The organism is Gilvimarinus algae (genome assembly GCF_030518215.1).
Taxonomy (GTDB): Bacteria; Pseudomonadota; Gammaproteobacteria; order Pseudomonadales; family Cellvibrionaceae; genus Gilvimarinus; species Gilvimarinus algae.
Map to the genome: position 1 here is coordinate 227698 of NZ_JAULRT010000062.1, position 230686 is coordinate 458383.

General features: G+C 56.2%; 202 protein-coding genes and 1 other RNA gene (2 of these 203 running past the window's edge). 137 read left to right on the forward strand and 66 right to left on the reverse strand.

Annotated elements, in window-relative coordinates:
* From QWI16_RS15740 to QWI16_RS15760, 5 genes are all read left to right on the forward strand, one after another.
* On the forward strand, positions 1-2464 hold the 3' portion of the coding sequence (locus QWI16_RS15740; RefSeq protein WP_302714548.1) for a di-heme oxidoredictase family protein. 257 nt of this gene lie to the left of the window's left edge; 2464 of the gene's 2721 nt are visible here — the last part of the coding sequence; its start codon lies off the left edge, out of view; the stop codon is at positions 2462-2464.
* A gap of 142 nt (positions 2465-2606) precedes the next feature.
* On the forward strand, positions 2607-4952 hold the full coding sequence (locus tag QWI16_RS15745) for a beta-propeller domain-containing protein (protein WP_302714549.1): 2346 nt from the start codon (positions 2607-2609) through the stop codon (positions 4950-4952).
* A gap of 182 nt (positions 4953-5134) precedes the next feature.
* Positions 5135-7672, forward strand: a complete 2538-nt coding sequence (locus QWI16_RS15750) for a beta-propeller domain-containing protein (RefSeq protein WP_302714551.1) — start codon at positions 5135-5137, stop codon at positions 7670-7672.
* A gap of 218 nt (positions 7673-7890) precedes the next feature.
* Complete coding sequence (locus QWI16_RS15755; RefSeq protein WP_302714553.1) at positions 7891-8355, forward strand: NfeD family protein; 465 nt, start codon at positions 7891-7893, stop codon at positions 8353-8355.
* A gap of 10 nt (positions 8356-8365) precedes the next feature.
* Complete coding sequence (locus tag QWI16_RS15760; protein ID WP_302714555.1) at positions 8366-9217, forward strand: SPFH domain-containing protein; 852 nt, start codon at positions 8366-8368, stop codon at positions 9215-9217.
* Between the two features lies 1 nt (position 9218).
* On the opposite strand, the gene QWI16_RS15765 is transcribed toward QWI16_RS15760, so the two are convergent.
* On the reverse strand, positions 9219-9938 hold the full coding sequence (locus QWI16_RS15765; RefSeq protein WP_302714558.1) for a hypothetical protein: 720 nt from the start codon (positions 9936-9938) through the stop codon (positions 9219-9221).
* Between the two features lie 144 nt (positions 9939-10082).
* Here QWI16_RS15765 and QWI16_RS15770 point away from each other — a divergent pair, with 144 nt between their 5' ends.
* The 7 genes from QWI16_RS15770 to QWI16_RS15800 all read left to right on the forward strand — a co-directional run bounded on the left by QWI16_RS15770 (position 10083) and on the right by QWI16_RS15800 (position 19251).
* Positions 10083-12782 (forward strand): PAS domain S-box protein, encoded by a 2700-nt coding sequence (locus QWI16_RS15770; RefSeq protein WP_302714561.1) that lies wholly within the window; start codon positions 10083-10085, stop codon positions 12780-12782.
* 45 nt (positions 12783-12827) lie between these two features.
* Positions 12828-13280, forward strand: coding sequence for a response regulator (locus QWI16_RS15775; RefSeq protein ID WP_302714562.1), 453 nt, complete (start codon positions 12828-12830; stop codon positions 13278-13280).
* 243 nt (positions 13281-13523) lie between these two features.
* Entirely contained in the window at positions 13524-15677 is a 2154-nt protein-coding gene (locus QWI16_RS15780) for a TonB-dependent siderophore receptor (protein ID WP_302714563.1), read from the forward strand.
* A 57-nt stretch (positions 15678-15734) separates the two neighbouring features.
* Positions 15735-17885 carry a DNA helicase RecQ gene (recQ, locus tag QWI16_RS15785; RefSeq protein ID WP_302714564.1) on the forward strand — a complete coding sequence of 717 codons (2151 nt, stop codon included), beginning with the start codon at positions 15735-15737 and terminating at the stop codon, positions 17883-17885.
* 3 nt (positions 17886-17888) lie between these two features.
* The gene (locus QWI16_RS15790) at positions 17889-18545 is read left to right on the forward strand and encodes an HAD family hydrolase (RefSeq protein WP_302714565.1); all 657 of its coding nucleotides are present in this window, start codon (positions 17889-17891) and stop codon (positions 18543-18545) included.
* A complete protein-coding gene (locus QWI16_RS15795; RefSeq protein ID WP_302714566.1) occupies positions 18542-18958 on the forward strand; it encodes an NUDIX domain-containing protein in 417 nt (138 codons plus the stop codon). The genes QWI16_RS15790 and QWI16_RS15795 overlap by 4 nt, the downstream gene beginning before the upstream one ends.
* On the forward strand, positions 18955-19251 hold the full coding sequence (locus tag QWI16_RS15800; protein ID WP_302714567.1) for an SET domain-containing protein: 297 nt from the start codon (positions 18955-18957) through the stop codon (positions 19249-19251). Before QWI16_RS15795 ends, QWI16_RS15800 begins: the two co-directional genes overlap by 4 nt.
* A 34-nt stretch (positions 19252-19285) precedes the next feature.
* Here the strand turns inward: QWI16_RS15800 and QWI16_RS15805 are convergent, their stop codons facing one another.
* Complete coding sequence (locus QWI16_RS15805) at positions 19286-19945, reverse strand: peroxiredoxin (RefSeq protein WP_302714568.1); 660 nt, start codon at positions 19943-19945, stop codon at positions 19286-19288.
* Positions 19946-20134: 189 nt separating this feature from the next.
* Between QWI16_RS15805 and QWI16_RS15810 the strand changes: the two genes are divergently transcribed.
* The 7 genes from QWI16_RS15810 (at position 20135) to QWI16_RS15840 (ending at position 26408) form a co-directional block, all read left to right on the forward strand.
* Positions 20135-20659 carry a disulfide bond formation protein B gene (locus tag QWI16_RS15810; protein WP_302714569.1) on the forward strand — a complete coding sequence of 175 codons (525 nt, stop codon included), beginning with the start codon at positions 20135-20137 and terminating at the stop codon, positions 20657-20659.
* 41 nt (positions 20660-20700) lie between these two features.
* Positions 20701-21162 carry a protease complex subunit PrcB family protein gene (locus QWI16_RS15815; protein WP_302714570.1) on the forward strand — a complete coding sequence of 154 codons (462 nt, stop codon included), beginning with the start codon at positions 20701-20703 and terminating at the stop codon, positions 21160-21162.
* Between the two features lie 385 nt (positions 21163-21547).
* The gene (locus QWI16_RS15820; protein WP_302714571.1) at positions 21548-22444 is read left to right on the forward strand and encodes a LysR family transcriptional regulator; all 897 of its coding nucleotides are present in this window, start codon (positions 21548-21550) and stop codon (positions 22442-22444) included.
* A 67-nt stretch (positions 22445-22511) separates the two neighbouring features.
* On the forward strand, positions 22512-23555 hold the full coding sequence (locus tag QWI16_RS15825; protein WP_302714572.1) for an alpha/beta hydrolase: 1044 nt from the start codon (positions 22512-22514) through the stop codon (positions 23553-23555).
* A gap of 217 nt (positions 23556-23772) precedes the next feature.
* Entirely contained in the window at positions 23773-24399 is a 627-nt protein-coding gene (locus tag QWI16_RS15830) for a methylamine utilization protein (RefSeq protein ID WP_302714573.1), read from the forward strand.
* Positions 24389-25633, forward strand: a complete 1245-nt coding sequence (locus tag QWI16_RS15835; RefSeq protein WP_302714574.1) for a hypothetical protein — start codon at positions 24389-24391, stop codon at positions 25631-25633. Before QWI16_RS15830 ends, QWI16_RS15835 begins: the two co-directional genes overlap by 11 nt.
* A gap of 409 nt (positions 25634-26042) precedes the next feature.
* Complete coding sequence (locus QWI16_RS15840) at positions 26043-26408, forward strand: PA4575 family protein (protein ID WP_302714576.1); 366 nt, start codon at positions 26043-26045, stop codon at positions 26406-26408.
* 105 nt (positions 26409-26513) lie between these two features.
* Here QWI16_RS15840 and QWI16_RS15845 read toward each other — a convergent pair whose 3' ends face one another.
* Genes QWI16_RS15845 through QWI16_RS15860 form a run of 4 tightly spaced genes read right to left on the reverse strand, consistent with a single transcriptional unit; the run spans position 26514 to position 30121 of the window.
* Positions 26514-28244 (reverse strand): flotillin family protein, encoded by a 1731-nt coding sequence (locus QWI16_RS15845; RefSeq protein WP_302714578.1) that lies wholly within the window; start codon positions 28242-28244, stop codon positions 26514-26516.
* Between the two features lie 30 nt (positions 28245-28274).
* Positions 28275-28928 (reverse strand): YqiJ family protein, encoded by a 654-nt coding sequence (locus QWI16_RS15850; RefSeq protein WP_302714580.1) that lies wholly within the window; start codon positions 28926-28928, stop codon positions 28275-28277.
* Positions 28929-29594 carry a PspA/IM30 family protein gene (locus QWI16_RS15855; RefSeq protein WP_302714581.1) on the reverse strand — a complete coding sequence of 222 codons (666 nt, stop codon included), beginning with the start codon at positions 29592-29594 and terminating at the stop codon, positions 28929-28931.
* Positions 29595-29605: 11 nt separating this feature from the next.
* Positions 29606-30121, reverse strand: a complete 516-nt coding sequence (locus tag QWI16_RS15860; protein WP_302714582.1) for a hypothetical protein — start codon at positions 30119-30121, stop codon at positions 29606-29608.
* Positions 30122-30383: 262 nt separating this feature from the next.
* Between QWI16_RS15860 and QWI16_RS15865 the strand changes: the two genes are divergently transcribed.
* Complete coding sequence (locus QWI16_RS15865) at positions 30384-31046, forward strand: OmpA family protein (RefSeq protein WP_302714584.1); 663 nt, start codon at positions 30384-30386, stop codon at positions 31044-31046.
* Between the two features lie 53 nt (positions 31047-31099).
* On the opposite strand, the gene QWI16_RS15870 is transcribed toward QWI16_RS15865, so the two are convergent.
* Positions 31100-31546: a DUF2780 domain-containing protein gene (locus tag QWI16_RS15870; protein WP_302714585.1), complete on the reverse strand. Its 447-nt coding sequence runs from the start codon at positions 31544-31546 to the stop codon at positions 31100-31102.
* 191 nt (positions 31547-31737) lie between these two features.
* Between QWI16_RS15870 and pbpG the strand changes: the two genes are divergently transcribed.
* Complete coding sequence (gene pbpG, locus QWI16_RS15875; RefSeq protein WP_302714586.1) at positions 31738-32706, forward strand: D-alanyl-D-alanine endopeptidase; 969 nt, start codon at positions 31738-31740, stop codon at positions 32704-32706.
* Positions 32707-32768: 62 nt separating this feature from the next.
* Here the strand turns inward: pbpG and QWI16_RS15880 are convergent, their stop codons facing one another.
* Positions 32769-33323, reverse strand: coding sequence for a methyltransferase family protein (locus tag QWI16_RS15880; protein ID WP_302714587.1), 555 nt, complete (start codon positions 33321-33323; stop codon positions 32769-32771).
* A gap of 10 nt (positions 33324-33333) precedes the next feature.
* Positions 33334-33975 carry a YgjV family protein gene (locus QWI16_RS15885; RefSeq protein ID WP_302714588.1) on the reverse strand — a complete coding sequence of 214 codons (642 nt, stop codon included), beginning with the start codon at positions 33973-33975 and terminating at the stop codon, positions 33334-33336.
* A gap of 91 nt (positions 33976-34066) precedes the next feature.
* Here QWI16_RS15885 and QWI16_RS15890 point away from each other — a divergent pair, with 91 nt between their 5' ends.
* The 11 genes from QWI16_RS15890 to QWI16_RS15940 all read left to right on the forward strand — a co-directional run bounded on the left by QWI16_RS15890 (position 34067) and on the right by QWI16_RS15940 (position 45571).
* Positions 34067-35692 (forward strand): serine hydrolase domain-containing protein, encoded by a 1626-nt coding sequence (locus QWI16_RS15890; protein WP_302714589.1) that lies wholly within the window; start codon positions 34067-34069, stop codon positions 35690-35692.
* Positions 35689-36753: a sensor histidine kinase gene (locus tag QWI16_RS15895; protein ID WP_302714591.1), complete on the forward strand. Its 1065-nt coding sequence runs from the start codon at positions 35689-35691 to the stop codon at positions 36751-36753. The genes QWI16_RS15890 and QWI16_RS15895 overlap by 4 nt, the downstream gene beginning before the upstream one ends.
* A gap of 2 nt (positions 36754-36755) precedes the next feature.
* Positions 36756-37451, forward strand: coding sequence for a LytR/AlgR family response regulator transcription factor (locus QWI16_RS15900; protein WP_302714594.1), 696 nt, complete (start codon positions 36756-36758; stop codon positions 37449-37451).
* A 229-nt stretch (positions 37452-37680) separates the two neighbouring features.
* Entirely contained in the window at positions 37681-38457 is a 777-nt protein-coding gene (gene tpiA / locus QWI16_RS15905) for a triose-phosphate isomerase (RefSeq protein ID WP_302714595.1), read from the forward strand.
* Positions 38454-39428 carry a class 1 fructose-bisphosphatase gene (locus tag QWI16_RS15910; protein ID WP_368045302.1) on the forward strand — a complete coding sequence of 325 codons (975 nt, stop codon included), beginning with the start codon at positions 38454-38456 and terminating at the stop codon, positions 39426-39428. The genes tpiA and QWI16_RS15910 overlap by 4 nt, the downstream gene beginning before the upstream one ends.
* Before the next feature lie 123 nt (positions 39429-39551).
* Positions 39552-40217: a hypothetical protein gene (locus QWI16_RS15915; RefSeq protein ID WP_302714596.1), complete on the forward strand. Its 666-nt coding sequence runs from the start codon at positions 39552-39554 to the stop codon at positions 40215-40217.
* A 90-nt stretch (positions 40218-40307) separates the two neighbouring features.
* Entirely contained in the window at positions 40308-41411 is a 1104-nt protein-coding gene (locus QWI16_RS15920; protein ID WP_302714597.1) for an AI-2E family transporter, read from the forward strand.
* Entirely contained in the window at positions 41404-42948 is a 1545-nt protein-coding gene (locus tag QWI16_RS15925) for an efflux transporter outer membrane subunit (RefSeq protein ID WP_302714598.1), read from the forward strand. Before QWI16_RS15920 ends, QWI16_RS15925 begins: the two co-directional genes overlap by 8 nt.
* The gene (locus QWI16_RS15930; protein ID WP_302714599.1) at positions 42941-44068 is read left to right on the forward strand and encodes an HlyD family secretion protein; all 1128 of its coding nucleotides are present in this window, start codon (positions 42941-42943) and stop codon (positions 44066-44068) included. Before QWI16_RS15925 ends, QWI16_RS15930 begins: the two co-directional genes overlap by 8 nt.
* Positions 44068-45135, forward strand: coding sequence for a DUF2955 domain-containing protein (locus QWI16_RS15935; protein ID WP_302714600.1), 1068 nt, complete (start codon positions 44068-44070; stop codon positions 45133-45135). Before QWI16_RS15930 ends, QWI16_RS15935 begins: the two co-directional genes overlap by 1 nt.
* Positions 45136-45139: 4 nt before the next feature.
* The gene (locus QWI16_RS15940; protein ID WP_302714601.1) at positions 45140-45571 is read left to right on the forward strand and encodes an ion channel; all 432 of its coding nucleotides are present in this window, start codon (positions 45140-45142) and stop codon (positions 45569-45571) included.
* Here QWI16_RS15940 and QWI16_RS15945 read toward each other — a convergent pair.
* Positions 45568-46122, reverse strand: a complete 555-nt coding sequence (locus QWI16_RS15945) for an acyl-CoA thioesterase (RefSeq protein WP_302714602.1) — start codon at positions 46120-46122, stop codon at positions 45568-45570. The two genes, QWI16_RS15940 and QWI16_RS15945, sit on opposite strands and share 4 nt — an antisense overlap.
* Before the next feature lie 116 nt (positions 46123-46238).
* The gene (locus tag QWI16_RS15950; protein WP_302714603.1) at positions 46239-47864 is read right to left on the reverse strand and encodes an RNA polymerase sigma factor; all 1626 of its coding nucleotides are present in this window, start codon (positions 47862-47864) and stop codon (positions 46239-46241) included.
* Between the two features lie 307 nt (positions 47865-48171).
* On the opposite strand from QWI16_RS15950, the gene QWI16_RS15955 reads away from it, so the two are divergent.
* Together QWI16_RS15955 and QWI16_RS15960 are read left to right on the forward strand one after the other, a co-directional pair.
* Positions 48172-48771, forward strand: a complete 600-nt coding sequence (locus tag QWI16_RS15955; protein ID WP_302714604.1) for a CIA30 family protein — start codon at positions 48172-48174, stop codon at positions 48769-48771.
* 55 nt (positions 48772-48826) lie between these two features.
* Positions 48827-50059, forward strand: a complete 1233-nt coding sequence (locus QWI16_RS15960) for an acyltransferase family protein (protein ID WP_302714606.1) — start codon at positions 48827-48829, stop codon at positions 50057-50059.
* Here QWI16_RS15960 and QWI16_RS15965 read toward each other — a convergent pair.
* Together QWI16_RS15965 and QWI16_RS15970 are read right to left on the reverse strand one after the other, a co-directional pair.
* Positions 50056-50997 carry a hypothetical protein gene (locus QWI16_RS15965; protein WP_302714607.1) on the reverse strand — a complete coding sequence of 314 codons (942 nt, stop codon included), beginning with the start codon at positions 50995-50997 and terminating at the stop codon, positions 50056-50058. The genes QWI16_RS15960 and QWI16_RS15965 overlap by 4 nt on opposite strands.
* A 61-nt stretch (positions 50998-51058) precedes the next feature.
* Entirely contained in the window at positions 51059-52033 is a 975-nt protein-coding gene (locus QWI16_RS15970; protein ID WP_302714608.1) for a GlxA family transcriptional regulator, read from the reverse strand.
* 99 nt (positions 52034-52132) lie between these two features.
* On the opposite strand from QWI16_RS15970, the gene QWI16_RS15975 reads away from it, so the two are divergent.
* From QWI16_RS15975 to QWI16_RS16030, 12 genes are all read left to right on the forward strand, one after another.
* On the forward strand, positions 52133-52681 hold the full coding sequence (locus QWI16_RS15975) for a cysteine hydrolase family protein (RefSeq protein ID WP_302714609.1): 549 nt from the start codon (positions 52133-52135) through the stop codon (positions 52679-52681).
* A gap of 134 nt (positions 52682-52815) precedes the next feature.
* Complete coding sequence (locus QWI16_RS15980) at positions 52816-53925, forward strand: Fic family protein (protein WP_302714610.1); 1110 nt, start codon at positions 52816-52818, stop codon at positions 53923-53925.
* Between the two features lie 221 nt (positions 53926-54146).
* Positions 54147-54683: a hypothetical protein gene (locus tag QWI16_RS15985; protein WP_302714611.1), complete on the forward strand. Its 537-nt coding sequence runs from the start codon at positions 54147-54149 to the stop codon at positions 54681-54683.
* Positions 54680-54871: a hypothetical protein gene (locus QWI16_RS15990; protein ID WP_302714612.1), complete on the forward strand. Its 192-nt coding sequence runs from the start codon at positions 54680-54682 to the stop codon at positions 54869-54871. Before QWI16_RS15985 ends, QWI16_RS15990 begins: the two co-directional genes overlap by 4 nt.
* A gap of 369 nt (positions 54872-55240) precedes the next feature.
* Positions 55241-55642, forward strand: coding sequence for a hypothetical protein (locus QWI16_RS15995; protein WP_302714613.1), 402 nt, complete (start codon positions 55241-55243; stop codon positions 55640-55642).
* 482 nt (positions 55643-56124) lie between these two features.
* Positions 56125-58569: an EcoAI/FtnUII family type I restriction enzme subunit R gene (gene hsdR / locus QWI16_RS16000; RefSeq protein ID WP_302714614.1), complete on the forward strand. Its 2445-nt coding sequence runs from the start codon at positions 56125-56127 to the stop codon at positions 58567-58569.
* Positions 58570-58643: 74 nt separating this feature from the next.
* Positions 58644-60107, forward strand: coding sequence for an N-6 DNA methylase (locus QWI16_RS16005; RefSeq protein ID WP_302714615.1), 1464 nt, complete (start codon positions 58644-58646; stop codon positions 60105-60107).
* Positions 60104-61918, forward strand: coding sequence for a restriction endonuclease subunit S (locus tag QWI16_RS16010; RefSeq protein ID WP_302714616.1), 1815 nt, complete (start codon positions 60104-60106; stop codon positions 61916-61918). The genes QWI16_RS16005 and QWI16_RS16010 overlap by 4 nt, the downstream gene beginning before the upstream one ends.
* Before the next feature lie 34 nt (positions 61919-61952).
* Positions 61953-62681, forward strand: a complete 729-nt coding sequence (locus QWI16_RS16015; RefSeq protein ID WP_302714618.1) for a hypothetical protein — start codon at positions 61953-61955, stop codon at positions 62679-62681.
* Positions 62681-63682, forward strand: a complete 1002-nt coding sequence (locus QWI16_RS16020; RefSeq protein WP_302714620.1) for a restriction endonuclease — start codon at positions 62681-62683, stop codon at positions 63680-63682. Before QWI16_RS16015 ends, QWI16_RS16020 begins: the two co-directional genes overlap by 1 nt.
* Positions 63683-63708: 26 nt before the next feature.
* The gene (locus QWI16_RS16025) at positions 63709-64428 is read left to right on the forward strand and encodes a HipA family kinase (protein WP_302714621.1); all 720 of its coding nucleotides are present in this window, start codon (positions 63709-63711) and stop codon (positions 64426-64428) included.
* The gene (locus QWI16_RS16030) at positions 64425-65252 is read left to right on the forward strand and encodes a DUF3037 domain-containing protein (protein WP_302714622.1); all 828 of its coding nucleotides are present in this window, start codon (positions 64425-64427) and stop codon (positions 65250-65252) included. The genes QWI16_RS16025 and QWI16_RS16030 overlap by 4 nt, the downstream gene beginning before the upstream one ends.
* A 153-nt stretch (positions 65253-65405) precedes the next feature.
* On the opposite strand, the gene QWI16_RS16035 is transcribed toward QWI16_RS16030, so the two are convergent.
* The 5 genes from QWI16_RS16035 to QWI16_RS16055 form a co-directional block, all read right to left on the reverse strand.
* Entirely contained in the window at positions 65406-66611 is a 1206-nt protein-coding gene (locus tag QWI16_RS16035; protein ID WP_302714623.1) for a DUF418 domain-containing protein, read from the reverse strand.
* Positions 66612-66876: 265 nt separating this feature from the next.
* The gene (locus tag QWI16_RS16040; RefSeq protein WP_302714624.1) at positions 66877-67248 is read right to left on the reverse strand and encodes a helix-turn-helix domain-containing protein; all 372 of its coding nucleotides are present in this window, start codon (positions 67246-67248) and stop codon (positions 66877-66879) included.
* A 34-nt stretch (positions 67249-67282) separates the two neighbouring features.
* Complete coding sequence (locus QWI16_RS16045; protein ID WP_302714625.1) at positions 67283-67585, reverse strand: type II toxin-antitoxin system HigB family toxin; 303 nt, start codon at positions 67583-67585, stop codon at positions 67283-67285.
* A gap of 396 nt (positions 67586-67981) precedes the next feature.
* Positions 67982-68372: a transfer-messenger RNA gene (gene ssrA, locus QWI16_RS16050) on the reverse strand.
* Between the two features lie 125 nt (positions 68373-68497).
* The gene (locus QWI16_RS16055; protein ID WP_302714626.1) at positions 68498-69067 is read right to left on the reverse strand and encodes a hypothetical protein; all 570 of its coding nucleotides are present in this window, start codon (positions 69065-69067) and stop codon (positions 68498-68500) included.
* Between the two features lie 116 nt (positions 69068-69183).
* Here QWI16_RS16055 and QWI16_RS16060 point away from each other — a divergent pair, with 116 nt between their 5' ends.
* Together QWI16_RS16060 and QWI16_RS16065 are read left to right on the forward strand one after the other, a co-directional pair.
* Positions 69184-70077: a class I SAM-dependent methyltransferase gene (locus tag QWI16_RS16060; RefSeq protein WP_302714628.1), complete on the forward strand. Its 894-nt coding sequence runs from the start codon at positions 69184-69186 to the stop codon at positions 70075-70077.
* Positions 70078-70155: 78 nt separating this feature from the next.
* Positions 70156-70980, forward strand: coding sequence for a class I SAM-dependent methyltransferase (locus QWI16_RS16065; RefSeq protein WP_302714629.1), 825 nt, complete (start codon positions 70156-70158; stop codon positions 70978-70980).
* Positions 70981-71048: 68 nt separating this feature from the next.
* Here QWI16_RS16065 and QWI16_RS16070 read toward each other — a convergent pair whose 3' ends face one another.
* Positions 71049-73268: an alpha amylase C-terminal domain-containing protein gene (locus tag QWI16_RS16070; RefSeq protein ID WP_302714630.1), complete on the reverse strand. Its 2220-nt coding sequence runs from the start codon at positions 73266-73268 to the stop codon at positions 71049-71051.
* A 238-nt stretch (positions 73269-73506) separates the two neighbouring features.
* The gene (locus tag QWI16_RS16075; protein WP_302714631.1) at positions 73507-74130 is read right to left on the reverse strand and encodes a GNAT family N-acetyltransferase; all 624 of its coding nucleotides are present in this window, start codon (positions 74128-74130) and stop codon (positions 73507-73509) included.
* Positions 74131-74217: 87 nt separating this feature from the next.
* Here QWI16_RS16075 and QWI16_RS16080 point away from each other — a divergent pair, with 87 nt between their 5' ends.
* Positions 74218-75198: an alpha/beta fold hydrolase gene (locus QWI16_RS16080; protein WP_302714632.1), complete on the forward strand. Its 981-nt coding sequence runs from the start codon at positions 74218-74220 to the stop codon at positions 75196-75198.
* A 55-nt stretch (positions 75199-75253) separates the two neighbouring features.
* Here the strand turns inward: QWI16_RS16080 and QWI16_RS16085 are convergent, their stop codons facing one another.
* Entirely contained in the window at positions 75254-75844 is a 591-nt protein-coding gene (locus QWI16_RS16085) for a LysE family translocator (protein ID WP_302714634.1), read from the reverse strand.
* 227 nt (positions 75845-76071) lie between these two features.
* The gene (locus QWI16_RS16090) at positions 76072-76812 is read right to left on the reverse strand and encodes an AraC family transcriptional regulator (RefSeq protein WP_302714637.1); all 741 of its coding nucleotides are present in this window, start codon (positions 76810-76812) and stop codon (positions 76072-76074) included.
* A gap of 101 nt (positions 76813-76913) precedes the next feature.
* Between QWI16_RS16090 and QWI16_RS16095 the strand changes: the two genes are divergently transcribed.
* The 3 genes from QWI16_RS16095 to QWI16_RS16105 all read left to right on the forward strand — a co-directional run bounded on the left by QWI16_RS16095 (position 76914) and on the right by QWI16_RS16105 (position 82535).
* On the forward strand, positions 76914-77765 hold the full coding sequence (locus QWI16_RS16095) for a sugar phosphate isomerase/epimerase family protein (RefSeq protein ID WP_302714639.1): 852 nt from the start codon (positions 76914-76916) through the stop codon (positions 77763-77765).
* A 32-nt stretch (positions 77766-77797) separates the two neighbouring features.
* A complete protein-coding gene (locus tag QWI16_RS16100) occupies positions 77798-78928 on the forward strand; it encodes a Gfo/Idh/MocA family protein (RefSeq protein ID WP_302714641.1) in 1131 nt (376 codons plus the stop codon).
* 88 nt (positions 78929-79016) lie between these two features.
* On the forward strand, positions 79017-82535 hold the full coding sequence (locus tag QWI16_RS16105; protein ID WP_302714643.1) for a PVC-type heme-binding CxxCH protein: 3519 nt from the start codon (positions 79017-79019) through the stop codon (positions 82533-82535).
* Positions 82536-82611: 76 nt separating this feature from the next.
* On the opposite strand, the gene QWI16_RS16110 is transcribed toward QWI16_RS16105, so the two are convergent.
* Complete coding sequence (locus tag QWI16_RS16110) at positions 82612-83622, reverse strand: LacI family DNA-binding transcriptional regulator (protein ID WP_302714645.1); 1011 nt, start codon at positions 83620-83622, stop codon at positions 82612-82614.
* Between the two features lie 189 nt (positions 83623-83811).
* Between QWI16_RS16110 and galE the strand changes: the two genes are divergently transcribed.
* The 13 genes from galE (at position 83812) to QWI16_RS16175 (ending at position 103746) form a co-directional block, all read left to right on the forward strand.
* Positions 83812-84822, forward strand: a complete 1011-nt coding sequence (gene galE, locus QWI16_RS16115) for a UDP-glucose 4-epimerase GalE (protein WP_302714646.1) — start codon at positions 83812-83814, stop codon at positions 84820-84822.
* Between the two features lie 157 nt (positions 84823-84979).
* A complete protein-coding gene (locus QWI16_RS16120; protein WP_302714647.1) occupies positions 84980-86023 on the forward strand; it encodes a UDP-glucose--hexose-1-phosphate uridylyltransferase in 1044 nt (347 codons plus the stop codon).
* 17 nt (positions 86024-86040) lie between these two features.
* On the forward strand, positions 86041-87174 hold the full coding sequence (gene galK / locus QWI16_RS16125; protein ID WP_302714649.1) for a galactokinase: 1134 nt from the start codon (positions 86041-86043) through the stop codon (positions 87172-87174).
* 48 nt (positions 87175-87222) lie between these two features.
* Positions 87223-88785 carry a sodium/sugar symporter gene (locus QWI16_RS16130; protein WP_302714651.1) on the forward strand — a complete coding sequence of 521 codons (1563 nt, stop codon included), beginning with the start codon at positions 87223-87225 and terminating at the stop codon, positions 88783-88785.
* A 292-nt stretch (positions 88786-89077) separates the two neighbouring features.
* Positions 89078-91789 carry a TonB-dependent receptor gene (locus QWI16_RS16135; protein ID WP_302714653.1) on the forward strand — a complete coding sequence of 904 codons (2712 nt, stop codon included), beginning with the start codon at positions 89078-89080 and terminating at the stop codon, positions 91787-91789.
* 78 nt (positions 91790-91867) lie between these two features.
* Entirely contained in the window at positions 91868-93556 is a 1689-nt protein-coding gene (locus QWI16_RS16140; RefSeq protein ID WP_302714655.1) for a hypothetical protein, read from the forward strand.
* Between the two features lie 61 nt (positions 93557-93617).
* A complete protein-coding gene (locus QWI16_RS16145) occupies positions 93618-95090 on the forward strand; it encodes a family 43 glycosylhydrolase (protein ID WP_302714656.1) in 1473 nt (490 codons plus the stop codon).
* A 57-nt stretch (positions 95091-95147) separates the two neighbouring features.
* The gene (locus QWI16_RS16150) at positions 95148-96296 is read left to right on the forward strand and encodes an aldose epimerase family protein (RefSeq protein WP_302714657.1); all 1149 of its coding nucleotides are present in this window, start codon (positions 95148-95150) and stop codon (positions 96294-96296) included.
* A gap of 17 nt (positions 96297-96313) precedes the next feature.
* On the forward strand, positions 96314-97438 hold the full coding sequence (locus QWI16_RS16155; protein ID WP_302714659.1) for a cellulase family glycosylhydrolase: 1125 nt from the start codon (positions 96314-96316) through the stop codon (positions 97436-97438).
* A gap of 115 nt (positions 97439-97553) precedes the next feature.
* Entirely contained in the window at positions 97554-99092 is a 1539-nt protein-coding gene (locus QWI16_RS16160) for an RICIN domain-containing protein (protein ID WP_302714660.1), read from the forward strand.
* Positions 99093-99185: 93 nt separating this feature from the next.
* Positions 99186-100238, forward strand: a complete 1053-nt coding sequence (locus QWI16_RS16165) for a glycoside hydrolase family protein (protein ID WP_302714663.1) — start codon at positions 99186-99188, stop codon at positions 100236-100238.
* Positions 100239-100253: 15 nt separating this feature from the next.
* The gene (locus QWI16_RS16170) at positions 100254-102125 is read left to right on the forward strand and encodes a glycoside hydrolase family 2 protein (protein WP_302714665.1); all 1872 of its coding nucleotides are present in this window, start codon (positions 100254-100256) and stop codon (positions 102123-102125) included.
* A 208-nt stretch (positions 102126-102333) separates the two neighbouring features.
* Entirely contained in the window at positions 102334-103746 is a 1413-nt protein-coding gene (locus QWI16_RS16175; protein ID WP_302714667.1) for an aminotransferase-like domain-containing protein, read from the forward strand.
* A gap of 22 nt (positions 103747-103768) precedes the next feature.
* On the opposite strand, the gene QWI16_RS16180 is transcribed toward QWI16_RS16175, so the two are convergent.
* The 5 genes from QWI16_RS16180 to QWI16_RS16200 form a co-directional block, all read right to left on the reverse strand.
* On the reverse strand, positions 103769-104248 hold the full coding sequence (locus tag QWI16_RS16180) for a glutathione peroxidase (RefSeq protein WP_302714669.1): 480 nt from the start codon (positions 104246-104248) through the stop codon (positions 103769-103771).
* A gap of 96 nt (positions 104249-104344) precedes the next feature.
* On the reverse strand, positions 104345-104614 hold the full coding sequence (locus QWI16_RS16185; RefSeq protein ID WP_302714671.1) for a hypothetical protein: 270 nt from the start codon (positions 104612-104614) through the stop codon (positions 104345-104347).
* Between the two features lie 110 nt (positions 104615-104724).
* Positions 104725-107001 carry a beta-glucosidase BglX gene (gene bglX / locus QWI16_RS16190; protein WP_302714673.1) on the reverse strand — a complete coding sequence of 759 codons (2277 nt, stop codon included), beginning with the start codon at positions 106999-107001 and terminating at the stop codon, positions 104725-104727.
* Between the two features lie 52 nt (positions 107002-107053).
* A complete protein-coding gene (locus QWI16_RS16195; protein ID WP_302714675.1) occupies positions 107054-109615 on the reverse strand; it encodes a cellulase family glycosylhydrolase in 2562 nt (853 codons plus the stop codon).
* Between the two features lie 305 nt (positions 109616-109920).
* Positions 109921-112659 carry a TonB-dependent receptor gene (locus QWI16_RS16200; protein WP_302714678.1) on the reverse strand — a complete coding sequence of 913 codons (2739 nt, stop codon included), beginning with the start codon at positions 112657-112659 and terminating at the stop codon, positions 109921-109923.
* Positions 112660-113523: 864 nt separating this feature from the next.
* Here QWI16_RS16200 and QWI16_RS16205 point away from each other — a divergent pair.
* Together QWI16_RS16205 and QWI16_RS16210 are read left to right on the forward strand one after the other, a co-directional pair.
* A complete protein-coding gene (locus QWI16_RS16205) occupies positions 113524-114684 on the forward strand; it encodes an AraC family transcriptional regulator (RefSeq protein WP_302714680.1) in 1161 nt (386 codons plus the stop codon).
* A 182-nt stretch (positions 114685-114866) separates the two neighbouring features.
* The gene (locus QWI16_RS16210; protein WP_302714682.1) at positions 114867-115823 is read left to right on the forward strand and encodes a sugar phosphate isomerase/epimerase family protein; all 957 of its coding nucleotides are present in this window, start codon (positions 114867-114869) and stop codon (positions 115821-115823) included.
* 79 nt (positions 115824-115902) lie between these two features.
* On the opposite strand, the gene sigJ is transcribed toward QWI16_RS16210, so the two are convergent.
* From sigJ to coxB, 7 genes are all read right to left on the reverse strand, one after another.
* Positions 115903-116832 (reverse strand): RNA polymerase sigma factor SigJ, encoded by a 930-nt coding sequence (gene sigJ, locus QWI16_RS16215; protein ID WP_302715600.1) that lies wholly within the window; start codon positions 116830-116832, stop codon positions 115903-115905.
* Positions 116822-117253, reverse strand: coding sequence for a cupin domain-containing protein (locus tag QWI16_RS16220; RefSeq protein ID WP_302714683.1), 432 nt, complete (start codon positions 117251-117253; stop codon positions 116822-116824). The genes sigJ and QWI16_RS16220 overlap by 11 nt, the downstream gene beginning before the upstream one ends.
* Entirely contained in the window at positions 117250-118284 is a 1035-nt protein-coding gene (locus tag QWI16_RS16225) for a hypothetical protein (protein WP_302714685.1), read from the reverse strand. The genes QWI16_RS16220 and QWI16_RS16225 overlap by 4 nt, the downstream gene beginning before the upstream one ends.
* Before the next feature lie 160 nt (positions 118285-118444).
* Positions 118445-119245, reverse strand: coding sequence for a cytochrome c oxidase assembly protein (locus tag QWI16_RS16230; protein WP_302714687.1), 801 nt, complete (start codon positions 119243-119245; stop codon positions 118445-118447).
* A complete protein-coding gene (locus QWI16_RS16235) occupies positions 119236-119616 on the reverse strand; it encodes a hypothetical protein (RefSeq protein ID WP_302714689.1) in 381 nt (126 codons plus the stop codon). The genes QWI16_RS16230 and QWI16_RS16235 overlap by 10 nt, the downstream gene beginning before the upstream one ends.
* The gene (ctaD, locus tag QWI16_RS16240; RefSeq protein ID WP_302714692.1) at positions 119616-122132 is read right to left on the reverse strand and encodes a cytochrome c oxidase subunit I; all 2517 of its coding nucleotides are present in this window, start codon (positions 122130-122132) and stop codon (positions 119616-119618) included. The genes QWI16_RS16235 and ctaD overlap by 1 nt, the downstream gene beginning before the upstream one ends.
* Positions 122129-123112 (reverse strand): cytochrome c oxidase subunit II, encoded by a 984-nt coding sequence (coxB, locus tag QWI16_RS16245; protein WP_302714694.1) that lies wholly within the window; start codon positions 123110-123112, stop codon positions 122129-122131. Before coxB ends, ctaD begins: the two co-directional genes overlap by 4 nt.
* Before the next feature lie 30 nt (positions 123113-123142).
* Here coxB and QWI16_RS16250 point away from each other — a divergent pair, with 30 nt between their 5' ends.
* Positions 123143-123604 carry a DUF2231 domain-containing protein gene (locus tag QWI16_RS16250; RefSeq protein WP_302714696.1) on the forward strand — a complete coding sequence of 154 codons (462 nt, stop codon included), beginning with the start codon at positions 123143-123145 and terminating at the stop codon, positions 123602-123604.
* A gap of 22 nt (positions 123605-123626) precedes the next feature.
* Here the strand turns inward: QWI16_RS16250 and QWI16_RS16255 are convergent, their stop codons facing one another.
* Positions 123627-124046 (reverse strand): CopD family protein, encoded by a 420-nt coding sequence (locus QWI16_RS16255; protein WP_302714698.1) that lies wholly within the window; start codon positions 124044-124046, stop codon positions 123627-123629.
* Positions 124047-124305: 259 nt separating this feature from the next.
* Here QWI16_RS16255 and QWI16_RS16260 point away from each other — a divergent pair, with 259 nt between their 5' ends.
* The 19 genes from QWI16_RS16260 to QWI16_RS16350 all read left to right on the forward strand — a co-directional run bounded on the left by QWI16_RS16260 (position 124306) and on the right by QWI16_RS16350 (position 141018).
* Positions 124306-124770 (forward strand): Na+/H+ antiporter subunit E, encoded by a 465-nt coding sequence (locus QWI16_RS16260; protein WP_302714701.1) that lies wholly within the window; start codon positions 124306-124308, stop codon positions 124768-124770.
* Complete coding sequence (locus QWI16_RS16265; protein ID WP_302714703.1) at positions 124767-125018, forward strand: MrpF/PhaF family protein; 252 nt, start codon at positions 124767-124769, stop codon at positions 125016-125018. Before QWI16_RS16260 ends, QWI16_RS16265 begins: the two co-directional genes overlap by 4 nt.
* Positions 125011-125319 (forward strand): cation:proton antiporter, encoded by a 309-nt coding sequence (locus QWI16_RS16270; RefSeq protein WP_302714705.1) that lies wholly within the window; start codon positions 125011-125013, stop codon positions 125317-125319. The genes QWI16_RS16265 and QWI16_RS16270 overlap by 8 nt, the downstream gene beginning before the upstream one ends.
* Positions 125312-126217: a hydrogenase subunit MbhD domain-containing protein gene (locus tag QWI16_RS16275; protein WP_302714707.1), complete on the forward strand. Its 906-nt coding sequence runs from the start codon at positions 125312-125314 to the stop codon at positions 126215-126217. Before QWI16_RS16270 ends, QWI16_RS16275 begins: the two co-directional genes overlap by 8 nt.
* Positions 126214-126507 carry an NADH-quinone oxidoreductase subunit K gene (locus QWI16_RS16280; RefSeq protein ID WP_302714709.1) on the forward strand — a complete coding sequence of 98 codons (294 nt, stop codon included), beginning with the start codon at positions 126214-126216 and terminating at the stop codon, positions 126505-126507. The genes QWI16_RS16275 and QWI16_RS16280 overlap by 4 nt, the downstream gene beginning before the upstream one ends.
* Positions 126504-127928: a complex I subunit 5 family protein gene (locus tag QWI16_RS16285; RefSeq protein WP_302714712.1), complete on the forward strand. Its 1425-nt coding sequence runs from the start codon at positions 126504-126506 to the stop codon at positions 127926-127928. The genes QWI16_RS16280 and QWI16_RS16285 overlap by 4 nt, the downstream gene beginning before the upstream one ends.
* Positions 127925-129412 carry a complex I subunit 5 family protein gene (locus QWI16_RS16290; protein WP_302714714.1) on the forward strand — a complete coding sequence of 496 codons (1488 nt, stop codon included), beginning with the start codon at positions 127925-127927 and terminating at the stop codon, positions 129410-129412. The genes QWI16_RS16285 and QWI16_RS16290 overlap by 4 nt, the downstream gene beginning before the upstream one ends.
* Positions 129409-131034, forward strand: coding sequence for a proton-conducting transporter transmembrane domain-containing protein (locus QWI16_RS16295; RefSeq protein WP_302714716.1), 1626 nt, complete (start codon positions 129409-129411; stop codon positions 131032-131034). The genes QWI16_RS16290 and QWI16_RS16295 overlap by 4 nt, the downstream gene beginning before the upstream one ends.
* Before the next feature lie 166 nt (positions 131035-131200).
* On the forward strand, positions 131201-133306 hold the full coding sequence (locus tag QWI16_RS16300) for a TonB-dependent siderophore receptor (protein ID WP_302714719.1): 2106 nt from the start codon (positions 131201-131203) through the stop codon (positions 133304-133306).
* Between the two features lie 778 nt (positions 133307-134084).
* Positions 134085-135170 carry a hypothetical protein gene (locus tag QWI16_RS16305; RefSeq protein ID WP_302714722.1) on the forward strand — a complete coding sequence of 362 codons (1086 nt, stop codon included), beginning with the start codon at positions 134085-134087 and terminating at the stop codon, positions 135168-135170.
* A gap of 18 nt (positions 135171-135188) precedes the next feature.
* On the forward strand, positions 135189-135425 hold the full coding sequence (locus QWI16_RS16310; RefSeq protein ID WP_302714724.1) for a helix-hairpin-helix domain-containing protein: 237 nt from the start codon (positions 135189-135191) through the stop codon (positions 135423-135425).
* Positions 135426-135488: 63 nt separating this feature from the next.
* Positions 135489-135974, forward strand: coding sequence for an RDD family protein (locus tag QWI16_RS16315; RefSeq protein WP_302714726.1), 486 nt, complete (start codon positions 135489-135491; stop codon positions 135972-135974).
* A gap of 46 nt (positions 135975-136020) precedes the next feature.
* Entirely contained in the window at positions 136021-136422 is a 402-nt protein-coding gene (locus QWI16_RS16320; protein ID WP_302714728.1) for a GFA family protein, read from the forward strand.
* An 82-nt stretch (positions 136423-136504) separates the two neighbouring features.
* Complete coding sequence (locus tag QWI16_RS16325; RefSeq protein WP_302714730.1) at positions 136505-136894, forward strand: cupin domain-containing protein; 390 nt, start codon at positions 136505-136507, stop codon at positions 136892-136894.
* Between the two features lie 81 nt (positions 136895-136975).
* Positions 136976-137326 (forward strand): DMT family protein, encoded by a 351-nt coding sequence (locus tag QWI16_RS16330; RefSeq protein WP_302714731.1) that lies wholly within the window; start codon positions 136976-136978, stop codon positions 137324-137326.
* Between the two features lie 127 nt (positions 137327-137453).
* Entirely contained in the window at positions 137454-139091 is a 1638-nt protein-coding gene (locus tag QWI16_RS16335) for a DUF4124 domain-containing protein (RefSeq protein WP_302714733.1), read from the forward strand.
* A 125-nt stretch (positions 139092-139216) separates the two neighbouring features.
* Positions 139217-139945 carry a tellurite resistance TerB family protein gene (locus QWI16_RS16340; RefSeq protein WP_302714735.1) on the forward strand — a complete coding sequence of 243 codons (729 nt, stop codon included), beginning with the start codon at positions 139217-139219 and terminating at the stop codon, positions 139943-139945.
* A gap of 339 nt (positions 139946-140284) precedes the next feature.
* Entirely contained in the window at positions 140285-140551 is a 267-nt protein-coding gene (locus tag QWI16_RS16345; protein WP_302714737.1) for a hypothetical protein, read from the forward strand.
* Positions 140552-140631: 80 nt separating this feature from the next.
* Positions 140632-141018, forward strand: coding sequence for a DUF7674 family protein (locus QWI16_RS16350; protein ID WP_302714740.1), 387 nt, complete (start codon positions 140632-140634; stop codon positions 141016-141018).
* Positions 141019-141312: 294 nt separating this feature from the next.
* Here the strand turns inward: QWI16_RS16350 and QWI16_RS16355 are convergent, their stop codons facing one another.
* Positions 141313-142710, reverse strand: coding sequence for a methyl-accepting chemotaxis protein (locus tag QWI16_RS16355; protein ID WP_302714743.1), 1398 nt, complete (start codon positions 142708-142710; stop codon positions 141313-141315).
* 534 nt (positions 142711-143244) lie between these two features.
* Here QWI16_RS16355 and QWI16_RS16360 point away from each other — a divergent pair.
* The 10 genes from QWI16_RS16360 (at position 143245) to QWI16_RS16405 (ending at position 150969) form a co-directional block, all read left to right on the forward strand.
* Entirely contained in the window at positions 143245-144012 is a 768-nt protein-coding gene (locus QWI16_RS16360; protein ID WP_302714745.1) for a toll/interleukin-1 receptor domain-containing protein, read from the forward strand.
* On the forward strand, positions 144002-144355 hold the full coding sequence (locus tag QWI16_RS16365; protein WP_302714748.1) for a hypothetical protein: 354 nt from the start codon (positions 144002-144004) through the stop codon (positions 144353-144355). The genes QWI16_RS16360 and QWI16_RS16365 overlap by 11 nt, the downstream gene beginning before the upstream one ends.
* Before the next feature lie 94 nt (positions 144356-144449).
* Entirely contained in the window at positions 144450-145370 is a 921-nt protein-coding gene (locus tag QWI16_RS16370; RefSeq protein ID WP_302714750.1) for a hypothetical protein, read from the forward strand.
* A 132-nt stretch (positions 145371-145502) separates the two neighbouring features.
* Positions 145503-146444 (forward strand): hypothetical protein, encoded by a 942-nt coding sequence (locus QWI16_RS16375; protein WP_302714752.1) that lies wholly within the window; start codon positions 145503-145505, stop codon positions 146442-146444.
* A gap of 409 nt (positions 146445-146853) precedes the next feature.
* Positions 146854-147246: a hypothetical protein gene (locus QWI16_RS16380; RefSeq protein WP_302714754.1), complete on the forward strand. Its 393-nt coding sequence runs from the start codon at positions 146854-146856 to the stop codon at positions 147244-147246.
* A 213-nt stretch (positions 147247-147459) separates the two neighbouring features.
* Positions 147460-147912 (forward strand): hypothetical protein, encoded by a 453-nt coding sequence (locus tag QWI16_RS16385; protein WP_302714755.1) that lies wholly within the window; start codon positions 147460-147462, stop codon positions 147910-147912.
* Positions 147913-148057: 145 nt separating this feature from the next.
* Positions 148058-148894 carry a hypothetical protein gene (locus QWI16_RS16390; protein WP_302714756.1) on the forward strand — a complete coding sequence of 279 codons (837 nt, stop codon included), beginning with the start codon at positions 148058-148060 and terminating at the stop codon, positions 148892-148894.
* 102 nt (positions 148895-148996) lie between these two features.
* Positions 148997-149506, forward strand: coding sequence for a DUF6653 family protein (locus QWI16_RS16395; protein WP_302714759.1), 510 nt, complete (start codon positions 148997-148999; stop codon positions 149504-149506).
* A gap of 63 nt (positions 149507-149569) precedes the next feature.
* Positions 149570-150046, forward strand: coding sequence for a DUF6998 domain-containing protein (locus QWI16_RS16400; protein WP_302714762.1), 477 nt, complete (start codon positions 149570-149572; stop codon positions 150044-150046).
* 41 nt (positions 150047-150087) lie between these two features.
* The gene (locus QWI16_RS16405; protein ID WP_302714764.1) at positions 150088-150969 is read left to right on the forward strand and encodes a hypothetical protein; all 882 of its coding nucleotides are present in this window, start codon (positions 150088-150090) and stop codon (positions 150967-150969) included.
* A 299-nt stretch (positions 150970-151268) separates the two neighbouring features.
* On the opposite strand, the gene urtE is transcribed toward QWI16_RS16405, so the two are convergent.
* From urtE to atzF, 8 genes are all read right to left on the reverse strand, one after another.
* A complete protein-coding gene (gene urtE / locus QWI16_RS16410) occupies positions 151269-151964 on the reverse strand; it encodes an urea ABC transporter ATP-binding subunit UrtE (RefSeq protein ID WP_302714767.1) in 696 nt (231 codons plus the stop codon).
* Between the two features lie 49 nt (positions 151965-152013).
* Positions 152014-152838 carry an urea ABC transporter ATP-binding protein UrtD gene (gene urtD / locus QWI16_RS16415; RefSeq protein ID WP_302714768.1) on the reverse strand — a complete coding sequence of 275 codons (825 nt, stop codon included), beginning with the start codon at positions 152836-152838 and terminating at the stop codon, positions 152014-152016.
* Positions 152835-153953 carry an urea ABC transporter permease subunit UrtC gene (urtC, locus tag QWI16_RS16420; protein WP_302714770.1) on the reverse strand — a complete coding sequence of 373 codons (1119 nt, stop codon included), beginning with the start codon at positions 153951-153953 and terminating at the stop codon, positions 152835-152837. The genes urtD and urtC overlap by 4 nt, the downstream gene beginning before the upstream one ends.
* A gap of 78 nt (positions 153954-154031) precedes the next feature.
* A complete protein-coding gene (gene urtB, locus QWI16_RS16425) occupies positions 154032-155660 on the reverse strand; it encodes an urea ABC transporter permease subunit UrtB (RefSeq protein WP_302714772.1) in 1629 nt (542 codons plus the stop codon).
* Between the two features lie 102 nt (positions 155661-155762).
* The gene (gene urtA / locus QWI16_RS16430; RefSeq protein ID WP_302714773.1) at positions 155763-157061 is read right to left on the reverse strand and encodes an urea ABC transporter substrate-binding protein; all 1299 of its coding nucleotides are present in this window, start codon (positions 157059-157061) and stop codon (positions 155763-155765) included.
* A 290-nt stretch (positions 157062-157351) separates the two neighbouring features.
* A complete protein-coding gene (locus QWI16_RS16435) occupies positions 157352-158044 on the reverse strand; it encodes a GntR family transcriptional regulator (RefSeq protein WP_302714774.1) in 693 nt (230 codons plus the stop codon).
* Between the two features lie 198 nt (positions 158045-158242).
* The gene (uca, locus tag QWI16_RS16440; RefSeq protein WP_302714775.1) at positions 158243-161884 is read right to left on the reverse strand and encodes an urea carboxylase; all 3642 of its coding nucleotides are present in this window, start codon (positions 161882-161884) and stop codon (positions 158243-158245) included.
* A gap of 47 nt (positions 161885-161931) precedes the next feature.
* Positions 161932-163713, reverse strand: coding sequence for an allophanate hydrolase (gene atzF / locus QWI16_RS16445; RefSeq protein ID WP_302714777.1), 1782 nt, complete (start codon positions 163711-163713; stop codon positions 161932-161934).
* Between the two features lie 234 nt (positions 163714-163947).
* Between atzF and QWI16_RS16450 the strand changes: the two genes are divergently transcribed.
* A complete protein-coding gene (locus QWI16_RS16450) occupies positions 163948-165153 on the forward strand; it encodes an MFS transporter (protein ID WP_302714780.1) in 1206 nt (401 codons plus the stop codon).
* A 12-nt stretch (positions 165154-165165) separates the two neighbouring features.
* On the opposite strand, the gene QWI16_RS16455 is transcribed toward QWI16_RS16450, so the two are convergent.
* Together QWI16_RS16455 and QWI16_RS16460 are read right to left on the reverse strand one after the other, a co-directional pair.
* Positions 165166-165756, reverse strand: coding sequence for a DUF4136 domain-containing protein (locus tag QWI16_RS16455; RefSeq protein WP_302714782.1), 591 nt, complete (start codon positions 165754-165756; stop codon positions 165166-165168).
* A gap of 54 nt (positions 165757-165810) precedes the next feature.
* Positions 165811-166416 carry a DUF4136 domain-containing protein gene (locus QWI16_RS16460; RefSeq protein ID WP_302714783.1) on the reverse strand — a complete coding sequence of 202 codons (606 nt, stop codon included), beginning with the start codon at positions 166414-166416 and terminating at the stop codon, positions 165811-165813.
* A gap of 184 nt (positions 166417-166600) precedes the next feature.
* Here QWI16_RS16460 and QWI16_RS16465 point away from each other — a divergent pair, with 184 nt between their 5' ends.
* The 3 genes from QWI16_RS16465 to QWI16_RS16475 all read left to right on the forward strand — a co-directional run bounded on the left by QWI16_RS16465 (position 166601) and on the right by QWI16_RS16475 (position 169657).
* Positions 166601-167674 carry a transporter family protein gene (locus tag QWI16_RS16465; protein ID WP_302714785.1) on the forward strand — a complete coding sequence of 358 codons (1074 nt, stop codon included), beginning with the start codon at positions 166601-166603 and terminating at the stop codon, positions 167672-167674.
* Positions 167675-167795: 121 nt separating this feature from the next.
* On the forward strand, positions 167796-168338 hold the full coding sequence (locus tag QWI16_RS16470) for an InlB B-repeat-containing protein (RefSeq protein ID WP_302714788.1): 543 nt from the start codon (positions 167796-167798) through the stop codon (positions 168336-168338).
* A gap of 65 nt (positions 168339-168403) precedes the next feature.
* On the forward strand, positions 168404-169657 hold the full coding sequence (locus QWI16_RS16475; protein WP_302714792.1) for a hypothetical protein: 1254 nt from the start codon (positions 168404-168406) through the stop codon (positions 169655-169657).
* 46 nt (positions 169658-169703) lie between these two features.
* Here QWI16_RS16475 and QWI16_RS16480 read toward each other — a convergent pair whose 3' ends face one another.
* Positions 169704-171053, reverse strand: coding sequence for a sodium-dependent transporter (locus tag QWI16_RS16480; RefSeq protein WP_302714794.1), 1350 nt, complete (start codon positions 171051-171053; stop codon positions 169704-169706).
* Positions 171054-171246: 193 nt separating this feature from the next.
* Here QWI16_RS16480 and QWI16_RS16485 point away from each other — a divergent pair, with 193 nt between their 5' ends.
* Entirely contained in the window at positions 171247-173133 is a 1887-nt protein-coding gene (locus QWI16_RS16485; protein ID WP_302714795.1) for a serine/threonine protein kinase, read from the forward strand.
* Between the two features lie 3 nt (positions 173134-173136).
* On the opposite strand, the gene smpB is transcribed toward QWI16_RS16485, so the two are convergent.
* Positions 173137-173613, reverse strand: a complete 477-nt coding sequence (gene smpB / locus QWI16_RS16490; protein WP_302714797.1) for an SsrA-binding protein SmpB — start codon at positions 173611-173613, stop codon at positions 173137-173139.
* A 168-nt stretch (positions 173614-173781) separates the two neighbouring features.
* Between smpB and QWI16_RS16495 the strand changes: the two genes are divergently transcribed.
* The 6 genes from QWI16_RS16495 to QWI16_RS16520 all read left to right on the forward strand — a co-directional run bounded on the left by QWI16_RS16495 (position 173782) and on the right by QWI16_RS16520 (position 182133).
* Positions 173782-175152, forward strand: coding sequence for a sodium-dependent transporter (locus tag QWI16_RS16495; protein WP_302714799.1), 1371 nt, complete (start codon positions 173782-173784; stop codon positions 175150-175152).
* A gap of 2 nt (positions 175153-175154) precedes the next feature.
* On the forward strand, positions 175155-175586 hold the full coding sequence (locus QWI16_RS16500; protein ID WP_302714800.1) for a type II toxin-antitoxin system RatA family toxin: 432 nt from the start codon (positions 175155-175157) through the stop codon (positions 175584-175586).
* Positions 175587-175598: 12 nt separating this feature from the next.
* Positions 175599-175925: an RnfH family protein gene (locus QWI16_RS16505; protein ID WP_302714802.1), complete on the forward strand. Its 327-nt coding sequence runs from the start codon at positions 175599-175601 to the stop codon at positions 175923-175925.
* A gap of 63 nt (positions 175926-175988) precedes the next feature.
* Positions 175989-180068, forward strand: coding sequence for a PAS domain S-box protein (locus QWI16_RS16510; RefSeq protein ID WP_302714804.1), 4080 nt, complete (start codon positions 175989-175991; stop codon positions 180066-180068).
* Positions 180065-180460: a response regulator gene (locus tag QWI16_RS16515; RefSeq protein WP_302714807.1), complete on the forward strand. Its 396-nt coding sequence runs from the start codon at positions 180065-180067 to the stop codon at positions 180458-180460. Before QWI16_RS16510 ends, QWI16_RS16515 begins: the two co-directional genes overlap by 4 nt.
* Before the next feature lie 26 nt (positions 180461-180486).
* Positions 180487-182133, forward strand: a complete 1647-nt coding sequence (locus QWI16_RS16520) for a diguanylate cyclase (protein WP_302714808.1) — start codon at positions 180487-180489, stop codon at positions 182131-182133.
* Between the two features lie 3 nt (positions 182134-182136).
* Here the strand turns inward: QWI16_RS16520 and QWI16_RS16525 are convergent, their stop codons facing one another.
* On the reverse strand, positions 182137-182535 hold the full coding sequence (locus QWI16_RS16525) for an outer membrane protein assembly factor BamE (RefSeq protein ID WP_302714811.1): 399 nt from the start codon (positions 182533-182535) through the stop codon (positions 182137-182139).
* 79 nt (positions 182536-182614) lie between these two features.
* On the opposite strand from QWI16_RS16525, the gene fur reads away from it, so the two are divergent.
* A complete protein-coding gene (gene fur / locus QWI16_RS16530; protein ID WP_302714813.1) occupies positions 182615-183025 on the forward strand; it encodes a ferric iron uptake transcriptional regulator in 411 nt (136 codons plus the stop codon).
* Between the two features lie 28 nt (positions 183026-183053).
* Here fur and recN read toward each other — a convergent pair whose 3' ends face one another.
* The gene (gene recN, locus QWI16_RS16535; protein WP_302714815.1) at positions 183054-184733 is read right to left on the reverse strand and encodes a DNA repair protein RecN; all 1680 of its coding nucleotides are present in this window, start codon (positions 184731-184733) and stop codon (positions 183054-183056) included.
* 154 nt (positions 184734-184887) lie between these two features.
* On the opposite strand from recN, the gene grpE reads away from it, so the two are divergent.
* The 3 genes from grpE to dnaJ all read left to right on the forward strand — a co-directional run bounded on the left by grpE (position 184888) and on the right by dnaJ (position 188848).
* Entirely contained in the window at positions 184888-185451 is a 564-nt protein-coding gene (gene grpE / locus QWI16_RS16540; RefSeq protein ID WP_302714816.1) for a nucleotide exchange factor GrpE, read from the forward strand.
* A 200-nt stretch (positions 185452-185651) separates the two neighbouring features.
* Positions 185652-187577, forward strand: coding sequence for a molecular chaperone DnaK (gene dnaK / locus QWI16_RS16545; protein ID WP_302714817.1), 1926 nt, complete (start codon positions 185652-185654; stop codon positions 187575-187577).
* A 134-nt stretch (positions 187578-187711) separates the two neighbouring features.
* A complete protein-coding gene (gene dnaJ / locus QWI16_RS16550) occupies positions 187712-188848 on the forward strand; it encodes a molecular chaperone DnaJ (protein ID WP_302714819.1) in 1137 nt (378 codons plus the stop codon).
* A 63-nt stretch (positions 188849-188911) separates the two neighbouring features.
* Here dnaJ and QWI16_RS16555 read toward each other — a convergent pair whose 3' ends face one another.
* Positions 188912-189610, reverse strand: coding sequence for a DUF4386 domain-containing protein (locus QWI16_RS16555; protein ID WP_302714821.1), 699 nt, complete (start codon positions 189608-189610; stop codon positions 188912-188914).
* A 319-nt stretch (positions 189611-189929) separates the two neighbouring features.
* Here QWI16_RS16555 and QWI16_RS16560 point away from each other — a divergent pair, with 319 nt between their 5' ends.
* The 3 genes from QWI16_RS16560 (at position 189930) to QWI16_RS16570 (ending at position 193791) form a co-directional block, all read left to right on the forward strand.
* On the forward strand, positions 189930-190991 hold the full coding sequence (locus tag QWI16_RS16560; RefSeq protein WP_302714823.1) for a sugar phosphate isomerase/epimerase family protein: 1062 nt from the start codon (positions 189930-189932) through the stop codon (positions 190989-190991).
* Positions 190991-192139: a Gfo/Idh/MocA family protein gene (locus QWI16_RS16565; protein ID WP_302714824.1), complete on the forward strand. Its 1149-nt coding sequence runs from the start codon at positions 190991-190993 to the stop codon at positions 192137-192139. Before QWI16_RS16560 ends, QWI16_RS16565 begins: the two co-directional genes overlap by 1 nt.
* 62 nt (positions 192140-192201) lie before the next feature.
* Positions 192202-193791, forward strand: coding sequence for an MFS transporter (locus QWI16_RS16570; protein WP_302714826.1), 1590 nt, complete (start codon positions 192202-192204; stop codon positions 193789-193791).
* Positions 193792-193949: 158 nt separating this feature from the next.
* Here the strand turns inward: QWI16_RS16570 and crp are convergent, their stop codons facing one another.
* On the reverse strand, positions 193950-194585 hold the full coding sequence (gene crp / locus QWI16_RS16575; protein WP_302714829.1) for a cAMP-activated global transcriptional regulator CRP: 636 nt from the start codon (positions 194583-194585) through the stop codon (positions 193950-193952).
* Between the two features lie 249 nt (positions 194586-194834).
* On the opposite strand from crp, the gene QWI16_RS16580 reads away from it, so the two are divergent.
* Positions 194835-195257 carry an OsmC family protein gene (locus QWI16_RS16580; RefSeq protein WP_302714831.1) on the forward strand — a complete coding sequence of 141 codons (423 nt, stop codon included), beginning with the start codon at positions 194835-194837 and terminating at the stop codon, positions 195255-195257.
* Between the two features lie 45 nt (positions 195258-195302).
* Here QWI16_RS16580 and coq7 read toward each other — a convergent pair whose 3' ends face one another.
* Positions 195303-195947, reverse strand: a complete 645-nt coding sequence (gene coq7 / locus QWI16_RS16585; RefSeq protein ID WP_302714833.1) for a 2-polyprenyl-3-methyl-6-methoxy-1,4-benzoquinone monooxygenase — start codon at positions 195945-195947, stop codon at positions 195303-195305.
* 63 nt (positions 195948-196010) lie between these two features.
* The gene (locus QWI16_RS16590; protein ID WP_302714836.1) at positions 196011-196877 is read right to left on the reverse strand and encodes a hypothetical protein; all 867 of its coding nucleotides are present in this window, start codon (positions 196875-196877) and stop codon (positions 196011-196013) included.
* On the opposite strand from QWI16_RS16590, the gene QWI16_RS16595 reads away from it, so the two are divergent.
* The 18 genes from QWI16_RS16595 to QWI16_RS16680 all read left to right on the forward strand — a co-directional run bounded on the left by QWI16_RS16595 (position 196865) and on the right by QWI16_RS16680 (position 211899).
* The gene (locus QWI16_RS16595) at positions 196865-198346 is read left to right on the forward strand and encodes an AAA family ATPase (RefSeq protein WP_302714838.1); all 1482 of its coding nucleotides are present in this window, start codon (positions 196865-196867) and stop codon (positions 198344-198346) included. The genes QWI16_RS16590 and QWI16_RS16595 overlap by 13 nt on opposite strands.
* On the forward strand, positions 198343-198969 hold the full coding sequence (locus QWI16_RS16600) for a GDSL-type esterase/lipase family protein (protein ID WP_302714839.1): 627 nt from the start codon (positions 198343-198345) through the stop codon (positions 198967-198969). Before QWI16_RS16595 ends, QWI16_RS16600 begins: the two co-directional genes overlap by 4 nt.
* 136 nt (positions 198970-199105) lie before the next feature.
* Positions 199106-199555, forward strand: a complete 450-nt coding sequence (locus QWI16_RS16605; protein WP_302714841.1) for a hypothetical protein — start codon at positions 199106-199108, stop codon at positions 199553-199555.
* Positions 199552-199857 (forward strand): helix-turn-helix domain-containing protein, encoded by a 306-nt coding sequence (locus QWI16_RS16610; protein WP_302714843.1) that lies wholly within the window; start codon positions 199552-199554, stop codon positions 199855-199857. Before QWI16_RS16605 ends, QWI16_RS16610 begins: the two co-directional genes overlap by 4 nt.
* A 133-nt stretch (positions 199858-199990) precedes the next feature.
* Positions 199991-200761, forward strand: coding sequence for a CPBP family intramembrane glutamic endopeptidase (locus QWI16_RS16615; protein ID WP_302714845.1), 771 nt, complete (start codon positions 199991-199993; stop codon positions 200759-200761).
* On the forward strand, positions 200758-201669 hold the full coding sequence (locus tag QWI16_RS16620; RefSeq protein WP_302714847.1) for an ABC transporter ATP-binding protein: 912 nt from the start codon (positions 200758-200760) through the stop codon (positions 201667-201669). Before QWI16_RS16615 ends, QWI16_RS16620 begins: the two co-directional genes overlap by 4 nt.
* Positions 201659-203017 carry a hypothetical protein gene (locus QWI16_RS16625; RefSeq protein WP_302714849.1) on the forward strand — a complete coding sequence of 453 codons (1359 nt, stop codon included), beginning with the start codon at positions 201659-201661 and terminating at the stop codon, positions 203015-203017. The genes QWI16_RS16620 and QWI16_RS16625 overlap by 11 nt, the downstream gene beginning before the upstream one ends.
* Before the next feature lie 359 nt (positions 203018-203376).
* On the forward strand, positions 203377-203760 hold the full coding sequence (locus QWI16_RS16630) for a GntR family transcriptional regulator (RefSeq protein WP_302714851.1): 384 nt from the start codon (positions 203377-203379) through the stop codon (positions 203758-203760).
* Entirely contained in the window at positions 203757-205274 is a 1518-nt protein-coding gene (locus QWI16_RS16635) for an alpha/beta hydrolase (RefSeq protein ID WP_302714854.1), read from the forward strand. Before QWI16_RS16630 ends, QWI16_RS16635 begins: the two co-directional genes overlap by 4 nt.
* Entirely contained in the window at positions 205271-205999 is a 729-nt protein-coding gene (locus QWI16_RS16640; RefSeq protein WP_302714856.1) for an ABC transporter ATP-binding protein, read from the forward strand. Before QWI16_RS16635 ends, QWI16_RS16640 begins: the two co-directional genes overlap by 4 nt.
* Positions 205996-207159 (forward strand): ABC transporter permease, encoded by a 1164-nt coding sequence (locus QWI16_RS16645; protein WP_302714857.1) that lies wholly within the window; start codon positions 205996-205998, stop codon positions 207157-207159. The genes QWI16_RS16640 and QWI16_RS16645 overlap by 4 nt, the downstream gene beginning before the upstream one ends.
* On the forward strand, positions 207152-207946 hold the full coding sequence (locus QWI16_RS16650; protein ID WP_302714859.1) for a hypothetical protein: 795 nt from the start codon (positions 207152-207154) through the stop codon (positions 207944-207946). Before QWI16_RS16645 ends, QWI16_RS16650 begins: the two co-directional genes overlap by 8 nt.
* Positions 207943-208158, forward strand: a complete 216-nt coding sequence (gene ybcJ / locus QWI16_RS16655; RefSeq protein WP_302714862.1) for a ribosome-associated protein YbcJ — start codon at positions 207943-207945, stop codon at positions 208156-208158. Before QWI16_RS16650 ends, ybcJ begins: the two co-directional genes overlap by 4 nt.
* A 4-nt stretch (positions 208159-208162) precedes the next feature.
* On the forward strand, positions 208163-209095 hold the full coding sequence (gene ylqF / locus QWI16_RS16660) for a ribosome biogenesis GTPase YlqF (RefSeq protein ID WP_302714864.1): 933 nt from the start codon (positions 208163-208165) through the stop codon (positions 209093-209095).
* 199 nt (positions 209096-209294) lie between these two features.
* Positions 209295-209651: a GFA family protein gene (locus QWI16_RS16665; RefSeq protein ID WP_302714866.1), complete on the forward strand. Its 357-nt coding sequence runs from the start codon at positions 209295-209297 to the stop codon at positions 209649-209651.
* 147 nt (positions 209652-209798) lie between these two features.
* Complete coding sequence (locus QWI16_RS16670) at positions 209799-210260, forward strand: GNAT family N-acetyltransferase (RefSeq protein WP_302714868.1); 462 nt, start codon at positions 209799-209801, stop codon at positions 210258-210260.
* Positions 210261-210308: 48 nt separating this feature from the next.
* On the forward strand, positions 210309-211298 hold the full coding sequence (locus QWI16_RS16675) for an XdhC family protein (protein ID WP_302714871.1): 990 nt from the start codon (positions 210309-210311) through the stop codon (positions 211296-211298).
* Positions 211299-211311: 13 nt separating this feature from the next.
* Entirely contained in the window at positions 211312-211899 is a 588-nt protein-coding gene (locus QWI16_RS16680; RefSeq protein ID WP_302714873.1) for a nucleotidyltransferase family protein, read from the forward strand.
* 29 nt (positions 211900-211928) lie between these two features.
* On the opposite strand, the gene QWI16_RS16685 is transcribed toward QWI16_RS16680, so the two are convergent.
* The 5 genes from QWI16_RS16685 to QWI16_RS16705 all read right to left on the reverse strand — a co-directional run bounded on the left by QWI16_RS16685 (position 211929) and on the right by QWI16_RS16705 (position 218373).
* Positions 211929-214118: a xanthine dehydrogenase family protein molybdopterin-binding subunit gene (locus tag QWI16_RS16685; RefSeq protein WP_302714875.1), complete on the reverse strand. Its 2190-nt coding sequence runs from the start codon at positions 214116-214118 to the stop codon at positions 211929-211931.
* The gene (locus tag QWI16_RS16690; RefSeq protein ID WP_302714876.1) at positions 214105-214593 is read right to left on the reverse strand and encodes a (2Fe-2S)-binding protein; all 489 of its coding nucleotides are present in this window, start codon (positions 214591-214593) and stop codon (positions 214105-214107) included. Before QWI16_RS16690 ends, QWI16_RS16685 begins: the two co-directional genes overlap by 14 nt.
* Before the next feature lie 183 nt (positions 214594-214776).
* Positions 214777-217125, reverse strand: coding sequence for a PqiB family protein (locus QWI16_RS16695; protein ID WP_302714877.1), 2349 nt, complete (start codon positions 217123-217125; stop codon positions 214777-214779).
* Positions 217122-217733, reverse strand: coding sequence for a paraquat-inducible protein A (locus QWI16_RS16700; protein ID WP_370659938.1), 612 nt, complete (start codon positions 217731-217733; stop codon positions 217122-217124). The genes QWI16_RS16695 and QWI16_RS16700 overlap by 4 nt, the downstream gene beginning before the upstream one ends.
* Entirely contained in the window at positions 217720-218373 is a 654-nt protein-coding gene (locus tag QWI16_RS16705) for a paraquat-inducible protein A (protein WP_302714879.1), read from the reverse strand. The genes QWI16_RS16700 and QWI16_RS16705 overlap by 14 nt, the downstream gene beginning before the upstream one ends.
* Before the next feature lie 307 nt (positions 218374-218680).
* Between QWI16_RS16705 and QWI16_RS16710 the strand changes: the two genes are divergently transcribed.
* Together QWI16_RS16710 and QWI16_RS16715 are read left to right on the forward strand one after the other, a co-directional pair.
* Positions 218681-219190, forward strand: a complete 510-nt coding sequence (locus QWI16_RS16710; protein ID WP_302714881.1) for a hypothetical protein — start codon at positions 218681-218683, stop codon at positions 219188-219190.
* A gap of 123 nt (positions 219191-219313) precedes the next feature.
* Positions 219314-219853: a hypothetical protein gene (locus QWI16_RS16715; RefSeq protein WP_302714883.1), complete on the forward strand. Its 540-nt coding sequence runs from the start codon at positions 219314-219316 to the stop codon at positions 219851-219853.
* Between the two features lie 33 nt (positions 219854-219886).
* Here the strand turns inward: QWI16_RS16715 and QWI16_RS16720 are convergent, their stop codons facing one another.
* From QWI16_RS16720 to QWI16_RS16730, 3 genes are all read right to left on the reverse strand, one after another.
* Entirely contained in the window at positions 219887-221947 is a 2061-nt protein-coding gene (locus tag QWI16_RS16720; protein WP_302714885.1) for a TonB-dependent receptor family protein, read from the reverse strand.
* 196 nt (positions 221948-222143) lie between these two features.
* Positions 222144-222821 (reverse strand): TVP38/TMEM64 family protein, encoded by a 678-nt coding sequence (locus QWI16_RS16725; protein ID WP_302714887.1) that lies wholly within the window; start codon positions 222819-222821, stop codon positions 222144-222146.
* 25 nt (positions 222822-222846) lie between these two features.
* Positions 222847-223596: an SDR family oxidoreductase gene (locus QWI16_RS16730; RefSeq protein WP_302714889.1), complete on the reverse strand. Its 750-nt coding sequence runs from the start codon at positions 223594-223596 to the stop codon at positions 222847-222849.
* An 81-nt stretch (positions 223597-223677) separates the two neighbouring features.
* On the opposite strand from QWI16_RS16730, the gene QWI16_RS16735 reads away from it, so the two are divergent.
* The gene (locus tag QWI16_RS16735; protein WP_302714892.1) at positions 223678-224214 is read left to right on the forward strand and encodes a Crp/Fnr family transcriptional regulator; all 537 of its coding nucleotides are present in this window, start codon (positions 223678-223680) and stop codon (positions 224212-224214) included.
* A 284-nt stretch (positions 224215-224498) separates the two neighbouring features.
* Here QWI16_RS16735 and QWI16_RS16740 read toward each other — a convergent pair whose 3' ends face one another.
* The 3 genes in view from QWI16_RS16740 to QWI16_RS16750 are tightly spaced (at most 10 nt apart) and all read right to left on the reverse strand, a layout consistent with a single transcriptional unit that may run on beyond the window.
* Entirely contained in the window at positions 224499-227666 is a 3168-nt protein-coding gene (locus QWI16_RS16740) for a hypothetical protein (protein WP_302714893.1), read from the reverse strand.
* A 10-nt stretch (positions 227667-227676) separates the two neighbouring features.
* Positions 227677-228906 (reverse strand): NAD(P)/FAD-dependent oxidoreductase, encoded by a 1230-nt coding sequence (locus QWI16_RS16745; RefSeq protein ID WP_302714895.1) that lies wholly within the window; start codon positions 228904-228906, stop codon positions 227677-227679.
* A gap of 2 nt (positions 228907-228908) precedes the next feature.
* Positions 228909-230686, reverse strand: partial view of a LodA/GoxA family CTQ-dependent oxidase gene (locus QWI16_RS16750; protein ID WP_302714896.1) — the 3' portion only. It continues 232 nt past the right edge of the window; the window shows 1778 of its 2010 coding nt (coding positions 233-2010); its start codon lies beyond the right edge, outside the window; its stop codon occupies positions 228909-228911.

The window sequence follows — 230686 nt, forward strand, 5'->3', positions numbered from 1 at the left end:
TGAATGCGATACAGGCGACGCCGTGTCGCTGCGTATCCAAGGTAACTACGCTAGTGTGGATTGGTTACCAGGACCGGGCTCCGACGACTTTCAGGACGTCGATTGCGCAGCACTGCTTTCGGGTACTGGCTCCAGTGTGTCCAGTTCGAGCTCATCGAGCAGTTCTTCCAGTTCTTCCAGTTCTAGCAGCGTGGCGCTGCCCTCCGCGGCACCTGTGGTAAACGCCGATGCCAGCGATGGCAGTGTAGCGCTCTCCTGGAACAGTGTGGTCGGCGCCGGCTCCTACCGGATCGACTATGGATACACCACGGCGGCTCTGGATAACAGTGCCACAACCAGCGCTACCGCCTACACAATCAATGGCTTGAGTAACGGCGTCGATTACGATTTCGTGGTCAGTGCCGTCAACACCGGTGGCGAGCGCGCCTCAGGTCGATTAACTGTCGCGCCCGGGGCCGTGGGCGGAGGAGCGACAGCGGGTTCGGTGTTTGGCCTGGACAGTGACGGTACGGTCTATCACGCCGATGGCGGACAAACTGGCGGCTGGGTCTATCTATGTTTGAACAGTGATTGCCGTGCCGCCAGTTTGGTGTCCGGGCGCTATCAATACACTTTTGCTGGCGTCACTGCCGGGCAGCGCTATGACCTGCAGTTTAAAATTCAAGACGATGCCAGCAGTCAGTGCATCGCCGATGCCCTGAGTCTTACACCTGGTGGCGGTGTCAACACCTCGCCCTGTGCACAGACAGGCGGTTCAGGAGGGAGTGGGAACGATGGCGGCACCGGCGGAGATAATGGCAGTGGTGCCGGTAACGGCTTTGGCAGTGCCGGCGGAGTGCACGTGGACAATGGCGTAGTGGTAGCCAATGTAGCCGAACGATACCGAGTGCGTCACGAGCTCTCAGGCAACGACTTTAACAACTATAACGTGGAGTACTGGCGGGCTAGATTCGGCGCCCTTGAGCTGCGTGATTACACGCGCGTCGAGGCAGCCAGCCAGCGTTTGGGAGCGTGCGGCACTACCGACCCCTGTGTGGTGGTGCGACTGGACAGCGCCGTGCCCCTGTCCATGACCGATGCCGGCGGGAACAATAAAGACTGCAATCAGCAATCGCCCAACTTTCGCTACCATAAAATTTACGGTGACGAGACCAACTTCTACTACGGCTATGTCATGGACCTGATTCTGCCAAACGGGAGTGTGGTCCCTGCGTGCAGTGCATCTCAGGCTCAGCGTGCCAGTGCCACCGCCTGGCAGGCGGTCATGCGCCCCGACAGCAATATTCCTCGGGATTTCTTTCATGGTGCTCAACTAGAGTTTGAGGTCACTATTAATTTCGACCGGGCTCAAGTGACCGGTGATAACGTCAATTACTATGGCCAGACTTTCCGCTATGTGCTTGGAGAGGGGTTTGTTGTGAATAATCAGGATCCGGCGATCGGGCCTGTGGGGGTAAACGATGCTTTTGCTAAATTGGGCGGCGATACCACAGTGCCACATTTGTCCGAAACCGGTGGGCCTCAGCGGCGTTTGTCGTTTATGCAGCACGCCTACAACATGGGGCCAGACAATATTCAGGATTGGCTTGAAGGGCGTCGGCTATTCCACACGGATTTTGCATCCGGAGCTCATATTGAGCAGTTTATGCCGGGTCCCCAAGCCATTGGCGGCAACTTGCCGTTTCCGTCCATGGCGGGTAAGGCGACCAATGCCATACAGACGAGCTGTACCGAGTGTCACACCAATAACAGCGTCGGCCAGATGCAGCCGGGTCAGATTGTTGTGCCGCCAAAAATGATTGGTTTGGGTTTACTTGAGGCCATTCCCGATAGCCAAATCGAAGCTTGGGCGTTAGACAATGGTGGGGCCGTGAGCCGAGTGACGCATCGAGGTGAGCAGCGGATTGGCCGCTTTGGCTGGCGCGCCGATACCGCTACAGTCGAGCACCAGGTGGCTAAAGCTCTGCATGACGATATGGGGGTGGGCACAGGTATTGATGATTTCGGTCCCGCCGAAATTACGCAGGCCGAGCTTGATGACCTGGTCGCTTACTCCTCTCTGGTTGCCGTGCCGGTTTCGCGAGCCAATCTTGTCGCCTCGCCGGGTCTGGCTAGCTTTGAGAGTTTTGGCTGCGCCGACTGTCACAAGCCCACGGTCACTACCGCAAGTACGGCCCGTTTCTCTGAAGTGGCTGGACAAACCATTCATCCCTTTACCGACTTGCTTTTGCACGACCTTGGTGAGGGTGAGTTTCGCACGGCTCCGCTGTGGGGGCTGGGGCTGTCTGCCTATGTGTCCAGCGGCAATTCTGGCGCCTTGAGCTTAATGCACGATGGTATGGCCGGCTCGGTTGACGAGGCAATACAGCGCCACAATGGCGCCGCGAGCGATGCCAAGGCGGCGTATAACAGCGCCTCAAGTAGCACGCGTCAGGCGTTGGAGCAATTTTTAATGGATTTGTAATAAACGGCTTTGACTGGCTGATAATGGCGCCTTCTGGCGCCATCTCTTTACCTGCTCCGGGCATTAACAAAATCACACAGAAACTTTGGCGGCTTTGGTTAAGCTATGCAAAATACATTGCGCTTTTCCAGGGGAGGTTTCTATGCGTGCGTTGTTAATAATGGTGGCCATGACGGCCGGGCTCGCCGCTTGCGGTGGATCTTCATCGAATACATCGGACAATGCCGGCCCCGTTGACCCGGGTGCGCCCGAAGTGAACTACGCTGCGCTTAAACCAATTGAGCCTACCGAGGCGGGGCTCACCCGGCTTGAGGGCGAGGCCTTTGAACGCTTTGTCAAAAACGGCTTGCGGCTGCAAACCAGCGGTTATGGCTATACCCATTATCCGAGCAACAACGATGACTTGGACTTTTCGGCAGGGGCACCGGAGGCTGACGGCGGCGGTAACTACTCGCAAACCAATGTGCACATTGCTGGCGTCGATGAGGCCGATAGTGTCAAGTACGATGGACGGCACTGGTTTGTCGCCTATGAGCCCTCAAGCTATAACGGTGAGTTGCCCGGATTGCAACTCGTTGCAACCGACCCTGCGGTGCCCGATGCGAGCGTCGTGGGTACCTTTAGTTTCGAAGCTCAGCAGTGGGGCAGTGCCACGGCGATTTATCTGCAAAAGGATGGCGAGGTCGCCAGCCATGTGGTGGCGCTGCGCTCACAATGGGGCAGCATTGAGGGGGTTATGCCCGGCGCTGTTCCGTCGTTTGTCTCGAATGATTCTCTGGAGATCTGGCCGGGCCCTGTGAACAGCCAGGTGCGTGTGGAGTTTATTGACGTTAACACGCCGTCTTCGCCCAGTTTAACCAACACCATCAGTCTTGATGGCAGCTTGATCGATAGCCGGCGAATCGGCAATACGCTTTACCTGATTACGCGCTACGACCCTTGGTTTTTCCCGCTTGAAATAGAGCGCTCCTCGTCCGATTCACGCACGGCAAATGAAGCCGCCCTGGCCGATGCGAAGCTCGCCGACTTGCTCCCCAAGTATCGTCAGGGCAGTGCTGAGGCGCCGTTAAGCGTAGCGTGTTATACCCAGGAAGACACACAGGATATCCATGGTTTCCACTCGATGGTGAACATTACCGCCATCGACTTAAGCGGTCAGTCTATTGTGTCCAGCGAATGCCTGAGCACCGGGGTGGATTCGCTCACCATGAGCCAGAACGCGCTCTACCTGACCGGCACCCTCTGGCAAGAAAACGAAAAAACCGTGATTCATAAATTCTCGCTGGAAGAGAGTGGGGTGGCCTACGCTGCGACCGGCAGTGTGCCCGGGTCGATTCGATGGGATGCACCCTACCGGGTCAACGAACATGGTGAGGATTTACGGGTTGTCTCCACAGACCACACTGACGGTATTTCTCATCACCTGTACATTTTGCGGCAATCGGGCAATGTATTGGCACCGGTGGCCCAGCTGCCGAATGCCGAGCGACCTGCTCCCATTGGTAAGCCGGATGAAGACATTTTTGCTGTGCGCTTTGACGGTGATCGTGCCTATGTGGTGACTTTCCGCCGTGTTGATCCACTGTACGTTCTCGATTTGTCCGATAGCCTCGATCCTAAGATTACCGGTGAGCTCGAGGTGCCTGGCTTTGCGACTTATATACACCCCATTAACGAGAACTACTTGTTTACCCTGGGACAGGACGCGGACGGTGAAACCGGTTGGACGCAGGGGATAAAAACCCAGTTGGTGAAAGTGAGCGGTGGCACTCCACAGTTGGTGGGTGAGATGCTTATCGGCGACAGATACAGTCATAGCGAAGCGCTCTATGATCTGCGTGCCCTCAACCTACTGGAAGCGGGTGAAGGCGCGGTGCGTGTTTCCTTCCCCGTATCGGTGTACGGCACGGCCGGTGGTGAGTACAGCGAGTGGCAGTACAGCGGCTTGCAAATGCTTGAGCTGAACGGGCTTGATTCTGAGCAAGGCACTATGCAGGACAAAGGGGTGCTGATTGCCGAGGCGGCCACTCATTCGCACCATGATTACAACGGTGGTGTGCGGCGCGGCCTGCTGCATGACAACGCTGTTTACTATGCCCACGATAACCAAATTTGGTTTAGCCAATGGGGCGCAGCGGACGCACCGCAGGGACCAATTGGAGGCGACCCTATTGCCTGCACTGAGCAGATTGTCTATGGCCTTGAGGTGTACGTTAGCGGTCAGTTTATGCAGCCAATCGATAATTGCGACGCCCAAGTGGTAGCGGTGGACGGTGATTACTCCGAAACGCTAACAGCTGACTACCGGGACAGTCTCGGGTCATGCGTGTTCTACGGCGCTGCGGAGCGAGCCGGTAGCTACACCATCACCGCGTCTTTAGACGGCTACGAAACCCAGGTGTCGGAGGGTGTGGTGGTATCGCAGGACGTTTGCCACGTCCAGCCCCGGTCCTTGATGTTGCAGCTTTGGCCGAGTGCTGAGTTGTAAAGTGCAATCCGTCAATGCAGCTTTTGCATGGTGAATTGAAGTTGTTGGCGCCTTAGGGCCTCATTTTACAAGTTTGCACAGACTTCAGAACTCGAAGTGCTAGTCTGGTAACGCATAATTTTTGTCTCAGGTGCCAAGTGATAGTTGTCAGTGTGGCATTCTAGCTTACATAGGAGGTGGCTGTGAGATCGCTGTACATGTTTGTTTTAGTGATGTTTTTATCGGGTTGTGGAGGTTCTTCAAGCTCAGGTGTAAGTCAACCGCCTGGTGCTTCTGTTGGCAGTTCATCTCTTTCTGTTTCCTCCAGCAGTGATGCCCTGGATGAGTCTTCCTCGTCAGTGGTATCGTCGTCCTCTGAGCCGTCGTCGAGTTCGGCCTCCTCGCATAGTTCATCGAGCACGTCATCTTCCTTGGTTTCCTCGAATGAATCTTCGAGCATGTCCTCTTCTTTGGCGTCGTCCGACAACTCGTCCTCTAGCGAGGCCATTGTGCGAGATTACTCCGCTTTGAAGCCTAGCCAGCCGACGGAGTCGCCATTGGTCAGAATCAATAGCGATCAATTAACTCGGTTGATAAAAAATGGTCTGCGTCTCCAGCTTTCCAGCTACGATTACCCTTTAAGTGAAGAGCTGGAGGCCTATGAAGACAACAGTGATTTTTCGCCGCGCCCACCTGCACCTCCTGCGCCTTCGACGGATTCATCCTTCTCTGAGACCAATGTGCATGTGGCAGGCGTGGATGAGGCGGATGTTGTTAAATACGATGGTAAACATTGGTTTATCGCCTACCCCGATCGTGGTGACGAAAACCCCGCAGGCATCCAGATTGTGGCTACGGAGCCGGAAGTTCCCGACGCCGAGATTGTCGGCCGGTTTGACTTTGAAGGCTCTCAGTGGGGAGACAGTGCAGCCCTATTTTTAACAGAGAGTGACGGACAATCCTCTGAGATCGTCAGCTTGCGAGAGCAGCCGGGAAACCTTGACCCCATTATGCCTACAGCCCTGCCTGTGTGCATTACAACGCCTTGGTTTGAACCGGCCAACGGGAAGATTAAAGTTGAATTTATTGATGTGAGCAATCCGGGCTCTCCGAGTGAGGCTGGAGAGCTAACCATGGATGGCCGCCTGATAGACAGTCGCCGCATTGACAATACCCTTTACCTTGTTTCGCGTTTTGATCCCTGGGTAACAAACCTTGGTTTTGAACACAATGAGGGTAGCCGCGAGCAAAACGAAGCGCTGTTGCAGCAGGCTACACTTGAGGAAATTGTCCCAAACTATACCAAGGGCGGTGTTTCCCGGCCTCTGAGTGACACCTGTCTGGCGCAAAGTGATGTTGAGGAAACGAGCGGCTTCCACTCGTTGGTCAATCTCACGGCTATTGATCTAGAGTCTAAAACGGTGGTTTCCAGTGAATGTGTCGCCACAGGCGTCAAGTCGATGGTTATGAGCCCAGAGTCTCTCTATTTGACCGGCACGGTGTGGGCTGATGACTACAATCGCACAGTTATCCATAAGTTCGATCTAGAGGCGATGGGCGTTGTGTATGCGGCGACAGGAAGTGTACGCGGCTCGGTTAATAATGACGCACACTTTAGAATTCATGAGCACGAGGGGCTGCTCCGGGTTTTGTCAACCGAATGGACGCCTGATTGGCGCAGACTGCACCGGTTGTCGATTTTGAGTCAGTTCGACCAAGCACTTGAAACCATTGCCAGCTTGCCTAACGAGACTCGCTCTGAGCCGATTGGAAAGCCAGATGAAGACGTCTACGCGGTGAGATTTACGGAAAACCGCGCTTACGTTGTGACTTTCCGCCAGGTTGACCCTTTGTATGTTCTGGACTTGACCGATCCTTTAGACCCTTTTATTGCTGGATCATTGGAGGTTCCCGGTTATGCCACTTACATTCATCCGTTGAATGATCGCTTCTTGTTTACCCTGGGGTATGAGGTAGACCCGGAAAATGGGATGGATTTGGGTATAAAGGCGCAGTTGGTCAACATTGATGATGGCGTGCCGACCTTGTCCGGGCAACTGGTTATAGGTGATGCCGGCACCTACAGTGAGGCCTTGGATGATTTGCGAGCACTCAATGTGTTAAAGATGGATGAAAGCACCACCCGAATAAGCTTTCCTGTTCATGTAAACAGTTCATCGCAATTTTCCGGCAATTACACGGGGTTGCAGATGATCGAGTTAAAAGGGTTGAATTCGGCCGCGGGGCAGCTGAGAAGCGAAGGTATGTTATTAGGTGGAAACCTCCAGTCCGCCTCTTTTCTCACGGGCGAAAGACGTGGTTTGCTCCACGGTGACGCTGTTTTCTATACCATTGATGAAGTCATCTGGGCGACGCTTTGGGGCAGCGATGAGCCGCCAAGAGGCCCCATTGGTGGTGGCCCCGTGGGATGTACTGATCATATTGAGTTTGGTCTTGAGGTGTATGTCAGCGGCCAGTTCATGCAGCCAATCGATAACTGCGGCGCCCAAGTGGTGGCGGTGGACGATGATTACACCGAAACGCTGAGGGCTGAATACCGTGAGAGTTTGGATGCCTGCGTTTTCTATGGGGCACCGGAGCGGGCGGGGCGTTACACCATTACTGTGTCTTTAGACGGCTACGAAACCCAGGTGTCGGAGGACGTGGTGGTGTCTCAGGACGTTTGCCATGTCCAGCCCCGGTCGTTGATGTTTCAGCTTTCGCCCAGCGCTGATTTGTAACCTTACAGCGGCGTCAATTTTAACGCCGTTGCGACAACCAGACCCTGCAGCGCGACACGAGCGCCCTGGCTGGGTCTGGCCCCTCCTTGTCGGCCTTTTTCGCTTTACCCTCAGCGCCTGGGCTCGCTCTGGCGCGATGGGGGCGAGTCTGGCTATACTGTCCGGCCTGGGCACTTGCGATAATCACAACCCACTCGGGTGCCCGCAAGGAGGATTGAATGAACGAATGGCTTGATTCGGGCCTGCCCGTCTGGCTGTGGGTGGTCATCGGTTTTGCATTGGCAGCCCTCGAAATACTACTCCCCAGTTTTTTTATGCTTTGGTTGGGCGTCAGCGCCATTATTGTGGGGTTGGTGAGCTGGTTTGTCCCCCTGTCTTTTGCCGCTCAGCTACTGGTTTGGGCGATATTCTCCCTGGTCTGTCTGCTGGCCTGGTTCAAGTGGGTTGCGCCGCGAATGAAAGACAAGTCCCGCTCCGGTATGGCCATGGAGAGAACCCTGGGGCAGGTGGGTATAGTGCTTGAATATAACCCGGCGAGTGGTCGGGGTCGCCTGCGTTTTTCCGCTCCAATACTGGGGGAAGACGAGTGGCGGTTTATCAGCCAGGAGCCGCTCAGCCCGGGTGATCGGGTCAGCGTTACCGACTTTTCCGGTAACGATCTTATTGTCAAAGCTAATCACTAGGAAAAACGTTATGGATGCCTTGATTACGGTTGTTGCTATTGTCGTATTGGCCATTATTGTCATTACCCGTGGAGTGCGCATTGTGCCGCAGGGGCGCAAGGATGTCGTGCAGCGCCTGGGTAAATACCACACGACCCTGACGCCAGGGTTAAATCTGATTATTCCGTTTTTTGACACTGTGGCCTATAAAGTCACCACCAAAGATATTGTGCTGGATATTCCGTCTCAGGACGTGATTACCTACGATAACGCGGTGATCATTGCTAACGCGGTGGCTTATATCAATATCGTCAGCCCGGAAAAATCCGTGTACGGGGTTGAAGACTACACCATCGCTATTCAAAACCTGATTCAGACTTCGTTGCGCTCCATTATTGGTGAAATGGCTCTGGATTCGGCCCTCTCCTCGCGCGACCAGATCAAGGCCAAACTGAAAGAGTCCATTTCAGACGATATTGCCGACTGGGGTATTGTGTTGAAAACGGTTGAGATTCAGGACATTAACCCTTCACCCACCATGCAGCAGGCCATGGAAGAGCAAGCGGCTGCCGAGCGTCAGCGCCGCGCCGCTGTTACCCGTGCCGAAGGGGAAAAGCAGGCGGCGATTTTGGAAGCGGACGGCCGTCTTGAGGCTTCCAGGCGCGATGCTGAGGCTAAAATCGTGTTGGCCGATGCCTCCGCCCGTTCCATTAAAGTCGTGACTGAGGCGGTAAAAGACGGCGACGAACTGCCCGTTATGTATCTGCTGGGTGAAAAATACATCGAGTCCATCAGCGATTTGTCCACATCGCAAAACTCGAAAACCGTGGTTTATCCGGCAGATCTTGCCAACGCCTTTAAAGGCATTTTTGGCCGCAGTTGATTTAAAAGGTTATTTTGTATTCCAGTCCCGCCGCAAAGTTGTTGACGTCACTGCGGCGGTATTGGTTGATGCGATATTCCCCCACCAGATACAGCCTGTCCCACAGCCGATAACCAAGTTGCGCCTCCGCCACCACAGGGTTTGACGGAAAGCCCGTCGGCAAGTCCTCGTTAAAGGTGTGATCCATAAAGCCTCCCAGATACAAGCGCTCGCTCAGGTAGGGCATGCGTAGGTAAAAGGCGTGCTCGAGTTGCCAAACATAGGCGCTACTGTGGTCAAATTGGACAAAGTGGAGATTCAGGGTGTAGTTCAGGTGTAGGTATTCAAACAGTGCTCGGCTAAACCCGGTGTCATGAGCGCGCCAGCGCACACCCAAGCGCAGCTTATCGTTGTCCTCGCCGCTGGCAAAGGCCGCCTGGGCGGTGAGGTCAAGCCCGTAGGAAGCCCCGGTTTTCCAGTATAGGCTCTGCTCGGCGTAGTAACCAGTGGTATCGGTACCATCGTTTTGGCCGGCGAGGTTGATAAACCCAAAGTAGGAGAGCCGACCGGGCAGGGTAGAGGCGGTGTTCAACGTAAAGACACTGTCGGTATCCACATCGCTTTGGTAGGGATAGAGGTTGAAATCCAGCATGCCACGGGGGGTAAAGGCCTCGCTCTGGGCGTGGGTGGGCAGTAGGAGGCTGGCCAGTAGCCATAGGGTCGTGGTCAAACGGGCACACATGGAGATTTTCCTTGAGGTAATTTTACTCAAAGTGTAGACGCCTCCGTGTCATATGGCGGAAAAATCTTCTGCCGAACCTGCGGTTTTGGCTGCCAAGCGCTACACTTATAGACAATCAGATCAGGGATTTACAGGAGGTAGGCGGTGGATGCACAGTGGTTGGGATTTCTGAGCCAGGATTATATGCCCCACGGGCACTGCTACCTCTGGCGGCCGTCCATACTTTGGACTCACGTCGCCTCAGACGTCGCCATCGCCGCCGCCTATTTCAGCATCCCGGCGGCCTTGCTGTATATTCGCCGTAAGCGAGCGGATTTGCTTTACCCCTCCTTGTTTACGCTCTTTTCCCTGTTCATATTGCTGTGTGGCTTGACGCACTTATACAGCATCTACACCATTTGGGTGGGCAGCTATGGCGTTCACGGGGTGATCAAAGCGGGGACGGCTGTGATCTCGGTCGCCACCGCTGTCGTGCTTGCCTACTCGCTTCCCAGGATTGTCGCGACCCCGTCTTTTGAACAATTGCGCCGTGCGGTGGAATCTGCCAACCGTGAGAAGCTCGATCGTCTGGCGCTTCAGGCACAATACGAAAATGAGCGCAATTTGCGCGATGCCGCCAACGCCTCCCCAGTGGGGCTGATGGTGGTGGGGCAAAACGGCGAGATCACCATGGCCAATGATGCCCTTTGCGAGCTGTTTGGTTACGCCGAAGGGGAGTTGACGGGGCAGAACATAGAAGTCTTGATTCAGGGCAGCATAAAAACCTCTCACCGTCAGTTGGTCGATCAGTTTTTCCAGTCCGCCAGCTGGAGTCGAGCTATGGCCGAAGGGCGGGTGGTGCAGGGCGTGCATAAATCTGGCACCCGCATTCCCGTGGAAATTAAACTTAATAAAAAGATGCTCGACGATCACCTGCGCGTATTTGTTGCAGTGACGGATATGTCAGAAAAGCTGGCCTCACAAAAACGCTTGTCAGAGGCCAACAATCGGTTTGAGAGAATTACCGGGGCGACTCGTGACGGTTTGTGGGAGTGGGATTTAAGTAGCAACAAACTGTGGTGGTCACCGACATTGTGGCAGCTTTTTGGTTATAGCCAGCCACCGGCGGACGTGAATATGAACCTTTGGGAGGCTCATATTCACGAAGCCGATAGAGCTCTATTTTTTGCTGCCCTGGACCGTCATATTGTCGGCTCTGAGCCCTTTGACATCGAGTTTCGTGGTTTGCAAGTGGACCGCAGTGTGCGTTGGTTTCGGGCCCATGGGGAAAGTGTGGGTCAGCGGGGTACGGCCCACCACTACATGTGTGGCTCACTGGAAGACATTCAGCATCGCAAAGATCTGGCAAACAGCCTTGAAGAAAAAAACCAGTTTCTCGAGTCAATCTTCAGCGGCACCTCTTACGGTGTCTTTGTACTCGACTGCCTGCGTGATGGCAAACAGGTGTTTGCCGCCGCTAACCCCGCCATTGAAGAGGCATTGGGATGTCGCGAAAGCGATCTGCTCGGGAAAACCATCCTCGATTTGGCACCCGGGATGATGCCAAACGAGGATGCACAGGTGATTGATCGGCGCTACAAGCGCTGCTTTGATACCGGGAAACCCCTGACTTATGTTGAAAATGTGGAGCTCAAGGGACAATCTACTTGGTGGAAAACCGCACTCTATCCGCTAATGAACAGCGTCGGTAATATTTATCGGATTATAGGTTCGTCTACAGAAATTACCGATTTAAAAGACGCGGAGAAAAAGCTCTCTGAAAGCGAGAGCTTTCTTAAATCTGTGGTGGATATGTCCCTGTGCGGCTTGTACATCTATGACTTTGAAAAACAGGCGAATGTGTTTATCAACGATCGCTATACCGCCATCACTGGTTACGACAAAGATGATTTTGCCTCCATGCAGAGTATGGAAAACTTGTTCCACCCCGACGACTGGGAAAAGGTGACCGAACATATGACGAAAGTGGCGGCCATGGAAGATCAGGGGGTTTTGCCGCTTGAGTATCGGTTCAGACACAAGCAGGGGCATTGGATTTGGTGCTTTAGCTATGATTCGGTGTTTACCTGGAATAACAAGGGTAGTCCAACGCAAATGTTGGGGTCGTTTATCGATATCTCCGAAATGAAGCGGTATTCAGAGCAGCTGCAGGAGTCCAACATCAATCTGGAGCGCTTCGCCTACCTGGCCTCGCACGATTTGCAAGAACCGCTGCGCAAGATAGTCTCTTTTGCCACCCAATTGGAGCACAACCCGTCAGCCGCTTCGCTGGATGAAGAGGCCAGCTACGCGGTAAGCCGAATGGCAGAGTCGGCCCGGCGTATGAAGCAGCTGGTGCAGGATATACTGCAGCTTTCCCGCGCCGCCTCGTCCAGTTTGCAGCGAGATACGGTGATGCTATCGGTTTTGATCGAGGGGATTAAGGAAGAGTTGTCCGAACTCTTAGCGGACAACCAAGCGCAGGTCGAGCTTGAGCAAGATGGGCCCTTGAGTGTTGATGCAGGGCTTTTTGGCCAACTACTGAAAAACCTGATTGAAAATGCCATTAAATATCATCGGGACGGCGTCAGCCCGCACGTTTCCCTGGCAGTTGAATATAATGAAAATAGCGGTTCGGGCCGTACCGCGAGAGTAACGGTACAGGACAACGGCATCGGGTTCTCTCAGGAGTACGCAGAGAAAATTTTTCTGGCCTTTCACCGACTCAACAGCCGCGACCGCTACCCTGGCAATGGCATAGGCCTGGCCATCTGTGAGAAGATAGCGAAAGCCCATGAAGGTGAAATATACGCCGAATCGGAGCCGGGCAAAGGGGCCAGGTTCACGATAGAGCTACCTCAATAAAGAGAGATTCTAAAAAAGCGCACCACCGATAAAAAGGAGTTTAGAATGCCCGAAAAATCCTACACGGTCTGGATGGTCGATGACGACATCGACGATGTCTTTCTGGCGAAATCGGCTGCTAAGCAATTAGAGAGCCGGGTGGATTTGGTCAGCCTGTATTCCGGTAAGGAGCTGTTGGAGGCCATAGAAGCGACTCAGTCTTCCGAGCTGCCGGATCTGGTCTTGCTGGATTTGAATATGCCAGGCATTAGCGGTCAGGAGGTGCTGGCAAGGCGCTACCAATCATCTGGTAAATTAACCTTGGTGCCTTTCGTTGTTCTGTCTACCTCGGACAGTGGCGCTGAGGTCGTCAACTGTTACGAGTCCGGTGCCAGCGGTTATGTAGTCAAGCCTTCGGAATTTACTGACTTTGTCGTCGTGCTGTCCCGCATATTTGATTTTTGGTTGCTTACTAACACCAGTACGCGGCGCGCTCATCAGTCTGCGTCGAACGATTAGCCCACCGCTACACTCTGGCCCGCGGTTGTGCCTTCGCGGGTCTGTGGCCTGCCCCTTGATCCAGACGTTCTGCGCGCCATCCCTCCATTTCGGCCATTTCTGCTTTTATCCCCCCCCTGTATCGATTCAGCGAGAGAGTTCGGATAGGTTACGCGCACGCACTCAGCTCACGCGCTATTGAAAATTTAAATGTTAATAGTTATCATTTATTATCTTTCGATAACGCTGTTCCTTGGGGGGACTATGACTGTTTTTAGACACCCTCTGGCCGCTGCCATTTTGGCTGTGGTCAGTTGTTCCGCGCCTTTTGTTTACGCTGCTGATACCGCTGAGAATGACAATGAGGCTTTGCCAACCATTAACGTGCGCGGCGTGGCCGACAGCTCAGATGCCTATACCGTGGGATCGGCAAGCACGGCCACCGGCCTTGGATTGTCCGCCCGTGAAACACCCCAGTCTATGACGGTAGTCACCCGCCAGATGATCGAGGACATGAATTTAGAGTCCCTCACCGATGTGGTCAACTCGGTTACCGGTGTCTCCGCCAGAGAGCTCGATAGCTCGCGTCAAAGCTTTTCGGCGCGCGGCTTTAGTATAGATAACGTCCAGATCGACGGTGTGCCCATGACCTACTCTTCAGGCTGGAGCGCGGGGGAAACTCAGTCGAGCACCGTCATTTACGATCGGGTAGAGGTGGTGCGCGGTGCCACCGGCCTGATGACCGGTGCCGGTAACCCTTCAGCGGCTATTAACCTGGTTCGCAAGCACGCGGTGGACAAAGAACTGACGGGTAAAACGTCTCTGCGCCTTGGCCGTTGGAACAGCGTGCAGGGTGAGCTGGATGTGACTACACCGCTCAATCGCTCAGGCAGTGTGCGCGCCCGAGTGGCAGCCAGTTACAAAGAGGCCGACTCCTACATCGATTGGCGCGAAGAAAAAACCGGTGTTTTCTACGGCATTGTCGATGCCGATCTCACCGACTCTACCCGCTTGAGCGTCGGCGCCAGTTATCAGGACAACGAGCCCACGGCGTCCAGTTGGGGCGGTTTACCCGTTTGGTATTCTGATGGCACCCGCACCGACTGGCCGCGCAGTAAAAATATCGGCACCAAGTGGACCAGCTGGGCCTCCACCAACACCACGTACTTTGCCCATCTGTTGCACCAGTTCGATAACCAGTGGATTGCCGAGCTTCGCTACGATCACAATGAAAACGACGGCAAGCTTAACTTGCTCTATACCTCGGGCACTGTCGACAAAGAAACCGGCCTGGGCTTGAGCCCGTCTATTAGCCGCTACGATAACACCCGCGAGCAGGACAATATGACGCTGCGCGTGAACGGGCCTTTGTCGCTGTTTGGGCGCGAGCATGAGCTGGGCGCGGGTGTGGTGCGCACCGATCAGAACTTTGTCGCCAATCGCTACAATCGCGGCGAGCAGGCCGACATCGGCAACTTCTTCGAGTGGGACGGCAACTACCCCCAGCCCCAGTGGCTGGGCAGCTACGAGTACGACAAACGCGACACTGTGGAAACCGCCGCCTATGTGGTCAGCCGCTGGTCGCTGGCCGATCCACTCAAGCTGATTCTGGGCGCGCGTTACAGTGACTGGGACGCTGAGGGTTTTGACTGGCGCGGGCCCTATGAGTACGGCAACGACAATGTGATCACACCCTACGCTGGCTTGGTGTACGATTTTGCTGAGCACTACACGGCCTACGTCAGTTACACTGAGATTTTCAACCCGCAAAACAGCAAAGACGCCAATGGTGATCTGCTCGACCCGGTTGAAGGCGCCAACTACGAGGCCGGTATCAAGGCCGAATTTTACGATGGCCAACTGAACCTGGCGGCGGCTGTTTTCCGTATCGAGCAGGACAACGTCGCTCAGGCCGATGGCGACAACCTGGTGCCCGGCACTGACGATCAGGCATATTACGGCGCCCAGGGGGTGGTCAGCGATGGTTACGAACTGGAAGCCAGCGGCGAGTTGGCACCGGGCTGGAGTCTGAGCGTTGGTTGGTCCTCTTTTACGGCGGAAGACGCCGACGGCAACCCCGTCAACACCAACCAGCCGCGCAAGTTGCTGAACCTTTTTACCAAGTACGAGCTGGATGCCTGGGTGAACGGCTTGTCCATCGGCGCCGGGGTAAACTGGGAAGACGAAAACTACACCGATGCTACCAATCCGGTAACCGGCGATGCCGAGCGCCTGACGCAGGAGGCCTTCACCTTGGTTCGGCTGATGGCCAACTACGAGTTTTCAGATCAACTGTCGGTACAGTTCAATATCAACAATGCGCTGGATGAAACCTACTACAGCCAGATTGGTTTCTACAGTCAGCTGGCCTATGGCGCGCCGCGCGATTACGAGCTGTCATTGAACTACCGTTTCTAATTCATCCTTCTTCGGGGCAAGGGACTTGCCCCGCCTTTTCCTGCTACACTTGCACGGATGAATCAAGCAGCTCTTACCACCCTCAATAACACCTTTGGCTATGATGCCTTTCGCGGGCAACAAGCCGAGATCATCGACACAGTCATTGCCGGTAAAGACGCCCTGGTGCTTATGCCCACCGGGGGCGGCAAGTCCTTGTGCTATCAGATTCCAGCGCTGGTGTGCGATGGGGTGGCAGTCGTGGTCTCGCCGCTTATTGCCCTGATGCAAGACCAGGTGGACGCCCTGGCTCAGCTGGGTATCAGCGCCGCCTATCTAAACTCCAGTCTGGCTTTTGATGAAGTCCGCGCCGTCGAACAGGGGCTGCGCCAGGGCGAGATTAAAATGCTCTACATCGCCCCAGAGCGATTGATTCAGGCGCGCACCCTGGAGATGTTGCACCAGCTGAATATCTCGCTGTTCGCCATTGACGAGGCGCACTGCGTGTCCCAGTGGGGGCACGACTTTCGCTCGGATTACCTGCAACTGAGTTTGCTGCACCAGCAGTTTCCCAAGGTGCCACGCATTGCGCTCACCGCCACGGCGGATGATCGCACCCGCGCCGAAATTATCACCCGCCTGCAGCTTGAGCAGGCGGCGCAGTTTGTCAGCGGGTTTGACCGTCCGAACATTCAGTACCGCATAGAGCAAAAAAACAACGCCCGGCAGCAACTGCTGCGTTTTCTCCACAATGAACACCCGCAAGATGCCGGTATTGTCTATTGCCTGTCGCGTCGCAAGGTTGAAGAAACCGCTAACTGGCTCGTCACTCAGGGATTTACCGCCCTGGCCTATCACGCCGGCCTGCCGGCGGCGACCCGCCAGCAACATCAAGAGCGTTTTTTGCGCGAAGAGGGCGTGATCATTGTTGCGACCATTGCCTTTGGAATGGGCATCGACAAACCCGACGTACGTTTCGTCGCGCACCTGGACCTGCCCAAAAGCATAGAGTCCTACTATCAGGAAACCGGGCGCGCCGGGCGCGACGGCAATCCCGCCACCGCTTGGATGGCCTACGGTGTGCAAGATGTGATTAAGCTCAAGCAGATGCTCAGCCAATCCCAGGGCTCGGATGAGCACAAGCGGGTTGAGCATCACAAGCTCGATGCCATGCTCGGATTGTGTGAAATCACCAGTTGCCGGCGCCAGGCGCTTTTGTCGTATTTTGGCGAGCGCGAACACGCCCCGTGCAACAATTGCGATACCTGCCTGACTCCGCCAGTGACTTACGAAGGCACAGTGGTAGCGCAAAAAGCGCTCAGCTGTTGTTATCGCACGGGCCAGCGCTTTGGGGTAAATCATTTAATTGATGTGCTCTTGGGCAAGGCCACGGACAAGGTGACGCAGTTTGGTCACGATAAACTCAGCACCTTTGCCATTGGTCAGGAGCTGGATGTGAACCAGTGGCGCTCGGTGTTTCGCCAGTTGGTTTCCCGCGGCCTGATGCAGGTGGATGTGGCCGGTTTTGGTGGTTTGATGCTGACGGAAAAATGCCGTGCGCTGCTCAAGGGCGAAGACACCATCGAACTGCGACGCGACACCAAAGTCAGCGCCGAGCGCAAATCCTCCCGCACCAGCGCTGGTGGCTCGCTCACCGGGCCCGATAAAGCCCTGTGGGAGAGTCTGCGCCAGTTGCGCAAACGCCTGGCCGATGAGCAGGCTATACCGCCTTATATGATCTTCCATGATGCCACTTTAATGGAAATGGTCAGCCATCAACCTGTCAGCGTAGAGGCGTTGTCGCGAATCTCCGGCGTCGGTGCCAGCAAGCTCGAGCACTATGGCGAGGCTTTTGCCGAGGCTATTGACGCCCATGTGCAGAGCCTCAGTGAATACCAGGGCAGTGCCGAAAACGTCAGGGCCACAGAGCACGAAACCTTTGCGCTGTTTAAAGCCGGTATGAGCGTGGAGGCTATTGCTCGTCAGCGGGATCTGACCGATACCACCGTCTACACGCACTTAGCGGGCCTGATTGAGCAGGGCCAACTGGACGTCGCCGAGGTGGTGGAGCTGCCCGAGCAAGAGCTAGACGCCATTATTGATGTCATGCTCGCGCACGATGACGAGCCTTTCAAGCTTAAGCCAGTGTTTGATGCGCTTGACGGCGCTTACAATTACGGCGTGCTGCGCTGCGTTCGGGCTGTACTAGTGCGTGAAATGGGCGAGTAACTCGTGCGGACGGTGTTGTTTGATCTGGATGGAACCCTGCACGATAAAGCGGCCAGCCTGCAAGCCTGTGCGGTTGATATGCACACTCGCTTCACACCTTCTCTCGCGCGCGAGAGATTCATCGCCCGTTTTGTCGAAGAAAATGGCGTTATCCAACCCAAGGAAGAGGTGTTTGCACGCTTGGCCTGCGCGTTTGATTTACCGGCCGGTTTGGCAGAGCAGATGCGCCAGGACTTCGATAGGAACTTCGCTCGGTTCTGCCGTGGCTACCCGCAGGTTAAGCCGGTGCTCAGCGGCTTAAAAGAGCGAGGCTACCGCTTGGGAGTGGTGACCAATGGGCGGGATTCTTTCCAGCGCAGCAAAATTGCGTCGCTCGGCATTGAACCCTACTTTGACGTAATTCTTACCTCCGGTGAGCTGGGCATTAAAAAACCAGACCCGCGCATTTTCCGCGCCGCCCTGAGCGCGCTTCAAGCCGAGCCCGCGGATACGGTCTTCTGTGGTGATAGCCTGGAAGCCGACATGATACCGGCCAATGCTCTGGGTATGACCACCTTCTGGAAAACCGAGAGGGTTGAACCACTGCCTGCCTCGGTGGATTTGCAGTTTTCCCATTTCAGCGAGTTTTTACCGCTAATCGATAAGCGACCCCCTCCATGATCGATAAAGTTCACAAAGCCTGTCCGGTGGTCTTGCGTCGCCGGCCTCACCTTGAAATCATGGTCTTCCGCCATCCGCTGGCGGGTATTCAGTTGGTCAAAGGCGGTGTGGAGGTTGGAGAGTCCGTGGCGGCTGCCTGCGAGCGGGAGTTGCTGGAAGAGTCCGGTCTTGTGGCGTGGGCGACAAAATCGCTAGGTACTTTGCCGTTGGGTGAGCCGGCGAGCGTCTGGGAATTTTATCAAATGACCTTGGAGGCCGATCAGTTGCCGGAGCGGTGGTCGTTTGATACCGAAGATGGTGGTGGACTGCGGTTTGACTTTTTCTGGCACCGACTGGATCAACCGGAGAGCGCTGATTGGCATTCAATGTTTTCTGCAGCGCTGGCGCATATACGGGAAAGAGTAAGCCAATGAAAAAGACGTTAAAAGTGAAAGACAGCGGTATTCACGGCAAAGGCTTGTTTGCGACCGAAGCGATTAAGAAAGGCACGCTACTCGGTGTTTGCAAAACCCGTAAAACCGTGCGCGATAGTGCCTATGTGCTGCATACCGATAAAGGACCGGTGGAGGTCACCTGTCGGCTCAAATACATCAATCACAGCAGTCAACCCAACGTGGCCTACTACGATGATTTATCGGTAGAGGCACTGCGCACTATCAAACCCGGAGAAGAGCTGACTCACCACTATGGCGAGGAATGGGAGTAGAGAGACTGCGGCGGGGCCCGGCCCCGCCGCTCATCTACTTCGGTTGCTTTGCTGTGCGCAGGTAGGGTTTGATGATATTAAAGCCCTCCGGGAATTTCTTCCTGGCGTCTTCGTCGCTCACGCTGGGTGGGATAATAATGTCATCCCCGGGTTGCCAGTTCACCGGTGTCGCCACAGTGTGCTTGCCGGTCAGTTGTATGGAATCGAGCAGGCGCAGGATCTCGTTGAAGTTGCGGCCACTGGTCATGGGGTAAATCAACTGCGCTTTGATCTTTTTATCCGGGCCAATCAAAAATACGGCGCGCACGGTGGCATTATCGGCGGCGCTGCGCCCACCCGCATCGCCGGCCTCGTCGGCGGGCAGCATGTCGTAGAGCTTGGCGACGTTTAAATCGGTATCGCCGATCATGGGGTAGTTGGGGTAGGTGCCTTGGGTTTCCTCAATGTCTTTGGCCCACTTGCTGTGGTTATCCACCGGGTCCACCGACAGGCCGATAATCTTGGTATTGCGCTTATCAAACTCCGGCTTAAGCTTGGCCATATAGCCGAGCTCGGTGGTGCACACCGGGGTGAAGTCTTTGGGGTGAGAAAACAAAATCGCCCAGCTATCGCCGATCCATTGATGAAAATCGATTTCACCTTCTGTGGTTTGTGCGGTAAAGTTCGGGGCGGTACTGCCAATACGCAGTGACATAATCGGAGCCTCCTTGAAAGGGGTGTTCACAAGTAATCGGCTCCATCCTAACCAATCATAGGGGCAGGGCAAAATGACATTTAGCGATAAGCTCATGTCCTCGTGAGCTATAAATGCGCTGGCGCCATCGCTCTAAACTTTTCAGCGCCCAGCGGGTCATAGCAGATTATCTTTAAGGTAGAAAAAATCATGGGTAAATACGTAGGGCGTCTTTTGCAAGCGGCCGGTTGTCGCTACTTCTGGTGGTTCGTAGCGGGACTGATGCTGGCACTGGAAGGAGGCGCACTCTATTTTCAGCATGTACTGCACTATTATCCCTGCGAGCTGTGCATTTATGTGCGTGTGTGGGTGGCGGCGATTTTTATATTATCCCTGCTGGCACTTGGGCTAAAGCGCTGGTTTTGGGGGCAAGTGCTTGTCAGCTTGGTTGGCCTAGGCTTAAGCATTGGGTTGGCGTTGGAAACCTGGGGACTGATACAGGTCGAGTATGGGATCGGCAGTGGAGGCGCCTGTGGTTTTAAGGCCAATTTTCCCGAGTGGGCACCTTTGGATACCTGGATGCCCTGGATGTTCGAGGTGCAGGACTTATGTCAGGCAACCCCGGAATTTTTCTGGGGCGTATCTATGACCCACGGGTTGATTGTGACAAGTGCGGGATTGATAGCACTTTTTTTGTGTGCTGTGATGGGAGCAATTTTTCGGCGAGGCGCATAATTTAGTCTGCGGCTTACCTAGTGATTACAAGGGAGTGAGTCATGTACAGACCAATCGGTGTACTCAGTGTAATAAGCCTGCTGGCGGCCTGCGGTGGATCGGATTCTCACCAAAGCGTGGATTTTGAACCCATTGACTGCCCTGGAGTGTCGTCCCATTCGGCGTATGAGGATGAAGTGACAGAAGTGTTTGACACGTCCCACGCCTTTCGCGAATGGTACCTGGCCACCAATTTGAATGAGCAGGTGACCACGCCCGAGGTGGATTTTGATCAGCGGCAGGTGATCGCTATTAACACCGGGTTCAAGCCCTCTCTAAGTTATTCCGTGCAAATCAGTCGTATCGAAGACGAGGGGGATCACTTGATGGTGCACTATGTGGACACCGGGCCGCTCTCCTGTGCTGCGGATGCAGCCATCTCCTATCCCTATTGTGTTGTCGTAATCGACAAGACCGCAAAAGCCGTGCGTTTTGAAGGCGAGGTAGTGGACGGTTGCGATTGAGCACAGAATGAGAGTGCCCTCCATCGATCTCTCACCCTGTTGCCGGGGTAAAGCGGCGCGCTCTCGCCATTGTCTGGCCGCGCTCGCCGTATTTGTAGGGCAGGCAGCACCTCGTTCCCTTGGCGCGTTTTCAATCTGCCGTCGGGGTTGATCCATAGCCCTTCGCGGGAATGCGCTCGTTGGCTTGGCGCCCGTCCGCAACCGTTCTTTATCGCCTTGCAATAGTCCTCCTGAGCGAATTTCAGTTCGCGCGCCGCGCCAATGCGCGCAAAGCCTAAGTTGTGTGTCGCCGCCATCAATGCCTCCCATGTCAGGTGGCCGCAGTCTAAGCCCTGTTAACCATGACTAATAATGGTATTATTTTGTTTTTATATGAGACTGGCTCATGAATAAAATCCTCGAGCGACATCATCTGGATATACTCAGGGCGATTGAGAGAGAGGGCACCCTTACCCGGGCGGCGGATAAGCTTCACCTCACCCAGTCGGCCCTGAGTCATTCGGTCAAAAAGCTTGAGCAGCGTCTGGGCACTTCTTTATGGGAGAAGGAAGGGCGTCAGCTGCGCCTGAGCGCGGCTGGCCGCTATCTTCTGGGGCTGGCCAACCGTCTTTTACCGCAGTTCGAGCATGCCGAGGCGGTGGTGGCTCAGATAGCCGCTGGCGAACGGGGTACTTTACGCATAGGTATGGAATGCCACCCCTGCTACCAGTGGATGCTAAAGATAGTGGGCCCTTACCTACAGGCTTGGCCCAGAGTCGATGTGGACGTCAAACAGCAGTTTCAATTTGGCGGTATGGCCGCGCTTTTTGGCCACGATATCGATCTGCTGGTCACCCCCGACCCCCTGCACAAGCCGGGAGTGGTTTTTACCCCGGTGTTTGATTACGAGCAGGTATTGGTTGTGAAGGCCGATCACCCGCTGGCCCAAAAGCCATTTGTTGAGCCACAGGATCTTATCGATGAGCTGCTCATTTCCTACCCCGTACCCATTGAGCGGCTGGATATTTACAGCTGTTTTCTGATGCCCGCGGGCGTCGCGCCGCGGCGGCACAAGACCATTGAAACGACGGATATTCTTTTGCACACCGTGGCCGCCGGGCGAGGAGTTGCGGCGCTGCCGCGCTGGCTGGTGGCTGAATACGCCGAGCGTTTGCCCCTTGTGGCCTTGCGCCTCGGTGCTCAAGGTGTCGCCAAGCAAATTCACCTGGGGGTGCGCGAAGCCGACAGGCACACCGACTTTGTTGCGGCCTTTGTCGAGACGGCGGGTCAGGTAAAGTGGTGAAAAGGCGCTGGCCCAGAAGGCCGGGCAACTTTAAGGTAAAGAAAAAACAGCAATAAGAGGTGTTCCCGTGTTTCAAACTCTCTACCAAGCAATTCTCCGCCGGATCCCGGCACTTGCCCTGATGCTGGCACTTCCCCTGGCAGCGTTTGCCCACCCCGGTCACTACACCGTTACCAAGCACGATAATGTGCCCTGGGTGGTGGCCGACGGCAAAAACCTGACCCTGGATATCTATTCGCCGAAAACCGACGATACCAAGCGCCCGGTGGTGGTGATTTACCACGGCGGCGGTTGGCTGATCAACAACGAAAGCGTTATGGACGCCATGAGCCAGTACCTGGCCGAGGAGGGCGGTTACGTGGTGGCCAACATGAACTACCGCCTGCTGCCGGACAACGACAACACCACCACCATGAACGAGATCGTCGAGGATGTGTTTGGCGGCTTGCTCTGGGTGAAGGCACATATCGCTGAGTATGGCGGCGATCCGTCGCGCATTGCCGTGACCGGTGACAGCGCAGGAGGTCACTTGACGTCCATGATTTTGACCCGCGGGAGGGCGCTCGAGTCCGATGGGTTTGGCGGCGAGAGCCTGGGCTTTACCCCAAGCTGGTTGCCCGAGGGTAAAACCGCCGAGCAGGTCGCCGCAGAGGATGGCCTGGCGGTGCAGGCGGCCGTCGTCAGCTACGGCGCTTTTGATATGCTCGCCGCGGCGCGTGGCGGGTTTGAATCGCCACAGAATATGTTCTGGCAATTTGCCCAGACCGACGCGCGCGGTATATTTGGCAGTGATATCAATCCGCAGGATCACCCGCTTTACTACCAGGCGGTTTCGCCCGTTTACCACATTCCGCAAAACAGTGAGTACCCACTGCCGCCGCAACTGCACCATGTCGGTAGCGAAGACACCACCACGCCGCCAGAGGCGGTGGCCGCCTATGTGGACAAACTCAAAGCAGCGGGCCAGCCAGCGACCCTTAAAATCTATGAGGGCAAGAACCACGCTTATATGGATACCGGCTGCCTGGAAGTATTTGGCAGCTGCTTTGACACTCACGCCGTGCCCGTGCTGGAAAAGGACATACTGCCGTTTCTCGAGGCGAATTTGTGATCACGGGGCCCGGCTTTGGGTCGGGCCCAGAAACTGAGCTCCGCCGCGTTTATGCGGTCCTGCATCTGCGGCGAAGGACGGGGTATAACCGCGCATGAACCTAGCGACGGTAGCTGCCTGTGTTAAAGTTGTCGTCAAAGCGTGTTAGCAGCCTACTGGGATGGGACCCGATACAAACACCCACGTGGGCACTACATCGGATTAAGGTGGGGTAACCATGGGGCGATGGACACTTGGAGCCAGCTTGGGGGTGTTACTGGCGCAGAGCGCTTGGGCTTTACAAGTCACGGTAATGGACGCCGAGGGCGAGCCGCTGGAAGACGCTGTGGTGTGGGTCAGCGGCACGCCAGTGGCGGCTGGGCTCAGTACCACTGAATTCATTATGGATCAAAAAGATCGCGAGTTTGTGCCCCATGTGCTGCCGGTGCCCCTTGGCAGCCGGGTCGCCTTTCCCAACTCCGACTCGATCATGCACCATGTGTACTCTTTCTCTCCGGTCAAGACGTTCGAAATCAAACTCTATAAAGAGACACCGCGCGAGCCCTTGTTGTTCGACAAGCCCGGCGTTGTGGAAGTCGGATGCAATATTCACGACTGGATGCTCGGCTATATTATTGTGGTGGACGGCGGTGTTTACGCGCAGACCAACGCCGAGGGCGTAGCGCAGTTGCGCGCACCCGCGCAGGCGACATCGGTGAGTGTCTGGCACTCGCGCTTTGCGCGTATCGGCCAGGTGGAAAACCACGAACTGGCAGCGGCCCACGCCGATACCGAAGTTGTGATTCGCCAGCCACTCAAACCACCGCTGCAAGACTATGGTGTGGACGAGTTTGATGCCTACTAACCCCCAAAAAACCTTAGCCTTATGGCTCGTGCTGGTTGTCGTTTGCGCGTTGCCGAAACTGAGCTTGGCCGCCCAGTTTAAGGGCTTGGTGCAACTGCGTTACACCGACTCGGAAAACCCGGATTCCTGGCTCTACCGTGGCTCAGGACTCTATCGTTACAGCGAGCAACACAACGGCCTCACGCTGGGCTCCTCGGTGCTGAGTCTACGCCAGGAGCTCGGCTCTGCATTCTCAGCGCACGCGGTTGTCCAGGCCCATCGCGATGAAAATATCGAACTCGGCTTTACCGAAGCTTACGTGCGCTACAAACCGCTTTTGCCTAGCGGCTATGAATGGCAGTTGCAAGTGGGTGGGTTTTATCCGGCTCTCTCTTTGGAAAACCCGGATATTGGCTGGACATCGCCCTACCTGTACACCAACTCCGCTATCAATAGCTGGGTGGGCGAAGAGCTGCGCACCTTTGGCGCCGAGTTGACTCTGGGCCGCCCCGGCCGACGCTTCAACAGTCCGCATTCGCTTGAGCTGGTGGGTGCGGTGTACAAAGCCAATGATCCGGCCGGCAGTTTGCTCGCCTGGCGCGGCTTTGCCATTCACGATCGGCAGTCGTTATTTAACGAGCGCATTCCCTTCGCCGATAACCCGGCCTTTGACACGCCCCAGCTGCGCTGGCAGGCCAACGATGTCTTGCCGTTTAGCGAGGTGGATGGCCGCTTTGGTTACTATCTGGGCGGCCACTGGGATTACTACAAACGCTCGCAGTTGCGGCTGTACTACTACGATAACAATGGTGATCCGGCCTCTTTAAATGAACAGAGCGGACAGTACGCCTGGGATACCCGATTTTGGTCGTTGTCCTGGCTGTTTAAGCTGACCGACAATACCCGCTTAATCACCCAAGCGATTCAAGGCTCGACGGCGATGGGTGATACTCGCGGCGTGAACAACGATTACCGCGCATGGTTTTTGTTGCTAAGCCATAGTCTGGGCGCACACCGCATCAGCGCGCGCTACGACGATTTTGAAGTCATCGATAACGACCACTGGGCCTTTGATCCGAACAACAGCCACGGCGAGAGCCTGGCCGTTGCCTGGCGCTACCGCCTGGATAAACACTGGCAGGTGGGGGCAGAGGTCTCGCGAGTGGACAGCTATGTGGAAAACCGTCAGCTGTGGTGGGAGGCGGAAAACGCCAGCCAGACCCAATGGCAAGTGAATTTTCAGTACCGCTTTTAAAAATCTATCGACGCGAGAACGGCATCAAACCAATTGCACTATCAGTTATATCGTTCACTATCGCAGCACAGCGAGGGTGACAATAAAATCGATCAGTACGCTCGCTTTTGTTGCCAGGTTTCAGCGGCACAGGGAAGTGCCGCCGCCGGGCTTGCCCCGGACGCGAGTCCTCGCTGAGCCAGATATTCCGCGCAATATCGCAGTGCAGCGAGGGTGACAATAAAACCGATCAGTACGCTCGCTTTTGTTGCCAGGTTTCAGCGGCACAGGGAAGTGCCGCCGCCGGGCTTGCCCCGGACGCGAGTCCTCGCTAAGCCAGATATTCCGTGCAATATCGCAGTGCAGCGAGGGTGACAATAAAATCGATCAGGACGATCGCTTTTATTGCCAGATAAATAGGAGGTTTCTTTTGACCGACACCACAACCATTCCCGATTCTGCCGAGCCTTTGGTGCTCGAGAAAAACGACTGGCGTGTAGAGATTCACCTGCGCCGCGATGAAGATGAAATCGCCACGCTTCTCGCCTACGCCGGGCGTGAGCACACCCCTGAGCGTGCCATGCATCAGGGCCCCTTTCAGCGTATTGATCAGGCCATAGGCGCGCGGCGCGCCATTGTCGGCGCCATGCTGGCAGATGGCTATCGGTTGCTTGAGGAGGAGTTACCCATTTGGACCTTGAATGCACAGCGCGACATTAACAGTATCCGCGAGCGCAAAGAGCTAAGCAGTGCCAGCTATAAATTTGATCCGAAAGACGTATTTCTGGATTGGTAATTGGAAAGCCGGTACGCCGAGCATTTCGAGCTCGGCGTACCTCGACTCATGAGCCGAAGAGGTCGTGAGTCGGGGGCTTGCTTAGGCGCTTTTTGCTGCTAGCGCTTAAACGGTTTCGAGATCCTCATCGTCGGCCTGCGTTTTTTGCTGTTGGCTTTGGTCTTTCTTGTCTGCATTTGTGAGAGTGGCGCTGTCATCGGCAGATTGCTCTGTTTCGCCAGCCGCCTTCTGATCAAACAGTTTGCCGTCGATGATCGCCCGCGGGTCCATATTTTCCAGGCCGATCTCTTTCAAAATGGAATCGAGCAGCGGCACATTAGCGCGATGCTTGAGCATGGCATTGACCAGTTGGTCGGAGAGGTTGCCACCGCCTGCGCTGGCGTTTGAACCACCGTCACTAAAGCCAGGGGCGCCGTTGATGTCGAAAATCTTGATGCTGTCGATTTTTTCGGCGGGTTTCATGGCTTGCTCCATGATCTTCGGCAGCTGGGCGATCATCTCCATGCGCTCTGCGAAGGAAATCTGATCCAAGCTCAAAAGGTTTTTCGCCTCGTTGAGCTGGCGGGCTCCATCGGCTTCGGCCTCGGCTTTCACACGTATCGCACCGGCCTCGGCGTCAGCGGTGACGCGCACGGCTTCTGCCTCGTCGTTGGCGGCCGATTTACGCGCTTCTGCTTCCACGGTAATGCCAATGGCTTCGCGCTCGGCAGCCTCTTTCGCCTTGATCACGACAATGTGCTTCTCACGCTCGGCGCGTGCTGTTTCACGCACGGTGGTCACGTTTTCCTCTTTGGCCACGGCCTGCGCTCTGGCGTCGTCGGCTTCGGCAGCTGCGCGGGACTCTTCCTTGGATTTTTCGGCAATGGCGATTTTCTCGTCCTGGCTGGCCAGTTCGAGACGCTTGCGCTTCTCAATGTCGCGATTCTGGGTTTCTTCCTGCATGGCGATGCGGGCAAGCTCCACAGAGCGACTGGAGGCAATGTCGGCCTCTTCGGCTTCGCGGCGGCGCTCGGCGGCGACGCGGGCAATATCAGATTGTTGGCTTGCCCGGCGGTTTTCAATCTCCTGAGCTTGGTCCAGGCGGGCGAACTCCTCGTCCTGCTGAATGGCCAGTTGGCGCTTTGCCGCCTCGGTGGATTTGGACTGAATCTGCACCATGGTTTCCTGCTCGATATCATTGCGGATCTTGCGGCGTGATTCCAGTTGCTCTGTCAATTTGGTCAGACCTTCGGCGTCAAAGGCATTCTCTGCGTTAAAGTATTCCTTGGCGGTTTGATCCAGCCCGGTCAAAGAAACTGACTCCAGCTCCAAGCCGTTTTTGAATAAATCCTCGGCGCAGCTGGTCTGGACTTCCTGAACAAACGAGACACGAGATTCGTGCAGCTCCTCCATGGTCATGCCTGCAGCCACTGAGCGCAAAACATCCACGAACTTACCTTCAACCAGGGCCTTTAGCTCTTCAGGACGCTGGGTGCGTCCGCCAAGGGTTTGTGCGGCTGTGGCGATGGATTCGTTATTGGGCTTCACCCGCACATAAAACTCGGCGGTGACATCCACCCGCAGCCTGTCTTTGGTGATCAGTGCCTGGTCATTCGAGCGGCGCACCTCAAGGCGCAGCGTGTTCATATTGACGTAAATAATTTCGTGCAGCACCGGTAACACAATGGCGCCGCCGTCTTTAATAATTTTCTCGCCGCCAAAACCGGTTCGAACAAACGCCCGCTCTTTGTTGGCTCTGGTATAGAGTCTGGCGAAAATCATACCGATAATCATCAGGCCGACAAAAGAGACGCCGGCAACGATGAGAATAAATGTTAGGTTACTTGCCTGTTCCATTTGAATGTTCCTTTTTAACGGGGGAGAGCTTTAATCTTGCGCTGCGGCTATGGCCACAAAGGTATTTTCCGAGCGCCTGACCAGAAGTAAGGGTTTGCCTGGGGTAAAAGGGCCGTGGCCTTGTTCGGCTTGCAGCAGAATGTAGTGCGTGGTGCCGTGCTGATCGGTGACCCGTGCCTCGGCAGAGCGCTCGCTACTGGCCTCGCCCAAGGTGATAAAGGCCTGGCGCCCAATCAGGCTTTCCAGCGAGACCGAGGTACTTTCGTCTTTTGGCAGAATCGCTTCAAGTATCCTGGCAACGCCTCGGGTCACAGGTAACGATGCTATCAAAGCTGCGGGCACGGACAACCACAGCGGTAGCATCCAGCCGAGTAGGCTTGCGCTCAACAAGTTCATAGCAAGCCCGCAGCAGCCAAAGGCGATCAACAGTGCGATCAAAATCATCAGCAGTGGAATCTTGCCGACGCGTAACCAGCCGAGCAAGCGCGACAGTGCATTGTTGGAGCCGGCTTCTGCGACATCAAACTCGGGGTTGACGTCGTAATCGGGTATCAGCGAATCCAACATATTGCCGAAGCCGACGCCCATCAGTGTTCCCAGACCTTCGAACAAGCCGATGATTAACATAAGGGCGATGGCAACGGCAAACGGCAGGTTGGCGTCAGCCAGAATAAAATCCAGCATTTAACTTTCCTGCTTCAGCGCAGCCAGACGCTCGGCGACACGATTTTTTCGGTGAAGCTCTTCAAGCTCTGCGCGTGCAGCGTCATCACTGCCTGAGCCGCTTCCGGGCACGCCCGTGACGGAGCTTTTCACCCGCGACACAGCGTCGCTGGCTCTTTCAACCTTTCGATCCACTGACAAACTGCCGCTTTCCGTATTGCCGCCGGTTTTTCCAGCGTCAGCCGCTTTGCGCTCGCGAATGATCTGAAGGTCTTTCTCCATTTCTTCGCGCTTGGAGCGCAGCCCGGATAAATAGCGCGCGAGTTCCTGTTCCTCTTCTTGGGTCGAGGCGATCAGCGTTTCGATAATTGGGATGCGATCCTCTACACCCACCAGCTCCGAGGCGCCGGCCTCGGCCAAATCTTCGCGCTCATTTTTCAGGGCTGTTTGAATCTGGGCTTTGAGTTCTTCGGCACGGTTGTTCAGTGTTGAGAGCTCGAGATTGGCGTTGTGGCGATTGGCTTGCTTGCGGCCAATTTCCGCACGTACCTCGTCAATCGCGCTGTCTATTTCTTCAATGGCTTGGCGGGCAACGATGTCGGGGGCGGCATTTTCAGCGGCATCGACAATGGAGGTAAAGGTGCCTCCAACCAGGCGGGCCACGCGGCCCAAGAGGGATTCGCTCATAGTGTGTCTCCTTACTCTTTGTGGTTTATATCGTTATGCACCACCTGGCAGAGCCGGCCAAGGGGTTTTACGGTATCCGTGTCCAGCGAATCGGCCCGATAGAGGGCGCTATCGCGAGCAATATACGATTGAAGCACTTCATCAAGCAACCGCATTACATGCCGCGCGATGTCTGCTTCAAGTTTGATCAGTGTCGGCGCCGTTTGTTTGCTATCGGCTGGTAGCGCGTACAGCAGCGTCGCCAGGAGCTCCGGTGCCCAGTCGAGGGTACGCCTGAGCAGTTGCGAGTGCATGCCCGCTTGGTTCTCGGAGATTTTTAGGTTTTGCTGGGCAGGGCCGAGAATACCCTCGGCGGTATCCAGTGCGGTGACAAAATCCCCCCCGGCTTGCATCTGGCGCTGCTTTTCCTGAATCAACGCGCGTATTTTATCGCTGGCGGTGGTGGCACCAGGTAACTTCAGCGAGGCCAGAAACGTCTGTTCCTGTTCGCTCAAGCGAATGGTTGTGGGGTGAGATTTAAACGCCATAATGGTTATTCCTTTATCCCTATGGTTTGAGATTAGCTTTGTAGTCGTTTGTAGTCAAGTGTATTTGTGGGAAAATGGCTGCGATGAAGGAACAAATTACAAATCATTGGTAACCCTTGCCCCACAAAAGCCGCAATTGTGGTGCTTGTCGGCCTGATTTCGGATGTGTATCACAGTTTAAAGGCGATTGTTCGCGATTGGTCACACTGGCACGTCTCTCGCACTCCACTGGCCAGTTATTAACGTCTAAGGGAGACACACTATGAAAAAGACATCGTCAATGGGTATGGCCGTGTACACGTTTGTTTCGGCGCTGACGCTTGCCGCTTGCAGCAGCACCGACACCGCGCAAACGGCGGAGCAAGACAGCAGCGATTATGAGCTGGTGAACATGCGCACCGAAAAAGATGTGCGCAATGTCAATGCCGCGCAGGGCGGCAATTATTCGGTGAAAAAAGACACCGACCAGCAGGCTAAGGCCGAGCCAGCCAAGCCGCGAGTGACACCGGTCGACGAGCAGGACAACTCGGCAATGGCAGAGGCGCAAAAGCATTTTCCGGTGAAGGAGTCCGTGCACTTTGCGTTTGATTCGGCGAAGTTGACGCCCTCGGCCAAAGTAAAACTGCTGGGGTTGATTGACGATGCCGAGGAGCACCAGGGCATCAGCTTGCAAGCTTCGGTGGACGGCTACGCCGATGCTACCGGCCCCGCCGCTTACAACGACACTCTCTCGCAAAAGCGTGCCCAAAGCGTGGTGCAGTATCTGAAGGAGCAGGGTGTGCAGGTGATGGAGTGGCAGGTAGAGGGTCACGGGGAAGATAACCCGGTGGCGAGTAACGACACCGAGAACGGCCGCGAAGAGAATCGTCGGGTCGAGGTGAACTTTGCCCAGGTTGGCGAGCGCGCCGAGTACAGCGCGCGCTAGCGAACCGGTTGGCTGGCTGCGGCGCCTTGAGAGGGGTCCGCAGCTTGGCTCGTTTAAGTGTTACCGCTCCACAAGCTAGAGAGTTTTCCGAGCAGTTCTTTTCCGCCGTTGTTGCCAATATAATCCATGATCACCGGGGTGAACTGACTGATCAGCGCCGGGTCCATCCCCAGCTTGCCAAACGCGGCTTTGACGCTGTCCATACTGCTAATCTGGTTGACCAGTTGTGAGGTGAGCCCGCCACCATTGGTGGGGACAATCTCCGACAACTTGGCGGCATTATCTTCGGATAAATTGTTGGCGGCCATGGCCAGCAGTGCGGAGGTGCCTCCCGCGGCTTGTTCGGTGCTGATGCCCAGTTGCTCGGTGAGCGAGTTCAGCAAACCCGCCGGCGCAGAGACCTGTGAGTCGCCCAGCTGTTTTTCTACATCGCCCAGATCCAGGGCCGCAGCATTCAGTGCCAGGGCGCATCCGAGCACAAGCAAAATCCACGTTTTCATAAGTGTTTCCTTAAAGGGAGGTTTCAAACTCTCAGTTTATACCAGCTTATCGACACCTGTGTGACGTGTATGGCAATTACCACATTCTGCGCGGAGCTGTGTGATTCGCCGCACGGCAGTGCTTAAGGTGTTGGAACTTTATGCGCCAAATCGTGTTACCCTGTGACCATAAGCAAAGAATTGGGTGATGCATGTTACGAGCTATCTTTATGGCCGCCGGGCTGGTACTGGCTTTGGGTATCCAGGCCTCTGAATCGGTGGCGCCAGACCCATCTGGCTTGCGCCTGGCCTCCGTTAGCGCCCTGGTCACAAAGCTGGATGCCGAGGCGCCGCTGTTCGATAAACGGGCCGATTGGGTGATGCCCATCGCCTCCATTACCAAGGTAATGACGGCGATGGTGGTGCTCGATTCGGGGGCCGATCTGGAGGAGAGGCTCACCGTGGAAAAGCGCCACTTCGCGGCAGCGGCCAATGCCTATTCGCGCATCCGCCCCGAGTCTATGGCCAAGCGCGGCGATTTGCTCCACATCTCGCTGATGTCCTCAGAGAACTACGCGGCCTATTTGCTTGCCAGGCATCACCCGCAAGGCTACGACGCCTTTATTCAGGCGATGAATGCCAAGGCTCGCGAGCTTGGCATGGAGAACACCCACTTTGTCGATTCCAGCGGTCTGTCGGATGCCAATGTCTCCACCGCCAGCGATCTTGCCAAGATGCTGAGCGCCGCCTACCGCTACCCGCAGATTCGCCAGGCAAGCACGGCCAGCAAGCACGACGTCTGGTTTACCCAGCCGGGCTACTCGCTCTATTACGCCAACACCAACCCACTGGTGCGCAGCTCCCGCTGGGACGTGTTATTGAGCAAAACCGGCTATCTCACTGACGCCGGCCGCTGCCTGGCGATGGTGGTCAATGTCGAGGGTGAACCCACCGCGATGGTGTTTCTGGATTCATTTGGCAAGCGCACACCGCTCGGGGATGCCGGCCGCACACGGCGTTGGTTGACCACCGGTGATGGCGGTAGCGTTGCGGGTGCTGCGGCCCGCTACGAGGCAGAAAAGGCCGGCCAGCTGGCGCAGCGCCAGCGCCCCGCCTCGGAAAACCCCATTGGCGGCCCTGCCGTGGGAACGTCTTTACAGGCCTCGGGCGCTTCGCAGTAGAGCCGCGTTGTGCTCGTTTAAGCTCCAGGCAAAACTAAAGCGCAAAAAATTTAACGCAAAAGCTAAAACATAAAAGGCACCAGCATTTTGCTCTGGTGCCGATACTGCTGGTAGGGCTCGCCGAAAAACGCCAGGTTTTCTTTTTCTTCTGTTCGCGCCGTAAGCCAGACAAAGCCCCAGGCCATTAGCCCCAAAAGCGCGGCGATGGCAGAAGGCTTTTGCAGGAAAAGGCCGGCGCCAAGCAGCAACAAAGACGAGTACATCGGGTGACGTACAAACCGGTAGATACCGCCGGTCACCAATACCTGAGTATTTTCAAAGGCGAAGTTTTCCGGCGCGTCGGTGCGCTCGGCCGTCCCCGCAGCGTGCAACTGCTTAAGTCCCGTCAGTACCACCGCCAGGGAGCAAAGCATACAGGCGCCAGAGGCAATGCCAAGCGGTGTCAGCAGTGCCAGTTCGGTTGGACGCAGGTTGATCAGCGCGAGTGCCAGTAAACACTCAAAGGCAAAAAAGCGATAGAAGCCGTGGCAGCTCGGGTTGATCAGTTGCCGGCGGCACAACCATACCAAGGGCGCACTCCCCGCTAAAAACAGTATCAAAAACAGCGTTGACATCATGGCCTTGTCCTTAGGCGGTGGGGCAGGGCGGCTGCATCAACGGCGCGGCTTTTCGCTCGCGGTACAGGCGATAAATGGTGTTGAGGTTGACGGCAATCAGCGTGGTTTCCAAAAGCGTCAAACCAATAGAGCCGACCACAATATTGTTGCCGAGCCAACAGAGTGCACCGAGTAAAAAACCGATGCGCATGGGAATGCCCTTCAGGCAAAATACCGTGTAGGTGCCGATGCAGCTGCCGACAACGGGCAGCAGGTCGTACCAAGTCTCGGCCAGATAGAGCCCCCAGCCAAGCGTGAGGGCGATAAACCCGTAGGCCACTTGGCGCGAGCTGGTATGCAGTGCCAATGAGGTTCTGAGCAGGGACAACACCGAGCTGGCCACCGCGGTAAAGGCCCCCAGCAGGGCGAAGTGAAAGGCGTGGTTGAGGTTCATGGCCACCATGATCAGCTTGAGTTTGCGATCGTCGCGCTGATAAAAGCAGGCGATGCCAAGCGCAAAGCTGACAAGGCCCACGGCCTGGGCAAAGTTGAATTCTGGTAGGGGCATATAAGGCAAACAGGGGTGGCTGAAAAGCGGCGCTACTTTACCAGAAGCCGTTTGCCTGGGCCAGATGGCCGTGATGCCGCCGGTAAAGCCAGAGAGTAAATACACAGGGTTCTGCGCCCGCTTGTCATAAGCTTTCACCAGCGTTCGGACACTAGACTTACACTGGAGGCTCAAAAATCAATAAGGAGATGAGCAGATGAACAACCCCTTCAAGCGCTTAATACTGGGAATAATGGGCGCCCTGGCGATCAATGCCTCGGCCACTGATTCAACAGGCAGTGGCAATGGCTACAGCTCTGAACTGGACGGTCGCTGGCGCGGTGCGCTGGTGTTTCCCCAGGGCACCAGCCTGACACTGGGCATCAACATTGAGCAGGGCGAAATGACGCTGGACAGCCCCAACCAAGGGATGTTTGGCCGCAAGCCTACTCAGTTCAGCCTGGACGGCAATTCGGTGTCGTTTACCGAAAAAGAGCTCAACGCCAGTTTTGAAGGCGTGCTCGAGGATGGCCGATTAAAGGGCCGTTTTCTTCAGGGCAAGCACGTGGACATCGAGCTGCAAAAGCTCGACGCGGCCGACCGCGAGCGCTTGGTGTTTGAGGGTAGCTACCGCGGTGATTTAATCATCAACAAAAGCGGTACTCTGCCTTTGCAATTGAATGTGGCGGTCCTGGCCGATGGCTACCTGGGAACGCTCGACAGTCCCGCCCAGCACTCCTACGCTATTCCGCTGACGGAGCTGAGCATCAGTGACCAGACGGTGAGTTTTCAATCGCCGATGATTCAGGCCAGCTACACGGGCCGTTTTCGCGGCGGCGCCTACCGGGGCACATTTGTTCAGGGCATGGAGCGTGAGCTGGACTTAAAAAAGGTCTCGGCCGATGAGGAGGGCCAAGCGTCCGTCCCAAAGCCGCAGGCGGGTGATCACGGCGGTGCGCTCGCCGTGATCACCCCGCAGGGTGTCGACAAGCAATTCTACGCCGGGCACGATGCGGCCACCCTGTATGAAATTGGCTCCAATACCAAGACTATGGTGGCCTACTTGCTGGCGCGGGCTCTCGCGGCGGGAAAGGTTTCGGCCAGCACCTCGCTGAGCGATATCTGGCCGGCGGCGCCGGCGGACATCACGCTGGTGGAGCTGGCCAGTCACCGCAGTGGTTTGCCGCGCCTGCCACCGAATATGCGCCTGGACGAGACCACCTACGCCGACCCCTATGCCCACTACGATGGGGCACTGCTGCACAAGGCTTTGGCAGAGCTTGTCCCCGGCGAGAAAGGCTACCTTTACTCCAATTTTGGTTTTGGTGTGCTGGGTGAAGCCCTGGCTGAAAATTCGGGGCTGAGTTTTAGCGAGCTGCTCAATGAGCAATTGCTAAAACCCTTCGCTATGGCGGATACCTACGTTGCCACAGGCGCAGGCGATGCCGCGAAACTGGCACAAGGCTATGACGTGATGGGTGAGCCTGTCTCCGCCTGGCATTTTGATGCCCTGGCTGGCGCCGGGGCGGTGGTCTCCAGTCTGGACGATATGATCAAGTACCTGCAGTCGCTCATGGCTCAAGATGTGGATACGAAAAAATTAATCGGGTTTATGCTTGAGCCCGCCAAGCATTTGGGCGAGTGCTGCACTCACCCACTCGGTTGGATGCTCGATAGCGACGAACAGGGGCGCCCCTATGCCTGGCATGCCGGGCAGACTGCGGGTTTTACCAGCGTTATCGGCTTTTATCTGGACGGCTCGCGCGCTATGGTGTGGCTCAACAATCAATCCATTGAGGTGGGTCCAAGTTTGCTTGCGCCCCTGTTACAGACGTCACGATGAACAGCCTTTTCTACCCCATCTACCAGGCAGCCGGCTGGCTGATGCTCTACGTCGGGGTGACTTTCGCCCTGTACATCCGGCCCTGGTTTACGCCTTTTGAGTTTCTCCACGGCGCGGTGTTAATCGGCAGCGCCGCGCTCTATTCCCATGTGATGCGTGCGGGCTACAAGCGCTGGATCAGGCAGCGGGCGTTTGTTTGGCAGCTGCTGTATTTTTTTCTTAACGCCGGTGCAGGTGGTGCGCTAGCGGGGTTGTTGCTGGTTGCCTGCGTCTGGGCGCTTGCCTCCACGGGAATCACCGACCCGATTGCCAAAGGGCAGGAGGCCATGGTGTTTAAGATGGTGTTCTGGGGTAATGCGATTAACATGGTAACGGCCCTGCTGCTGTGGAGCGGCGGTTACCTGACGGTGATCAAAGCCCGCCAACTGCGCGATGCCAATCAGGCGCTCGCCAGCAGCCAGCTGGATGTGCTGATTCAGCAGTTGAGTCCGCACTTTTTGTTCAATGTGCTCAATAACATTCGCGCCATGATTCTCGACAACCCGACCCGTGCGCGTGAAGCTCTGGCGCAGCTTGCCGATATGCTGCGTTACAACTTGCAGCGCGATAAAAACACCAAGGTGACTCTGGAAGAGGAGCTGGGCGTGGTGGAGCAGTATGTCGCCCTGTGCAAACTCCACTACGAAAATCGGCTGGTGTTTAACGCCCAGATCGATCCGGCGAGCCGCGAGCTGCTCTTGCCGCGCATGCTCTTGCAACTGTGCGTCGAAAACGCAATAAAGCACGGCATCGGCAAGCTGGCCGACGGTGGCGAGGTCACGCTCACAGTGCGAGTGGAGGCCGAGTGTCTCAGTATTGAACTGAGTAACCCCTGCCCGGCGCACCCTGGCGAGCAAAGCGGGCTCAGTACGGGTATTGGCCTGCATAACATCGCCGACAGGCTGGCGCTCATGTACGACAAGTCGCAGGCGAGTGTGAGCTTCAATCGCCGCTGTGCGCAGGGCGATGATCAGTGCACCGCCCACACCTCAATTCTTCTGCCCTGTGAAACGGAAACCTAACTGTGAAAGTGGGTATTGTGGATGACAGCCGCCTGGCACGGCTCGAGCTAAGGGAACAACTGGCACAGATTGACGGCGCCGATCCGGCCTTTGAGGCGGCCAGCGTCGCCGAAGCGCTTGCGGCGCTCAAAGCCCAGTGCGTCGATGTGCTTCTGCTGGACATTGATTTGCCCGACGGCAACGGCTTTGAAGTGTTGGAGCGGGCCAGCAACCCACCCCAGGTGATTTTTGTCACCGCGTTTGATGACTATGCCATCAAATCCTTTGAGGTAAACGCGCTGGATTATTTGCTTAAACCGGTGCGCACCGAGCGCCTTAAAGCCGCGCTCGACAAAGTGCGCAGTGAGTCCCCGCCCCAGGCTTTAGCGGCGGATAAGCGCATTTTTATCAAAGATGGCGAACGCTGTTTTTTTGTCAGCCTAGGGGAGGTATGCGCTTTTGAAGCCATGGGTAATTACACGCGTGTGCACCTGGCCGATGCCGCCCCCAGTGTGTACCGTCCCATCAGCGCCATTGCCGAGCGGCTGGACCCGGAGCAGTACTTTCGCGCCAGCCGTAGCTGGATCGTCAATACCGCTTATATTGCCCGCATTGAGCCCGCCGTCAGTGGCGGGCTGGATGTTACTCTCGCCAACGGGTTGGAGGTGCCCATCTCCAAGCGTCAGGCCGCCGAGTTCCGGCGCTTGTGGTCGCTCTAACTATTTGGTCAGGCCAAAATAGGGCGTGCACAAAGAAACCGGTTTCCCTGCGCCAGGGCTCTTTTTGCCCCAATAGCACGATGTTGTCTGTTTTTCCCGGCTAGCACCTGCCGAATACGCTTTATTTTGGATAGGCCAATATTTTAGTGTAGAATAAATTGGTAAGCCCAAATTTAACAAGTGGTTAGGCATTTCTCCCCCTTGTAGAGAGCAGTGTAAGGAACCCGTAATGAAGCAACGCGCTCCGCTCGTGGTAGCGAACTGGAAATTAAACGGGGGCACCGATCTCATGTGTGCCTCGGTGGCCTCATTTGTCAAAAAGCGCTTTAAGGCCGCTATCGGCATTGCGCCGCCCTATGTCTACATCAGCGATATGGTCAGCTTTTTGCGCAACTCCAATATCATGGTGGGCAGTCAGAATGTGAGTAAATTTGCCTCCGGTGCCTTTACCGGCGAGACGTCGGCGCAAATGCTCAAAGAGGTGGGTTGCGGTTTCTGCTTGATCGGCCACTCCGAGCGCCGCCAGGTCTTTCTGGAAAACGACGCCTCCTGCCACACCAAAATCGAGCGGGCCCTGGCAGCTGGGTTGATGCCCATTCTTTGCGTGGGGGAGAACAGCCAGCAGCACGAGCTGGGGCTGACTCATGATATTCTCTATCGTCAACTGCATCAGGCACTCGATGGCGTCAGCCTGCAGGGGCAGCGTTTGTGCATCGCCTACGAGCCGGTGTGGGCCATAGGCACGGGCAAGGCCGCCAGTGCCGCGCAGGTGCAAGAGGTGCACGAGTACATCCGCCAGGAGCTCGGGGCTATTCTCGGCGCTGGCGTCGCCGGTCAGGTGGATATCCTCTACGGGGGCAGCGTGAAAAAAGACAACGCCGCCGAGCTTTTGGCAATGCCCAATGTGGACGGCCTGCTGGTCGGGGGCGCCAGCCTGGACCCCGACCACTTTGCCGAGATCTGCGCCATCGCCAATGAGCTGGCCCCCCATCAAGAGGCGCAATGATGCACACACTGTCCAGTCAATTGCGCAGCGACGGCGTCGCCCCCGAACTTGAATTGCTGATCGGCGAGCTGGCCGCGGCGAGCAAAACCATCTCTGCCAAAGTACGCCAGGGTGCTCTGGCCGGTGTGCTCGGCAGTGCCGGGCATGAGAACGTGCAGGGAGAGACCCAGAAAAAATTGGACGTGATCGCCAACGACGTTCTCAAGCAAACCCTCGGCCGTCTGGCGCAGGTGCGCGCGCTCGCCTCGGAAGAAGAGGATCATCCCGTGCCCTGCCATGTGGAAGGTGCTTACCTGGTCGCCTTTGATCCGCTGGATGGCTCATCCAATATCGATATCAACGGCCAGATTGGTACCATTTTTACCGTCTATCCCGCGCGCGACGATGTGCCGGCACTCTCTCCAGAGCAATTTGCGCAATCAGGTCGCGCTCAAGTCTGCGCCGGCTATGTGCTCTACGGTCCTTCCACTCAGTTGGTGCTCACCACCGGCGGCCCTGTGCGCCTGTACACCCTGGCGCAGGACGGCGGCTTCGTACTCACGCAAGAGGCGCTTCGCATCGAGCCCGAGTGCAGTGAGTTTGCCGTCAATCTCGCCAACTTCCGCCACTGGTCGGCGCCGGTACAGGCTTACATTCAAAAATTGCAGGCCGGTGTCGATGGCCCGCGCGGCCGGGATTTCAATATGCGCTGGAACGGCGCCATGGTTGGCGATGTTCATCGGGTGCTGATGCGCGGCGGCATTTTCCTCTACCCGGCCAATACCCAAAGCAAGGTGCACAATGGCAAGCTGCGTTTGTTGTATGAGGCGCACCCCATGGCACTGCTGGTGGAAAATGCCGGCGGGCGCGCCAGCGACGGGCAGGGGGATATTCTGGACCGGGTGGCCGATCAGTTGCACCAGCGCGTCCCCGTCGTTTTGGGCGCTGCCTGTGAAGTGCAGTTGGTTGTCGAAACGCTCGCCCAGGGCTAAGGGCCGCTGCTTTTGCCATCATAGTGTGCTTTACTTGGAGTTCGCTGACCCGGGGGTAGGCTCCGCCAAACCATTGGCCAGGAGCAAGGGGACGCTGTCTTTGTATCCAAGGGAGGAAGCACAATGAAGACCACGCGCACACTGATCAGCCTGAGCCTGCTTGCGGTATTGACCGCCTGCAACGATGGCAAAGACACTAGCACCGCCGAGGCGCCCGCACCGGCAAAACCCGTTCCTGAGGCTATGGCCCAGGTCGATCCCGCCGCCTCAAGCATACCCACCGAGAGCGCCGGGGCGAGTGACAAACCCTTCGTCGTCCTGACAGAAACCGAAGAAATCACCGCCATAGTCGCCGCCATTAATCACGAAACCCGTGAGGTTACCCTTCAGCTTGAGTCGGGCGAGATCAGCTTTGTCGCCGGCGACGAGGTGCAAAATCTGGAGCAGGTTCAGGTGGGCGATGAGGTCGTGGCCGCCTACCTGAGTCAACTTACCATGGAGCTGATCGACGGCGAGGGTTTGGAAGCTGGCGAGGGCCTGATTGAGATCGCCGAGCGCGCCGAAAAGGGCGAGCTGCCCGGCATGATGAGCGAGCAAACCGAGGTGCGGGTGTTTATGGTCGAAGCCATCGACCTTGAAGACAACACCTTCAAGCTGCGCAACGCCGACGGTGAGGTGCGTGAGTTTACTGCCAGCCACCGGGAAAACCTTAAGCTCGCCGACGTGGGCGACGCGCTTGTGGTCACCACCACCGAGATGGTGGCCGTGGGTGTCGTGCGGGCCGAGTAACACGGTTTAAGAGGCGCTGCCCCGGCAAATAACTCGCCGGGCGAGCGCCGCTGCTTGATACCACTCCAGAGATAGGGATACATCAACTCAATGAACGCTTCCGCCTCTCCCGTCATCGACGTGGCCATTCGTCTGGGCTTGATTGCCCTTATGGTCTTTTTATCGTTCCTTTACTTGCAGCCGTTTTTGGGGCTGATGTTGTGGGCCATGATTCTCGCCATAGCTCTCTACCCGGTGCACGCCAAAATTGCTTCCAAATTGGGAGGGCGCGATGGCCGGGCCGCCACAGTGCTGGTGCTGGGCATTGTGCTGGTGATTGGCGCGCCTACAGTGATGCTCAGCGTCTCCCTGGTGGATCATGCGCTGAGTCTGTACAACCAAGTGATCGCCGGTTCGCTGAGTATTCCCGAGCCTTCTGACAAGGTGGCGGGTTGGCCAGTGGTGGGCGAGCGAATCGACACTGCCTGGCGCGCGGCATCGCAAAACCTGCAAGCTTTCACCGCCGCCCACGAGCAGCAAATTCGCGAACTGGCGCATCATATGATGTCGCTGTTTGGCAGTGTGATTACTACCTCTTTGGCGTTTTTAGCGGCGTTTATTATCGCCGGCATTTTTATGGCCTATGCCAAGCCAGGCGCGCAAACCACAGGCCGCATTTTTCGCAGAATCTGTGGCCCCGAAGTGGGCGATGAGCTGCACATTTTAAGTGTGGCCACGGTGCGCTCGGTCGCGGTTGGAGTGATCGGCGTCGCCTTTATTCAGGCGCTCTTGTTGGGGGTGGGCTTCTTGCTCGCCGGCATTCCTGCGGCTGGGCTCTTGGCACTGGCGGTATTGGTGTGTGGCATTGTGCAACTGCCGGCGGCGATTTTTGTTATTCCGGTGGTGGCCTGGTTGTGGATGGCCGGCGATGCTTCGCTGCTGACCAATATTCTTCTCTCGGTCTATTTAGTGGTGTCGGGTCTGGCAGACAATGTTCTCAAGCCTATGCTGCTTGGCCGAGGCTTGGCCGTGCCTATGCCGGTTATCTTGCTGGGCGCACTGGGCGGTATGTTTGTCAGCGGCCTCATAGGTTTGTTTATCGGCGCGGTGGTCTTGGCGGTGAGTTATCAGTTGTTTATGGCCTGGGTGAACGAGGGTAAACATCTGGAAGAAAAAGTCGCAAAGTTGCAAGAGGGCGCCGCGACCGGTGATTAAGCTTGCCCGTACCCGCGTTAATATATGGACTAAGGGCGCAGCGCTGGCGGCCTGTTTGGGCGCGGTGGCTTGTGCACCTTTGGGACCGGATTTTCAGGAACCGCAGGTCGATTGGCTGGCCAACTGGCAGCCAGAACTGTACGGCCCCATGCAAAACGGATCGCCCGCTACCGATCTAAGCCAGTGGTGGCAACGCTTTAATGACCCGGTACTTAATGAGTTAATCGTCGCCGCGCGCGAGCAGAGTCCCAGCCTTAAGATCGCCGGTTTGCGCATTCTAGAAAGCCGTGCGCTCCTGGGCGTGGCCAGCGGCGCGCGCTATCCGCAAGTGCAGCAAATTTCTGCCCAAGGCGCCTATGCCGGCAAAAAGCGCGGCGGTGGCGAGTACCGCGATTTCACGACCAGTCAGGCGGCTTTTACCATTGGATGGGAAATGGATTTTTGGGGCCGTTTTCGGCGCGCAGTGGAGTCGGCTGATGCCGCTTACTTTGCCTCGTTGAGCAATTATCACGACGCTCAGGTACTCTTGGCCTCGCAGGTGGCCAGCCTCTACTACGGTATTAAAACCACGCTGCAGCGCATTGAAATTGCGCAGAACAACTTAACCCTGCAAGAGCGCAGCTACGAGATTACCGAACAGTTGTTCAATGAAGGCCAGGATTCCGAGCTGGATTTGCAGCAGGCAAAATCGCAGTATTTATCCACCAAGGCGACGATTCCGGGTTTACGCCTGGCACTGCAACAACAGCGCAACGCCCTGAGCGCATTGCTAAGCCGCGCACCCAACGATCTACCTGAGCTCGAGACCATCGACAGCACATTGCCGCAGGTGGATGCGCAAACGGTGACGGACATCCCCGCACAGCTTATTTTGCGCCGCCCGGATGTGCGCACTGCTGCCTGGCAGGCAGCCGCGCAATCGGCGCAAGTGGGCATTGCCGAGGCGGACTTGTATCCGTCACTGTCGCTGTTTGGCACTGTGGGTTGGTCCGGCAATGATATCGACATCGTCGACGATGTGATCAGCGTGGCTGCCGGACCGTCGCTCAGTTGGAATATTTTTAATTACGGGCGCATCAAAAATAACGTACGGATGCAGGATGCGCGCTTGCAGCAGGCTTTAGAGGCCTACCAGGCGAGTGTATTAAACGCCGCTCGCGAAATCGACGACGCCGCCAACCGCGTGGCGCAAACCCAGATTAGCCAGCAAATATTGGACGAGGCCTTAACCGCCGCTGAGCGCTCCTTGGCGATTGCTACACGCCGCTATCAGGAGGGCTACTCCGATTTTCAGCGTGTGCTGGATGCCCAGGCCAGTACCTTTCGCCAGTCTGATCGCGCGGTGACCAATCGCGGCGATCACATCGCCGCGATTATCGGTTTGTATCAGGCGCTCGGTGGTGGCTGGCAGCAGGCAAATATTGACACTATTGTTCCTGCCAATACCCGCGAGACCCTCGAGCAAAGAACCGATTGGGGCGATCTGTTAAAGGCGCCACTGGACTACCCGCCAGAACAAGGACATACCCATGAATGAACCTGCCCAACAACAAGCCCCGGCGGCCGATGTACCCTCTGCAGGTAAAGCCGTATCGCGCGGCGCGGTCATTGCGCTGGTGGTCGTGTTGCTCACTTTACTTTGGCACCTGCTGGCCGATCGCTTTACCCCTTACACCTCACAGGCGCGGGTGCAGGGTTATGTGGTGGGAGTGGCGCCCAAGGTGGCCGGTGTACTGACCGATGTTTGGGTCAAAAATAACGAGCGGGTAGAGGCGGGCGAAAAGCTGTTTGCCATTGATCAGTCACAGTACAAGATTGCTTTACAACAGGCTGAGTCCAATTTAAACAACACTCAAAACCAGGTGGCAGCGGGCGATGCCGGTGTGGAAAAAGCGCGTGCCGGGCTGCGCGCCGCCCAGGCCGGCCAGCAAAAAGCCGAACAGGATTACACCCGCTTAAAGCGCTTGCGTGAAAGCGATCCGGGCACCATCTCCGAGCGGCGCCTGGAAATGTCAGCGGCCACACTGGAGCAGTCCAAGGCTCAGGTGGCAGCGGCCCAGGCGGACATTCAGCGTGCCATCGAGCAAAAAGGCGGCGACTCGGCGGACACCAATACTCTGTTGCAAACCGCGCAGGCGGCGGTGGATAAAGCCACTCTGGATTTGAACAACACCACGGTCGTCGCGCAGGCGGCCGGGGTGGTGACGGATTTACGGGCCGAGGTGGGCCAGTTTGCCGGCACCGGCACTCCGGTGCTGACCCTGGTGGCCATTGAAGATGTCTGGGTTAACGCGGACTTTACCGAAAACAACCTGGGTCATTTAAAGCCGGGTACCAAGGTGGAAATACTGCTGGACTCTTTGCCCGGGCACATCCTCAAGGGCCGCATCAGAAGTATCGGCGTTGGCGTCAGTGCCGGTCAGCCTGCTCACGCAGGTGCCTTGCCCAGCGTGCAGAACAACCGCGACTGGCTGCGCCAGGCACAGCGTTTTCCGGTGCAAGTCGAATTTGCCGAGTCGCTGCCTCCTGAGGCGATACAACAATTGCGCATTGGTGGCCAGGCATCGGTGATTGCCTACACCGAGGGTCACGGCTTTTTGGCCCTGCTCGGCAAGCTCTATATACGCCTGCACAGTATTCTTACCTACGCTTACTGATGATCTTGACCCGAACGGCTCAGCGATTCGCACGACCGCGCTTGCCGCTGGCGGCCAGGCGCGCCTATCGTCTCGCCATCAGCACCAGCTTGGTGTTGGCCATGGCCTACGGCTTGGGTTTGGCGATACCGTTTGTCGCGCCTTTGTTTGTGGTGATTTTATCGGCGAAACCCGCGCCGCCGCCAGGGCCAAAGCAGTTGTTGCTGTTATTGGCGGTGGTGATGGTCAGCCTGGGGGTGGGCGTTTTTCTTGGGCCGCTCTTGCAAGGGGCACCCTTGCCGGCGCTGGCAATTATTATTGCCGGTTTGTATCTCAGTAGTCGGCTGGCGTTGCAACCGGGCAAGGCGGCGGTGGGCACCTTGTTGGCTCTCGGGGTAACGGTTATTGCCGCAGCAAGCAGCATCAGCCCAACCCTGGCATCGATGTTGATCTCCACCTTGGTGGTAGGGATAGCGCTCGCCGTCTTGGGACAGTGGTTGGTCTACCCATTTTTTCCGGAAGATCCTGCCCCGAAAATGACGGCGCCAGAATCGGGTGCGGTAGTGGATGCTCACTGGCTATGTTGGCGCGCGACCGCGATTGTCCTTCCCGCCTTTTTGCTCACACTCACCAATCCAGCGGCGTATTTGCCGCTAACGGTAAAAAGCATTCTGCTGGGGCGTGAGGCGTCGCAGTTAAGCTTGCGTGAGGCCAGCCGCGAAATGATCGGCTCGACCTTGCTGGGCGGTTGTTGCGCTATTGTTGTCTGGAGTTTGCTCAGCCTGGCGGTCAATTTGTGGTTTTACTTTTCCTGGATGCTGCTGATGTGTCTGTTGCTCGCGAGCGCTATGTATGGCGCCTGGCGTACAGGTTTAAAACCGTCTTTCTGGATGGCCACCATGACCACCATGATTATTTTACTGGGCGCTGCGGTACAGGACAGCGCTAACGGCAAAGATGTGTACCAGGCCTTTTTGGTGCGTATGGCGCTGTTTCTGGCCGTGGCGGTCTATGCCGGCGCGGCCATGGCAATGCTGGAGTACTGGCGCGCTCGGAAGATACAACATTTGCGAAACAGCGGAAGGTAAAACCATGTTGATTAACTTTCTACTCGGACTTTCCATGATGGTGCTTTGCCTTTTTTTGCAGGGCATGCTGGTCCTGGCGGCGCTGCGCTTTCTGGTGAAAAGAGCGCACAAGCTTCATTCTACCTTTTGGCTGTCCATGCGCGTTACCGCAGGTATGATGTTTATTTTGATTGTCGGCAATATCGCCCAGGTGATTGCCTGGGGCACGCTCTTTTACGGCTTGGGTGAATTTGCCGACTACTCGCAGGCGGTGTATCACTCCGCCGTCAACTTTGCGACCTTGGGGTACGGTGATATTGTCATGTCGGAAAAGCATGAGCTGCTCGGGCCGCTGGAGGCGCTCAACGGCGCCTTGATGATTGGCGTGTCCACGGCCGCTCTGTCGCGAGCGTTTTCAGAGGTACTGAAAGATCACCTGCCGGACAAAGCGCTTTAGGAAAGAGCGATGCGGCAGTTTTCTTCGGCGAGGCTTTGCGTCTCGCGGGCAATGTCCACCTCTGAAGGCAGGGTTTGAAACGCCTGCCGGTAGTCGGCTTTCATTTTTTTGCGGATCTTGCCCCAGATAAACCGTTTGACTTCCACATCTTCTTCCAGAATCAAGCCCGGTACCGCAACGGGCTTTCGGGTTTGTTCGTCAATGGCCACCATGGTGAAGTAAGAAGTGTTGGTGTGCTTGGTGATGCCGTGCTGAAAATCCTCGGAGTACACCTTTATCCCCACCTCCATGGATGAGCGCCCCACATAATTCACTGAGGCCATCAGCGTTACCAGCTCGCCCACCTCTACGGGGTTAACGAAATTCACCGAGTCCACCGAGGCGGTCACGCAATAGGCGCGTGAATGGCTGGCGGCGGTGGTGTAGGCAATTTTATCCATCAGTGACAAGATAATCCCGCCATGCACTTTACCGCCAAAGTTGGAGTAGGAGGGAATCATCAGCTCTTTGAGAATATTCTGCGAGGACTTTACCGTGCGAAACTCGGTCATGGTTGGCGATCACTGTATGGGGTTGGTGTTATTGAGGCACTAGCGCCGTCAATGCCGCGGCGCGTTAACGCCATAGTACCGTTATTTTTACACGCCTTGAAACCCTGGCCGCAGAATCAGTGTACCGGGGTGTCTTGCCGGCCCATGCGCTTGCGCACCATTTTCGCGTGCCACATTGCGGGCACGATCACCAATACCGACATGACACCCAGCACCCACAAGTGATGCTGCTCCAGCGCGCCTAAATTCACCAGTCCGGCGGCCTGCTCGTTGTTGATCAGCCGGGCAAAGGCCAGCGGGCCAATGGCCGCCTCCCGCGCCACCGCGAAACCACCGCTAAAGGCGGTGTCCCAGCCGAGGGCGGAGAGTGAGCCATAGGCTTTGTAGGCGATACTGGAGGCGCCAAAACCAATAAAGCCTACGGCCAGTGTGCCGAGGGCAATCAGGCCAAAACCCAGTGCGCCAATGCTGATGAAACCGACCGAGACAATCCCCACGCTCACGGGCGCAACGGCTAAACCGCCCCAGGCAAAGAGCAAACCATAGGCTCTGTCGCCACCGGCAATCCACGCCAGCGCCGGCTTGTCGCCCGCCTCGGGCATGCCGAGTTTGAAGTGCAGCAACGCAATACCGCCCAGCGTCCAGCGGCTTTTGATTTCGCGCCGTGTTGAGCCGGGCGCATCGGACTCGTGCGTAAAGGCCTCAGGCAGACGCGCGCGCTCCTGGGCCCTGAGCTTGGGTTGTCTTTTTAACATCCATACCAGCAACCACAGGTAGGTCGCACCAAAGGCCAGCACCAGCAGTTGGGAGCTTAAAGCGTAAGCCGCGGCCATCTCAGGCGCGCCCTTTGCCAGGTGCTCCAGCAAAAACATGCCCGCTACAAACACACCGGCAACCGCGAAAAACAGCGAAACAATCACGATGGCTGCGCGCTTTTCTTTGGCTGTGCGGGACTGGTCAAGGCTCGCTCTGACACTAAAGAAGGAGCCAATCACCCCGGAGAAGGACGCCAGCAGCGTCACCAGGCTCGCCCACTTAAACACGCTGCCCGCGTGCGAGGCACCGATCCCCAAGGCTGCAGCCTGGGCTTTGGGGGCGCCAATACCACTGATGGCCGTCAACACCGAGAGCGTAAAGGCGGCGCCGGGCTTGCTCTTTTCAAGCGCGTTTTCAACAAAGTCCATCATGGCTTTTTGCAGGATTTTTCGCCCGCGCGAGAGGCGCTGTTTAACCGCGTCTTCGCTTAGGTCCAGCTCGTTGGCCACATGCTCTACCGAGCGTTGCTCGCGGTAAAACAAAATGAGCGGCTCGCGATAGGTATCCGGTAATTTTTCCAGAGCCTGCCACAGCAGTGTCTGCTCTTGTTGCTGAATCAGCGTGTCATCAATGCTCGCCTGCTCACTGGCGGGCTCTGTGGTTTCATCGTGCTCGCCCAGTGGTTGCCGGGCGGCAGAGCGCCGGTGGCGGCTGACTTTAAACCGCAGTATCCCGCACAGCCAGGCTTTGAGTTTTTCCGGGTCGCTCAGGGTATCGAGTTTGCGCCAGGCCTCCACAAACGCCTCTTGGGCAATGTCTTCACTGTGCTTGAAATCGCCCACTGACGAGTAGGCCAGCGAACACAGCAGGCTTTGGTAGCGACTGACGACCTCGCCAAAGGCATCGCGGTCGCCCCCCAGACAAGCCATCACGAGAGTGGCATCGCTGGAGTCTTTATAGGGCAGGGTCTTTTTGAAAAAGCTCATAGGGTCCATTTCCGGCTGAAGTCGATGTAAACCACTTATCGGTCTGGCAATAACAATTACCACGTGAATAAGTGCCACTTCAGGGCCATGAGGTGACAGGTTTTCTTATTTTTTATCGCATCCGGCTCTGAGATCCACTGTAGGGGCCAGCTCGGGGGCGATTGATGCATCTGCAGGGCTAATCATTCCCCGAATCAGAAAAAACTGCAAATTTCCTGTCACCTTTTCCTCGCGGCTTGGCACTTATGCCCAAACACCCAGGCACAAGCCTGAACCTTAATGGCCTTAAATGACGAGGAGATACACCATGAAAGCACGCACTCTTACACCAGTAGCACCTATAAAGTCACTGGCTCTGGCGGCATTGCTGACGCTGTCTGCCACCGCTCTTGCCGAGCCTTTAAAACCGCTGGTGGATGATTTTGCCACCGCCGGCAATAACAGCCTGGGGCTGCAGCGCCAGTACATCAGCGACAGCGTCGCCGGTGGTGCCAGCACCATGAACCACACATTGGCCGATGGCGTCTTGACCGTATCGGGCGAGATCGTACCGGCGCGTGGCCAACTGGGTTGGACCTCCTGCGCTCTGCCGCTGAATGCCCAGGGTCTGGCTCAGAACGCCGCGGCCTACCAGGGTGTGCTGCTGCGCATCAAAGTAAGCGAGGGCAATGTCTCGCTCACGGTCAACAGCACGGAGGTGACCAACTTTGATTACCATGCCGCGCCTCTGGCGGTGCCCGCCGATGGCCAGTTCCACGAGGTAAAAGTCCCATTTTCCAGTCTGCAGCGCGCCTGGTCAGAGCAGATTCCCCTGAACCCCAGCACCTTAAACGGCTTGAGCATTGTCGCCTACAGCCCGCAAGCGGCGCCCTTTGAATATCAACTCGATGAAGTGCGCTTTTACTGATTAATAAGCGCCGCGGTAGCGGCGCCATACTTTTTTATTTGAGTGAGCCAATCCCATGACATCAATGACACACACAAACCAGCGGCTGGACTATCTGGACGCGGTAAGGGCTTTTGCGCTTCTGTTGGGCATCGTTTTTCACGCGAGCCTGTCATTTTTGCCCGTGTACATCGGCTGGGCGGTGATGGATGTGTCCACCAGCAATCTCGTCGCCCATTTTATGCTGGTGAGCCACTCTTTCCGGATGGAGTTGTTTTTTCTGGTGGCCGGCTTTTTCAGCCATATGACTTTTCACCGCGCCGGGGCTGGGCCCTTCGTGCGCTCGCGCCTGCTGCGTATCGCCGTGCCTTTTGGGGTGGGCTGGTTTTTGCTCCGGCCGCTGTTGATATCCGGCTGGGTGATGGGTATGCAAAGCCTGCGCGGCGAGGTGGATTTTTCGGCAGCTATGCTACAAAGCTGGGTGTCGTTTATGGAATCGATGGGTAACCCTTTTACCGGAACCCACTTGTGGTTTCTGTACTATCTGCTGGTGATTACGGCCCTGGTATTGGCGATTCGCTCGCTGGTGGGTTTGCTGGGGGCTTGGGGGCGGTCCGTCACTCGCGCGGCGGATGCAGCCGCTGCCTGGCTCTGTCACTCACCTGCCGGCATGGTGGTACTAGCGTTACCGACGGCCGCCGCTTTATGGTTTATGAACCACTGGGGCATGGATACGCCGGATAGATCCCTGGTGCCACAGCTTCCGGTGCTTTTGATTTACACCGGGTGCTTTGGCTTTGGCTGGTTGCTGCAGCGCCAGAGCCACTTAATGGAAAGTTTCAGTCGCCTAACGCCCGCGCGCCTGCTGATGACCTTGCTGGCGGTGATCGCCGCCGTCTATCTCAGTGGTTTTCAGGCCAGAACCGGCCACCCGCAATACGTCACCTTTAAACTGGCGTTTGTGCTCAGCTACGCACTGATGATGTGGTCTCTCGTGGCGCTGACCATTGGTGTGTTTCGCCGATGCTTAAATCGGCCGCGCGAGTGGGTGCGCTATCTGGCGGATGCGTCTTACTGGCTGTATTTGATTCACTTGCCCATCGTGGTCTGGCTGCAAATTGCCTTTGCCGAGGTGCCATGGCATTGGGCCGTTAAGCTCGCTTTAATTTCGGGTATTACCGTGGCGGTGTCCCTCTTGCTGTACGATCTGCTGATCAGGCAGACGTTTATCGGCACTGTGCTCAATGGGCGGCGTAAGCAGAGAGCCTTGCGGCTGCGACGCAACCCCGCACTGGCAGCGCCGCTTTAGGAGTCGGCGCGCGCCGACCACCGTCCATTTTTATCTCGGCATACATTAAAGTCATTGGATGTCGATTCGCTGCGGTTATCGGGTTCAAAAGCAACCACCCGAATTTGGCGGCATCCTTGTTGACCTTTGATTTGCTCAGCGAGCAATTCAACTTCTCCGACAAAGTCGCTGCCTGGCATTTGGAACCTTTGCTTGTCGCCGACGTGAGCGGAGCTGACAAAGTCCTGCAGCGTTGATTTCAGGTAATCGCTCTGCTCTTGTGTCAGGGGCTTGCCCGATGGTGTGATCACCTTGGTGATGTCGGACATGAGGTTGAAAGGCGCTTTGATAATGCCGGTAAAAAAGCCGGACACAGCGCTTTCGCCGGCTTCGCTGGCGGTTTGGTCAATGTCGGCAATAATGGCTTCCACCCGGCCAAGGGTCGGGTCAATGGTTGCGCGAATGGCTTGTGATTCTGCCAAAAACTGCGGTGCCAGCGCTCGGTAGGCCTCCAGCTCTACGCGGTAGGCTTCAAGCTCCGCGAGTATGGCGGGCAGGTCCTGGCGTACTCTTTCTACTTGTTCGCGCACCAGGGCGACCTCCTCGCGCACCGCGGCGGATTCGGCCAGCAGTGTGCGGCTGTCGGTGCGCACATTGTCCACGGTGGTGACGACACTATCGACCCGTTCAAGCACGCCGGGCAGCTGTTCAATAATCGCCTGGCTTTGTTCCACCACCGCATTGGTTTGCAAGCGAATGGCTTTTGATTCCTGCAGTATGTCGGGTATTAAGTCCACCACCGGCGTGACCGCCCCGGAAATCTCCGTGACGCTATCGGCGGTTTGCGGCAGTTGCTCGGCAATACGCGTCAGCGAAAAACCAAAGTAAAAAATAGCGCCGGCCAGCAGGCTGACCGCCAGGGCTATCGCAAATTGCCCAATCACTCTTGCTTGAGACATGATCTATTCCCTGTTTCATTCACTGCACTAGACGGGGGGCCACAGTATTGGGTAATGCCGCTCAATGATTCTCCAGTATAGAGGGCTCGGCGCCAAAGCGCTTGCGATACTCCCCGGGGCCCAGCCCGACAATGCGGGTGAAGACTTTGCGAAATGAGGCCGGGTCTTTGTAGCCCACCTCCCAGGCGATGCTTTCTATGGGCTCACGCCCCAGTTGTAACCGCTCCTGCGCTTTGCTCACGCGAATGTGCTGGCAATAGTCGGTGCTGGTTAATCCGGTGGCGCGGGCAAAGCGGCGTAAAAACGTGCGCGGCTCTAGGCCGGCTTTTTTTGCCAGTACACTCACGGAGCCTGTTCGGGCCTGGGTGCTGTGCAGCCAGTGCTGCACTTGCAAAATCGCTTTATCGCCGTGGTTGAGCCGGGGGGAAAAGGGGCGGTAGTAGCGCTGCTCGCGCCCTGGCGGATCAATCAGCAGGGTGCGGGCGGTGTCCAGCATTACCCTGGGGCCCAAAAACCGGTCCACCAGTCGCAGCCCCAGGTCCGTCCAGGACATGGCGCCGCCGGCAGTGATTACATCCCCGTCATCCACCATCAGCCGCTCGGTCGCCCAGTGCACGGCGGGAAAGGCCGCCTCCACCGCCTCGGTGTACATCCAGTGGGTGGTGGCGGTTCGCCCCTGCAAAATACCGGTGCGGGCCAGCACAAAAGCGCCGCCGCATACCGAGCAGGCAATCGCGCCCTGGCGGTGGGCCTCGGTCAGCCACCTCAGCATAGGCGCCGGGATGGGCAGCTGTTCGGGGTTGTGCAGCGTGGGCGGAACAATCACGGCGTCCGGCCCGGCGCCGCTCTCGCCCCACACCCGCTCGGGCGCCACCTCCTCATGGGGTTGCCAGTGGCTGACACGCAGCGGCCGGTCGGGCTCGCGCTCGGCCAGCTGGCGGTTGGCGGTGTGGAACAGATCCGTCATGCCCAAAACCGCAGCCTGTTGGGCGCCAGAGTAGAGCAGCAGGGCTATATCCACCGTTTTTGGCTGCATGTGTCACTATCGCCTTTAAGTTTGTCAAAAGTGCCACTTCGCATTATGCCCCGCGCTGCGCACACTGTCGATTCACTTTCACCAACAGAGGAAGCACCCATGACCAAGCAAGCCCTAATCGTTGTCGACATTCAAAACGAATACTTCCCCGGCGGTAAAATGCTGCTGGAGGGCATAGACCAGGCCGCCGCCAACGCGGCCGTAGCCATCGCCCGGGCCCGCGCTAATGGCGATGTGGTGGTGAACATCCACCATCAGGAGCCAGACCCCCAGGCGCCGGTGTTTACCGCTGGCACCGATGGCATCACTATTCACCCAAGCGTGGCGCCCCAGGCGGGCGAAAAGGTGATACTGAAAAACTACCCCAACGCCTTTTTAAAAACCGACCTGCACGAGTATCTGCAAGCGCAGGGAGTAGAGCGGGTGGTCATCATTGGCGCCATGAGCCATATGTGCATTCAGGCCACCACCCGCGCGGCCTCAGATTTGGGCTACCAGGCCACTGTTCTGCACGACGCCTGCGCCACTTTGGCGTTGGCTTTTAACGGCGTGACCGTACCGGCGGCGCAGGTGCACGCGTCGTCTATGGCGGCGCTGGGGTTTGCGTATGCTGAGGTTGTGGGGGTGGGTGAGTGGTTGGAATCATGATCAGTTCTCAGCCACACAAGCCAAAGCGGCCTAACAGCTGATTTTTCTCTTTATCGGCCGATAACTTTCGCTTGAGCCGATTGTTTGCCATAATCGGCTCATAATTTGATCCGATTAAGGTGTCTATTCGGCTCATGTACATTTGGCAGCAGGGCAACTGGCCCCACTTTGAGTGGGACGATGCGGTGTTAAAGCCGAAGCTTGACGCTGTGCGCCTGTTACAGGGGCGTTTACTGGGCCGAGCGGAATCAGTATCTGCGGATTCGGTGTTAAACGCTCAAATGGATGCGTTAATCCAAAACGCCATTCGTACCAGTGAAATAGAAGGCGAGCATCTGGATGCAGGCTCGGTACGCTCCTCCGTGGCCCGTCAATTGGGCGTGGAGCAAGCGGCCCTGCTGGGTAAGGCAACGCCCAAGTCGGACTCGTTGGTTGCCTTATTGCTCGAAGCTACAGGTCGGCCCGATGAACCTCTAACCCAGGCGAAACTATGCCACTGGCAAGCCATGCTCTTCCCCGAAGGCGGTAGCTTGATAAGGGATATAAACGTGGGCGCACTGCGTGGCGAGCAGGCCATGCAGGTGGTATCAGGTCAGTTAGATAATCCCAAAGTACATTTCGAAGCGCCGCCACGCAAAGGGCTGGAGCAAGAGCTCGAACACTTCCTCAAATGGTTTAACCATCCACCTGGTGAACTAGACGCTTTAGTGCGAGCAGGTTTAGCCCACCTCTGGCTGGTAACACTACACCCGTTTGACGATGGTAATGGTCGCGTCACCCGCGCAGTAACCGACAGAGCTTTGGCGCAGGCTGAAGGCCAGTCCGTGCGTTTTTACTCACTTAGTGCTGCCATCATGGCCGACCGCCAAGCCTATTACGACCACTTGGAAAATGCCCAAAAGGGCGAGCTGGACGTTACGCCTTGGCTTACCTGGTTTTTATCCACATTAGAGGCGGCCCTGCAACAAGCCTTAAGCCGAATAGACCGGGTGCTGGATAAAACACGTTTCTGGCAACGCCACGCCAGTACCGTGTTAAGTGAGCGGCAAATAAAAGTGCTCAACCGCTTGCTGGATACCGCCGGTGAAGAGTTTGAGCAGGGCATTAACGCCCGCAAATACCAAGCCCTGGCAAAGGTGAGTAAACCCACGGCTACGCGGGATTTGGCGGATTTACTGGAGAAGGGCTGTTTGAAGAAGTTGCCGGGTGGTGGGAGGAGTACTAGGTATGGGGTTGGTTTTTGAGTGTTGGGTTGTTCCAAGGCTGGATTAAAGTGGGAGGAGTTTTGTGCCAAAAGTCTCATCTGACCCCTGTTAGTTCCCGATATATTTGTTTCAGTTTGTTGAACACTATAAATATTGGACATTGAAGAGGGGCTCCCACCTGTTGACCCTTGCGCTTTATACTGTGACAATGTCCCTTGTCCTAAAACAAAGGACGACCTGTTGGCGCATGAGCAATTCACATGAAAAGCAAAGACATTTTATTGCTACTTAAGCTAGTGAGCTTGGAGCAGTCGCCCAGCGCAGCCTCTAAAGAGCATTACAGTGTGCGGGGGTTAGAAGCTTCTACTGGCATCAGCAAAAGCGAGTTGAGCCATGCGTTGAACCGTTGTGTCGAAGTGGGTTTGGTGGCCCGTCATCACCGCACAGACTTGCTTCAAGTTAATCGTCGTGCCCTGTTGGGGTTACTGCGCGAGGGTGTGAAATACGTGTTTCCAGCTTCGCTGGGGGCCGTGGTGCGTGGTATGCCAACAGCCTTTGCTGCACCGGGCTTACAGGGCAAGGTCATGTCTGCCGGCGACTTGATACCGGTCTGGCCTCACGCCCAATCCAGCCAGATGGGGCAAGGGGTAAAGCCATTGCATAAAAGCGTGCCTGAGGCGGCCAGCAAAGACGCCAACCTCTATGACATGTTGGCACTGGTCGACGCTATCAGGCTGGGCAACGCTCGTGAAGCCGCAGTGGCGGCGGGATTGCTGGAGGAGATATTTGCGCAATGAGCCAGTTTAACCGCCACCTCGATATGATTGAGTTGGTGGCTCGCTCGCTGGGCCCGGATCTTATTGAACAGACCGCCTTTGTGGGCGGCTGTACCACCGGACTTCTCATTACCGACCCCCTTACCCGAGAGAGAGTGCGTTATACCGATGATGTCGATCTTATCGTCAGCGTGCTAGGGAACCTCTGATCAAGTCCTTGTGGTCTCTGCGCAATCTGGCGCGGAGCAGTCTCAAGGCGGCAATCGCCGTTAATGGCCGTAGTCCTTAGCAAGATTGCCAACGCCGAGAATGCCCGCGCCAGGCCGTGCCCTTCGGGGCATTCAGGAATTCTCGCTGACAGCGTTGCGCTCACTCGCCGGGCAACCAGCCCGACTCGATCGCGCGCCTTGCCAGCAAAAATTCCTGAATGCCAGCGGCCGCAAGGACTTGATCAGAGGCTCCCTGGGTTACTCCGATTGGCATCGGCTGAGCGAGCAGTTGCAAAGCAGGGGCTTCGCATCTCTATGCAAGAATCCGTTAACTGCCGTTTTCGGCTGGACGGCCTCCAGGTGGACTTCATGCCTGACGACGAAGCGGTACTGGGTTTTACCAATCGCTGGTACACCCAGGCGCTCAAATCCGCCGCCCAGTACGAACTACCTTCCACCACTATCATACGTGTGGTGACACCACTCTACTTTTTGGCCACCAAATTGGAGGCGTATAAGGGCCGCGGGTGTGCCGACCCGCTCAGCAGCCACGATATTGAAGATTTACTCAATGTGGTTGATGGCCGCCCCGAGTTGTTGACTGAACTACAGCAGGCAGATGGTGTGCTGCGCCAGTATTTGGGAAAACAGTTTGCACAACTGCTTGAGCACCGAGATATTGCCTACGTGGTGCAATCTACCGCCATGGGAAGCGCCGAGCGAGAGGCCATTATTTTTAACCGCTTAGAGCAAATGGCGACGCGGACTTAATCCAGCACCGTATTAAGCGAGCGACAAATAAAAGTGCTCAACCGCTTGCTGGATACCGCTGGCGAGGAGTTTGCGCAGGGCATCAACGCCCGCAAATACCAAGCTCTGGCAAAAGTGAGTAAACCTACCGCTACGCGGGACTTGGTGGATTTGCTGGAGAAGGGCTGTTTGAAGAAGTTACCGGGTGGTGGGAGGAGTACGAGGTATGGGGTTGGTTTTTGAGTGTTGGGTTGTGAGTGGGTTGATCAAAGGTGTGTAGATATTTGCGCCAAACGTTTCATCTGACCCCGTTAATTTGACCCCGTTAATTTTTGGGAGGAGCCTCCTCTCGTGATCTTCCCGTTTGCCAGACGGCCCAGAGCCGGCGAGGGCTCTGGGCCGCTAAGACTTTCAGACGAGCGAGGATTTAGGTGGTATATTATGTGCCAAACACCACCACAGGTAAGACGATAAGGCACCCGCCCAACCCCAGCAGGCTCGGTATGGATAAAAAGAAGCTCAGCGAAACGGACATCATCACCAAGTACATTCTGCCCGCCGTAGAAGGCGCGGGGTGGGACAAGATGGCGCAATTCCGCCAAGAGGTGAAGCTTCGCGACGGCAAGGTGATTGTGCGCGGCCAAATGGGTATGCGCAAAACCGTTAAGGCTGCCGATATTGTCCTCTACCACAAGCCCAACCTGCCCCTGGCGGTGATTGAGGCCAAGGCCAATAAGCACGAGGTAGGCAAGGGCATGCAGCAGGGGCTGGATTACGCCCGCCTGCTGGACGTTCCCTTTGTATTTGCCAGCAATGGCGATGGCTTCATTTTCCATGATAAAACCAACCCCGCCGCGCTAGAGACTGAAATCAGCCTGCACGACTTCCCCAGCCCCGAGGCCCTGTGGCAAAAATTCTGCGCCTACAAGGGCTATACCGACGCCCAGCTGCCGATTATTCAGCAGCCATACTATGACGACGGCAGTGGCAAAACCCCGCGCTACTACCAACTACAGGCCATTAACAAAACCATCGAGGCCGTCAGCAGCGGGCAAGACCGCGTATTGCTGGTTATGGCCACCGGCACCGGTAAAACCTATACCGCCTTCCAAATCATCTGGCGGCTGTGGAAGGCGCGGCAGAAAAAACGCATCTTGTTTTTGGCCGACCGCAATGTGCTGGTAGATCAAACTCGCATTAACGATTTTCAGCCGTTTGGCGAGGCGATGACCAAAATCACCAAGCGCACGGTAGACCCAGCCTACGAGGTTCATCTGGCGTTGTACCAGGCGCTTACTGGCCCCGAAGAACACCAAAAAGCCTACAAGCAAGTGGACCCGGATTTTTTCGATTTAATCGTCATTGACGAGTGCCACCGAGGCTCCGCCGCCGAAGACAGCGCCTGGCGCGAAATTTTGGAATACTTTAGCGGTGCCACCCAAATAGGCCTAACCGCCACACCCAAAGAAACCGAAGAGGTTTCTAATATCGACTACTTTGGCGACCCGGTGTACACCTACTCGCTCAAAGAAGGCATTGAAGATGGCTTTCTCGCACCCTACAAAGTCGTGCGCGTGGATATAGACATCGACGTAGAAGGTTGGCGGCCCACCAAAGGCCAAACCGACAAACAGGGCGAGGTGATTAAAGACCGCATCTACAACCAAAAAGACTTTGACCGCACCATGGTCATCGACGAGCGCACCGAGTTGGTAGCCGAAACCATTACCAACTACCTCAAGCGTACCGACCCCATGGCCAAAACCATTGTCTTTTGTAACGACATTGACCACGCCGAACGTATGCGTCGGGCCCTGGTAAACCTAAACCCCGAACAAGTCGCCAAAGACGATAAATACGTGATGAAAATCACCGGCGACGACGCCACAGGCAAGGCCCAGCTGGATAACTTTATTAACCCCAAAAAAGCCTACCCGGTTATCGCCACCACCTCCGAGCTGATGACCACCGGGGTAGACGCCAAAACTTGCAAGCTGGTGGTGCTGGATCAAAACATCCAATCCATGACCAAGTTCAAGCAAATTATCGGTCGCGGCACTCGTATTGATGATCGCTACAACAAACTTTGGTTTACCATCCTCGACTTTAAAAAAGCCACCGAGCTATTTGCCGATGAACGCTTTGACGGTGTGCCCGAGAAAATACTGGTCACTAAACCCGGTGAGATAAACGACCCGGAAAACATCGAGATTGAAGAGGCCTTAAACGACCCCACCAACCTCAATGAGGACGAATACCCAGAGGCTGAGACAGGAAATACCGGCGAGATCAATGAAGGTGAGTGGCCCGACTACGGTGGCGACCAGCCCTTTGACGGCAGCCCCATCGAGTGCGGGGATGAAAGCGAATACATCAAATACCACGTCTCCGGCGTCACCGTTAAAAAGCTGGATGAGCGCGTGCAGTATTACGACGCCGACGGCAAGCTGGTCACCGAATCTTTCAAAGACTACACCCGCAAGGCCGTACAGCAGCAGTTTGCCTCGTTGGATGAATTTATCAACAAATGGAACGCCGCTGACCGCAAACAAGCGGTAATGGACGAACTGGCCGAACAGGGCGTTATCTGGGAGGCCCTGCGGGACGACGTAGGCCGCGATCTGGATGCTTTCGACCTAATCTGCCACGTCGCCTTCGACCAGCCGCCGCTTACCCGACAAGAGCGGGCCAATAACGTCAAAAAGCGCAATTACTTTGGCAAATACTCCGGCACCGCCCGCGCCGTGCTAGAGGCCCTGCTGGAAAAATACGCCGATGCCGGTATTCCCGAAATTGAAAGCATGAATGTGCTGAAAGTTCAGCCTATCAATCAATACGGCTCGGTAAGTGACATCGTCAAAGGTGAATTTGGCGGGCGGGACGAATACCAGAAAGCCGTCGCCGACCTAGAGCGCCAGCTCTACCAAGACGATAACAAAAGCGCCTAATTAACTATTTGAAGCAATTCTATGAATTACCGTTGCCGTCAGTGGCGGCAGCGAACCCATACTAAGAGAACCTTATGTCCATCAGTACCGTTATTAAATCCATTCAAGACATTATGCGCAAAGACGCCGGGGTCGACGGCGACGCTCAACGCCTAGGTCAGCTCAGCTGGCTGCTGTTTTTAAAAATATTCGACGCGCAAGAAGAGCAGTTAGAGCTAGAGCAAGACGACTATCGCGAACCTATCCCAGCCAAATACCTCTGGCGCGAGTGGGCCGCCGACGAGCAGGGCATTACCGGCGACGAGCTTCTGGAGTTCGTTAACGACGACCTATTCCCAACCCTGAAAAACTACTCGGCCAATATTCAAACCAATCCGCGTGGGTTTATCGTGCGCGAGGCCTTTAGCGATGCCTACAACTACATGAAAAACGGCACGCTCCTGCGTCAGGTGATTAACAAACTCAACGAGGTGGATTTTACCAACTCCAACGAGCGTCACCTCTTTGGCGATATTTACGAACAAATCCTTAAGGACTTGCAAAGCGCGGGCAACGCCGGTGAGTTCTATACCCCCCGCGCCGTCACTCGCTTTATTGTCGAGATGGTGGACCCGCAACTGGGCGAGGCGGTGTTTGACCCGGCCTGCGGCACTGGCGGCTTTTTGGCCTGCGCCACCGACCATATTCGCACCCACTACCAAAAAACCACGCAAGATTACCAAACTCTGCAAGGCCAAATCGCCGGGGTTGAGAAAAAGCAGCTGCCACACCTGCTGTGTACCACCAATATGCTCTTACACGGCATCGAGGTGCCGTCCAATATTCGCCACGCCAATACCCTTAATCAGCCGCTGTCGAACTGGGACGCCGACAAAGACGTGGTCATCACCAATCCGCCCTTTGGCGGCATGGAAGAAGACGGCATCGAGAAAAACTTCCCCGCCGAGATGCAAACCCGCGAAACCGCGGATTTGTTCCTGCAGCTGATTATCGAAGTTTTGAAGGATGGCGGCCGCGCCGCCGTGGTACTGCCCGACGGCACCCTGTTTGGCGAGGGCGTCAAAACCAAAATCAAAGAGCAACTGCTCAAAGAGTGCAACCTGCATACCCTGGTGCGCCTACCCAACTCGGTATTCGCCCCCTACACCAGTATTAAAACCAACATACTGTTTTTTGATAAAGGCCAGCCTACCGAGCATGTGTGGTACTACGAGGTTCCTCTGCCCGAGGGTGTTAAAGCCTTTAACAAAACCAAACCCATGCAGCTGGAACATTTTAACGAGTGCGGGCAGTGGTGGGGCAAACGTGCAGACGGCTTTAAAACCCGTGAGGAAAACCGCTGGGCCTGGAAAGTCGGCATCGACGAGATCAAACAGCGCAACTACAACCTCGACATTAAAAACCCCCATGTCGAAGAACAAATTGTTCACGATCCAGATCAACTGCTCGCCCAATACGCCGAGCAGCAGGCCGAGATTAAAGCCCTGCGCGACCAACTAAAAACCATTCTTGGCGATGCGTTGGGAGGTGAGTTGTGAGTCAGCACGCCCAAGAACTCATTGCCCAGCATCTGGACCTATGGAGCAGCGCCATCACCGCCAAAAAAACCACTGGGCGCGGCAGCAGTAAGAAAATTGAGCTATATGGTGTGAAAAAGCTGCGCGAGCTGATTTTAGAATTGGCGGTGCGGGGTAAGCTGGTTCCGCAAGACCCAAATGATGAGCCTGCGAGTGAGTTGCTCAAGCGCATTGCTAAAGAGAAGGCGCAGCTTGTTGCGGATAAAAAAATTAAGAAGCCAAAGAAACTACCAGAAATTACAGTCGACGAAAAACCCTTTAATCTACCTGAAGGCTGGGCGTGGGCAAGGCTAGAGGATCTTGCCCCAATGTCTCTATTCGACGGAGATTGGATTGAAAGCAAAGATCAAGATCCTAACGGCAAAGTCAGGTTGGTTCAGCTAGCGGATGTTGGAGTTGGGGTCTTTAAAAATGTGTCGAGCAAGTTCATAAATAGAGAAACGCTTACCAGGTTAAATTGTACTACCCTCCAGCAAGGGGATGTATTGATTGCTCGTTTGCCCAGCCCTATCGGAAGGGCATGCATATTTCCTAACCTTAAGGAAGAAGCGATTACCGCTGTAGACGTTGCAATTCTGCGGCTAATGGATTTTACGGTTGCGCCGTATGTGATGAATGTGGCGAACTCCCTTACTTTCCGTAGCCAAGTGGAATCTTATGGCAAAGGTGCAACTAGATTTAGAATATCAACTGGAAATTTAAAAACAATTTTAGTTCCTGTTTGCTCTAAACTAGAACAACATCGCATAGTCGCCAAAGTCGATGAGCTAATGGCCCTCTGCGACCAGCTGGAAAAGCAAACCGAACAGAGCCTGGACGCCCACGCCACCCTGGCCGACACCCTGCTGGATGCACTCACCCAGGCCCAAAGCCACACCGAGCTGATGGATAACTGGCAGCGTCTAGAGCAAAACTGGGACATCCTCTTCCCCAGCACCATCGCAGGCCTCCGCGCCATAGACAAACTCAAACAAACCATCCTCCAACTGGCCGTCATGGGCAAACTCGTCCCGCCCGCCAGCCGCAAGGCGAAAGAGAGTCAACACGACGAACCCGCCAGCGAACTGCTAAAACGCATCGCCGCCGAAAAAGCGCAGTTGGTCAAAGACAAGAAAATCAAAAAACAAAAGCCCCTACCCCCCGTCACCGAAGATGAAAAACCGTTCGAACTGCCGGATGGGTGGTGCACTGTGAGATTTGCGGATTTATGCCAAGAGGTCGCAACAGGTCCTTTTGGTTCGATGATCAGTAAAAGTGAGTACGTAAACGGTGGTGTACCGCTTATCAACCCCTCACATATGATTGAGGGAAAGGTTGTCGAAGACCCTCAGGTTTCGGTGAGCCACATTAAAGCTAAGGAGTTGGCCTCGTATAAAGTGTATGAGAATGATGTTGTGATGGCGAGACGTGGCGAAATGGGGCGCTGTGCGGTGATTTCGGATCGAGAAAGCGAATGGCTTTGTGGTACAGGGAGCTTTGTTCTGAGATTCAATGCTGAGGTGTCTAGGCCATATATACTTTTGTTGTTTAAAACTCGATATGCAGTTGAGTATCTTGGCGGTCAATCCATAGGCACTACGATGACCAATCTAAATCATGGAATTCTTAACCGTATGCCAGTACCGCTTCCGCCCCTCGAAGCACAAAAACGCATAGTCGCCAAAGTCGAAGAACTCACCAGCCTCTGCGACCAACTCAAACAACGCCTACAAACCGCCCAACAAACCCAACGACACTTTACCGATGCAGTAGTGGCGCGGGCAATTAGCTAAGATTCTTATTTTATGATTAAAAAGGGGAGTTCAAATGAATAGGGGAGCAGTGTTGTTTTGGGGCATCTTATTCTTCTCATTGACTATTGTAGTATCCATTGAACCTCCTCTGCTTAAAGCTTTTGAAGGCTCTAATTTAGCTCGGCTTCTGGTCGCTGAAAGCTTTAAGGCGTGGGTTATTGCTATTACCACCTCGGGATTTGTGGGGTTTCTTGTATATTTCTTGACAGTTACCCTGCCTGAGGAAGAGCTTGTGAAAAGCAGGCGCAAGGTGTTGGACTCATGTGTGTTGACTCTTGTGAATCAATTAAGAAAGCCTGGAATTTTCGATCACCAAGCTGCTATCAAGTTTGCAGATTTTGACGATTACACAGATGAATGGTTTGAGAGAGAAATTAGAATGCTGTCAACTCCTTATGAGGCTGTTCAAGAAGGTATCCCAAGAGCTTCTTGTGGTAGTTATAAATCCTTTGTGTCCGTGAAGGGTATGGCGGAAGTCGCCTTTACAAAATACGACTCTTTTAAAGAAACGTCTGCGTTGGCCGTTGATATTTCACCGGAGCTCTATATGGCTTGGCTTGAAGTGACTAACCGTGTGTATCAGTTGAAATGGCAGTACGCTGAATTATATGAAAGTACGGCTGAACCCCAAATCGGGTTAAACGAAGCAAATACGCTCAGGCAGATGGCCAAGGATTTTATTGAAGCGGCGCAGCTTTGGAAGAATAATCAACTGATCGAGCTAATCAAGGAGAAGGCGTAGTGGGCAACAATTGGATGATCCGTGCCGGACGTGGCGGTACTTATATCGAAGATTTTGAGACCAAAGGCTACGCCGCCATTGGCTGGTCAAAACTGGGTGATCTAACGCAATACAAAACTAATGACGCCCTTAAGGAAGCTTATCTACGAGAGTTCTCCCAAGCCAAGCCCCAAGCCATGGCGAATGCGGTCGCTATGATTGTGAAGTTTCGCGATCAGATTCAGAAAGGCGACACCATAATTAGTTATGACACGGAAACTCGGCAATATCTTGTCGGCGAAGATCAGGGACAATACCTATACAAACCGGATGAAGTTGGAGACTACCCACAGCTTAGGGTAGTGAATTGGCAAGGCCGGGTAGATCGAGATATGCTTAGCCAGTCGGCTAAAAACTCGTTAGGCTCAGTGTTAACGCTGTTTTCGGTGAATGACGACGTAATCGCCGAAATGCGGGCAGCCCTAGAAGGAAAGCCCCGCAAGGTTGAGGCCACGGAAAAGGCTCTGGAAGAGTCTGGCAGTTTCGAATTACTCAAAGACGAAGTGGTTGGCAAAAGCCACGAGTTGATCAAAGACAAACTCGCCTCTCTACTGCCGGAAGAGATGGAAGAAATGGTGGCTGCCATTCTCCGCGCCATGGGCTACAAAGCCAAAGTTTCTCCCAAAGGCCCCGACCGGGGTGTAGACGTCATCGCCTCACCAGACGGTTTGGGACTCACTCAGCCGCGTATTAAAGCCGAAGTAAAGCACAGAGATGGAGCCATGGGCGCACCGGCCATACGCGGCTTTATAGGCACTCTGCGGGAGGGCGACTCAGGTTTGTTTATCAGCTCCGGCGGTTTTACCAAAGAAGCTCGCTATGAAGCTGACCGCTGTACATTCCCACTCACTTTGGTAGATATGGATGACCTCTCAGACCTTATTGTTGCTCACTACGAGAACTTCGATTTCGAGGGTAGGGCTCTGCTGCCACTGATACGGGTGTTTTGGCCGGCGGAGTGATCGATTCTAGCAAAAGAGAGTATGGCATGGACATTGTCGAAATTATTCAAAAATTCGAGCAGGGCGCTACAAAACCTTACCTCTGCCGCGCTGAAAACGGTGAGAGGTATGTGGTGAAAGGCCGGTCGGCTCCTGTCAGGGAGAGAATTTCTGAATATGTCTGTGCCATGCTAGGGCGAGATTTTGGTTTGCCAATTCCTGAGTGTGAATTAGTGACCATACCAGAGGAGTTGGTTGAATTTAGCTCTGAACTTATGGGTGGGCTCGGGGCTGGAGCGGCGTTTGCGTCAAAATATGTTTCTGAAACACAGGAAGTTAATCGAGAAGTCTTGAAACATTTGCCAGCGCAAAAACTCCGAGAGTTGTGGGTTTTCGATTACTGGATTAAAAATGAAGATCGCACCCTTACGGTAAAAGGTGGGAACCCTAATCTGTTTTACCGTCCAAGGGACCAAAGGCTGGTAGTGGTTGATCACAATTTGGCCTTTGACGTTAGTTTTGATATAGAGAGCTTTAGACGTCTTCACTTAGTCGTAAACGCTGGCCTGCTCCCCGAACTGGAAGGCGTGGGTAATGAGGACTATAAACAAAGGATGAGCCAGGCCATGGAAAATTTTGATGGCTACTGCGATAATCTCCCGCCCGAATGGCTGGATGCAGACGCTAATGGGAGAGAATGGGTTGCCCTCATTAAGCGGCAACTGCTTGAATTTAAAGAAGATTCGTTTTGGGAGGCGCTGAAATGAAAGTTGCATGTCAGTACGCCATAGTGCGTTTTTTGCCCTATATGGAAACCGGAGAGTTTGCCAATATTGGGGTGCTGGCGTTCGCCCCCAAAACGGGTTATCTGGACTTTAAGTTAGCCCAAGGCGCTTTTCCGCGCGTTACTCGCTTTTTTGCCGAGCTTGATAAAAAGGTCTATAGCAAAGCTGTCGAGGGATTTGCCGAAGAGCTGGCAGAAGTCCGAACAATCGCCGAGGACCTTTCGGGCAAGGAATTGGCTGCATTTGGTCAGGAAGTGGCACGGCCGAGAGAATCGTTGATTCGCTTCTCTGACATACGAGTACTGATGACAGAAGACCCCACCCAGGCACTTGAGAACTTATATGAGCGTTATGTGGGGCGAAATTTCGTCAACAAAGAGCGACGTGAGCAGGTAATGGTTGACGCGATTAAGCGTCAGCTTCGTAAGAATAACCTGCAAAATCTCTACAAAAAGTACACTTTTGAAGAAGATTACCGAAAAATTCAGTTTCCTCTGGTTTGGAACGGAACTGAGCGTCACAGCATCATTAAGCCGCTGACGCTGGATCAAAAAGACCCTAGCAAACTGGTAGAGCACGCCGATGAGTGGAAACGCAAGATTCAGTGGTTATTGGATCGTGACTGTATTCAACAAGACGAGCTAATCATCCCTATCGAGCCCCCTGTTATGGGGGATAGCGACCTGCAGGATGCTTATCGGGTAGCCGAGCGCGACCTAGAGGAGTTGAGTGTGGAGCTGGTGCCTTTCACCGATACGAGCAGGATCATGGAGTTCGCTCGTCAACCGAGCTTGTTTATCCATTGATGTGGATATAAAAGGCTTCGGGGGCAGCTTGTACCGCAATCTGTGCTGCTCCGCGGCTCACGCTCTAACCGTCCCAGAAGCAGAGGGTGTTCAAGATTCTGTGTCGCTCTCTCCGACATTCTATGTTCGCGTTCATTGCTCGCTGTCTGAATTTTATTCTATCCTCAGCGGCATCCGCTTAAAGTAGGTCCCGCACCGCCACGCCCACTCCAGTGGGCCATAGCGGTAGCGCGCTAGCCACCAGGCGCTGATTTTAATTTGCAGGTAGATGATGATCAGGGCGATCAGCAGGGTTTGCCACTCGTGCAGGCGGCCCAAAAGGCCCAGACCCCAGCCGTAGAAAATAAAAGTCCCGACAAGGGTTTGCAGCAAATAATTGGTCAACGCCATGCGGCCATAAGGTGACAGGGCGTTGAGTTTTCCTTCTGGTTTTTTCAGGTAGAGCCACAAAAAGGCGCAGATTAAGGCGACGGTGAGGGCAACGCCCAGCAGGTCGTAGGCGGTCATCCCCAGCACGAAATGCCAGCTGGTCATATCCATGGGTTGTGGCAAGGTCATGAAGCTGCCAATGGTCAGCAGCAGGCACACCAGCGCGGCGCCAATGGCGTAGAAGAAGGTTTTCTTAACGCTGGCCAGTCGGTTGGTGATATCACCCACGATACCGCTGCGCACCAGCCAGATACCCACCAGAAAATACGCCAGCGTTAAGTACCCGCGCCCCCCCAAAGCGACCTGAAAATCGTATTTGGTGGCCAGCCCCTGTGTGAGATTGAGCGCAAACACATCCAGTAGAGAGCCGCCTTTGAGCGTCTGGATATACTCGGCGAGCAAGGGCGATTCGGGTGTCCAGGCAAAGGGCAGAAGGGTGTCCGCGCCGGTGATGACATAGAAAGCGGCGCGCCCGAATCCGGCAAACAGCACCAGCGCTATGACCCAGAGCACCTTGTCCGGCAAACGGTAAAACAGAGGCAAACTGAGGCCAATGACGGCGTAAACCGTGAGAATATCGCCGCGGTAAAAGAGAGTATGCACCAGCCCAATGGCGAACAGCAGGGTTAAGCGCCAGAGAAAACGACCGCTGAAGGCCTGGCCGCGCTTTTCGGCATTGACCATCATGATGGCGAAGCTGATACCAAACAGCAGCGAGAAGATGGAAAAGAACTTGCCGCTGATCAGCAGAAACCCCACGGCCTGTATCGCCTGATCGAAAACGGTGGGCGCTATCCCCCAGGCATCGCCCTGGGGGCGGGGGGCGGCGATAAACTGCTCGAGCATATGCGCGATAGTGATGCCCGCCAAGGCAAAACCGCGCAGGGCGTCCACCGCATGTATGCGGGGGGTGTTATTTTGGTTGTGCATGGTCTCTCTGTCCTTGTTTTTCCCGTGAGACGCACTGCAGACGTAAATGGTTGCATACCCTGGGGGCTGACAACTGGCTTTTCTGCCTTCTGTGGGTTGGTTTTGACGGTCCAGCTACGGCGAAGTGCTATTTTGAGGTGCCGTTTTACTTGGAAGGCTTGCTCGGTAGACTTGGTAACGCAGAAGGCGCTGCGCCCCGAGCTAAGGCCGTATGTTGAACAAGAGCGTATTCATGTTTAATCGTGAATTTTATAGCGCTTGTCAGCTAAGATGCCCGCGCCTGAGGTGGCTTGATTAAAGATTCCGCGGGAATGCCCAGGCCTTCGTGTAGTTTCCAAATCATTTTTAGCGTCAGAGAGCGTTTATGGTTAAGAATCTCGTACACGCGATTGCTTTTGCCGATCATGGGCTCCAGGTCTTTGACGGTTAAACCTTTACGCTCCATTTCAAACTTGATGGCCGCAACGGGGTCGGGCAATTCCATAGGAAACTGCCTGGCCTCGTAGGCCTCAATAAGAGTCACCAATACGTCCAGCTTTTCACCTTCTGGTGTGTCGGGGGCCGACAACATTAGGCTTTCAATTTCGTTTAATGCCGCTCGGTAGTCGGCATCAGTTTTAATCGGTTTGATGTCCATTGTGATTACCTTTTGTTTCTACCGTTTAGGGCGATTAAATCGTTTGTAGGTCAATTGCGTCGTAGTGTGCATGAGTGCCGATAAAACGAATATATACGACTCGGTAGGCGTAATTGATCCAGACGACTAATCGGTACTTGTTGCCTGCAATATTGAATACCACCCGTCCATCTTTGAGGAGACTGGCATTACCAAATTCCTGCTTTATATCTGCCGGGCTACTCCAGTCAGCCGCTAGCGCATGCCGGCACCAAGCAAGCGTTGGCTCTTTGGCATCCATGCAGTCTGGGTTTTTTTCCCAAAAGACCTTGAGTGTGGAGAGGGCGATTATTCTCATAATTGCATCTTAGTCCCATTTTGGGACCTTGGCAACAAGAGCCATGCTTTACGTTAGATGTCTCTCGTTTTGTTATAGGCAAAAAGGGCAGCTTTGGGAGCTCATAACGGAATCCATGTGCGTTCAGCCCAGACTGCCTTCTCTGCCGCTTTGCGTTATTCACTTTGTCCCTGGCACCAACCCTTCGGGGTTAGTTCGAGCAGCTAGAGCCTGAGCGTTAATCCAGCGGGGGGAGTGTATGGCGCACGTCCGTGTGCGCCACCCTTCGGGCAGCCTCATCGGCTGTGCAAATCTGATCCGGTCAGATTTGTGAACCCCCGGGACTTTGCCAGTCCAACCCTCTCAACCCACAGCCAATAAAAAACCCCCAGATCTCTCGATCTGAGGGTTGTTTATTGGTGGAGGCGGGGGGAGTTGAACCCCCGTCCGCCGGCACTCCGCTCGCGGCTCTACATGCTTAGTTTCCGTTAATTGATTTAACTCATCTGCGACCCAACGGGCAGGGTGCAGCGAGCGAGTCCGCTTTAGGTTTCACTGTGCTGCCACGGGCGGAACAGTACAGCTATCCAGTTCTATCTGACAGTCTGCAACGCGGTACTGGCACCTTGTTACAGACCGCTAACGGCGTACCGTTAGAAGTGCTTCATCAACTGCTTACGCAGCTAATTGGGCACCGTAGTTGTCGTCGTTGGCAACTAATAAAATGCAGCTTTGGATTTACGTGATTCGCTACCCTCACGACATGCACCTTGAGTTTTGTCACCGGCGTCGAATCCAAATCGCCCCCAAACCTGGGTGCGGCTGGTGCCGCGAAAACTCGCTCTGTATGACAAGGCTGTGACAGCCAAGTTCCACAGGGCCGGCCATTGTAGGGGCGTGCCGAGTGGAGCACAAGCCCCCAGGCCGCTGGCCTTAGAGTTTGTCCAGGTTGAGCGCTTCGCCGTAGGCCTTGAGGTCATCGGTGCTGGCGCCACTGGCGCGCAGGGTGAACATGGCGCTGCCGTTGACGATCAGAATGATCTCGGGGTCGCCGCTCTGTTCGTTGAGTATGGCCTTTTGCCCCTGTACCTTGATCAGCTTGCCGCCGTTCATGGTAATCAGCGAGGGGTTGTTGAACATGCCCATCATGCTCTGCAGCAGTGGCGAGTCGGTGACGAGCTCAATATCCACGCTGGCGTCGCCCTTGGTGTAGTTGCGATTGGCGGTTATGCCGCCGCCCATCATCATGCCGCCGGCGCTTTGGCTCTCGGCTTCAGAGCCGGACCAGCCGCTGAGCGGTTTGGGGAACACGGCCTTGATGGCCTCGGCCTTTTGCTGGCGGATCAGGCCGGCGGCGTAGTCGAGCTGGCTGACGGCCTCGGACAGCTTGCCGTCTTTGTAGGCGGCCATGGCTTCATCGACGGCATCGGTGATGTCATCGGCCAGGGCGGGGGCGGCCAGTAGGCTGGCGCAGAGGGCTAGGGCGAAACGGGTTTGCTTCATCGTGAGTCTCCTTCTCCAAAAGCCTCATTATTGCCGCCCCGTGGGGCATTCTCAAGGTGGATTTTTGCCACCGGCACAATTATCCTGCCAACCAAGCGTGCAGGGATAACACTATAATGACCGTAGATTGCCACCCGGCCCTCGCCGGGGACCCGACCCCGCCCAACTGGGCCGAGTTAGAACTGGAGGCCACCTGGGCTGATGAGCTCAATCTGGCGCGTCCCACCGGCCTGTGGCGCTTTTTGCGCTCGGTACTGGGCAAGCCGAAAGCGGTACAAATTGACCGCAGCCACCCCATGATTCAGGGCATCCCCAAGTACGCCTTGCAGGAGTTTCACAACCTGCCCAATGGCAACTATTCCAGTCGCATTGCCCACGGATACATCACCGGGTTTGACCGCGCCATGCTCGGCACCATGGGCGCGGTGCGCGAAGCCATGGCCCGGCAGGTGGCCGGCGCGGGCGCGGTGCTTGATTTGGGTACCGCCGGCGGCAAGCTGGCCGCCGCCGTCTCTGGCGCCGGGGTAGAGGATGTGTGGGGGGCGGATGTCTCGCCCTATTTGCTCAAGCACGCGGCCAGCCGGCATCCGCAGGTGCGCTTTATTCAGGCGCCGGCCGAGTCGCTGCCGTTTGCCGCCGGGCGCTTTGGTGCGGTGGTGGTGAGTTTTCTCTTTCACGAGATGCCGCCCAAGTACATTCGCCAGGCGCTGGCGGAAATTCACCGGGTACTGCGCCCCGGAGGCCAGCTGCTCGTGGCCGAGCCCTCGGCATTGCAGCTGGCGCCCGTGGCGGGCAAACAGCTGCTCTCTGCCGAAGGCTGGCGCCACCTGTATTTTCGGGCGCTGGCCAAGCGGGCGCACGAGCCCTTTGTCATGGCCTGGCACCGGCTGGACAAGGCCGCGCTCTTTTCGGAGGCCGGCTTTGAGCTAAGCGACCACCAAGACCGTATCCCCATTAACCTTTATTCACTGAAAAAGCGTTCGGCCGCACCCGGCGATGTGGTAGCGTAGCCATTCACCTTCACAGGACGCTTGATAATGGAGCCGGTCGGCACCATATCGTCTCAGATCATCACAGAGGGACAGAGCATGAACATGTTATCCGGATTTAAAACCGCCGTAGCCGTGCTGACGGTCACCGCCAGCAGCTGGGCTGCGGCGGCCGACGAGCTGCTGCAAAACGCCATTGCCGGTGAGCACCGCACCGAGAACAGCGCCCGCGACGAGTATCGCCATCCGGGCGAAACCCTGGCCTTTTTTGGGATAGAGCCGGATATGACGGTGGTGGAAGTCTGGCCGGGCGGCGGTTGGTACACCGAGATCCTCGCTCCCTACCTGCGTAAAGAGGGCACTCTCTACGCGGCGCACTTTAACCCCGACACCGACATTGAATACTTCAAGCGCTCGCGGGAGGCCTACGGCAAAAAGCTCGCGGCCGCCCCGGCACTGTATGACGATGTCAAAATTTCGGTGTTTAACCCGCCGGATGAGTACGACATTGCCCCGGCCGGCAGCGCCGATATGGTGCTGACCTTCCGCAATGCGCATAACTGGTACATGCACGGCGGCGGCGAAGAGAAAGTCCTGTCGGCGTTTTCGGCGTTTTACCGCGCCCTCAAACCCGGCGGTGTGCTGGGTGTTGTGGATCATCGCCTGCCGGAAGATCGCCCCGATGATTATCAGGACCACAGTGGCTACATCAAAAAGAGTGTGTTGGTAGAAGCGGCGGAAAAAGCCGGCTTTGTCTTGGAGGCGGAGAGCGAGATTAACGCCAACCCGAAAGACACCGCCAACTACGAAAAAGGTGTCTGGACCTTGCCGCCATCACTGCGCCTGGGCGAGAAAAGCCGCGAGAAGTATCAGGCCATTGGTGAAAGTGACCGCATGACCCTGAAGTTTGTAAAACCCGAGTAAGCGGGTGTTGCTCAACGCCGGTTACGGCGTTGAGCAACGTGAGTGTCAACCCACGTCTTTAACGCCGCTTAATAGCGGCTGTGCTGCAAGCTGGCATCGTTTACCTCCAGGGTGACGCTGCCGGTGGCGCTGGTGTAGATATCGCCGCCGCCGTTTTCCAGAGTGCCGTCGGCGTTGGCGTCGCCGTAGTTGTCGCTCCAGTCGCAATGGCGATCAAACTTGTAGCGCTGATTGCTTTGCCCGTCCAAGCTCACCGTCAGGCTCCATACGTTGTTCCCGCCGAGTGCCATGGCCGTGCATCCCCAGCTGTTAAACGTGCCGCGCGCATAGAGCGTATTCCAGTTGCTGCTAAAGCCGCCCAGCGGTGTGAGTGAATAGCTCAGCTGCTGGTCATTTACCTGCAAGCGGTAGTGGCCGATGGCGCCGGTGAAAATGTCGTTGCCGGTTTGCTCCAGCACGCCGTCGCCGTTGTTATCGCCAAAGTTGTAGCTCCAGTCGCCGTACACATCCAGCTTAAAGCGTTGGTTGGCCTGGCCGTCCAAATACACGTCAGTCTGCCAGGTGTAATCGCTCACCAGGTTCATGGCAGTGGTGCCCCAGCCGTTGGCGGTGCCGCGAAAGTACAGTGACTCGAACACGCTGGCAGCGCCTGAATCGGTGGCGGTGATTTCAATGCTGGCCGTGTCGCTAGCGCCCTGGTTGTCGGTGACCGTGACGCTGTAACTGACGCTGCCGGCGCTTTGCGGTGTGACAGCAATATGGCTGTCTGTGGCGCCGGTGCTCCACAGGTAGGCGACAATGCTGCCGTCGCTGTCGCTCGAGCCCGTGGCATCGAGCGTGACGGTGGTACCCGTAGCCACTTGCGCCGCCGGCGCGGCGTTTAGCTGCGCCACAGGCGGCTGGTTGCTTGTGCCGGCCATGGCGCCGCCGTGTATGGCCGCAGCGGATTTGGCGGCCACTGTGAAGCTGGCGTTGCCGCTGCCGTCCACCTGAATCACCGCGCCGCTGCACTCGGCGCTGCCGGCCAGTATGTTGCAGTAATCGCCCGCTGGCAGTCCGGTGTAGAGCGTGTGGTTGACGCTGTGGTTTTCGTTGTTAATCAGTACAAAGCCTTTGTCGCCGCGGCCAAAGGCGATGGCGTTGGGGCTGAGTACGACGGCGTTGTCGAGGCTCCAGGCACCGGCGGTGTAGTTTCTAAACCCCACCATGTTGGCGATGTTGTCCCAGCGGTGCTGGCACACCCAACCCGTGGCGCTGCAGCCGCCGGGAGCGGGCGGGCCGGCGTCGGTATCGGTGAACTCGTAGCCGGACATTACCTTGGGGTAGCCGTAGGGGTAGGCGAGCATAAAGACATTGGCCAGGTTGTAGGTGGCGCCGTCTTTGTAGGTGAGGTTGCCGCCACCGCCGTGGCCGCGCTCGCGGTCGTGGTTGTCGATAAACACCAGCGCATCGGCCGAAGGCAGCAGGCCCCAACTTTCGCCCAGGCTCAGCAGGTGCTGGATTTGGCCATTAAAGTTGCCCGCTACTGCCGGGCCATAGCCCATTTCGGTTACCGGACCCATGTAAGTGTAGTTGGTTGGCTGAATGGCGGCGGCCTCGCCGGCGGCGCCGATGACTTCAAGAAACACCCAGGGGTTACCGGCGGCCTGCAGCACACCGGCAATGTCAGAAGGCGGCATGTGTTTGGCTGCATCGATGCGAAAGCCGTCCACGCCCATATCGCTCAGCCGTTTGATGTAGGCGCCGATGGTGTTGCGCACATAGGGCAGGCTGTGATCCAGATCCGGCATGCCGTAGAGCTCGCAGCTCCACACCGAATTGGCATCGCCGTAGTTGGTGTCGCAGCTCGGGTGAAAGTCTTGCGGGCTGAACTCGGGGTATTGGCGCGGCGACCAGGGTGTGCCGCCGATGCCGGTGGCGCCGCCGTCGAGGTTGTTGGCCATCTGGTTGACGACGATATCGGCGTAAATTTTTACCCCGGCGTTGTGGCAGCGGTTGATCATGCTCTGCAATTCGACCTCGGTGCCGCTGCGGCTGGTGAGGTTTTGGTAGGTAATGGGTTGATAGCGCGCCCACCACTGGGGGATGTTGACGTGTTCACTCGGCGGCGAGATTTGCACCGCATCAAATCCCTTGGGGCCGAGAAAGTTTTCGCACTCGTCGGCGATGTCGTTCCAGCGCCATTCAAACAAATGCACAAAAGCGGTGTTGGCGTTGGCGGCGTGGCTGGCGAGCAGCAGCGCGGCGCCACCGCTCAGCATTCGGGCGGATTGTGTTAACAGTTTCATCAGGTGTCTCCAGGTTCATTATGATTATGTCGCGCGGTTGCGCGGTCAGGCAGGTATGACACAGGTGAGAGGGCTCTCACGAACGGCGTGAAAACAGATGTTCTGCCGGCGCTTTATGGTTTTGTTGCGCCGGGTAAGACGCTAACGCCAAAGGGGTGAGAGGCAAAAGTTGCATACGTATGCAGGGCGGATGAATACGTATGCAAGTTGAAATGAGCGTCGCGAGGCGTGCGAAGGGCTAGCCGAGTTGCACGCGGGCGTGCTGGCGTTTCCACTGCTGTTGCTCAATCGCAAACAACACGTGTTCGGCGTGGGGACTGTCGGCGGCGATGTCCGGATGGAGAAAGTTCTCCTCGGTGTTGCGCATGCCCAGGCGCAGCATAACGGCGCGCGAGCGGTGGTTGTCGATGGGGGTAAAGGCCACCACCCGGGGCAGACCCAATACCGTAAAGGCAAATCGCAGCGCCTCTTCGGCCGCCTCGGTGGCAAAGCCCTGGCGCCAGTAGGGGCGCGCGAGGCGCCAGCCAATCTCGACACAGGGGCTAAAGGGCAGGGCATCGCTTGGCGTGTGCAGGCCGACAAAGCCGATAAATTCGCCGGTGGTTTTGAGCTCCACGGCCCAAAAGCCCCAGCCGCGGCTGGCGATCAGTTGGTGGCATTTGTCGGCGATCTGGCGGCTTTCGGCGGCGGTTAGGGGGGCTGGAAAATGAGCCATCACGTCGGTGTTGGCATTGAGTTCGGCAAAGGGCCGGTAATCACTGGCCTGCCACTGGCGCAACCTTAACCTCGGGGTGGTTAACTCGATGGTAGGCAGTTCGCCGTCGTTGCTCATCATATTATGCAGTGTTATTGAACAGTTCATCAGTTTTACCCTTCCTTACTGGTGCCATTCCCTGTAGTCCGTTAGCGTTTCAGTTTACACCCAAATGTGAGAGGAGGCTCGGCAAAAATGTGGAGACCCGCGCAAATCGGACTGCTTTTGCTGCTCAGTGCGGCGATCTGTCATGCCGAAACCGGTTTTGACGCCCGCCTAACCGGTTACGACTACCCCTATAGCGTCCACACGCACCGCTTTAGCTCCCAGCGCCAGACGCTGGAAATGGCCTATATGCACCTGCCCGCCAAAGGCGAGCGGCCGACGGTGCTCTTGCTCCACGGCAAAAACTTTGCGGCTGACTACTGGCAGGCAACCGCCGAATACCTGAGTGAAAAAGGCTATGGCGTACTGATGCCCGATCAGATTGGCTTTGGTAAATCCTCCAAGCCTGCGCACTACCAGTTTTCGTTTGAGGCGCTGGCGGCCAACACCCGCGCGCTCACCGACGCACTCGGGCTCAAACAGGTAGTGGTGATGGGCCACTCCATGGGCGGGATGCTGGCGGCGCGCTACGCGCTGCGCTACCCCGAGCAGGTCACACGCCTGGTAATGGTGAACCCCGTGGGGCTTGAGGATTATCTGCAGTATGTCGAGTACAAAGACCCGCAGTTTTTCTACGAGCAGGAACTTGAGAAAACCTTGGAGGGCGTGATCGCCTACCAAAAGAAAAACTACTACGACGGCCAGTGGAAACCCGAGTACGAGCAGCTGACGGATATTCACAAAGGCTGGATCGCCGGGCCCGACTGGCCGCAAGTGGCCTGGAACAATGCCCTGACCTACGACTTGATTTTTACCGGCGCGGTGGTCAATGAGTTTGAGCGCATCGCCGTGCCCACGCATTTGATTATCGGCACGCGCGACACCACAGGCCCAGGGCGCGGCTGGAAAAAGCCGGGCGTGGATTACACCCTCGGCCAGTACGATCAACTGGGTAAACGCGCCGCCCGGCGTATCCCCGATGCGCAGCTACACGAGCTGGAGGGGGTGGGCCACATGCCGCAGTTTGAAGCCTTTGAGCGCTATCGGCAGATACTGGACAAGATTTTTTAACGGGTTTTTATATCGCCCACTCAATGGGTTATACCGGCGCACTATGCTGGCCTAATTACACCAGCATAAAAACCGTTGCCGCCAGGGCCGCAGCCGTCAGGCGATTAAACCAGAGCAGATGCTTGCCCCGGTTGAGCCAGCCTTTCAGGCTCTGGCCGGCGGCGCTCCAGCTCGTCAGTATGGGCGCCGATAAAAACACAAAGGCCACCAGCAGCGCCAGCGTGCTGACGGGCGAGCTGTGCTCGGGCGTTTGCATCGCCAGCAGCGTCAGACACATCATCCACGCCTTGGGGTTCACCCATTGAAACGCTAAGCCCCGCCAAAACCCAAGCGGCGACAAGCGCGCTTGTCCGCCGCGTAACGCTTGATTGGCGCGTAGCAGCCGCACCACCAGATAGAGCAAAAAGCCCGCGCAGAGAAAGCGCAGAATCAGCAGCGCCTGAGGGTGTTGCTCCAGGACCGGTGAAAGGCCGCCGGCGAGCAGTGAGATCATCGACAGGCAACCGACAATAATGCCCGCTACCAGAGGCAGTGTGCGCTTTACGCCAAAGTGAACCCCAGAGGACATCAACAAAAAGTTATTGGGCCCGGGTGTGCCGACCATGACGGCAATAATGCCCATCTGGGCGATCAGTGTTTCCAGCATTTTTGTGCGCCTTGTTCTGCAGCTCGTCGAGTGCTCAGACTAAGGCGCAGAGGCGAGGCAATACAGATTCACAGCTGGCGTTTTGTGGCAGTACAGGTGTACCTGATAAAGCCTCTGTACCGGGATGGCGGGACACTTCTGTATCGCTATGAATTCGAAAGTGATATCGAAGGGCTGGAAACAAAACTGGTTTCCAGCAGGTGTATTCAATCAGCGTTAACAGCCTGCTAGTACCCGGCTTGTCCGCTCTGGTGTTTGCGGTAGGCGAGGGGCGTGACGCCCAATATCCGTTTGAAATGGCGAATAAAACTGCTGTGATCGTAAAAACCGCACTCGAGTGCGACCTCAGAAACGGGTGCATTGCCGCTGCGCAAATGTTCGCAGGCCACCAGGGTGCGCAGCCGGATAATGTACTCGCGCGGGCTGGCGCCAAAGGTATCGGCAAAGCGGCGTTCCAGCTGCCGCTGAGAAAAGCCGAACTGCCGGGCAATGTCGGGAATGCTCAGGCGTTCGGCGTAGTGGGCGCGAATGTGCTCCACCACTTTAAACACCGGCTGCTCGGGGTGATCGGACATGCGCTCGTAGCTTTGCACAATGCCGCACAGGCCCACCACCTCACCTGTGAGATCAAACAGTGGCACCTTGTGAGTGACGCACCACTCCGGCAGGCCCTCGCGGGTGGGGAATAATTCAATCAGGCCGTGCAGTGGGGCGCCGGTGCGAAAAACGGTGGCGTCGTCACGGCGAAATTTTTCCACCATATAGCGGGGGAAGAGGGAGTCGTCCCGGCGGCCGTAGAGTTCTTTTGCGCTGGCGCAGCCGCAGCGCTCGGCAAAGGCCTGATTGCCCGTGAGGATACGCCCGGAGCGGTCTTTGACGAAGTAGAGCACGCTCGGCATAAACTCAAAAATCCGCGCGGCAGAGTGGCGCGGGTCGAGCTGTGAGAGCCAGGCGTCCAGATCAGTCATGTCGAAATAATACAATTTTTTTACGACAAGGTACAAGCCACTACCCGGTAATGGCGCTAGCATGTGGCCAGCCATAAATATAATGAACCGGGAGTTGTAACATGCAATTTGGCGCCAGTACCTGGCTGTGGACATCCCCTTTTACCAGCGACCAGACGGCGTTGCTGGAAACCATCGCCCGCATGGGGTTTGATTTTGTCGAGTTGCCCGTGGAAGACCCGGCGCACATAGACGCTGCCCGGCTGCGCCCGGTGTTAAAGGATCTTGGGCTCGAAGCGGTTATCTGCACCGCCGTGGTGGGTGAGCGCGATCTGAGCACGCAAGACCCGCAGACGCTGGCAAGGGCGATGGACTATTTCAGCGCTTGCCTCGCCCTGGCCGAGGGCCTGGGTTCTCAAGTCCTGGCGGGGCCGCTCTACGCGCCCGTGGGCAAACCCAGGTTGGCGAGCGAAGCGCTGCGCCGCGGCGAATGGGAGCGCTCGGCCAGCAACCTTAACCGCCTGGCCGGTATAGCCGCCGAGCGCGGCGTAAAGCTCGGGCTCGAGCCGCTCAACCGCTTTGAAACCGACATGATCTGCACCGTTAGCGATGCCAGACGAATGCTCGCCGATGTCAATCACCCGCACCTGGGCATCGCCCTGGACAGCTTTCATATGAACATCGAGGAGGTGGACTTCTGCGCGGCCGTTAAGCAGGCCGGTGAGCAGTTGGTGCATGTGCAGGTGTCCGACAGCCACAGAGGCGTACCCGGCGAGGGGAACAGCGATTGGGCCGGCTTGCGCGAGGGCCTCGCGGCGGTGGGTTACGACGGCAAGGTATCCATTGAGAGTTTTTCCCCCGACGCCTCCAGTCTGGCCGAAGCCGTGTGTATCTGGCGCCGCTTTGCCAGCTCGCAAGACGAATTTGCCCGCAAGGGGTTGGAGTTTCTGCGCCGCTGGGCGGCGCCCGTTTAATAATCACGCAAAGCGTTTCCCCAGGAGGAGCCATGACAAACAAGACATTGCGCGTAGGATTAGTAGGGCTGGGTTTTGGTGCGGAATTTATTCCGATTTATCAGGCGCACCCCAACGCCGAAGTCGTTGCCCTGTGCCAGCGCAACGAGCAAAGCCTGAACGAGCTGGCGGACAAATTTGGCGTGAGCGCCGGCCGCTATACCTCTTACGAGCAGATGCTGGCCGATCCGAATGTGGACGCCATACACATCAACACGCCCATTGGCGATCACGCCAAGCACAGCATTATGGCGCTTGAAGCCGGCAAGCACGTCGCCTGTACCGTGCCCATGGCCACCAGTGTTGAAGATTGCGAACGCATCGTTAACGCCACCAAAAAAAGTGGCAAGGTCTATATGATGATGGAAACCGTGGTCTACAGCCGCGAGTACCTGTTTGTTAAAGAAATGTATGATCGCGGCGAGCTGGGTCGCATTCAGTTTTTGCAGGCGAGTCACCAGCAGGATATGGACGGCTGGCCCAGCTACTGGGAGGGTATGCCGCCCATGCACTACGCCACTCACTGTGTTGGCCCCGTGCTGGGTTTGCAGCGCAAGCTGGCAAGCCAAGTGCAATGTATTGGCTCGGGCAAAATACGCGATGAATTTGCCGGCATTTACGGCTCGCCCTTTGCCATTGAGTCCTGTCATATTCAAATGCAGGATTCGGACGTGGGCGCGCGTATTTACCGCTCGCTGTACGATACCGCCCGCCAGTACCGCGAGAGCTTTGACGTCTACGGCTCGGAAAAATCCTACGAGTGGCCGCTGGTGGAGGGCGAAGACCCGGTGATTCACACCCGCGGCAAGCCCGAGCCGGAAGCCCCCGAAAAAGTCAGCGTGCCGGACTACGCGCATCTGCTGCCCGAAGAAATCCGCGCGTTTACCGGCCACGGTGTCTATGACGAGGCCAACGAGCACCTGAGCTTTACCCAGGGCGGTGGCCACGGTGGCTCACACCCGCATTTGGTGCACAACTTTATTCGCGCCGTGCTGGAAAACTACAACGCCTACCCGAATGTCGTGGAGTCGGCCAATATCACTTGTGTCGGGATTTTAGCGCACGAGTCGGCACTGGCCGGTGGCGAGCTGAAGGCGATGCCCGCCTTTACTCTGGACCAATAGCATTGGTCAAACAATAATTAAAAAAGTGATAAAGATTATGAGACCAGACAACACAAAAAGGGCCCCCTGGGGCCCACGGTTTTTCGCAGTGGCCTTGGCCCTTGTGTGGCCGCTGCTAAACGCCTGCTCCAACTCCGAGCCAGAAGCGCCGAAGCCTGAGGCGCTGTTGAGTGAGCAAGAGGGCGTTATCCACCTGTTATTTATCGGCCACGATCAGCGCCGGGACAGTGGCGGGTATCATCTCTCGCACATCAATGCGCCACTGTTTAATCAGTCGCTCGGGCGCGAAAAAATCTTTATGGAGTATGTGGAAGACCTTGAGCGCTTAAGCGATCAGGGGCTGGCCGATGTCGATGCGGTCATGCTCTACGCCAATTATTCTGAGCTCTCTCCCGAGCGGGAGGCGGCCCTGCTGCGCTACGTGGAAAGCGGCGGCGCCTTTTTGCCGGTGCACAGTGCCAGTGCCTGCTTTGGTGAATCGGATGCTTTTGTCGATTTGGTGGGCGCCCGCTTTGCAAGCCATGGCGCTGGCGAGTTCACCGCGACCATTGTGCCCGGGCAGGAAGACCACCCGGTGATGCAGGGCTTTACGCCCTTTGAAACCTGGGATGAAACCTATGTGCACAGCGACCACAATGAAGACGAGCGCACGGTGCTTATGCAGCGCGAGCAAGAGCCCTGGAGCTGGACCCGCGAGCAGGGCGAGGGCCGCGTGTTCTACACCGCCTACGGTCACGATGAACGCACCTGGCGTCAGCCGGCGTTTCATCAATTGCTGATTAACGGCATTCTCTGGGCGGTGGGCGATGAAAAGCGCGAGGCCAATCGGGCGCTGGTGGCCACTTTGCCCGAGGGCGAGTATCGCGACGCACTGACCATTCCCAACTACCGTCGGGTGGAACCTGCGCCGCGGTTTCAGGAGGCATTCAGTGTCGCAGACTCTATGGCATTGACCATGGTGCCCGAGGGCTTTGAGTTACAACTGTTTGTCAGTGAGCCGGATATTGTCAATCCCGTGGCATTCACCTGGGATGAAAAAGGCCGGTTATTTGTGGTGGAGTCGGTGGATTACCCCAATGACCGGGTCGACAGCGGCGCGGGCAATGACCGCATCACCATGTGCGAAGACACCGACCTCGATGGCCGGGCGGATCGCTGCGAGGTCTTCGCCGATAACTTGAGTGTGCCAACCGGCATCATGGCCTACAACGGCGGCTTTATTGTTTCGCAAGCGCCGGATTTTCTGTTTTTAAAAGACACCACCGGCGATGGCAAAGCCGATCTGCGCGAAGTGCTTAATACCGGTTGGGGCACAAGGGACACTCACGCCGGGCCCTCAAATTTACAGTACGGGCACGACAACCACCTGTGGGGTTCGGTCGGTTACTCTGAGGCACCGGAAGATGAAAATGGCGAGTCGTTTCAAAACGGGCTCTACCGCATGAATCTCGATGGCAGCGAGATTGAGCCCGTGGCGCAGCTGAGCAACAACGCCTGGGGCCTGGCGTTTAACGAAGAATTTGAAGTGTTTGGCTCCACCGCCAACGGCGCTCCTGTGTGGCATGTGCCCCTGTGGCGCAGCTACGTTTACGGTCGCCACGAGGAAGTGTCCCCACAACTGGCGGCGCAGATTGAGGAGTTTGGTCAGATTTTTCCCGTGACCTACAACTATTTGCAGGTGGATAACATTGGCCGCTACACCGCAGGTTCCGGTTTGAATGTTTACACCGCGCGCGCTTTCCCCGAGCGCTTTTGGAATCGCGGCGCGTTTATCGGTGAGCCCACCGCGCATTTGCTCGGGCAGTTTGCGATTGAGCCGCTGGCCAATAGCGTTGGTTACCGGGCGAAGAACTTGGGGTCCATCATCGCCAGTAGCGATGAGTGGTTATCACCCGTGCACATGGAAGTAGGGCCGGATGGGCAACTTTGGGTGGCCGACTGGTACAACTTTATCATTCAGCACAATCCGCAGCCCTCTGAGGAGTCGGCCGGTTTTGACGCCGAGATGGGCAAGGGCAATGCGCACATTAATCCACTGCGCGATCGCAAGCGCGGGCGCATCTACCGCGTTGTGGCCAAGGATGCGCCAGCCTACCAGCCACTGGACTTGAGCAGTGCCGATACCGCGACTTTGGTTGAGACTTTGTCGAACGACAATATGTTCTGGCGCCTGACCGCTCAACGCAAGCTGGTGGCGCAGCAGCGGGCGGACGCCGTGCCGGCGCTGCAGGCACTGCTGACCGGTGCTCCCCGGCGCGATGCTCTGGGTCTGGACGTGGCCTCGATCCACGCGGTCTGGACGCTGCACGGCCTGGGGGCGTTTACCGCCACCTCCGGCGATGCACTGGAAGCGATTCAGGCCGCGCTCAAGCACCCATCAGGGGCCACGCGCAAAAACGCTGTTCAGGCGCTGGTGGACAATGCCACGCCGACCGATCTGGCGCTGGCGGCCGAGGCGATTAACGACACCGACCCGCGCGCTCGTCTATGGGCGCTACTGGCGCTGTCAGAGCTGCCGCCCTCAAAAAACGCCGGCGAGCAATTGCTGCGGTTGCGTACGCGCTTGTCGGTGGACGAGTGGTCGGCGCAGGCCTTTACCCTGGCGGCCTTGAATCACGGGGATTTTTATTGGCAGGCGATGAACAATGCCGATATTCTCGTTGACGGTGATTTGTTGCAGGGCTTTAAACGTCTGGAGCAAACGCCTGAGTACCTGGTCGCCAAGCGCGTGCTTGTGACAAACTCGGCGGACCTGAGCAACACCCTCACGCGTTGGCAAGGCCTGCCCTCCGGGCGATTGGGCCTGATGAGCCTGGCGGCATTGGATGTCTGGCGCGAAAGGGGAGCAGAGCCCAGCGCCGCGGAGCTTGACGCCCTTCAGACCCTCATCAACGACACTGATACTCAGACACAGATGGCGCTCAAGCTGCGCTCCTCGGGGTTGGCGCTGAGCTTTGAGCGAGTGAATGCGGATGCCTACGCCGAGTACCAGGCCAAGTACGTGTTTGAGCCGCAGATCTGGGGGTGGGGCAGTGCTTCCTGGGGTGAGTCGCTCTACGGCCAGCACTGCGCCGGGTGCCACGGTGGCAATGCCGTGGGTGATCGCGCCCAGGCGGCACCGCCTCTGGCGGGCATCGAGAATTGGTACGCGCAAACCCAGCTGCAGAAGTTTCATGCAGGGGTTCGCGGCACGCACTTTCGCGACCCCAATGGCATCTCCATGCGCGCGGCACTGGATTTTCTCAAAGCCGAGGCCCAGCCGAACAGCAACATTTCCAGTCTGGCCCGCTATCTTGAAGGTTTGGAGCGGGCCGAACAGCCGGCGACGATTGAGGGCAACGCCGAGTTGGGCAAACAGCACTACGCCGCCTGCGCTGCCTGCCACGGCCCTCAGGGCCAGGGCAATCGCGAGCTGGGGGCTCCGGCGCTCGCCGGTCAGGCCGACTGGTATTTGCTGACGCAACTGCAAAACTACCGCTCCGGCGCCCGCGGCGGCGACCCGCGCGACCCTGCCGGCCAGCAAATGGCCACCTTTGCCACTATGCTGCCTGATGAGCAAGCACTCAAAGATGTGGTGGCTTATATCCGCACGTTTGCTAGTGAGTGATCCGTACGCGCTTTAACGAACACCGCCGGGGCAGCAATGTCCCGGCGGTTTTGCTGAAGGCTGAACTGTCCCGGGGTTAGGGCGCCTTGACGGCCACAACCGATTCGCGTTTGACCAGGGTGGGTGTGTATTTAAAGGTCACACCGGGCTCGGGCACTTTACCACCGGCGTAGGCGAGAGCCAGGTCGGCTGCCTTGGAGGCCATCATTTCAATAGGGTAGTGCAAGGTGGTGAGCTTGGGCCGGCAGTACTTGGCCAAAAGCACATCGTCGTAACCCATAATCGACACGTCGGCCGGAATAGTTACCCCGTGATCCTGCAGCATGGTCATGGCGCCCGAGGCCATGGCGTCGTTGTAGGCGAGCACAGCGGTAAACTCGACGCCGCGGGCGAGCAGGTTGCGAATGGCGATCTCGCCACCTTCCTGATCCGGCGTACTGTATTCAATGTGGCTGTCGGGCAGCTCGATGCCCGCGTCGGCCAGCTCTTTTTGAATACCGGTTAAGCGCTGAAAGGGGTCGTCAATCTGGTATTTACTGCTCACCAAGGCAAATTTCTGATGACCTTGGCTCAGCATGTAGCGGGCCATGATCTGACCGCCAGCGACGTTATCCAGCCAGACGCAGCGGTGCCCAATTTCTTCGATATAGCGGTTGATCAGCACAAAGCCCGGCACCTGCGAGGCAAACTCCACCAGCGTCTTGTCGTCCAGGGCCTTGCTGTGCACCACCATGGCTTCGCAGCGGTGTTGCAGGAGAGTGTCAATGGCCTTGAGTTCAGTTTGTTTTTCAATGGAGCCGGCACTCATTAGAATTTGCACATTCTGTCGGCGCGCTACGGCATCAATACCGTGGGCAAGGGTGGCAAAGAAGGGATCCAGCAGCTCGGCGATCACCACGCCCAGCGAAGCGCTCTTGCGCGTCACCAGAGCGCGGGCGTTGGCGTTGGGGCGATAGCCCAGCTCTTCCATGACTTTTTTGACTCGTTCGCGGGTAGCATCGCCCACTTTGGGGCCGTTGTTGATCACTCTGGATACCGTTGCGAGCGAGACGCCGGCGACGTCCGCAATGTCTTTAATAGTGGCCATTTAACCTCGATTTTCCTATTGGGTGTAAACCTTTCCCCTCTATTTTATGAATTTTAGCGGACAATTTGTCCGGATGTAACCCTATTTTCCCGATAAAACTGGCCGTATTTGCATTTTCGATTCAGATCTTCCCTTTTTTAGGTAAAACGTATACCCTGTTCGAAAATCGAGTACCCATGAGGTGATACTGTGAAGGTTTTGGTTACTGGTGGGGCTGGCTACATTGGTTCCCACACTTGTCTAGAGTTGCTGGCCAGTGGGCATGACCTGGTCGTACTGGATAATTTCGTCAACAGCAAGCCCGAGGTGATCGGGCGGCTCGAGCAGCTCAGTGGGAGTGAAGTGCCTTGTGTGCGCGGCGATGTACGTGATCCTGAGGCGCTAGACCAAGTGTTTACCGCTCATCAATTTGGAGCGGTGATTCACTTTGCCGGACTCAAAGCGGTAGGTGAATCCAATGAAAAGCCACTGGAATACTACGATGTAAACCTTTGCGGCAGCCGCGAATTGGTCTCAGCCATGGGCCGCCACGGCGTGAGTTGTTTGGTGTTCAGCTCCTCGGCAACCGTTTATGGCAACCCTGAGACGGTACCAATTCGAGAGGATTTTCCTTTGAATGCGACCAACCCCTATGGTCGCACCAAACTGATGGTCGAAACCCTGCTCACTGATGTGGCCGCCGCCAACAGCCTTTTGAGTGTGGTCGTCTTACGTTACTTCAACCCCGCTGGAGCCCATGAGAGTGGCTTGATTGGCGAGGATCCGAACGGTATTCCCAATAACCTGATGCCATTTATTGCTCAGGTGGCTATCGGCAAGCGTGAGAGCTTGTCGATATTTGGCGATGACTACCCAACGCGCGATGGCACAGGGGTTAGAGACTATATCCATGTGCTGGATCTGGCGGCCGGACATGTGGCGGCGCTGGAGAAACTGGCGGCCCGGCCCGGGGTGCACAGGTTTAACTTGGGCACTGGAAGAGGGTGTAGTGTGCTGGACATGGTCAGGGCTTTTGAGGCGGCTTCGGGGCGAACCATTGACTACCGGATTAAGCCGCGCCGGCCTGGTGATATCGCCGAGTGCTGGGCTGATACTACGAAGGCCGAGCGCGAGCTGAATTGGCGAGCGCAGCGCAGTATTGAGCAGATGACCGCTGACCTCTGGCGCTGGCAGTCGTTGAATCCCGAGGGCTATCGCTAACGCCGCAAAAAGTTAAATGGCGCAAAAGTGAAAACGTTTAACTTGCTGTCCCTGCAGGAAATGCAAGGTTGGTAAGCGTCGTGACTTATAGGCTGGTTATTGTGATACCAGTCATTGAATAGATTGATAAACAGTTACTGTTGTACAGGTTGTCCCCATGAGCGAATCTTTTGATCCGACAGAGCATCCCCACCGCCGCCGCAACCCTATGACGGGGGAGTGGATACTGGTGTCGCCTCACCGAGCTAAGCGTCCCTGGCAGGGACAGTCAGAGTCGGCCGATGACGGTGCGCGCCCCGCTTACGACGAGAGCTGCTATCTGTGCGCCGGTAATCAGCGGGTCAACGGCGAGTGTAATCCCGAATATCGCTCAACCTTTGTGTTCGACAACGACTTTGCGGCATTGCACGAGCAGGGTCCGGACTTTTGCAGTGATGATCCACTGTTCACCCTGGCGGCTGAGAGTGGCTGCAGCCGGGTGATTTGCTTTTCTCCGGATCATGGAAAAACGCTGCCCGAGCTGCCTGCGGAGCAGATCGAAGCGGTTATTCGTTGTTGGCAGGAGCAGTGCGCAGAGCTGTCGGCGCGCTATCAATGGGTACAGGTGTTTGAAAATAAGGGCGCGGTTATGGGGTGCTCCAACCCCCATCCGCACGGCCAGATATGGGCGCAAAATCAATTGCCCACACTGGTAGCGAAAAAATGCGAGCAATTTTCCCTTTATCACGCTCAGCATGCGAGCAACATGCTGAGTGACTATGTCGAGCGCGAGTTGGCACTTAATGAGCGGGTTGTATGTCTTAACGATCATTGGGTGGTGGTCGTACCTTACTGGGCGGCTTGGCCATTTGAGACACTGGTATTGCCGCGTGCGCCTTTGATGCGTATGACTGAGCTGGATGATGAGCAGCGCTACCGCTTGGCTGACATACTCAAAGAAACAACAACGCGTTACGATAATTTGTTTAATACTTCTTTTCCGTATTCTATGGGTTGGCACGGGGCGCCTTTTGATGGGCATGACCACCCCGAGTGGTTGCTGCACGCACATTTCTTCCCACCGTTACTGCGTAGCGCCACGGTGCGCAAGTTTATGGTGGGCTATGAAATGATGGCCGAAGCGCAGCGAGACATTACGCCGGAGCAGGCCGCAGAACGGCTACGCTCGCTGCCCAGCCTTCACTACAAAAGCAAACAATAAATCGATTTGGTGGTGTCATGCTGTTTAGTCACTTTGAAAAATATTTTCATCAACGCCATTCGGTGTCGGCGTTTGCGCCGGGCCGGGTTAATTTGATCGGTGAGCACACCGATTACAATCAAGGGTTTGTGTTTCCCGCCGCCATTAACTTTGGCACTCAAGTGTTGGCCGCTCCCCGGACAGACCGCCATGTGAATATTATCGCTCTGGATTTTGGCGGGGAGCGCAATAGCTTCACGTTAACAGGTGAAATTGGCTTTGATGAAAACTCTACGTGGAGTAACTACGTACGTGGGGTGCTTAAGGTGCTGCAAGAGACGGTGGGGCCAATTGAGGGTTTGGACCTTCTGGTCTCCGGTAATGTGCCGCGCGGCGCCGGCCTGAGTTCATCGGCATCGTTTGAAATTGCCTTGCTCAAAGCGGTGAACGACGTTTTCTCCCTGGGATTAAATGGCGTTGAGGCGGCGAGAATTGGCCAGCGTGCCGAGAACGAGTTTGTCGGTTGCTCCTGCGGCATTATGGATCAGTTAATCTCGGCGAATGGCCGAAAGGGTCACGCCATGCTGCTCGATTGCCGCACGCTGGAGGAAGCGCACACGCCCATATCGGCTGACCATCAGATTGTGATCATTAACTCCAATGTCGAGCGTGGTTTGGTCGACAGTGAGTACAATCTGCGCCGTCAGCAGTGCGAGGCCGCCGCACTAAAGCTCGGAGTGGCCTCGCTCAGAGAGGCTGATAATGACCTTCTGCAAAAGGGGAAGACCTCTCTTACGGACAAAGAGTTCCGCCGGGCCCGACATATCGTTACGGAAAACCAGCGTACCGTGCAAATGTACAGCGCCCTGCGTGAGAAAAACTACGATCTGGTCAGTACGCTGATGCGCGAGTCACACTTGTCCATGCGTGATGATTTTGAGATTACCGTCGAGCCGGTTGACTATCTGGTGGATCTTGTGCACTCAGTGATCGGCAATACCGGCGGCGTGCGCATGACCGGCGGCGGCTTTGGTGGCTGCATAGTTGCTCTTTGCCCAACAGTGCTGGTTGACGACGTCAAGCGTGTAGTGGCCGATAAGTATCAAGCAAAGACCGGTTTTGAAGAAAAGGTGTATATCTGTACCGCAGAAGACGGCGCGTTTTCCCGATAGGGCGGCGACCGAAAATACAATAATGTATAACAGCGAGAGCAAAGCGCAATGAATATTGAGACTCTGGATTTAGCCGTTTTTGTGGTCTACGTCGTGGCTCTGATTGGCATCGCCTGGTGGGTGTCGAGAGAAAAGTCGGGCCACGAAAAAAACACTAATGACTATTTTTTGGCGGGAAATAGCTTGCCTTGGTGGGCAATAGGCGCATCCTTGATTGCGGCTAATATTTCGGCCGAGCAGATCATTGGTATGTCCGGCTCGGGTTATCAAGTCGGATTAGCGATTGCCTCTTACGAATGGATGGCCGCTATCACCTTGATCCTGGTGGGAAAGTACTTTCTGCCGATTTTTCTGAAAAACAAAATATACACCATGCCCCAATTTTTGGAGCAGCGCTATGACCACCGGGTCCGAATTGTCATGGCGGTGTTCTGGCTGGGTGTCTATGTCTTCGTGAATCTGACGGCCGTGCTCTGGTTGGGAGCTCTTGCAATTAACACCATCGTCGGAGTGGATCTAATCTATGGCATGGTTTTTCTCGGAGTATTTTCCCTGGCGTACTCGCTTTACGGTGGCTTAAAAGCCGTTGCCATGACCGACATCATCCAAGTGGTATTGTTGGTATTGGGTGGTCTGTTTTTGTCTTACACGGCGCTGAATTTGATATCGGATAACGGTGGCGTCGTTCAGGGATTCATGACCCTTTCTTCAGAGCTTCCGGAAAAATTCGACATGATTCTCGCCAGGGAGAACGAGCACTACATGGATTTGCCCGGGATCTCGGTATTGATTGGTGGCTTATGGATAATGAATCTGTCTTACTGGGGCTTTAACCAATACATCATTCAGCGCACCTTGGCGGCAAAGAGTGTAACCGAGGCGCAAAAAGGGATTGTATTTGCAGCGTTTTTAAAATTGCTCATGCCTTTGATTGTGGTGTTGCCGGGTATTGCGGCAGTTCTGTTAGTACCGGATTTGGGCAAGCCCGATCAAGCCTATCCATCGCTGATGAATTTAATGCCTGTGGGCATTAAAGGCTTGATTTTTGCGGCCTTGGTGGCGGCGATAGTGTCTTCTCTGGCGTCTATGACCAACAGTGTATCGACAATTTTCACCATGGATATCTACGCTGGCAAGCAACCGGGCAAAAGTCAACAACACTATGTGCGCGTGGGAAGATTGATCAGCTTGGCAGCGTTGATTGTTGCCATGCTCGCTGCTAAACCTCTGCTTGGGCAGTTTGATCAGGCATTCCAATACATTCAAGAGTTTACCGGTTTTTTTACCCCGGGGATCGTGGTGCTGTTTGTATTGGGGATGTTCTGGTCGAAGACAACGGCTACTGGAGGCCTGGTGGCTGCAGTAGGTTCGGCCGTGCTCAGCCTCGCTTTTAAATTGCTTTGGCCTGAGTTGCCATTTATGGACAGAGTTGGACTTGTGTTTTTGCTCTGTGTGCTGGCGGCTGTTGTCGTGTCGCTACTTGGGAAGGGTGCAACGAAAGAGCAGGCGGTCAAGCTCGATGAAGTCGATTTTGCGACAACGGGCGGTTTCAACTTGGCCAGTCTGGCCGTCGTGCTGATTTTGATCGCCTTTTATACCGCATGGTGGTGAGTGCTCGAGAGGCAAAGGGAGGATAACTCTTTCCTTTTTTAGAACTATTTATTATTACGTTCTCGATAACGTTAAAAAGTTAACGTTTACCCATTAAAAAGGCTTGCGTTAACTGGCTAAGAGTATATAGTTAGGGATAACGTTTACCTACTGTTAAAAATGCCTCTTGGGGCATTTTTAAAATCTTAAAAAGGTAAACGTTTACCTTTTTTGGGTCTGGCCGATCTTGCTCGGATCGAGCCAGTAAATAATAAAAGAAGCTTTCTGATTTACGTCAGGTTAGGAGGGCAGTATGAAATATAAGTATAAGAAGCAGTTACTCAGCAGCGCCATCGCATCAGTGTTGATCGCTGGGGGCGCGCCGGTGGTCGCTCAGCAAAACAGTGAAAACACAGATGCTGATAATGAAGTCTTAACAGAAATTGTTGTGGTTCGAGGGTTGCGCAGCAGTCTAAATCAAGCCGCCGATATTAAACGTGACGCAGATCAGGTGGTTGAGGCCATTGTCGCTGAGGACATTGGCAAGTTCCCAGACAATACCGTAGCGGCCGCTTTGCAGCGTGTGCCTGGCATCCAAGTGGTGAACAACTTTAACAATGAAATTGTCAGCCCCCTGATTCGCGGTATTGGCGATATTGTGACCACATTGGATGGTCGCGAAATCTTTACCGGCGTGGGTCGTGGCTTTGCGTTCCAGGACTTGCCCGCCGAGGCGCTGTCAGGGGCCGAGGTTTACAAATCCAATTCTGCCAATCTGATTGAAGGTGGTATTGCCGGGGTCATCAATTTGACTCGCGTTAAGCCCCTGGCGTTTGATGAGGGTCTTACTGTCGCCACAAACCTGCGAGGCATGTATGGCGATGAAGTCGAAGAGCTCGGCTTGACTGGTGGTATTCTGGTGTCCAACCGTTTTGATACAGATGTCGGTGAAATGGGTATTTTGGTTGATGTGTCTTATTCGGATCAGGATTTTAATCGACCGATTTCGTTTAACTGTGACCCGCGCTCCGGCACCAACGGTCCTCAGGGTGCGGCGGGTGTCGTACTTCCGACGTGTGTGGGTGGCCTTACAGACACGGGTGAATATCAGCGTCCTCAGGCAAACCTCTACTACCAATGGCGCCCCACTGAAAATCTGGAAGTGTATGCCGATGCGCTCTACGCTGGTTATCGGGCTGAGTTTGCCACTCACTTTATTTTCTCTGACATCTTTGCGGCGCAAAGTGTCACTGGTGTGACGACCAATGGCGAGGAGTTTACCGCGCCGGTCAACGACGCCGGTTTCTACGATGCTAACTCCAGTGTTATTCAATCCCTACGCTTGGGGCAAACGGCTACCTTTAACAATGTGCCCGGTCTGACCTCCACGCAGGCAAAAACCGGTGAGACCGACCAGTATGTGTTTGGCGGCGGCGTGAAGTACACCTCTGATCGCTGGGATTTGAATGTGGACCTCTCCCGCGTGGAGTCAGAAAACGGCAATCGCAATACCATTGTTGATATTGGCAAGCAGATTGACGCGGTTAATATTATTGTCAACGATGACAGCCACGGTACTACGGTCATGCCCGGTTCGCCGTTGAGCACACCTGATGATTTCCGTCTGGCCAACAGTCTTTTTCAGGACTACAACCGAGCGGAATCTATTGCCAACGCGATCCGTTTAGACGGTAAGTACAAGCTCGAAGAGGGCTTTATTCAGGAGATTCAGTTCGGTGGGCGCATCATTGATCGTGATGCCAGTTTTTACTCGAATGCGCCGGGCGGCCCTGGAGCGCCAGGCGGTAATCGCGTGACTCTGGTGAGCGAGTCCGGCTTGCCAGATGATTTCTTGATTGAATCTCCAAATACTATTCCGGTTATTAATAACGGAGAGCACTGGTATACCCCCGACCCGGATTTTTTACGTGATAATACAGATGTGTTACGCGAGCTCTATGGCGCCGAGCCGGGCGATCCGGCCTGGGATCCCTCACGCAACTACGATGCCAGTGAAACCACCAGCTCTGTTTATCTGCAAGCTAAATACGGTTTGGAGTTTGATTCGGGTATTTTGCTCGACGGTCTTATCGGGGTTCGCTATAGCCACACTGACCGCAGCCTGAGCGGCACCGGCCGCGTCAATGGTGAGCTTACGCCGCAGACCCGCGATACGTCTGATGGCACCTTCCTGCCGAATGCATCGGCCCGCCTACAACTGACGGACGATCTGCAACTTCGCTTTACTTATGCAAAAACCCAGGCACAGCCCTTCTTTGGCGATCTCAATCCAGGGTTAACCTATGATGTGCCGTTGAACGCCAACATTCGCCCGACCGGCGGTGGCGGTAACCCCGATCTGGAGCCGCAAGAGTCGGATGCCTATGATGCCACTATCGAGTATTACTTCAGCGACTCCTCGTACATGTCGGCAGCGGTTTACTATCGCACGATTGAAGGGCGAGTAGCTGCGGGTACCGAGATTGAAGAAATTGACGGCATTGAATACAGCGTTACCCGTCCGCGCAATATTGGTGAGTCCAGTCTGCAAGGGGTAGAGTTGAGTGCCCAATGGTTCCTGGACTTTTTGCCCGAGGGCTTCGATGGTCTTGGCCTGACTGCAAACTATACCCTTGCCGATTCCTCCATTGATACCGAGGGCGATCCATTGGAAGGCGAGCCACTGCTGGGGGTATCAAAGCACGCTTACAACGTCGGTGTGCTCTATGAAAAGTACGGCATCACCGCGCGGGTCATGTACAACTGGCGCTCGTCATTCGATGACGGCTACTTTGGTGGCGGCCTGGTCACTCCAGATGACGGTGCGAAATTCAATACCGTTAAAGCCAACGGTCGCCTGGATTTGTCGATCGGTTATGACATTACGCCACAAGTTACCGTTAGCCTCGATGGTGTAAATGTCAATGGTGGTAAGTACTACAGCTACTTTGACACTGAGCTGTTCCCCCACGATATCAGAATTGACGATACATTCTGGGGAGCCAGTATCCGCGCTCGCTTTTAACGCGCATGGTTTGGCCGGGTGGGTGCAATGACTTGCCCGGCCTTTTTTACACCCAACAGTCAGAGTAAAGGCAAGATAATGCAGATAACATTTGCCAAACTGAGCCGAAGTGTCGCCACGCTACTACTGAGTACGTTGTTAATCTTTGGTTTGGTTGCCAAGGCCAGTGAGCCTCAACTGATCAGCTCGGACGATGCGCTCTACCCGCGCCTTGTGCAGCTCAACCATCAAGCCGATCCTGAAAATAACGGTGATATCATTGCCAGCGTCACCAGCTTTGCCGGTGGTCAGGGCCATGCGGATATCTTTGTGAGTCGGAATGAGGGCGAGAGCTTCGAGCGGCTCAGTCAAATTTACGATGAAGATTTTCTGACAGGATTGTGTTGCGGGGGGCTCTATGAGTTGCCCAGTGCCGTCAACGAGTTAGCAGCTGGCACCTTGCTTTGGGCCGGCTCCGTAGGGCAGGAAGCTGCAGACACTCCCATGCAGATGAAAATTTATCACAGCGTCGATCAAGGGCAGAGTTGGGACTACCTAAGCAACTGCGTCGATGCTCAGGCCCCTAAGCGGCAGGGCGGCATTTGGGAGGCCGAGTTTGTCATCGCAAAGACCGGCGAATTGGTGTGTTATTTCGCTGATGAGACGCCGCAGAATCACTCGCAAACACTCCGCTATACCAAGAGTTCAGATGGTATCAATTGGAGCGATCCGGTGAACGTGGTGGCCAGCACTAACCCAAATGATCGGCCAGGCATGCCGGAGGTCGTGCGCCTGGCAAGTGGTCAGTTCATGATGAGCTATGAGATTTGCGGTGGCCTGAATTGCGCCACCTACTATCGGTTGTCAGAAGATGGGCTGGACTGGGGGGATCCCACTGACCTCGGGCGAGCAGTAGAAACCCCGGATGGATTGACTTTCTGGGCAACCCCAACATTGGCTCTGGCGCCCAAGGCCAGTGGCGGCGAGCAGTTACTGCTGCAGGGGCATACGTTGGTTAAAGGTGGCGCAGACCAACCAGGCAATGGCGCAACGGTATTTATCAACTCCAGCGCAGACCCTGTTAATGGCGAATGGTATGCCTACGATGCTCCCACACCAGTGGACCTTCCCGCGGGAACCAGCGTTAACTATTGTGAAAACTATTCTTCACCACTGTTGCCTCTTTCTGGTGGGTTGAAATTACTGCAGTTGTCCTCTGATTTTGCCGATGACGGGGTGTGTCGAACCTGGTTTAACGTCGCGCCGCTTGGTGGCGTTCGGGCGCAGGTGGATGAGGTTCGAGGGAGTGCAGGGGAGACTCTGACGGGCACCGTACACCTCAGAGTCAGTGATGGCTTTGATGGCGACTATACGCTCGACTTGCAGGTCGAAGGGCTAGAGGGACGTGTCGAGCTTTCTCAGTCTCCGGTAACCTTGCTCAGTGATAGGGAGCAATCCGTAAGTTTTACTGTAATACCTGAAGCTCTGGTCCAGAGCCTGAGCCCGGCGGATATAACCCTAATGGCCGGCGCCCTGTTAGTGCCCTGGTTTTGCAGCATGTTGCTTGTGCGCAGCGGACGAATCAAATTGGCGGTGTGTGCCACTTTGGCTACAGTGGTTCTGATGTTGTCGAGCTGCGGTGGAGGCGGTGGCGGTAATGCAGCGCCAGGTGGCTCGGTCAACACGGTCACCACTCACTATCAAGGGGTCCTGCGGGTGAGCAGCGTCGATAATCCCGACGTTGAAACCCAGACACAGTTTACCGTCGTGGTGTCGCACCAAGAGTAAGAAGAATGCTTCCCTGCGTTAGAAGCCTGTAGACAATCAGCTAGGCTGGACCTGAAAACCGATGATTGATAACAAAGAGAATGCGTCTATGAGATATGTGATTTTGGCATTTTTCACCTGTATCGCCATGCTTGGCTGCAGTAACGAATCCAAGGTTAATGCTCCAACGACAACGGAGTCCGGTGCCGACTATCGACTCAGCAGTGGCGAGCGTCAGCGGTTGGACACTCCATCGCTGACATCCTACGCAGTAGAAGCAAAGGTTCGGTTGTCGGATGCGAATGCCAATGCGGGCTTGGCCTTTCATGCGCAAACCGGGGCAGAGAATTTTAAAGGTTTTTACACTGGGCTTGATGCTAAATCCCACACCGTATTTCTACTGAAGGGCAATAAAGAAATGGCGCGCCGCTCTGTTAGCGTTGAGCCGGGTGTGTGGTACTCGTTACGCCTAGAGGTTAGTGGCGATAACTATGTGCTGTACGTTAACGACAACCCGTTGGCCGAAAATCAGTTCCCCAAATACGACGCCGTTGATTCTACTTACACTAGTGGTGACTTAGCCCTGAGGGTTGCAAGTGGTAGCGCTGATTTTAAAGAGGTGAAGGTCACTGCATTTGAAAAATCAGTCCCCCAGATCAGTTACCAGAATCCCGTGCAGCCCGGCTGCGCTGATCCGGGCCTGATGAAACATGAGAGCCGCTACTATGCTTACTGTACCTACACGCCTGATTACCCCACGATGGTAAATGGTATTAGGCTTTATACCTCGGATGACCTGGTGAACTGGGAAGATCAGGGCTTTGTACTGAAAAACGAAGACTCCTGGGGTGAGTCGCGCTTTTGGGCTCCGGACATTGTGGCGCGCGACGGCGTTTTTTATCTCTATTATGCGGTGGACGAGCGGATCGCCGTAGCCACTTCAGAATCGCCACTGGGGCCATTCGTGCAGAGTGTGAAGGAGCCTATGGCCCCTGAATCCATAAAAATCGATGCCTATGTTTTTGAAGACGATGACGGCAAGCGCTACTTCTATTATGTGGGCTTTGATAATGGCAATCACATATGGGGTGCCGAACTTAATGATGATATGAAAACGATTAAGTCTGACACCGTCAAACTAATGATCAGCCCGGAAGAACCCTGGGAGACACACATGGCGAATGTGGCTGAAGGGGCGGAAATCATTAAACACAAAGGTGTTTATTATTTGACCTATTCAGGCAGCCACTTTGAGAGTCCACACTACTCCGTGGGTTATGCCACGGCCAGCCATCCACTGGGCCCTTGGTCGAAATATGAAAACAATCCGATCATGAAGTCCACCAGCTACGCTCACGGTACAGCGCATCACAGTCTGGTGAGATCACCCGATGACAGCGAGTTGTTTATCGTTTATCACCAGCACAACGATCTCTACACTACTGAGCCACGCCAGATGTCCATCGATCGGATGCAGTTTGTGCCTCAGGAAAATGGCCCGGATATACTCGAGGCCTGGGGGCCAACCGTGTCACCACAGCCAATGCCGAAGTAGGCTGAAGGTGCTTCGAGAACGGATAAGTAACAACACCGATAATGATAGAGGTGAGTCATGAAACGCATTGGAACCTTAATACTGGTTGCCGTAGGCATGTTAAGTGCCGGTTGGGCTTTGGCGGAGCAAGACAGTCGTATGAAAGTAGTGGTAGACGAATTTGGCAAACTGGCTGATGGCCGTAAAGTAGACCGGTACACCATTAAAAACAGCAGTGGTGCAAGTATTCAGCTGACGAATCTGGGTGCGATTATTGTATCGCTCAAGGTGCCGGATAGGACCGGAAAGCTAGACGATGTGGTGCTGGGTTTTGACGAGCCGGCGCCCTACCTAACCGATAGTCCCTACTTTGGGGCTGTGGTGGGCCGATACGCCAACCGCATTGACGAAGGTAGGTTCAGCCTGAACGGTAGAGAGTACGCCCTGGCAACCAATAATGACCAAAACCATCTGCATGGTGGCAATCTGGGTTTTGATAAGCTTTTATGGCAAGGTCAGGTGGTCGACACAGGTCGTGGCGCCGGCGTGCGTTTTTCGACCGTGTCGGCTGATGGAGATGAAGGTTACCCAGGGGAGTTGTTTGTCGCGGTTACTTACGTGTTTACCGATGACAATGCGTTGGAGATCAACTATCAAAGCTCGGCGGTTGACGACACCGTGGTGAATCTCTCCCAGCACAGCTACTTTAACCTTGCGGGGCAAGGTGATGGTTCAATCCTGGACCACACGTTACAGATTAACGCCGACTTTTATACGCCCGTGGACAGAACCCTGATCCCGACGGGTGAGATTCTCTCTGTCAAGAAAACCCCGTTTGATTTTACCCAACCCAAACCAATCGGTCGCGACATTAAAGCAAAGCACGAACAACTGAGTTTTGGCGGTGGTTACGATCACAACTGGGTGCTGCGCCGATCAGAATTTGAAGGGCAAATGCATCTGGCGGCCGTGTTAACCGATCCCGGCTCAGGCCGCAAGATGGAAGTTTTAACCGATCAGCCCGGTCTGCAGTTTTACTCCGGTAACTTTCTCGATGGCAGCGTAACAGGCAAAGAAGGCGTGGCCTATGCGTATCGCGGCGCGCTCGCTCTGGAGACTCAGCACTATCCTGACTCACCCAATCAGCCTCATTTCCCACGCACCACCTTGCGTGGCGGTGAGAGTTTCACCTCCAAAACCATCTACCGGTTCTCGGTGGCGAACTAATAGTGGGATCAATGGGTATGAGAGAACTTAATATGATTCGAACAGGCTACAGCACCTTGATGACATTGCTTTTCTTGGCCGTGCTTGCAGGTTGTGCAGCTTTGCCAGAGAAGCACCTTGGCATCGACGGGTCCAGTGATCAACGCTGGAGTCGGGAGAAAGCAAACGAATGGTACGACCAACTGCCTTGGTTGGTAGGCGTCAACTTCCTGCCGAGTACAGCAATCAATCAACTGGAAATGTGGCAAGAGAGCAGTTTTGATCCCGAAACTATTGATCGGGAGTTGGGCTGGGCGGCCGACTTTGGTGTGAATACGGTCAGAGTCTACCTTCACGATCTGGCTTGGGAGGCGGACTCGGAAGGCTTTTTGGAGCGGATTGACACCTTCCTGTCTATCGCCGATAAGCATGGTATCAAGCCCAACTTTGTCTTCTTTGATGACTGCTGGAATCCCACGGCTGAAATAGGTGAGCAGCCAGCACCGATACCGGGTGTACACAACTCGGGGTGGGTGCAAAGCCCGGTAGCATCAGTGAAAGATCAACCCGAAAACTGGGGCCGGCTGGAAACCTATGTAACGGGCGTTGTCAGTCGGTTTGCCAACGATGACCGCATACTCTATTGGGATGTGTATAACGAGCCGGGCAATACCGGGCGCGAGGAAAAATCCTTGCCGCTCTTGCAAAAAGCCTTCGCTTGGGTGCGTGCCGGAAATCCATCACAGCCAGTGACCGCTGGAATATGGAACTGGTCGGAAGGTTTTGAGCTGCTCAATGCCTACCAAAAAATGCATTCGGACATCATCACCTTCCACCAATACAACGATCTTGCAGCGATGGAGCGCAGCATCCATGAAATGCAGGGTATGGGCCGACCGGTGATTTGTACCGAGTGGATGGCCCGCACGAATAATTCTCTGGTAGAGAGCCATCTGCCTTTGCTGAAACAGGAGAAAGTAGGCGCCATCAACTGGGGCCTGGTTAGCGGCAAGAGCAATACGATTTTCCCCTGGGGCTCAGAGCCCGGCAGCCCGGAACCGGAGCTTTGGTTTCACGATCTGTTGCATCGGGATGGTTCGCCTTACAAACAAAGCGAAATCGACATTTTCAAAACGCTGACGGAGGACAACCCTACGTACTGATTCCCCATCGCTTAATCAATGCCAGGGGCAAACCGGTGCCAAGCAAACGCTTAAGCACCGGAGCACGCCCAGCGGTCTGGTCGACCTGAAAATAATGTCAATATGGAGACCCGCTATGAAATCTTCACTGTATACCTGTTTGTGGACAATTTTATTCTGCCTGTTTGTCACCCCGGGCGCCTTGGCCAATGAAGTCATGCTGGAAGATGTGGATTCCTTTTACCCGAGACTCATTCGTCTGGAGGCCAGCGGCGCCGCCAATGGTCGGCTGATCGCGAGTTTTGATGTGATCGGCGCGGGCCATATTTACCAGAGCACTGATGACGGTGAAAGCTGGTCGCAAATTGCTACCATCGACGAAAATCAGCTCGCTAATACCTGCTGCTCGGAACTGTACGAAGTGCCCCAAAACCTGGGGAGTACGGCGGCAGGTACATTGTTTTGGGTCGTGTCGGCACACAATGGCGCGGCACCGGCCAGTCGGGCTTTGAAAATTTATCAAAGTATGGACCATGGCTACACGTGGTCTTATCTCTCATCACCCGTAACCGGCAGTACCGGATTGTGGGAAGCTGAGTTTACGGTGGACCCTCAAGGGCGACTGGTTATGTACTACGCCACCGAGGAGCACAAGGGATCTGGCTACAATCAGTTGATCGCACATAAAGTGTCGACGGATGGCGGCGTAAGTTGGGGGGCTGAACAGATTGACATTGCCATCGCCGATACCATTCAGCGGCCGGGCATGCCGACCGTTATCCGTCTGCCAAACAATGACTACATCATGGTGTATGAGATTTGTGGAGCGACCTACAACTGCGACACGTTCTACCGTCACTCTTCGGATGCAGTCAGCTGGGGCAGTCCGGCGAACATTGGCACTCGCATTGAATCGGTGTCCGGTAATCATTTCTCTCACGCGCCTACGGTTACGTGGATTGATAATGGCACCGCCAACGGTGAACTGTTGGTTGCCGGACAGGTATTACGCGATGGTGCCGGCAATAACCTGGCGCGTAACGGCCGGGTGTACATGGTCAACAACAATAACGGAAACGGCTTGTGGGCCGAGCGCGAAGCACCTCTGGTGACCCCCAGTGATGGTACCAACCCCTGCTCCAACTACAGCACACAGTTTGTCGCTCGAAATGGCGGAACGGAAATCATCCAGTTAGCCAATCGGGATTGCCGAATGTTTGTTGGCATTGGCGAATTCAATGTGCCCTGGGCCAATGGTACTTACCGACTGACCGCCAAACACAGCGACAAAGTGCTCGACGTGGAAGGCTGTTCCACTGCCATTGGTGCCAATGTTCAGCAATGGCCCTGGAACGGAGCGGACTGCCAGCGCTGGGATCTGACGCATATTGACGATGGCTGGTACGAGATTCGCTCCCATCTGAGTGGCCAGGCCCTGGATATTGACGCCTGTGCGACGGGTAATGGTGGCAATGCCCAGCAATGGACGGCTAACAGTGCGAGCTGTCAGCAGTGGCGTATTGAACCGGTGGGAGAGGGTTTCTATCGGTTGGTTAATCGCAACAGTGGGCGTGTGCTGGATGTGGATGCCTGCTCAACCGCTGATGGTCAGAATGTGCAGCAGTGGGAATGGCTGGGCGGTGACTGCCAGCGCTGGAAGTTGGATTTGCTGTAGGCCGAAGCAACGTCCCTTTTACCCCCGGCATCGTGAGGGTTTTTCGAGGTGCCGGGGCTGAAATTCCCTGATCGTTTAACGAGATTTTGACGTATGAAAATAGCACACCGTTTAGTTACTGTTGCGACTTTCGCGACGCTGTTTATAGGGGCGGGCGCGCTGGCCCAGCAGCCGGATCCACCTGGGCAGGTGGAGAAAGGTGAAAAGCCCGTTCATGAGGCATACTTGTTCGCCCATATGACGCACGCCGACTACGGGCGTTTGTACTATTCGGTCAGTACCGATGGACTGCACTGGTACCGTTTGAACGAGGGTAAACGCGTGTTTCCGGAATATCAGGGGCACCCTGACATTACCCGCGGGCCGGATGGCACTTACTATATTGCCGGGAATACCTCGGACTCTTCGCCCGATATCAATATTTGGTCATCTCAAGACCTCATCCAGTGGACATTGCACAGCACTTACCGGCCCGAGCTAAAAGCAACGCCTGGTTATTCGCAGGCCCTGCAACGGATTGGTGCCCCCAAGCTGTTTTTTGATGAAGCGTCAAAGCAGTTTTTGATGACATGGCACACCCCGCATAAAGAAGGCACAAAGGAAGACCCGGAACGCTATTGGGCCAGCCAGCGAACGCTCTACGTTTTGTCCAAAGATTTAAAGCACTTTCAAGGGCCGCCCAAACGCTTGCTTGACTGGGATATGGGTACCATTGATGTCTTTATTCGCAAAGCTGAGGGAAGCTACTGGGCGGTGATCAAAGATGAGCGTTACCCGACTCTGGATTGGGTAACGGGTAAAACCATTCGCATTGCGCGCTCTGACAACCTGTTGGGGCCATACAAAGAGTTGAGCGACCCCATAAGCCCGAATTTTCGTGAAGCGCCCATGCTGATCCCCTCCCCCAACGGAGAGGTTTGGTATCTCTACTATGAGCAGTACCCGGGAGTGTCTTATGGCTTGTCTGTGGCCGACAGCTTAAGCGGGCCCTGGTATCAGATCTCGGGCTATACCTTTTTCTCTGACTGGGACAAATACGCTGTACCCGAAAAGCTGCGCCATGGAGCCATGATTACCATCAGCCGCCAAGAGTTTGACAAGCTGGTGGATGAATTTGGCATAGAAGATCGCTTTTCCAAACAATAGACAGTGGTGTACTCGATGAGCACAAAAAACCTTTGGTTGATACTGGCTGCACTGTCACTGACAAGTGTGCTGGTAAAGGCTGCTGACCCTGGTCAGGGTGCCGGCATGATGACTCGCTGGGGCGAGCAGGTAAATGCTGACAATGCCTGGCAGGAATATCCCCGCCCGCAGCTTAGGCGCGAGCAATGGCACAACCTCAATGGTCGTTGGGATTTGGCCATCGTCGATCGCAAAAGCGCCGAGCCGAAAAGCTGGGATCAGAAAATTCTGGTGCCTTTTTCAGTAGAAAGCCCTTTATCAGGTATTGGCGAGCGGGTTGAGGATTTGAGTGCTATCTGGTATCGCCGACACTTTGAGTATGCGCTTCAGGCCGGAAAACGACATTTGCTGCACTTTGAAGCTGTGGATTACGCAACGAAGGTGTGGGTCAACGATATCTTTGTGGGTGCCCATATGGGCGGCAATCTGCCGTTTAGCTTTGATGTTACTGACGCGCTGAAAAATGGCGACAACGAGGTCGTCGTGCGTGTGATTGACGACACCGACGCTGCTGATCGCTATCAACTCCGCGGTAAACAAACACGTAACAATCAGGGTATCTGGTACACGCCGGTATCGGGAATCTGGCAGACGGTGTGGTTGGAAAGCACGGGGTCCACCTACATTGAGAGTCTGCGCAACCAGGCAACCAATACCGGGGAACTGACGGTCAATGCCTCCATTGCCGGAGACAAGCAAGATACGCTGTTGGAAGTGACCATCTCAAAAAACGGCAAAAAGCTGGCGACAAAAGCCGGTTCAGGTAACCGCGTAGAGTTGGCGCTAGACAACCCCGAGCTCTGGTCGCCTCAGTCACCGGAGCTCTACGACCTAGAGCTGGTGCTTAAATCGGCCTCTGGAGACGTACTCGACCGTGCAGAGTCCTATGTGGGGTTTCGCTCCGTTGGGCGCATCGCCAATGAGCAGGGCAATGTGCAGTTTACCCTCAATGGTGAGCCGATATTTCACTGGGGGCCACTGGATCAGGGATGGTGGCCTGACGGCTTGCTGACGCCGCCCAGCGACGAAGCCGTAGTGTTTGAGATGAAGTATCTCAAGGCTTCGGGCTTCAATATGATCCGAAAGCATAAAAAGGTAGAACCGAGGCGCTACTACTATCACGCCGATCGGTTGGGCTTTTTGGTATGGCAGGATCAGGTATCCGGCGGCGCCGATACCGACGGCGGTAAACAGGAGTGGCCGGTATGGCACCATGTATCTCAGCCCTACGAGGACCGTATGCAGGGGGAGATTGACGCTCCCTGGCCTGCGTGGGCGCACAATCAGTACATGCGGGAGCTGACGGTGATGATCGACACTCTCTACAACCATCCGTCCATCGTAGTCTGGACGACCTTTAACGAGCGCTGGGGTCAGCACAACAGTTTGCAGGTGGGGCGCTTTGTGGAGTCTTACGATACCACCCGGCACCTCAATATTGCCAGTGGCGGCAACTTTTTCCCGGTGGGAGACATCGCCGATGCGCACCATTATCCCGAGCCCAAATTCTTAATGGACGCCGCCGAGTTTGACGGTTACATCAAGGTTATTGGCGAGTTTGGCGGCCACGGCTGGCCGGTGGAGGGGCACATATGGGCACCGGAGAGAGAAAAAATGATCTACGGCAATATGCCAGCGTCTCTGGGCGAGTACAAAGCGCGCTATGAGAATTCAATACGAGGTTTGGGTGACTACAAAAAGCGTGGTGTTGCCGCAGGTGTTTACACACAAACCACGGATGTTGAAACTGAGATCAATGGCCTGCTGACTTATGACCGCGCGGTAGAGAAAATCCCCGCTGGCGAGTTGCGTCAGCTGCACGAAAAATACGGTCTGACGACGCCGTAAGTCGTTACTCCTCATCATACCCGATGGTTTTCTACGGGGCTCTTTGCCGCTTTGGCCTTTGGTTAAAGCGGCTTTTTTCTACCGCTGATACCCTGTACCGTACTATCATCATTAGTTCTGCCCTGTACTGCTTTTTCTATGGCCGTCTGTATCGTGTCTCGGCGTTGCAGTGAGGTAAGTTAGGGGCTGATCACAGAGGAGGCGGGAGATGCTGTACCGGGAGCTGGCAAACAGGCTACAGGCATTGATTAGCGATGAGGTTTACCGGCCGGGCACGGCGCTGCCCGGTGTGCGGCGACTGAGCGCCCAGCACAAGGTGAGTGTGTCCACGGCTGTGAATGCCTGCCAGGAGCTGGAGCGGCGCGGGCTCCTGGAAGCTCGACCACGCTCCGGGTATTTTGTGCGCCCGCCCCAGGCCAAGCGCAAGCCGCCCAGGGTGCGCACGGTCAGTAAAAGTCCCCGCCCGGTTACCGGCCAGGAGCGGGTGTTGCAGCTCATCCAATCGGCCAATGATCGCAATATGGTGAATCTGGGCACTGCCATACCCGCACCCGATTTTTTGCCGATGCACGCCATTGAAAAGGCTTTTCGCCAGGTCTGGCGCGAGCAGCGTCGCCGCTGTATTGGTTATGAGTTTCCGCCCGGCGCGCCCGAGCTGCGCACGCATATTGCTCGGCATTTGGCGGGCTTGCAGTGCAACGTCAGTCCCGATCAGGTGCTGATTACCAACAGTTGTCAGGAATCCATCGCCATCGCCCTCAAGCAGATCACTCAGCCCGGCGATATTGTCGTGCTCGAATCGCCCACTTATTACGGTCTGCTGCAGGTGGTGGAATCGCTGGGCTTAAAGGCGCTGGAAATACCTACCGACCCGCAGGAGGGTATATCCCTTGGTGCTCTGGAGCTGGCACTGGAGAGCTGGCCGATTGCCGCTTGCGTACTGGTGCCGAGCTTTTCCAACCCGCTGGGAACCTGCCTGTCCGATGAGTGCAAACAAACCTTGCTGGGATTGCTGGAAAAATTTAACGTTCCGCTGGTGGAGGATGACATTTACGGTGAGTTGCCCTTTGCCGGCCCGCGTCCGCGTCCGATCAAAAGCTGGGATAAAAAAGGTTTGGTGTACTACTGCTCTTCGTCTTCCAAAACACTGGCGGCCGGTTTGCGGGTGGGGTGGATGGTGCCCGGTAAAAATATGCCGCGCGCTGAGTATTTGCAGTTTATCAATACGGTGTGCGTGAATACGCCCTCGCAATTGGCGATGGTGCAGATTCTGGAGAAGAGCCGCTACGAGCGGATGATGCGTTCGGCGAGAAGCGCACACGCCGCTTCGGTAGCGCGTATGGTCGATACCGTCACCCAGCTGTTTCCCACGGACACTCGTCTGAGCCGTCCCACCGGTGGCTTTGTGTTATGGGCTGAATTACCGGGCAAAGTCAACACCGCTGAGTTGATTGAGCCGGCCCTGGCTGCCGGCGTGAGCTTTGCTCCTGGCAGTTTGTTCTCGGCCAGTGGCAAATTCAGCAATTGCATGCGCCTAAACTGCGCGGTTCAGTGGGACGCGCGGGTTGAGCGAGGCCTAAAGACACTGGCGAAATTGGTGGGCAAGAGCGGAAAAAAGTAAACGGTTGAGGGGGCGCCGCCCCTCAACCCAGCAGCCGCTTTATTTTGCTTTCCAGCTTCAGCGGTTTGGTGACCGGGGCAAAGCGCCGCTGCGGCGTGCCGTCTCTGGCGATTAGAAACTTGGTGAAGTTCCACTTGATGTCATTACCCATTAAACCCGGGCAGACTTCTTTCAAATACTGGAACAGCGGGTGTGCATTTGGCCCGTTGACGTCGATTTTTTCGGTTATCAGAAAATCCACGCCGTAGTTGATCAGGCAGCCCTCACGGATTTCATCTGCGTCGCCGGGTTCCTGCTCGCCAAACTGGTTGCAGGGCAGACCAATCACTATCAACCCCTGGTCGCTGTAGCGCTCGTGCAGAAGCTGCAGCTCTTTGTACTGCGGGGTAAAACCGCATTTGCTCGCGGTATTGACCAGCAAGAGGACCTTGCCTTCAAAGGTGGCAAAGTCAACGGGGTCGCCCTGCAGACTGTGTATGTGAAAGGTGTGTATTTTGGCCATAGTGAAAGTCCTCAAGTGCCGAAAGCATAGCGATTTTGCTTGTCAGGCGCAAAGCGCTTAGCGATAAATACCCAGAGTAAACGCGAGGCGCTGAGCTTACCGGTTAAGCCAGATCTGACCGACAACCACCAGTAGTACGATCAGGCTCCAGCCACCGTAGAGCAGGACTTTGGTGGGTAGCTGAGCGGATTGGTTCATTCTAAAACCCAGCAGTATCAGGGAGGATATGGCCGCTTGCAGCGCCATTAGGCCGGCGGCTTTGCGGGCGCTGGTCATGGTGGGCTCAAGGCCAAATACGAGGGCGAGCAACCCGACTATGGCAAAGGTAAACAACAGCCAGCTGAAAATTTTAAGGTAGCGCAACATGCCGATAATTCCTCGCGTTTGTTGTGCTGAGGTTATCGCAGTCGCAGCGCGAGGCACAAGGTTTGACCACTGGCTATGACGTTTGGGTCACAGCCGGTGGTCGGTAACGGTTAGGGTTGTGTGGCGGTTACCGTAAACTCACCTTGCAACCCCGATGCTGAGTCCTTGGCAATCCAGAGGTTAAAGTCACCGGGTTCGGTGACCTTCTCCATGGCCTGGTTGTGAAACGCGAGCGCATCGGTGTGCAGGTTGAACTCCACGGTTTGGGATTCGCCGGGCTTGAGGCTGACGCGCTTAAAGCCTTTTAGCTCCCGCACTGGGCGGGTGCGGCTGCCGACAATGTCTTGCACGTAGAGCTGCACGATCTCGGTGGCGGCGACCTTACCGGTGTTTTTGACAGTGGCGCTGGCCTTGATTGTGCCGCCCAGAGGAACGGTCTTGGTGGCGATGGTTAAATCGCTGTAGCTGAACTCGCCGTAGGTGAGGCCAAAGCCAAAGGGAAACTCGGGCGTGTGACCATAATCCAGATGGTTAGCAGAGTTGCCGGGCGCGTGCTGAAAAACGCCCACTTCAATCTCACCAATGCGGGTGTAGTTGTCATCGGTGGGCGGACGTCCGGTGGCCATATGGTTGTAATACACGGGTATCTGGCCCTCGGCTTTGGGCCAGGTAAGCGGCAGGCGGCCGAGCGGTGAAACTTCACCGTAGAGCACGTCCACCAGTGCCGGGCCGGCCATGGTGCCGGGGTGCCAGGCCATCATCAGCGCCTGTGATTGTTCGCGTACATCGCCAAGCTCAATGGGCCTGCCGGCCAGCAGCACGGTCACCAAGGGCTTGCCGGTTTCGCTCAGGCGGCGGATCAATTGTTGCTGGGCGCCGGGCAGGGCGATGTCGCCGCGGCTGTGACCTTCACCGGATAAAATGGACTCCTCCCCACCGACATACACCACCACGTCGGCGTTTTGCGCCGCCTTTACCGCCTTATCAAAGTGGGCGGTGCGGGTATCGCGGCTGAACTCGAGCCCCGGCACATAGGTTATCAGGCTGTCGTTACCCAGGTAGGCTTGCAGCGCTGGCAGCAGCGGGTGGGAGTCTTTTTTATTGCCGTTGTAAATCCAGGTGCCCAGCTGCTCGTGGGGCGCGTTGGCCAGCGGGCCAATCAGGGCAACTTTGGTGTTTTTCTTGAGAGGCAGAAGTTGTTTGGCGTTTTTCAGCAGCACAAAACTTTCGCGCGCGGCGACTCGCGCGGCCTGCAAGTGTTCATCGCTCAAGACGATAGCGTCGCGGTTGCCGGCGGGGTAGGGGTTTTCCCAGAGGCCGAGGCGCATTTTAATACGCAGCATATGGCGAACCGCGGCGTCGAGTTTTTGCTCGCTGAACTTGCCCTCTTTGATCAGCGCCGGTAAATGCTGGCGGTAGGTATCGGTGTACATTTCAAAATCCACCCCGGCGTTGGCGGCGAGCTCAGCGGCGTGTTTGGCGTCGCGGGCAAAGCCGTGGGGGATCATTTCCATCACCGCGTTCCAATCGCTGACGACAAAACCATCAAAGCCCCATTCCTCGCGCAACAGCGTTTTTAACGCAAACTCGTTGGCGGTGGCTGGAATGTCGTTCAAGGTATTGTAGGAACTCATAATGGTCATCAGGCCCGCATCGATGGCGGCCTTGAACGGTGGCAGATAGACATCGCGCAATGTTGCCTCGGGAATGTAGGCGGCGTTGTAGTCCTTGCCCGCTTCGGCGGCGCCGTAGCCGACAAAGTGCTTGGCCGAGGCCGCCATGGCATCGGGCTGACTCGGGTCGTCGGTTTGAAAGCCGCGGGTCATAGCCACGCCCAGTACAGAGGCGAGATAGGGGTCTTCACCCAGTGTTTCGGCGATGCGGCCCCAGCGCGGATCGCGGGAGATGTCGATCATGGGGGCGAAGGTCCAGCGAATACCGTCGGCGGTGGCTTCGCGGGCAGCAATACGCGCGCCCTGTTCAATCAACTCGGGGTTCCAGCTGGCGGCTTGGCCCAGCGGAATCGGGAAAATGGTTTCGTAGCCGTGAATAACATCCTGACCAAAAATCAGGGGTATGCCGTGAGGACTTTCTTCTATAGCAATTTTCTGCAAGCTGGCAAAGGCGTTTTTGTCCACCGAAGAGAAGCTGACATTCAAAAAGCCGCCGACTTCACCATCGCGAATTTGCTGCTTGATATCTTCCAGTTGTTTGGCGTCGTACATGCCAAAATCACGCAGGGCGAGCTGGCCGACTTTTTCTTTGACGCTCATGGTGGGCAGCAATTGGTCAATGCGCGCTTCAATGGCTTGATTGTCCATTTGCGCCTGCACAGTGCCGGCACTTGCCAAAACCAAAGGCAGGCACAGGGATAACAGTTTTTTCATGGGGTGCTCCAAAAAAGCGGCGGCGCGAGGCCGCCGGCAAGAGGATGAATCGTTAGGGAGTTTGCAGTTCAATCCAGTTGAGATTCCAGCTGCCGCCAATGGCCTCGAGGCGCAGGGTGAAGTCACCGGCCGGTAGCGACACTTCGCCGCTCACGGTTTGCCAGGCTTGCCAGTCGCCGGTATCCGGCACCGCGATGGTTTCGACCAGCTCGCCATCAACCAGCACATTGAAGCCACTGGAGCCGCCGGCGCTGGCCAGGCGGAAACTGGCGGTGTAGGTGCCGGCGCTGTCGCTGGTGAGGAAATAATCGATCCAGTCACCGGCATCCAGATAGCCAATATTCTGACCGCCGCCGGTATCGCCAGTAGTTTCCAGTTCAATGCCGTTCATGGTGCTAAAGGCTTCGGCCTCAATGCGCCCCGGCACTTGGATGGCGACCAGATCTGTGGCGACCGTGGCGCTGGCGTAGCCCACGGCATCGCCGCGGTAGGCACTGACGCGGTAGTAGTAGGTCTGCTCGGCGGCCGCGGTGTCGGTATACCCTGTGCCGTCAACCTCAGCGATCATTGTGCCTAGATTGCCAGCCTGGGCGCTGCGGTAGACGCGGTAGCCGTCAATCTCTCCGCTGACAGCGTCCCAGCTCAGTTGCTGGCCACTTTGTGTCGGCATGAGCGCGAGGTTTTGCACGGTCGCGGGCAGCTCGAATAGCTCGGGTGAGGTGTCGCTGTTCATCCAGGTTTTCAAGTCTTCATGGACGTCGTAGTTCATGGTGCCGAAGGACGTAAACAGTTGCTCAATGGCGTCGAGCGGGGCGGTGTGAAAATCCAGTTGCGGTAGCGACTCGCCGGTAATGTCCACGCCGTCGGCGGGCGCTTCACTGACCAGGTAGATCTCGGCCCAGCTGCTGGCGCTGCTGTTGTCCTTGAAGACACCGTCCAGACGATAGGTCTCGCCACCTGTGAGGGTGATTTGCTGATAGAGGCCGCCGTTGCTTTCGCCGCTGCTGGACAATTGCAGGGCCGGGGCTTCGGCGCCGGCTGGCAAGAGCGAGGCATCGCTCTGGCTGGCATTCACGCTGATCGGCTCGCCCACCGTCCAGGTGTTCCAGCTGGCCGAGTCGCCAAAGCCGCCATTACTCAGCACGTCTGCGCCGCTGGTTTCATGTACCAGAGCGAGGTTGTCGAAAGTGACGTTCAGTGAGCCCTCGCAGCAGGCGCCGGTTTTGATCACAAAGTAAAAAGTCTGCTCTCCTTCGCCCGGCGCGGTAAAGCTGGGTGTGGCGGCGCCGCAGGCCGTGTCGAGATCGCTATCCCAGCCGGCGCAGGCCCAAGTGTCGGCCTTGGTGAGCAGGCCCAGGCCTTTTTCATTGGTGACCATGCCCCAGGTGCCGGCGCCCTGGCCGCCGGTGTTGGTGAGCACCTTATAAGACCAGTTGGTGGCCGCCCAGCCGTATTGGCCGTAGGTGTCGTAGGTGGCGCGGGTAATGCGCGCGCCCAGATCCAGCCCCTGGCCGGTCCAGGGTTGAAACTCGCCGATCAAAAACGGTGTGTCCAGAGCGGTGAGTCGCGTGTCCCACTCACACACGCCGGTGGTGCCGGTGGGGCCGCAGGTGAGCCAGTCGCGCTGTACCTGGTAGCCGATTTCGCCCCAGCCGAAAATGCCCGGGTAAAAGTGCATTTCAAAGGCGACGTTTTCCATGCCGCGGTCTTGTGGGTCGCCGTAGGCATCAATGCCGGCGCTGTGGCCCGGCAGAATAATGATGTGCTCTGAGTCGACCGCGCGCACTTTTTCATAGAGCGTGGTAATGGCCTCGGCCAGAGGCTCGGGGTCCGTGCCCCAGGGTTCGTTAAGCAAACCGTAAGCGGCCACGGTTTCATTGTCTTTGTAGCGCTCGGCGATTTGCTCCCAGAGCCAGATGGTGCGCTCCTGGTAATAGCTGGCCGGCTCGCCATTGCCGCCTTCCCAGTACCAGTTGCGTTCGGCGCAGCCCGAGTGATGCTCCCAGCCCTGGCTGCCGGCGGCACCGTGCAGATCCAAAATCACATAAATGTTGCGCTCGGCGGCTTCGGCCAGGGCACGGTCCAGATACACCCAGGCGTCGTCGCGCAGGGTGTAGGGGTTGTTTTCGTCTTCGATCAAATTCCAGACAAACGGCAGGCGCACCACATTCAGGCCAAACTCGGCCATTTGATCCCAGTCGCGCTCGGTGATCCAGTTGTCGCGGAACAGCTCCATCAATCGCTCGCGCTCGCCCTGGCCGAAACGCTCGTCCAGCACGCCCTCAAGGGTGCACTGATCGTTTACCGCCTCGGTGCTCTGGCCCATCATCCAGAACTCCTGCAGCAACCAGTTGCCGAGGTTGGTGCCTTTGAGGATAACGGGGTTGCCGCTGGCGTCCACCCACTGAGTGCCAGCGGTTTTGAGCATGGTCAAGCCTTCGCTTGTGGAGGACTGTGAGCTGGAGGATGAGCTAACCACTGAGCTTGATGAACTGCTGCTGGAGCTGCTGCCGGTGCTGTTATCAGAGCCGCTGCTGGATGAACCGCAGCCGGTTACCGTTATGCCGATGGCGGTTGCCAGGGTCAGCGTGGAGAAAAAAGAAAGGGTTTTCACGTGATGTCACCTCGTTGTTATTGTCGGGCCGGGCCTCTTGGCTGTGCATTGTGCGCAGTGCGTGGCCGGGAATCGTCTCGGTTTTGTGTCTGCCTGAAGGTGGGACGCTGTCCGCCCGAAAAAAGTGCTTCGCACCCGGCGCAGCCGGGGCGAAGCCAAGCGGTTCGGAGATCTGCGGTTCGTACCCGTTGTAGCAGCTCCAGTGGCTCCGAGAGCCGGGCAACAGACCTGACGCTGCTGCCCTGAGTGATGGGTGCCTGGGGCGGAGTGCGTAAAACCCCAAGACACCGCATCACATCATTGCGTTAAAAGTGGTAGTTCGCCCGTACGCCGTAAAAGCGCGGCATGGACACGGGCCCCTTGATCACACCGTCGCCACTGCCGCCCCAGTAAAACTCGGTCTCGTCGGTGGCGTTGTTGCAAAAGGCCTCTAGGCTCCAGTTGTCACCGGGCGCTGTGTATTTGATGCCGAGGTTGACGTTGGTAACGGCCTCGCGGGTATCGCTAAAGGCGTCCGGCGTGTCCGTGGCGTAGAGGTCCTCGTGCTTGTCGGTGTTGAAAATGGAGAAGTAAGCCTTGTCTTTCCAGCTCACGTTCACCCAGGGCAACAGGGTTGCGCCCGAGTCAAAATCAAAGGTATGGCTGTAGTTCAGGTTCAGGGAGTAGCGCGGTGAACTCGGCAGCTCATTGCCCTTGAGGTTGGTGGTCAGCTGGGTGTTTTCCGGGTTGACCGACTCGTCGTAGCTGATTTCAAACAGGTCCACAGTGGCGTAGGTCCACTGCTGGACAAAGTCGCTGACGATTTCGGTATCCAGATAGCTGACGTAGCCGTTTAAGCGGTCGTTGTTGGTGATCGCCCAGTCAAACTCGATTTCCAGGCCTTTGATTTCGGCTTTACCGATGTTGTCCGTCTGGAATACGGTGAAGGGATCGGCCGAAATTTCATCGGTCTGTTCGCCGGTCTCCGGGTCGCGCTCCCAGGAGTAGGTGACGAACAGTGGTTTCGCGGTGGCCACCTGCATGTCTTTGTAATCGCTGAAAAACGCGCTCACCGACAGGCGCAGGCTGTTGTCGAACAGATCGGACTTGATACCGGCCTCGTAGGTGATGACTTCTTCCGGGTCGTAGGTGTTTTCGTGTCTTTGCTTGACGATTCGGTCGCCGTTTTCATCCAGCGGGTACTCGGTGGTTTGCGGGTCCTGCTCATACTGGACCACCACATCACCGATGCCGCCGGACTTGGTGCCGTTGGCCACGTAAGCGAAGATCATGGTGTTGTCGCTCAGGTCGTAGTCGAGCCCCAGGCGGTAGTTGTTGTAGTCCCACTCGCCTTTAATGTCGTTGTCGGTGCTGACGGTGTAGATGTCCTTATTCCAGAAGTAATCCGTCGGTAGGTTGTTGTAGGCGGTGCGGTCCCAGCTTGGGAAGCAGCGGCCATCATTCAGCTCTGGCTCCAGCAGATTGGGGTTGGAATCGTTACAGGCCATGTTGTGCCCGCCTATGTCCTCTTTGGTGTCCTCGGTATAGCGATAACCCAAGGTCAGGTGCAGCTTGTCGGTAATGGAGTAGGTGCCCTGGGCAAAAGCGGCCTTGGAGGCGAGGGTGCGGTCGGACTGGTTCCAGTAGTCGGCGCTTGCCATGGAGTTCATCCAGCCACCTTGCATATCGTTGTTCTCCTCAAAGAAGAACAGGCCCGTGACCCACTGCAATGGCCCGTTGTCGGTGGATTGCAGCTGCAGCTCGTGGGAGTGGGACACAAAGGTCGCATCGCGGAAGAAAATCGACATGTCCCAGTCGGTGATGCCGCGGTCCTGGTCGGACATTTGCGTGCGTGTCTGCTTCGCCCAGCCGGCGTTGTAGACAAACGCCATGGAGTCGGTGAAATCCCATTGCAAGTTGGAGCGCACATTCTGGATGGTCAAATCCTGCATGCCCGGCACACTGACGTTGACGGTGTAGGAGTCGGCGCCTGGTCCGTAAATGCGGCTGCAGCCGTTGGAGCCGGGCACGGGTGTGGCCGAGGGGTTGCCCTGGGCATCCAGGTAGTTGCCCTCGTCATCGGTGCGCACGCGCAGCGCGGCCTTGTCGCAGTCGATGGTGTCGGTGGAGCCGGCGCTGTCATCCTGAAAGTGCTCGTAGGCCAGATGCCAGGAGAAATCGGCCGTTGGCTCCCACTGGGCGGCGAGGCGGAAGGCGTACTGATCGGAGTTGTTGTAGAAGTCGGACTCGTCGGCCTTGACCACTTCCTGCACGCCGTCGGCGCCGCCTTCCCACCAGCGGGCACGTTGCACCAGGTTTTTGTCCTCTTCACTGCCGGTGTACAAAGGCGCGTTTTGCACATCCTCGGGCAAGTAGCGAATGTCCCATTGATTGGGGTCGTAGTAGCCGTTGAGGTAGGAGTCGCGCTCTTCCACCATAAACGAGCCGCGCAGGGCAAAGGTGTCCGAGACCGGAATGTTCACCATGCCGCGCATTTGCCGGTGGTTGAAGTTGCCGAGCTCAATCCCGAGGCTGGCTTCAAACTCGTCCACTTGCGGGCGCTGGGTAATGATATTGACGTTACCCACGGTGGAGTTGCGGCCAAACAGCGTCCCCTGGGGACCGCGCTGCGCCTCAACCCGTGAGACGTCAAACATCAGCGCCATGGCCCCCTGGGGGCGGGGCGAGTAGATGCCGTCCAGGTGCAAGCCCACGGCCGGGTCGCCCAGCTCGGTAATGTTGGTGGAGCGCACACCGCGCATGGAAATTACCGGTGCGGACTGAGATGAATCGATGGTGATGTCCATGTTGGGCACCAGCTTGTCGATGTCCTTGACGTTGCTTAGCCCTTGCCGAGTCAGGACTTCTTCAGTCATGACGGTGATGGCGATGGGGGTGTCCATCAGGTTGGTCTCGCGCTTGGTGGCGGTGACCACAATCTCTTCCAGCACGGCTTTGGGTTTTTCGGTTTGGGGTTGCTCACTTTGTGCCCAGGCCTGGGTGGCCAGGCTGGTATTGGCCAGAGCAATCGCGAGTGCGAGCGGAGAGCGTAAAAGCTTATTCATGTTATGCCTCTTCTGTGTGTTTATTGTTATCGAGCCGCCAGGGTCTGTTCAGCGTCAGTGAACCGGCTCTCGGACCCTCAGGGGGCAACGGCTAGGTCGCCCGGGGCCAAGAATAGGTAGGGGGGCAGGCGCTGGCGTCCGGCTGCAGGCATTCGAACCTGAATCGGTCAAAACACAGGCGTTCGCCTGGGGTGGGTTTATTCGAACCTTAAATAGATGTTAATTCTCAGTAGGTTAGAGCTTTTGTTGTGGCTGGGCTTATCGTGGGGTACTTATGGTGATCAGCGATGCAAAGCCCGCTAGAGACCTTCGTGAGCTCACATTGGCAGTGAATGAGGGGAGGTGCTCATCGGGTCAGGCGCCGCCAGCGGAGCGTGGGGGCTGGAGTCGGTGAGCATTACACTTGGAGCTCGGCTGCTTTGGGCATTTAGTTGTGTTGGTAAAGCAGCCGCTTGGCGCGTGATCGGGGATGGCTCTCCTTGTGGATCACCGGTCGATGGAAACACGAGCCGGCCGGCGGGGCAAGAAGCACTTTCGCCACTGTGAAACTGGGACGTCACACTTTGCCTCGATAAAGTGTGACTTTGTGCTTTGAGGCGGCATACCGGCGCCAACTTATCATAGGGTTTTTATGACCATAACCTGATGGGTGGCTAAAGCATAAAAAAGCTGTGTTTGTCGCTGGACAGTTTGGGCTCAGTCAGTGGCAAACAGTCACTGCGCATTTGGTGAAAAAATGTGCAGCTCTTGCTGTTCATCAGCACAAAAACAGAGGGAGTGCACTGCAAGCATCGATAGGCTATCATCGCCAGCAAGCGGTCCACGAATGCTGACTGATAATAATTGACTGCGCGAAGCCCCGCCATGGATACCGTACTGTTTAATTTTCACGATTTGATTTTGATGATGACGGCACTGCAGTGCCTGTTCTTTGCTGTGCTCCTGGTGGCCACCAATACGCAGAAAATGCCCAGCACCTATTTTCTGGCGGCGTTTTTGCTGGCGCACGCGTTTATTCCGCTGCACGAGATGATGCTCTGGGGCGCCGAGTTTAAACTCACGGTGCGCGAGCACGCCCCTCAGTTGTATTTCTGGGGTGGCTTTGCCTATTACCTGGACGGCGCTTTACTCTATTTTTGCGTCAAATCCCTGCTGTTTCGCGATTTTCACTTCAAGCGGCTCGATGCACTACACCTGGTGCCCCTGCTGTTGTTTGCGCTGTTTATGTGGCTGAGTTTTTATCGCCTACCGGGCCTCGAGCGCCTGGCACTGATCAACTCCGAAGCGTTTGTCTACGGCGGCCCCTATGTGGTGGCTGAGCTCCTCAGCAAGGTTTTGCGCGTGGCGTATGCCCTGGCGTGCCTGTGGTTGATTGTCAGCTACAAAAAGCGCTTGCAGAGCACACACTCAAATATAGGCAAGGTGGATACCAACTGGGTGACCACACTGGTGGTGGGGTTTTTGATGGTCATGCTGGTAGAAGTCGTGCTGGCAGTGGCGAAAATCGTCAACCTCTACAACAGTTACGATTTAAGTGTGTTTTCTAACATTGGCCTCACAGGCTATTACACGGTATTTATTCTGGTTAACCTGCTGGCGTTTACCGGTATTCGCTACTTTGCCAGCTTCGAGAAAGTGCGCCAGCGCGAGGCGCCGAAAAAGCCGCTGGATGATCATTTTTTAAACCCCGAGGTGGCCGAGCAAATCGACGAGCGGATGCGTCGCGATAAGCCCTTCTTGCAACCGGACATTACCCTGGACCATCTGGCTGAAGAGCTGCAGGTGCCGGCACGGGATTTGTCGATGCTGATCAACCGCCATTTTGGCATTAATTTTTACGAGTTTATCAATCGTTACCGTATTGAAGAGGCCCAGCAGCGGCTGCTCTCACCCGAGAACAAAGACAAAACCATCACCGATATTTATCTGGATGTGGGCTTTAACAGCAAGTCGGTGTTTAACACCTTTTTTAAGAAAATGGTGGGGGTGACGCCCTCGCAGTTTCGCCGTGAAGGTGAACTGTAAAGGCCGCGCGCTGTTTGTTAACAAATATTGATGTCCGGTCCGGCCGCCGTCAAACGGGCGCCAGTGCTGGGGATGGGCGAGTTTAGTCACTGCGGCGGGGGATACCCTCAGCGAGAGTGATTGTCAGTGAAACCGGTTCGGTACTATCCTTCACCTTTTAACAATAATGCTCTGGAGTCACCATGATAAAAGCATCCACCTTTGTTCGGCGCCTGGTCTTGGCGCTTGTTACCACCTCGTTGTTGTTTGGTGCCGCGGTATCGACCGCTGCTGACAAAGCGTATAAAGGCATTTCCGTGCAGCTGTGGTCAGTGCGCGACAATGTCAGCGACGATGTGAAAGGCACTCTTAAGCAGCTATCGGGCCTGGGCTTCGACGCCGTCGAGCTGGCCGGTAACCTCGGCGAGTTCGGCCAGGACGCCGCCGGTTTTAAAGCTTACCTTGACTCCCTGGGCCTGAAAATCAGCGGCGCTCATGTGGGCTTTGATCAGCTCAGTGAGAGCAAATTCGACGAGACCGTCGCCTTCTACAAAACCCTCGGCGTTAAATGGTTAATCATTCCGGCCGACGGGCGCGCCTGGAGCGACGATGGCATTGAGGAAATCGTCACAGACCTCAACGCCATGGCCAAGCGGCTCAAGCCCCACGGTATGAAAATTGGCTACCACAACCACCAGGACGAATTTAACGCCTATAAAGACACCACTTACTGGGAGTACATGGCCGACAACACCACCGGCAATGTGGTGCTGCAGCTGGACATCAGCTGGGCTTACTTTGCCGGTAAAGACCCTGTGGCGTTGATCAAAAAGTATGAGTCGCGTGTGCGTACCGCGCACATTAAAGCCCAGGTGGCGCACTACAAAGACGTGATGCCCGAAATCGAGAAAGCCAAGCCTGCCGGCTGGGGCGATAAAATGGGAATGGTGTTCGCCCACCTGAACAAAGTCACCGCCGCTGATAACGGTTTGACCTCTATTGTTGGCCAAGACCTTGTGGACTGGCAAGCCGTGGTGGACCAGTTTGCCAAATCCCCCAAGCCTGCTTGGCTGGTGGTTGAGCAAGAGGTTTACCCCGAAGGCATGACGCCTCTGCAGGCCGTGGCAGCCTCTAAAAAGGGGCTTGAGAAGCTACTGTAGAAATCGTGTCAGCCAGTTCCATTACTCCCCGCCTGTTTCGCAGGTGGGGAGCCTGATTTTTTATGAGCCGGCTTCAACTCTAATTATCAAGCGGTTGTTGCAGACGGTTTTTGATATGGCTTATTTTATCTGGGTTTCGAATCAGGTAAATGGCTTCTACTTTCCCCCTGCGGCTTTCAAGACTGACCACCGTACGCACATCTTCGCTGTCCATCCATAAAAGGCCGGGGCGTGCGTTCACGCTCAGCATGCGAAACTTTGGTCCGATGCGACGCCACTTTTTAGCGAGGCCGCGCAGCAGGCGTGTGACTTTTTCTCGATTGTATATGGGCCTAAGTGCAGAGTTTACTTTGCCCCCACCGTCAGAGTACAAAATCACATCTTTAGCCAGCTCTCTGGCAAACCCCGACACGTCTTCGGTTTCTATCGCGTGAATAAATTTCTGCAGCAGAGATTCGTGGTTGTCGGTATTTTGAGCTTCCTTCGAACTGGCTTTCAGGCGGCTCTTGGCCCGGCTGTAAATCTGCCGGCAATTCACCTCGGTAACCGCAAGCGACTCAGCAATTTCTCTGTAACTCATATCGAATCCGCTGCGCAGAATATAGACCGCGCGCTCCGACGCCGTTAAGCGCTCAAGCATGATCATAAAGCCAATCGATAGCGAGTCGGCAAGCTGTACTTGTAGGTCGGGTTCGTTTGAGTGGCTGCTGGGGTCTGCGGACTGCTCAATCCAGGGGCCGGGGAGCCATGGCCCAATATACACCTCGCGCTGGCGCGAGGCTTTGCGGAACATGTCTGTGGCCCGGCGAATCGTCAAGGTTGTCAGCATGGCCTCCGGTAAATCCACTCGTTCCAGATTCATGGATTGCCATTGGATGTAGACCTCCTGAAGCACATCTTCGGCCTCATGAAAAGTGCCCAGCATCTGATAGGCAATAGCAAACAACCGCTCTTTTTGCGCGGTGAACAGCCTTAGGTGAGAGTGTTCACTGCAATGGTTATTGATCATCACCGGGAGTTGTCAGAGTGAGTGTCGGCTTGCCAGCCTCGAGCGCGAGATACGCTATCACAACCAAGGGGGTGGTGCTACTGATGTTCTCAATCGCTTTTACACTACCGCTTTTCACATGATGAAGATCACCAGCTTTTAGCAAAAACGCTTTTCCGTCAAGCCATAATCGGCCTTCGCCTTTTACTACATAGATGACCTCATCGCCTGGGTGAGTGTGCGAGGGTTCTGTGTAATTGGGTGCGAAGGTTACGGTTACTACCGACAGTCTTTCGGCATTTGTCATGGTCAAATCGAGATGCTGTTCGATGGACAAACCGCTTGTGTCGCTTGGCGCTTTTTTGTCGTGAGCTTTGGTGCTGACCGAAAAGCCAACGATAAATAGGATAAATAAAATAAATAGGATAGAAAAGCGCTTCATAGCGATGAACCCTCTAGTGGCTGAAACGAAAAACCCAGAGCTGCGAGCATTACCAGTGCCGTTAGGACATAACCACTGGTGGCGGCAATTCTTCCAGCCAAGGTGGCGTGGCTATGGGTGTTTGTGTGATTTAGCAGTACCTGTCGAAGTCCAAGACTGGCGTGTAGCGAAAATGCCAGGAGGGCAAAGGCGTAGTAGGGGATCAGAAATTGAAAGCCGTGGATTAACCCCTGCTCGCCGGTGGCAAATGCCCAGTCTGTTTCGCCACCACGAGCTCGTGTCATTAGCACCGCAATCAAATGCGCGCAAAAGAAGACACCCAAATAGCAGCCTGAAGCACTTTGCCAGCGTTTGTATTTGTCAGTGTCTCGGCGCAGATATCGCCCCGAGAGGTAAACGCCTGTTAATAAAAGAAGTGCGCAAACGATAAGAAGCACGGGTTCCACCCAGGGCGATTGGTACCAGCGCCGAAAGAAATCCTGGGCGATACCGTGGGTGTTGCTACTCCATAATGCAGTGAGGTGATTGGCCCAATGCAGCAGGAAAAAACCGCCGATAAACACAGTGGCGAGTACGCCATGGAAAACCCGCATGGCGGGCGATACAGCGGCTGCGGCCGGGCTGGCACTTAGTTGGGTGATGAGCCCAAGCAGAGCAGCAGTAACGGTAATCCACACGTAAGGGGCAGCGTTCAGCGAAGCGGTCATGTACGAGACAACGAACACCAAGGTGTTCAACGCCGGAAGCACCATCAGCAGGTGAGCCATGGCTCTCATTTTTGCACTTGCGGCATGATCGAGCCGGCGGTTGGCGAGAAGAAACGCACCGACGGGAAAGCAGGCGAAAACCGCCAGTGATGTTAGCGCGCAGAGGCTGATGGAGGCGAGTGTTGGCTCGGAAAAGGCTCTGGGTAGGGCGTGGCTGAAAAAGCCGATCAGGCTCGGGTAGAAAAAGCAATAGAAGGCCGAGCCTAGCCAAAAAAGTGTCTGGCGCGGAGAGGTAATAAGGGGATGATCTAGCGTTCTATCCATAAGCGGGTAAGACTCTCGGTTATCAGTTTGGGGGTTATTGTTAAGTCGAACCAGGAGTCGATTGTGTGACAGGCGAGGCAGCTTTTGATGCCAAGGGATAATCGTTAGGTAAGAACCGCTGAGGTTAGGCTGGACAGTGATGGGTCATTTGGGTGTCTGTTCAGTGCGACTCGCACCCTCGCATTACGCGGCTAAACCAGCGCCACCCGAGAAAAAAGGCCGCGCCCAGATAGGGAATGGCGCCGAGTACCCACATCAGTAGTCCGGCGAGTTGTTGATGCTCCAGCACTCTGTCGGCGCCGTACCAGCTGCGCTGGGAGAAGGTGAGCAGGGCGCCCAAAAAGCCGGTGTGCATCAGGGTGACAAGCAAAGCCAAAAGGGCTCGCCCGGTGTTGCGCTCCTGGCAGCGCAGCACGGCCCACCAAAAAACACCGGCCGTCAGCAGAAAGCACAGGTGCTCAAAAAAGTGCCACCAGAGGTTCTCCAGGGCGAGGACATAGAGGCTGGGCGTATGCCAGAGCCAGATGATCGCGCCGTGGATAGCCGTCGCCACCATGGGATAGGCGGCAAGGGCAAACAGCGGCGCGAAGACAAGTCGGCCGATGCGTGCGCTCAGTGCGTACCACTGCGGCAGTGGCCTGGCCATCACCCACAAAGGGGCGATGACAACCATCATCAGCATATGCTGCACCATGTGCGCCGCCTCATTGGTTTCTGCCCATTCATCCAGCGGGCCAAACAGCGTTAGCACACTGAGCGTACAGGCGCTGTGAAAGAGCCATGCCTGAGCGTTTGCGGGCGGGCGTCGTCGGCAGCCCAGTGCATAAGCCAACCACACAAAAACCAGCAGTGCGAAAGCAACCACTGTGGCAGAAGAGTCGGGCTCAGAGAAAGGGGTATGCGCCCATACCAGCGCTGGCCAACTCGCCAAGCCAATAACAACCGCTTTTATTACACGCACGGTATTAACACCAGAGCCGGTAAACCGGTCAGGAGTGTGGCGGTGCCAGCGACAAGGTAGGTGGCCACGGCGATGCGAGCTATAAATTGCCGCGTCGGTAGCGGTGCTTCGCTGGCGCCGCTTTGTGCGTGGCTTGCCACTTCTTTTCGTAAAGCCTTGTTGCCGCGCCAGGCCTGGTAAAACAAACTCAGGGCGACGGCAAAAGTTAGGGCCAGTAACGCCAGGTTCACAGTGTTTAGTGCGCCTGCATTCGCCGCCGGCGGCGGGGAATGAGTGCATACCACCGACAGCCCCGAGTAAATCACCACAAAATACAGCGCCCAGACAATCAGCCCCAGTGCCATTTGCAGCGGATGAAACGGCGACAGCATCAGGCGAGCTCCCACAGCGGCGGCAGTACAATCACCACGGCGTAGATAATCCAGAAAACACCGGCGGTGTACACCCACCAGCGTTCCACCACCACCGGCTCATAGGGCGCCATCTTGCCCACATAACCTTTGCGCACTCGCAGCGCTTGCAAAGCTGTGAGAATAACGGCGAGGCCGCTGTGCAGTAATTGGTACCAGAGCATCACGCTGATCACGGCGTCATGGGCGCTCGCCTGCGGTGTCAGCGGCGATGCACTTAAAGTGGCGACGAGCCCAATCAAATGAACCAGCCCCAGGGCGCTAATACCCCAAAGGTGTTGTTGCAAGTGATCGGTCAATTCACGGCGTAACCGGCGGACCACGCCCACAAACCAAATCACAGCGATCGTGAGCGGTACGCCTGTCAACATGAGCGCCAGCCAGTTAATTGGGTTGTGTTCGGGAAATTGCCAGGCAGGCGCCACGGTCCACAGATAAAACCAGCCGAACAGCAGCGATAAAAACAGCGAGCTGTTGGCGAGTAAGGTCACCATCATGCCCCAAAGCCCGGGTCCGTCGTGAGTGCGCGAGTGCAGCGGTGGATCGCCCTCTACCACTTCGGCATTGGGCGCGGCGCGCGGGTGGGCGCCGTTCTCCCACGACCAGCGCAGCAGCAGCGCCAGGCTTACCAGCGCCATGGCCAAAGCTACCCAGTAAAACTTGCACAGCAAACTGATACAGACACCGGCTGTGGCCAAGGCGCCGTAAAAGGGCAGCCAGCTGTTGCCCGGCAGGTGAACAATCTCGCGCACTTTGCCGGTCACCGGGTCGGAGCCCCAGGTTTCCCGCCGGCCGTGATCAATGGTGGCCAGATCGTGATGCCCTTGCTCGATGGTGGTTTGTAGATCCGGAGTGTCCCACAGCGGATGGCGGGTGGCGCACTCGGGCAAGGTGGCAAAGTTGTAGGCACTGGGCGGCAGTGAGGTGCTCCACTCCAGGGTATCGGCGCCCCAGGGGTTGCGCTTGGCGCGCTCGCCAAACCGAAAGTGCAAGAAGATGTCCAGCAGGCAGGTGGCGACACCGGCGGCCATAATAAAGCTACCCACCGAGGAGATTAAGTTGGGGATGTCCCAGCCGAGTCCAGCCTCATAGGTGTAGACGCGCCGGGGCATTCCCAGCAAGCCAGTGACGTGCATGACAATAAAGGTGAGGTTAAAACCGATAAACACCAACCAGAAACCCCAGCGCGCCCGAGAGCGATTGACCATGCGCCCGGAAAAATGTGGCAGCCAGTAGTAAATGCCCGCCATCAACGGAAACAGCATGCCGCCAACCAATACAAAGTGGAAATGAGCCACGACAAAATGCGTGTCGTGCACCTGCCAGTCAAAAGGCACCAGCGCCAGCATCACTCCGGTCAGCCCGCCGGCGACAAAAATAAATAAAAATCCCAGTGCCCAGAGCATGGGCGGTTCGTACACCGGGCGGCCGTTCCATATAGTCGCTAGCCAGGCGAACACCTGAATGGCCGTGGGTATGGCCACCATCATACTGGCGGCGGAAAAAAACGCCTGCGCCAGATGGGGAATACCCACGGTAAACATGTGGTGCACCCAGAGCCCAAAGCTGATAAAGCCGGTGGTGATAATCGCCAGCACTATCCAGCGGTAACCGGCTATGGGGCGCTTGCAAAAAATGGGAATAATGGTGGAAATAATTCCGGCTGCCGGCAGAAAAAGAATGTACACCTCCGGGTGACCAAACAGCCAGAACAGATGCTGCCAAAGAATCGGGTCACCACCGCTGGCAACGGTAAAAAAGGGCAGGCCGGCGGCGCGTTCCAGCTCCAGCAAAATGCTGCCGAGGATCAGCGGGGGAAAGCCAAACACAATCATCAACGCCATGGCCAGGATGTACCAGACAAACAGCGGCATATGTTGCAATGCCATACGCTGAGTGCGTGTGCGCATAATCGACACCACCAACTCAACGCCGGCCGAGACCGCCGATATTTCCACAAAGGTAATCCCCAACAGCCAAAAATCGGAACCCCTGCCGGGAGAAAACACCGAGCTGCTGAGCGGTGCGTACATAAACCAGCCGCTGGCCGGTGCTATTTCCAATACAAGGCTGAATGTGAGAATAATGCCGCCGAACAAATAGCACCAATAACCAAAGGCGCTCAGGCGCGGGAACACCAAATCACGCGCGCCGATCATTTTGGGAATCAGGTAAATCGCTAGCCCCTCCATCACCGGCACGGCAAACAAAAACATCATAATGGTGCCGTGCATGGTAAACACCTGGTTGTAGATCTCCGGGGTCAGAAGATCGTGCCCCGGCAGGGCCAACTGGGTGCGGATCAGCATGGCGAGCAAACCGCCGATTAAAAAGAAGACCCCGCCGGTGATCAAAAACCGCAGGCCGATGGTGGTGTGGTTGACAATCGTCAGTGCTAAAAGCCCGCGCGGGTTGCCCCACACTTTGTCAAACTGGTGATGAAAATCCTGGGCGGCTTGCGGGTCCTCGGTGCTCATTCGGTTAAGGTCTCCAGCCAGGCGGCGATGCGCTCACGCGCGCTCGGTGTGAGTGCACTCGTGGCGGCGCGTGTCTCGCTATCAAATCGCGGGTGAGGTGTTTGCAGCCACTGTTCAATGCTCGTACTGGTGTGGCGTTGATGGGGCAAGAGCATCAGTGGCCGGCTGGCAATGCCGCTCAAATCCGGCCCGCCGCTGCCGTTACTCACACCGCGTACCGAATGACACTGTGCACAGTGGGTGTGAAACGTCTGCACCGCCGGTTCGTGTTCGGCGGCCACGCGAATCGCTTGTTGTTGGCGCTGCTGCCAGGCGGCGAAATCGCTTTCGCTTAACACCTGCACCTGAAACACCATGTGCGCGTGGCCGGTGCCGCAAAACTCTGCGCACTGGCCGCGCATCAATCCGGTTTGCGAGGCCTGTAATCGCAGTGTGTTGACCCGACCGGGGATCAAGTCAATTTTACCGCCCAGGCGCGGGACCCAGAAGGCGTGAATCACATTGTCGGTGTGGCCGTGAATGGCAATCGGCGTATTCACCGGTATGGTCAACTGGCTGGCCGTGGTAATGCCAGCATCCGGGTAGGAAAACTCCCACCACCAGCGGTGGGCGTGCGCGTCGATGCGCAGGGGTGTTTTATCGCTGGGCAGGGTGATCAGGTACTGGCCCGCAGGAATGCCAGCCGCAAGTAGTATCGCAATGCTGATTAATGGCAGAATAAGCCCGCCGCCGATAATCCAGCGGCTGGTAATGCGCTCGGCGTCTTCGGCTTTGGCAGGCTCGCCCCGGCGTTGCATGGCATAGAGCCACAGCCCGGTCATCACGAGCAAAACCAGCGTGAAAAACGCAAACATGCCCCACCAGAGCCAGGCGATGATGTCGGCCGCCGGGCCGGCTGGTTCCAGCGCCGATTGCGGGCCGCTGCAACCGCCAATAAGGCCGAGGGTGCTCAGCCAGACGAGCGGGGTACACCAGCGCAATACTGCTTCACTAACCTTAGGGACATCTCTATGGCGCGATCGCCCATACCCAGCCGCACGGCCATTGCCGGTCATCCGATTCACCCGATGCTGATTCACTTTCCGGTGGCGGCGCTGATCGGCCTGGTGGCCACCGATGTGGCTTTTATCACCACCGCCGATGCATTCTGGGCCCGCGCCAGCTTGTGGCTTGCCGGTGTCGGTGCCGTGTGTGGTTGGGGCGCCGGTTTGATCGGCTTGATTGACCTGGTTTCGGTCGCGCAAATTCGCCGGTTGGTCACGGCCTGGAGTCACGCCTTGGCCGCGGTCATGGCGCTGTCGCTGGTGACGCTTAATTGGCTGCTCAGAGTGAGTGACATGCTCGGCGCGGTCAGCCCCTGGGGGGTGAGCCTGTCGGTGCTCACTGCCGCTTTGATTGCCCTGGTGGGTATTTTGGGTGGGCAACTGGTATATGAGCACGGTGTTGGTGTAGAAACTGAATCGGGCTCGTGAATACACAGTCTGCGGCGGCATATCACACCTCCGCCAGGGGTTTGGCGAGCACCAGCCAGAGAATAGCGGTAATCACGCTGGCGGTGAGTGCGCTTTGCAGGTAACACCAAAGGTGTGGTTTGCCGATTCGGCCCTGGCGGCACCGTACCATCAACAAACCCGTGAGTAGATGCAAGATCACTAGCGCGGTGACCAGCACCAACTTGAGGACCAGCCATTCATCCAAAATGCCGTAGAAGGTAAATACCAGGGTGCCGAGGATAATGGCAGCCAGCGCCACCGGAGTGGCCACGGTGGTATAGACCCAGAGGGGCAAATAGGGTTGGGTAGAGCGCGAGCGGCTGCCGCTGGCATGCTGCGAGACCAGCAACCCGGGTAAGTACAGCAGTGCTCCACACCAGCCAATGAGCGCGGCAATGTGAAGGGTTAATAACCAGGGCATGGTGATGAACTCCTTGAGTGAGCGCTAGTGTCGGTTGTTTGTTTTCAAAGCGCAAGGTCACCTGCATTGCTGCGGCCGCTAATGAGGAGGCTTTATCCTTTTGCGCGGTTTTGTATCGCTGCACGGGGGACCACGGTCAATAAGTAATAGACTCTGGTTCTGCAGATTGGCTTTTGGTATTGAGCTGTCTGGCTTTTGTCATTGGCAGGTTTGCCCCGTATCATAAACGCGATGACATTGGGAATGAGGACGGCTGTGAATGCACCGAAGCTGGCGGACTTACCTGCTGTGGAGCACTGTGTTTTTTGCGCTTTGGCTGTTGTTGGCGGGGCCGGGCGCCTGGCTGGCCGGGTTAATCGCATCGACTCTTGCGGCTGCCATTGCGGTTTGGGTGGGGTTAACCGTTCCGCCACTGCGCTGGCGCTGGCTGCCGTCTTTCTTGCTGTTTTTTACCGTTGAATTGCTGCTGGCCGGTTGGGATGTGGCACGCCGCGCTCTGCATCCGCGCCTGCCACTGGCGCCCGCCTGGGTGAGTTATCGTTTTCGCTCCACCAACCCCCGTGTGCACCTGATGCTGTCGGCGATTGTCGGCTTGCTGCCCGGAACACTTTCCTCTCACTGGGATACCGAGCAAATGGCGGTGCATGCGCTCGATGAGCACAGCGACTGGCAATCCACCATTGTCCGGCTCGAAGCGCTGCTGGACAAACTGATACGCCCATGAACCTGCTGATTGCGCTCTTGTTGCTGACCCTCATTCCCGGCCTCTGGCGGGTGTGGCACGGGCCGACAAAAACCGACCGATTGCTGGCCATGCAGCTGTTTGCCACCACCGGCACGGCAGCACTGCTGATGTTGTCCGCCAGCGGCGACCGGGATTCTCTCGTGGCGGTGGCACTGGTGTTGGCAGTGCTGGCGGCGGTAATGTCGGCGGCGCTGGTGCAACTGTTGCGCGGAGGCGGCAATGGCTGAATGGCTATGGTGGTTGAGCTGGCCGTTTCTGGTCGGCGGTGTGTTCTTCTTTATCGCCGGCAGCATCGGCATCCTGCGCTTTGACGATGCCTACAGCCGGCTTCACGCTCTTACCAAAGCCGACACCCTGGGCCTGGGCCTGGTGGTGCTTGGTCTTGGGTTGCAGCGCGGCGATGTCCGGCAGTTTGGCGTGATGCTGCTTATCTGGCTGCTGGTTATCGCCTCCGGCGCCACTGCCTGCCAACTGCTCGCGCGCTATGAGCGCGAGCAGGAAGACGCCCGGACGTCAGCCGATGACTGAGTGGCTGGTGGATAGCGGCTTGGGCTTAGCGCTGTTGCTGCTGGCGGCAGCCACACTCTATGCGCCGCGCCTGTACACCAGCGTGGTGTTTTTTATGGGCTTTGGCCTGCTTATGGCCATTGTCTGGGCGCGGTTGGGTGCCGCCGACCTGGCGCTGGCCGAGGCCGCCATAGGCGCTGGCCTGACCGGGGTCTTGTTAATGGGCGCGCTGCGCGAACACCCACCGCGCACCGAACGAGCGCCCCGGCCCCGCAGCCTGTTGTGGGCGGCGCTGCTACCGCTGGCGGTTTTACCCCTGCTGGTGGAAGCCATTTTGCCTCTCTCCGGTGGTGCCCAGCCGCTGCCGGCACAGGTGGATGCCCAGCTGGCCTATAGCGGCGTGTCCCACCCGGTGACGGCGGTGCTGCTCAACTTTCGCAGTTGGGACACCTTGCTGGAACTGCTGGTGGTGCTTTTCGCGCTCTTGGGCACCCGTCAGCTAGCGCTGAGCTCCCGCCACCCACATCCACCCTGGCCGCTGCTGCTTGCCTGGTGTCGCTGGCTGGCGCCGCTGGCGTTTCTGCTGGGGGCTTATCTGCTCTGGCGTGGCGCCAAGGCGCCGGGCGGCGCCTTTCAGGCCGGCGCCCTCTGGGCCTCAGCCATTGTGATGTTGCGGCTGAATGGGCTCTTGCCCACGGTCAGTTGGCGCGACTGGCGCTTGCGTTTACCAGCACTGTTGGGGGTTACGGTCTTCGTGCTCTTGGCGGTGGCGACCTGGCTCTGGGGTGCCGGCTGGCTGGTTTGGCCGCCTGGCGCCGCCAAGGCCTTGATTCTGCTGGTGGAGCTGGCGGCCAGCGTGGGTATCGCTATTACCCTAGCGCTGCTGGTGATGGGCGAGGACCGGGAGTTGCGCCCATGAGCCAGACACTTTTTTATCTGTTGGTCGGCGCGGGGCTCTGGCTGTTGGGGCTGCACGGCCTGCTGTGTTTGCGCCAGCCCCTGCGGCGTATTATGGCTGTCAACATCATGGGTAGTGGCGTGTTTATGGTGATGCTGGCGCTGGCGGTGCGACCCGACTCGCCGGACCCGGTATTGCAGGCACTGATTGTTACCGGGCTGGTGGTGGCGGCCAGCGCCACCGCCCTGGCCCTGCGGCTGGCCAGCGCCGACAGGGACCGGGCGCAGAAGACGGCGGAGGAGGGCGAGTGAACACCGCGCTTCTGAGCCTCTCTGCCCCCTTGCTGGCCGCCCTCTGGCTGCTGCTGACCCATCGTCGGCAGGCCCCGGTGGTGATAGTAGCGAGTCTGATCAGCCTGGTGGCGGCCGTCTTTAGTCTCTACCAGGTGATAGACGCGGGCGAGCAGTCTCTTGCGCTCGGTGGCTGGGAGAGCCCCCTGGGCATTCGCCTGCGGTTGATGCCCGTGAGCGCCATGCTGCTCACCTTCACTGCCCTTATTCATTCGCTGGTGGGGCTCTACGCCTGGCGCAGCCGCCACAGCCAGACCCGTCACACGGATTACTGGCCCTTGTCCTGCCTGTTGCACGCGGCGCTGGCGGCATTGTGGTTGTCCCACGATATTTTTAACTGGTACGTCACCCTGGAGTTACTGGGGCTGGTGGCCGTGGTCATGGTGTGCCTGGCCGGCCCCAAAGCCTACGGCGCGGCCCTGCGCTATCTGTTGTTGTCGCTGGCAGCCTCGCTCTGTTATTTGCTGGGCGTGGCACTTTTGTATGGGGTCTATGGGGTCTTGGATGTGAGCCTGCTGGCCGAGGCGGCGCGCGCCGACCCGAGCACGCGCACGGCGCTGATGTTGATGACGGTGGGGCTTATGCTCAAGGCGGCGCTCTGGCCGCTGCACCTGTGGTTGCCAGCCGCCCACAGCAGCGCCCCCACAGCGGTCAGTGCGCTGCTCTCGGCGCTGGTGGTCAAGGGCCCGCTGTTTATCCTGTGGCTGCTGTGGAGCCGGGTGGCTCCCGAAGAGCTCGGGCAGGCCGCCGGCCCATGGCTGGCGCTGGCGGGCGTGGGGGCGCTGCTGGTGGGGGGCTGGTCGGCGCTGCGAGCGCCGCTGATCAAGCTGATGGTGGCTTACTCCACGGTCGCCCAGCTGGGTTATGCCTTGCTGGCGCTGGGCCTGATGCTGCACTGGCGGGAATTGAGTCTGGATGCGGCCCTGTGGCTGTTTGTGCTGGCCCACGGCCTGGCCAAGGTCTCGATGTTTCTCGCGGCGGGGGAGATGCAATCCACCCTCGGCAGCCGCCGATTGGACAGCCTCAAGGGTGCGACCCAGACCATGCCGGTGGCCATGTTCGCTTTTGCCGTGGCCGGTGGCAGCTTGATTGGCCTGCCGCCCAGCGGCGGCTTTTTGGCCAAGTGGTTATTGCTCTTGCCGCTGCTGCAAAACCCCGCCCACTGGCCCTGGGCCCTGGGGGTGATGCTCGGCACCCTGATCAGCGCTGCCTATGTCTTCCGGGTGGTGGCCATCAGCTTTGACCGGGCGCGGCCCACCTCGCCGGATTTTAATCCCGACCGTTTTGCCCAGTGGCTGTCGCTGCTGCCGGCGCTGTTGGTATGGGGCATGGCCTTGATCAGTGAACAGCTGATTTTATGGCTCACGGGGGCGACCCTATGAGCCTGCTGTGGACGCCTTTTTTACCGCTCGCCATTGTGCTCAGCTCGCTGATCCCCGGGCTGCTGATTTTCACCCTGCGCGAAGAGCAGCAGCGCACACGGGTGGCGCTCAATCTGGTGGGGGTTGTGCTTAAACTGCTGCTGGTAGTGGTCATGCTGGCGGGTGTGGCCCAGGGGTTCACCTTTCGCTTTCAGGTACCCTTTTTGCCGGGGGTGCCCCTGATTTTGCAAGGCGATGCCCTGTCGCTGCAGTTTGTCAGCTTGTCCTCGCTCCTCTGGCTGGCCACCACCATTTACGCTATTGGCTACTTTCGCGGCTCGCCTTTGCAATCGCGCTTTTTTGGCTACTTCAGCCTGTGCGTCAGCGCTACCGTGGGGCTGGCACTGGCGGGCAACCTGGTGACATTTCTGCTGTTCTACGAGTTGCTGACGCTGGCCACCTTTCCGCTGGTGGTGCACAAGGGCACAGCCGCTGCGCTTGATGCCGGGCGACGCTACCTCGCCTACACCATGGGCGGCGGCACCCTAACATTAATGGGAGTGGCGCTGCTGCACAGCGTAGCGGCCACGCCCGATTTTACCGCCGGGGGTTATCTGGCGCCGCTGCTGGGTGAGGTGGATGTCAGCCTCACACTGGCTTTTGCGTTGCTGATTGCCGGGCTGGGTGTCAAGGCGGCACTGGTGCCCCTGCACGGCTGGCTGCCGCGAGCCATGGTGGCGCCGGCGCCAGTGAGTGCCCTGTTGCACGCCGTGGCCGTGGTCAAGGCCGGCGCCTTCGGCATTATCCGCGTGGTTTACGATGTCTATGGCGTGGAGACGGTGGCCGCCCTGGAGCTAACGCGCCCGCTGCTGTATCTGGCCGGTTTTACCATTGTCTATGGCTCGCTGATGGCATTGCGCCAGCGGGATATTAAAAAGCGCCTGGCCTTTTCCACCGTCAGCCAGGTGTCCTACATCACCTTGGGCGTTGCGCTACTGGGGCCGGTGGCGGCGGTGGGCGCGCTGGCTCACTTGGTCCACCAGGGGTTGATGAAAGTCACTTTATTTTACTGCGCCGGCAGCTTTGCCGAGACTTGCGGTGTACACCAGGTGCAGGAGATGGACGGCCTGGGCCGGCGTATGCCACTGACCATGGTCGCTTTTACCCTGGCGGCGCTTGGCATGATCGGGATACCGCCGCTGGCGGGATTTATCAGTAAATGGTACCTGGGCTGGGGCGCGCTGGCGGTGGATGAGCCCTGGGTGCTGGTGGTGCTTGTGGTCTCCGGCATACTCAACGCCGCCTATTTTTTGCCCATGATCTACCGAGGCTGGTTTGCCGCGAGCAAAACCGGCGAGTGCGCGCGCACCGAGGCGCCGGCCATGCTCTTGTGGCCCACGCTGTTTACCGCCGCGCTGGTGGTGCTGGTGGGCGTGTTCGCCGCCTTTGATTTGAGCCCCCTGGCCTGGGCCCAGTTGATTGTCGACCGGGAGTTTGGCCTATGAGTCTGTGGCTCTTTGTCCCTCTCGTTCCATTGCTGGCGGCCGTGATCTGTTTGCGCTGGCCGCGGCTGCGACTGCTGGTGGCACTCGCCCCCTTGCCGGCCCTGGCGCTGGCGCTCTGGCCGCCTGCGGCGGTGGATATTGGCTGGCTGTGGTTTACCAGCCGCTGGGGCGCGGAATCGCTGTTTGCCCGTTACCTTTTGGGTTTCACTGCACTGCTCTGGACGCTTGCAGGCTTGCAGGCAAGGCTGAACGAGTCGCTGCGTTCAAGGCGCTTCTGGCTGTTCTGGGCGCTGTCGCTCACTGGCAACCTCCTGCTGTTGATCGCCGTCGACGCCGCCAGCTTTTATGTAGGCTTTACCTTGATGAGTCTCGCCGCTTACGGGCTGATTATCGAGCAGGGCGGACCGGCGCCTCGGCAGGCTGGGCGGCTCTATCTGCAGTTGGCCATCCTCGGCGAAATGTTACTTTTTGCCGGACTCATGCTGCGCCTGCAGGAGACTGGCCAGGTGCTGCTGTTGAGCGAGTGGCTACAGATACCCACCGGCGCCTGGACCACGGCGCTTTTGCTGCTCGGCTTTGGGCTGAAAGCGGGTTTCTGGCCGCTGCATGTGTGGTTGCCACTGGCGCATCCGGCGGCGCCGGCTCCGGCCAGCGCGGTGCTCTCGGGGGCCATGATTAAGGCAGGCGTGTTGGGCGTGTGGCTTTTCATGCCCGCCAGCGGCGGCGCCCTCAGCCCGGCGTTTTGGCTGGCGCTGGGGCTGTTCAGTGCCTTTTACGGTGCGCTTTTGGGGATGGGGCAGCAACAGGCCAAAAAGGCGCTGGCCTATTCGTCCATCAGCCAGATGGGGTATTTGCTGGCCATTGTGGCGTTGGCCTGGCAGCAGCCGGACGCGCGCGCTGGCCTGGGTCTGCTTTTGGCTCTGTTTGCCCTGCATCACGCACTGGCGAAGGGCGCGCTGTTTATGGGCGCGGGCCTGGCGGCGCACCACCGTTTTCACGGCTGGCAGCAGCTGATGCTGTGGCTGCCGGCACTGGCGCTGGCGGGGTTGCCCCTGCTGAGCGGCGGCGCCGTTAAAACCCTGCTGAAAAAGGCGGTTTACGACAGCGATGTTTCCCATTGGCTATGGCTGTTTAGCCTCGGCTCTGTGGCTACGGCGCTGGTATTGGCGCGTGCCCTGTGGCTTATGAATCGTCAGAGCAGGGCGCATAGCCCTTTGCGGTTGAGCCGATCCTGGCCTTTGCTGGTGTTAGTGGTGTTGTCGCTGCTGGCTCCATGGTTGTTATCCTCTTTGCGCGCCGCCATGCTTGATCACTTTGAGCTCTCGGGGCTATGGGCTTTGCTCTGGCCTTTATTGGTTGCAGCGCTGATCGCGACCGCTGTGTGGCGCTGGCCCCCGCCGGAAAAGTACTGGCGTTTTCTGCAAGCCAGCCCCGCCCGGCGAGCCTCTTTAGGGGTAAAGCGCCTGTGGCAAATGCCGGCCAAGCCCGCCTCTCTACCCAAGCCGGGGAGCCCCGTTTGGCGCGGGTGGGAGCGGCGCTGCAATCGCCTCTGGCAACGGCAACCGCTGGGGCTTACGGTGGCTATGATGAGTGTGCTGTTGCTGCTTGGGTGGTTTTGGTGACTGGGTATTTTCGGTAGAGAGTCGGGCATGCTGGTTTCTCCGGCTGAGCCTAAGTTAGCACTCCTTGTTTTTTTGGTAACGAGAACCATTTGCAATAAATGCAGGGTTTGTGTAGATTACCGCACCTGTCTTTTCGGCCCCCGAGGCCTCCAGTGTGGAGATCGCCATGACCCTCTTTTCCCGCCGGGCGCTTGCCCTGGCCGTTGCCCTTTACAGCGGCGCAGCCTACGCCCAAAACGATAAGCCAGCCAACCAAAACGATACGAGTTCAGCCGAGCCCGAGCAGATAGAAACCCTGCTGGTCTACGGTGAGCCGGATACCACCAAAACCGCCACCAAACTCAACCTCTCGGTGTTTGAAACGCCGCAGATGGTCTCGGTGATTTCGCGCGCGCAAATCGACGACTTTGCCCTGCGCGAGGTGAACGCGCTGCTCAACTATGTACCGGGCGTGACCGTGGAGCAGGTGGAAACCGATCGCACTTACTACACCGCGCGCGGCTTTGACATTGTGAACTTTCAGTACGACGGCGTGGGTGTGCCTTTCTCCTACGGCCTGACTCAGGGCCACGACGATACCGCCATCTACGAGCAAGTGGAGGTGGTTAAGGGCGCGACGGGGCTGACCACCGGCCTCGCCAATCCCTCGGCGACCATTAACTATGTGCGCAAGCGCCCCACGGATGAGTTTCAAGCGTCTGTGTCCGCCGCCGGCGGCAGCTGGGATTATTACCGGCTCGATGGCGATGTATCCGGCACGATTGTCGATGACAAACTCAAGGGCCGATTGGTGGTGGCGCGGCAGGAGGGGGATTCTTACCTGGATCGCTACGCAAAAGAGCTCAGCATTTTTTACGGTGTGTTGAGCGGCAGTATTACCGACTCTACCCGTTGGAGCCTCGGTCACAGCATCAACGATAATCATAACGATGGAATGTCTTCCGGCGCCTTGCCGTTATTTTACAGCGATGGCTCGCTCACCGATTATGACGTCTCCACCAACACCGCCCCCGACTGGGCCTATCAGGACGTGACCCAGCATCGCAGCTTTGCCGAGCTGGAGCAGGATCTGGGCGAGCGCTGGATGCTAAAAGCCATTTTTACCCGCAATAAGCAGGAAAAAGAGTGGGAGAATTTTTATCTCTCCGGTGCGCCCGACCCGCTCACCGAAGAGGGCCTGGTGGGGGTGGCCAGCCGCTACGAAGCGCAAGACAAAGAAGACATTGTCGATCTGTTTGTCAGCGGCAGCTTTTCTCTGTTTGGCCGCGATCACGAGCTGGTGGCCGGCATCAATCTTGCCGATATTAAGCTCACCGGCCGCTCCATCTACTCCAGCGCCTGGGGTGGTTACGACGATCCGGTGGGCGGCAATTGGGCCGAAGGGGCAACCCCCTATCCGGCCATGGACATCGACAACCCCGAGTCCTCGTCTACCGACATCGACCAGACGCAAAACTCTTATTATGTGTCCACCCGCCTTAATCTCACTGACAAGCTGTCGCTGCTGCTGGGCGCGCGCAATGTGGACATTGAGCAAGAGGGTATCAGCTACTCGGCGCCGCAAAACGCCGAAGACGACGAGACCGTTCCCTACGCCGGCATTACCTACGAGGTGATCAACGGCACCATGCTCTACGCCAGCTACAGCGAAGTGTTTAAGGCGCAAACCTGGGTGGATGCCGATTTGGCGCCTCTGGGTCCGGTGCAGGGCGAGGGCACTGAGGTGGGGGTTAAGCAAGAGCTCTTCAACGGCGCAGCGGTACTCACCGCCGCCTGGTTCGAATCGCGCCAGGAAAACTTTGGCGAGTGGGTCACCCGCGACATTGAAACCGGGCTCAATATTTACCGGGGCGCCGAGTTTGAAAGCGACGGCTTTGAGTTGGAGCTTGCCGGTGAGCTGCTGACCGGCCTCAATATCAGCGCCGGTTACACCCAAGTGGACGTTACCGATGAAAACGGTAACGATACCCGCCGCTTTATTCCCGGCAAACAGTTCAAGCTGGCGACGGCCTACCAGGTGCCAGCGCTTAACGGCTTGCGCCTGGGTGGCGGCATCAACTGGCAGAGTGAGATTTACTACGCCGGCACCGAGGTGCAGGACAGCTACGCGCTGGTGGACCTCTTTGCCCAGTACGACCTCTCGGCCAATCTGACGCTCGGAGTGAACCTCAACAACCTCACCGATGAAAAGTACCGCCTCAGCCCCCAGTGGGGCCAGGCCAACTTCGGCGCACCGCGCAGCGTAGTCGGCTCGGTGACCTGGACGTACTAGTCCTCAGACAAACCTGCTTTATACCAGCCAGAGCCCCTTCAGGTTTTGCCTAAAGGGGCTTTTTTATGTCCAGGAACACTGAGTAAATCTGATAAATTCCGAGTTTAAGTGTCGCTTTGACTTTGCAGGCGCCGCTGTTATATTGGGTCGCTGGCTTGTATAGATCGCCACAATAGTAAATTGGTAATGATTTCCCAGTTCAATATAAGTGTCGCAGATAGTCAATAGCAATGCTCAGTGCCAAAAGAAAACCGCTCATTGACTGCTATTTTGTGGTAATAGGCCGGTGCAGCTAGTGATTTTTCAGGGGTAAAAAAAGAAGCGGGATGTTACGCCAGAGAAGAGTTCTCTGCATAGTGGGTTCTCTAAAATAGTGGCAAGGATTTCCTGGAAAATTCTCAAATATCCCAGCAATGGTGTGTTTAAGAGTTTCTAGGTTAGATTCGAATTTTCTAAATTCTTCTGAAACATTATTCTGAAATATCTGTAGATTAAATTATTTCGGTAAGAGCAGTCCTAAATTTGAAAGTGATTAACTTTTTCCTAAAGAGATGATGTTGACATATTTCCGGATTGAAAAATGGAATTTTTAGGGAAGTTTTTCCTGATTTTTAATCGTATCTATCGATGTATGGTTCGAGATTTAGGAAAAGTCAGGGCTCTTTTTGAATTCAGTACGAGGCACGCGTTTATCGAAGTTTTTCTTGGATAATTGTTTATAGTTAATTTTAGTCTTAGGTATTGGTTTTGTAAGCTAGAAAAAGAGATCTTATTAAAGGTGAATAATAAGTTGATTAAGAAAACACTTCTTGATGGCATAATTGATAGTGTTATTTCTGACTCTATTGTTTTAAAGAAAGGCCGCCTCATAAAGCTTGTGGGTGCAAAAAATTTCGACTATCGGGATGAAGTTGAGAGTTGCTCTGAAAAGTTAGCTTATTTGTATTCAAATGACATGGGTGTTTTTCATCACGTTATTGGTTTGTCCAGTACGGATATTTTGTATTGGAAGTTCGGTGATGACAAACAAGTATCTGTGGGAAATCATTCTGATCTATTTTTGCATGCAATTTATTGTGATGAACCTTATCTGTATTTAAGGGGGGTGTCTTCAGGAAAATGCTTCGAGTTTAATATGGAGAAAAGTGAAATTCGAGGTTTATGCGAAAAAAGATTTACGAACACGCCTGTCGTTGTTAACGATAAGCTTTTTGCCATGAGTGGCTCAGACAGTTTAGATTGTTACTCGCTGAGTGGTAGTCTGGTGTGGAGTTGCAATCTGGTTGAGCTGGTTAGAAAAAATACTCAGCTAACTGAAGGTTTAAATTTTAAGGTTAGTGAAAGAGTTCGAAGTGTTGAGTCGAAGATAATTTTTCATGTCGATCCGTATCGTTTATTTTGTGTTTCTTCTGAGGATGGACGTTACCTTTGGGATATTGATGATGTCGTGGATTTCAACTGGTGTGTTGGTCATGACAATTATATTTATTCTGTGCGTAACGGCATGTTAAAAACAATATCTTCCACAGACGGTTCGATTGTATCGGATAGAGAGATTGATTGTGATTGGATTCAATCTGAAAAGATTGGACTTAACTTGTTTCAGGTGAGTTATACGGATACTCATTTGATATGTGGGTTTTTAGGTCATGGTTTGTGCGCAATTAATTTGAAAACTGCAAAAGTCGACTGGCATGAATTTGATGGAATGACCTGCAATCGCAAGCCGATTATTAAAAATAATCGTATTTATGCCCAGATGAAAGGCGGTATTGAATTTGGGGGTGGTAGGGGACAGGAGTATGTGCTTGAAGGTGTTGGCGGGTACATGGATTGCCCAGACAACCGGTTTAATTTTATTTAAAAATGAGAGAGGTGGCCTGTGGCTTTCTCTGAATCTGAAACAACCGCTTTACTGGCGGTAAAAGGCGTTGGTCCGACCGTGCTCAAGCGTTTTGAAGAAATCGGTATTGATTCCTTCGCCAAGCTATCAGGCCACAATGCCAGAGACATTGCCGAGATGGTGGCGTCTATGCTGCAAACCACCTGCTGGAAAAATAGCCCCCAGGCGCTATCGGCGGTTGAGGCTGCGATTTTGCGGGCCAGGCAGGGGCTGTAGGCGAGAATAAAACGCAGCCTCTTTGGTGTGCATTAACCTGCAAGATAATAATGGACGGTGAATATGGATAATCTTGAGAACTCAAATGACACACAAACGCCGGATGATGAAGACAACCTCGCGAGCCGCTGGTACCGACTCTGGGCGGCGCTGATCGACGGGCTTATTGTCATGGTCTTTACCATGCCTGTGATGTACTTGACCGGCGGTTTTGAAGGCGCTTTAGAGGGTATTCAGCCCTCTTGGCAGTACACACTCTTGATGGGGCTTTTGGGTATTGTGGTCTTTGTCCTGATTAACGGCAAGCTGCTCGCCCAACGCGGTCAGACGATTGGCAAACGCGCACTGGGGATTAAAATTGTCACCTTGTCTGGTGAACTGCCCAGTGTGAAAAGCCATCTGTTAAAACGCTACGCCGTGTATTTTTTACTCGGTAATGTCCCGACGATTGGCCAGTTATTGTCCCTTGCCAATGTGTTGGCCATTTTTGGTGAGCAAAAGCGCTGCGGGCATGACTATGTGGCGGGTACCATGGTGGTTAACGTCTAACCGGTGAAAGGGCCTTCCTTCTGAAAAGGATGCAGCGAGATTGACTATGACTGACCACCTTGGCTCATGTTTGTGCGGAAGCGTGCGCTTTGCAGTGCAGGGCGATTTTGACCAATTTTATGTGTGCCATTGCCGCCACTGCCAAAAGGATACGGGCTCTGCTTACGCGGCAAACCTGTTTGCTCATTCGGCAGAGCTAAATTGGACTGCAGGGGAAGCGTACGTGACTTGTTACACGCTCCCAGGAACCCGCCACAGAAAGAGCTTTTGTCGGCAATGTGGCTCTGCCTTGCCCAGTACTCAGGATGGAGACTTGCTGGTAGTCCCGGCAGGTTGTTTGGATACCGAAATCACAAAGACTCCCGCAGCGCATATTTTTGTTGGCAGTAGAGCGAAATGGGAGAGCGGCTTAGAAGCAATCCCCGAGCATGAGGGGCTGCCTGAATAAGCGTTACTCCAGTCACTGATGGATTTGCTAGCTTGGATTTTGTACACGCGGTCAATCAAAGATCTACTCGGCGGACCTTACCATGACATCACCCCATAGTATTGAGAAACAGTTTGTCGTTATCAGCCCTGACAAGGTCGCCTCGGTTGAGCGCGCTGACACCACCTTGTACGAGCGCCTGGATGCAAATTATAGCGATTTTGTGGGGCATGAACTGGTGTCTTGCTATGAGTTTGATTCTGACTGGCCCAGCTGGGAGGTTCATCCGCACGGCGATGAGGTCGTCTTGCTGCTGTCGGGCGATGTTACGTTTGTGCTGCAAACCGATTCTGGTGAGCACTGTGTCAATTTGAATAAACAGGGCCAGTATGTCCTCGTCCCCAGAGGTGTTTGGCACACCGCTAGAACCAACACGGCCTCCAAATTGTTGTTTGTGACTCCAGGGCAAGGCACGCAGCACAGGGGTGTGTAGTGGTTGAAGAATGGCGCGTTTGACGCAGGCGCCATTGTTTTTATGGCGGTTTCATCCTAAGTGTATTCAGAGAAAATCAATATGAACCCAGTGGTCGTATCGGTATTGCTGTTGATTTGCAGTAATGTGTTTATGACATTTGCGTGGTATGCGCATTTAAAGGAGTTAAACAGTAAGCCGTGGTTGGTGGCTGCCCTGGTCAGTTGGGGGATTGCGCTGTTTGAATATATGTTTCAGGTGCCGGCCAACCGCATCGGCTACAGCGTGCTGAGTGTGGGGCAGTTAAAGATCATCCAAGAGGTGATCACGCTGTCGGTGTTTGTGCCTTTCACCTTGCTGTACCTGAAAGAGCCCTTGAAGCTGGATTATCTGTGGGCTGGCCTATGTCTGCTGGGGGCGGTATTCTTTATGTTCAGAGAAAAACTGGTGTAAGCGGGCCAGCATCGCCCGCTGTTTGGGTTTACGTTTTTTTGAGGGTAGGGCGCCAGCCGACCCTTGTTTGTACCGGCTGAGTTTTGAAGTAGATGCCAGGAAGCTTCATTCGTCACGGAGGAAAGTTATGCGGTGGTTGTGTTTATTTTCGGTTTTGTTTGTCTCTTACCCTGCCTGCGCCCAGCTGTATCAGTGGAAGGATGAGCACGGGCGCACCCACTACAGCGACAAACCACCGCCGGGCCAGGCCACTGAGGCCCCGGCCGCCGAGTCGGCGCCTGCACCCGAACCGGCCGCTGCGCCGATTCAGTCGCCGAGCTCGGTGCGCCAGCCGCTCAATGTTGACGACGTGGCCTACAGCCGGCCCGCCTACAGTGACGCCCTGGCGCTGCGGCATCTGTTTATCCAACGTGAATTCGCCGCGCTGAACGATGCTTTGGAGCTGCGCCTGCGCGAAGTGCAGAGCGACATTGTGCGTGAACTCACGCTGCGTGCGGCTTACGACATTTTCGCCGTGACCTCAGCTGAGACCGAAACCTTGCTCAATCAGTGGATTGAGGCCTTTCCGAAAAGTTATCAGCCCTATCTGGCCCGCGCCATCTACTACGAGCAGCGTGGCTGGAGTGAGCGCGGCGGCGCCTATGCCCACAGAACGCCCAGCGCCAATATCTCGCGGATGCGCAGCGCCTTTGACCTGGCCCAAAGGGATCTGCGCCAGGTGCTGGCACTCAATGAGCGGGCGCTGCCCGCCTACTGGGTACTGATTGACATGGCGCGCACGGAGGGTGACCGCAATGTGTCCAGGCAAGTGCTGTCCCGGGGGCTCAAGTTTTACCCCAACTCCTATGTCTTGCGCTGGTCTTACGTGCAGGGTCTTGAGCCGCGTTGGGGCGGATCGGAAGCGCTGGTGCAGGACTTTGTCGAGCTTGAGCCAAAAACCCTGAAGGCCAATCCGCGCCTGCAGGCCTTTAAAAACTACCCGATCTTCGACCAGGGGCTCGCGCACTATCGCAAAAAAGAGTACGAGGAGGCGTTGGCCTCGTTTGATGAGGCGCTTAAGGCCGGCGCACACCCCACCTATTCATATTATCGGGGCAGGAGTCTGTACAAGCTCGAGCGCTACCCGGAAGCCGTTAAGGCCCTAAGCCAGGCCATGGTGCTGCGCCCGGACATTGCCGGCCATTACTACTGGCGCTCCAGAGCGCTCTATTACGGCGGCTTTTATGCCGACGCCGTCGCCGATATCCAGCGCGCCTATGCGCTCGATAGCGAGGATGAATACATCGCGAATTTTCGCAAAACCCTGTTTGCCAGAACCACCAACGACTATGTAAAGGGCATGGACAAAAACTGGGCCCGCGAGGTGGTGAAAACCGAGCCCTCTAAATACGATGAGAATCAGCTGTTTATTCACGCCAAGGCCCAGCTGGCCCTGGGCATGAACGCCGAGGCCGAGCAAAGCCTGCTGCAGCTGATAGAGCTAAAGCCCAACGAGTACGAGTATTTTAAATGGCTGGACTTTGCTCTCTACCGCTTGGCCCGGCTGGAGGAGATAATCGCTCACTGGGACGACTTCCTGAGCCGCAACACCACCTCAGCCGACGCCGTGATGCAGCGCGGCATCACCTACTTCCAACTGGAAAACTATCCCGCCGCCATGGAAGACGCCGCGCGCGCCAGCGAGCTGGGCAGTGAACAGGGGCAGCACTTTTACCAGAAGCTCAAGGCGTTCACCGTTCGGCCTTCACCTACAGAGGGGGTATAAAGGGCGGCCCCCGGGCGAGCCCCGGAACTGATTGCAGGCCCGGGAGTCTTTAGCCGAGCTATCTGGCGTTTTGATAACGACTTGGCTTATCTTAACCCCTTGAATGACCCAGAAAGGAAATACGCATGAACGCCTCTTCGATCCTGAATCAGTTAATGAAACAAGCCGGCGGCCAGTCCTCCGGCAGCAGCGCCGGCGGCGGTATGGATGTGGGTAAGATGATGTCGGGGCTCTCTTCGCAGTTTTCGGGCGGCAAAGGCACCGGCGGCATCGACCTGAAAAGCCTCTTGGGTGGCGGCGCCCTGGGCCTGATGATCGGCTCCAAGCGCGGCCGCAAAATGGGCGGTAAAGCCATCAAATACGGCGCCCTGGCCGGCGTGGGTTTTCTCGCCTGGAAAGCCTACCAAAAGTACCAGGCCGACGGCGCCGCTGCCACCGCCCCCCAGGCCAGCGCCCAACAGGGCCAGCCACTGGAGCAGCTACAAGGCCAGGCTCAGGAACAGCGCGGCCTGGAAATTCTGCAGGCCATGATCATGGCCGCCCGGGCGGATGGACACATCGACGCCAATGAACGCGCCATGCTTACCCAGGAAATCGAAACCCTGGGCCCCGACGATGAACTCCACGCCTGGATTCAACAACAGTTCGACGCGCCCCTGGACGCCGACGCTCTCGCGCACAGCGCCGACTCCCCACAGGCCGGTCGCGAAATCTACCTGGTCAGCGCCATCATCGTCGACGAGCAAAACCCCATGGAGCGCGCCTGGCTGGATCAACTCGCCAAAGCCCTGGGCATTCCGCCCGACATGGCAAAAGAACTGGACCGCCAAGTGGAAGAACAGATCAAGGGCTAGCCAAGTAACCATACCCGACTCAGCCAAAAGCACCCGCCAGAGGGTGCTTTTATACCGGCAGTACACCCTGCAGCGGCGCGGCAGGCGTTGGCAGAAACCTGGTACACCTTTCGGTTTCCAAACAGCAGAAAAAGATTTATAGTTTAAAACGTAACCAGTTCGGAAGGTTAGATAACAAGACCGCTGCCCGCGCGATAATGCGCATGCGCGCTTTGCCTTCCTTCCCAAAAACTCAAAATTGACTAAATGGCTTATAGTTCAGACGTTTGGGCAGCCTTTCTGACGTCATTGCGATGGGTGATACTGTGCATGCGCACGATTTAAGTGTTAAGTGGGTTTATGAAATATAAAGCTCCAGTCGATACTCTCGAAGCACGGCTAATTCTACTCGCTTTGATGGGGCCGCCATTCGGGGCTTTGTATTTGGCTGCTGATGGAAAAATTGGTATATCTCTGATCGTTTTTACGTTTTGGTTTGCCGCCGCCGTACCTTTGATTCGGTGGCTTCACAAAGAACGACTCGTGCGCAAGCAATTCTCAATATTTATTGCGGTGGTTGCGTCCGCGTTTTACGGTATTGTGCTGTATGGCAGTATCACCACTTAACCAGGCGTACCGGTTTGCCGCCGCAAGCGTCGGCAGGGCGCTCGCAATCTCGCGCCTCTGTACGCGGCACTCTAATTACTATGGATAGAGACCAAATAGCCGAAAGCTTCATCTCTGCGATAAAGCGAGAGTTTCCTGACGTTCGAAAAAGAATAGATAAACAGATGAAAGCTTTAGAAATAGATCCTGAAGATAAAATGTATACCCAGATGTTTGAGTGTTTTTCCCAAGCAACAACTGATTCAATAAAGGAGAAAGATTCAGAAACTGCGTTGAGGCATTTGAATTACATGTCTGATAAGCTAAAACACGCTTCAGACGTAGAAAGGGAATATATAGATGTCTACTATACCGAATCACTAATGTGGGATATCAAGGATCAGAAGCTAAAAGCTTGGGGCTGGAAGCTATTTCCGGAAAATATCAAACAGCTCTACGAGAACATGTGGGGCAAACAATACTTATAGTAAGTCGTTCCTGTAAACATGCATTCCATCGGTCTTTTGTGGCGCCGCTTCACTATGCCAAAAAATTCAGCGTCCATTCCGGTCTTCTGAAACATGCGTTAGGTTTTGGACTATCACCCGCCAGGGCGGGCACATCAACCTAACGAGGATTCTGTTGTAACAAAAAGTCAAGAATCCTCACACACTGAAAGCACCATCGGTGCATTAACCATTTTCTGGCCGAGCCATCAACTGCTCATGCGAGTTAATCCCAAGAAAAGGCTGCGATCGGCAACAGCGCCAGCGACGAGCGGGTCAGGAAGTAAGCGCCGAAAGCCTTAGGTCAGCACCCAGCACGCGCACCAGCTCACCTCGATCATCGACAATAGGCACCGCCACCGTAAAACAAAACGCTTCAGTCGCTGCTGAGCGATAGACATCGGTGATGTGGGGCTGCTTGCTTTCCAGCACCGCCTTGAACCAATGGCGTTGCCGCCAGTCTTTGCCGCGCGCCTGAGTGCCGTCCAGGTGACTAAGGTCCTGAGCGAAGCAGTTGGCGGTCAGCTGCTTACCGTCACGTCCTACCAGGTAAAGCAGCTCAAACCGGTTATCCTGGGCCAGGGCCTGTTCCAGCTCTCGCTCCGCCTGAGCCTCTGAGCCGGCACACAGCGCGGACTCCTGCGCGAGGCGAACCACGGCTTGGCGCGCCTGCTTGTGCAGATCCAGGTGAAAGCCGCCGAGCCCTTCCAGCAAGTGATTACTCTGGTCATGAATCGCTGCGCTGGTTTCACCCATTTTCTCGGCGTTGCCCAGTAGTTCACCGGCAGCGTCGGCGACGGTGTGTACGTCGTTATTCATCGCTGACACCGCCGCACCGATTTGCTCGGTGCCAGAGGCAATGGAGCTGACGCGGGTGTCCAGATCATCCATGGCAGAACGCGCTTTGCTCAGCTCCGTGCGCATCTGTTCGACGCCTGCCTCACCGGCCGACACGGCTTGCTGCATCTGGCTGCCGGCACTGGTCAATTGGGTCATATCAGCGCGAAACTGCTGAACAATGTCGGATACCTGATTGGTGGATTCGGTCGCGTGTTGCGCCAGCCGTCGAACTTCCTCGGCTACCACTGCAAAGCCGGCACCATGCGCCCCGGCGCGCGCGGCCTCGATGGCGGCGTTGAGCGACAGCAGATTCGTCTGCTTGGAGATCTCGGCGATCACGCCGATTACGTTGGTCACCTCTTCGAGCTGCTCCTGCAGTTTACCGATCGCACCTTCCAGGTCCCTTTCACTGCGGTTGATAGCGCCGAAGTGGCCCAGTGTCTGATCGATACCGGTCTCGCATTGCCGAACCGAGCTGGCCACCTCCCGCGACAGTCGGGCCATATCGTTGGCCCCTGGAACAAGCTCGGAGGCGAGTGTCGTGGACACCTCTTTGCTGGTGCTGGCGATGGTGTCAGCCGCCTGACTCAACTCGCGCCCGGCGGTGGCGGTACTTTCTGCCATACGGCCCAGAATTGGGGCCTGCCCGGCGATGGTCACCGCCGCGGAAACGCTCTGCCCCAGCCGCTTCTGAAGCCGTTCCAGAAACACATCAAAGAGGCGGCTGGTGGGATCGGTTGCCTCAAGCCGCTGGGTCAGATCGCTGCCCTGTAGAATGTTCTGCAGTTCCCGCTCTGTTCGATCTCGCCCCCATGACTTTCCAAAGCTGCCCATCGCTTGGCTCTCCCGATTCGTGTGGTGGTCAGAAGGTGAAGCGAAGCAATTAAGGTGCCATAGACCGAGAGCCCCGCAACCGGGCCCGCCACAACAAAAATACGAAGAGAGAAAGCAGAAAAATGCGCCAACTTAGTGCGCCCGGCCCAAGTTTAGACCGGCGAGTAGACTCTAGTGAAGGACACTCACGCACAGAGCCCGAAATTCATTATTGTGCTGATTGCTACGACCTTGCGCCCGTTTTTCATAAGGTATCAAGGGGAACGCTGCGCCAGGCGCGGCTCAAAGGTAAAATTCCGATTGTTTTTCAGTGACTTAGTATTCAGTTGTATTGGCACCTAAAATCGAATACATTCAGAATTATAAAGACGCAGTCTTTCTTTCCCCGGACAAGGAGATGTCAAAAATCGCTAATTTCTCTTCTTTGTCATTGATCTACGGCAATTTCCTCACCAGCTTCCGAGGGGAGTTATACTGCCGTGGGGAATTTTACTTAGGCTTTTGAATTAGCTGTTATATTTCTTGGAAGCATAGATGAAGGTATTCATTAGTCATACAAGTGAAGACGCTCAAATAGCCAAAAATATTCGGAATTATTTGGCGCACAGAGATATTGATGTCTTTGATGATAAGACTGATATTTCAATGGGCTCAAACCTAGCTTCGTCAATTAATGAGGCTATTAGCTCCTCCGATGCTGTGCTGTTTGTCATATCAAAGAATACAGAAAAGAGCAGGTGGGTTCATCAAGAGATGTCCCTTGCACTCAACAATAAGCTGAAAGGAAAAGAAGTTAAGTTAATTCCAATTGTTGTTGAGAAAAACTCCGAAATCCCCTTTTTCCTAAAGGACTACCTGTATTTAGACATATCAAAAGGCCAGGATTTTGAATCCGGTATGTCAAAAATTGTGCAAAGCCTAGCTAGCGACAAGAAAACATCTATCCAACAAGACCTAGAAACAAAAGTCGAGAATATTGAAATTGAGAAGAAGCTACTCATGCTCAAAAGCCTTGAGCATGAGGAACATAAGAAGTTTCGTTCTCGACAAATGTTCTTTATCACGATGATAGCGACTTTGATTTCCTCCATCGCCGCATCTGTAGGTCTTCTTGGTTGGGTCGCAAAAATTGAATACTCCAATTTCGAATGGGTTCTCGCATTCCTTGTTGGAGCTGTAGCGTCAATGCTCGGCTCATTGCTGTATATGAGGAAGGAGCAGCCCCACAAGGATGAAGTTTTAAAAAAAATCGAAGAAATCCACGCTACTTTGAAAGATATGGAGGCTCGTCATGACAAGTAATGAAGAGCTTAATCCTGTTATCTTAGAAAGAGCGTCAGAACAACTTAGGCAAGAAAGAGAGACATTTGATCAAGCTAAGTCCCACGATCAATGGTGGTTTATTTTGCGACTAGCGATGGGGTTCTCCTCAATAGTTTTGCTTGTGGCGGTGATGGTTGTTTCGGTTTACATCCTGTTTAACAACAAAGAATTCCCAGAGGCGGTAGTGACGGCAGCTGGGGCAGCGTTGTTTGTAGATGTCTTGGGCATGTTGATTGGTGTATGGAAAATTGCTCTTAATCCCAAGACTGTGTCTAAGCTGCAGCCAACGACACAATCTTCAATTCCGGATGTAGCACCATGACAACGAAATATAACAATCGCAAGCACTCGGACCAATTTTCCGCTGCGCTACAAATTGCCCGGTGTTGCGGGCGTTAGGCAAATAAGGATCGGGAATGGTTTCAGATTCAGATAATGACAAGTGTGAAGTTTGCGCAGACCAGTTGGCCCAAACCATTCCATCAGGTGGATTTGATGGGATCCATCAAAATTGTCCAAGATGCGGTGATTTCAAGATTTCTGGTACTGCATGCTCACTAATACGCCAACCTCATGGAAAAGAGCGCCGCGCTAAACTGTCGGGCTGGGTTAGAGCCCAGAACAGAAATGGAACAGTACCAATGATTACTTCTGACACTTTGCAAAGAATTGCGGACTCGCCTCTTCCGTCAGTTGTTGAAAGAGCCTACGGCATATTGCTTGAGGCAGAGTCGGGTATGAAAGGGCTTGGCGAAAGCTTTAATATTCAAGAGCCGCGTTTCTTGGCTGCAACGTATTCGTCTGATAAGAATGACGTACACTTTCTGCTGAGTATGCTAAAAGATCAGCGGCTAGCTGAAGCCAAAACCTTAGCAGGCGGTTGTGAGATTCTTCCAGGGGGCTACATGAGGCTTGAAGAGCTGAAGGGCAAGACGTCAAGCTCTATCAAGGGCTTTGTAGCTATGTCATTTCAACCTGACCTGGACGAAATCTATTCAAATGGCTTTCAGCTTGCTCTTGTTAATTCTGGCTATGAGCCAACGAGAATGGACAAGATTGAACACATTAACCGGATCGACGATGAAATTATCAACCAAATAAATACTTCAAGATTTCTCGTAGCCGATTTTACGGGACATCGGGGCGGTGTTTATTTCGAGGCCGGTTACGCGATGGGGATTGGTCTCCCAATATTCTGGACATGCAGGAAGGATGAGATGTCCGGTCTTCATTTTGATATCCGTCAGTTCAACTGTATTGACTGGGAGACTGCAGAGGAATTAGCGCAAAGGCTTCAGTCTAGGGTTGAGTCCGTAATTGGCAAGGGGCCAAGATAAACTTATGCCTAACAAATTCTTGCAGTCGGACAAAAATGCATTGTCATGTACTTTTCTTGCGTAAAGCTGCGCCAGTGCATTTTTTTCGCAGAAGAAAAGCGTTATGTCTACAACCAGGAGTGAGTCAACCAGGTGGAAATCGGATCATTGATATATCAAATTGGTGACCTTGAGGCGGTGATTCGAGATCACATCAATACTCATCGTTATCAAGTCGATCTGCTCGAAGATTCGTCGAATTGGAATCAGATATGCAGCTCCCTTGATGTTATCGGTGACACGATATACGCAATAGGCTCGTATGGAGCTAGCGAATTCCCAGAGGACTCTGGGCTCCAATACATTTACACATACGGTTTGTTGCAGTCTCTTTTTTTGCAGCAAGACGCCCTGCGTCATTTGAGTGAGGCATTCAAAATTCGGCTAAACCCGTCGCCTACTCTGATGGAAATAAGAGGTATACGTAACGCGTCCATAGGGCACCCTACCAAGCAGAATCAGAAGGGCGAGCGTTACTACAACTATATATCCAGAATGTCGATGTCAAAACACGGCTTCGACCTACTGCGACATTCCGAACAAAGAAACTTCGATATGATCAATGTCAATATTCCAGTTATGGTGAAAAACCAACTAGCTGAAGTGATCTCGGGTTACACGGTAATCGCAGATAAACTTGTAGAGGCCGATAGAATGCACAAGAAAACTTTTAAGGGGTCACTACTGCGAGATGTATTCCCGTCGGCGATGGGTTACTTCTTCGAAAAAATCGGCCAAGGCATTTGGGCCTATTCCCCCGGTGACCGGGAGTTTGGACGATCTAATCTTCGGATGCTCAAAGAAACGTACGAAAAGTTCCAAGGCGCTCTGGAAGAAAGAAATGAGCTTAGCGAGTATACAAAATTCGATCTTGACCAATACCTACATGCAATCGAGCGACTAGAAGACTACTTTGCGGGAACCAGTGAATCAATGGGAGAGCCAGATGCTCGAATATACTGGTCATATCTTCGAAATGAGCACGCAGGCTTCGTGCAAATTGCTGAAGAAATTGACGAACAGTATCAACGATAGACATAACCAAGCGTTGCACCGGACAATCCGGTGAACGCGGCGCTAATAGGCATTCTCGATGGGCTTTATAGTCACAATATTAGGAGCAATGATAGTCGCCGCGTCTACCTGGCCACTTTCTCGTGTCTGGGTAAGGTTGCTTGTAACGGTGGCATCCGCCTATGGCATCGCTTGTCTAGCATATTGGCTACTATTCCTATTTGGTCCCAACGATCAGGCATCCAGCTGGCAGTGGCTCCTGATAAACACCTATTTCAAAGTTGGGGTCATTTTTGGCCTATTCGTTTTGGGAGTAATGCAAGTTATTAAAAGGCTAGGTGACAAGAATTATGCCCATTAAAAAGTCAAGGAAGAAATGGCGCTTCGCGCCGAGACTCGCTAACGCGGGCCCTGCTTGAGGCATTAATCCATGAAGATAGAAACCGTTGCCGACATCAAAAAACTGCCATCGGTTCTTGAGGTCGCTGAGGTTAGTGCGCGACTCATTGAGCTGGTTGACGCAATCCGCAAGACCGGGGTTCCTCCAATTGAAGGGGCTCAAGCAATAAACGATCTAATCTCCTACCAAGGCTATAGCGAAGAAGTAATAAGTCTCACAGCTTCAAAATTAGTCATCGAATGGACGAAGGAGACTTACGATAGCGAAGACAATGAACTTATCGAGTGGCATACAGCAAACGTTGTAAATATGACTCGGAGCGAGGCGGTCGAATTTTTTCGAAGACGAATGGAAGCAGACATAACGCATTTCGAGAGAAATGAAATAGAAGGGTGTCTAGCGGATATTGGCATTGAAACATAACCAAGCGCTGTTGTCGCCGCTCAAAAGATTTTCCATTACCTTAGAAACTGATTATTCTTGGGCGAATCCAATGCTGGTTGTTAATCACCCCGTAGACTATCACTGGAATAATTGAACCTCGATGACTTATCAGGGGAAGAGCTTCAATAGTAGTATTTTCAGGGGACTTCGATTCGTTAACTTACAGTTTATGAGCCAATCTGGGCGCAGTGTATGAACAAGGAGCTACCTGAACAACCACTTACCGAAGAAGAAAGTGACAATCTTATGTCTCTAATCTTGGAAATGGTTAACCATGAAGAGTATAAAGCCGCTCAGGTGGAGTTTCATCGCACGATTACCAAGATGCAAATGAAGCATGGGGAGCTTGCACAGCTAACAGCGATGAAAGCTGATTTTCTCGATACAGAAGATCCTATAGATCGAGTGAGGCTTTATCAGCGTTCTATAGAGCTTGCTCAGAGCCCTTTAGATATTTCAGTGCTTGTCCAGTCATCGGGTAGTATTGCAGAGATATACATAGAGGACCTGGCGGATCACCCTCAAGGCCTGAAGTGGTTAGGTATATATAAAGACTATATAAACCAATATGGTAATAAATACGCGATCGATGATCCGTCCGATTTAGAGGCGAATTTGAGACGGTTGAAGTTTTATGTGGTGTAAGTCTGATTTCGCTTCTCTCTGGGCGGTAAAGTGCCGAATGTGACGGAAGTTAATAGAAATTTCAAGTGCGAAGTGACAGGGACAGCTTACTTGTCCAATTTTTAGAGTTATTGAATTGAGTAAACTTTTTCATTAAATGTATTGTATGAATAAAAAAGAAAAGTTTCCTGCAAGGTTGCACGTCTTGATTTCGCGCGATAGCGAGCAGGCCATTATTATAAGAAGGGGGCCTTCTAAGGCAACTTGTATTCTATTGTGGAATAGGAAGAGGAACACATTTAAGGTATCCCAATGGCTGAAAGGTCGGATTTACGAAAGAAGGTCTGATATATCTCCATCGGGAGATCATTGGATTTATTTTGCGATGAACGGTAAGTGGGGTTCTGAGGCTAAGGGAGCCTGGACCGCTGTTGCTCGAACTCCTTGGCTTAAAGCGATATCGCTTTATGCAAAAGGAGACTGTTGGAATGGCGGTGGGCTTTTTTTGAACGATGGCTCTTTTTGGCTGAATGGCGACTGTTTCCATGAGGTACTTTTCACCTCAAATGAAGTCACGAAGGTAGACCAACATAGTCCTAAAGGACGTTATGGTGGGGAGTGCCCATCAGTGTATTACAACCGACTTCAAAGGGATGGGTGGACGCTAACAGATTTAGGTCAGAAAGCAAGTTTGGACTCCGAAACTATTTTTGAGAAATCGCTAGATCAACACTGGGTTCTACGTAAAATCTGTCATGAGCAGGTGGGCTCTGCCAAGGGTAAAGGTTGCTATTGGGACGAGCATGTACTCAATAGCGGAAATGGTGGGATGTTCTCAAAGCCAAATTGGGAGTGGGCAGAGTGGGTGGATGGATCAATTGTATATGCAGAAAGCGGTTGTCTTTACAGAGTGGTTATAATAGATCCTAACCAGTTCGGTGAACCAAAGCTACTGCATGATTTCAATGAGTATGAATTCGAAGATGTGGAAGCACCGTACTGAGAACAGCGCTGGCCTGATGCTAGATGTCTGGGCTCGGTTTTTTCTAATGAATCTTTCCGTCGTTCGAGGTAAATAAGCTGTTATTCTAGATTGAGATTCTGTATGACACTAGAAAGAAAGGTAGCAAAACTCTTTCGTTTAACGGATGAAACCTGGATGAAACACGCCAACCCCTGGAGCGTGTATACCCGCTATTCCGTTCTGCCCTTTATTGTTCTCGCCTTTTGGAGCCGGGTCTGGATCGGGTGGTGGTGTTTGGTTCCGGGTTTGGTCGCTATTCTGTGGATGTTCTTTAATCCGGTTTTGTTTAGTAAGCCTAAATCCACAAAGAACTGGGCTTCTAAATCCGTGCTGGGGGAGAGGGTGTATCTTAATCGGGACAACGTCAGAATTCCGGATATTCACATAACCCCGCTGTACACCATTCTCAACATTATTTCCTCCGTTGGGATGCTCTTATCCATTTGGGCGATTGTCTACTATTCAATCTGGGGTGCGATACTGGGAGTCGCTCTGGCCTATCTGGGCAAAAGCTGGTATCTGGATCGTATGGTGTGGCTGTACGAGTCAATGAAGTCGGAGAATGAAGACTACAAAAAATGGGAGTACTAAAGCATGGGTGTTAAACCACTCGACGAAAGACAATTTGAGCTTGGGTTTTAGGTGTTACCACATATGATCAACCACACCAAATTCCGCGCCCTGGTCAAACAGCTTTACGCCACAGTCAATGAGCTGGAGGCCATGTTCCCCGGGAGACACTTTACCCCGGATGGGCATATGGTCGGTAGCCTTGGGGAGTGTCTGGTGGCCGATGCTTACAACTTAGAGCTTAAAGCAGCCTCCAATAAAGGCTATGACGCTATCAGCGACAGCGGGGTGGAAGTCGAAATCAAAGCCACACAAGCCAACACCGTCGGCTTCAGAAGCCAACCCCAGCATACCATTGTGATTAAGATAGCGACCGATGGCACCTTCGAGGAAATCTACAACGGCCCCGGCGCCCTCATCTGGGAGCAATTTAACGGCAAGCGACTACCAAGCAATGGCCAGTTTCAAATTTCATTGAATAAGCTGCGTAAGCTGAATATGGCTGCGGATCCTTCAGACCGCGTGCCAAGAATCTCTCAGCAGGCAGAGTATATTGGCTGATATGGCAATAACAGAAAACTTGAATTTATCAAGGATGAAAAGTGAGCGACATAACTATCGACAATACCTTGCAGAAAGTTCTGAAGAAAATACTACTTATCATTATCGGGTCTGGTCTGGTAACCAATGCACTGTATTTATACGGCAAGGCTTATTATGAGGGTTATATCGGAAGTCTTGGATTTGAATACATACTTTTTCCCGTTAAGTGGGAAGAAACTCTACTTTGGGCGTACTTTGCAAGTATAGATATCGGTGTAAGCACAGTAGGTTTCTGGTCGAAGTTAACGGTTCCTATTTTATGCTTGGCTCTTATTATTTTCTATCTAGTAGCTCTGGCTTTAGTGAGTATTGGGTCTCAACGCTCAAAAAAAGTAAGGCCGTATAAGAAATATACTGGTTTTTCCCGATTTCTTGTTCGCTGCAGAAGAGCGAATCCTATAATTTTTAATACTATTTATTGGCCATTAAGCTGGCTGTTCATGAAACGTCAGTCCTTATGGGCTTTTATTTCCTCCTATGCTGTTTTAACATTCGTATCCGTTGTCGTAATGTTAATTTTTGTTTGGATATATTTCCCAGTCGCGGGAGTGAATCACGGTAAGAGTGTTGGCGAGAAACGACTTGCGCAATATGAGACAAATCTGTGCGCAGAACAAAATAGCTATTGGGAGAGATGTATTAGGTTAACTACGGACCATTTAGATGGTCACGATTTCCCCAAAAATATCTATGGCCGCATAGTTGCCAAAAATGAAAGCTTGGTTGGCGTAATCACTAGCGAAGGCCCCGTTACAATGACAATGCCATCATTGGTGTTCCATAGGGCTATTAAGAACGGCTGCTACAAGCGAGATTGCAACGGCGAAACTAGCGGGAAAAGGGAAGCGGCTCTACCACGTGGTATGATGACGTCAGATTGAACTCTGTCGGCACCTTAAAGAATAGTTCTACTAAGAAGTCGCGCCCTTTTCCCCATAGATCCAGCCGAGCGGAAGCCTGCTTTTTGAGGGTGCGCGCACAGGAAGTGCGCACAAGCATCGTCAGGCCATGGAAGGCCTGTCGATGCGGCCCTCAAAAACAGGCTGGAGAGAGGGAACCCCGCAGGGGCAGGGTCTCTGGGGCGCTCTCTTGGTAACTTCTGTAGCGTGACAGAAGTTACTCGCCCGCCCGGCGACAGAGGGCAACCAGCTAAGAAAATGGTTTTGCATCTCTGATGCAATCAAACACTCAAATACCTCTGCACCAACTCTTCATTCAACTCCTCCATCGCCCCGGTCGCTTCTACCTTGCCGCGCTCCATGATGTAAAAATGATCCGCGACTTTGCGGGCAAAAGGCAGCTTTTGCTCGACCAGCAAAACGGTGAGGCCGAACTCTTCATTTAGCCTGCGGATGACGTTGCCGATGTCGCGCACTACATTGGGCTGGATACCCTCGGTGGGTTCGTCTAGTATCAGCAGCTTGGGATCGAGCACAAGGGCGCGGCCGATGGCCAATTGCTGTTGCTGCCCACCGGAGAGGTCGCCGCCGCGGCGGTGCTTCATTTCTTTGAGTACGGGAAACAGCTCGTAAATCAGCGCCGGTATCTGCTTTTTGCCATCGCTGCGTGCGCCAAGGGAGATTTTCAGGTTTTCCTCTACCGTGAGCAGGGGGAAAATCTCGCGGCCCTGAGGTACATAGCCAATGCCGGTGCGGGCACGGGCCTCGGTAGAGGCTTTGCTGATGTCTTTGCCGTTAAAGACGATGCTGCCGTCTTTGATGGGCAGCAGGCCGGTCACGCATTTGAGCAGGGTGGTTTTGCCCACGCCGTTGCGACCGATCAGGCAGCCGCAGCTGCCCTCGGGCAAATCCAGCGTCAGGTTCCAGAGGATATGGCTCTGGCCGTAGTACTGATTAATGGTTTGTATGTTTAGCACGGGTTTGCTCCAATCTTGTCTGGCGAGCTGCGGCGCCTGCCGCAACGCCTTATTCGCCCAAATACACCTCGATCACTTTGGGATCGTTTTGTACCTGATCCATGGTGCCCTCGGCGAGCACGGACCCCTGATGCAGCACAGTCACCTGGCGGGCAATGGAGCGGACAAAGGCCATGTCGTGCTCCACCACAATCACTGAGTGTTTGCCCGCGAGCGAGGTCAGCAGCTCGGCGGTGCGCTCGGTTTCTTCGCCGGTCATACCCGCGACTGGCTCGTCCACCAGTAGCACCCGGGGGCTTTGCATCAACAGCATGCCGATTTCCAGCCACTGCTTTTGCCCATGGGAGAGGTTGCCGGCATCGTTGCTGCGCGAGCCCGCCAGGCCAACGGTGCCCAGCACCTCGTCAATGCGGTCGCGCTGCTCCCCGGTCAGTTCGCGGGTCAGGGTTTTCCAGAAGCGTTTGTCCCCGGCAGTGGCCAACTCCAGGTTTTCGTAGACGCTGAGCGCCTCAAAGACCGTGGGTTTTTGAAACTTGCGGCCGATACCGCCGCGGGCGATTTGGTGCTCGGACAGCTCCAGCAAATTGATTTGCTGGCCAAAATAAACGCTGCCTTCATCGGGTTTGGTCTTGCCGGTAATCACGTCCATCATGGTGGTTTTACCGGCGCCGTTGGGGCCGATAATGCAGCGCAGCTCGCCTTCATCCACATAGAGGTTGAGGTTGTTGAGCGCTTTAAAGCCATCGAAGCTGACGGTCACTCCCTCAACGTAGAGAATGGGGCCGTGACTGGTATCCAGCGGGTGCCCAAAGTTGGGGTCCTTTTGCGGCAGCGCTTTGGTGCTCCAGTTGCGTGCGTGTTTGAACGGGTTCATGGCGTGTCCTCCTCGCTCGCTTTGCTGGCTTTGCGGCGGGTAAAACGCCCGAGCAGGCCAACCAGCCCTTTGGGCAGTACCAGGGTCACCAGCACAAACAGCAGCCCCAGAGGGAAGAGCCAGGCCTCGGGGTAAAAAGTGGTAAAGATGGTTTTGCCGTAGTTGACACTAAAGGCACCGACAATCGCGCCGTAGAGCGTACCGCGACCGCCGGTGGCGACCCACACCACCAGCTCAATGGAGTTGAGCGGCGAGAATTCACCCGGGTTGATAATGCCCACCTGCGGCACGTAGAGCGCGCCGGCAATGCCGGCCAGCACTGCCGAGAAAACAAACAGCCAGAGCTTGTAGGACTCGACCTGATAGCCGGAAAAGCGCGTGCGCGATTCGGCATCGCGTATGGAGACAATCACCCGGCCCGCGCGGGAAGTGACAATGTAGCGGCAGGCCAGGTACGCCACCATCAGCGCTATGCCCGAGGCGAGAAACAAACCGATGCGGGTGGAGTCGGCGGTGATGGAAAAGCCGAGAATGTCTTTAAAATCGGTGAGGCCGTTGTTGCCGCCAAAGCCCATTTCATTGCGGAAAAACGCCAGCATCAACGCGTAGGTGAGCGCCTGGGTGATAATGGCAAAGTAAACACCGGTCACGCGCGAACGAAAGGCCAGCCAGCCGAACACCCAGGCCAGCAGCCCCGGCACCACGATAATCATGAGCGCGGCAAACCAGAACATATCAAAGCCGTGCCAGTACCAGGGCAGCTCCTGCCAGTTGAGAAACACCATAAAATCCGGCAGTAACGGATCGCCGTATTTGCCCCGGTCGCCAATCTGGCGCATCAGGTACATGCCCATGGCGTAACCGCCGAGCGCAAAGAAAGCGCCGTGGCCCAGCGAGAGAATACCGGCGTAGCCCCAGATGAGATCGAGCGCCAGTGCCAGCAAGGCGTAGCAGAGAAACTTGCCCAGCAGGGTGACGGTAAAGGTGGAAACGTGCAGCGGTGAGCTTTCGGGCACCGCCAGGTTTAAAATGGGCACCAGTATGCAGGTGAGGGCGAGAATCCCCAGCACCAGCATACCGCCCTTGTCACTTGTTAAGAGTCGTTGTGTCAACATAATGTTTGTCCAGATTCATACAGTCTCGTAGACGCTTCGCGCAGCGGCATCAGGATTGAGCGGGCGACACGCAAAACACTAGTCTGCCGCCGCCCGGCCTTTCTGCGGGAAGAGGCCCTTGGGTTTTTTCTGAATAAACAGAATCAGCAACACGAGAATCAGCACCTTGGCCAGAACCGCGCCGGCGTAAGGCTCGAGAAATTTATTGACGATACCGAGGCCCATGGCGCCGACCAGCGTGCCCCAGAGGTTGCCCACACCGCCAAAGACCACCACCATAAACGAGTCGATGATGTAGGCCTGACCCAGGTTGGGGCCAACGTTGGTCAACTGCGACAGCGCCACCCCGGCAATGCCGGCAATGCCCGAGCCCAGGCCAAAGGTGAGGGCGTCTACCCAGCTGGCGCGCACACCCACGGCGCGTGCCATGGGGCGGTTTTGCGATACGGCGCGCACCTTAAGGCCGAGCGAGGTTTTCTTGAGAATGGCCAGCAGGGCAAAAAACACCATCAGGCCAAACAGCAGGATGTACAGGCGGTTAAAGGTAATGGAAAAGGCCGGGTTGATTTGCAGCGAGCCGCTCATCCACTCCGGCAAGCTTACCGCGCGGTTCAGCGGCGAGAAAATGCTGCGCGCCGCCTGCTGCAAAATCAGGCTGATACCAAAGGTCGCCAGCAGGGTTTCCAGCGGCCGCCCGTAGAGAAACTGAATCACACCGCGCTCAATGGCAATGCCCACCAAACCAGCGACGACAAAGGCGGCGGGTATGGCCATAAACAAACTGTATTCAATCTGGTTGGGAAACACTTGCTGTATCACCCAAGTGGTGTAGGCGCCAATCATCATCAGCTCGCCGTGGGCCATGTTGATCACGCCCATGACCCCAAAGGTAATGGCAAGGCCAATGGCCGAGAGCAAAAACACCGAGCCCAGACTCAGGCCAAAAAAGACGTTTTCGCCCAGGCGAAACATTTTCAGCCGGCCTTCAATGGAGTCCAGCGCGCGCTGGGCCTCGATGCGTACGTCTTTATCCGAATCGTAGTCGGCCCGCTCCTGCAGGGGGCCGCGCACTTCGGGAATCAGCGAGCCACGCAACTGCTTGACGGCGGCCAGCCGCTCCGTGGCATTTTCGCTTTCTAGTTGGTAGAGGGCGATGGCGGTGTCCATGGCCTCGCGCACCCGGCTATTTTGCTCATCGCTTTTTAGCTCGTTCAGCAAGGTGGCGGTTTGCTCGTCGCCACCGTCGGTAATCAGCCGGGTGACGGCGCTGAGGCGCACCTCGTCATTCGGGTGGCTCAGGTTCAGTTGTGCCAGCAGGGTGTGTAGCTGACTGCGCAATTTGTTGTGAATGGGAATGCGCTTGAGGCGTCCGAGATCGGTGCCGGTGATGGGCTCGCTGGTTTGGGCGTCGAGAATCTGGTTGTCGGCGGTTTCAATCACTACGCGTTCGCTGTCGTCGCGGGTGACTTTGAGGTTGCCGTCCTGCAGGGCCTGCAGAATGTCGGCGCTGCGCTCATGCTTGAGCGCGGCAATGGCCGCTACGGTATCCACGCGTTTGCTCAGGCTGCCCTGAGCCACTTCGTTCACCAGCTGCTCAAAGGTGGCGCTGGCGGGTTCGCTTTGGGCGAGCACTGGCGTGCTCAATGCCACAAGCGTTGCTATGGCCAGTGCTGAGCACAGGCGCATCAATACTTGTAATCGTTCCATGGTCGTCGTCACTATCATGGTTTGAGGGTTGGGTGTTTTCCACGCTTGGAAAACAAGGGGTGGCGTAAGCCACCCCTTAGCTGCAGTGGTCGCGGCCGATGCTTACTCGGTTGCGCCAACGCATTTTTTGGTTTTGGTGTTGTAGTTACCGCACTTCAGACCGGGCCAGTCAGACTTAAGGTCTTTGGAGCCTTCCAGGTAGTCAGACCAGGCGTCGCCGGGGACCAGGCCATCGGTTTCCCAAACGGTGAGGAACTGACCGTCTTCCTGAATTTCACCAATCAGTACCGGCTTGGTGATGTGGTGGTTGGGCAGCATTTCGCTGGTGCCACCGGTCAGGTTGGGGACCTTAACGCCAACAATGGCATCGATCACGGCGTCGGCGTCGGTGGTGCCGGCTTTCTCAACCGCTTTGACCCACATGTTGAAGCCGATGTAATGCGCTTCCATCGGATCGTTGGTGACGCGCTTCTCGTCGCCGATAAACTCCAGCCACTTGTCGATAAAGGCGCTGTTCACATCGGTGTCGACGCTCATGAAGTAGTTCCAGGCGGCCATGTGACCCACCAGCGGTTTGGTGTCTATGCCCGAGAGCTCTTCTTCACCCACGGAGAAAGCGACCACTGGAATGTCTTCAGCCGACAGGCCCTGGTTGCCCAGCTCGCGGTAGAACGGCACGTTGGCGTCGCCGTTGATGGTGGAGACCACGGCAGTTTTCTTGCCTTGGCTACCAAAGCGCTTGATGTCGGCAACGATGTTCTGCCAATCGGAGTGACCGAAAGGCGTGTAGTTGATCATGATGTCCGCTTCGGCAACGCCTTTGGATTTGAGGTAGGCCTCAAGAATCTTGTTGGTGGTGCGCGGATAGACGTAGTCGGTACCGGCGAGTACCCAGCGCTTGACGTCCATTTCGTTCATCAGGTAATCAACGGCGGGAATCGCCTGCTGGTTGGGTGCCGCACCGGTGTAGAACACATTGCGCGAGGATTCTTCACCCTCGTACTGTACGGGGTAGAACAACAGACCGTTCAGCTCTTCCACCACTGGCAGTACGGATTTGCGCGATACCGAGGTCCAGCAACCGAAAATGGCGTCTACTTTTTCTTGCGACAGCAGCTCGCGGGTTTTTTCAGCAAACAGCGGCCAATTGGAGGCCGGGTCGACCACAACGGGCTCCAATTTCTTGCCCAACAAGCCACCTTTTTTGTTTTGCTCTTCAATCAGCATGAGCATGGTGTCTTTCAAAGTGGTCTCTGAAATGGCCATGGTGCCGGAAAGCGAGTGCAGAACGCCCACTTTAATGGTGTCTTCTTCTTGCGCGGATGCCGTTAGACTGGCCAAAGCCAGTGTACAGGCAGAGCCCAGTACCCCTATTTTTTTTGCGATGGATTTTAGCTTCATGGTTTAGTCTCCGTTGGTTTGAAGGTATGACTGCCTTTATGCTGACGAATCATTGTCTTAAAGAGTCCTTGTTTTTAGTCGGCCGCGCGGACAACTGTTGAGCAACCCATTTTGAGAAAACGCACCCTTGACTCACTGTTAAAGGGAAAAGTGGATCGACTCGACTTTTACCTCCTAGCGTTTCCCGGAACGTTTTAACGGTACTGCTTAACGGTACTGCTTAACGGTACTGCGTCGATGGTTAAACTGTCCGAACGGCCTACTGTCTTACTGCTCCCTGAATTTCTTCGTTAATTTATGGATGTTTTTGGAATGCCCCTGGCTTCATGAAGCATGTGTATTGTGATTTTGCGAACCTCAGCCTGACTTTCTTCAATGTGGGTTTTGATCAGCCTTTGAGCCTCGTCGGTGCGTCGTTTTATAATGCTTCGAAGGATTTTGGCGTGTTCTTGGTAAGTCGCTTCGATCCGGACAGCTTTGGTGAAGTCAATTTGCCGAATGATTCGCAGTCTTTCAGTGATGTTTTGATGAACATCCACCATTTCCCCATTGCCGCTTGCCTTGATCAAGTCGCAGTGAAACGTCTCGTCCATTAATCTCACCTTCGCTCCGTCGGTCAGGCGATCTTTGGCTGAAACCAGCCAGAAATCTTTTAAACTCTCCAGCCCGGATTGAACCTGCATCTCACACAGCTTTCGCACCGCTGCCTGCTCTAAAATAATTCTAAGCTCATAGAGCTGATCAAACTTGTGAAAGTCAAAAGGTTTGACCTGCCAGCCAGCCCTGAACAAAACCTCAACAAACCCTTCGCGCTGCAGGCGAGAGAGCGCCTCGCGTACGGGGGTTCTGCTCGCCTGCAAACGCTCCGCAACTTCATTTTCTGTAAACCTGTCTCCGGGCAGTAAAACAAAGTCAAAAATGTCTTGTTTCAAGGCCTGGTAGATGCGATCTGAAACGCTCTGTCGATCGGTTGCGGTGCTCACAAATTGCTCGTCTTGAATATCATCATGTATGCAAGATGTCTTGAGCAGGTTCTGTGCCAAGGATTGAAAAGTGCCGTGTAAGTCGCTAAGTGGTTCATACGTTTAAAGTTTTTCCTGGGCGTTAGTGGTTGTCAGCAGGGGCCTATAGCGGGGTTGCACCCAATTGATGCGCACCCCGGTGCAGTGCTTCAATTGGGGTCAGAGAGGCTCCAGTACCATAAGAATGTCACCGGCATTGACCGGCTTTCCGGCCGTGCAATGCACGGCGCTGATCTTCGCTTTGCGATCCGCTGCGACGGAAAACTCCATTTTCATTGCCTCCACAATCAACAGTGGTTGGTCCTGCTCGACCTCTTGCCCAGGCTCGACCAATAGCTTCCAGATGTTGCCGCTGATATCCGCGGTTATCGCATGGCCATCGATATCATCCGGGGCCGGCGCGGCTGAGGCGTTTAAGGCCGCTTCGACTTGTTTGGCTTCATCGTTTTTCCACAGCGCCACTTCTTGATCAAACGCTGTTTGTTGCTTCGCCTGGAACTCTTCAATGCTGGCGGCGTTATCTCGCAAAAATTGCTCGTGCTCAGCGATGTCAAACCACGTGTCTTCGATCTCGATATTCAGTCGTCCCTCGCGGAAGGCTTCACGCATTTGGGTCAGCTTGTCTTCGCTGACCGGGTAGTACCGAATTTGGTCAAAGAAGCGCAAAAACCACGGTTGGCCGTTTTGGAACATGGGGTGTTTTAAGTGTTTGTTCCAAATGGGCAAGGTGCGTCCCACCAGCTGATAACCGCCGGGTGAGTCCATGCCGTAGATGCACATATACACTCCACCAATGCCGACGGTGCCTTCGGCGGTGTAAGTGCGCGCGGGGTTGTATTTGGAGGTCAGTAGTCGGTGGCGCGGGTCAATGGGTACAGCGCAGGGCGCGCTCAGGTAAACATCCCCCAGGCCCAAAATCATGTAACTGGCGTTAAACAGTATCTCGCGCACCTCGGCGATTGAGTCCAAGCCGTTAATGCGCCGCATAAACTCGGTGTTGCTGGGTAGCCAGGGAGCCGTGTCGCGCACCGACTGACGGTACTTAGTCACGGCCTCTAAGGTGGCGGAGTCTTCAAACGCCATGGGTAAATGAATAACCCGGCTGGGAACGCGCATCTGATCGACCGGGGGTAAGCGGTGCTCAATGGCCAGCAGCTGCTCTACCAGATCGCGTTGGTGCAGTACGCGGCTGTCGTAATTGACCTGAAGCGAGCGCACGCCGGGAGACAGCTCAATGATGCCGTCAATGGGCTCGGCTTTTAACGCTTCCATCATGGCGTGCACGCGCAGACGAAAGCGCAGGTCCATCACCAGAGGGCCGTATTCCATCAGAAGGTATTTGTCGCCAGCCTGGCGGTATACCACTTCGGGGCGCCCCTCCGCTTCGGGCAGAGACGCGAGAATACAGGCGGACAAATCGTGATCGGGGGCGTGAATGGGAAAATCAGTGGCAGGCGCTGGTGCTGCCAATTGCTCAATTGATTTGTCCTGGGCATGTTCCAGGGCCAATGCAGAATCAAAGCTTAAGGCTTTAAAGCGCAGTTTATCGCCGGGTTTTACCTGGCCGACTTTCCACAGTTCGGCTTTTACGATGGTTACCGGGCAGACAAAGCCGCCCAGGCTGGGGCCGTCTTTGGTGAGGATAACGGGCATGTCGCCGGTAAAATTAATCGATCCCACCGCGTACTCGGTGTCGTGAATGTTGGATGGGTGCAGGCCGGCTTCGCCGCCGTCGCTGCGGGTCCAACTGGGTTTAGGACCGTTTAAGCGAATGCCCAGGCGGTTAGAGTTGTAGTGCACCTCCCAGGCAGTATCAAAGAAAGTGTCAATCGATTCCTGGGTAAAGAAGTCGGGTGCACCATGGGGGCCATAGATAACGCCGATTTCCCACTCTCGGGGGCCGTCATCGGTCTGTTGCGCGTAGGCGGGAATGAGCTCCGCCGGGCAGGGCGAGGGTGGGTGCGTGGGGGCGGCCGTAGTGCAGGCGGGCAGGCTTGGGTCTGAAATCCGCAGCATGTCGGCACCGCGTAGCACGCGACCGGCATGGCCGCCAAACTGACCCAGGGCAAATGTCGAGCGACTTCCCAGGTATTCGGGGACATCAATGCCGCCGCGCACAGCGATGTAGAGCCGGCAGCCACTGGTGGTTTTTCCGGTTTTTAGGGTTTGCCCTGCCTTCACGTTTACCGGTTGCCACTGCGCGAGTGGTTCGCCATCGAGCTCAGCCAGCACGCCGCCGCCTGTGAGGGCAATTACCGTGTCGGTGTGAAACTTTAACGTTGGGCCGACAATGGTGCACTCTATTCCTGCGGCACTGTCGTGGTTGCCGACAATCCGGTTGGCCAAGCGAAACGCGTAATCATCCATGGGGCCCGAGGGCGGTACGCCAATGCTCCAGTAGCCAGCGCGCCCCGGGTAATCCTGCACGCTGGTGTAGGTGCCCGGTTGCATCACCTCGATCACCGGCGCTCGATAGGCGAAGCTGGCAAGCTTATTGGTGGCCACATCGGCCTTGGCAAAGAAATCGGATGCGACAATCTGGCGGAGGTAATCGATGTTTGTGGCAATGCCGGCGATGCGGGTTTCACCTAAGGCCGCGCTTAACTTAGCAATGGCATCGGCACGGTCGTTTCCTTTGACGATGATTTTGGCAATCATCGGGTCGTAGTGAGGTGATACCTCGGTGCCGGTATCGACCCAGGTGTCCACCCGAGCCCAATCGGGGAAGTGCACATCGGTCAGGGTGCCTGGGGAGGGTTGGAAATCCCGCACGGCATCTTCGGCGTAGACCCGCACTTCAATGGCGGCGCCACTGGGTTCAATGGCTTGGCTTAAGTCCGGTGCCTGACCGGCGGCGGTGAGAATCATCCACTCGACCAGGTCCACGCCGGTGCAGGCTTCGGTAATGGGATGCTCCACTTGCAGACGGGTGTTGACCTCTAAAAAGTAAAAATCGTCGCGCGCTGGATCGTAAATGTATTCCACTGTGCCTGCCGAGCGGTATTGCACGGCTTCGCCAAGACTGACTGAGGCGGCCAGCAAGCGTTCGCGGGTGTCGGCGGGTAAGTTGGGTGCGGGGGTCTCTTCTACCACCTTTTGGTTACGCCTTTGCAGCGAGCAGTCGCGCTCGCCTAAAGCCAATACCTTGCCTTTGCCATCGCCAAAAATTTGTACCTCGACGTGGCGGGCGTTGTCGACAAAGCGTTCCAAAAAAACGCCGCTGTCACTAAAAAAATTTTGCCCCAAGCGTTTGACGCTTTCGTAGGCTTGTTCTAGCTCAGCCTCGCTGTCGCAACGGGTCAGTCCAATGCCGCCGCCCCCAGCGGTGCTTTTTAGCATGACCGGGTAGCCGATTTTGGCGGCCGATGTTTTTGCTTGCGCCAATGAATCCAGTAGCCCGGTGCCGGGAGTCAGTGGCACGCCTGCGCGCTCGGCAATGTCTCGCGAGGTGTGTTTTAAGCCAAACTGACGAATCTGATCGGGTGTCGGGCCACAAAAAGCGATGCCGGCCGCCTCGCACTGCTCGCAAAAGTCTGCGTTTTCCGAGAGAAAGCCGTAGCCCGGAATAATCGCCTGGGCACCGGTTTGTTGTGCGGCTTTGAGAATTTTGGCGGTGTCCAGATAGCTTTCTTGAGCGCTTTGCCCGCCCAGGGCGACGGCTTGGTCCGCGGCGCTGACGTGGGCGCTGTTGCGGTCCGCGTCGGAGTATACGGCTACGGACTTGATGCCCATGGCTTTTAATGTGCGGGCAATACGAACGGCAATCTCACCGCGGTTGGCTATAAGAACGGTGGTTAACATTGAAAACTCCGTGTTAGTGAATTCTTTACAGTGCAATGGAAAAAGGCTTAGCTGGCCCGACGCGCATTGATGTAAGCGCGCCAACCGCCGAACTCGGTAATGTCTTCGGCGTCTGTTGTGGCGAGGCTTTCACAGATAAAGCCCTTGACCTGACGGCCGTCGACCAGCGTGAGTGTGCCAATGCCTAAAGGCGCGGGTATGAGTGCGACGAAGGAGCCAAACTGATCAATGGGCATATCCCACAGTTCGACAATGATGGGTTTGCCATCCTGCGCTTTTACCAAACCCGGTTTGGGTGGTGTGGTTCCGGGCAGCGCGAACAGGCGGTAATCCCCACTGGTGTGAGTGGTCTCCACCAGGCGCGCCTGACGCTCGGTGAGCTGACTGTTCAGAGGCATGCCGGTTAAGTGAGCACCGACCACGGCCAGGCGAATGTGACCTTGAGGCGGTGTGTCAGGCGTTGTCGCAGTGGGTAGTGCCAAGCCAGTTGCGCCGCGCGTACCTTTTAGGCTTTGCTGCCAGCGCTTGCCAAATTCCCCGAGCGAGGTGTCTTGCCAGGCAGCGCCAATCAAAGTGATACCAAAGGGCAGGCCGTCGTCGCGCATACCGGCGGGCAGTGCCAGGGCGCTGCAGTCGGCCAAATTAACGAAATTGGTCCAGGTGCCCAACTGGCTGTTGACCGCGACTGGATCGGCCTCGACTTCGGCAATGGTGGGCAAGCGTGGCGCGGTCGGTACCAGCAGAGCGTCAACGGTGGCCATTGATTGCTGAATACTGCGCACGAGCTCGGCGCGTCGGTATTCGGCGCGGTAGGCGTCGGTTGCGCTAAAATTTTGCGCCTGGTCGATAATGCCGCGCACGACCGGGTTCATTTTATCGGCGTGCTCGTGCATAAATTCACCTACGGCGGCATGGCGCTCGGCCACCCAGGGTCCGCCATACAGTAGCTGAGCGAGGGTTTGCATGGCGCTAAAGTCCATCGGCACCAGTTCTACACCTTGCTGCTGCAACTGGTTTAGGGTTTTGCGCCAGGCTTTTTCTTGCTCTGCATCATCGAAGAAGGGCAGGTCGGTGGGAATGCCAAACCGCGGTTGGGTCGGCAACAGGCGCGCCGGGTAGGGTTGCTTGCGGCTGAAGCCGTCGGCCGGGTCAAAGCCTTCGATAATCCCGGCTACCGCTTCGGCGTCTTCTACGGTCAGGGCAAACACCGAGGTACAATCCAGACTTTTGCACGCCGGTACCACGCCGTTAATGCTAAAGCGCCCTTTGGTGGGTTTGAGACCGACAATATTGTTAAAGCCTGCCGGTACGCGGCCCGAACCCGCGGTGTCAGTGCCAATGCTAAAAGGCACCAGACCGCGCGCAACGGCCACCGCCGACCCCGAGCTCGAGCCGCCGGACACGTACTCTGGATTAAAACTGTTGGGGACGGCGCCGTAGGGAGAACGCGTCCCCACAAGCCCGGTGGCAAATTGATCCAGGTTTGTTTTGGCCAGCAAGATGGCTCCAGCTGCCTTGAGCCGGGCGACAAGAGTCGCATCTTTGTTGGCGGTGTAGGCAAAGGTCGGGCAGGCGGCGGTGGTGGGCAGGCCGGCCGCATCGATATTGTCTTTTAGTACAAAGGGTATGCCGTAAAGAGGTTGCTCGTCAGCGGTGGTGAGCTCATCAATCTGTTGCTGCAGTTCATCGCTGGAGAGTATATAAATCCAGGCGGGATCGTCAGGATCGAGAGCGCCCCGTAGCGCCTGGAGTGCATCGGCTGCATTGAGTGAATCCGTGTGATAGGCGCGCTGCCATTCGCCGATGGTCCAGCCTAGAGTGTTAGCCATTTATGCTCCTGTAAAAATACCATCTTGTATTCAAGATGGTATTCAGCAGGTTCTATGCCAGCGCAGGATTATTTTCTCAGATCGCGTTGCAGGCCTTTATGGGCTGATGTTTGGCGTCGACATACGGGATAGCTCTAAAGCGTGAGTTACAACAGCTATTGCCCTAAAACGGTTCTTTGTCAGCTTGGATGCGTTAATATTGGGCGTCGAGTTTTTCTGGTCCAGGGAGTGTTGATGAGAAATTGGTGGTCTGTTTACGCCGCTATGCCGGCCAATATCTGGGTGTTATTTTTTACCTTGGCATTGGTGATGACCGCTGTGCCCTTAATGGTATTGGTCAGCGGTTTGATTGGCGCCGAGCTGGCGCCTACGCCCAACTTGGCAACCTTGCCGCTGGCGTGCGTGGTGATTGGCACGGCGCTGATGACATTGCCTGCAGCCTTTGTGGTGCGCCTCAAGGGACGCCGCTTTGGCGGCTTTCTCGGTATCGCCTGCGCGTTTGCCGGAGCCTTGGCGGGCGTGGCGTCCACCGAGTTGGCGAGCTTTGGTTTTTTGTTGCTCGGTTCAGTGTTGATGGGTGTGGGCATGGCGTTCTTTCAGCAGTTCCGCTTTGCCGCCATTGAGAGCTTGCGCAATCCGGCCGATGCGGGTCCTGCGGTTTCATTGATTATGTTCAGTGGCATTGTCTCTGCGTTGATTGGCCCGGAGCTCGGCGTCTGGGGGCTTCAATGGCCGGGGTTTGCGAACTACAGTGGCTCGTTTGTGATACTCGCGGGGCTGGTACTCACCGCTGCGGTCGTTTACAGCCGCTTTAGCAATCCGTTAGGGACGCAGGGCGACGATGGTGGCAGCGTGAGGCCGCTGGGAGAGATTGTGTGCCAGCCTGTGTTTTTGGTGGCGGTGGCCGCGGCGGCCATTGGCTACGGCGTTATGAGCTTTTTAATGACGTCAACACCCATCAGTATGCACGTGCTCCACGGTCACGCCTTGGGCGAGGCCAAGTGGGTTATCCAGAGTCATTTGCTGGCGATGTTTATGCCCTCGCTGTTTTCCGGTGTGTTATTGCGGCTCTTCGGTGCCGGCAAATTAATGCTGGCTGGCTGCGCGTTGTATTTGGCAGTTTTGCTGATCGCCACGGCGGGGCATGAAGTGGTTCACTACTGGTGGGCGCTGGTATTGCTGGGTATCGGTTGGAATTTTCTGTTTTTGGCCGGCACCACGTTACTGCCAGCGGCCTATCGCGGTGCGGAGCGGTTTAAAACGCAGGCGGTGAATGATTTTTCCGTGTTTGCGATTCAGGCGGCGGCGTCTTTGTCGGCCGGCTGGGTGTTGTACCGCTTTGGCTGGGCGCTGCAAGTGTGGTCTTGCCTGGTGCCCGTGCTGGCGCTGCTGCTGGTGTCGGCGTTTTACGGCTGGAGCCGGTCCGGGCGCAGCGCCTGAGTGCGTTGCGGTTTAGCGCCGCGGCAGATTGGACAATACATCCTTAACGGCTGAGTCAATCAGCCGTTGGCGGTCATCGGGCTGATCGCTGGTGATCTTTTGCTGGTAAACCCCCTGCCAGATGGCCTGATTTTTTTCGCGGTCTACCACGTCAATATTCAGTGCGCCTGTGTAGGTGATGCGGGTGTTGCCGCCCTCGCGCTCCTGTGGCAGTGGGCCGTAGAGCGATGCCCATGAGTGGTAGTAGCCATAGCGGTCCGGGGTGATGGGGATGGCGTTGCTAAAAGACTCCAGTTGATTGTCCACCTCGGCGCGGTAGTTGATAAACAAGTCGCCGCCGCTGGCAACATGTTGGTAACCTTTTTTCTCTAGCGCTTCGATGATTGCCCGGTCGAATTGCTCGCGGTAACGGGCGGTAGCGTCATCGTAGAGCAAAAGTTCAGGTGTGTCGGTCAGCGAAAAGCTTTGATACTGACTAAAGTCAACGGCCTTATTGTAATGCGCCTGCACTTTGGGTGGAGGTGTGGTTTGGCAGGCGGCAAGGGCGAGCAAACCAAGAGCAGCGCAAAGCAGCGTAAAGTGGCGGCGAATGGCGAACATCATGATCTGAATCCAAAAAAGCGGGAAAGGTCAGGGCGCCAGGGCGGCGCCCGTCGGTTACTTGGCCTCGGCGCTAACGCGGGTGGGATAACGCTCGAAGATCTGGCGCACAGCGGTGTGAATTGCGGCGCGGGGGTTTTCCATGGCCTCTTCGCTCAACTTGCCCTCGGCAATGCCTTCCCAAATCAGCTGTTCTTCTGCGGCATCCACCACATCGATATTGAGCGTGCCGACTTTATAGTGGCGGGTTTCGGTGTCTGAGCCGTAGAGCGGAAAGCCCATGTACAGGCCCGAGCGATAGCCGTAGTAACCATAGGAGGCCGTCACTGAGGGAGTGGTGCGGACATCGGTGCGGTTTTCGGTATTGGAGAAAAAGTTCACCAGAAGGTCGGGGTTGGACTCGGAATAGGTGTAACCCAGCGCCTCCATTTCTTCACGCGCGGCGGCTTTAAAGTGCGAGGTCACCAGCGTGGAGTAACCGTTTTTATCCGTGCCTAGAGGGTCGACAAAACCAAAAGTTTGGTAGGCGCTGAAATCGGCCGAGCGGTCGTAATCACTGCGAATGGTCGGGCCGCTGGTGCAGCCTGCCAGCAGCACCAGGGCTGTAAGCAGTGCGAATAAGGGTGTTAACCGGTTGGAATTGGTCTTACCAGTGAAAAGCATCGTTGTCTCTCCCTGCGAGAATCAGCGGATTTTGTGTCCTCAGTATAACGGCAATTAAGGCTAATAGGGTTACTTTGCATCGATCCGCGCCCCGGGAATTTTTGTGCGACAATCTGTCGCAACACTTTCGGCGCACGCTTGCGTACAATCACCGACTTTGTCACAAAACACTGGGAGTTTGAGTATGGAAAACGCGGTAAAGCGGCTCAGCTATTTGGCAGCGGCGCTGCTGAGCACCGGCGCGGCGGCGCATGAATCATCAACTTTTTTGCCGGAGTCGCACGCGCCCGCCGGGGTGATGAGTGATCACACCCACGCCAAGGATGAGGTTATGACCGGCTACCGCTACATCTACTCAAGTTATAGCGGCCTCTACCACGGCTCGGATGAAGTAGGCGCCCATGATCTGGCCATGGCCGGCTACAGTATGATGCCTACCAGCATGACCATGGAAATGATCATGCTGGACATTATGTACGCGCCCACCGATCACCTGACTCTGATGCTGATGCCCATGTACATGCGAATGGACATGGATATGGCCGGCACCGGCATGAGTGGCCATGGAGGACATGGCGGCCATATGGACGGCATGATGGGCATGGACGATATGGGCGGCCATGACATGCACCACCACGGTAGTCACGGCACCTCCGGCTGGGGCGATACCAATATCAGCGCCCTGTACAACTGGACGCCTGCCTCAAACCATCAATTTATTACCACCCTTGGCATCAATGCCCCGACGGGCAAGGTGGACAAGAAAAACCATGACGGCACCTTTGTGCATTACGGAATGCAGCTCGGCTCTGGCACTTGGGATCTGACGCCCTCTGTCACCTACACCGGCCTTGCCGGGCGTATGAGCTGGGGCGCCCAGGCCAATGCAGTGATTCGCCTGGAAGACGAAAACGACTCGGGCTTTGCTTTTGGTGATAAGTACGGCGCGACGGCCTGGGCGGCGGTGCGACTAGTAGACTGGCTGAGCCTGTCGGCCCGTGTTGAGTGGTCCGATCAGGACGCCATTAGCGGTCACTACAATGGTCCGCACAATCACTCCAGCCCCTCGGATATTCAAGCCAACTACGGCGGCGAGTTTGTCGACGCGGGCATCGGTGTCAACACCGTGATCACCGGCGGCCAGTTTGCCGGTCTGCGCCTCGGCGCCGAATGGGTCACCCGCGTGGAAGAAGACTACAACGGTTATCAGCTGGGTTTGGATGATGGGGTGAATGTCAGTCTTTCTTACGCGTTTTAGGCGTTAAGGCCCGGCTGCCCGGGCCTTAACTTGTTAATAATTGTACCCGCGGGTTCTTTTTGAGTTCGCGGAATTTATACTGCTCACTCTCATGGATTCGTTAAAGAGGGTGATATTCGGTATGGTTGCCAGACGCTTTGCGGCGGCTTGCGCCGCTTCCATCGGTTTGATCTTGTCAGCTTGCGGCGGCTCTGGTTCGAGCTCGACCCCAGAGTCGACACAGAATCTAAGCAGTTCCTCCTCCAGCGCCAGCTCGGATGTAAGTATTTCCAGTTCGTCCTCGGTAGTTTCGTCTTCTAGCTCGCAGTCAACGAGCTCCAGCGTTGCTGTTGAGCAGCGCTTTGATATTGGTGTTGATGCCAATTCTGGCGGTAGGGTTACGCCGGTCTTTGCGACGGTCCTGGAGGGCGAATCGGCGGAATTTTCACTGTTGCCCGATGAGGGCTACGAGCTGGCGAGTGTGACCGGTTGTGATGGGGTGCTGACAGGCACTACCTATACCGTCGAATCGGCAACGCGCTCATGTACGGTGCAAGCTCGCTTTGCCGCTTTACCCCCGTTGCCGGAGGCTTTTCAATACAGTTATCAGTACACTGAAGACCGAAAAATCGAGTTTGTTTCTGGCCAGTCGACCCACGCAACCACGAAAAAATTGTACAGATAGACGCCTTCGGATATCGCGAGGTAATTGAAGAATTTACCGAGGGGTCTCAGGAAAAGTCCATTTCGGTGTTCTTACTTGATGCTGTCAATAACGAGTATCTGGTGCAGGCTTGCAATAGCGCCGGTTGTACAGACGGCGATCTCCAATGGCGCGAGCAATCGGCTTTGTCGGCGGTAAAGGTGAGTCAGTTCAGCTCTTATGGTGATAATCAAGAGTTTCTCGCACTCTCCGAAAATGGTGAGTTTGCTGCATTTTATGTCGAGCGCAATGCCGATGAGTGCGATATGTCCATAGATGTAATGAGGTACACCGACGATCAGTGGGTACTGTATCACTCGATTCCTATCGATGGTCAGAACTCAGTGATAAACGCCCACTTTAGCGCCGATAACAGCAAAATGCTGATACTGCTTGGGCCTTTGGCGTCCTGTAGTAAAGATGATGTGGAGTCGTCAATAGAAGATACGGTTGTTGTGCGTTATTTTGACTTGGATGCTAAAGAAGAAAAAACACCGATTCTTGTGGGCGATTTAGTCGGGGTCGATTATTGGGGACTTCGCGGTCAATCACGTTATTCGTCTGACGGTCGCTGGTTGACCATGACTTACCCCAATACAGTGGTCACTTTTCAGCTTGTTGATGATCAATGGGTGTTTGGAGGCAATATTCCTCCTCAAGATTCGTACACTCCCGTAGGTAATGCCGCACTCTCCCACGACGGCGAAAGACTTGTGGTTGCCTCGGCAGAGGATCTATCCGGTGGCAACGCCTCCTTGCAAAAAAATAATGGGGCTGTCTCTCATAGTTTCCCTCCACAGACATGTGAGCTTGATTATTGTTTTGGTGCGCTTCATATCTACGAGTTTATCAATGGAAGTTGGCAGCTTGAGGCTGAGTTGGGTGCCCGGGTGGTTGACCAGATAGATGCTGTGGATGGCACTGATCTGCAAGTAGAGGTTGATGCGAATGCTGAAAAGGTTGTTCTCTCAAGCTGGTATTCTCCTTTGGTACTAACGCACACAAAGGTGGATGGCCAATGGATCAGAAACGAGGACTACTATCTGCCAGAAAGACCTGATCGCCTCGCGCTCTCTGAAAATGGAGAACGGTTGATCTATTGCAGCGGGGAGTTTCACTACTTGTATTGGATCGAGGGGGTATGGTCGGAGATGCCCGCATCCGGTGACTTGCTTAGCAGCCGTCAATGTGAGTCGTTCGTTCAGTTTGGTGAAAATGAAGCGCTATATCTTGGCAGCTACCGCACCTCATACGGTGGCCAAACTGAGTATGGCTATGTTGAATACCTATATCAGTATTAAACTTCAGCCATGTATTGCAGTCTCAAAGGATCTGCGTGCAATTGCCTCATCGCAAGCTCTGCAAAAAGGTAAGAATGATTAACGCGGGGCAAATAAGGCGCACGTAAAAGGGCCAGACTTTCCAGAAAAGGGTCGCTTCAATTTCCGGGTGGCCCTTGCTCAGCTCGCCAAGCAAATGGTTGCGCTGTAAAACCCAGCCTGCGAATACGCACAGCGCAACGCCCAGCAGTGGCTGACCGTAGACGGTGCTGAGGGTGATGGCCAATTCAAACAGGGTCTCGAACTGCCAGATGATCAGCAAGCTGAGCGCGAAGATGCCGCCGCCGCACAGCCAGGCGGCCAAGGGACGTGCAAGTTGCCAGCGCTCGACGCTGACCGACACGGGCACTTCGAGCAGGGAGATCGCCGAGGTCAGCGCGGCGATGCTCATCAGCGCAAAGAACGCCAGCGCCAGCCAATCACCGGCGCTGCCCATGGAGGCAAACAAGGCCGGCAGCACCTGAAAGATAAGCCCGGGTCCGGCAATCAGGTCGCCCTCGGGCGTATACACCGTAACCCCCTGGTGCTGGGCCACGTAAATGGCCGGCAGGATCAGCAGACCGGCGGTAAAAGCAAAGCCCGTATCGAGCAGCGTCACCGAGGCGCCCATCTGCGGCAGGTTATCGCTGTCGCGTAAATAGGAGCCGTAGATCAGCATGGTGCCCACGCCGAGCGACAGGGAGAAAAAGGCCTGCCCCATGGCGCTAAGAATCAGCGCCGGATCGGTGATGCGGCTCAAATCGGGGATAAGGTAGGCGCTGAGCCCTGCCTTCGAGCCCGGCTGCAGGAGGACATAGACGATCAGCCCCAGCAAAATGGCAAACAGCAGCGGCATTAAGCGCGTGGACCAGGCCTCAATGCCTTTTTCTACGCCCTGGGCGATGATGACAATGGTGAGCATCGACATGCCGGCACACATCAAGGCATTGCGGCCAAAGCTGCCTCCCGCGAGCCATTCGCTGCTGCCAGCCTGGCCCAGCTGACGGGCGGCGGGGGCGAGAAACTCCGCCAGCATCCAGCCGGCGACTATGGCGTAGAAGCTGAGAATCACCACGGCCACACCCAGGGCACAGAGGCCGGTGATAAAACCGGCCCGGCGGGCCAGCGGCCTGTTCGACAAGCCCTCCAGCGCGGTGACGACATTGGCTCGGGCGTAACGGCCGATGGTGAGCTCCGCCATAAGCGCCGGGTAGGCGAGTAGAAAAGCCAGCAGCAGGTAGACCAGTAAAAAGGCCGCACCACCGTTGCTGGCCGCCTGAGTGGGAAAGCCCCAGATGTTGCCCAGGCCTACGGCCGAGCCGGCCGCGGCGAGCAGGAAACCGATTTTGCTGGAGAACTGTCCCCGGGGTTGCGTCATGGCATTTTTCTTATCTTGGTGTCTTGTTCCAGGTCGCATGGACCGCTCTATTGAGTGGCTTATTAAGCGGACCCGCCTCGCTTTCGGCCAGCAGCGCCCGCTGCGCCACTATTTACCCGGCAATTCTCATTGCCGGGTGTGTAGAATGGTTTAGTATAAAGCTCAAAGACTAGGCAGCAACAGGGAAACGCGTGTGAGCAGTGAGAAGGACAAAACCGTTATCAGCGATGGCCCGCACACGGCGGTGGGCCCGGCAACCCAGCGCATTGGCCACTACGAGGTCGTAGCCGAGCTCGGGCGCGGTGGCATGGGTACGGTGTACCGCGGGTATGAACCCTCGCTCAATCGCTATGTGGCCATCAAAGTCCTGGCGCCGCATCTGGCCGATGACGTGTCTCTGGTGGGCCGTTTTTCCCGCGAGGCCAAGAGTGTCGCGGCCCTCAACCATCCCAATGTGGTTCACATTTACTACACCGGCGAGCATGAGGGTTTGCCGTACTTTGTGATGGAATGCATTGAGGGTGAAACCTTAGCGGATCTGGTGCGCGCCCAGGGCTCACTGACGCCGCGGGCCGCCGCAGGATTCTTACTCCAGGCCGCGCAGGGACTGGCCGCCGCTCACGACCGGGGAATTATTCACCGGGACGTTAAACCCTCCAACCTGATGGTCGACGCAGCCGGCACCCTTAAGATTACCGACTTTGGCATTGCGCTGGCGCGGGACATTGGCGACAAGCTCACCACCACTGGCCAGTTCGTGGGCACGACCGGTTACGTGAGCCCAGAGGTGTTTCAGGGGCGCACGGTGGATTCGCGCTCGGATATCTTCAGCCTGGGCGTGGTGCTGTTTGAAATGCTGGCGGGGGTTAAGCCCTTTGACGATGACAGCCCCATGGGCCTGATGCTGAAAGTGGTGGAAAAGCCAGCTCCGGATGTCTGTGAGCTCAACCCCACTGTCGATGCGCCCCTGCAGCAGATTTTGCAGCGCATGATTGAGAAGAGCCCGGATGAGCGCTATCAAACCTGCCACGAGCTGGCGGCGGATTTAAAGCGCTATCTGGCCGGCGAACCTCTGGCCGCGCAGGCCTCAACAGCGGCGCCGGCCTCTGCCGCGCCGGCGCCCGAGCGCTCCAGGCGTCTATGGCCGGTGGCTCTGGTTTTATTGCTGATCGGTGCCGGAGCCTCGGCCTACTGGTGGCGCGCTCCCTTACTGGCGCTGGCTGGTGGCGAAACTGCCGACTCTGCTCCGAGCCTAGAGGTTTCAGACACCGAGGCACCGGACATCAAGGCCCCAGATATTGAGCCCCCAGACACTGAGGCGTCAGGCGTTGAGGCCCCTGGAGCACGGCAGGAGACCACTGCGGGCGGTGACCCATCGCCCATTGCCGCCGATCCGGCGATGCCCGCGCCGTCCCAAGCGCTCTTCGCCAATGAGCCAGGCGCAGCCGCTCCCGAAGACCGGCTGCCGGTGCCCGTCGACGAGCCAGGCTCTGGCCCTCAAATACCTGAGTCCGCCGGCCCTGGCGCCACTGCCGATATCGGTACACCAAAGCCGTTGAAGGCATCGATGTCCAAGTCTCTCACGGCCGCGCCGGTACTGGCCAAAGCCACTTCGCCAGCAGCAGTGCCCGTCGCCGATGCTCCCCTGAGCGGTGCCGTGATTGCCGTGCGGGGTGACCCGGCGCTCGCCGGTGCAGTGGATCAGCTGCTCAACCAAGCGATGCGCGATGAGGCACTCACAGTGATTGACCCGGCGTTTGTCGCCGGTGCCGGCGATGAGCTTCAGGCGCGTCAGCCGGATATCGCGCGCCTGCGCAGCGGGTTGATGCAGGCCGGGGGGCGCTATCTGGTGATTGCGACGGCCGAGCCAACCGATGCGGCGCCTTTGGATTACTTTGGCCAGCGAGACACGCTCTACACCGCCCAGCTGGAGCTGACCGGTTACGATCTGGTGCAGGGGAGTCTACTGGGGCGCTGGAGCGAACAGGTGCAGTACACCAACCTCAACGCACGCGACAAAGCCGAGCTGGCGGCCGCGCCGATGATCCGGTCTCTGATGGAGCGGTTGGCCGAGCCTTAGGCCTTAAGCTTGCTGAAACAACCGCTGTTTCTGGCGGTTCCAGTCGCGCTCCTTTTCGGTTTCACGCTTGTCGTGCAGCTGCTTGCCTTTACCGAGCGCCACTTCCACCTTGATCAGGTGTTGCTTCCAGTACATAGCTGTTGCTACCACGGTGTAGCCTTTTTGCTCGGCAGCTTGCTGTAAGCGGGCGAGTTCGCGGTCGTGCATCAATAGTTTGCGTGAGCGCATGGGCTCGGCGACAAAGTGGGTGGATACCGTCGGCAGGGGAGAGAACTGAGCGCCCACCAGCCAGGCCTCGCCGTTTTGGAAAATCACGTAGGTATCGGTCAGTTGGACCTTTCCGGCGCGCGCGCTTTTCACTTCCCAGCCAAGTAGGACAATACCCGCCTCCAGCTTGTCCTGCAGCTGGTAGTCGAATTTGGCTTTTTTGTTGAGGGCAATCGTGCTGCTGCCCGGTTTGCTCTTTTGCTTTTTCGCCATGGAATATCTGAATGGTCTGTCGGTTGCGCGGCCGTGCATTATAGCGGCTATAGGCCGCTGTGTCTGCGCCGCTCTTATGCTCGGGGTGCTATCCGGGTACAATCGGCATTTTGATCCAGGGCGTTGCCGCGTGCGGGGGCGCCACAAACCAGATAACCGGAGTGATGCGTGAAAAGAGCACAACAACACGCGATTTGGGGGCGCCGGGGGACGTTTATCCTGGCCGCTACCGGGTCTGCGGTAGGTCTTGGCAATATCTGGAAGTTCCCCTATATCACCGGTGAAAACGGCGGCGGGGCCTTTGTGCTGATGTACCTGCTGTGCATCTGCCTGATTGGTTTGCCGGTCATGGTGGCCGAGGTCATGCTCGGGCGCCGCGGTCGCGCCAACCCGGTGATGGCGATGGAACAGGTGGCCCGCGAGTCCGGAAATACCCGGCTCTGGTCGCTGATTGGCTGGTTTGGGGTGCTCGCCGGCTTTTTGATTTTGTCTTACTACAGTGTGATCGCCGGTTGGACTCTGGAGTACGTCACCACCGCGGCGCGTGGCGGCTTCGCCGGTTTCGACGGTGCATCGGCAAGTGCGGCCTTCAGCGAATTGCAAGGCGATGTCAGCACTCTGGTGCAGTGGCAAACGGCGTTTCTTGCCATGACCGCGCTGATCATCATGTTCGGTGTGACCCGCGGCCTGGAAACGGCGGTGCGCATTCTGATGCCGCTGCTGTTTGTGCTGTTGTTGGTCTTGCTTGGCTACGCCATCTACGCTGGGGATTTCGCCTCGGGCGCCAACTTTTTGTTCAGCTTTCGCATCAGTGACTTGTCGCTCGACGGCCTGTCGCTCGCGCTCGGACACGCGTTTTTTACGCTAAGCCTCGGCATGGGGGCCATTATGGCCTACGGCTCGTACATGCCGCACAACACTTCGATCATCAAAACCGTCGCCACAGTGGGCTTGCTCGACACCACGGTCGCACTGCTCGCCGGTATGGCGATTTTCCCCATTGTGTTTGCCACGCCGGGGGTGGAGCCCGAGGTAGGGCCGGGGCTGATGTTTGTCAGTCTGCCCATTGTGTTTGGCTCTATGCCGTTTGGTGCCGTCTTTGGCACTGTGTTTTTTCTGCTGGTCACCTTAGCGGCCTGGAGCTCAACGATCTCGCTGCTTGAACCGGCGGTGGCCTATCTGACTGAACGGTTTCGCTTTCACCGGGTGGCGGCCAACTTATTGATTGTGTTTTGTGCCTGGCTGTTGGGGTTGACCACGGTGTTTTCGCTCAATCGCTGGCAGGACTTTCAGCTGCTGCCAGGCATGACACCGTTTGACGTGAGCCTGTTTATGACCGAGCAGGTCTTGCTGCCGCTGGGCGCTCTGGCCATGGCCGTGTACGTCGGCTGGTTCATGAAGCGCCGGCCGCTCAGGCGTGAACTGAAGTTGGATTCTTCTCAGTGGTTCAGCCGTTGGTTCACGGTGCTGCGCTATGTGTCACCGGTGTTGATACTGGTGGTGTTTGTTTTGGGTATTGTCGGAAAGTTTGCGGGGTAAGTGTGTCGCACCGAATAGAGCGCTCGGCCGAGGTCGGTTTCAGCTGTGAGCAGATGTTTGAACTGGTCAATGATATTGAGGCCTATCCTGATTATATGGATGGCTGTCAAAAGGCCGAGATTTTAAAACGCGGGGACGACTGGCTCGAGGCGCGCCTGGCGCTTGGGTTGGGGGGCATTTCCCAAAGCTTCGTCACCCGTAACCAATTGGAGCGGCCTGAGCGCATGACCATGGAACTGGTGGATGGCCCGTTTCGCCGCTTTAGCGGCGAGTGGCGCTTTGAGACACTCGCGCCGGGCTGCCGGGTCACGCTAGAGCTGGATTTCAGTTTGAAAAATCCGCTGCTGGCCATGGCGGTGAACAAAATGTTTGAGCAGATTGCCGGCGCCCAGGTACGAGCTTTGTGCCGCCGCGCCGAGCAGGTCTATGGCTGAGAGTAAAGAACTATGGCAGATCTGGATTTGATTACCGTTGAGGTGGCCTACGCCTTGCCGGATAAACAAAAAATCATTGAAGTGCTGGTTGAGCCCGGCACCACCGCCTATCAGGCCGCCGAGCGCTCGGGTATTGTACGGCACTTTCCCGAAATTGAGCTGGAAACGGCCAAGATGGGAATTTTCGGCCAGGCTCTCGGCACCAAGGGGCTCAAGCCACCGCGCGAGCACGAGCTGCAAAGTGGCGACCGGGTGGAAATCTACCGCCCCCTGACGTCGGACCCAAAAGAAGTTCGCCGACGCCGGGCGGAAAAGAGCAAGGCCGAAAAAGACCAATAAGCGCTGCTGCTCGACGCCCTGCTATAGTGTTGGGATACTCTCGTTTACGGCTCTGGGATTGCTATGGAAGCCTTTAGGCCCGCTCGCTGGTTTACCTTACTGCCATGGTTGGCGGCCGTGGTGCTGAGTGTCTTTGTGTTGGCCATGTGGCGCAGTGATCTTGCGCGCTTGGCGGAGAATCGCGATCTCGCGCTGAAGCAGCAACAAGGTGAGTTGGCCGCTCGGGCTGCGCTGCTTAAAAGTGAGCTGGGCCGGCGCGCGGCAATGTTGCAGTCGCTCGTGCCGCTACTAAATGGGCCAGATTTATCGCTCGTTGCGCAATCAACCGATGTACTGCGCCCGCTGTGGCCCCAGGCGACCCTGTTAGCGGTGAGCCGCACTCAGGTGCCCGCGCGTTGGTCCGCAAAATCTTTATTAGGTCCTTCGAGCGCGTCTGTACTCGCTGAGTTACTGGAGTCAGAGCAACCGTGCAGCGCTGATGTGCTCGGTGCGCGTGATGAGATTTACTTGGCGCGTTCGCAGCCCGTTGATGGCGGTTGCCAGATGTGGCTTTTGCCCCTGTCGCCTCTGCTCGCTGAACTGACGGACGATACCCTGGCCTGGTCGGTGACCGCGCCGGGTACTTCTTTGCTTGGCGGAAGCCGCCAAGCCCAGGGAGCGTTGGAGCGGGTAGATAAACAGCCGGCAATCGGCCGGGCAAAAAGCCCAGAGCGTCTTTTTTTAACCGAGTCGCAGTCGCTCGGTGAGTACCCAGTGAAGATAGTACTGGCGCAAGAGATATCGCCCCACTCAATTCAAAGCCATCAACGCAAGCCGGTGTTTTGGCTGCTGCTGTGGGCCCTGAGCCTATTAATTATTGCTCTGCTGTGGTTGTGGTTCCGCTCTCGTATCGACGCTATGGCAAGGACTTTTCAGAGCAGCGTTGCCCAGGAGCGCGACCACTTGGCCGAGGCTACCCGACGCTTGCAAATGGCTCTGGAGAACAGCCAGAGTGGTTACTGGGACTGGGATCTACTAAGCGATACGGTTTACTACTCCGACCACTGGAAAAAAATGCTCGGCGTCGATCCGCAAGTCTCTATTCGCGACAGTGTGACTGAATGGACCCGGCGCGTGCACCCGGATGATCGTCAGTCCTGTCTGGATCAGCTCACAGCGCATCTCAAAGGGCATACCGGGATGTTCGAAAACGAGCATCGACTGCGTGACGAAAATGGCCACTATGTCTGGTTTCTGACCCGCGGACGTGTCACTGAGCGCGACGAGCAACACCGGGCACGGCAGATGATTGGGGTTTATACGCGCATTGATGAGCGCAAGCGAATCAATGAACTGGCACTGCGCCAGCAGCAGGCCCTGAGCCAACTCAACGAAATTGCCTCCTTGCCGGGTACCCAGGCCAATGAGATGCTTCGCCGCGGTCTGGCGCTGGGAGCGGAATATCTCGGTTTACCCTTGGCGATTATTAGTCAGATCGAGGGTGATGTGTATACGGTGCGTGTGCAGTTTTCGCCACCCGACACCTTGAGCGATGGGCAAGTTTTCAATTTGCCAGAGTGTTTCTGCGTTGAAACGCTAAAAGCCGGTGATGTGCTGGCGATTCACCATACCGCCGACTCCGAGCTGGCGACCCATCCGTGTTATCTCAGTACCAAACTGGAAACGTATATTGGCGCGCCTGTGTGGGTCAATGACGAAGTCTACGGCACGCTGAACTTTTCCTCGCCGCAGCAACGCCTTGAGCCCTTTACCGAGTCAGAGCGCAATTTCGTCAGAGTTATGGCCCGCTGGGTGGGTGCCACTCTTGAACGTTGGTATCAGGAGCGGGAAAATCGCGAGCTGACCCGAACCTTTACCAAATTGTCAGATTCCGTGCCCGGCTGCGTTTGTCAATTCCAGTTGAATCCGGATGGGTCCAGCTTTTTCCCTTACGCCAGTCAGGGAATCGTCGATGTCTATGGGGTGACGCCCGAGCAGGTGGCCGAGTCGGCGGATTTTGTGTTTAACCACATTCACCCCGATGATCTTGAGCGGGTCCGTCGGGGGATTGAAACTTCGGGCGCGCAATTGACCCTGTGGGCGGATTCATACCGGGTGAATCATCCGGATAAAGGGCTAATTTGGGTACGGGGCCAAACCAGCCCAGAGCAGCTTGCCGAGGGTGGTGTCATCTGGCACGGCTTTATTTGGGATGTTACCGAAGAGGTACATGCAGAGCAGGAACTGCGATTCTCTAATCGCTGGCGCAAGGCCATTCTCGATGCAGCCAGTGTCTCCTTTATTGCCGCGGATTGCGACGGCATGATCCGGACGTTTAACCGCGGTGCGGAGCAATTGCTCGGGTATACGGCCGCTGAAATTATCGACAAGCAAACACCGGCTATTTTCCATCTGCCCGAAGAAGTTAACGAGCGAGCCGAAGTGCTGACCCAGGAGTTGGGACGTCCGGTAGAAGCAGGTTTTGAGGCGTTTGTGGCCAAGGCGGTCGAAGGCCATGTGGATGAAAATGAGTGGACTTATGTGCGCAAGGATGGCTCCCGGGTCAAGGTTATACTCACTGTCACGGCCGTTCGCGACGAACGCGGCCGCTTAGAAGGTTATCTCGGAGTGGCCCGGGATATTAGTTTGCTGCGGGCGCAGGAAGAAAAAATTCGCGTGGCTTCTGAGCGCACCCAGACAATACTCGATAACGCCGCCGACGGCATTATTGCCATATCTGAAGATGGTTTAATTGAAACTTTTAATCAAGCTGCGGAGTCAATCTTCGGCTGGAAAGCGGATGACATTCTCGGTCAGTCGGTCAATGTTCTAATGCCGCCTGCTGAGGCGGCGCAGCACGATTTCTACTTGCATCGGTTTCGTACTGAGCGTGTTAATCGCATGCTGGGTGTGAGCCGTGAGCTGTACGGAGTGCGTAAAAATGGTGAGCAGTTCCCCATAGAAATTTCGCTGTCTGAAATTATTCAGGAAGGTCACTCCCTGTTTATTGCCATGGCCAGAGACATTACTGAGCGCAAACGGATTGATCGCATGAAAAGTGAGTTTATTGCGACGGTGAGCCATGAGTTAAGAACTCCGCTGACTGCGATCAGCGGTGCTCTGCGCCTGCTTGACAGCGGTACCCTGGGAAGTCTGCCAGAGCAGTGGGCCAAGCTTGTACACATTGCCTACGCCAATAGCAGCCGCTTGATACATTTGGTCAATGACCTGCTGGATATGGAAAAGCTGGTGGCGGGCAAGATGAATTTTGCGCTGCAATACCAACCGCTGTTGCCCCTGGTTCAGCGCTGTGTGGAAAGCAATAGATCACTGTGCAGTGAGCACAATGTTGAATTTGCTCTGGATGACAGCGCTCTAAAATTTCAGGCACAAGCGCGACCAGTGCTTGTTCAAGTGGATGGTCATCGATTCGAACAGGTGATGGCCAATCTGTTATCCAACGCTGCCAAGTTTACGCGCCGGGATGCGGAGGTTGTGATCAAACTTGAGTGGGAGTCCCGTTTGGCGCGCGTCACCGTCATTGACCGCGGCCCAGGTATACCGGCAGAGTTTCGCGAGCGTATCTTCCAAAAATTCTCACAGGCCGACAGCTCTAGCACTAAAGCGCAGCGCGGCACGGGGCTGGGGTTGGCCATCAGCAAAGAAATTGTCGAGCGCCTGGGTGGGCACATTGGTTTTGACTCGCGCGAGGGTGAGGGCTCCAGCTTTTTCTTTACTCTGCCGGCTTGCCTCGGGTCCCGCTTCGCGTTCGAGGGTTTACCCAACAAACCACGCGTTTTGCACGTCGAGGACGACGAGGCTATTTCTGGGCTGGTCGCTGCGCTGTTACAGGACAGTGTCGAGCTTGTACTTGCTGGCAGTCTGGAACAGGCCCGGCAGACCCTGAGTCAAGAGAGCTTTGATATTGTAATACTCGATGTTCTTCTGCCCGACGGCAACGGACTTGAGTTGGTCGACTTGCTCAATCATTCCGGTCATAGTCATATCGATATTCTGGCGATCTCTCAGGTGGCTTTGATGGCCGAACAGCGTCGCGGCATCAGCGCGGTTTTGGAGAAAAACGAGCATTTGCCGCAGACTCTGGTAGCATGGATGGATAGATGGCTGGATAGCCGATTGGATCACGAACAGGAATCACCATGAACACGAGTGGCCAGTTACAGTGCATACTTTACGTAGAGGATGAGCCGGACATCCGCGCCATTGCCGAGTTGGCGCTGGAGACTGTGGGGGGCTACACGCTTGTTAGCTGCTCCGGTGGGCACGAAGCGCTAGAGGCCGCTCAACGGCAACAGCCGGATTTGTTGCTGCTCGATGTTATGATGCCAGAGATGGACGGCCCGGAAACCCTGCGCCGCCTCCGGGAAATACCGCACATGCGGGAGGTGCCGGCTGTGTTTATGACGGCCAAGGTGCAGCCACAGGAGGTGGAGGAGTATCGCAACCTGGGGGCGGTGGATGTCATCGCCAAGCCCTTTGATCCACTGACACTGGCCGATCAGATATACCATATTTGGCAACAGGCCGGGCAGTAAACGATTCGAGAAGACGAGATCCAAACGTGAATCCCACCAAAAAAGCCCAGGTACTGGAAAAGCTGGAAAAGCTCAAACAGGAGTATCGGGCTCATTTGCCAGGCGAGTTGGATGCGATTCGCAGTGAGACTCAGTGTTTGGGTGAGTCACCATCGCAGACAAAATTGACTTCTCTACACCGTCGTCTGCACAAACTGGCCGGTTCTGCTGGCAGCTTTGGGTTGTCTGAGCTCAGTGCCCGAGCTCGGGCGCTTGAACTGATTTTACAGGACTGGATGGATGGCAAGCCCCCCGCGTACGCTGAGCGTCAGGCGCTGGCGGAGGATCTGAACAAGTTGGGAGCCAGCTCTCTGGTTACGCCAAAGGTCCACGCTCGCGGCAGCGGCCACACGGCAGTACACCCCGGTAAGCACCGCAATTTAGTCTATTTGATTGAAGATGATGCATCGGTGGCGCGGGAGCTGAGGCTCGCGCTGGATAACTTCGGTTATCAGGTGCGTCACTTTCCGAGACTGGACCTGGCCGAAGAGGCGATATTGGCCAAGCGCCCCGATTTTCTGATCGTCGATATCATGTTTGCTGAGGAAAACCGCCAGGGGCCTGAGAGCATCGCGCGCTTGCAGGCGCTTCACGAAGATCCACTGTCCGTCGTCTTTGTTTCCAGCCGTAATGACTTTGATGCCCATTTGGCAGCGGTGAGGGCTGGCGCGGTCGGCTATTTTGTGAAGCCCCTCGACATTCCCGAAGTGATTGATTGCCTGGAATCCCACCTGAACCTATACCAGGCCGCGCCTTACCGGGTATTGATCGTCGATGACGACGCGCTTTTGGCCGAGCGTTACAAGCTGGTGCTGGAAGGGGCGGGCATGCTGGTAGAGGCTGTCACCGATCCGCGCCTGGTGCTGGAAGCCATGAACGACTTCCATCCAGAAGTGGTCTTACTGGATTTGAATCTGCCGGGCTGTCGTGGTTATGAACTGGCGCAGCTGATTCGTCTCAACCCCGATTGGCTCAGAGTCGCTATTGCCTATTTGTCGTCCGAGCAGGATGAAATGCAACAGGTGCAGGCCATTCGCCATGGCGGCGAGGACTTTTTGACCAAGCCCATTTCCGATTTGCGCTTGGTCAGTGCCGTGAGCGTGCGGGCGGCTCGTTCGCGCCAGCTGAGCGATGCCATTGATCGGGATAGCCTCACTGGCTTACTGAAGCATGCCCGGATCAAGGAGCAAGTGAATATTGAGCTGGAGCGGGCGGCGCGCCAGGGCAAGCCAGTAAGTGTTGCGATGATCGATCTGGATCACTTCAAAGACGTTAACGACACCTACGGCCATGCGGTGGGCGATCGGGTGATTAGAGCCCTGTCGCAGCTGATGCGCCAGAGGCTGCGGAAAACCGACAGCATTGGTCGCTACGGAGGCGAGGAATTTGTGGCGATTTTACCCGATTGTGATCAGCAATCCGCTTGTGAACTGCTGAACGCGATTCGAGAGAGTTTCGCTGCGCTCAATTTCTCTGTGGGTGACAAGGTTTTTAGTGTCACTCTCAGTGCCGGCGTAGCAACCAGCTCGGGCGCCTGGAAAACCAATATGCTGGAAGCGGCCGACCAGGCCCTCTACCGGGCCAAAGATAGCGGCCGCAACCGGGTGGATGCGGCTGACAATAGCGCTGGCTGATACTCAGCTGTTGGTGGGCAGGGGCGTATCCGGTTCCTGCTCTGGATCTTCGGTTTGCTCGTCTTCGGCTTCGGGCAGGTTTTCGCCTTCAAAATGGGTAAAGGTGTCGCCGTCAAAATAAACGGTCAGCGTGCGCTTGAAAAAACGGCCATCGCCCATTTTCAGGCTGTAGTAGTAGTCCCAGCGGTCGTCGTTAAAAATGTCATTGATCAGCGGCGTGCCTAGCACAAAGCGCACCTGGCGCTTGTTCATGCCGGGCTCGAGCTGCGAAATCATCTCTTCAGTGATGATGTGGCCCTGCTGGATATTGATCTTGTGAACACCGGGGAACTGAAAATACTGACACCCCGCCAGCAAAAACAGACTGCACAACAATACCAGGGGCGTTTTGATTATTTTCATTACAGGGGTTCCACTTGCTAAAATGAATGGGCGATAATACCTGATCACCTTGAACACTGAGAAGAGTTTGGACGAAAAAATGGCCGACGAAAACCAGGAACTGCGCAAGGCGGGCCTCAAGGTTACCTTGCCCCGAGTCAAGATTCTGCAAATGCTGGAATCTTCCGAAGATCACCACATGAGCGCCGAAGACGTGTACAAGGCGCTGATGGAGGCCGGTGACGATGTGGGCCTGGCAACGGTTTACCGGGTGTTGACCCAGTTTGAAACCGCCGGTCTGGTCGTGCGCCACAATTTCGATGGTGGCCACTCAGTGTTTGAGATCGCGCGCGGTGAGCATCACGATCACATGGTGTGCTTGGACTCAGGCAAGGTTATTGAGTTCCACAACGAAGACATCGAAAAGCTGCAAAAGAAAATCGCCGAAGAGCATGGCTACACCCTCGAAGATCACTCGCTGGTGCTCTACGTCAAACCCAAAAAGTCCTGAGAGCACTCTCAGGGCACCTCCGGCGCGCTTAAAGCGCGCCTGCCCGCTCCAGCATTTGTTCGGCGTGGGCTCTGGACTCGGCGGTTAATTCGGCGCCACCGAGCATTCTTGCCAACTCCTCCACTTTGTCGTCCCCTTTGAGCTCCACCAGCGACGTTTGCGCGGCCTTACTCGTACTGGTTTTGACGACTCTCAAGTGCTGATGGCCTTTACTGGCGACCTGAGCTAGGTGCGTCACACAGAGAATTTGACCGCGAGAGGCGAGTTTTCGCAGTAATTGGCCGACGATGTCTGCGGTAGCGCCTCCGATACCCACATCCACTTCGTCGAAAACCAGACTGGCAATGGCGCTGTTCTGCGCCGCGACCACCTGAATCGCCAGGCTGACACGAGACAGCTCACCGCCCGAGGCAATCTTGCCCAGGGCGGCGGGCGGCTGGCCTGGGTTGGTGCTGATGAGCAGTTCCACGTCTTCGAGCCCCCAGGGTGCGGGGCGGGTGTCGCGCTCGGCCAGGTCCACGGTCAGGCGCGCGTGTTCCATGGCCAGCTGCTGCAAATGCTCATTCACTTGCCGGACGAGGCTTAGAGCGGCTTTTTTGCGGGCGTTGGTCAAGGTGCCGGCGAGCTTGCGATAGGCTTGCTCTAGCTCACGGACCTCCTGCTCCAGTGCGTCGAGCTGCTCATCGCCCCCGCCGAGCTCGGCAGCCTCCAGGGCAAGGCGCTGATGCAGCTCGGGCAGCTGTTCAGGGCCGATGCGGTGCTTGCGGGCAATGTCGTAGATCGCCGATAGGCGCTCGTCCACCTCGGCCAGTCGCTCCGGGTCCAGGGAAAAACTGTCGGAGAAGTGCTCGATACTGCGCAGGGCCTCGTCGATCTGGATTTGCGCCTCGCCCAGTAGCTGTTCGGCATCGCGCAGCAGCGCCGGCTTGTTCCCCAGGTTGCGCAGCACCTGCAGGGCTCGCTGGATGCCCGCCTGCAAGCCCTGTTCGTCGTCGCTGGCCAGTTCGGTCAGTTGGCCGCTGGCGGTAAGCAGGTTTTCGGCGTCGGCCAGGGTGCGCTGCTCGGCTTCCAGTTCGTCCAGTTCACCGGGCTTCAGGTCCAGCTGGTCAAGTTCTTCCACCTGATAGGCGATCAACTGATAGCGGGCGTTGAGCTCGTCCGCGTTACTTTTGAGTGCGTGTAAACGCTCTGCCTTGCTTTTCCAACGCTTAAAAGCCTGCTTGACCTCGCTGGCAAGGGCCAGATGGCCGGCGTACTCATCCAGCAGGCGGCGGTGATTGTCCTTGACCAGTAGCGACTGGTGCTCGTGCTGGCTGTGAATGTCCATCAGCATTTCGCCCAGAGTCTTGAGCTGGGCGAGAGTGGCGGGGTGGCCATTAATGTAGGCCTTGGAGCGGCCCTCGGCGGTGAGGGTGCGTCGCAACAGGCACTCGCTGGGCTGCTCCGGCTGTTCTAGGTCATGCTCCTCGAGCCATTCGCGGGCCTGCTCTATGAGGCTGAGATCAAAGGTGGCGCTGATATCGGCCCGCTTGGCGCCGCTGCGCACCCGCGTGGCATCGGCTCTGTCGCCCAGGGTTTGGCCGAGCGCCTCGAGCAGCACGGATTTACCGGCGCCGGTCTCGCCGGTGATCACCGTCATACCGCTTTTAAAGTCGAGATCCAGGCGTTCTACCAGGGTGAAGTTCTGAACACTCAGATGGGTCAGCATAGTGCGCACGGGTCCTTGACGACATTTTCTGGTTATTTATACAGTATTTTTGAGGCCTATCCAAGAGATTCTGCTTTCGCCCTTGAAAGCTCGCGGCCGGGCCCCATATCGGCGGGAGACATTCTCCAACCCGGATAATAGAGGCAGTAATAAGGTGACAGAGCAAGAGCACAACGATCAAGTGGATTCGCAAGTCAAGGAAACCGAGCAGGAGCAAGCGCCGGAGCAGGAGCCTGCTGCGGAGGTGGAGCTATCGAGCCTGCAGTCTCAGATCGAGGAGCTGACTCAGGCACTCGCCGGGGCGCGGGAGCAGACTCTGAGGGCTCAGGCCGAGACCCAGAACGCCCGCCGCCGTGCGGAGGCCGATGTGGAAAAAGCCCACAAGTTCGGTCAGGAGAAGCTGGTCGTGGATCTGCTGCCCGTGGTGGATAACCTCGAGCGGGCGCTGGTGAACATCAATGTCGAGGACGAGAGCTTTAAGGCGGTCGTCGAGGGCATTGAGCTGACGCTAAAGTCCTTCACCGATACCCTGACGCGGCATAACGTAGTGGCGGTAAACCCGGTGGGCGAGCCCTTTGATCCGCAGTTGCATCAGGCCATGACCATGGTGGAAAACCCGGATGTAGAGCCCAATACCGTGATTGACGTTTTCCAAAAGGGCTACACCTTGCACGGGCGCCTGGTGCGTCCGGCAATGGTGGTGGTTGCCAAAGGCTAAAACACCACAAAGCTTAGGGTTTTTGCGCAACAGGGCCTTGAAAAGCCGCAGGCGGGGCCCATATACGCACTAACGACTCGACACGCTGCCACGCAGCAATTCAATGAACATAGCGCTCGGCCGACGGACAGGTCGTTGCTTCGCCCCCTGGGGCTCAGGCGATGTACGGCCAGCGACAGAGAAACTTCAGGAGACTGATTATGGGTAAAATTATTGGTATTGATTTGGGTACAACCAACTCATGCGTATCGGTACTCGAGGGCGATAAAGCCAAGGTGATAGAAAACTCCGAGGGCGATCGCACCACGCCGTCCATCGTTGCCTTTACCAACGACGATGAAATCCTGGTGGGCCAGAGTGCCAAGCGTCAGGCCGTCACCAACCCGCACAACACCATGTACGCGGTTAAGCGTTTGATCGGCCGCAAGTTCAAAGACGATGTTGTGCAAAAAGACATCAAGATGGTGCCTTATAAAATCGTTGAAGCCGATAACGGCGATGCCTGGGTGGAAGTGAAGGGCGACAAGAAAGCGCCGCCGCAAATCTCAGCCGAAGTGCTGAAGAAAATGAAGAAGACCGCCGAAGACTATCTCGGTGAAAAAGTCACCGAAGCGGTCATTACCGTCCCGGCTTACTTTAACGACTCTCAGCGCCAGGCCACCAAAGACGCGGGAAAAATTGCCGGTCTCGATGTAAAACGCATCATCAATGAGCCCACTGCCGCTGCGCTGGCCTATGGTATGGACCAGAAAAAAGGCGACCGTACCATTGCTGTCTACGATCTGGGCGGTGGTACTTTTGATATCTCCATCATCGAGATTGCCGATGTGGATGGCGAGCACCAGTTTGAAGTGCTTTCTACCAACGGCGATACCTTTTTGGGCGGTGAAGACTTTGACCTGCGCCTGATCGAGTATCTGGCCAGCGAATTCAAAAAAGAGCAGGGTATTGATTTGCACAACGATCCCCTGGCTCTGCAGCGCCTGAAAGAGGCGGCCGAGAAAGCCAAGATTGAGCTGTCTTCCAGCCAGCAGACCGAGGTGAACCTGCCTTATATCACCGCCGATAACACAGGCCCCAAGCACTTGGTGGTAAAACTGTCGCGCGCCAAGCTGGAGTCGCTGGTTGAAGAGCTGGTTACCCGTTCGCTTGAGCCTGTGAAAGTGGCCATTAAAGATGCAGGCGTGTCGGTGAACGACATCAGCGATGTGATCTTGGTGGGCGGTCAGACCCGTATGCCGATGGTGCAAAAAGCCGTAGCCGATTTCTTTGGCAAAGATCCGCGCAAAGACGTCAACCCTGATGAGGCCGTTGCCATGGGCGCTGCGATTCAAGGTGCGGTTTTGTCTGGCGATGTTAAAGACGTGCTGCTGTTGGATGTTACCCCGCTGACCCTGGGTATTGAAACTATGGGCGGCGTCGCTACACCGCTGATTGAGAAAAACACCACGATCCCGACGAAGAAATCGCAGGTCTTCTCGACCGCTGAAGATAACCAGACCGCGGTAACCATTCACGTGGTGCAGGGTGAGCGTAAGCAGGCGACGCAAAACAAATCGCTGGGCCGTTTTGACCTTGCCGATATCCCGCCGGCGCCGCGTGGAGTGCCGCAGGTGGAAGTGACCTTTGATATTGACGCCAACGGTATTTTGAACGTGAGCGCCAAAGACAAGGCCACCGGCAAAGAGCAGTCTATCGTGATCAAGGCGTCCTCCGGTCTGTCGGACGACGAAATCGAGAAGATGGTCAAAGACGCCGAGGCAAACGCCGAGGCCGATAAGAAATTCGAGCAACTGGTCACCACCCGCAACACGCTGGAAGGCCTGATTCACGCCACCCAGAAAACGCTGAAAGAAGCGGGCGATAAGGCCACTGATGAAGAGAAAGCGGCGATTGAATCGGCCGTGGCGGAAGCTGAAGAAGCGGTGAAGGGTGATGATGTGAGCGCGATGGAAGCTGCCACCACCAAGCTGACCGAAGCGTCGGGCTCTCTGGCGCAGAAGATGTACGCCGAGCAGCAGGCCTCTGCCGGAGCCGGTGAAAGTGCGTCTGACAACCAGAAAGACGCCGACGACGGTGTGGTAGACGCCGAGTTTGAAGAAGTGAAAGACGACGACAAGAAGTAAGCCGTCGTTCCCGGCCGGCCTGCCCGGCTTTCAAACAGTCGACAAATGCGGGCGGGGCCTTCCCTGGCCCGCTTTTGTTCATAGGGTAAACCGTAAGACCCTGGGCCGCTTTAGCTCTGAGGACATACAAACACATGGCAAAACGCGATTATTACGACGTACTGGGGGTGTCAAAAGACGCCTCGGCGCAGGATTTGAAAAAAGCCTACCGCCGGGTCGCCATGAAACACCACCCGGACCGCAACCCCGGCGACAAAGAAGCAGAGGACAAGTTTAAGGAGGCAAGTGAGGCCTACGAAGTTCTCGCCGACGAGCAAAAACGCGCCGCCTATGATCAATTTGGTCACGCGGGCGTGGATGGCAGTGCCGGAATGGGCGGCGGTGCTGGCGCCGGTGGGTTTGGTAACTTCAGCGATATCTTTGGCGATGTGTTTGGCGATATTTTCGGTGGCGCTGGCGGCCGTGGTCGTCGCGGCGGACCGGCCCGCGGTTCGGATCTGCGTTACACCCTGGATTTGTCTCTGGAAGACGCGGTACGCGGCGCACAGGTTCAGATTAAAGTGCCGACACTGGTGCACTGCGATACCTGTGACGGCTCGGGCGCCAAGCCCGGTAGCAAGCCTGTCAGCTGTTCGACCTGCGGCGGCATAGGTCAGGTGCGCATGCAGCAGGGCTTTTTCTCGGTTCAGCAAACCTGTCCCAGCTGTCACGGACGCGGCACCATTATTTCCGATCCCTGTGGCAGTTGTCACGGCCAGGGGCGCGTAGAAGAAACCAAAACCCTGTCGGTGAAAGTGCCGCCAGGCGTGGATACCGGTGATCGCATTCGCCTGTCCGGTGAGGGCGAGGCGGGGATGGAAGGCGGCCCGGCGGGCGATCTCTACGTGCAGATCAACGTCAAAGAACACAAGATTTTCACCCGCGACGGACGCGACCTGTACTGCGAGGTACCCATTGATTTTGTCCAGGCCTCTTTAGGCGGTGAGATTGAAGTGCCGACCCTGGACGGGCGCGTCAAACTCAAGGTGCCTGCTGAGACGCAAACCGGCAAGCTCTTTCGCCTGCGCGGTAAGGGCGTTACTCCTGTGCGTGGCGGCGCCGCTGGCGATTTGCTTTGCCGGGTAGTGTTGGAAACCCCAGTGAATCTGACCAACAAGCAAAAAGATTTGCTCAAGCAGTTTGCTGACACCATGAAAGAGGGCAAAAACTCGCCGCGTCAGAAAAGCTGGTTTGACGGCATGAAAAACTTTTTTGGTGATATGAAAATTTAGTCGTCTGTGTAGGAATAAAGCCCCGGTGTCGCAAAGGCGCCGGGGCTTTTTTATGCCCGGAATTTATGTCCGTGTGCCTTTTATCAGCAGCCATAAGGTAAACGTCAATTCGCCGATAAAAGATAGCACCAGTACCGGGAATACCAACCCGGAGAGCGCAGGCGCAAGCAAGAGAGTTACCGAGTTGAGTAAATAGGCGCAACCGGCCAGGGCCATAAGTACGCCGATGAACTTAGGAAATTCTGCTGAGTGAAACAGTAGCCAACCGTAGGCCAGACAGGCGAGCCCGAAGAAAATCAGGGCAATGCCAAAGCCGTAATCGTGCAGATGAATCCATTGCATGACCTCAGTCGCTACAGCCTTGACCTCGGCAGGGCTGGCGCTATCCAGCAGCAGGAGCGGCATAATCAAGGTGAGCTTATTGGCGCCAGCAATGGCGGTTTGAATCACATTGGCAATCAAAGCCATGCAGGCTAGGGTTCTATTCACCGGGCTCAGCAGGTGAAACAGGGCTATCATGACCACTATATCTAAAGAGTGCATTAGTAAATCGCCGGCAATCGAAAGACGCCAAGCCGATTGTTCAGCGAGCAAATTCGCTGCTGTGGCCGCGGCGTTGGTGTAGTCGATCAGAGGGCCGCGTAACAACAATTGCCCGGTTACGCCAAACACGATAATCAATAAATAGCAGGCACCGGCAAGGCGAGCGAGCTGCCGACGCTCTGTTGGACTTTGGCTATGGGGGGAAGGGGCGGCTTGCATCGTCTAGGTGCTCCCAAGGTTTCGAGCCAGTATGACGCTGAGAACGCTTGATAAGATGCACCGGGAAAGCCCTTGGCTGAATTCTCCGCTTGGCTCCAATCTATGTAAAGAAGTGCCAACTTCTGCCAAGTCTGATCCTTGGGGGGATGGGGTTTTCGGGGCAGCTTGCTATACTCCCGGAGTTTTCAGCGTGCTTGGCAATGCCCGCTAAACGCGTTACAGTAATTGCATATAAAAAGACAATTATATATAAAATTTATGAGAATGCCGTGCCCCTGTTATGCCATTGCGGTGCGGCCAGACCCAATGGAGACCCACAATGAAAATGATCAAAGGCCCCGCGCTGTTTCTGGCCCAGTTCGCTGGGGACGAAGCGCCGTTTAACTCTCTGGAAAATATCGCCAAATGGGCGGGCAGTCTCGGCTTCCGCGGCATTCAGATGCCCTCCTGGGACAAGCGCCTGTTTGATCTCGAGCGCGCCGCCGAGGATCTGGATTACTGCAAAGAGGTCACCGAGACCTTGGGCAAATACGGTCTTGAGCTGACCGAGCTGTCCACTCACCTGCAGGGTCAGTTGGTCGCTGTGCACCCTGCCTACGATGAAATGTTTGATATCTTTGCCCCCGAGCATCTGCACGGCAAGCCCGACGAGCGTCAGAAGTGGGCGGTGGATCAGCTTTACCTGGCGGCCAAGGCGAGCAAAAACTTTGGCCTGAAGGCCCACGCAACTTTCTCCGGCGCGCTTTTGTGGCCCTTTGTGTACCCCTGGCCGCAGCGCCCACAAGGGCTGGTGGAGACCGGTTTTGCGGAGCTGGCCAAGCGCTGGAAGCCGATCCTGGATGCCTTTGACGAGGTGGGTGTGGACGTGTGTTACGAGCTGCACCCCGGTGAGGACCTGCACGACGGTGTGACCTTCGAGCGCTTTTTGAAAGAAGTGGATAACCACCCGCGCGCTAACATTCTCTATGATCCCAGCCACTTTATTCTTCAGCAGCTGGATTACCTGGCGTTTATCGATCGCTATCACGATCGCATCAAAATGTTCCATGTCAAAGATGCCGAGTTCAACCCCACCGCCCAGCAGGGTGTCTATGGCGGTTACGAGGGTTGGGTAGAGCGCGCCGGTCGCTTCCGTTCGCTGGGCGATGGACAGGTGGACTTTAAGGGCATTTTCTCCAAGCTCACCCAGTACAACTACGACGGCTGGGCCGTGATCGAGTGGGAATGCTGCATGAAGCACCCCGAAGCCGGCGCCGAAGAGGGCTCGCGCTTTGTCTCCGAGCATATTATTCGCATCACCGAAAAAGCCTTTGATGACTTTGCCGGTGGCGAAGCCGACGAAGCCAGCAACCGCCGCATTCTCGGCTTGGGAGGCAAGTAATGGCTGCACCGCGTATTCGCTTAGGTATGGTCGGCGGGGGCCGCGGCGCGTTTATCGGCGCCGTGCACCGCATCGCCTCACGTATTGATGACAAGTACGAGCTGGTGGCTGGAGCGCTGTCGTCCAACCCGGAAAACGCCAAGCTCTCGGCCGAGGATTTACTGATCGCGCCGGATCGTGCCTACCACTCCTACGAAGAGATGTTCAAGGCCGAGGCCGCCCGCGAGGACGGTATTGAAGCAGTGGCGATTGTGACGCCCAACCACATGCACTTTCCGGTGGCCAAGGCCGCGCTTGAAGCGGGCATCAATGTGATTTGCGACAAGCCCGTGACGCGCACTCTGGAAGAGGCGCTGGAGCTTGAGCAGCTGGTGAAAAACACCGACGCCTTTTTTGCCCTGACGCACAATTACAGTGGTTACCCGCTGGTGCGCTACGCGCGCGAAATGGTCGCGCGTGGCGATCTGGGCAATATCCGTATTGTGCAGGTGGAATACCCGCAGGAGTGGTTGACCGAAGCTCAGGGCGATGACAATAAGCAGGCGTCCTGGCGCACTGATCCGGCGCGTTCCGGCGCCGCAGGTTGCCTGGGGGATATCGGCACTCACGCGTTTCAGCTGGCGCGCTTTATCAGTGGGCAAAAGGTGACTTCGGTGTGTGCTGATTTAACGGCGTTCGTGCCGGGCCGCCCGGTGGACGATAACGTCCACGTCATGATGCGCTTTGAAGGCGGCGCCAAGGGCATGCTCTGGACCAGCCAGGTGGCACCGGGCTGCGAAAACGGTTTGCGTATTCGCATCTACGGTGACAAAGCCGGTTTGTCCTGGGCGCAGGAAAACCCCAACGAAATGTGGTTTACCCCACTGGGTGCGCCTCAGCAGCGCATTACCCGCCGCGATGACTACTGGGACAGCGAATTTGCCGTGCGCGGTATCCGTATTCCCTTTGGCCACCCGGAGGGTTACCTCGAAGCGTTTGCCACCATCTACAAAGACGTGGCCGATGTCCTCCAGGCCAAACGTGAAGGGAAAACTGTGGATATCGAAAGCTGGATTCCCGGCATCGATACCGGGGTTGAAGGCCTCAAGTTTATTACAGCGGTCATTGCGTCGTCAGAGGCAGACAGTCGCTGGACCCCTTTGAGTTAAACCGTAATCAAGCCCCGCTCTGAAAGGGCGGGGCACTAACAATAATTAGAGGATAACCAGCTATGAATAATGCCGCACTGGATGCCAATGGGCTCCACCGTTCTCGCCTGTTTGCGGGTGCCTGTTTGGCGCTCTTTCCTACCGCTTTTTCCTTTGCCCTGGTAGGTGGGATACTGGGGCAGTTAAAGTCCGAGTTTATTCTCACTAATGCCGATGTGGGCACCATTGGTGGTGCCGTGCTCTGGGGTATGGCACTGTCGTTGATTGCCATTGCGCCTTTTTTGGAAAAGGTGGGTCTTAAATTCGCCGCAGTCGGCGCCTTTTTCGGTCATTTGATCGGGGTGACTTTACTGCTTGCCGCCTTCTTTTACGCTGGCAGCCCCTCGGGTTACTGGGTGCTGTTTTTGGGCGCTATTTCCCTAGGTATCGGTAATGGCCTTATCGAAGCGACGGGCAACCCTATGACGGCGGCTCTTTTCCCGGAGCGCAAAACCGTTAAGCTGAATCACTTCCACGCCTTTTTCCCCGGCGGTATGGTGGTAGGCTCTCTGCTGGGTTGGGCAATGTTCAAAATCGGCAGTGTGGGCGGCATTGATCTGGGTCATTGGACCGCGCATATTGCCATTATCTACATCCCTATTATTGGCTACGGCATTATGTTGCTGCCGTTAAAATTCCCCAAAACCGAGACGGCCGAAGCTGGTGTGCCGGTTAAGGAAATTCTGCTTTACATCATTACCCACCCGGTGGTGTTGCTGCTGATCGTGATTAAAATGATCACCCTGTCGCTTGAGCTTGGCCCCATGCGTTGGATTCCCGATGTACTCACCAATGCCGGCATGGACGGTATGTTGGTGTTTGCCTGGCTCACGGGTTTGATGGCGGTACTGCGCTTGTTTGCCGGTCCCGTGGTGGAGCGCTTGGCGCCGACGGGTATTTTGTTCTGTGCGGCACTGTTAACCGGTTCGGGCCTGATTTTGTTCTCGTTGTTTGAAACCGGCGCTTTCAAGTTAATGTTTGCCGCTACCGTATTCGCATTTGGTGTGGCCTTCTTCTTCCCCACTATGGTGGGTTTAATGAGCGAGCGTTTTCCCAAAGCCGGTTCTGTTGGAATTGTGTTAATGATCGGTATGGGTATGGCCGCCTCCGGTACTCTGCAGGGCCAGATGGGTGGCATCGCCGACCGCTATATGCCTGATGCCTTGGATCAGCAGCGCACAGTACAGATTCTGGAGCAGGTGGAAGATCGCTTCCCGGGCTACGTCGAGCAGGCCGAAGCAGCAGTTGGTGATCTCGATGCCATGGCGGCATTGGGGTACCGCACGCAGGATGCACAGACCGTTTATGAAAACAACGCCGCCGCTCTCGCCTATTACCGGGAAAACGGTGAATTGGATGGACCTCTGACCGGTAACGCCTTACGAGCCCTGACCTCTTCGGGTTTGCCGCAAGAGCAGGCGCTGATTGGTGAGGCGGGTGCCATACTGAGCCCTGCCGATAACTATGGCGGTCGTATGGCATTTCGCTGGGTAGCGCCCGTTGCCTTGATTGTGGCACTGTTTTTTGGACTGATGTTCCTGCGCGATCGCAAACAAGGTGGTTATCGAGCGGTTAAGCTAGGCTCAGAAAGCTCGAACAACAGCGCGGCTTAACGCTATAGCCTCTGAGTAGTAAATTAAAAAAGGGAGTGCAATCGCACTCCCTTTTTTATTTCAGTAAGAGATCGCGGCGACGGAGCAAGAGACTACAGAGAAGTAGAAAAAAGCCCCGTTTAATAAGCAGGGCTTTGCTGGCGACTACCTTCCTGCGCTTATCGCGTGCCGTAGACCACCATCGTTTTGCCTTTCACATCGACCAATCCCTGTTCTTCCAGCGTTTTCAAAACGCGCCCGACCATCTCTCGTGAGCAACCGACAATACGGCCAATCTCCTGACGTGTAATTTTGATTTGCATACCGTCGGGGTGGGTCATGGCGTCGGGCTCTTTGCACAAATCAAGAAGAGTGCGCGCGACGCGACCGGTGACATCCAGAAAAGCGAGATCGCCCACTTTGCGGGTGGTTTTGCGCAGGCGCCGTGCCATTTGCGTGCTCAGAGCAAAGAGAAATTCCGGGTGATCTTCGGCGACTTCCTGAAACTTTCCGTAGCTGATTTCCGCCACTTCACATTCAGATTTTGCGCGAACCCAGGCGCTGCGTGAATCCTGTGTGTCGAACAGACCCATCTCGCCGAAAAAATCGCCATCGTTCAGGTAGGCAACAATCATTTCCCGGCCTTCGTCGTCTTCAATCAGGACGGTGACAGAACCTTTGACGATGTAGTAAAGCGAATCGCTTTTATCGCCAGCGTAGATGATGGTGCTTTTGGCGGGGTAGCGGCGGCGATGACAATGACCTAAAAAATCATCGACGTTCTTAATGTGCGGTGTTAGTGAGACGGCGACCAAAGTGCGGCTCCTACCAGTATGTTGCGGAAAATTAAGGTGGCTCATTATGCCGTGATTTACCAAGGCTGCCAAATTACAAGCATTGAGCTTGCCATGTTTGTGACTCAGTTATTACAGTATAACCACAAGGCCAGCCGACGCCATGAATCATTAGTTGAATTCAACGACAAGTTCTGCCGGTTGCCGGATTGTGGTAGGCTTGGCGCCGCCGGCGGTGCCGCGCGTATCACACTGAAAAGAGGCGAGACAATGCAAGCGACAGTCAAGTGGGTGGATGGTGCACAGTTTCTGGGTGAATCTGGCAGCGGCCACAGCGTTGTAATGGACGGGCCAGCGGATCACGGCGGCCGTAACACCGGTATCCGGCCAATGGAAATGTTGCTCTTGGGCCTCGGCGGCTGCTCCAGCTTCGATGTGGTGAGTATTCTGCAGAAAACCCGTCAGCAGGTCACAGACTGCCGGGTAGAGATTACCGCCGAGCGCGCCGATGCTGTACCGGCTGTGTTCACCCGTATTCATCTACACTTTGTGGTCAGCGGTACTGAGCTCAAAGACAAGCAGGTTGCCCGTGCGGTAGAGTTATCAGCGACCAAATATTGCTCGGCCTCCATTATGTTGGAAGGGGCGGGTGTAAAAATTACACACGATTATGAGATTTCCGACAAGACGTAGCGGCAACTGCACCACTTGCAAGACAAGCGGAGTGGTTAAGGGGCTTTAAAGGTAGTAACTCGCTACGGTCATGGCTTTGGAGCTTAGGGTCATGACCGCCTTGACCGGCGCTGGGAAGCGCATGCCTCCGGCTTCCAGCGCAGAATGTGCGTGGCGGGCTTCATCTTCCAGCATTTGCATCACGATTACCCGGGATTTATTGTCGCCCGCCGGCAGGCTTTTCAGGTGCGACTCCAGGTGTTTGCACACCTGCTCTTCCGTGGCCGCGACAAAGCCCAGGCTCACCCGGTCACTGATCAGCCCTGCGGTGGCGCCGATCGCAAAGGAGGCGCTGTACCACAGCGGGTTGAGGTAACTGCTATGACTGCCCAGCTCATCCAGGCGCGTTTGGCACCAGCGCAGGTGATCCTCTTCCTCTTCGGCCGCTTCGCGCATTTGCTCGCGCACCTGCGGCAGCTTTGCAGTCAGTGCCTGGCCTTCATAAAGCGCCTGAGCGCAGACTTCGCCCGCGTGGTTAACTCGCATTAGGCCCGCTGCGTGGCGTCTTTCCCGGGCATCGAGCTCCGGCTCTTCGAGGTTGTCGCCAGGGGAGGGTCTGTGGCTCACCGGCCGGCTGCCAGCCATCGCCTGAAGGGTTTTATCCGCTTTGAGGATCAGCTGATCAATCAGTGAGTAGTGGCGTGTGCTCATAACATCTCCCAGGCTCGGTTCACTCGGTTGGAGCTGTGTTGCAATCGTTGCTGACAGTATACGCTAGTTGGTCGCAATGGCGCCGCGCGCCTCGACAATGGCTTTGAGCTCGCGGGAAAACGGTTCGGCCAACGCCCGATGGTCTTTGTGCAGCAGCGGCTGGGCGTAGACGGTACCGAGCTTGCCGTTATCGAACACCTGCCCGCTGAGGCTGGCTTTGCGGGCTGCCGCTCTGAACAGTAGCTGCGGGCCTATGCAGTGGGTCAGCCGGCCAAAAGCCAGCATGCGCAGGGCGGTCTGCTCGCTATTGACGGTAAAGGCCGCGGGGGCCTGGTCGGGGTAGAGGGTCTTGATTTTCTCCAGCCAGAAGCGGCTGGAATAGTTGCTGTCCACGTAGCAGATAACGTGCTTACTACTGGCCAGATCTTCCAGCGTTAAGGCTTTCTCTTCGCGGCTCCATACGTTGACAGAGCTTGAGCCAACCACCACGTTGACGGGCACCAGCTCTGCGGTCTCCTGTGGCTCCAGTGTCTCCACGGCGCGGGCGCACTCACCGTCGCTAACCCCGGATACGGCCTCGGCCAGGGAGCGCTTGGCTGGTTTATGGGTCATGCTGAACTGGTAGCCCAGCGCGGCAAAGGCGTCGCGGTAGTAGCTGTGCAGGCGCTGGATTTCTGGCAGATCCTGGGGCAGGGAGCAGGTAAAGTGGATGCCCTTTTCCTTCTCATCCTGGGCCAGCACCTGGCCGGGCAACCCCAGTAGCAGCACAAGTGGCAATATCAGCGCTCGGTAGTTCACCGCGAGATCCATGTCCGTAAAAAGGCGAAGTGTAGCCGGTATCGGCACGGCCTCCAAGGTCAGTTGCGCCTTTGCCGCAACACTGGCAGGATTGGCCAACCCATCGCAGAGGACAGCCAGTGCAGGATACATCCGATATCAATCAGATTATGGATGCGAGCATTCCGCTCGTGGTCATGGAAACCTTCGAGGAAAAAAAGGCCGAGGAGATGCTGCTCAATGTGGCGCGCACGCGGTTTGCCAAACTGGCCCGCTGGAGTATCACCGACGGCTTGAGCACGCTCACCTTTGGCCCGCAGCTCGCCCCCACCGAAACCAAATTCAATGAGCCGGTGGAGCTCTTGCGTCATATCAAGGCCTCACACGAGGCCTGCATTTATCTATTGTGCGATTTTCACCCGTATTTGACCGATCAGCCGGAGATTGTCCGGCTGATTAAGGACATCGCTCTCAACCACCTGGCGGTGCCAAACACATTGGTGTTTATCAGTCACCGTTTGCAGCTGCCCAAGGAGCTGTCGCGCTACGCCAGTGGCTTTTCCATGCCCCTGCCGAGCGACGACCGGATTTTGGATCTGGTGCGCGACGAGGCCAAGCGCTGGTCGCAAAAACACGGCGATACCCGCATCAAGACCGACAATGTCACCCTGAAAAAGCTGGTGGCCACTTTGCAGGGGCTCAGCGTCAGTGATGTGCGCCGGCTGGTGCGCTCGGCCATTTGGGACGACGGCGCCATATCGGCCGAGGATCTGCCGCGCATCAACCGCAGCAAGTTCCAGATGCTGGATCTTGAGGGTATTGTCAGCTTTGAAAACGAGGTGGACGATTTTGCCAATGTCGGCGGGCTGGCCAATCTCAAGCGCTGGCTCACCAATCGCCGTGAGGCGTTCGTGCAGGAGAACTCAACCCTGGACCGGCCCAAGGGCATATTGCTACTGGGGGTGCAGGGTGGTGGTAAATCGCTCGCCGCCAAAGCCGTGGCCGGCATGTGGGGGCTGGCACTGCTGCGCCTGGATATGGCGGCGCTCTACAACAAATACATCGGCGAGACCGAGCGCAATCTGCGCGAAGCCTTGCAGCTGGCCGATGCCATGTCTCCTTGCGTACTCTGGATGGATGAAATTGAAAAGGCCATGAGTCAGGACGGCGCCGATAACGGCACGGCCCAGCGTCTGCTCGGTACTCTGCTGACCTGGATGGCCGAGCGCCCAAGCCGGGTGTTTATTGTCGCTACCAGCAACGACATCAGCCGCTTGCCGCCGGAGCTGATTCGCAAGGGCCGACTGGATGAAATCTTCTTTGTCGATCTGCCCGATGCCGCAGTGCGTCAGGACATTTTTGCCATCCATTTGCGCAAGCGCGGTTATGAGCCGGCCCAGTTTGATCTTGAGGCTTTGGCCCGTGCGAGCGAGGGCTTTAACGGGGCGGAAATTGAGCAGGCTATTATCGCGTCTGTCTATCACGCCCAGGCCGAGGCTTTGGCCATGGACACCCCGCTCTTGTTGTCCGAGTGTTCGGCCACCAGTCCGCTGTCGGTGGTGATGGCTGAGCAAATCGCTCGCCTGCGCCAGTGGGCCAGCGAACGCACGGTGCCGGCATGAGCCGCCTCGCTGCGTGGGCTTTTTGGTCGAGGTTTTGCTGGGCGCTGATGTTACTGACACTGAGCGCCTGCTCCGATTCACCAAGGCTCGATTATCTGCCCGCCGATGCCCGCCTTTTGGCTTTTGGCGACAGCCTCACCCGCGGCACGGGCGCTGAGGTAGAGCAGAGCTATCCCGCGCACTTGTCCCGGCTGATTGATCGTCAGGTGATCAACGAGGGCATCCCCGGAGAAGTCTCGGCCGAGGGTTTAGCGCGCCTGCCCGGGGTGCTCGACCGGGTGCAGCCGGATTTACTGCTGCTCTGTCACGGGGGCAACGACATACTGCGCTCGCTGGACGAGGTGCAGCTTGCGCAAAACCTCCAGGCGATGATTGATCTGGCCCTTGCCAGGGGGATCGACGTTGTCTTGATCCCCGTGCCCAAGCGTTCGCTGCTGCTTCGGGCTGAGCCGCTCTATCGTCAACTCGCCGAGCGCAATCAGTTGCCACTGGCACCGGATATTGTCGCCGATGTGCTGGGCGAGGCCAGCTTGCGCTCGGATCGTATTCACCCCAATGGTGAAGGTTACGGCAAAATCGCCGCGGCGCTGGCCGAGCTTTTGGCCGAGCGCGGCGCTCTGTAGTCCTGAGCCTTTTGGCGCGCCATTCATTATTTTCGCCTATCTGTCGTACGCCAAAGGTGGGACTGTCGCACAGCAGACGTCGTAATTTGCCGCGCCAGACGCTGCAATGGGCTCGGTGACAACAGGAGAACACGGCATGAACGAGCCAACAGAAAAAACCAATGAATCCGACGCCCTGGGGCTGAGCGTTAGTTTGACCGAGGGTATAGAGTGCTTTTTTGATGTGGGCGAGCACATCATCCATGTCTGGGGCTCGGCCTGGAGCGGCCGGGAAACCGTGAGCGTGGACGGTCAGGTGGTCAGCGATACCCGCAATCTCACCCGACTCAGTGCGTGCCACAGGTTCGAGGTCGACGGTATCGCCTACCACGCCATTTTTAAAACTGAGTCCATACTGCGCGGCCATTACGCCGTCGAGCTCTATCGGGGCGAGCAGCTGATTGATACGGACAGTGGTTGCTACCCCGCTTTTAAAAGCCCTCTGCTCGCCGGACCCAAACGCTTGCTGCTGTGGCTGGTTGGCCTGTTTGCGGCGGGCTTTGTCTTTGGCATCCTCGGCGCCTGGATGGGCGGAGGTGGTGTATGAACCTGGACGGCAATTTGGTTCGCTACCAGCGCCAGGGCAGGGGATGGACGCAGCAGCAGTTGGCCGATGTCGCCGCACTTAGCCTGCGTACTGTGCAGCGGGTAGAAAATCAGGGTATAGGGTCCCACGAGACCGTCTCTTCGCTCTGCGCTGTTCTTACGCTTGAGCGCGAGCAGCTGCTGGCACCATCGCGCCGGCTTGAGCAGCAGCAGCGCCAGCAGTGGCGGGTGCTGGCGCTGATGGCGGCGGCCCTGCTGCTCGGGGTGGGTATCGGTGTGGCGGGGACGCTCGCGCTCTTTTAATGTAATGGCAAATTCGCTTGCAGCTTCGACCAATGTGTATTAGTGTATTAATACACATTGTGTGGGGCGGGCTGTATACCAACCCTTGAAGACCTCATTAAGCAAGAAGACACAAAAGCAACAAGGAGCACACATGCAATCCATTCCTTTGGCCGAGGGGCGGCCTGAAGAGCCCCAACAATCGCTGCCGCGAGCCGGGCGCGCTTCCGGTTGGCTGGCCGTTATGGCCCTGGTGTACCTGGTGGCCACCTTCGCCTACTTTATCTGTTTTGGTATTTACACCGCAGTGACGCAGCCGGGCTTGCCCCAGGGTGAGGTTGAAGCTTTGATCACCCAACACGGCCAGAGTCTGGATGGACTGGCCGGCATGTATATGGTGCAGTTTCTTTTCCTGATGCCGCTGATTCTGTTGATTTCCCACTTTAGCCAGCAGTCCTGGCGCGAAACCCTGGCGCTTAAGCCCGTCGCCCTGCGCACAATCGGTTTCTGGATGGCGATTTGGGCGCTCTATCAGGCGTTTGCCATTGCCCTACACCTGTGGGTGGATATCCCGGAAGACCCGTTTGTGCAAATGATGACCGGTTCGCGTCATTTACTGGTGTCACTGGTTGTGGTGCTACTGGCACCGGTACTGGAGGAGCTGGTGTTTCGCGGCTATCTCTTCAAAGCCTGGCGCCATAGCTGGCTCGGTTTTTCCGGTACCTTATTGCTGACCAGCCTGTTGTTTTTGCTGTTGCATGTCGGGCAGTACAACCCGCTGGTGCTGGGTCAGTTATTTGCCTTCGCGCTGATACTGGGTTTTGCCCGTGAGAAGACCGGCTCGTTGATCACCCCCTGGGTTTTGCATTTGGCGAACAACCTGTTTGCCACAGTGATGATCACTTACCTGGGGTTAGGAGCATGACAGCGCAGCAACCGTCTTTGATGTGCCCGGTGGAAGTGTCGAATTTGCAGCGCCAGCTCGATGGTCAGACTGTGCTCAATAACATTTCGTTAAACGTGCGCGGCGGTGATGTGGTCGGCCTGTTGGGAAAAAACGGCTCGGGTAAAACCACTTTGCTGGAAACCATGCTCGGGTTTGGTTTTCCCGCTTTTGGCGAGAGCTTGCTCTGGGGCGAAAGGGCCACCGAATTAAGCGGCGCGACCAAGCAGCGTGTCGGCTATGTACCGCAGCGCGATGAATTGCCGGGTGAGCTGACGCCCCAACAGCTGTTTAACTTGTACCGTCAGTTGCGTCCGCGCTGGAATCAGGCATTGGTCGAGCGGCTGATGCCCGAGTGGGAGCTGTCACAGACCAAGCGCATTCGCCGAATGTCCGAAGGGCAAAAGCAAAAGTTGGCTATTGTGCTCGCTGTGGCTCACAATCCGGATTTACTGGTACTGGATGAGCCTGTTGCCTCGCTCGACCCTATTGCCCGGCGGCAATTCTTTCAGCAGTTAATGGACTACGCCTGCCGCGACAACTGCGCGATTATTTTTTCATCGCACATTGTGTCGGACATGGAGCGCATTGTGAATCGGGTGTGGTGTCTGGAAAACGGCCAGCTTACCTGCGATAGCGAGCTTGACCAGCTCTACGAGAGTGTGGTGCGAATCGACTATTCCGGCCAGATCCCACAATCTCAGCTGGCCGAGCTTACAGGTCTTTTGCACAGCGAGACGAACCGCGCCGGCGGTCAGCTCGTATTGGCCGAGTGGACGCCGCAGCGAGCAAAAGAGCTAGAAGTACTCGGGCTTGTGGATATCCGCGTAAGTGCTCTGGGGCTCGAGGATATTTTCCTCTACTGGCACGGAGGCGCTCATGGTCGCTAATGTTAACGGCTATTTGGCTCTCGCCCGCTATTTGTTTGTGCCGCTCATGGCGTGGCGCATTCTTATTGTGGTCGCCACGGTGTTGACGCTTGCCGTGAGCGTTTATTTTCAATCCCGCGGCGCGGGTAATGCGATTCATACCGGCCTTGTGCTGATCGCTGTGAGCATCAGCCTGGGCGCCATGGTATTACCCGTTCGGATACGCGAGTTATTGGCATCGCGCGTATTTGTGTTGGCGGCGCCGAGCGCGCGTATGTTGATTGTGCTGAGTGCATTTGCCCTGGCGATGTGGGTGCTTCTGGTAACCGCCCTGGTCGTCAAGGGCGCCACCTTGGAGGGCTTGCGGATCGCGGCATTAGTGTGGGCGCTGGTCAGCATTGCAGCCGCTGCCGCCATTGTGTTTCCGGTAGCCTTTTTTATTGTCGGCTGGGCCGTTTTTTTTGCCCTGACCCGCGAACCTGTGCAGGCCGGTGTGACCATCGTTTACGCCGGCCTGCCGGATCTTGCGCTTTTTGCACTCGCTCTGACTATTGGCGCGTTGGCCTGGATCGGGTTGCATCGTGTGGCACTTGCCGGGCGTATCACGCGCAACGCCTTTTCAGTCAAAAACCTGAAAGGTCAGGGCAGTGGCCCGGCCTTTACCCTGTTTTCGCGTATTCGCTTAGGGTCGGGTGAGTTTGAGCGCTTTAGCAAAACCGCCTTGCTGTCTGCCCATCCCACGCTGGCTGTATTCTTGGCGACCTGTGCGGCCATAGTGGTATGTTTTTTAATTCTGGCGCTCTTGAGTCTAGGCGGTGATAAACCCTTTTCACCCTTGCCGAGTGACGAAAGTTTTGTCTCAAACGTGATCTATCTGTTTTTGTTTTCCTCCACCATGGTGGTGGTGATGGTTATGAATGTCGTGCGGCGGCTTCGCAGCCTGTGGTTGCTGCTCCCGGGTGACCGGAAGGCGTTGATCACGCATCTTGAGCGGGTGTTGTTGCGAATGATTCCAGTGGTGATCCTGCCTGTCTCTTTACTTTATTTGGGCCCGGTGTTTTTCGGTGAGCTGGCCTGGCAGAAAGTTGTTGAGGTGGTGGTGGTCAGCGCCGTGTTAACGGTGTTGTCAGGCTATTGGTTTTTATTCGTCTACGGCAGCGACAGTGTCTGGAGCGGCCTTGGCAGCTTGATATTGATACTGGTGTTCAGCGTGTTTGTTCTGTTTAGTGGTGCCAGCGAGGTTGCCCATCCCGCGCTATGGTGCGGGGTGATCGTGGGCTTGGCGCTCAGCCTCGTGCTGCGCCATAAAGTGCACCAGCGCTGGGCAAGGATGGATTTTACTGCCTTGCCTACCGGCTGGCCACTCTAGGGCCTGTTAACACTAATTGAGTACAGCCTGTTGCACCTAGAAATTCGCCAATTAAGGCGCGAGGAGAGAAGTTTGGTGGTTCCAAATGAACGACAAGCAAAGCTTACCGCATCCTGCTCTCGCGCCTCACCTGCATCCATGCAGGCGACGCCCAGTGGCGGATTTTTAGGTGCAACCCGAAGGGCTGGAGCCAGTTTTGCCTCCAGCGTTGTTGCCGAGACCCAAAGCACTCGCTGCGCTCATGGGGCCAGCTTTCGCTTATTTGGAATGACCAAACTTCGCTCACGGCGCCTAGCTGGAAACAAAACTGGCTTCCAGCAGGCGTATTCAATTAGTGTTAACAGGCCCTAGGAGTTACCGTGTTTATTCTAAATCCCGGTTCGGGCATTCCAATATACCGACAATTGGTGGAGCAAATCCGGCGGTTGGTGGCGGGTGGCCAATTGCAGCCCGGCGACTGCCTGCCCTCGGTGCGCGAGCTGGCCAGCACCCACGCCGTCAACCCCATGACCATCTCCAAAGCGTACAACCAATTGGAAGCGGAGGGTATACTCGTGCGCAGGCGCGGCCGCCCCATGGAGGTGGCCGCCAGACCAACTCAGGCGGATACGCCGGGGCAACTGCTGGAGCCGCAACTGGATGAACTGATACAGGCGGCCAGGCAGTTGGGGGTGGAGGTGGACACCTTGCCCGAATTACTGGATGACTACCTGCGACAATTGCGAAAGGAGAAATCGTCTTGACGCTCGCAAGAACACAGTGGCTGTACCGGGCGGGCGCGCTCGTCTGGGTGTCCGTTTTCAGCGGTTTATTGTTTACCGGTTGTGACACAGCCAACCAGAGTTCCACCACCGAAACGCGCCTGCAAGCCTGCGAGCGCGAGCCGGGCGATTCGCCACCGGCGGTTAGCGGCGCAGAATGCGGCCGCTTTTCGGTACCTCTGGATCACGCCCGCGCCGATTCTGAACATATAGACATCGCCGTTAAGCGCTGGCCGTCCATCAGCGCTGTGCCCGAGCCCGATCCGATTTTCATCATTGCCGGCGGCCCCGGGCAATCGGCCATTGAGGTCTCGGATACTCTGGTGCAGGCCTTTTTTAACTTGCGCAAAGAGCGCGACATTGTCTTTGTCGATCAGCGCGGTACGGGCCAATCGGCCCCTTTGTATTGTTTAGAAGAGCAACCGGTGTCTCTGGCCGAGCCCATGCTCGCCTCGCACGCAAAAGTGTTGGAGAGTTTACGCCAGTGCGCGAGCGAGCACGCCTCGAAGGCGCCTTTTATGACCACGCCCTACGCGGTGGCTGACCTGGAGTTCGTGCGTGAGGCACTTGGTTATTCGCGTATCAACCTCTGGGCGGGCTCCTACGGTACTCGGGTGGCACTGGCCTACATGGGGGCGCACCCATCGGTGATCCGCAGCGCTGTGCTCGATGGCCTGGCCCCTGTGTCCCTGGCGCTGCCCAAAACCATGGGCGCCAGTGCTAACCGTGCCTTGGCCGAGGTAGCGCAGCAGTGCACGAGCGAGCCCGCGTGTGCGAGCCGCTACGGCGATCCCGCTGACAATGCCCGGCGAGTTGCCGAGCGGTTGGCGCAGGCGCCGGTGCGCATGACCATCGACGATCCGCTCACTTCTGAGCCGCGCGAGATATTGCTGGACGCGGAAAAATTTGCCAGCCTGGTGCGTCTGACGCTCTACGACCGCATACTGTCGCGCTTGTTGCCGCACTTGTTGGCGCGTGCCGAGGCGGGCGATTTTAGCTTGTTGGCCTCGGCCGTCAGCCAATTTATGGCCGCCGACAATCAGCCACGCATTGCCATGGGTATGCACTTTAGCGTGATCTGCAGCGAGGACATGCGCGCGGCACCCGCGCTTGAGCCAGCGTCTTTTCTCGGGGTGGATCTGGCCGACACCATGATTCAGGTGTGCGAATTCTGGCCCAGCGGCGAGCTGCCCGACCATTACTTTACGCCGGTGGCGGCCGATGCGCCCACGCTCTTGCTCTCGGGTGAGCGAGATCCGGTCACCCCGCCCGAGTGGGGCGAGCGGGTAGCAGAGCACTTATCCCAGGCGACGCATCTGGTGGCAAGCGGCGCTCACCACGGCGTGACCGTGCAGGGCTGCGCCAGCAAACTGCTGACGGAGTTTGTCCGGCATACGACACTGGAAGCGTCGCAGGCCGAATGCATTGACACCATCATCCCCATGCAGCCCTACCTGCAGGCCCAACCGGCACAGAGCACGGAGGCCAGCGAGTGATTGAGATAGAACAGATCAGTAAAACCTTTGGCACACTCCAGGCGCTGGACAAGGTGTCCATGACCATAGGCAACGGTGAAATTGTCGGCCTGCTCGGTTTAAACGGCGCGGGCAAATCCACGCTCATGCGTTTAATTTACGGGCTGCTGAACCCGGACAGCGGCCAGATTCATATCGATGGCGTACACGTGCAAAAGCAGCCGGAAAAGGCGCGCTCGCTGCTCGGTGTATTACCGGATAACGCCGGCCTGTACAAACGCCTGACCGCCCGTGAAAACATTGCCTACTTTGCCCGCTTGCAAGGCATGAGCGAGTGGGATATTCAAGTCAACACCGATGAACTGATCGACATACTCGGTATGGAGTCCATTGCCGAGCGCCACGCCGATGGTTTTTCTCTCGGTGAGCGCATGAAAACCGCCCTGGCGCGCGCCATTGTCCATCGCCCTGGCCACATATTGCTGGATGAGCCCACCAACGGACTGGATGTGATTACCACCCGCGCGGTGCGCGCGCTCTTGCGCCAGCAAAAAGCCGAGGGGCGCTCGGTGCTGTTTTCCAGCCACTTGATGTACGAGGTAGAAAACCTCTGCGACCGGGTGTTGGTGATTGCAGGTGGCCGCCTGGTGGCAGGCGGCAGCGTGGAAGACGTTATTGCCGCTGCGGGCTGTGCGTCATTGGAAGACGCTTTTGTCAGCTTGTCGCAAAAGGAGGGCATCGCATGATCTGGAACAAACTCAGCGCCGTGTGGCGTAAAGAGCTGCGCGATGCCGTGCGCGATAAGCGCGCCATGAAGCTCGCGTTTTTGCCGCCGGTGTATATGGTGGTGTTTTTTGCCCTGGGCATCGGCCTTGCCATCCATTTTCAAAATCCGGAGGAGCGCGATATTGAGCTGGCCGTGGCCGGGCAGGATGAAGCATTGACGGCCTGGCTGGTGGAGAATCGCATCAGTATCAAGGAGGCGCCCAGCGACCCCTACGCCGCCATTGAGGCTGGCGAGCTGGACTACGCCCTGGTACTCGCCAGCGAGCCCGTGCCTCCAGGCAGCAAAGAGCCGCGCACCGCCACGCTGGTGTACAACGCCTCAAACCAAAAAGTGCACGGCGCCGTTGGCGAAGTGCGCAGTTTGCTTTACCGATATAACGCGGTGGAAGCGGCGGTGAATATTCTCGCCCGCGGGCTCAGTCCCAAGCTGGTGAATCCCATCGCTGTGCGCGAGGCGAATGTGGCCAGTGAGCAGCAAATGGGCGGTTTGATTCTCGGTGGTGTGCCGCTGCTGTTGCTGATGTGCGCCATGATGGGCAGTGTGGGGTTTGCTGCGGACATGACCGCCGGTGAGCGTGAACGAAAATCCCTGGAGTCTTTGCTACTCAATCCCGTGCCCTCGTTTGTGCTGATTGTGGGTAAATGGCTGGCAGCGGTGGCTCTGACGTTGGCGGTGATTTCGCTGTGTCAGCTTCTGTTGTTTATCGCGCTCTACTTTCTGCCGTTTAACGAAATCGGCTTGCGGGTGTCTGTGGGGCTGTACGCCATGGTGGGTATTTTTGTTGCGCTGGTACCGGTGGCTTTTATCGCAGCCGCCTTGCAACTGGCGCTCGGGATTCTCTCGCGCTCGTTTAAAGACGCACAGACCTATATGGGTTTTTTAATCATCTTGCCCATGGTGCCTTTCTTTGTGATTGTCACCAATCCCGGGCTCTATGAGTCCTGGCACCTTTGGGTGCCGTTGCTCGGCCATCAAACCGTGCTCAAAAATCTGCTGTTGGGTGAGGCCATACCGCTGATGGCCTACCCGGCATTCTGGCTCAGTGCGCTGCCGGTCAGCGCTTTGGCATTATGGTTGGCCGCGCGGCAAATTCGCCGCGCCAAGGTGATTTATGGATAAGCTTAAAAGACTTGTGTGGTGGCTATTGCTCGCCGCCTGCATATCAACAGCGGGCTGCTATTACCTGCAAACGGCCGATACGCCCATGGCCACTCGCTTCTACGAGCGCGCCAGTGGTTACTCGCCGAGCACTGCGGTGCCTAGCGAGCGCGCGCAGGATTTGCTGGTGCTTTTGCCGGGCATGGGCGATGGTATCGAGCGGTTTGAAAAGGAGGGTTTGATACGCCAGTTGGCGCAGGCGGATCTGCCGGTAGATGCCGTAGCGGTAAACGCGCACTTTGGCTATTACCGTTCGCGCCAACTGCTGGAGCGGTTGAGTGAAGATGTTTTGCAGCCGGCCAAAGCGCTGGGATATGAGCGTATCCACCTGGCCGGTGTGTCCCTGGGAGGCTTTGGCGGTCTGTTATACTGGCGCTATGGTGAGCAGCACCCGACGCTTGCTACAGACATCAGCAGCCTGCTCTTGCTCACGCCCTATGTGGGCGAGCCTGAGTATTACCAGCATCGCCTGAACGGCGGGCCAGCCCAGGCTGTCGGCGAGGAGAAAAACCTTTGGCCCTGGCTGGAGAGTCTGCCGGCAGGCGCCGGAGCCGACTGGTACCTCGGTATGGCCGAGAGCGACAAGTTTTACACGGCCAACCAAACCTTTGCCGCCTTTGTTCCGACAGAGCAGGTGGCCATCGTCGAGGGTGGCCACAATTGGGACTCCTGGCGCGCGCTCTGGCCACAATTACTTCAACACCTTAAACGCGAGCAATTTGCCTCGCCTGCGGAAAAGCCACGATGACAGAAAAGTTTGCACTCGAAGGCAGCGAATTTATTACCCTCAACAACCTGTTAAAAGTCGAGGGCTGGGTTGAAAGCGGCGCGGTTGCCAAGCAGGTGATCGACGCCGGCATGGTCAGCGTGGATGGCGCCATTGAAACTCGCAAGCGCTGCAAAATCATCGCCGGGCAGACGGTGTCTTTTAACGGCAACAGCATTTTAATTGTGGAGTAAGCCTGTGACTTTGCAGTGGTACCCAGGGCATATGCACAAAGCGCAAAAAGAAATGCGCGAAGTGCTGCCCAAGGTCGATATTGTGATTGAGGTGCTGGACGCGCGCATCCCCTTCAGCAGTGAAAACCCGATGATCGCCAGCATCCGGGGAGACAAGCCGGTGGTCAAAGTGCTCACCAAATCCGACCTGGCCGAACCGGACAACATTGCCCTGTGGCAAAACTACCTGGATGCTCAGCGCAACACCAAAACCCTCGCGGTTAGCACCCAGGAGCCTGCCCGCATTCACACCTTGCCGGATCTGTGTCGCAAACTCGCCCCCGAGAAAACCCGCGGCCTGAAAAAACTCAAAGCGATGATTTTGGGTATTCCCAATGTCGGTAAATCCACCTTGATCAACACCCTCGCCGGGCGCGCTGTGGCCAAAACCGGCAACGAGCCGGCGGTGACCAAACGCCAGCAAACTATCGATATTGACGAGCACTTTGTCCTATTGGACACACCGGGCATTCTCTGGCCCAAGCAGCAGGTCCACAATTGCAGCTATCGCCTGGCCTTCACCGGTGCCATCAAAGACACTGCCCTGGACTATGTAGACGTTGCTTTTTTCGGTGCCGATTACCTGCGCAAAGCCTATCCCGAGGCCCTGATTGAGCGCTACAACCTCAAAGAGCTGCCAGACTCCGAGCTCGAGGTGCTGGAGTTGATCGCCGCGCGCCGCGGCTGCCTGGGCGCCGGTGGGCGAGCGGATTTAAACAAAGTCTCGCAGTTGTTTGTCAACGATTTTCGTACTGGCAATCTGGGCCGCATCAGCCTGGAAACCCCGGAGGTGGTTGAGCGTGAAGTGGCCGAGGCCAAAGCCCTCGCCGAGAAAAAGGCGGAGCAAAAAGAGCTGGATAAGGCCGCCCGACGAAAAAGGCGGCGGAAAAACGCTTGAGTTTTGCGATTTCGAGTTGGGGTAAGGCCTAGTCTTGTGAAGTTAGTATGAAAGCTGCTATCCAAAGTGGAGTGGGACATTAAAAACGCTTTTGGTTCTAAGAGTTTAAGGCTGTTTAAACTCGTTCCTTACGGATTCATACGCTAAGAAGCGAGAGTCAGTGAGAGTCACCTGGTTATTATAGAAAGGAGCTTGAGTAATGAAACTTTCACACTACGACGGTGGATGCCAGTGCGGCGCTGTCAGCTATGAAGTAGACATGGATCTGGAAAATACCATTACTTGTAATTGTTCTCGCTGTCAGCGCATGGGTTTTGTGCTGGGGTTTGTACCTGCGGACCAGTTCAAGTTGACCTCTGGCGATGGGAGCTTAACGGAGTATCTTTTTAATAAAAACTCGATCCGTCACCTATGCTGCAGTGTCTGTGGTGTGGAGAGTTTTGCCTATGGAAATATGCCTGATGGTTCTTCGATGGTGGCTGTCAACGTCAACTGCCTAACAGGCGTGGACCCCAGAGCGCTGAAGAGCCAGCATGTCGATGGGAAGAGTTTTTAGTTGGACGGGCTTTAATATTTCATTTTTCCCTATGTCTACTGCAGTGGCGTAAAGGTGAGTCTAGACCGAGGCTGAACAAGCCTAAGAGGTCGTTAAGCGGGTAGACGCTGCCTGGAAAGCTATCTTTACTTAATCGGATTTGATTCCATGGGCGAGATCACATATCAAAGCTTTGCTCTCATCAACCCTGCCGACTTTTTGCCACTGCTAAACAGCTCTGTTACCAGAACTCATTTGATTGAACACCCGACGTTTGACGAGCGCGCGGTGCGGGAGTGGGTGAGCGGAAAATTGTCGGTGGACAATGCGCGTGGTTGCCGAGTTCGGGCGGTGGTGGTGGATGGTGAGTTGGCCGGTTGGTGCGGTATCCAATACGAGTCGGGCGCCTATGAGCTCGCCATAGTATTGGCGGAAAAGCATTGGGGCTTCGGCATAGCGGTATTTCGGGAGTTGATGGCTTGGGCTCGCGAGCTTGGCCACACAACTGTGTTGATTCACTTTTTACATACCCGCCGCGAATATCGGTTTTTACAAAAATTAGCCAAGGCTGTGTATCCAACGGAGATGTTGGGGAGTAAGTTCACTACTTACGAGCTGGCCGTTGACTAACGGCTTTTAACATCGAATACACCTGCCCGGCGGGTTCACAGTATCTCTATGCAAAATCTGGATAAACAAGTGGTCTCCCAGGCGCTGGCGTGGTTGCAATCCCAAGAGCCGGTTTGGCTGTGTACGGTGCTGGCGACTTTTGGCTCCTCGCCGCGCGAACCCGGATCGCTGTTTGTGGCCAGGGGCGATGGGCAGCACTTGGGGTCGCTCTCAGGTGGCTGTGTCGAAGAGGACTTTCTCGAGCAACTTTGCGCCGGACGTTTTGACAAGCCGGTAGAGCGCATTCGCTATGGCGCTGAGGGCAATATGGGCGGCAACCGCGTCACCTTACCCTGCGGCGGTAGCCTCAGCGTGCTAGTCGAGCGGCTGGCGCCGTCACCGGCCAATATCGAACACCTGCAAAGGGTATTGGCCACGCTGGATGGCCAAACCGTGAAAACGCGCCGGGTGATGCTCTCGCAGAAATCGGGTGGCGCCCAGTTGCTTGAAGATCAACGCCAGGGCGCCCGCGTGCACTTCGATCCGGCCGAGAACTTTGTGGACATTCGGGTGGGCCCGGTGTCGCGGCTGATTATCGCCGGGGTCTCCAGCGTTTCGGTTCTTTGCGCCGAATTTGCTTCGGCCATGGGCTTTGAGGTCATTGTCTGCGATCCGCGTGAGGAGGTCTGGACTCAGTTTGCGGTGCCTGGAGTGCGCATGGAAAAGGTGCTGCCCTCGGTGTATATCGCCGCGCCCGACGCTTGCCACCACGCCACTGCCATTGTCGGCTTAACTCACGACCCGCGCATCGATGATCTGGCGATGATCGAGGCGGTGCGCACTTCGGCGTTTTACATCGGTGTGATGGGCTCGCATAAAACCTCCAAGGCGCGCGCCGAGCGATTACAGCGTTCGGGCGGTTTATCCGCCGAGCAGGTGGCGCGGCTGCACATGCCCATTGGTTTGGCGCTCGGTAGTAAGACACCCGCAGAAATTGCCCTCGCGGTGATGGCGGATATTCTGCGGGTGCAGCGGGGTATCGCGCGCGATGCGCTGTGACTCGGATGGCGTTGTGGCGCTGGTCGTAGCGGCCGGCTATTCGCGCCGCTTCGGTAAGCAGGACAAGCGCGCCGCCCGGCTCGCCAATGGCAAGACGCTGCTTGCTGCTAGTCTTTCCTCCGTGGTTGACTGCTTCTCTCAATGGCGTTTGGTGCTGCGCGATGACGATCAGCCCAGCGCCCTCGGTCTGCCAGAAAACACCCCCGTGGTGGCTAGCGCGCGGGCGGCACAAGGGCAGGGCGCAAGTATGGGAGATGGCTTTGCGGCACTTTTGGCCGATGAGCAACTGAGCGAGTGTCACAGCGCTGCCGTGGTGCTCGGCGATATGCCTTTACTGAGCGTTAAGACGCTGCAGGCGTTGTGCGCCCAGGCCGGCCGCAGGGCCATAGTCCGGCCGATATACCTCGGCCAGCAGGGCCACCCGGTGCTTTTTGGTCGCGACTTTTGGGCCGAACTGGCCAGGCTCGATGGTGATAATGGCGCGCGGGCAGTGATAGAGCGTTACCGGGAGTACTACCGGGAAATCGCAGTGAGTGATGCCGGTGTGTGTACAGATGCGGATACGCCGGAAGATCTAAAGCTTCTTGGCTGGGATCACTGAGCGCGGCCCCGCAGCGGGGCCGCCAGGGTTTAGCTCAGATCTGTATTTTTGATGGGAATGTTGCGAATGCGCTTGCCGGTCGCGGCGAAAATGGCGTTGAGCACGGCCGGTGCCGCCACGGCAATGGTGGGTTCACCGACGCCGCCCCAGAAGCCGCCTGAGGGCATGGTAATCACTTCAACTTCGGGCATATCGCGCAACTGCATTACCTGGTAGGTGTGAAAGTTCTCCTGCTCGATACGCCCGTCCTTGACTGTGCATTCGCTGGAGAGCATGGGCGATAAGCCGTAGACAAAAGAGCCCGCCACCTGAGCCTCAATTTGCTGCGGGTTGATGGCGTAGCCCGGGTCGGTGGCGGCGACGATGCGGTGAATTTTCAACTTGCCGTCGGTTACCGAGACCTCGGCGGCGGCCGCCACGTAGCTGCCAAAACCTTTAACCTGGGCGATGCCCCGGTGGATGCCTTGGGCGGGCTTTTTGTCCCAACCGATGCCCTTGGCTGCCGCCTCCAGCACCGCCAGGTGTTTGGGGTGCTTGGCCATGAGCTTGCGGCGAAACGCCAGTGGGTCTTGCCCGGCGGCGTGGGCCAGCTCGTCGATAAAACACTCCAGGTACAGTGCGTTTTGGTTCAGGTTCACGCCGCGCCAAAAGCCCGGGCGGATGTGCGGGTTGACCATCACCTGATCCACCAGCAAGTTGGGCACACTGTAGCCGATGGCCATATCGCCCTCGGGGTCGAGCCCTTGGTACATTACCGGGTCGCCTTTCTCGCCAATGCCTTTGGGGTTCACATGAGCGAGAATAGACTGCCCCGCAATACGCATATGCAGGGCCTGCAGCTCGCCGTTTGCATCCATGGAGGCGCGCATGCGGCACTGGGTAACTGGGTGAAAATGGCCCTGAAGCATGTCCTCTTCGCGGGTCCAGAGCAGTTTGATAGGCGTATCGGGAAACGCCTTGGCCACCAGCGCCGCCTGGCGCACATAGTCGGTGGCCAGGCGGCGGCCAAAGCTGCCGCCGATGCGCATGGTGTGCACTTCGCACACCTCCTGCGGCAGCTCGGCGGCTTCGGCCAGCGCCGCCAGCGCCGACTCGGGTACCTGGGTGGCGCCCCACATTTCGCAGCCGTTTTTGCGCCAGCGCACCACCGCGCTCATGGTCTCCATGGGGGCGTGGTTCTGGTAGGGGTAGCTGTAGTCTGCCTCAATGACCTTCTCGGCCTTGGCCAGCGCGCTGGGCGCGTCGCCGACTTTGTTACCGACATAATCGGTTGTCGCGCTCAGCCCCTCGCGCAGCTTCTCGGCAATGCTGGCACTGGATACGCTGGCATTGGGGCCCAGGTTCCATTCAATGGGCAGGGCGTCCAGCGCCTTTTTGGCGCGCCAGAAGGTATCGGCGACCACGGCGACGGCGTTGTCGTCCAGTTGCACCACGTGCTTCACGCCGGGCATATCCTGCACGGCCTTGGCATCAAAGCTCTTGAGCGTGCCGCCATGTACCGGGCAGGCCTTGGGTACAGCGATGAGCATGCCGGGCAGGGTGAAGTCCGTGGTGTAGATCATGGAGCCGTCGACTTTCTCTTTGGTGTCCAGTCGCTTGACCGCCTTGCCGGCAATCTTCCACTCGGAGGGGTCTTTTAAAGTGATCTTTTCCGGTGGCGTAATGTCGTTGGCGGCCGTGGCTACCGCGCCGTAGGTGGTGGTTTTACCCGTGGGTTTGTGCGTAATCACGCCTTTATCCACCTGGCACTCACTGGCGGGAACTTGCCACTGGTTAGCCGCAGCCGCCACCAGCATATGGCGTGCGGCGGCGCCGCCCTGGCGCAGGTATTCATGGGAGCCGCGAATGGCGGTGGAGCCGCCGGTGGCCTGGCTTTTCCATACATTATCGCGCGCTTGGTTGGCACCGGGTTTAACCAGCTCAAAGTGGACTTTGTCCCAGTCGCACTCGAGCTCTTCGGCCACCAATTGAGCCAGGCCCGTGAGAGAGCCCTGGCCCATTTCAATGCGGGCGATGCGGATCAGCACGGTGTCATCGGGTTGCACCACCACCCAGGCGTTGACCTCGGGTGCGGCCGCTTCGCCGGCCAGTGCGCTTTTGGCAAAGGGAAACGAAAAGCCGAAAACAAAGGCGCCGGCGGCGATGCTGCTGCCCTTGAGAAAGCTGCGGCGCGATGGGTTGACCGGTTGTTCCAGGGTATCGGTATCAGGCGTTTGCATCGCGGCCTCCTTGATCGCCTGCAGCGGCGAGACGTTTGGCGGCGGTTTTAATGCCCTCAATTACCCGAGGGTAGGTGCCGCAGCGGCAGATGTTGGTGATTTCGCGGCGGATATCCTCGTCACTGGGGTTGGCGTTGCGCGCCAGCAGCGACGAGGCGGCCATGATCATGCCCGATTGGCAGTAGCCACATTGGGGTACGTCCAGCTCGGCCCAGACTTCCTGCACCGGGTGAAACTGTTGCACACCGAGGCCTTCAATGGTGGTGATTTTCTGGTCCTCGCGCACGGCGCTGACTGGCAGGACGCACGAGCGCTGGGCAACGCCGTCAATATGAACGGTGCAGGCCCCGCAGATGGACATGCCGCAGCCGTATTTGGTGCCGGTCATACCCAATTGTTCCCGGATGACCCACAGCAGTGGGGTATCCGCCTCTACCTCTACCTCTTTCGTTTCGCCATTGATATTGAGCTTCATGTGTATGGCTCTCCACGGTTGCTGGCTGTCTACGATTGTCGGATGTTTTGCTTTATTGGTTATACGGGCCGGGACTGGCTGATAGGTGCCAGGAGCGGCCTGAGAATCGGCCGGGTTTCGCCCCAAGGCTATAGTGTCTCAGTATAGCCTTGAGGATAAGTAGTGCGAGGCCGTTAATTTTTGCTAAGGCGCTGATTCGGCCGTTGCCGGCGTGGCTCTGAGGGGAATGGCGGGAGCCCACTGGTACCACTCTTTTCGAGGCGAGTCGTGCAAATCAAACACGGTGCCATCGCTGACGTCCTCGCCCGGTAAGTCAGGCGTGGCCAAGGCGATACCCCCGGCAATCAACGACTGCACCGAACCGGTTCTGAGCTGGGCGCCGGAGAACCAGCCAAAGTCAAAGTCGATGCCGGTGGCATTCCAGAAAACTGTGTTGGTTTTCACCAGCGGTGCGTAGTAAGGGTCGATGTGCAAGTAAATATTCACGTGCTTGGCATTGTCGGCCAGCTCAAAGCCCGTCACCTCGCCGATGGGAATTTCGCGGTAAAACACCGAGCGCCCCTCTTTGAGTGAGGCGAGTGAGGGCGCGCGCAGCGTCAAGCTCAGACCGTTGGCGCTGAGGTAGTCCTCCGGCGGTGTGTCGCGGCCGGTAAACTCGTAATGCATCTGCTCGCCACTGCCGGGTTCGAGGGCGATGTACTGGCCGAAAATCAGCGTGCCCAGGTTACTCGCACCTTTGAGGCTGATGTCGGGTTTGACCCGCCAGAATTGGGTGCCCTCTACCACCAGCCCACGTGCCGCCGGTTGCAGGGTGATGTGCGCGGTAACGCCGGGGGTGGGGTGGTTGAGGGTAATTTGCTCTACCGTGCCGATGGTGACGCCCAGGTAGCGCAAATCGGCGCCGGTGCGCAGGCCATCGCCGTCGGCAAAATGCACGGTAATGACGGGGCCTTTGTCCGTTGCCTCTTCGAGCGATGGGTGGAGTATATAGCGCGCCTCGTTGTCGGCCGCCGGCGCTCGCTTGGCCTCGTCCGTCAGGTGCAGGCCAATGCCGCCGCGCAGAATACTGGAGAGGGATTCGGTGTTGATGTTCACGCCGTTTAAATCGGCGCTGATGTCGATGCCGCTGTTTTGATAAAAGCGCGCCTCGCGGGTAATGAGGGGCGTGAACTTGGGTAGGATGTGCACGTCCATCACGACCTGTGAGTGGTCGTCGGTCAGGCGGTAATCCACCACCTTGCCGATGCTGACGTTGCGGTAATACACCTCGCTGGACCGGGTGATCCCTTCAAGTCCCTCGGCGGTCAGCTCAATGTACAGGCCCGGCTCGTCTTTGCTCGGTGCCGGTGGCTCCACCAGAGCGACAAACTCCTGCTGGGGCTCGCGCTCGCCTTCGCGGGAAAAGTCCATTTCAATGTGTGTGCCGGTGAGCAGGGTCGACAGCCCAGAGATACGCGACAGGGAAATCGTTGGCGTGGCCATCCAGAAAACCGTCGAGTCGTTGAGCTGCACATCGGCCAGAGGGTTGATGCTGGCGGTGGCGGTGATGCCGGTGTAGTCGGGCTTCATGTCCAGTTTGATGAGCTTACCGGCGGTCAAACCCTTGTAGCGTATCTCGGTGTGGTTGGCTTTGAGCCCCTCGGCGGTGGCAAATTCAATCGTGATTTCAATGCCGGTGTCCGCCTCGGCGTAAGAGGGATAGAGGGTAAAAGGGTGGTTGCTGCGCGCCGGATCACCGGGTGCTGTGCCCGGTGGTGTATCGAAGGAAACACCGCCGAGGATAATCGAGGCCAGCGAATCGGTGTTCACTTCAATGCTGTTGAGATCGCCGGTGATGGAGACGCCGCTGCTGTTCCAAAAGCGTGAATTCTCGCTCACCAGATCCGCGTATTCGGCTTCAATATGGCCCTGAAAAATGACTTCGCTGTTGTCGTCGCTCAAGGTGTAGTCGACAATTTCGCCCACCCGCAGCTTGCGGTAATGAATGGGCGAGCCCGCGTGCAGCGAGCCGACATCGGGTGCGGTGAGGCGTATTTTCAAATCGCCCTCGGCGGGCTCCGGCGGCGGTGGCTCGTCCAGCGCTTTAAATACATATTGGGTGCGTTGGCTCTGACCGGGGCGCATGGCAATGTAATTACCGGAAACCAGCGTGTCCAGCCCCTGCACGCCGCCCAAAGAGAGCTCGGGTTTGACCAGCCAGAACTGGGTGTCGTCGCGCAGTGCCGCCTCGGCCTGTTTGCTCAGGGTGATTTGCGCCGCCACGCTCTGCAAGTCGGGCTGTACGTTTAACTCACTGACGGTGCCGACTTTAATGCCTTTGTAACGCACTTCGGTCTTGCCGGCCTCTACGCCCTCACCGGTAGGAAACACCACCACAATGCTCACACCGGCCTCGGTAAAGTGCTTGTAGGCCAGCCAGCCGCCGAGCAGTACAGCGAACAGCGGCAGCAGCCACACAGCCGAAATGCCCCGGCGGCGGTTAACGCTGGCGGTGGGCAGGGCGTCGCTCACAGTGGGGTTGTTCTCACTCATGGTGTGGGTTCCTGAAGGTCCCAGATCAGCCTGGGGTCAAAACTTTCGGCGGCCAGTAGCGTCAGCACCACCACACCGGCAAAGGCGGAGGCGCCGATGTTGGCCTCGATACTGGCAAACTGGCCAAAGCTGACAAGGGTAACCAGTATGGAAATAACAAACAAATCCAGCATGGACCAGCGACCGATGAGGTCGATAAACCGGTACATGTTGGTGGCCTGGGCGGCGTTGATGGGCCGCCCGCGCTGCACGGTAAACAGCAAAAACATAATACCGACCAGCTTGAACACGGGCACGGCAATACTGGCGATAAACACCACTATGGCAATGGGCAGCATATCGTTGCGGGCCAGATCAATCACGCCGGCGAGGATCGTGCTGGGAATGGTGTTATCAATCTTGCGCACGGTCATAATTGGAAACACATTGGCCGGCACAAACACGATCAGCGCGGTCAGGGTAAACGCCCAGGCGCGCGACACCGAATAGGGGATGCGCGGGTGCAGGGGCGTGTGGCAGCGCGGACACAGGTAAGAGCCGTCTCCTGGGTGGCGCGCCAGCTTGCCGCACACATGGCAGCGGCACAGGCCGCGATCAATGGCCCGCACGGCGCGCCTCCCACAAATCCCAAAAGCGCTCGGTGTTAAAGCTCACCATGGCCACCGACAGCAATACCAGCATAAGCACAAAGCAGAAAAAGCCCGTGGTCAATTCAAAACTTCCCATATCTTTGAGTTTCACTACCGAGACAATTACCGCCAGCAAATACACATCCAGCATCACCCAGCTGGCCACTTGATGGTAGAGCTTGAGACCGCTGGCAATCCAGCTTGAGGGCAGATGCAGCTTCCACGCCAGACAAGTGCCGATGATCAAACTCAGCAGTACCAGTGGGGCCACCAGGGTGCACACCAATACCAGCGCGCCGACCCACCAAAAGCCGACATCAATCAAGTGCCAGGCGCCGCCGGCCAGGGTATAGGCATTGGGCCGGCCCAGCAGGCTAAACGCCATTTGCGGGTAGAGGTTGGCCGGTATGGCCAGGATCAGGGCAGCCAGTGCCAGTGCCAGAGGCCGAGTTGGATCGAACGGTTGGAAAGGGGCCTGGGCGGCGCCACAGCGCGGGCAGCGCGGGCGTGGTTGATCGTCCGGTATATCCAGCAGCTGATCGCATTCTAGGCAGGCCGATAAGTGCGTAGCAGGCGGGCAGACGCCATGACTTGCCGGTGTAAGTTCCGTTGCTTGCATAGTGAACCGGTCATCCCTCCAGGGCACCTGTGGTGGTAGGGCTGTGTGCTGTAGCTGAACAATGGTAAAAACGCGCGCACAAGCCTGCCAACGCTAAGGCTTTTACGCCCAAAACTCAAGCGCCGGCAACGAGCGACGCTTCGCTACTAATCCGGCAATAACGCAGATTGTCCTGGTCCATTTCACCGTCGCCATCCTCTGGGCGACTAGGCGGTAGTCTTCTTAATCGTGCATCGAACTATTATTCAGTCAGTGTTCAGCCGCGAGGGTCTACTCTGTCACTGTTGGGTTTTGCTGGAGATGGCTTATGAAATACGCATACGCACCGGTATTGTTGGGCATAGCGCTGCTGCTGGGTGGCTGTGGCGATGAAACGCACGTTCACACCAGCCCGCCGCCACCGCCGCCCCAGGGCATCAACGATTTTGCCATGATCGATAGCTTTGGCGTGGACAGTGGCTATTCGCCCAATGAAACCCTGGCGATAGACCCCTACGTTGACGCCGGGTTGTTTGAAATTTTTTGGCAGGCGCAGCGCGCCAAGCCCTATTCGTTCTACCTAAGCGTGAGCGACACGCCCTACATCGAAGACAGCATCACGTTATACGACGCTGCCTGCGGCCCCGGTGAGAGCTGCAACCTTGAAGGCTATGCCCTGTGCCAGTACAACACGGATTTTACCGCTTACTGCGAAGATGCCCCCGTGGTGGATCTCTACGAGCTGATCTACCAGGTTCCGCAAACGCTGTATTTTTTTGGCGAGGTGTGCGGTGTGAGCAAGTGTGAATATCGCCGGCTGGAAGTGGAAATGTACTAGGAATCCGTCGCTTGTCGTTGCAATAACGTATCAAATCAGCAAATACCCCCTATTTAGAGGTTAGTGGCACGCCTCCGAATGGGCTATGCTCCCCGCTCGACTCATGGATCAGGGAGCTAAGTTATGAGAACAATGATTGTGTTGCTAGCCGCTTTGTACGCAATGAACGTTATTGCTGAAGAGCCGGCGAATTTTCATGCAAATTTTCAGCAATCGTGCCGGAATCATCAGCAGGGCTTGGGGGCAACCGCCGCTGCAGCTGAGCAGCGATGCGGCTGTATGGCGCAGGTGCTGACGCAAGAAGCCAGTGCTGAGGAACAAGACGTATACCTGTCGGGTAATTTCACAGTGCTCAGCGCTGTGAAAGAAAGAAGCGCAGCGGCTTTGGAAAAGTGCGAGGCAGAGACCCCGGCCAAGGTGCTAAAAAGCGGATCGAATACCTTCAGCTTTGCGGTGTGCAAACACTGGTTAGGTACCACCTATCATGCATGCAAACGGACCATTACCGGAGGGCACGCCTGGTGTTTTGTCGGTAACGACAATTTAAACCCAGGCGATGTGTTGTGCAAAGATGCGCCGGAGGATAAAACCTGCACCAAAGATACCGTGCAGTTCGGTATTATCCCGACGCTTCTCCCCAAAGACATTTGCACCTTTCAGTAAACCCCCGCTGACCACTGCTGCCAGCGGCAATGGTCAGAACTCGATTTTAACACCGGCATAAAAGGAGCGGGGTTCGCCTGCCTGCAATATGCCATCGTTAATACTGGCGGCGTTTCTCACACTGAACAAGGACACATACTCCTCATCGGTGAGGTTTCTGGCATCGGCGTATACCTCCCACGACTGGCCACGAAAGCCGGCGCGCAGCCCGAGCAGGGTATAGCCATCGACACTGTAGGTGTTGCTGAAGTCGGCGTAGCGATCGTCAATCAGGTCAACTGTAGGACCGGCAAAAAAACCGCTGGCGTGACGGTAGATCAGCTCTGCTTTGATGGCGTAGCCGGGGGCTACCGGTAGGTCGTTGTTACCGTAAATCGGGTCGTCGTCAAAGCTAAACTCGTTGAGAGTGATATTGACCAGAGGCTCCAGCCGGTGCTCACCGCTGTCGCCCAGTGCAAAGCTTGCTCCCAACAGTGCTTCGACACCCGCGTGAATGGTGCTATCGACATTGGCCGACAAGCTGGTGCCGGGCGCATTGGGATCATCGACAGACAAAATCTCGTCATCCAGCTGGCCGTAGTAAACCGCAAGCTCCCAGTAAAGGCGATTATCCGCCCCCAGACTTGCGTCGCCCCGGCTCCCAAGCTCCAGCACTTCGCCTTGCATGGCCTTGAGCGCTTTGTCATCCGGGTTGGTATCGTCCTCCAGCTCATAGTTGGTAGGCGGCTCATAGAGGCTGCTGAGGTTGGCAAACAGCTCGGTGTTCTCGGTGAGTTGGTAGATAGCGCCCACCCGCGGGTTAATGCTGTCGTAATCGGCAGTGGGGTTGTAAAGCGCCCCGTTCATCACCGTGGTATTTCTGACTTCGCGGTTTGCCAGTACCCCCTGCACACCGTACACCAGTTTCCAGCTGGGGCTCAGTTGCCAGCGATCAACGACAAACAGCTCCAGGCTGTCGGCCTCGTTGTCGACACGCGTCATCAAGTCTTGTCTGTGGCCGGCCTCGTGGCTGTAGTTGCCGCCCTTGACCGTGGTTTGCCCGTAATCCAGGCCCAAAAGCAGATCATGGTCACCGGTGCGCAGGTTGTAGCGCACAGACGAGCCAAAGTTATTTTGGTCGGTATCAATCAGCAAGCTAAAGAATGGGCTGTAGACAATCGGGTGATAGAGGGCCTGCTCCTCATAGGAAAACCCCACCGTGAGGCTGGCATTTTCACTGAGATCCCAGATCGTCTTGTTGGCCGCCCGCCAGCTCTCTACATCGTATTGGTAGTGCCCCACTTGGGCGGCTGGTTGCGCTTGATAGGGGTCTTCATCAAACTGCGCGCGCGTGAGGGCGCCGGGCAACTCTTGATTGTTATCCACATAGGTGAGGTAGAACCGCGTCTGCAGCGCATCGCTGAGTTTCCAGCCGGCGTTGGCGTACAAGCTTTCGCGGTTCTGTTGCTGGTGCTCGCGAAAGCCATCCCACTGCTTAGCCTCAAGGGTGATCAGGCCATCGACGTCACCGGTCACGGCGCCAGCTGTCACCCGACCTTGCAGCTGGCCATGGCTGCCGCCGTTCAGGTAGACCTGCGATTTGGTGTCCCGTGCCGTGGGGCTGATCACATTGATCGCGCCGCCAAGGGTGCTGGCACCATAGGTCAGTGCATTGGCACCGCGAGCGATCACGGCGTAGCGTGTGCTCAATGGATCGATATTGCGGTTGTGGTTGTTGCCATCGGCCGCGGTAATGGGCAGGCCATCTTGCAGTAACTTGATGCCGTTGCCATCGTAGTTGGTGGCATCGAGGTTAGAGCCTCGGCTGGAGAAAAAGGTCGAGTCACCGGTCGAGCCGCTGGCGACCCAAAGGCCGGGCACATAGCGAAGCATATCGGCCATAGTGGTAACGTTGCGCTCGTACAGGTCGTCACTGTCAATCAGAGTTACCCCGCCGGGGTTCTGATCCCGCTCTTTTTCAAGCTCAAGCTTGTACTGTCTGCCTTCCACTAAAATGGTTTCAACAGTATTGGAGTCATTGTCAGCGGCCAGGGCGCTGAGAGGCAAAGAAAGACAGCTTACGGCAACAAATTGCTTGGGCCCGTGAAATCGCATGGGTAGAGTCCTGAGTTATGTTGATCTTTGTTGTGCGAGGCGGGCCGAACTTACTACATTCGATGGGGTTTCAGAATGCGACAGATTGTCACAGCCTTATAGGCTCAGTGACTATCTAAAGATAAGACACGCGCAGGCCCCGGGCGTGCCGGCATTGTGTGGAACCGCCCGCTTCGATGAGGTTGTGAGAGGAGTGCTAGCCCAAATCTTGGGTTTGCAGGCGCCTTTCTCGCGACTTGGCGCGATGAAATAAAAACCAGCTTCCCCAGAAAAACCCACACAGTCCAATGGCCGTGTAAATGGCGGGCATTGGATTTTGCAGGCTGCTGACCGAGCCGGAGTAGTTGGCAAGTGCTGAGTACGGCAAAATGCTGATAATCCACAACCCCAAAAACCGTAAAAATTTCATGCCCGTCAGTCCTGCCAAACACGCCGAAACTTCCGGTAGCATGGGTAACGCGCGCGACAGCAAGATCACCACCGGGCCGTGCCGCTGAAAGGTGTTTATCGCCTCAGACCGCTGCTGTGGTTCCTGCACCAAACGAAAAAGCAAAATGTTTCCGTACCGTTTGCTCGCCCAGTACCCGGCGCTGCCAGCCAACAGCAGCCCGGTAAACGAGGCTAAGGTGCCTGTGAGTGCTCCCAGAAAATACCCGGAAAGCATCATGACGGATAAGGTGGGTACGGCAATTACAATATCCGAAAACAGCAAAGCCACCACTAATGCGGCGAGCAGCCAGGGGTTAACGCTGCGAGCCGCTTCCAGCCAGCCTTGAATTTTCTCAAGGGTTAACACACCTGTCAGGGTCAATAACAAAAAGGTGCTGGCAAAAGCCAATGCAAGCACCATCATGACTTTCAGAAGTGGTTTCATCGTTGTGATTTCTTGTGGATTTTGTCTAGCCTGATTTAAGAATTCTACGGGCCAGGAAGGGCGCGATCGCGAATAATACGCGCAGGGCCTTAACCTTGCCAATGTTAACGGTAGCGCGGCCTTTGCCGATAGCATCCAATATGTCGCAGGCTGCGCGCTCGGCGCTGATTTTGCCACCGCCTCGGCCCTGGGTCATTGGAGTGTCCACCAGCGGTAAAAACACCTGCACAACACTCGCCCGAGTGCCCTCCAGCTGGTAACGCAAGCTTTGTGAAAAGCTGTTCATAGCCGCCTTGCTGGCGCAGTAAACCGCCGAGCCAGTTTTGGGTGCCAGAGCCAGGCCCGAGTTCATGTTAACGATCAGCCCGCCATGCCGGGCCTTTAATAGTGACGGTAGAAACAGGGCGGTTAGAGCACACACTGCGGTAAAGTTCAGGTTGACTTCTTGGCTGATGGATTCAAGGCTGAATGCTTTATCCAGTAGGGTGGCAGGGTACTGGACCGCCGCGTTGTTAATGAGAACATCAATACTCGGGTGCTCTTTCATGATCAGATCGACCACTGGTTCGTACTGGCTGGTATCGGCGAGGTCCGCCCCATAGGTGTGGACAGTGGCATAATCGGTGGCCAAGGCGTCGAGCCTCGGGCCTGGCCTGGCAATGACCACCAGTTGATTGTGAGGGGCCAGCAGCTTCACCAGCTGGTAGCCAATGCCGGATGTACCACCGCTGATAACAATCGTTTTGTTGTGCAGTATTGGTGCATTGGCGGTCATTTTGGGCTCGCTGCGTGGCATACTCAAATGTGCAGCCAGCCTAACCCATTCATACTCAACGGGCATTAACCCAGGTTAACAATGAATACTGACAATCACTTAGCGAAATTGCTGACAATGTATGGCCAGCAGCAGAGCTTTCAGCGTCATGAGTCTATATTTTGCCAAGGCGATGACGATGGCCATATTTATTTTGTTCAAACCGGGCTGCTCAAGGCCTACTACGTGTCCAGCGAGGGTAAAGAGAGTATCAAGTCGTTTGTTGCCGAGGGCAATATGATTGGCAGTTTGAACTCAGTGGTGAATCAGGCCGGTTGCTCGTTTAGTTTGGTGGCGTTGGAAGCCAGCCAACTGCTGCGCCTGCCATTCTCTCTTTTGGTCGACAAAGCGGCCCAATCCCACCCACTGGCGAATGACGTTATTCAGCAACTTCTGGCGCTCGCCATGAAAAAGGAGCAGCGAGAATTTGAGTTTCTGAGCCTCAGTGCGGAGCAGCGCTACCAACGTTTTTTGGCTCAGGCGCCACAATTAATTGACCGCATTACCCAAAGTGACATGGCGCGCTATTTGGGGGTTACGCCAGTGGCGTTAAGCCGCATCAAAAAACGTTGCGGATGAGCGTAAAATCTACAGTGTGTATCGATTTTTAACAGCATATTTCAAAGTAAGATCGTCTGTCCGGGATGCCACTACGTTTGGGAATATAAGCTCTTGTCCCTAGACGAGTCACCCGCTCTCCGGTGCATTCGCATGAAATCCAACTATTTTCTCAAGGTATTGGTACAAGAGAGCACAATGACGACTTTATGGCGATGCGAGTTGATGGGGAGACGCGCGTAACGCGTGGGGTAGTGCTCGCGGAGCATTCAGCAGCGCCTCGTCAGGAGACGCTGCTGGCGATTTTACTCTGACACCTGGCAGCGCCCGAACCACTTGCGACAAACCGACGCGTTATTGGCCATACAGATTCTGCCGTTGCTGGCAAAGACAAAACTCTCGGCCGGGCCGGTGATGTCGGTGTAACCGTCGTTGAACAGGCGGCAAGATACCGCGGCGCCGCTGCTCGCATGCGCCATACCAAACTGACTGCGGCAGTTGCCCCGACTGCTGCCATCGGGCACGCAGGCCTGGTTGGGCTGGGGGGCGTAGACGGCATCAGAGGCGGCTGTCGCATTGGCGCCTCCGGCGTTAAAGACCTTGAGATTTACAGCCTCGCCAGCACTGGTGGTGCAGCGGCCAAACCACTTGCGGCAATTGCCTTTGCCGGTGCCATCGGGCACGCAGGCAGCGCTGCCGCTGTTGAGGTAAATGGCATCACTGGCGGCGGTGATATTGCTGTAGCCATCATTGAACACTTTGCATTGCACCGTCTGCGCCGCGCCGACAGTAGCACTCGCCTGATAGAGGCTGCTGGTCCAGTTTTGGGAAAACTGCAGGTCGGTATTATCCGGGTGCTCGCTTTTCAGCGGCAGATCCATGTTGAGGTGGCTGGTGAGATAAATGGCGCGCTCCGTGGCGGGCAAAAATCCGCTGCCCGTTACGTGGCCGTCGCTAAAGCGTGCCGCCAAAAACGCCGGTGGTATGGTCTGGTACTCCATGGTAACGCGGATGGACTCGGGCGTGCCGCCAATAGCAGAGCGGGGAATCTGGTAGCGAATGGTATCGCTGCCGGCAAGCGCCGGATCACTGTAGTGCGCATCGCTGGCAATGGCACTGCCGACGGTCAGCGGGTCGCGTTGCGGTTCGGTGGCATAGGCGGCCGAACACTGTTTGAGGCCAAAAATACTTCTGCCGGCATCGGGGTTGGTGTCGCAGCCGAGCGTGCTGGGCAGGGTAAAGCCTTTGGGCAGAAGCCGGTTGTCTTTGGCATCGAAGAAGAGCGACAGTGTGCGCGACGTGAGCGTACCTGTATCGTCCACTGCCTGCACTTCGTAAATTTGCACCTGTGAGTTGCTGGTGATGAGCTGATGATGAGGCTGCAGCTTTTTCGGGTCGCCGCCGGTGACTTCGCTTGCCAACAAGTTGTAGGTGCCATCGCTGCCTTTGACGCAGGGGCCCTGGCAAATCGCACCGTAAGGGTTGGTTTGCCCGGATACCCAGACCACACTGCCTGCGTTATCGAGTACTTCAAACTTGAGAAACGCGCGGCGAAATCCCGCGCCCGAGGGGAATTTATGCCCGGTGTTGTTGGTGACGCTGAGATCCGCCGTGAGGTGTTGCTCATCCACGATAAGGCCGTCAATGGTAATTTCGGCGGCGGCCTGAGGGTCGGGGGTGGTGCTGTCTTTCTGCAAACCGTTACCGTTGGCCTGACTGGTGGCCTGTTGAATAATCGCCATTTGCCCGTTGAGCAAATAGTTTTGAATAAACGGCGCCTCTTTACCATTGGCGGCGACCCCTTCCGGAGGTACGGTATCGTCCACCGTGGCAACCCCCAGCACATCGGGGAATTGCACAAACATTTCCAACACTGGCAGATTGATACCCATCAGGCGGTGGCGGCGATAGTCCTTGGGTGACAGCCCCGGTGTGGACTGGGCCATGATCGCCGTGTGATCGCTCGGGTTGTCTGGGTCAGTCACCAGCGGCATATGGCACCCCTGGCAGGTATGCTCGTTGTCTTCTTCGCTGGCAAAGCTGCTGTTGATCCACTCCAGATAGGTGGCCTGTTCATAGCCGAGCGCCACACAGGGGTCGGTGACCGGGTTGCCGTATTTGCCGTTGGTGGCCGGGGCAAAACTGTCGCCGGTACAAGCCTCGGGCTTTTTGTAGTAAGGGTATTGGCTCGCATCGGGCAGAGGTGCGCCCGGCTTAAACGCCGTGGGAATCTCGGGCACGATGAGTACATGGCAGGTGCCACAGATCACCGACTGGCGCAGATAACTGAGACCGTCTTTCTGATTGTAAGCGTGGGCGATTTCCAGGTTGTCATCGTTTTTCATCGGCTGCGCATCGAGCGAGGCGAGCGTGTCCGGCGTGAGGACATTATCCATGTCGTAATCAAAGGTGGCGGTAAACTCGTACTCCAGCGGCACCGGGTTTTCGGTTTGCCGCTGGGCGACCTGGTATTTGTCTTTGGGGCCGTAGAACACTTCAAAGTCGGTGCCGCTCCACTGGCCGGCTTTACCTTCCGGGCCAATGCGGTGGCAGGTTTCGCAGGAGATGCCATCTCGCGCGAGAGAGCCGTATTTGGCATAAAGCGCCTGGTGCTCGGCGATGGGTTTGCCTTCAATGGGCTCACACACGCCGCTAAAGGGGTAGGGTTTGCCGCGCCCTTCACTGGGTAGGTAACCGGGAATGGTGGCGTAGAACAAATCGGTGCAGTAGGTTTGATCCATACCGTGGTCAAACTTGAGCTGGCGCTCGCCCATTTCACCGTGGCAGCTAAAGCACACATCCTGGATCACCGCCGGGTCGGCATAGGGGTGGCGGTTGGTTTCGGTTTCAATTTGCGCCTGCCAGATGGGGTCGCGTGTGGCCAGGCGCATGATGCTGGTATTCCAGTCGCCGTATTGCGACCAGTTGGCGAGCCAGACGTCGTGCTTTTCTTTGGAATAGGCCTCAGAGAAATAACTCATTTGTGGCAGGCCGCCGCCCTCTACAAACAGCGCACTGTCGTGGCAGGACTGGCAAAACTCGCCAGTGGAAAAGTCGTTTTCGCAGTAAATGGGGTAGCTGTCCGGCGAGTCGCAATTCTCGGTTTTGCCCTGAGTGAGTCGGGCGACCAATTCCAAAGAGGTGTCGCCGGCGCGCTGTGGCGGAAACCAGACCACATCCTGTTTTCCCAGCAAGGGGATCGCTTGCTCATCGGTTAAATAGGTTTTGTTAAAAAAGTCCACAAACCCTTGTGCCGCTGTCGAACCGTCGGCATGGGGAGTGCTGGGCGTGTCGCCCTGCTGAAACACTGGCTTGGGGATGGTTTCGCCGGTGTTGGTGTAACCGCTAGCCGCCGTCTGTGTCTTGGCGAGTTGGGCGTTGCTGGTGATTTGTGTGTCGGCGTTGGACGCCTCTTCGTCACCACTGCAGGCGGCGAGCGCGAGGCAAAAAATAAGGCAGTGAACAGGTTTCATAAGTATTCCCTTACGTTGCTGTGCGAGACGAATTGGTGTTTTGGGCAGAGCTGGCGCTGTGCGAACGGCGGCGGTGCCAGAAGTCGTGATCGGGCCAGCGCTTTTGCCCCTCGTAATAAAATCGGTGTTGCTTTTGATACAGCCGCCACTGTTGTTCTTGCGCGGTGGTGTAGTGCGTCAGTTGCGCGTGCTCGGCGCCTTGGCGGTTACATGACTCACTCAGTGCGTAATGCAGTCTTTGCCCTGCCTCACAGCCCGATTCCAGTGCCTTGCCAATGCCCTGAGATGACAAAGGGTCGTAAGCTTGCGCGGCATCGCCCACGGCCAGCCAGCCTGGCCCGGCAAAAGCCGACAGCCGCTCGCTGGCGGCATTGGCGCCGGTAATTTTGCCGCTGGCACTGTAGCCCAGTTGGCTCAGTTGCGCGGGCAAGTAGGAGCACTGGGCCAGCAGGGCCGCAAAGCCTTCGGCCGTCGCCGCTTGTTGAGCGCTGAGCAAATCGCGGTCGGTGTGAAACACCAGGCTGCGCTCCCAGGTGTCGCTGCCCGGCGTCTTGGGTGTGACATGGCTGTACCACCAACCCTGAGGGCAGGCCTCCAAACGCGTGAAGGCGTCGTCGTCCGCCGAGGTGGTGGTATAGCGCTGGCAAAAAGCGAACAACTGGTCGTGCGATTGACGCATGACGCCCAGCTTTTTGGCCAGCACCGACCGCCGGCCACTGGCGTCGACGAGATACCTCGCCGTGTGTTGGGTTTGCATTAACCTGCCTTGCAAAGTCAGGCACCAATGCTCGGCATCTTCAGAGTTGGTTGTGTTAGCTGAACGGCGCTCGCACTCCATAAGTCGTGTTCCGCGCAGCAAGTGCGCGCCTTCCTGCTGCGCTTTCACTAACAGTTGCTGATCAAAGCACTGACGGTCAATGCCCAGGCCGTGACCTTGGGGATTAAAGAAAAAATCGGCAAGGTCCGGCTCGGTGGAGCTCCAGCAACTGATGTTGCCGCGGGTTTTGGCCAGCCCCCAGACACTGAGCGTGTCTGTATTGAGCGCTCCAATCAAAGAACCGAGCAGAGACGCTGCCAGCGGGGGTAGTGACTCACCGGGTTTACGTCTGAGCGTGTTTTGTTTGTCGAGTATCAGCACTCGCCAGCCGCGCTGCGCCAGGGTAATCGCACAGGCCGCGCCCGCCGGACCCGCGCCAATAATCGCCACGTCCCAGTGCGCTTTTTTGTGATTGCGTTGCATGGTCAGTAGCAGCTGGTGTTATCGGGCGGCGAGTCGAGCGCGGGGTCGCGTTCGTACTCCTGAAAAACCATCTCGCCGTTGTCTTCCAGCCAGCCGCCGGTGGCACTGTCTTTTTCGGGCAATACCATGCCGAGCTTGGGCCAGGCGTACACCATTTGGTTGTAGCCATCGCTGGAGGAGAGGGGTTTGCCCTGCGGTCCGTAACCGCGGAACCATTCCTTGTAAGTGCGCTCGCCAGAGGTTTTGTTGTATTGAAAAACAATGTCCGGGCGTTGTACCGGCCACCAGGCGGTATTGCAGGACCAGTAATCCCCCTGCCAGGGGCTGGACATATAGGCGGCCACCGAGCCGGGTTCGGTGCCGGCCTTGACCCGAAAGGCAGCGGCAAAGTTTTCCGGGTAGGCGATCAGGTAGGGGAATTCAATGCCGGGGTGAAAGCCCCCGCCAATGGTCGGTTCGAGCGCGGCGGCGTCCATGGCACCGGGCTGTTGGGGGAGCGGCAGGGTATCGAGCGGCTGCGGGGTGATGGGCTCGCCCACGTCAAAGTCGCCGTTGGCCCAGTCTTCCATGCGCTGCAATTGCCAGTCGGTCAGGCTCAGGTATTGGTTGGGCAAGTTATTGCCCAGCTGCTCGTTTTGCAGAGGTTTGCCGCCGGTGCCCCAGAGCTTGGGCATCTTATTGCCGCGCGCCGTGGGGCCGGTGCCAGCAGGTCGTGGCGGTGGTGCGGCCGCCGGTGGCGGTGCGGGTGGCAGAGTGTCAATCAAGCGCCCGCCCTCGGCGGTGCGCATGATGTTGTAGATTTGTTTGCGCGCCGCACTGCCGCCGCTGCCCGGGTCGGTAAACACGGCCATGTTCTGAGGGCTGAGTAAGTTACCCGCCTGGCGCGGCCCGTGGGCCATACCCTGAGTGCTCGGGTCCACACCGGCGGCCTCGGCGCTGACCCAACCATAGTTACAGGCGCGCGATAAAATCGGGTAGACGTCGCGGTAAAAGTTGGTTGGCAGACCCTTGTTCGGGTCGGCTTCGGGAAAGGCCTCATAGACCCGGTCCAGAATGGACACCACATGGTACATGTAGGGCGCGTACTTAGGCGGCGCGGTCACCACCCAGCCGCCGTTGAGGGCGTTGCGTGTGCCCTCGTCGCCAGAGTGAATAACCCCGTCGCGGGTGCTGAGAACGCTCCCGTCTTTAAAGGTGATGGTCGCGTCAATCTCACCACCGCAGGTGTCGTCCCACCAGCCGGGTACGTTGAAATAGGCAAACTGGTTGGTGAGTGGGTCTTCGCCGTTTTCCGGGCCATTGGGTGGGTTGTGCGATTCGCTGGGGTTGGAGAGCTCGACCTTGGGTGTGGTGACACAGTCGGCTTTGCCCGGCGCCGGCACAAACACCAGCCGCTGTTTGTCATCCAGGCGCAGCTGGCCGAGCTCAATGTTTTTGGCTTCGGTGTAGCTGACCTCCACCGGCTGCGACGGATCGGCCGGGGTGAAGTTGCAGTAACGCAAATAGCCGGGCAGGGTACCGCTGCTTACACCAGTAAACACATCGCCTGCCATAACCACTGGCTGGTGGGTAGTGGCGTTGATGGTACAGGGGCCAGGGTCGATAATCAGTTGATCGCGGTCGATGGGGGAGGCGGCATCGCCCTGTATTGAAGGATTGCGGTACTTGCTGGGGTCAAACAGATAAGCGCCCTGGAAAGCGTAGTTGGCGGCTTTCATATTGCGCACATGCACCCGCCAGCTGATGCTGGAAACCTCGGCCGAATCGCTGTTGAGCTCGG

Bases quoted from the DNA above. Each gene is read 5' to 3' on its own strand.
- QWI16_RS16605 (WP_302714841.1), top strand. From the start codon at position 199,106: ATGAACGAGCCAACAGAAAAAACCAATGAATCCGACGCCCTGGGGCTG.
- QWI16_RS15775 (WP_302714562.1), top strand. From the start codon at position 12,828: ATGCCCGAAAAATCCTACACGGTCTGGATGGTCGATGACGACATCGAC.
- QWI16_RS15970 (WP_302714608.1), bottom strand. From the start codon at position 52,033: ATGCAGCCAAAAACGGTGGATATAGCCCTGCTGCTCTACTCTGGCGCC.
- QWI16_RS16250 (WP_302714696.1), top strand. From the start codon at position 123,143: ATGGCGCGATCGCCCATACCCAGCCGCACGGCCATTGCCGGTCATCCG.
- QWI16_RS16185 (WP_302714671.1), bottom strand. From the start codon at position 104,614: ATGTTGCGCTACCTTAAAATTTTCAGCTGGCTGTTGTTTACCTTTGCC.
- QWI16_RS16360 (WP_302714745.1), top strand. From the start codon at position 143,245: ATGAAGGTATTCATTAGTCATACAAGTGAAGACGCTCAAATAGCCAAA.
- QWI16_RS16465 (WP_302714785.1), top strand. From the start codon at position 166,601: ATGGAAAACGCGGTAAAGCGGCTCAGCTATTTGGCAGCGGCGCTGCTG.
- dnaK (WP_302714817.1), top strand. From the start codon at position 185,652: ATGGGTAAAATTATTGGTATTGATTTGGGTACAACCAACTCATGCGTA.
- QWI16_RS15800 (WP_302714567.1), top strand. From the start codon at position 18,955: ATGAAAAAGACGTTAAAAGTGAAAGACAGCGGTATTCACGGCAAAGGC.
- QWI16_RS16610 (WP_302714843.1), top strand. From the start codon at position 199,552: ATGAACCTGGACGGCAATTTGGTTCGCTACCAGCGCCAGGGCAGGGGA.
- QWI16_RS15980 (WP_302714610.1), top strand. From the start codon at position 52,816: ATGTACATTTGGCAGCAGGGCAACTGGCCCCACTTTGAGTGGGACGAT.
- QWI16_RS16395 (WP_302714759.1), top strand. From the start codon at position 148,997: ATGACACTAGAAAGAAAGGTAGCAAAACTCTTTCGTTTAACGGATGAA.
- QWI16_RS16695 (WP_302714877.1), bottom strand. From the start codon at position 217,125: ATGAGTGAGAACAACCCCACTGTGAGCGACGCCCTGCCCACCGCCAGC.
- QWI16_RS16350 (WP_302714740.1), top strand. From the start codon at position 140,632: ATGGATAGAGACCAAATAGCCGAAAGCTTCATCTCTGCGATAAAGCGA.
- QWI16_RS15760 (WP_302714555.1), top strand. From the start codon at position 8,366: ATGGATGCCTTGATTACGGTTGTTGCTATTGTCGTATTGGCCATTATT.
- QWI16_RS16460 (WP_302714783.1), bottom strand. From the start codon at position 166,416: ATGCTTTTCACTGGTAAGACCAATTCCAACCGGTTAACACCCTTATTC.
- QWI16_RS16120 (WP_302714647.1), top strand. From the start codon at position 84,980: ATGAGCGAATCTTTTGATCCGACAGAGCATCCCCACCGCCGCCGCAAC.
- QWI16_RS16330 (WP_302714731.1), top strand. From the start codon at position 136,976: ATGAACCCAGTGGTCGTATCGGTATTGCTGTTGATTTGCAGTAATGTG.
- ybcJ (WP_302714862.1), top strand. From the start codon at position 207,943: ATGACAGAAAAGTTTGCACTCGAAGGCAGCGAATTTATTACCCTCAAC.
- hsdR (WP_302714614.1), top strand. From the start codon at position 56,125: ATGGATAAAAAGAAGCTCAGCGAAACGGACATCATCACCAAGTACATT.
- QWI16_RS16075 (WP_302714631.1), bottom strand. From the start codon at position 74,130: ATGAACTGTTCAATAACACTGCATAATATGATGAGCAACGACGGCGAA.
- QWI16_RS15805 (WP_302714568.1), bottom strand. From the start codon at position 19,945: ATGTCACTGCGTATTGGCAGTACCGCCCCGAACTTTACCGCACAAACC.
- QWI16_RS16040 (WP_302714624.1), bottom strand. From the start codon at position 67,248: ATGGACATCAAACCGATTAAAACTGATGCCGACTACCGAGCGGCATTA.
- QWI16_RS16255 (WP_302714698.1), bottom strand. From the start codon at position 124,046: ATGCCCTGGTTATTAACCCTTCACATTGCCGCGCTCATTGGCTGGTGT.
- QWI16_RS16730 (WP_302714889.1), bottom strand. From the start codon at position 223,596: ATGACCGCCAATGCACCAATACTGCACAACAAAACGATTGTTATCAGC.
- QWI16_RS16615 (WP_302714845.1), top strand. From the start codon at position 199,991: ATGCAATCCATTCCTTTGGCCGAGGGGCGGCCTGAAGAGCCCCAACAA.
- QWI16_RS16365 (WP_302714748.1), top strand. From the start codon at position 144,002: ATGACAAGTAATGAAGAGCTTAATCCTGTTATCTTAGAAAGAGCGTCA.
- QWI16_RS16620 (WP_302714847.1), top strand. From the start codon at position 200,758: ATGACAGCGCAGCAACCGTCTTTGATGTGCCCGGTGGAAGTGTCGAAT.
- QWI16_RS16580 (WP_302714831.1), top strand. From the start codon at position 194,835: ATGCAAGCGACAGTCAAGTGGGTGGATGGTGCACAGTTTCTGGGTGAA.
- QWI16_RS16225 (WP_302714685.1), bottom strand. From the start codon at position 118,284: ATGGATAGAACGCTAGATCATCCCCTTATTACCTCTCCGCGCCAGACA.
- QWI16_RS16715 (WP_302714883.1), top strand. From the start codon at position 219,314: ATGAGAACAATGATTGTGTTGCTAGCCGCTTTGTACGCAATGAACGTT.
- QWI16_RS15955 (WP_302714604.1), top strand. From the start codon at position 48,172: ATGAAAGCACGCACTCTTACACCAGTAGCACCTATAAAGTCACTGGCT.
- QWI16_RS16525 (WP_302714811.1), bottom strand. From the start codon at position 182,535: ATGAAAATAATCAAAACGCCCCTGGTATTGTTGTGCAGTCTGTTTTTG.
- QWI16_RS16380 (WP_302714754.1), top strand. From the start codon at position 146,854: ATGAAGATAGAAACCGTTGCCGACATCAAAAAACTGCCATCGGTTCTT.
- urtD (WP_302714768.1), bottom strand. From the start codon at position 152,838: ATGAACCCGTTCAAACACGCACGCAACTGGAGCACCAAAGCGCTGCCG.
- QWI16_RS16450 (WP_302714780.1), top strand. From the start codon at position 163,948: ATGAGAAATTGGTGGTCTGTTTACGCCGCTATGCCGGCCAATATCTGG.
- QWI16_RS16200 (WP_302714678.1), bottom strand. From the start codon at position 112,659: ATGAATAAGCTTTTACGCTCTCCGCTCGCACTCGCGATTGCTCTGGCC.
- QWI16_RS16720 (WP_302714885.1), bottom strand. From the start codon at position 221,947: ATGCGATTTCACGGGCCCAAGCAATTTGTTGCCGTAAGCTGTCTTTCT.
- QWI16_RS16480 (WP_302714794.1), bottom strand. From the start codon at position 171,053: ATGACGCAACCCCGGGGACAGTTCTCCAGCAAAATCGGTTTCCTGCTC.
- QWI16_RS16275 (WP_302714707.1), top strand. From the start codon at position 125,312: ATGACTGAGTGGCTGGTGGATAGCGGCTTGGGCTTAGCGCTGTTGCTG.
- QWI16_RS16590 (WP_302714836.1), bottom strand. From the start codon at position 196,877: ATGTATCCTGCACTGGCTGTCCTCTGCGATGGGTTGGCCAATCCTGCC.
- QWI16_RS15975 (WP_302714609.1), top strand. From the start codon at position 52,133: ATGACCAAGCAAGCCCTAATCGTTGTCGACATTCAAAACGAATACTTC.
- recN (WP_302714815.1), bottom strand. From the start codon at position 184,733: ATGCTGACCCATCTGAGTGTTCAGAACTTCACCCTGGTAGAACGCCTG.
- QWI16_RS15940 (WP_302714601.1), top strand. From the start codon at position 45,140: ATGTTGATTAACTTTCTACTCGGACTTTCCATGATGGTGCTTTGCCTT.
- QWI16_RS16065 (WP_302714629.1), top strand. From the start codon at position 70,156: ATGAACATGTTATCCGGATTTAAAACCGCCGTAGCCGTGCTGACGGTC.
- QWI16_RS16165 (WP_302714663.1), top strand. From the start codon at position 99,186: ATGAAAATAGCACACCGTTTAGTTACTGTTGCGACTTTCGCGACGCTG.
- sigJ (WP_302715600.1), bottom strand. From the start codon at position 116,832: ATGATCAATAACCATTGCAGTGAACACTCTCACCTAAGGCTGTTCACC.
- QWI16_RS16270 (WP_302714705.1), top strand. From the start codon at position 125,011: ATGGCTGAATGGCTATGGTGGTTGAGCTGGCCGTTTCTGGTCGGCGGT.
- QWI16_RS16710 (WP_302714881.1), top strand. From the start codon at position 218,681: ATGAAATACGCATACGCACCGGTATTGTTGGGCATAGCGCTGCTGCTG.
- QWI16_RS15860 (WP_302714582.1), bottom strand. From the start codon at position 30,121: ATGGCGTTTAAATCTCACCCCACAACCATTCGCTTGAGCGAACAGGAA.
- QWI16_RS16260 (WP_302714701.1), top strand. From the start codon at position 124,306: ATGCACCGAAGCTGGCGGACTTACCTGCTGTGGAGCACTGTGTTTTTT.
- QWI16_RS15920 (WP_302714597.1), top strand. From the start codon at position 40,308: ATGAACGCTTCCGCCTCTCCCGTCATCGACGTGGCCATTCGTCTGGGC.
- recQ (WP_302714564.1), top strand. From the start codon at position 15,735: ATGAATCAAGCAGCTCTTACCACCCTCAATAACACCTTTGGCTATGAT.
- QWI16_RS16455 (WP_302714782.1), bottom strand. From the start codon at position 165,756: ATGATGTTCGCCATTCGCCGCCACTTTACGCTGCTTTGCGCTGCTCTT.
- QWI16_RS16045 (WP_302714625.1), bottom strand. From the start codon at position 67,585: ATGAGAATAATCGCCCTCTCCACACTCAAGGTCTTTTGGGAAAAAAAC.
- QWI16_RS15865 (WP_302714584.1), top strand. From the start codon at position 30,384: ATGAAAAAGACATCGTCAATGGGTATGGCCGTGTACACGTTTGTTTCG.
- QWI16_RS16150 (WP_302714657.1), top strand. From the start codon at position 95,148: ATGAAACGCATTGGAACCTTAATACTGGTTGCCGTAGGCATGTTAAGT.
- QWI16_RS16390 (WP_302714756.1), top strand. From the start codon at position 148,058: ATGAATAAAAAAGAAAAGTTTCCTGCAAGGTTGCACGTCTTGATTTCG.
- QWI16_RS16675 (WP_302714871.1), top strand. From the start codon at position 210,309: ATGCAAAATCTGGATAAACAAGTGGTCTCCCAGGCGCTGGCGTGGTTG.
- QWI16_RS15910 (WP_368045302.1), top strand. From the start codon at position 38,454: ATGATGCACACACTGTCCAGTCAATTGCGCAGCGACGGCGTCGCCCCC.
- QWI16_RS16015 (WP_302714618.1), top strand. From the start codon at position 61,953: ATGAATAGGGGAGCAGTGTTGTTTTGGGGCATCTTATTCTTCTCATTG.
- QWI16_RS15870 (WP_302714585.1), bottom strand. From the start codon at position 31,546: ATGAAAACGTGGATTTTGCTTGTGCTCGGATGCGCCCTGGCACTGAAT.
- QWI16_RS16645 (WP_302714857.1), top strand. From the start codon at position 205,996: ATGATCTGGAACAAACTCAGCGCCGTGTGGCGTAAAGAGCTGCGCGAT.
- coq7 (WP_302714833.1), bottom strand. From the start codon at position 195,947: ATGAGCACACGCCACTACTCACTGATTGATCAGCTGATCCTCAAAGCG.
- QWI16_RS15915 (WP_302714596.1), top strand. From the start codon at position 39,552: ATGAAGACCACGCGCACACTGATCAGCCTGAGCCTGCTTGCGGTATTG.
- QWI16_RS16155 (WP_302714659.1), top strand. From the start codon at position 96,314: ATGAGAGAACTTAATATGATTCGAACAGGCTACAGCACCTTGATGACA.
- QWI16_RS16145 (WP_302714656.1), top strand. From the start codon at position 93,618: ATGATTGATAACAAAGAGAATGCGTCTATGAGATATGTGATTTTGGCA.
- urtA (WP_302714773.1), bottom strand. From the start codon at position 157,061: ATGAAGCTAAAATCCATCGCAAAAAAAATAGGGGTACTGGGCTCTGCC.
- QWI16_RS15880 (WP_302714587.1), bottom strand. From the start codon at position 33,323: ATGATGTCAACGCTGTTTTTGATACTGTTTTTAGCGGGGAGTGCGCCC.
- QWI16_RS15795 (WP_302714566.1), top strand. From the start codon at position 18,542: ATGATCGATAAAGTTCACAAAGCCTGTCCGGTGGTCTTGCGTCGCCGG.
- QWI16_RS16265 (WP_302714703.1), top strand. From the start codon at position 124,767: ATGAACCTGCTGATTGCGCTCTTGTTGCTGACCCTCATTCCCGGCCTC.
- QWI16_RS16570 (WP_302714826.1), top strand. From the start codon at position 192,202: ATGAATAATGCCGCACTGGATGCCAATGGGCTCCACCGTTCTCGCCTG.
- QWI16_RS16160 (WP_302714660.1), top strand. From the start codon at position 97,554: ATGAAATCTTCACTGTATACCTGTTTGTGGACAATTTTATTCTGCCTG.
- QWI16_RS16035 (WP_302714623.1), bottom strand. From the start codon at position 66,611: ATGCACAACCAAAATAACACCCCCCGCATACATGCGGTGGACGCCCTG.
- QWI16_RS15935 (WP_302714600.1), top strand. From the start codon at position 44,068: ATGATCTTGACCCGAACGGCTCAGCGATTCGCACGACCGCGCTTGCCG.
- QWI16_RS15960 (WP_302714606.1), top strand. From the start codon at position 48,827: ATGACATCAATGACACACACAAACCAGCGGCTGGACTATCTGGACGCG.
- QWI16_RS15985 (WP_302714611.1), top strand. From the start codon at position 54,147: ATGAAAAGCAAAGACATTTTATTGCTACTTAAGCTAGTGAGCTTGGAG.
- QWI16_RS15945 (WP_302714602.1), bottom strand. From the start codon at position 46,122: ATGACCGAGTTTCGCACGGTAAAGTCCTCGCAGAATATTCTCAAAGAG.
- QWI16_RS16385 (WP_302714755.1), top strand. From the start codon at position 147,460: ATGAACAAGGAGCTACCTGAACAACCACTTACCGAAGAAGAAAGTGAC.
- QWI16_RS15895 (WP_302714591.1), top strand. From the start codon at position 35,689: ATGAACAGCCTTTTCTACCCCATCTACCAGGCAGCCGGCTGGCTGATG.
- QWI16_RS16335 (WP_302714733.1), top strand. From the start codon at position 137,454: ATGCGGTGGTTGTGTTTATTTTCGGTTTTGTTTGTCTCTTACCCTGCC.
- QWI16_RS16175 (WP_302714667.1), top strand. From the start codon at position 102,334: ATGCTGTACCGGGAGCTGGCAAACAGGCTACAGGCATTGATTAGCGAT.
- QWI16_RS15965 (WP_302714607.1), bottom strand. From the start codon at position 50,997: ATGTCTCAAGCAAGAGTGATTGGGCAATTTGCGATAGCCCTGGCGGTC.
- QWI16_RS16300 (WP_302714719.1), top strand. From the start codon at position 131,201: ATGACCCTCTTTTCCCGCCGGGCGCTTGCCCTGGCCGTTGCCCTTTAC.
- urtB (WP_302714772.1), bottom strand. From the start codon at position 155,660: ATGGAACGATTACAAGTATTGATGCGCCTGTGCTCAGCACTGGCCATA.
- QWI16_RS16095 (WP_302714639.1), top strand. From the start codon at position 76,914: ATGCAATTTGGCGCCAGTACCTGGCTGTGGACATCCCCTTTTACCAGC.
- QWI16_RS15890 (WP_302714589.1), top strand. From the start codon at position 34,067: ATGAACAACCCCTTCAAGCGCTTAATACTGGGAATAATGGGCGCCCTG.
- QWI16_RS15815 (WP_302714570.1), top strand. From the start codon at position 20,701: ATGTACAGACCAATCGGTGTACTCAGTGTAATAAGCCTGCTGGCGGCC.
- QWI16_RS16205 (WP_302714680.1), top strand. From the start codon at position 113,524: ATGGATACCGTACTGTTTAATTTTCACGATTTGATTTTGATGATGACG.
- QWI16_RS15950 (WP_302714603.1), bottom strand. From the start codon at position 47,864: ATGAGCTTTTTCAAAAAGACCCTGCCCTATAAAGACTCCAGCGATGCC.
- smpB (WP_302714797.1), bottom strand. From the start codon at position 173,613: ATGGCGAAAAAGCAAAAGAGCAAACCGGGCAGCAGCACGATTGCCCTC.
- QWI16_RS15845 (WP_302714578.1), bottom strand. From the start codon at position 28,244: ATGGAACAGGCAAGTAACCTAACATTTATTCTCATCGTTGCCGGCGTC.
- QWI16_RS16005 (WP_302714615.1), top strand. From the start codon at position 58,644: ATGTCCATCAGTACCGTTATTAAATCCATTCAAGACATTATGCGCAAA.
- QWI16_RS15810 (WP_302714569.1), top strand. From the start codon at position 20,135: ATGGGTAAATACGTAGGGCGTCTTTTGCAAGCGGCCGGTTGTCGCTAC.
- QWI16_RS16235 (WP_302714689.1), bottom strand. From the start codon at position 119,616: ATGCTGTCGCCGTTTCATCCGCTGCAAATGGCACTGGGGCTGATTGTC.
- QWI16_RS16290 (WP_302714714.1), top strand. From the start codon at position 127,925: ATGAGCCTGCTGTGGACGCCTTTTTTACCGCTCGCCATTGTGCTCAGC.
- tpiA (WP_302714595.1), top strand. From the start codon at position 37,681: ATGAAGCAACGCGCTCCGCTCGTGGTAGCGAACTGGAAATTAAACGGG.
- QWI16_RS15930 (WP_302714599.1), top strand. From the start codon at position 42,941: ATGAATGAACCTGCCCAACAACAAGCCCCGGCGGCCGATGTACCCTCT.
- QWI16_RS16370 (WP_302714750.1), top strand. From the start codon at position 144,450: ATGGTTTCAGATTCAGATAATGACAAGTGTGAAGTTTGCGCAGACCAG.
- QWI16_RS15855 (WP_302714581.1), bottom strand. From the start codon at position 29,594: ATGAGCGAATCCCTCTTGGGCCGCGTGGCCCGCCTGGTTGGAGGCACC.
- ctaD (WP_302714692.1), bottom strand. From the start codon at position 122,132: ATGAGCACCGAGGACCCGCAAGCCGCCCAGGATTTTCATCACCAGTTT.
- QWI16_RS16220 (WP_302714683.1), bottom strand. From the start codon at position 117,253: ATGAAGCGCTTTTCTATCCTATTTATTTTATTTATCCTATTTATCGTT.
- QWI16_RS16345 (WP_302714737.1), top strand. From the start codon at position 140,285: ATGAAATATAAAGCTCCAGTCGATACTCTCGAAGCACGGCTAATTCTA.
- QWI16_RS16340 (WP_302714735.1), top strand. From the start codon at position 139,217: ATGAACGCCTCTTCGATCCTGAATCAGTTAATGAAACAAGCCGGCGGC.
- QWI16_RS16085 (WP_302714634.1), bottom strand. From the start codon at position 75,844: ATGCTGGAAACACTGATCGCCCAGATGGGCATTATTGCCGTCATGGTC.
- QWI16_RS16725 (WP_302714887.1), bottom strand. From the start codon at position 222,821: ATGAAACCACTTCTGAAAGTCATGATGGTGCTTGCATTGGCTTTTGCC.
- QWI16_RS15995 (WP_302714613.1), top strand. From the start codon at position 55,241: ATGCCTGACGACGAAGCGGTACTGGGTTTTACCAATCGCTGGTACACC.
- QWI16_RS16055 (WP_302714626.1), bottom strand. From the start codon at position 69,067: ATGAAGCAAACCCGTTTCGCCCTAGCCCTCTGCGCCAGCCTACTGGCC.
- QWI16_RS16280 (WP_302714709.1), top strand. From the start codon at position 126,214: ATGAGCCAGACACTTTTTTATCTGTTGGTCGGCGCGGGGCTCTGGCTG.
- QWI16_RS16025 (WP_302714621.1), top strand. From the start codon at position 63,709: ATGGACATTGTCGAAATTATTCAAAAATTCGAGCAGGGCGCTACAAAA.
- QWI16_RS16505 (WP_302714802.1), top strand. From the start codon at position 175,599: ATGGCAGATCTGGATTTGATTACCGTTGAGGTGGCCTACGCCTTGCCG.
- QWI16_RS15830 (WP_302714573.1), top strand. From the start codon at position 23,773: ATGGGGCGATGGACACTTGGAGCCAGCTTGGGGGTGTTACTGGCGCAG.
- QWI16_RS16470 (WP_302714788.1), top strand. From the start codon at position 167,796: ATGGTTGCCAGACGCTTTGCGGCGGCTTGCGCCGCTTCCATCGGTTTG.
- QWI16_RS16515 (WP_302714807.1), top strand. From the start codon at position 180,065: ATGAACACGAGTGGCCAGTTACAGTGCATACTTTACGTAGAGGATGAG.
- QWI16_RS16665 (WP_302714866.1), top strand. From the start codon at position 209,295: ATGAAACTTTCACACTACGACGGTGGATGCCAGTGCGGCGCTGTCAGC.
- QWI16_RS16510 (WP_302714804.1), top strand. From the start codon at position 175,989: ATGGAAGCCTTTAGGCCCGCTCGCTGGTTTACCTTACTGCCATGGTTG.
- QWI16_RS15780 (WP_302714563.1), top strand. From the start codon at position 13,524: ATGACTGTTTTTAGACACCCTCTGGCCGCTGCCATTTTGGCTGTGGTC.
- QWI16_RS15765 (WP_302714558.1), bottom strand. From the start codon at position 9,938: ATGTGTGCCCGTTTGACCACGACCCTATGGCTACTGGCCAGCCTCCTA.
- QWI16_RS16355 (WP_302714743.1), bottom strand. From the start codon at position 142,710: ATGGGCAGCTTTGGAAAGTCATGGGGGCGAGATCGAACAGAGCGGGAA.
- QWI16_RS16400 (WP_302714762.1), top strand. From the start codon at position 149,570: ATGATCAACCACACCAAATTCCGCGCCCTGGTCAAACAGCTTTACGCC.
- QWI16_RS16625 (WP_302714849.1), top strand. From the start codon at position 201,659: ATGGTCGCTAATGTTAACGGCTATTTGGCTCTCGCCCGCTATTTGTTT.
- fur (WP_302714813.1), top strand. From the start codon at position 182,615: ATGGCCGACGAAAACCAGGAACTGCGCAAGGCGGGCCTCAAGGTTACC.
- QWI16_RS15850 (WP_302714580.1), bottom strand. From the start codon at position 28,928: ATGCTGGATTTTATTCTGGCTGACGCCAACCTGCCGTTTGCCGTTGCC.
- QWI16_RS16030 (WP_302714622.1), top strand. From the start codon at position 64,425: ATGAAAGTTGCATGTCAGTACGCCATAGTGCGTTTTTTGCCCTATATG.
- uca (WP_302714775.1), bottom strand. From the start codon at position 161,884: ATGTTAACCACCGTTCTTATAGCCAACCGCGGTGAGATTGCCGTTCGT.
- atzF (WP_302714777.1), bottom strand. From the start codon at position 163,713: ATGGCTAACACTCTAGGCTGGACCATCGGCGAATGGCAGCGCGCCTAT.
- QWI16_RS16170 (WP_302714665.1), top strand. From the start codon at position 100,254: ATGAGCACAAAAAACCTTTGGTTGATACTGGCTGCACTGTCACTGACA.
- QWI16_RS15820 (WP_302714571.1), top strand. From the start codon at position 21,548: ATGAATAAAATCCTCGAGCGACATCATCTGGATATACTCAGGGCGATT.
- QWI16_RS16135 (WP_302714653.1), top strand. From the start codon at position 89,078: ATGAAATATAAGTATAAGAAGCAGTTACTCAGCAGCGCCATCGCATCA.
- QWI16_RS16735 (WP_302714892.1), top strand. From the start codon at position 223,678: ATGAATACTGACAATCACTTAGCGAAATTGCTGACAATGTATGGCCAG.
- QWI16_RS16090 (WP_302714637.1), bottom strand. From the start codon at position 76,812: ATGACTGATCTGGACGCCTGGCTCTCACAGCTCGACCCGCGCCACTCT.
- QWI16_RS16080 (WP_302714632.1), top strand. From the start codon at position 74,218: ATGTGGAGACCCGCGCAAATCGGACTGCTTTTGCTGCTCAGTGCGGCG.
- QWI16_RS16555 (WP_302714821.1), bottom strand. From the start codon at position 189,610: ATGCAAGCCGCCCCTTCCCCCCATAGCCAAAGTCCAACAGAGCGTCGG.
- QWI16_RS15745 (WP_302714549.1), top strand. From the start codon at position 2,607: ATGCGTGCGTTGTTAATAATGGTGGCCATGACGGCCGGGCTCGCCGCT.
- QWI16_RS15990 (WP_302714612.1), top strand. From the start codon at position 54,680: ATGAGCCAGTTTAACCGCCACCTCGATATGATTGAGTTGGTGGCTCGC.
- QWI16_RS15835 (WP_302714574.1), top strand. From the start codon at position 24,389: ATGCCTACTAACCCCCAAAAAACCTTAGCCTTATGGCTCGTGCTGGTT.
- QWI16_RS16325 (WP_302714730.1), top strand. From the start codon at position 136,505: ATGACATCACCCCATAGTATTGAGAAACAGTTTGTCGTTATCAGCCCT.
- QWI16_RS16670 (WP_302714868.1), top strand. From the start codon at position 209,799: ATGGGCGAGATCACATATCAAAGCTTTGCTCTCATCAACCCTGCCGAC.
- QWI16_RS16560 (WP_302714823.1), top strand. From the start codon at position 189,930: ATGAAAATGATCAAAGGCCCCGCGCTGTTTCTGGCCCAGTTCGCTGGG.
- QWI16_RS16740 (WP_302714893.1), bottom strand. From the start codon at position 227,666: ATGAAACCTGTTCACTGCCTTATTTTTTGCCTCGCGCTCGCCGCCTGC.
- QWI16_RS16140 (WP_302714655.1), top strand. From the start codon at position 91,868: ATGCAGATAACATTTGCCAAACTGAGCCGAAGTGTCGCCACGCTACTA.
- dnaJ (WP_302714819.1), top strand. From the start codon at position 187,712: ATGGCAAAACGCGATTATTACGACGTACTGGGGGTGTCAAAAGACGCC.
- QWI16_RS16745 (WP_302714895.1), bottom strand. From the start codon at position 228,906: ATGCAACGCAATCACAAAAAAGCGCACTGGGACGTGGCGATTATTGGC.
- QWI16_RS16180 (WP_302714669.1), bottom strand. From the start codon at position 104,248: ATGGCCAAAATACACACCTTTCACATACACAGTCTGCAGGGCGACCCC.
- QWI16_RS16295 (WP_302714716.1), top strand. From the start codon at position 129,409: ATGAGTCTGTGGCTCTTTGTCCCTCTCGTTCCATTGCTGGCGGCCGTG.
- pbpG (WP_302714586.1), top strand. From the start codon at position 31,738: ATGTTACGAGCTATCTTTATGGCCGCCGGGCTGGTACTGGCTTTGGGT.
- QWI16_RS16315 (WP_302714726.1), top strand. From the start codon at position 135,489: ATGGATAATCTTGAGAACTCAAATGACACACAAACGCCGGATGATGAA.
- QWI16_RS16070 (WP_302714630.1), bottom strand. From the start codon at position 73,268: ATGAAACTGTTAACACAATCCGCCCGAATGCTGAGCGGTGGCGCCGCG.
- galK (WP_302714649.1), top strand. From the start codon at position 86,041: ATGCTGTTTAGTCACTTTGAAAAATATTTTCATCAACGCCATTCGGTG.
- bglX (WP_302714673.1), bottom strand. From the start codon at position 107,001: ATGAAAAAACTGTTATCCCTGTGCCTGCCTTTGGTTTTGGCAAGTGCC.
- QWI16_RS16100 (WP_302714641.1), top strand. From the start codon at position 77,798: ATGACAAACAAGACATTGCGCGTAGGATTAGTAGGGCTGGGTTTTGGT.
- QWI16_RS16685 (WP_302714875.1), bottom strand. From the start codon at position 214,118: ATGCAAACGCCTGATACCGATACCCTGGAACAACCGGTCAACCCATCG.
- QWI16_RS16600 (WP_302714839.1), top strand. From the start codon at position 198,343: ATGAGCCGCCTCGCTGCGTGGGCTTTTTGGTCGAGGTTTTGCTGGGCG.
- QWI16_RS16705 (WP_302714879.1), bottom strand. From the start codon at position 218,373: ATGCAAGCAACGGAACTTACACCGGCAAGTCATGGCGTCTGCCCGCCT.
- QWI16_RS15755 (WP_302714553.1), top strand. From the start codon at position 7,891: ATGAACGAATGGCTTGATTCGGGCCTGCCCGTCTGGCTGTGGGTGGTC.
- QWI16_RS16130 (WP_302714651.1), top strand. From the start codon at position 87,223: ATGAATATTGAGACTCTGGATTTAGCCGTTTTTGTGGTCTACGTCGTG.
- QWI16_RS16210 (WP_302714682.1), top strand. From the start codon at position 114,867: ATGATAAAAGCATCCACCTTTGTTCGGCGCCTGGTCTTGGCGCTTGTT.
- QWI16_RS16320 (WP_302714728.1), top strand. From the start codon at position 136,021: ATGACTGACCACCTTGGCTCATGTTTGTGCGGAAGCGTGCGCTTTGCA.
- QWI16_RS16110 (WP_302714645.1), bottom strand. From the start codon at position 83,622: ATGGCCACTATTAAAGACATTGCGGACGTCGCCGGCGTCTCGCTCGCA.
- QWI16_RS16060 (WP_302714628.1), top strand. From the start codon at position 69,184: ATGACCGTAGATTGCCACCCGGCCCTCGCCGGGGACCCGACCCCGCCC.
- urtC (WP_302714770.1), bottom strand. From the start codon at position 153,953: ATGTTGACACAACGACTCTTAACAAGTGACAAGGGCGGTATGCTGGTG.
- QWI16_RS16565 (WP_302714824.1), top strand. From the start codon at position 190,991: ATGGCTGCACCGCGTATTCGCTTAGGTATGGTCGGCGGGGGCCGCGGC.
- QWI16_RS16650 (WP_302714859.1), top strand. From the start codon at position 207,152: ATGGATAAGCTTAAAAGACTTGTGTGGTGGCTATTGCTCGCCGCCTGC.
- QWI16_RS16690 (WP_302714876.1), bottom strand. From the start codon at position 214,593: ATGAAGCTCAATATCAATGGCGAAACGAAAGAGGTAGAGGTAGAGGCG.